Genomic DNA, 228,620 nt, shown 5'->3' with positions numbered 1-228,620 from the left:
TTCCCGATCCGAGGCCCGCGACGAACGAGGCGACCAGGAACCACTGGATGGTCGGTGCGAAGCCGAGCGCGCCGGTGCCGAGGGCGCAGATGGCCGACCCGGCGATCAGGAACGGTTTGCGACCGAACCGGTCCGAGAGCCGCCCCGACAGGAACAGCACTGCCGCATTGCCCGCGGCGAACACCGTGAGTGCCACGCCCGCCATGCCGATTTCCTGATGCAGGGTCTCGACCACCAGCAGGGGCACGAACGCCATCCGGACACCGAATACCGCGATGCCACCCGCGAAACTCGACAGCAGCACCGCCCGGTAAGCGGGTTCGGCCCACCCTTGCCGGAAGGTGAATTCGATCGGCTTCGCCCCGCTCTCAGGCGCGAGCACCGGCGATTCACGCAACCCGGCGAACACGATCACACACACCACCAGCAGGGCGGCCATATAGATCAGGAACGGCGCGCGCAGCCCGAACCCGGCCAAACTACTTCCGACCAGGGGACCGAGCAGCGAACCGATCAGAAAACTCGTCGAGTAGACGCCGGAGATTCGACCACGCGCGGCAGGCGGCGATACCCGGATGATCAGCGCCATCGACGACACCGTGAACATCGTGGACCCGATGCCGCCCAGCGAACGCAGCACCAGCAGTTGCCAATACGTCTGCGCCAGCGCGCACGCCCCGGTCGACACCGCCACGATCACGATGCCTGCCAGATACACCCGCCGCTCGCCCAGCTTCTGCACGAGCCGCCCACTGGCGGGCGCGAACAACAACCGCATCAACGCGAACGCGCTCACGATCGCCGACGCGGCGGCGATGCCGACCCCGAATTCGCGCGCGTACTGCGGCAGCACGGGTGCGACGAGGCCGAACCCGAGCGCGATCACGAAAGCGGCCGCGATCAGTACCCAGATCTCGGCGGGTAGCCGGACTTTGGCCGGAGCGCTCACTCGCCCAGCGCCTGGTTGACCATCTCCTCGGCCGCAGCCTGCACCTGGGTGAGATGTTCAGGGCCGAGGAACGACTCGGCGTAGATCTTGTATTTGTCCTCGGTGCCCGAGGGACGTGCGGCGAACCAGGCGTTCTCCGTGGTCACCTTCAACCCGCCCAGCGGCGCTCCGTTGCCGCGCGCGGTGGTGAGGATGCCGGTGATCTCCTCGCCCGCGATCTCGGTGCCGGTGACGGCCTCCGGGGTCAGGCGCGCGAGCTTGGCCTTCTGTTCGCTGGTGGCGGCGGCATCGATCCGCGCGTAGGCGGGGCTGCCGTACTGGCGTTCCAGTTCGCCGTACCTGGCCGAGGGGGTCTGGCCGGTGACGGCGGCGATCTCGGCGGCCAGCAGGGCGAGCAGGATGCCGTCCTTGTCGGTGGTCCACACGGTGCCGTCCATCCGCAGGAACGACGCGCCCGCGCTCTCCTCGCCGCCGAAAGCCAAACTGCCACTGAACAATCCGGGTACGAACCACTTGAACCCGACCGGCACCTCGTACACGTCGCGCCCGAGCACGCCGACCACACGGTCGACCATCGACGAGGTGACAACGGTCTTGCCGATCTTGGTGAGCGCGTCCCACCACATCCGGTTCGCGACGAGGTATTCGATCGCGACAGCCAGGAAGTGATTGGGGTTCATCAGGCCACCGTCGGGAGTGACGATGCCGTGCCGGTCGGCGTCGGCGTCGTTGCCGGTGGAGATGTCGTAGTCGTCCTTGATGCCGACCAGGGCCGCCATGGCGTGGCGCGAGGACGGATCCATCCGGATCTGGCCGTCGCTGTCGAGGGTCATGAAACGCCAGGTGGGGTCGACGAACGGGTTGACCACCTCGAGCTCGAGATCGAAGCGCTGCCCGATCTCCTCCCAGTAGTCCACGCTCGCGCCGCCCATCGGGTCGGCGCCCATCCGGATGCCCGCGCCGCGAATCGCGTCCAGGTTCAACGCGTTCGGCAGGTCGGAGACGTACTGGTCGAGGTAGTCGTAGCGCTGCACGTGGGTGCTCATCGCCTGATCGAGCGAGACCCGTTTGACCTCGGCCAGGCCGCCGCGCAGCAGTTCGTTGGCGCGGGCGGCGATGGCGTCGGTGGCCTTGGTGTCGGCGGGGCCGCCGTGCGGTGGGTTGTATTTGAAGCCGCCGTCGCGCGGTGGATTGTGCGAGGGGGTGACCACGATGCCGTCGGCCTGGTGCTTGGTGCCGCCGCGATTGTGGTTCAGCACGGCATGACTCAGCGCGGGCGTGGGGGTGTAGCGGCCACGCGCGTCGATCACGGCCGTGACGTCGTTGCCGGCCAGGACCTCGAGCGCGGTGGTCCACGCGGGTTCGGACAGGGCATGGGTGTCGCGCGCGAGGTAGACCGGGCCGGTGATGTCACGGGTGGCGCGGTATTCGACGATCGCCTGCGTGATCGCCATGATGTGGGCCTCGTTGAACGCGCCGTCCTCGCTGGACCCGCGGTGGCCCGAGGTACCGAACACCACCTGCTGGCTCGGCTCCTCCGGATCGGGGACGAGGCTGTAGTACGCGGTGACCAGGTGAGCGATGTCCACCAGGTCGGTCGGGCGGGCAGGCCGTCCGGCGCGATCGTGGGCCATGGTGGGTGTTCCCTTCCGTGTCGGCTGCGCGCGGCTGGTCATGAGAATCATGCGCACAACCACTGGGTCAGGGACGCAGCGGCGTATACCGCGGCCAGGCTCGCCGCGACGCTGATCACGACGTTGCCCACGGCATACACGTAGGCGCCCTCGGTTACCAGACGGATCGTCTCGTACCCGAACGTGCTGAACGTGGTCAGCGCACCACAGAAGCCGGTTGCCGCGAATGCCAGCAGCGCACTGCCCGCACTCGCGCCGATCAAACCCCCGAGCAACGCCGAACCGACAATGTTAACGGTTAGCGTCCCCCACGGCAGCCCAGTCGGAAACCGCGCCGACATCCGCCGGTCGATCAGGTACCGGGCGGGCGCGCCGAGCATGCCACCGGCCAGCACCAGCGCCACCGTCATGCCGCGCCTCCCGCTGTGGGAGCCCACATCTCGACCATCGGATGGCCCCCTTCCGTTGTCGAATTCATGTGAACCCCCGCCGCGCGACCCACCGGGTCGCGATCATGGCAACTGCCACGGCACCGAGTGCCGCGAGCACCGACAGGCCGAGATAGGCGACCGCCGTACCCGTCTCACCGATGCCGATGAGTCTACGAATCTCGAGGCTATAGGTGGAGAAAGTCGTGAAGCCCCCCAGCACACCGATTCCCAGGAACGGTCGCACGAGTTTCGGTGCATCCCACAGTTCGGTGACCACGACCATCAGCACCCCGATCGCGAAGCACCCGAGCACATTCACCGCCAAGGTCGACCACGGGAATCGGCCGGGGAGCACCGGCCACCAGTGTCCGACACCGAAACGAGCGGTGGCGCCGAGCCCGCCGCCCACCGAGATCGCCGCGAGGACGGCCGGATCGAGCGCCGGAGGCCGCGATGTCATGCGTTCGCCTCCCGTTGGCCGATCCGTGTGGTGGTCGTTGCTCATGGTATCGAGACCCACCGACACTCGGGCGAGCGGTGCGCACCGTGGCAAACTTTCAGCAGCCGCCACGGACGAACGACGATGGCCCGAACCGTTTGTCGGTTCGGGCCATCGTCGGGCGATTGTCCTTGATCAGTGCGCCAGCACCGGCTCGCCTTCGGCCGGGGCGGGCACGGTGTTCGGCATGAGCACCGCGATCACGATCGCGCCGAGCACGAAAGTGGCCGTCGCCCACCAGAAGCTGGTGGTGTAACTCTCGATCGCGCCCTGCGCCGCGGTGAGCGGGCCCGGCTGATGCGTCGACACGTAGTCGGTCATCGCCGAGGCCGCGATGGTGCTGAGCAGCGCGGTACCGATGGAACCGCCGACCTGCTGGCTGGTGTTGACCATCGCCGAGGCGACGCCCGCGTCCTCGTGCTGCACACCCGCCGTCGAACCCTGGAACGCGACCGACATCGCACCACCGAGGCCGAGGCCCAGCAGTACCAGCGCGGGCAGGATATGGGTGACGTAGCTCGAATCCAGACCGATCTGAGTGAGCCACAGCATGCCCGCCGCGGCGATCAGGAATCCGCCACTGATGACGACCTTGGGTCCGACCTTCGGCAGCAACAGCGACGGCGCGGTGGTCGAGGAGGCCACCATGCCCGCCACCATCGGCAGGAACGCCAGTCCGGTCACGATCGGCGTGTACGCCAGGGTCAGCTGCATGTAGTAGGTGAGGAACAAGAAGATCGCGAACATGCCGATGCCCATGACGAACACGGTCAGGTACGACGCGCCACGGGTGCGGTCGGCGACGATGCGCAGCGGCAGCAAGGGGTGGGCGACCTTGGTCTCGATCCACACGAAGGCCGCGAGCAGCACGGCGCCACCGAGCAGGAAGGCCAGCGTGGTCGGGTCGCTCCAGCCGTTGGACTCGGCGTGGGAGAAGCCGTAGACGATGCTGAACAGCGCGACGGTGACGGCGACGGTGCCGGTCCAATCGAGCTTGGGCCGCGAGGTCGCGACGTGCTTGGCGAGCAGCAGCACGGCGCCGACGAGCGCGACGGCGGCGAAGATCAGGTTCACATACATCGCCCAGCGCCACGACGCCCATTCGGTGAGCACGCCACCGAGAAGTAGACCGATCGCGCCGCCGGTACCGGCCACGGCGCCGAAGATGCCGAATGCCTTGGCCCGTTCCTTGGGTTCGGTGAAGGTGACCGTGAGCAGCGAGAGCGCGGCGGGCGCGAGCAGCGCGCCGAACACACCCTGGCCGACACGGGCCGCGACCAGCATCTCGAAGGTGGTGGCCGCGCCACCGATGGCCGAGGTCACCGCGAAGCCGACCAAGCCGATGATGAAGGTGTTGCGACGACCGAAGAGGTCGCTGAGCCTGCCGCCGAGCAGCAACAGGCTGCCGAAGGCGAGGGCGTAACCGGTGATGACCCACTGGCGGTCACCGTCGCCGAAACCGAGGTCGGCCTGGGCCGCGGGCAGAGCGATATTGACGATCGTCGCATCGAGCACGACCATCAGCTGGGCGATGCCGAGTACGGCAAGCACCCACCAGCGCAGGGCGTGTGAGCCGCGGCGACCGGTATCCGCGGGGCTCTTGGGCCCGGTGTCGAGTGTGGTGGTCATAACTCCCCTAGTAGGTCTGCGGATGGTTTCTGGTGGCATAATCGGAGATACCGCCTCCGCTTCGTTTGAAGCTACCAGAGTAACGGAGAAACGACCTCCACTTAATCCCCGGATTGATAGGATGTACTTGTGAATCACGCCACGACGACTGCCACACCACCCCGCAGATTGCGCGCCGACGCCGCGCGCAATCAGCAACGCATCGTCGCGGCCGCCCGTGAGCTATTCGCCGATCACGGCCTCGAGATCACCCTCGACGACGTCGCCGAGCGCGCGGGCGTCGGCGTCGGCACCGTGTACCGGCGCTTCGCCAACAAGAAGGAACTCATCGCCGAGGTCTTCGACCAGCACGTCAAGGACTTCGCCGACGCGGCCGAGGCGGCCCTCGGCAACACGGACGCCTGGCTCGGGCTCGTCGAATTCTTCGAGAGCGCGTGCAAACACCTGGCGACCAACCGCGGTTTCGGCGAGGTGATGCTCGAACTCGAGGAAGATCCGGCCCGTTTCGCCGAACTGCGCAACCGGATCCATCCGTCGGTCACGGCGATCATCGACCGCGCGCGCAACGCCGGGGCGATCGATCCCGACGTCACCACCACGGACTTCTTCGCCCTGATCCATATGGTCAACGCACTCGCCGAGTTCGCCGGTCCGGTGAATTCCGAAGTGTGGCAACGGTATATGGCCATCACGCTCAACGGCGTCCGCACCGACGCGGTGCCGCGCAGGCCACTGCTGGTCTCGCCGATGACCGACGAAGAGGTCGAGCGGGCCAAGGCCGCCGGCTGCCTCGGCCGTCGTCGCTGAGCCGAAACCTGTCCGACCAGTAGCGCGCGTCACAGCGCATCCTCTACTGTTGGACACATGACCAAGAACACCTGGGTGAACTGGGCAGGCCAGCAACGCTGCACACCCGCCGTCGTCGCCACACCGCGTGACGTCGAGGAGCTGGCCGCGACAGTGACCGATGCGGCCGCTGCAGGCCGGACCGTGCGCGTGGCCGGGTCGGGGCACTCGTTCACCGACGCCGTACTCACCGACGGCACGCTGGTCGATCTCAGTGGTCTGAACAAGGTCCTCGATGTCGACGTCGACGCAGGCCACGTGCGCGTGGAGGCCGGGATCTCGCTGCACGCGGCGAGCCCACTGCTGCACGCGCACGGACTGGCGTTTCCCAATCTCGGCGACATCGATACCCAGAGCCTCGCGGGCGCGACCGCCACCGCCACCCACGGCACCGGCGCCCGCCTGCGCAATATCTCCGCGGCACTGCACTCGGTGGAGGTGCTGCGGGCCGACGGGACCCTGGTGGAGCTCAACGAGCAGACCGATCCCGACGGTTGGAAGGCGGCGCGGGTCAGTGTCGGCGCGCTCGGCGTCGTCACCGCGGCCACCTTGCAGCTCGAACCGTCGTTCGTGCTGGAGTGCGTCGAGCGGCCGGTACCACTGAACGAGGTGCTCGCCAACATCGACGAATTCGCCGACGGCAGTGATCATTTCGAGTTCTTCGCCTTCCCGCACAGCGACACGGCGATGACCAAGGCCATCGACCGAACCGAAGCGCCGGAACAACCGCGCGGCACGGTGAGCGAGTGGCTCAACGACATCCTGATCGCCAATCATGTCTACGACGGCCTGTGCAGACTGGGTCGGCGCATTCCGGCCGCCATCCCCATGATTCACCGCGCGGCCACCCTGGCAGGTAGCAACAACCGGCAGGTCGACCGCTCCTACCGGGTGTTCTCCACGCCGCGGCTGGTGAAGTTCAACGAGATGGAATACGCGATCCCGCGCGCGCACGCCGCCGAGGCGATTCGCGAAATCCTGGCACTGGGAAGGCGATTCGGCACACCGATGCCGATCGAGGTGCGCTGGGTCGCGCCCGACGACGCCTTCCTGTCCCCCGCAGGCGGACGCGAGACCTGCTACATCGCGGTGCACCAGTATCAGGGCATGGTGTGGGAACCGTATTTCCGCGCGTGCGAGGCGGTGTTCAACACCTACGACGGCAGGCCGCACTGGGGCAAACGCCACTTCCAGACCGCCGAGACACTGCGCCCGCGCTACCCCGAATGGGACCGCTTCACCGCGGTCCGACGGCATTTCGACCCCACCGGGGTATTCGCCAACGATTACGTGCACCGGGTGCTCGGCTCACTGGACTGAGTCGTCACGGCGCGGACACTGCTCGGACAACAGTATCGCCGGATAGCCCGCACCCTCCCCCGTCGCCGCGCCCTGGTGGAATGATGACGGTGATACCCGAAGCGCCACAAGCACTTCGCCCCTGCGCCGAAAGGGCGACCATGGCCCACACTCCCAGCGTGTTGTTCGTCTGTGTGCACAATGCGGGCCGATCACAGATGGCGGCGGGTCTGCTGCGCGCCAAGGCCGGTGACCGGATCGAGGTGCGCACCGCAGGCAGCGAACCGGCGGCAGTGCTCGACCCCGCCGCGGTGGCGGTCATGGCCGAGATCGGGATCGACATCTCCGGGGAACGGCCGACACCGCTCACCGATGATGTCGTCGGGATCTCGGATGTAGTGGTCACGGTGGGAGGCGGCGAGGTGTGTCCGTACTTTCCCGGAATCAGCTACCGCGACTGGGTGCTGCCGGATCCGGCCGGGCAGCCTATCGAGGTGGTGCGCGGCATCCGCGACCATCTGCAGATCCTGATCGGGAATCTGCTCGGCGAACTGGTACCGGTACCCGCGCGCTGACGTCCGATTCGTTCAAGACCGCACCCCACTCGGGTGCCTAAGCTGCGAATATGACTCCACAGCTCGATGTCGTGTCCGTTGTTGTTTCCGATATGGCCGCTTCGGTGGCCTTCTACCGCAGGCTGGGCCTGGTTTTCCCGGACGGCGCCGAATCCGAGGGCCATGCCGAGGCCGTGATCGGCGGTGGTCTGCGGCTGGCGCTGGACACCGAGGCGACGATCGCCTCCTTCACGCCCGGCTGGCAGCCGCCGACCGGTCCCGGCCGCAGCAGTCTGGCGTTCCGATGCGCCGATCCGGCCGAGGTCGACAAGCTCTACGCCGAACTCGTCGACGCCGGCCATCACGGCGAACTCGCACCGTGGGATGCCTTCTGGGGCCAGCGTTACGCCTCGCTCGCCGACCCCGACGGGCACGGAATCGACCTCTACGCGCCGTTGCCCGCCGAATAGGCCGACCAGTCGTGGGGGTCGCGCTGACGCCGCTGGTAGCGGCCGAGCATCTCGCGGACCTCATCGCTCACCGGGGGTTCTCCGGTGAGCCTCGTCCACAGGTGCGCGTCGTGGTCGGTGAGCGTCACCGGTCCCGACGCGGCCACGTCGACGACGAAGGTGAACTGCCTGGTGCGGGCGCCTTCGCCGGTCAGGTAATCGAACTCGCCGAGATAGTCGCTGACGCCGGTGACCTGCAGCCCGGTTTCCTCCGTGACTTCACGGGCCAGCGCTTCGTCGAGTGCCTCACCCGGCTCGACGACGCCGCTGGGCAACTCCCACCGTCCACCGAGGAAGTCCGATCGTCGACGGCGCAGGATGAGCACTCGATGATGGCGGTCGACGACCGCGCCGACGACAAGCCGACGGATTTCGTCTCGTTCTGCCTCGATACGGAGCGTGGAGTACACGGATTCATCGATCATCAGGTCACATCCTCTCGTCGGTGTTCGGACTGAGCACTTGCGACGGGGCGTGCACTATCGAGCCTAAACCTTCCGTCACGCTGTGCCGAATGAGACTTTCCGGGCGGCTGGACGCCCGATCAGCGGATTTGCAGGGTGCGCACCGAGCATCCCGCCAGGTCACGGACCTCCCGGGATAGGTGTGCCTGGTCGGCGAAGCCGGTCACCGCGGCGATTTGCGCGGCGGAAATTCCGGTGCGAAGCCCCGCCAACGCACGTTGAAAACGCAGAATGCGGGCCAACATCTTGGGTCCGTAGCCGAAGGCGAACAGGGAACGCCGGTGCAACATCCGGGCCGACATCCCCGTCTGAGCGGCGGTTTCGGCGACTGTCGCGCCGATCGACAGGGAATCGACGACGGCGGTGAGCGCCGGATCGGCCGCACCGTTATCGGCGGCGAATCGTAATGCGACCGCCTCCAAGGCAGCAACGCGGTCGGGCGCGTTGTCGATGCGGTCGACGAGTTCCCTGGTGGTGCGCGAGGGTGCTATCTCGGCCAGGTCGACCCGCTGATTCAGCAGTTCCACCGCGGGAATCCCGAGCAACGTGGGCGCGGTGCCCGGCGCGAACCTGATGCCGACGAACTCGCTCGCCCGCGCGCTCGGCGCGAGGAACGCGCGACTGTCCGGGCCCGCCACCATCAGCGTGCCCTCGGTCCAGATCAGATCCATGCAGCCGTCGGGGAACACCGTGACGGGACCGGTGTGGGCGGGCATGGTTCGCGACCAGACCACCGCTCGGTCCAGTCTCGATTCGCGTTCCCGGTATTCCGCCACACTTGCGACGGTAGCCCTCCCCACCGACAGGCAGTTGCCGCACCGCATTCACCAGGTACGTAAGATTCGACGCCACGACGTTCGGCTCGGCAGAGGGGCGCCAATGCAACCGACAGCATCAGTGCAGGGTGGACGGCCACGGGTGGCGGGGTTTCCCGGAGCGGATATAGATATCGAGCCGGACGTGTGGTCCGGGGCGAGGATCGACGACGACCGGATCAGGGCTTTGGCCGTCGGTGCGTATTACGGGCGCAGTTGGGGCGCGCAGTGCGACGGCGTCGCGTTCCTGCCGGAGGAGCCCGACAGCACCTCGACGCGTCGGGAGACCGCGATCGAAGGACTGCACGAGTCGTGGGGTGTCGACAACGCCGAGGACGCGCACGACACCGTGCGGCGGTTGCTGGCCGGAATGCACGCGCCGCTGTTCGAACTCGTCCATCCGCTCGCCGTCATGGCCGCGAGCGACACCGGCCGGGTGGACCGGTCCGGGTTGGCCGACGAACACCGCGAATTCCTGCACACGCTGTCGAGTTTCCGCGGCTATCGCGGGCCTGCCGGCATCGATCGCGACTACGACGCGTGGCTGCAGGCCATCAAGCTCGGCATCACCGACAGCCTGCCCACGCCGCTGCAGATCGACGCCACCGCATGGGATCTGGCTCGGCTGGTGTTCATCGCCCGTGCCGCCTGCACAGCGGGGTATCTGACCGAGGACGAGGCGTGGGAGCACATGCTGACCGGGCTGGATCGGGCGCGTCAGCACTATCGCAACTGGCGACAGTTCGGCGACGGGTTCCTCACGGGAGCGATCTTCTGGGCGGCCACGCAGGACCTGTCGGCCGCGAAAAGCCAAGTGGCCGAACGCAGGCGGATGATCGCGGGGCTGCACCTTCGACCGTCGAGTCCGTGGCGGCGGGTGGCCCTGCATCCGGGTGCGCCGGTGTTCAGCCCGGCATCGTCAGCATGATGCCCACGGCTTGACGGCGGAACGGGTCGTCGTCGACCATCCCCAGTTTGCGGCGTTCCACCAGCAGTTGCCATTCGCCGAAGAGGTCGGCCGAGCAGGGCATGGACTGTGTGATGGATCCGTCGACGTGCTCGATTTCGCAGGCCAGGCGGACGGCCTCGGTGATGCGGGTGAAGTCGGCGGGTTCCCAGTCGACGAAGTCCAGCTCGGTGCCCGCGCCCGAAATTCGCAGGGTGGCAACCTGTCCGGGAGTCGTGCGCACTTCGGCATCGGTGAGCACCGAGACCGGGAATTCGTAGACCGCCCACGCGGAGACGAAGAGCAAGCGCAGAGTCGTGATCGCGACCAGACCCGGCGCACCTTCGTGCCCGGCTTGGGCTAGTTCGAGGACGTACTCGTCGGTGCGGGCGCAGCTGTGCAGGATGTCTATCTCGCGTAAGGAGTTGCCCGCGTGGCGCATTCGGTGTGCTGCCGCGGTGACATCGGGACGTCTTCGACCGTTCGAACCCTGAACGGATTGCGGTGGAACGAGATCAGGCCGGGGCGGAAACACCCTACGTAGGCTGACCAAGTCGCGTTCGACGGCTCTGATCAGGGCCTGCGCCTGCGCACGTAGGCCGGTTTCGAGGAACACCGGCACCGGGTGCCGATCCGTCGGCGCACCGTTGACCACGAACTGCGCCGACCGGAAGAACAGCAGCAGCGCCATCTGCCCGTCCTCGGTGTTCGCGAGCGCGATCCTGGCCAGTTCGGCCACACCGACGTCGAGCGCGATCTCGTTGTCGGCGCGCAGCGGCGTCGTCACCAGTCGCCCGTCCGCATACCGGACCGCGACTCGCGCACCCCATACTTCGATCAAAGCCACGTCCCTCCTGGCCTGCCCCGCATCGGTGGATCCTACCGAGGGGCCGTCGCGGGCAGGTCGATGGTCCTGCCGATGGTGTGCGAACGTGCACTGAGGTGGCAGGCTGTAGGGATGCCCGATGAACAGGAAGTCTCCGCCGAACAGTCCGCGGACGCGATCGAAACTCCGGAGGAGGCGACGAAGCGGAGGTTCCGCGAGGCGCTCGAGCGGAAGAACGGCCACTCCTCCGCGGGTGGGGCCGCCCAGAATTCCGCCAAAGTGCGTGGGACGCATGCGCAGGCGGGCGGGAAGCGGACCTTCCGCCGTCGCGCAGGCGGATAGTTCCGCACCAAGCGGACTCCCCCTTCCCTGCGCCGCCGGTAATCACCTTGCGGCGCAGGGATTTTCGGGAGATCGGGAGTTACTGCAAGCGGGAGGTATCGGCGTCCGCTTCGGTTCGAACGGCGTTCTCGAAGGTGGTGCCGCTGTCGGCTTCGCTGAAGACCAGCCAACATCCCCGGATGGCGCCGAGCAGGTCTTCGAGTAGATCGATCGCGGGGCGGGTGGGGTCGAGGCGGCAGATGCGGTAGCCGTCGGTCCAGTCTTCGGGATCGTCGTCGTCGTCGCGTTCCTCGATTTCCTGCGCGGCCTCGATGATGCCGTCCAGGTCACGAACCTTGCCTTCGGAAACGGCGATGGCATCGGCGATCAGGTCGACCACCACCTGGGTCGGCGTCTCCCCCGCGCCGAGCCGTTCCAGGACCACGGTCGGCGTTTCCACCTGGAGTGCTTCGATGTCGTCCGCCTCGGCGACCACGTCCACCGGCTCGAGGCCCGTGATCTCCCCGGCCACCGTCGCCGCGGCCCGCAGCCAGTGCGCGGCGGCGACCGATGCGGCGGCGGGGTCCAATTCGGTGAACAGGTCGATCGTGCCCAACGGGTTGGCCCGCAGCAGGCTGTCCGCCGCGTGCACCTGCACCGGGGAGATCTCCGGGCGGGTGAGTTCGACGGCCTGCCTGGCCCGGCCTGCCAGATCGCCCAGTTCCGCGGCGATGATCGCCGCCTGCTCGGTGAGCACCTCGTTCACCACACGGTCCACCAGGCTCGCGTCACCGATCGCGTGGAGCACGCGACCCACGTGGTGCGCGGATTCCTCGATGGGGCTGTAGAAAACCAGCATGCACCCGTCCTCGTCGGGCAGATTGGGGGTGCGCAGCGCGGCTTCGACCTTCTCGAAGCGATTGCGCTCCTCCGCCCGCCGCCACGCTTCCCCGTTCTCGATATCGGGATCCCCGGCAGCGGTCGCCGGATGGGTGTAGGTCCGCCACTGGAACCGTGCCAGACTCGCCAGCGCCGCCGCCAGCTCCACCCCGTGCTCCGTTTCCGGCACCTCGGCGATCGTCTCGGCGAGATCACCCCGACCGGTCCCCCAGGTAGCGACCAGCGTTCCCGCCCCCGAGTCGTATGCATACCGCGTCATTCGCTCAGTTCTACGTGGCCCACTCGCACCACCCTCCACCAGGGTCTACCGGATCAGAGCGGAGCCTGTCCGAAGCCGGGGACGAACCGTCCCGTCGTCGCGAGGTAGGCGCGGTAGTGCGCGCCGTGAACCCGTGTCAGATAGGGCTCTTCGACGGCCCGCACCTGGATAACGAATCCGCCGGCCTGAATCGGTATCGCGGACAGAGCCCCGATCGGGGCTACGACACCAGCGAGCTGAAGCAACGATGACGCCGTTCCGACCACGATCGCGGCGACGAAACCGACGCCGGCGAGCCATTCGAGCGAGCCGGGTCGCCCGCCGATGCCGTGGAAACCGGTCGACCCCGTCGCCTGATACTGGCGCCAACTGCGCCAGCCGAAGCCCAGCAGGCCGAACACCAGATACAGAACGAGCGCGCAGATCGCCATCATGTGGTTCCTCGATCGTCGTTGTCACAGCAGCCGCGAGGGGCGACATCGGTAGATGTTGTCGCACAGCAGGTTTCGCCCTGCCAGGCGTTGATTCCTTCTTTGACCGCGATCACTGCGATCACCAGCGCCGCGAGCGGATCGGCCCACGACCAACCGAACAGGCTGTTGAGCAGCAGGCCGACCAGCAGCACGGCCGAGAGATGGGTGCACAACAGGGTTTGCTTGGAATCGGCCACGACGGAGGCGGACCCGAGTTCGCGCCCGGCCCTGCGTTGCGCGGCGGACAACACCGGCATGATCACCAGACTCGCGGCCGCCAGCCCGATCCCGACCATCGAATGCCGCGCCTCACCGACCCCGAGCAACGAACGGACGGCATCCACAGCGACATAGCCGGCCAGCGCGAAGAACGAGAACGCGATCACCCGCAGCGCCACCTTCTCCCGCGCCGCCGGATCGCGCCCGGCGAACTGCCACGCCACCGCTGCCGCCGAGGACACCTCGATCACCGAGTCCAGCCCGAACCCGATCAACGCCGAAGAGGACACCCGCGCTCCTTCGGTCAGCGCGACGACCGCCTCGACCACGTTGTAGCTGATCGTCGCCGCGACCAACCACCGAATCCGGCTCGCCAAGAACGCCTTGCGCACCGAACTCGGCGCCACCGGCATCCCGATCGCATTCATCAGCAGCAGCCATCCGATTCCGCCGCCGGGCAGCAGGCCGGATCGACAGCAAGCACCAGTCCGACCAGATCGTCCAACGCCCGCCCGATCCGTGGATCGGCGAGCTCATAACGACTACGCCGTCCCTCGGAAACCGCGACGACCAGGCCACATCCACGCAGGCAGGCCAGATGATTGGACAGAATCTGACGCGAGACACCGATCGCCTCGGCAAGCTCGGACGGATAGCCCGGTTTCTTGCGCAGACTGAGCAGGATCTTGGTTCTGGTCGAGTCCGAGAGGGCGTACCCGAACCGGGAGAGCGCGTCGGTCTGCACCGTGGATTCCATGGTCTGATAGTACATCTGAATCTGTATTCAGGATATTATGTACTAATTGCGTCGCTGAGCGAACACGAAAAAGCCCCTCACCTGCGTGTCAGGTGAGGGGCTCTGAGTGGAGCTGCCGGGAATCGAACCCGGTTCGGGGTGTTGGCAGAAGTATCGATATGGGCTTGAACTGCGAAATTACATCACTTTGAATCACCCTAGATCACGGGGTTTCTCGACGAATTGTGCCCAAAATGTGCCCACTGGGCAGCTACGCCGTCGGCGGCTCGAGGCCTGCCGCGAGATAGGCGTCGATCTCGCCCTGCCCGGGCGGGAACTTGTGGCCTGTGATCTGTTCCGCTAGCCGTCGGCCTCGAGTGATCTCCTCGGGCGCCATCTTCACGCGGCGGAATTTCGGGCTGTCCTCGAGTGCGCCCACTACAGCCTCACCGCAGAGTGTGGGCGAAATGTGGGCAGCCGAACGACTACCCGAACCAAGTCCGACCCTCGAGGTGGTGCGCGATCCGCAGCCGCATCGTGTCGTGCATCGGCATCGCCTCGAGGTCGGCGGGATCGACCCATTCCACCGCAGTGGACTCGCTCGAGACAGCCAGTTCGCCGCCGGCCACTGCGGCGTAGAAGGTGACGTTGAACTCCTGGCGCACCTCGCCGTCGGCATAGGCGATGACGTGGGCCGGGTCGGTGTAGATGCCGAGCAGCCCGGTAATCGTCACCTCCAGCCCGGTTTCCTCGCGGGTCTCGCGGATCACGCACTGTTCCAGGGTTTCGCCGAGATTCATTGTCCCGCCGGGGAATGACCAATTGCCAGAGTCGGCCCGGCGTTGCAGCAGAATCCGCCCGACAGCGTCCACCACGAGCGCGGAACCACCGGGTATCAGTGAGTTCGGTTGTGGCGCGGCCGGATCGCGGTAGTAGTCAGTCCTGCGGCCCATAACGGTTCACCGTCCCCCAAATCTGTTCGAACTGGTCGGCGTAAGACGCGAATATGCCGTGCGCCGATAGGCGGCGCAGCAGCAGCGCAGGATGCTGGTACCCACGCGCGCGCACCAGATACGGAGTAACCAGCATCGTGTCGTCGAACCGGAACACGGAGTTGTAGAGGTGGGTGCGATGCAGCCCGACCGTACACCCGGGCGTCGAGTCCAGCGGTCCGAGCATCGAGAGCGCGTTGCGGATACGGCCGGGGAGAGTGCCCTGCATCTGTTCGAGTTGGTCGCGTTCAGTGACATGGGCGCATTCAGGGTCGGCGAAAGCCATCCGGGCCGTTGCGCCCGCAGCGCACTTCTCGGCGATGATCTCGGCAGCGTTGGGCAGGAGTTCGAACACGAACGGGTAGGCGTAGCCGAGGATGTCGATCCGCTGAGCAGAGTCGAGTAGCAGCCCGGTCCATACGTCGTTCGGGATATCGGCCCGGTGCGCGTAGGCGGCGAGGATTTCCGATGTTGCTGGGCTACCGGCGGCTAGATCGGGTCTCGCCTGCGGCCAGAGACTGCTCTCGGTCTCGCCGAGCGCGTCCGCGACCGCAATCCGGCTGCGCCGGTGCGGAATCCGGCCAGACATCCACCGAGAGACCGTCTTGGCGTCGACGCCGACCGTGGCCGCGAGAGCCGCTGAGTCGAGCCCAGCTCGCAGCATCGCCGTTTCCAACCGCTGTGCCATATCCGAACGGTACGGGACGTTTACGGGACGCGGCAGACGTTCCGAGGTGTCTACCGAAACGTCCTCGCGACTGTTCCGCCGTCCCGGTCCTCGGCGCGAACCTGTGCATAGGCCGCGGCGCCAGTTGACCACCGAGTCGCTGGCGTCGGGGCACCTCAACTCGACAGAGAAGGCGGGCTATGTGGGGGCCGAAATCATCCGTGCCGGAACAGCCGACCGTGTGGAGCATCATGAGGCGACTGGCCGAGGAGGCAGACCAGCAAGGGCAGCCGTCGCCGATCCTCGATCACAGCGCGCCGCGGGAACTGCTCACCGACGAGCAGGCACACGCCGTCATGCAGACGCATCGCGCATGTGAGCGGTGGCTGTGTCCGCGCAAGGCGGCAGCGTGGAACGTGCTTGTCACGGCGGGTCGAATCGTTCCGCGACCGGCGAATGGGTCGATGTGACGGGCGAGCAGGCCGCGTGGGAGCTGGCAGAGCTGGACGCCGATGTTGCCGCGGCGCTCGCGGCAATCGGTGGCAATGAGCCGATGGACCCACGCCCCCTGTCACCCGCTCTTCGGGTACGCGGGCATGAAAAAAGCCCCCCACCTGTACTAACAGGTGGAGGGCCTTGGTGGAGCTTGCGGGAAAGTACTCGAAAAAGTGGCAGGACATCCACGGCCTCACCCGCCTGAACGATCGCCTGACGACGGCGCAGCCGCGCACCGAGCAGACGCCGCCGCCGAGCACACCACGTCCGACGAAGAAGCTGCTGACCGCCGAGGAGGTAGCGGACATCGCGGCCAAGTACGAAGCCGGGGCATCGATGGTGCAGCTGCGGACAGCGCACCGGATGGCGAAGCGGACGGTAGCGAGGGTGCTGCAAGAGGCGGGGGTAGTTGTGCGGCCAAAGGGCGGGCGGAGCGCCGTCGGTAGACGTTTCGACTAGAAAAACGACGCCAAGACGTTGCGGCTCAGCTCGCCGCGCGCGTCAATAAGCTTCTTCTGAGAGATGCCGCGCGACCGAAGTTCGCCAACCACGGCGCGCAGCTCATCCTTGAGAACATCATGCGCCGCGCGGCAGCGGAGGTTGGCGTCTGCCTCATTCGGTGCAACCTCTCGACCGAGATAGTCCTCCAAGTTAGGGACGAACTCATCGGAAAAGTCGTAGTACATCTCACCAAGCTGAATGAACCGCTCAAAGATTGGTTTAATAGCCGGGGCTGATGACCATTCGGGAACTTGGTTCGGATCCTTAAGTTTGTGCTGGATGAAGCCGTCACTTACCGACTCAGGCACCTCCCAATAGTTGGGAATACTCTGCGCATAGAATCCCCAATGCAATAAGGCTTTTGAATCGGACTTCGATCCATTTTCCCGAACATGCGCAATTAGATTTAGCGCATCAAACACAGCCTGCCGAATTATCGGGTTTAGCTCTTTCATCTGCTTGTCGGTCAGATGCTCGACATGAAATTCTTCCATGGCGTTGCGCACGACCATAGAGACAAGCAGCGTTTCCCGCTGAACCGTAGACAACGATGCGAATTCATCGATTTTCATGTCGCCATTTAACAATTTCGAGGCTCACCTGTCAATGCCAACCAGCATCGGACTCGCATTGCCATTTGACAAAAACTCCTCATTTGCATCAACAGGACACGCCATATCCACCGAATTGAATCCGATTCGACTACCTGATCAGATATCCTTTAAGTCATGAGCCAACCAACTTACTCATACCTGCCCAACGAGTGCAATATTCCAGATTTCACCGACCTGCAACATCCCCAGATAGTGCTTGTGGCTGCAAAGACATTTATCGGCGAACTGACGCCCGCACTATCAACCTGGAATGAACGGCAACTCTTCTTAAACCTCGTCCGCATAACCGACCGGGCGATCGTAGACTTCGGACTTGCAAGCCTAGCGCTACAGGACTACATAGCTTTTCGCTACGAGGGGCGAATAAGCACTCTCTTTACTGCAATATCACATGTAGAATCCGGAGTCAACGCTCTCGCGCGATGCACCCGCTACGCCAATGCCCTAAAATCCATCAAAGAAGCACCCCCTATTCAAAACAAGAAACTACCGTCAAGGACAGTGCAATTTCGCATTCGCAACCTCCGCAATGCTATCGAACACACTGATGGTTCACTGGCAGATAACAAGATTCGCCCGGACACGTTGGCGATGCTCCATGTTTTGATGATAGAGCCGAACTAGAAGGGGTCTCGCTTACATGGAATGAAATCGAGGACACCGTCCGAAAATTTCACACACTGAACACTCTCCTGATTGAATCGCCACAATAGCTACAACTGCGCGCACCTTGTGGCATCGCGTACTATCGTACGGTAGCGGACACAAGGTCAGTGGGGCTCCTTTCGGGAGCCGCAATCGTAAACATCAATTGATTGTCTGGCCGCCAGATGTTGAGTGACGTCTTTTCGGGTTTGTCCAGCACAAACGCAACACTGTAAACCGCTCGAGTGACAGCGACATACAGGCCAAAAGCAGATATTGGGGCTAGCGGAGTTTTCTTGATAAGAAAATCCTTCATAGGTTTGGTTGGAAATACCAACACGCGTTTGTATGTCAGCCCTTTTGCTAGTCCAAAGTTGACGGCGATTGCGCCAGTCGAAATTTTGGTTGCAATACTCTGTCGCAAGCATACGGGCTGAAACACGCGAAGGTACTCATTGAGGTCGTCTATTGAAATTGCGAATACACCGTCGTGATCAGATTCTGCGGTCTGCAAGGATTCGGTTGGTGGGAACCCGGTGGCCGAACCAAAGATGGAATCTGAGAACGTCGCAATGGGCTGATTGCACCGCCATGTTGTAGAGACGTGCCGGACAGCCAGCAGGCCGCGGTCTGACAGCTCATCGAACCACTGGAGCTTGCCGAGGCCTCGGAACCGAGGCAGGCGCTTGTCATTTATGTTAGTACTGATGAGTGACTGGCGAACATCTCCGACTAGATGCACTTGAATTGTCGATTTGAGTAGCAACTCAACGACGTCGAGGTCACTCCCGGTCAAGTCCTGGACCTCGTCGATGTATATCTCACCGTAGAGTCGCTGTAGGCGCTCAATGACGCTGCCTTGGGCAGCGGTGGCAACATCCATCGCCAACTTTGATAGGAACATCTTGTAAGCACGCGAGTTTGAGTCAAGGAAGCGCTTCTCGCCTTTGGCTGATACGTATCCTTGCTTATTAACTGCGGGACTACCTTCGAAGTTAAGCCCCTTCAATCTGCGTCCTGGGTACATAAGAGGAAGAAACGGCCGAACCCAATGCTGCATGAGGAACGCATACCAGCCCAACACGTCTGGGCGGTTCTCGGGTGCGCACTCAGCATTCAGGCGACGCTCCAAATCACGTTGACCACTCAGAGTAAACGTGATAATAAGGCGGCGGCATCCAGGCATTCCGTTTTTGCAAGCATCAATGATGGATTGGGTCTTGCGTGCACCCGCAACCGCGTGAGTCATAGAATTCACGAGACGAACTCCACCGCATCCAATATATACTGCGGATACTTCACTTCAAGATTCGACTCCGCTAGCTTCAAAGCCCATTCGGTCTTTTTGGAGGTCATCCATTCAACGGTTGTTTTCTTAGGGTCCTTAATTTCAAATAGAGAACGAAGGGCAGTATCGTCGTTTACGTTTAGGAATTGAGGTTCTAGCGTCTTGCCTCCACTCGGCTCGCCGATGTAGATTTCACGACTACCAGCCTTTAGAAAATATTGGAGCTTATTACTCCAGTGGCTAGGGTCTTTGTTGTCATTGTCGCGAATTACTGCGACTTGACGGTCGAGTGCTTTGCAAAGTTGTAGGGCGCGACCAAAAGCAAGGCCAGCCATCGAGACGACATCGACGCCTAGCTCCATTGGTGATCTCCCGTCATGCTTGTCTCGGAATGCGCGCTGGAAAACCATGTCATCGGTGGGACCCTCAACCAGGACGAGCTTTTCGGCGAGGACAAGCCGAAGCGTGTCATAGCCCGAAAGCTTCTTGAAGTACGTGACAGTATCCCTGGTTAGCGATTCGAATGCGGTATGACGGCCGCCGCTTAGCAAAATAAGCTTGTCGAGGCCGAGGCGATTCAATACGAACGAACTATGGGTCGTGACGAATACCTGACGGCTTCCTGCCAGGGTTTCAATGCGTGATACGAGCTTCGTTAAGCTTGTATGCGAGAGGTGATTCTCAGGCTCCTCCACCAGTACGAATGCCGTATTTTCTGCCGTCCGATTCATAGCCAGGGCAATTTTTATTGCAGCCTGTTGCCCTTGGCCCGCCATAGCGAACGGCACGTCCGCAACCTGTGGAACGATACCGTTAATCCAGGATGACCCTGCGGACTGGTCCATGTGGAGCGCAATAGGCTTATCGTAGAATGTATGACTCTCAGTTGCGATTCGTTCATTGGCCGAGACCAGCGCCTGGGCGGTTATATCATGTCGGGCGCTGCGGTGCGCAATAGAAATTGCCGCCATCTCTTTTGGCTCGATGAAGTCCGCAATCATTTCGCGGGTTTGGTAGTCCACACCCGATGATGACCGAATCGTGCGAGAGTCAACCACAGCAACGCCGAGAGACTTTGGTCGCCGAGTAACAACTTGGTCAGAAAAATCCCGCCACTCGATTTCGTACCATTCGGTCGGCAGCATTTCGGAACGGCCAGCATCGCTTTTATATCTGGCAATATACTCGGCGAACTCCTCCCGATAGATATCGGACGGAGCGATTACAATTCGAATGCCAGCAGCTTTGTCCTGACGTGAGTTGTGGACACCAAGCATCTCTTGAACGCTGTCATCACTATCTGAGAAGTACAGCTCAATCAGAATTTCTGGCGGCGCTAGCGGAGTATTCGTATTGAGAGAATTGAAATAGTTTTGCACATGCGTACGATTAAACCAGTACGGACTTAGCTCATCAGCCGCCCATCGCCCCCCAACACGACATGTCAACGCCAAAGATATAGCTTCAAGCAGGGTTGATTTTCCGGCCTCGTTGTCTCCAACGATAATGTTTAGACCATCATTTGGCACGAGTTCGAAATCATCGAACAATCGATAGCCTTTAATGATGATACGAGTAATCATTTCACCTCTATTGTCTCACGAAATCTTCTTACGGAAAAGCGGACAACGCGATTGCCAGACGGACTTCCTGGCGCTTTACAACTACGTGGAGAGGTGGACTCCTCCGGGTCTACGCAGGGATGATAGCGGATTCAGATTGGACTGTGCAAAGCCGAAGCTGTGTGTGCTAATTGTTTGCTAGCCGTAGAACGGTCATCGCTCAACGTTCGGAGTAACGTGCCTGTTCGGAAGTAGTTTTTACTTCATTTAGTGACCCTCGCGAACGGAATGGCATCGCTGGTTGGGGCTGCTCCCTCACCCACACAAAACCCACCCACTCCGTGGCAACGCCCATCCGTCGAAGCCGACGCGGACGGACTGGCCAGTGACGGAGTCCGGGGTGCGTTCAATGCGTGTGGCCTGGCTACTAGCGATGAAGCCGAGGACGCTGACGCGCTCGATGCCGCAGTCGCTGTAGTCAAGTTCGATGTCGATGCCGTGGGTTGGCTGATCGATCCCGATGTACAGCAGGTTGCCGCGCTGTTCAGTGACCGTGCGGTAGGTGAACGCGACAATGACCGGCTCCTCGGCTTCGGACTCATCAAGGCGCAGCGGCACCGTGTAGATCTGTCCGTTCTTCCTCGTCGCTCGACGGATCGGGCGATCCTCCCCGTTGACGCTGTACTGAACCAGTTCAAAGGCAGTCCACGAGGCGGCATCAAGGCTGGGCTTCGGCGTGAGATACCAGGCGGACGTACCGTTGTCGTCACGGCTGATTTCGCCGTACTCGGCCCGGTCGGAAGTGACGGCAAATCGGTGGACTGGATGTTTCGGTACGACGCTGTACTCCCAGCGGACCGTGACATCGAACAGTGGTGAACCGGTTGCGGATTCGACAGGAGCACCGGCGGTGCTCCTGTCAGGTATACCTGACAGCGGGGACAAGCGAATCTCAACGCGAGCATCGTGCCGCCGTTCGGGTGCCCGAATGGCCTGGTCACGGATGTCGCGGTAGACCTCGTCAGCGAAGGTTGCGTCGCCCAGGCGGATCGACAGGCTGTTGCGGATGATGTCGTCGAGCATTTCGGGGTTGGCGACGCGGACGAGATCGTCGTTGCCGAACGCGAATCCTTGGATGACGGCATCGCGCATGTTGGGCGATGTTTCGGCGAGCACTCGCTTGAGGCGAGCAGTGTCGCGGGCTTCCCGATCCTTGCCGAGGGCGTAGTCGATGCCGAGGCCGAGAACACCGGCGACGAGGAGAGTTCCGCCAACTTCGGTCCACGGGAAAAAGTTCAACCTGGACAGTTCGGGAAGAGTGGGCAACCGTTGCCGAAGATCATGAACGCCACGCCGACGCCCGCAACAACGATCGCGGCGATGATCGCGGCGATCATCGTTTGGAGCCTGATGATGCGGTCGAGCGGATCGTGCATATGTTGCACTCATTGTATTAAGCGTCACAGTGCTTGGATAGCCCAAATGCCAAGGGCTGCAATGACTCTGGCCAGTTCGCCGTTGCAGCCCGAGGTCACGTGAGAGCTACCTCCTAGCCCAAGAATCCGTCGCCACCCATGGTTCACCTCCCCTGTAGAGGGTTCCCGTGCCAAGGACGAGGCCGGGTGAGAAATATCCTCACTTGGGATATTGGCCGCCGCAGGGTGGTCTTTCGGGGTGGACAAGTCGCTGTATTCGGCCGACTACCTGCGGTTTTGCGAGTTGCTCCGTCAGCTTCGGATCGACAGCGGCTTGACCCAGGTGGATGTCGCCGAGCGCTTGGACAAGCCCTAATCGTTCGTCAGCAAGTACGAATCGGGTGAGCGGCGGCTGGACATGGCCGAGACACGCTCGATTGCGGAGGCGATTGGGACGACGCTGGAAGCGGTTGCCGCGCAGTTAGGTTGGTAGTCCCCACCGGAACTGCTGGTCGCGGCTGCCGACTCGGCGCGCCTGAATGACGTGTCGTCGGCGTGTCCTCTAATCACGATCGACCGCAGGTACTCTGGGGTTTGGAGACCATGGTGCGTGGGTATAGCACGCCACGCACCGTGGGCATCTAGCGGCCGCGAACAAGCGGTCCACTCACAAGATGTCATGAGGGAGACCTGATGAACGGCAAAGCTTCTCGGGCAGTGATCTCTACGCTCCTCGCTCTCGTCGGAGCACTAGCACTCAGTTCAGTACTGCTACCGGCAACTGCAAATGCGAAGTTTGGTGCCTTCGAGCGCTTGCAAGCAGCCAACTCGGCGATCAAGTGGAACGACTCTCCGTACGTTTTCCCGTTGAGCGACTGCACGTTTTATGTTTCTTCGGCTCTATGGGATGGCGGGCTTCCGTCTACATCGGACTGGACACCGAAAACATCTGATACGTCCAAATTGGCTTCAAAGAATATTCTGAATCCGGGACCGAGTAAAGCGGCGGCTAGCGCAAACGAATTCGCTAAGTACATGAAGAGCTCCAAGACGGCAGTCGTGAAACTTATAACGTGGAGTGACAACACGGCGGCGGGTGCCGAGCTTGCCGATGTGATCGCTTTCGACTGGGACGGTGGGGCAAATATCTGGACTGGAAGCAATAACGATAAGACGGAAATTGACCACTTGGCGATCGTGACTGGATTCACCGACAAGCACTACCCGTTGGTCAGCCAGCACTCGCCAACACGACTCAACCGCTATTGGTCTTGGGACGAAGGCAGCAACAACTGGATCGAGTTTTCCCACAAGGGCGCACGGGCCTACTTGATTCATTTCGTGTAAGAATTTACACTGGAACAAATGATCAACACAACTTCATACTTCACGCAGGATGCGATCGGCTCACTCGGTCGCATCCTGTCGTTTTTCTCCAAGGAGCCGGGGTTTGGGTCTGAGTGGCAACAGGGCGTATTTTGGCTACTGACGCCGTTAAAAGAATATATCCCGACATCCGAACACCTGAACAGTTTGCCGTGGTATCTGGTACAGGTTCCGTTGGAATATGGTTTCGTCGGCTATCTGGACATAAACGCGGCTGCCCTGGTGCTCTTACTGCTAATCGGCCTCATCGTCGTTGCGCCAGTGATGACCATCAACAAACGTCCCGAGGTGCGCCAAGCCGGATTCGTGGCTGCGGGATTTGGCGTGCTTTTTGGGCTGACGGTTTTCCTGTACAACGTCGTCATATGGCCGTGGGGCGTTTCGGCGCTATGGGTGAGGTTTGTGCCGCTCGGGGTGACCGCGATAGCGGTGGGCATATCGTTTGCCATCTGCCGAAGACGGATACGTCGACGCTAAATTGCCAGCCGGGTGTTGCGGGCATGGTTTTGCAAGCACCTCACGCGGAGTCCTGACCGTGATTCAGCTAATCTCTCAGCGATACCCGCGCCGCAACCGTCCAGTTGTACAGGTACTTGCGCCGTTCCAACCCCACCATCACCGCCTCGGCCACCCGTACCCCCACCCCACCATTCGCCTCGCAAATTCGCGCGGTTGCGGCAGCGGCCTCAGCTTCCAACCCCTCGTACATCGGGTACCCAATCGTCACGTGAGGCGTGGACGACGAATCCCGAACTGGCGCATCAGGGAGGACAGACAGGGTCGCGCTGCGGAGCGCACCTCGCAGTGTTCGTATCTCGGCTGTCGGTGACACACCGAATCCTATCGCCCCGCGTAGCTTCGCTCCCGGTGCCGCCGTCACCGTGAACGGTGGGATGTACTGGCACGCCACCCGCGCGGTCTCCGCAATGGCCCCAATCTGTTCGGGGCTGGCAGCGCCGTCGAAAGCGATGCGGTCCAACGTGAGGTGCAGGCCGTCGACCGGGGTCAGCGCGAAGTAGTCCGTGTCGATCGCCTGCTGGCATGCGCTGGTCAGCGCATGCAGTTCCGGCGCGTCCTCGAACGTCAGGAACCAGTAGTAGCCAAGCGGCCCGTCCTCCGGCTGGATGGGCGACCAGCGCGGGCTATCCATCCTGGGGATTGGCGCTGTCGACCAGCATGTCGCGGATATCCCGAAGCGCCGGGGTATCACCCCACCGAGCTGTGGCGTCCTGTACGAATTCCATTCCACGGCGGCGAACCTGGATCATGGGCGTACCGCGGGACGGGTCAAGCGCACCGAGCATGATCTCCGCTGCGGCATCCAGATCAGCGTCTTTGCTCAGGACATGCGACCGTGCCACGTCGATCTTCACGAGCGACCGGCCCCAGGGCGAGCTGGTTTCGCTCATCTCGGCCAAAGCGTGATTCGCGTACGTTTCAACTTGGTCAGGCATCGCCAACGAAAGGTACGCCGTGGCCGCGTTTCCGGCCACCTGGGCAGGGCTGTAGCTTTCCAGCGCAATGCTCGATGGCACCCCGGCCGGCGCCCCGTAATGCTCGAGGAGTTCGTGTGCGTGCCCGACGGCCCGGTGGACGCCCGCCGTATCTCCGAGCTTGCCCTTTGCCCGTGCGACGCCGTTAATCGCCAAGCGGGCCATCTGTGGACCGCCGTCTGCGCGGGCAAGGCCATCCTCGGCGAACTGGAGCGACTTGTCGTAGTCGCCCGCGTAGTACTCGCAGAAGCTTTGCATCCCACGCGCCCATGCCGCGAGATTGTCGTCTTCGGCGTGGTCGCCAAGCTCGTAGGACTCAGTGCAGTAGGCGCGGGCCAGTGAGAAATTTCCGTGGCCGACCGCGATGTACCCAAGCAGCCCGGAGGTTTCGCTCGCCACCCGACACAGCTGCCGTCGTTGCACTGGGTGACTGCACTGATCGGTGAGTTCGTCGAGCCACAGGCGTTGCTTCTTAAGTGCTGGAATCAGGTTGGCCGGATTCAGCGTCTCATACTGGGCGATGCTCAGGCGGGTGCTGGCGTGCAGTTGGTCGATGATGGCCGGGTCGACTGAGCGGCTCAGGCGTTGGATGCGGGCAAGCACGGTCAGGAGTTCGTCGGAGATTCCGGCGTCGGTGACGGCAACCTCGACATGTTGGACGTCGCCAGTGGGAGCAGGGGCGGCGTCGGCTCCGTCGCCATGACCGGATAGCCGTCGAGTGATTGGGTGGCGGTGCCGCCATGCCGGTTCTCCCTCGGCGACAATTTGCGCAAACCGCGCGCGGTCTTCAGCGGATGCTCGCTGCTGGTAGGTGGTATCCAGGATGGCCTGCGTTGCCGACCGCGGCCTGACCGAACTCAGGCCGCTCCGCCAGTTCGTGACGGTGGTGGTTTCGACGCCAAGGAGAGTGGCGAACTCGCGGATGGAATGACGCATTGCTTCTTGGAGCGCGGCTGCTTCAAAACCGGTCCATTCCCGCCCTCGCACCATCTGCGCCTACCTACATTTTTGGCCCTGAACTGGGCAAACCCCTACGGTACGCCCACAGTACCCCCACAACGCGCGGGTCCGCCCGAAACGGCCTGTAGCGCAAGGTCAAAGGGGTACCCGGTACCGGGCGACGCCGTACCCCTTACAGCGCACCGGCTTGCCCGTGGGCGGTTGGCCGGTGGTGAAAGCCCCCGGTACCGGGTACCACTGCCCGTTTTCGTCCGTTCGCCCCGGAGCTTCCCGAACCCATGGCTTCCATGTACTCACTTGCCATGTACCAGCTCATCGCGATGGTGCGGCGGGAGGCGCACGAGCCTCCCGCCGCACCGTTCACGGTCAAACAGGCACACGCCGTCATGCAGATTCATGTGGCCTGCCGAGCGAGCCGTTGCCCACGCAAGGAGGCCGCAGTCGTCACGCTTGTTGCCAGTGGGCGAATGGTGTTGTCGCCGAGCAAGCCTCGGTGAGCTGCGATGACGCGACTACCGACGCAGCAGATTCGACATATCCACATTGAGGCGGAATCGCTGACGCTGGACTACTACGCCAGCGCGGAGCAAGCGCAGAACGTGGCCGATGTTCTGGCGCAGGGATATCCGGAGCTGGTGGTGACGGTGGACGACGAGGTGCGGCCGGGGATGCGGGCTTTGCCTTGTGGTGGGTTGTCCGGGGACGACAGGACAAGGTGTGCGATCTGCCACATCTACCCGCCGACCAAGTCGAAACGGCCATTGCCGAGCACTACGCGACACTGCGGCTCCCTGACGATTTTCGGGCGTCAGTTCGCCGCCTGCTCGACGAGACCCTTGCCGACGAGCAATCCAGCGTCCGCACAATGCACGCCACGCTGGCAGCGCGCCTGGCGGAGCTTGACGCCAAGGAGGAGCGCCTGCTCGACCTCGCCGGCGACGGAACCCTCGCCCAAGCCAAGATCAAGGCACGACTGCGAGCCATCGAGAGCGATCGAGCGCATGTGCAACTTCGCTTCGGTGCTGTGGAGGCCGAACTTGCGGTGGGGGTGGACGTCATCATTCAGGCACTGGACCTACTGGCAAATCCATGCGAGCTGTATCCAACCCACACCGACGATGTTCGGCGACAGCTCAACCGTGCGTTTTTCGAGTACCTGTACCTCGACATCGACGGCGTCAAGACCGACCAGCTGCACCAACCGTTCGCCGACCTGCACGGCACTATGGGTGCTCGTACCGGCCGCGACAGGTTACCTACAAGCTCGGCCGACGACTGGCCCAGAGATGCCAAAAGCGGCCCTACCCTCCGCGAAGTCCTTGTGGACCCCGGTTCGAGTAAGGCCGCCGTGGTGGAGCTGCCGGGAATCGAACCCGGGTCCTCCGCCGCGTCTTCAGGGCTTCTCCGTGTGCAGTTCGCTATGCCTCTGCTTGGATCTCCAAGTCTCGCGAACAAGCCTGGATGACGATCCCAGTCGCTGTTTGATGTCCCCTTCGACTCCGCGACCGAGCCGAACGGTAATTCCCTCTAGCTGATGCCAGTACCCGGGTCGAGGGACGAACCCGGACTGACAGAGACGACCTGGCTACTTAGGCAGCGAGGGCGTACTCGCGCTGATTGGAATCGGCGCTTAATTGGTTGCAGCGACGCTTACGGTGGTCTCTTGCCTGCACCGACACGCTTCCCCTGAATCAACGTACGCAGTCGAAACCGTTCAGCCCCGTACGTGCCCGCACCATGCGGGCTAGTCATATTAACACCGGCGCGGCCTCGGTTCTTCCCATTATTTCTGCCAGCTCGCGGTGTCGTCGAAGTGATCTTGTAGCGAACCCTGCCAGATAGCCTCGGCGAATCCGGGTGGGACCGCCGGTGGAGGCGGGTACTGTTCTCGATCGGCCGCCCCGGAACTGTGAAATGTACTGGGCGACTGGAGCAAGGAGTTATCTCATGGCATTCACCAGTCAGCGTGGACTGCGCCGATTCGCGGCGATCCCGGCTGTTGCGAGTCTCGTGCTGGCCGCGGCCTGCTCGTCGGGCGAGTCCACCGCGGCGCCGGGCGTCACCAGCACGCCTTGCCCCGGTTCGGTGAACACCGATCGCGGTTGCATCTACCTCGGGGTGCTCGCGGATCTAGAGAACGGGCCGTTCACCCCGCTCGGCACCTCGATGAACGACGGTCAGGTGGCGTTCTGGAAGCAGGTGAACGCGGCGGGCGGCATCGGTGGTTACGACATCGACATCAGCACCTATACCCGCAACACCTCCTACGATCCGCGCACCCATCGCAGCGCGTACGAGGAGATCGAGCCGAACGTGCTCGCGTTGTCGATGAGTTTCGGGACCGCGCAGACCGTGGCGATGCTGAATCAGATGGACGCTGACGACATGGTGAGCACCGCGGCCACCCAATGGTCGGGCTGGAACTATCGCAGCGCCGACCGCAATCTGGTGCTCAGCGCGGGCTACTCCTACTGCACCGAAGCGGTCACCGGGCTCGACTGGTTCGCCGAAACCCATTACACGCCACGCAACATCGCCGTCGTCGCCTATCGCGGCAACTACGGCGGCGACTACGCAAGTGGTGCGCTGAAGTGGGCGCTGGCCAACGACGCGACCATCGCCGATCGCATCGATACCGGGCCCAATGCCGAGGTCGGCAATCAAGACGGGCCCGTGGCGGAGATTCTCGAGGCGGCACCGGATCTGGTGATGCTGGCCACCGGGCCCGGCGAGACCGCGGAGATCGTGGGCAAGCTCGTGAAGTCGGGTTTCACCGGCCGGTTCCTCGGCTCGCTGCCCACCTGGAACGCGGCACTGCTGCAATCGGCGGCCGCGCCCGCGTTGACCGCGCTCTACAACTACACGACCCCGGTCGACAGCTGGTCCGGCAACAGCGTGGGCGCCAAGCACGCCCGCGACGCGATCACCGGTGAACCCGCCAACTTCGGTTACTCGCTGGGCTGGGCGATCACCTATCCGCTCAAAGCCCTGCTCACGACCGCGGCGGCCAACGGCGAACTCACCCGGGCCGGCCTGCGGCGAAGCGTGGGATCGATGAAACCCGATGGTGAGGGCATGGTCGTGATTCATCCGGCCGGTGCGGCCGAACCCGATCTGGAAACGGAATGGTCGGCGGTGTTCGAACCGGACAAGGCGGAACCGATGGGAGCCAGGGCCGTGAGCGTCGGCTATCAGGGCAAGACGCTGACCCGACTGGGCCTGCACGAGCCCTGCACCCGGCTGTAGGGAGTCAGTTCACGGCGATCATGGCGACCGCCGTGAGAGCGAGCACCATGCCGGCCTTCTGGGTGGCGCTGATGCGTTCGCCGAGCAGGACCATCGCCAGCAGCACGGTCGCCGCCGGATACAGCGAGCCGATCACACTGACCACCGAGAGCATCGCGCCGTGGAAGGCGTAGAGCAGTGCGGCGTTGGCGATCACATCGAGCACGCCGACTGCCAGGGCCAGGCGCAGCGGTTCGCCGTGCAGGCCACGGAATTCACCTGCTGCCAGCGCCGAGGTCCACACAACCGCTGTCGCCGCGACACGCTGGGCGAGCAGAGGCCACAGGCCGGCACTCGCCTCGGTTTCATGCAGGAAGTAGAACGCGAAACCGAAGGCCGCGCCCGAACCGACGGTGAGAAGCGCGACTCGGCGGGTGAAACGCAGTTGCCTGCCGCCGGTGATCTCCTCGGTGGTTTCGTCGGGCGCCTCCCGGCTGACGAGCACCACCGCGACCAGAGCGACGGCGATGCCCGCGATCGCTACCGACCCGGGCCGCTCGCCGAGAAAGAATCCGGCGAGGACCGGGATGCCCGCGACCAGCACCGCGGTGAGCGGGGACACCACCGACATGGGTCCGTCGGCGAGCGCGGCGTAGAACCACCACACCGCCAAGCCGCTGGCCACGCCCGCGGCCAGGCCCCACATCATCGACGCGGTATCGGCGTGCCCGCCGACCAGCGGCGCGATCAACAAGACCAACAGCACCGAGAACGGGTACGACACCACGACCACCCGCAATGCGGTGACCCTGCGCGCCGCGATCCCGCCGAAGAAATCGCTGACTCCGTAACCCGCCGCCGCGACGAGGGCGAGCACGACCGACAGCACTAACGCATGCCCTTGACCCGCCGACCTACTTCGCGGGTGACCTCGCGCTCGGCCTGCTTGCGAGCCAGATCCTGACGCTTGTCGTAGTCCTGCTTGCCCTTGGCGAGCGCGAGCTCCACCTTCACCTTGCCGTCGGAGAAGTACATCGACAGCGGCACCAGCGTCTGGTTGCCCTCGCGGGACTTGCCGACCAGGTGCTCGATCTCGCGCTTGTGCAGCAGCAGCTTGCGGGTGCGGCGCGGCGAATGGTTGGTCCAGGTGCCGTGGCTGAACTCCGGGATGTGCAGCCCGCGCAGCCAGACCTCACCGTGGTCGACGGTCGCGAAGGCGTCGACCAGGGAGGCCTTGCCTTCGCGCAGGCTCTTCACCTCGGTGCCGACCAGCGCGATCCCCGCCTCATAGACGTCGAGGATCGTGTAGTTGTGCCGCGCCCGGCGGTTGGTCGCGATGACCTTGCGCCCCTTTTCCCTCATAACGGTCAACTGTAAGTGACGGCGCCAGCGCTTTATTCCATGGCTGACTCAGACCCGCGCGGCCGCTCTGGCCATGGCGCGGTCACGCTGCTCTTCGAAACGGGCCGCCTTGACCTCGAGGTCGAGCAGGTAGGTGTGCAGCTCTTCGCGCGCGAGTTCGCCTTCGGGGCCGAAATCGGTGCGCTCGAAGACCCGCCAGGTGCGCAGGGTCGGACGCAGGACGACGTCGAGGTGCTGACGCAGGTCGTAGACGCCGTGCTTGGCCAGCATGACCGCGTTGCGGCGGAAGTTGGGCTGGTTGAGACCGGGCATCTGGAACCGCAGGATCACGTCGGTGATCGCCTGCATGGCCGCGTCGGGGGTGAGCTCGAGGGCCGCGGCACAGAGCTTGCGGTAGAAGACCATGTGCAGGTTCTCGTCGGCGGCGATGCGGGCCAGCATGCGGTCGGCGACCGCGTCGTTGCACAGGGCGCCGGTGTTGCGGTGGCTGATTCTGGTCGCGAGTTCCTGCAGGGTGACGTAGGCGACGCCTTTGAGGAATTGGGAGCCCTTCTCGGGCTTGGCGATCCCCGCGGTCATGTGTGCCATCCTGGCCTCTTCGAGCGCGACCGGGTCGACGGCGCGCGTCACCACGAGGTAGTCACGCAAGACGATGCCGTGACGGTTCTCCTCGGCGGTCCACCGGCCGACCCAGGTGCCCCAGGCGTTGTCGAAGCCGAAGGTGTCGGCGAGTTCGCGGTGGTAGGAGGGCAGGTTGTCCTCGGTGAGCAGGTTGGTGATCATCGCCGCCTTGGCGACCTCGCTCAGTCGAGACTGCTCGGGGTCCCAGTCGTCGCCGCCCATGGCCGCGAAGTTGCGACCCTCGTCCCACGGCACGTAGTCGTGGGGGTGCCACATCTTGGCCTTGGACAGGTGGTCGTTGAGGTTGGCTTCGGCCGTCGGCTCGAGCTCGGCGAGGATGTCGCTGTCGGACAGGTGGAGCGTCATGGGTCGACGTTACGAGGCCGGAGGTCGGTTCTCTGCCTGATTGCCGAGATTTCCGCGACTACTCATCATGCGGTCGACACCGCGGCGATGATCGGTCACAGCCTCCCCTGATGGGGGCCGAAGCCACCGACGTGCAGCGGCACCGATTCCCACTGGGCGCGGTCGGGGGTGAGGTCGCCGACGACGAGCACGCCCGCATCGAAGAATGCGCCTCTGGCTCGGGCGATGTGGTCCTCCGAGGTGACCAGGACGACCGAGCGCAAACCCCTTTCGGCCAGCATCGATGCCGTGTTGCGGGCATTGGCCACCGTCGACTCGGCCTCGGATTCGCGCAGGATCCGGCTCTGGTCGATGCCTGCGGCCACCAGCCAGTCGGCCATTGCGTCAGCTTCGGACAGACCCGCTTGTGGATTGCCCCCGGTGACGATGATCGGCGACCAGGGTGCGAAGACGGCCTGGGCCAAGCCGGCGCGCAGTCGTCGGACCAGCTCCTCGCGCATCGTGCCCTCCGGTGTCAGGCCGTAGCCGAGCACCACCACCGCGGTATCGGGGCCGTAGATGCCGGGCAGGACGGGCGTGCCCAAAACCCGCGCCAAGTCGAGACCGGGTGGGGCCGGTAGGTCGGCACCGGCGGGGACCGGCACGAAGGCCAGTCCGGTTACCGCTATCGCGGCGCACACCACACGCTTACTCCAAGTCCACCGCACCATTGCCGTCGCCTCCTCGAGCTCGGGCCGATCCACAGTGATCGGTCCCGCTCGGCAACGGTGCACCGGGGAGGCATCGGCAGGTATCCCTTTGACCTGCGGCTACGACAACTCACATGCGCATGTCGGCCGATTCTGGTGCAGGGCATCGCAAAATTTCCGGAATCGGATGTCGGGTCGAGGTAGCGCACGATCGAACGGCAGGCACCGCAGCGATCAGCGGAGTACGACCATCAGTGAGGCAGCACTGAATCCGACAGCGGCGCATAGGAAATTGCCGAAACGTGGGCGATCGGTCGGTGGGCCGCGGACGTCAGCCCGGGCTCAGCACGAGGTAGAGGACCAAGGCGGTGGTGAAGATCGCGATCAGCGCGATGGTCGACCAGCGTGGCCTGCCGCGGTGGATCACGCCGTGGTGGGCGCCGAGCAGGCTGGGCGCGACGACCGGGTCGATGTGGCGGTGCGGCATGGGAGGTGTCGGGGCATCGGCGCCCGGACTCGGGCTGCTGCCCGACGTATCGTCGTCCGAGCCTTCACCATTCGCCATGACTCGACAGTAACTCGGGGTCGTCCGATTCGGTGCGGGTTCCTTTCCGCCGCGCGTGTACACCCTTGTGGGCGGCGCGGGGCGACAGCGGAGGTGCGCCCTACTCCTCGCCCAGCGTCGCCAGCACCCCCTCCCCGTAGCGGGCCAATTTGTTCTCGCCGACGCCGGCGACGGTGCCGAGTGCGGCGAGGTCGGCGGGTTTGCGCGCGGCGATCTCGCGCAGGGTGGCGTCGTGGAAGACCACGTAGGCGGGCACGCCCTGTTCCTTGGCGGTGGCGGCACGCCAGGCCCGCAGCCGCTCGAACAGTCCGACGTCCGCGGCGGGCAGGTCGACGGTCGCCTTGGCCGATCGCGAGCTGCGTGCGGGCCGGGCGGCGCGTTCGGGCTCACGCCGCATCGGCACCTTCCTGCCCTCGAACAGCACCTCGTTGCTCTCGTCGGTGAGTGCGAGGACGCCGTATTCGCCCTGTACCGCGAGCAGGCCGCCCGCGAGCAGCTGCCGGACCACACCGCGCCATTCGGTATCGCGCAGATCGGTTCCGATGCCGAACACCGAGAGCTCGTTGTGGCGATGCTGGGTGATCTTCTGGTTGGTCTTGCCGAGCAGGATGTCGACGAGGTGGCCCGCGCCGAAGGATTGTCCGCGTTCGCGTTTGAGCCGCAGCACCGTGGACAGCAGCTTCTGGGCGGGCACCGTGCCGTCCCAGGTTTCGGGTGGGTTCAGGCACACGTCGCAATTGCCGCAGGTGCCACCGGTCTGGCCGAAATAGTTGAGCAGCCGCGCGCGACGGCAACCAACCGTCTCGCACAGGGCGAGCATGGCGTCGAGGTGTAGTTGCAGCTGCCTGCGATGCGCGGCGTCGCCCTCGCTGGAATCGATCATCTTGCGTTGCTGCACAACATCATTGAGGCCGTAGACCATCCAGGCCGTCGACGGCAGACCGTCGCGGCCCGCGCGGCCGGTCTCCTGGTAGTAGCCCTCGACCGATTTGGGCAGGTCGAGGTGGGCGACGAAACGCACGTCGGGCTTGTCGATACCCATGCCGAAGGCGATGGTGGCGACCACGATCAGGCCGTCTTCGCGCAGGAATCTGGACTGGTTCTCGGCACGGGTCCGAAAGTCCAGGCCCGCGTGATAGGGCACCGCGCGGATGCCGTTCTCGTTGAGCATGGCCGCGGTCTTCTCGACCGAATTGCGCGAGAGGCAGTAGACGATGCCCGCGTCGCCGGGGTGCTCGGCGCGGATGAAGTCGAGCAGCTGACGGTCGGCGCGGTTCTTCGATTCGATCCGGTATTGGATATTGGGTCGGTCGAAGCTGGAGATGAACTGCTTCGCGGCGCCCAGATCGAGCCGTTCGACGATCTCGGCGGCGGTCTTCTCGGTGGCGGTCGCGGTGAGCGCGATGCGCGGGACATCGGGCCAGCGCTCGTGCACCAGCGACAGCGCGAGGTAGTCGGGCCGGAAGTCGTGGCCCCACTGCGACACACAGTGCGCCTCGTCGATCGCGAACAGCGCGATCTTGCCGCGGTCGAGTAGCCGCAGCGTGGCTTCCAGTCGTAGCCGTTCCGGCGCCAGATACAGCAGGTCTAGATCGCCCGACACGAACTGCGCCTCCACGGTTCGCCGCTGATCCGGCGACTGGGTGGAGTTGAGGAACCCGGCCCGCACGCCGAGAGCGCTCAGTGCGTCGACCTGGTCCTGCATGAGCGCAATCAGCGGAGAGACGACGACGCCGACGCCATCGCGCACCAGCGAAGGGACCTGGTAGCAGAGGGATTTGCCACCGCCGGTCGGCATCAGTACCAGCGCGTCGCCACCGCCCACGACCTGTTCGACGATGGCCGCCTGGTCGCCACGGAAGCTGTCGTAGCCGAAGACACGGCGTAGCACTTCGTCGGCGGTTTCGCCGCGATCGGGAGCCGCGACCCGGCCGGGGGTGGCCGGGGTGAGATCGTCGAAGTGGAAGCCGCCGGTATCGGCGAAGTCGTGCTCGGAGACGTAACCGCCATCGGACGGATACGCGTCGTCGGGTGGGAAGTCTTCGGGCGGGAAGTCGTCGACATCGGGGGCTGTGGCGCCGGAATTGCTCACCGGGCCATCCTACGAGCGAGCGCCGGTCGTGCAGCCCGTCGACCGGAGCCGACGGCGGCGGATGCCGAAGTTGCTCACCTGTGGATAACTCGATTCACCCCCGCAAACGGGGCAGGACCTCGTCGTGGAGCAGCCCGTTCGTCGCCACGGCGTCGCCGCCGTGCGGACCGGAACGCCCGTCCAGGGAGGTGAACGTGCCGCCCGCCTCGCGGACCAGGATGTCGAGGGCGGCCAGATCCCACAGGGAGACCTCCGGCTCGGCGGCGATGTCCACCGCACCCTCCGCGACCAGGCAATAGTTGAAGAAATCGCCGTAGCCGCGAACTCGCCAGACCTCGTCGGTGAGATCGATGAGCTTCTCGCGCAGGCCGCGCTCGTGCCAGCCGGACAGACTCGAGATGGCCAGGCTCGCGGCGTCGAGGTCGGCGACCGCGGACACCGAGATCGGCTTGGGCGCCCCCGGGTGGACCTGCACCCACGCACCCGAACCGGCGGCGGCCCACCAGCGCCGACCCAGTGCGGGCGCACTCACCACGCCGACCACCGGAACGCCGTCTTCGAGCAGGGAGATCAGGCTGGCCCACACCGGCACGCCGCGGACGAAGTTCTTGGTGCCGTCGATCGGGTCGACTACCCACTGCCTGCCGCTGAACTCGGCGTCTCCACCGAATTCCTCGCCGAGGACGGCGTCGCCGGAGCGCTCCTCGGCGAGGACGCGGCGGATCAGCTGTTCCACCGCGAGATCGGCATCGGAGACCGGGGTGAGGTCGGGCTTGGAGTCGACCTTCAGGTCGACGGCGCCGAAGCGCTCCTGTGAGATGTCGTCGGCCTGGTCGGCCAGTCGCAGGGCAAGGTCCAGGTCAGCGGAGTAGGCAGCCACGCGGAGAGTGTATTCGCCGAGCCGTGCGAGAACGGTGGTCAGGCCACGACCTCGGCTGTTTTCGCGGCGACCAGGGCGCTTGTCCACCAGTGCAACTGATCGAGCAGTGCCTCGGCGGCGCCTTCGGGCTCCTGCGGGTCCCGGAGGCTGCCGTTCTCGTCGAAGAGCATGTAGTAGCGCGGGAACGACACGTAGTTACGCACGGTGTGGGCGTTGAGTTCGTTGAAGACCTGGCGCAGGTGCTCGATCGCCAGGAGTCCACCGGAGCTGCCGCTGTACCCGACGAAGCCGATCGCCTTGGCGTCCCACTGGGTGAAGTGCCAGTCGATGGCCGCTTTGAGGGCTGCCGGGTAGCTGCGGTTGTAGTCGGGGGTGACGATCACATAGGCGTCGGCGGCGGCCAGTCGGTCGGTGAGGTCGCGCATGTCGGCCGGGCGCACCGGGTCGGGGTCCAGCGCGGGCGGCGCGGCGGGCAGGGCGGGCAGCGCGGTGTCGGCGAGGTCGATGATGTCGACCTCGAAGCGGTCGTCGACCTGCTCGGCGAACCAGTTCGCGACCACGGGGCCGAATCGGCCTTCGCGGACACTGCCGATGATGATCGCGAGCTTCAGTGTGGACACGATGTTCTCCTCGTCGTCGAACCGGCCCGATCGGCCGGTGCCACCAAATCTCGCGGATCGCGAGTGTCGCAGGGAGACCACGCTGAGAGTGGTAGTGGCACGGCCACTCTCCGGTGCGCCGGGCTGGGTACCGTCGATGAGGTGAGCGACAACGAACTCGGGCTGTTCCTGCGGACCCGCCGCGAGGCGGTCTCCCCCGCCGAGGTCGGGCTGCCGGTCGGTCAACGCAGGCGCACGCCGGGTCTGCGCCGCGCGGAGGTCGCGATGCTCGCGGGCGTCAGTGTCGAATACCTGATCCGGCTCGAACAGGGCCGCGACAGTCATCCCTCCGCCCAGGTGTTGTCCGCGCTCGCCGAGACGCTGCGGCTGAGTCCTCGCGAACGCGTCCACCTGCACCAACTCTCCAAAGGCGCGTCCGGTTTCAGTTGCGGCGCCGCCGAGCAGGGGCCGAACCGCACGGTGCGCCCCACGATCCTGGCCGTCCTCGCCCAGCTCGAACCGGCGCCCGCCGCGATCACCAACCGATTCACCGAGATCCTGGCCTGCACCGAGGGCTATCGGAAGCTGATGGCGCCCAGTGGATTGTTCGAGCAGGGCGAACCCGCCAATGTCGCTCGATTCGTGTTCACCCATCCGGGCGCCCGCGAGCTGTACCCGGAATGGGACGCCGCCGCCGACAAGCTGGTCGCCTCGCTCAAGCAGGGCCCGTTCCGCGCCGACCCGATGGTCGCCGCCCTGGTCGACGAACTCACCGTTACCGCTGGCAGCGCCTTCACCGATCGCCTCGCGACCCTGCCCGGTCTCCCGCCTTCGGGTGGGATCAACCGGCTCAGCCATCCCGAGGCGGGCACGCTGCGGCTGGCCTACGAATCGCTGGATCTGTCCATCGACGACGACCAGTCGCTCTACGTCCTGCTCCCCGCCGACGAGGCCAGCGCGACCGCCCTCGACCAGCTGGTCGGACGCCGCCCCGGCGGCCTACGGTCCATCGCAAGCTGAGCCGATTGGGCGCGGTGTCGGAGGCGACCGGTAGCCTAGGAAATCGTGCATCCTGACGTTATCGCCGACCTCGCAGAACTCGACACCACGCTCAAGACGGTCGAGTCGGTCCTCGATGTCGAGGAGCTACGCCGCCGCATCGACGAACTCGAGCACCAGGCCGCCGATCCCGAGCTGTGGAACAACCAGGAACACGCCCAGCAGGTGACCAGTGAGCTGTCGCACGCGCAGAGCGAACTCCGCCGCGTGGAGGACCTACGCCAGCGCTTAGAGGATCTGCCGGTGCTCTACGAACTGGCCGAGGCCGAAGAAGACGCGGCCGCCGCCGAAGCCACCGCCGACGCCGATGCCGAGCGCGCCGCACTGCGCGTCGACGTCGAGGCGATGGAGGTGCGCACCCTGCTCTCGGGCGAGTACGACAAGCGTGACGCGCTGGTCAACATCCGTTCCGGCGCCGGCGGCGTCGACGCCGCCGACTGGGCGATGATGCTGATGCGCATGTACATCCGCTGGGCCGAGCGGCACAAGTTCCCCGTCGAGGTCTACGACACCTCCTACGCCGAAGAGGCGGGCCTCAAGAGCGCCACCTTCGCGGTGAAGGCGCCCTACGCCTACGGCACCCTGTCGGTGGAGATGGGCACGCACCGCCTGGTCCGGATCAGCCCGTTCGACAACCAGGGTCGCCGCCAGACCTCCTTCGCCGAGGTCGAGGTCCTGCCCGTCGTGGAGACGACCGACCACATCGAGATCCCCGAGGGCGAGATCCGGGTCGACGTGTACCGCTCGTCGGGCCCCGGCGGCCAGTCGGTCAACACCACCGACTCCGCGGTGCGCCTGACCCACATCCCCACCGGCATCGTCGTCACCTGCCAGAACGAGAAGTCGCAGCTGCAGAACAAGATCTCGGCCATGCGCGTGCTGCAGGCCAAGCTGCTCGAGCGCAAGCGCCAGGAGGAGCGCGCCACGATGGACGCGCTCAAGACCAACGAGGGCGCCTCGTGGGGCAACCAGATGCGCTCGTACGTGTTGCACCCGTACCAGATGGTCAAGGACCTGCGCACCAACCACGAAGTCAACAACCCCACCGCAGTGCTCGACGGTGACATCGACGGGTTCATCGAATCCGGAATCCGTTGGCGGATGCGCGATCAGGACGACGCGTAGCCAGCGATTCGCTCACAAACCGTGCGCTTCAGCACGTTTGACCGCACGCCGTGACCGACCTGTAACCTTTCTGGTGTGCGTTCGACCGAACCGAAACTGTGCCTGTGCAGGTCCATGAAGGAGACGCGATGACCGACGTCCTCGCGGCCAGCAGCGGACCCGAGATCAGCGACTGGATGCGTTCCAGCGGACTCGAAATCGTTCTGCTGATCGTCGGCGCGATGCTGTTCGGCCGATTCGCGGCGTTCCTACGCGACCGGGTTACCACCAAGATCGACTCGGGTTTCCAGACCAGCGATGCCCTGGTGCGCACCGAAGCGGCCAAGCACCGCCACGCGCTGGCCCAAGTGGTCACGTGGGTGGTGCTGACCATCGTGTACGTGCTGGTCGGCATGGAGGTGCTCCGCAGGCTCGGCTTCGCGGTGACCGGACTTGTCGCGCCCGCGGCGGTGCTCGGCGCCGCGCTCGGTTTCGGCGCGCAGCGCATCGTCCAGGACATCCTGGCCGGGTTCTTCCTGATCACCGAGCGCCAATACGGCTTCGGTGACGTGGTGCAGATCTCGGTCACCGGCTCCGCCGAGGTGGCCGAGGGCACCGTCGAGGACGTGACTCTGCGCATCACCACGCTGCGCAATTCCGACGGCGAGGTGATCATCGTCCCCAACGGGCAGATCGTGAAAGTCACCAATCTGTCCAAGGACTGGGCGCGCGCCGCGATCGACGTCCCGGTGTCCGCGCAGGCCGACATCACCAAGATCAACGAGATCCTGCACGCGGTCTGCACCAAGGCCTACGAGGATCGCCGCCTCAAACCGCTTCTGCTCGACGAGCCGTCGGTGATGGGTGTCGAGGATCTCTCGCTCGAGGTGATGAACATCCGGATGGTTGCCCGCACATTGCCAGGCAAACAATTCGAAGTGGGTCGCGAACTGCGCGTACGCGTCGCCGCGGCCCTGCGTAAGGAGGGAATCAGTGAAACCACGTAAGTCCACAGCGATCCTGATGGCGGCGTGGCTGTCGACGTTCGTCGTGTATCTGTTCGTCAAGCCCACCGATACCACGGCCGAGGGCCCGACGACGTTCCTCAATGCCGTCCCGACCTGGGTGAATTCCGAACCCGAGCGCTGATCGGCGCGTCGCGTCCGGCCGGGACGCCCCCATCGCTGGTTACACTGGCTCCCCGTGATCACCATGCGCAACGTCAGCAAGTCGTACCCGACCTCGACGCGACCGGCGCTGGACAATGTTTCCGTCGATGTGGAAAAAGGCGAGTTCGTCTTCCTCATCGGCCCGTCCGGTTCGGGCAAGTCGACTTTCATGCGACTGCTGCTCAAGGAAGAGGCGCCGACATCGGGCGAGATCCGGGTCGCCGACTTCCGGGTCGACAAGTTGCCGGGGCGCAAGGTGCCCAAGTTGCGGCAGCGAATCGGCTGCGTGTTCCAGGATTTCCGGCTGCTGCAGCAGAAGACCGTGGAACAGAACGTCGCGTTCGCGCTGGAGGTGATCGGCAAGCGACGTCAGTTCATCGAACGGACGGTGCCCGAGGTGCTCGACATGGTCGGGCTCGGCGGTAAGGGGCAGCGCTTGCCCTCGGAGCTGTCCGGCGGTGAGCAGCAGCGGGTCGCGATCGCGCGCGCGTTCGTCAACCGGCCGCTGGTCCTGCTCGCCGACGAGCCGACCGGCAACCTCGACCCCGATACCAGCGCCGACATCATGGCCCTGCTGGAACGGATCAATCGCGTCGGCACCACGGTGCTGATGGCCACCCACGACAACCACATCGTCGACGCCATGCGAAGGCGGGTGGTCGAACTGGACCACGGCAGACTCGTGCGCGACGAAGCGACCGGCGTCTACGGGGTGGGTCGATAATGCGACTGAGTTTCCTGTTCACCGAAATCGTCGACGGCCTGCGCCGCAATCTCACGATGACCATCGCGATGATCCTGACCACGGCGGTGTCGCTGATGATGCTCGGCGGCGGCATGCTGTCGGTGCGGATGGCCGACAAGACCGAGAACTTCTTCATCGGCCGCCTCGAGGTGCGCTTCTACCTCGACGACGCGGTCTCCGACACCGATCCCGACTGCGCCGCCGACCCGTGCAAGTCACTGCTCGCCGACCTCAAGCAGACCTCGGGCGTGGAGAGCGTGCAGTTCCTCAACCGCGCCGACGCCTTGGAAGAGGCGAAGAAGCTGTTCGCGGATCAGCCCGAGATGGTGCAGTACATCTCCGACTCACCGCTGCCTGCCTCGTTGCGGGTGAAGATGACCGACGCCGATCAGTACCAGCACATCTACGACAGCTTCGCGACCCGGCCGGGCGTGCGGATCGTGGCCAATGACAAGGAGTTCGTCGACCGGCTCACCAGCCTGTTCGACGGGTTGCGCAATGCCGCGTTCGGTTTGGCGCTGGTGATGGCCCTGGCCGCGATGCTGCTGGTGTTGAACATGGTGCAGATCGCCGCGTTCACGCGGCGCACGGAAGTCGGCATCATGCGACTGGTCGGCGCGACCCGCTGGTATACCCAGCTACCGTTCCTCCTCGAAGCGGTCGCGGCCGCCTTCGTCGGTTCGGTACTCGCGGTCCTCGGCCTGGTCATCGCCCGGCCGCTGGTGATCGACCGGGCGCTGGGCCCACTGTTCGACAGCAACGTCTTCCCGCGCATCACCGGCGACGACATCGCGGTGGTGGCCCTGACGATCGCCCCCGTCGGCATCGTCTTCGCCGCCGTCACCGCCTACCTCACCCTGCGCTACTACGTGCGCGAATAGAGCCTGTGTGCGGGACGGTCGATGCCGGGTGCCACTTCAGGTCCGGCAGCGGCTGTCCCCCCGCATGGGCGAGGCTCGCGCCGAGTTGAGCGGCGAGTTCGGATCTCTGGCGGTCCAGGTCGGCGATGCGCCGTTCCAGTTCGGCGGTTCGCTCGGCCATGATTCGCACCGACATCTCACAGGCTTGCACCGGCCCCGCCTCCTCGGCACACGGCATGAGCAGGGCGATGTCATCGGTGTTCAGTCCCGCGGCCAGCAGTTCCCGGATCCGGGCGACCGTGGTCACCGCCGACGCGGGATAGCTGCGGTACCCGTTGCCGTCGCGGTGCGGGTGCAGCAGACCCTGCTCCTCGTAGTAGCGCAGCAGCCGGGTGGCGACCCCGGTGCGTTGCGCCAATTCACCGATCAGCATGTGATCACCGGCATCTTCGGCTTGACCTTCACACCCATGTCAATCCCTAACGTCGCCGCCATGAACACGATTCCCCTGCACACCACCGTCCATGGCTCCGGTCCCGGCATCGTCCTCGCGCACGGCGCGGGCGGCGGAATCGAGAGTAATTTCGGCACCGTGATTCCCGCGCTCGCCGCAGCGCACACCGTGGTCGCCTCGGACTACCCGGGCGACGACACCCCATTGGATCTCGACGGCCTCGCCGATGCCCTGGTGGCGGCAGCCGTCGACGCGGGCGTCGAGACCTTCACCATCGTGGGTTTCTCGCTCGGCACCGCGGTGGCAGTGCGCGCCGCCGCGCGCCACCCCGACCGCGTCACCGGCCTGCTGCTCACCGCGGGCCTGGCCGCTCCCGACAATCGCGCCCGGCTGGCCGTGCGGGCCTGGCAGGACCTGCTCGAGCGCGGCGACCACGCATCCTTCGCCCGGCTCACCGTGCTCACCGGCTTCTCCACCGGCTTTGTCAACAATCTGCCCGCGGCCACCGTCGACGACATCGTTCGTCAGACCGCCGCCTCGATTCCCGGCGGCACCCGCCAGCAGGCAGCGCTGGTCGAGTCGGTCGACACCACCGCCGACCTCGCCGCTATCGCGGTGCCCACCCTTGTCGTGGCCACCACCGCCGACCTGCTGGTCGATCCGGCGAACTCGCGAACCCTGGCCGCCGCGATCCCCGGCGCCGAATACGCGGAGATCGAAGCCGGCCATGTCGTCATGGTCGAGCGCCCCGACGAATGGGAGAAACTCCTGACCGGTTTCCTCGACCGTCACGGTCTCTAGATCTCCGCGAGGACCAGGCCCCTCAGCCGAGTGTGCGCAGCTGCGGCCAGAGTTGCGACCTCGGTGGTCGTGCGGCGGCGATCTGCTCGACGTAGCGGGGCCAGGCAATGGTTTCGCCCGCGTCGTAGTTGATGGCGAGGACGGGCGAATCCCGCAACCACGCGATCGGCCACACCGGCAGGAACACCAGCGCCGACAGCACCGCGTTCACCACGAACACCGAAGTGACCGCCGCCCACCGTCCAACGGCAGGCAATCTCATGACACATAACGAATCGGGATCGACCGCGGCCATGAGTCTGGCCAGAAACGGCGACAACGGCGGCTGATCAGGGTAAGACCAGTCCAGACGCTGACCCGCTGCCAGGAAATACAGCTCGTCGCGGTGGTAGTCGTAGCGCCCCGAAGTGACCACCAGAACGAGCGCGAATACCGACGCGATGACGGGCACTGGGCCAGGGTGACAGAAACCGGCATTTCCCCCACGGGTCGGCACACTTCTTACTCCGGAGTAAGATAGTCTTACCGAAGAGTAAGATGGTGGGGTCGAAGGCACCCCGACAGCCGAGGAAATCAGGTGATGATGAGCACTCGAGACAGCGCGACGAAGCGACGTCCGAACGACACGTCCGCGGTCGGCCTCAGCCAGCCCAAACGGGACTGGATGGGCGCCGCGATGCGCGCTTTGACGACCATTACCGGGTCGGAGCTCGCGGAGAAGTACAACCTGCGCAAGCCGATCGAGCGGGTCACCTATGAGGGCACCAAGACCGGGTTCCGCACCCTGGGCGCGGCCACTCGTACCTTCGCGAAGGTGGCGGGCAGCGGTGAGCCCAAGCGTCTGGTCGACAACGAGGCCAAGACCAAGGGCTACTTCGATCTCACCCCGACCGACGAGCAGCAGATGATCGTCGAGACGGTGCGTGACTTCGCGGGCGAGATCCTGCGCCCCGCGGCCTACGACGCCGACAATGCCGCCAAGGCCCCGCGCGACCTGCTCGAGCGCGCCGCCGAACTCGGCATCACCCTGATCAACGTCCCCGAGGAGCTGGAAGGCGCGGCTTCCGAGCGAGGCGCCGTCACCAACTCCCTGGTGGCCGAGGCTCTCGCGCACGGCGACATGGGCCTGGCACTGCCGATTCTGGCGCCCAGCGGCGTCACCGTCGCGCTGTCGCAGTGGGGCACCAACGCGCAGCAGCAGACCTACCTGCCCGCCTTCACCGGTGACGCGGTGCCGCAGGCGTCCGTGGTGATCAACGAGCCGCGCGCGCTGTTCGACCCCTTCGCCCTGCAGACCAAGGCCGTTCGCTCCCCCAGCGGCTACAAGCTCACCGGCGTGAAGAGCCTGGTCCCGGCCGCCGCCGATGCCGAACTGTTCATCGTGGCGGCCGAACTCGACGGACGCCCCGCGCTGTTCATCGTCGAGTCCGATACCGCCGGGCTGTCCGTGGAAGCCGATCCGAGCATGGGCCTGCGCGCCGCGGGCCTGGGTCGACTGATCCTGGACAACGTGGCCGTCGGCGCCGATGCCGTGCTCGGCGACAGTGACGCCAAGACCCGCGCCGCCGAATACGGCGACGCGGTGCAGCTCGCCCGGCTGGGTTGGGCCTCGCTGGCCATCGGCACCGGCCAGGCCGTGCTCGACTACGTGATCCCGTACGTGAACGAGCGCGAAGCGTTCGGCGAGCCGATCTCGCACCGTCAGGCGGTGGCCTTCATGGTCGCCAACATGGCGATCGAGCTCGACGGACTGCGCCTGGTGACCCTGCGTGGCGCCTCGCGCGCGGAACAGGGCCTGTCGTTCGCCCGTGAGGCGGCGCTGGCGCGCAAGCTGGCCACCGACAAGGGCATGCAGATCGGCCTGGACGGCGTGCAGCTGCTCGGCGGTCACGGCTTCACCAAGGAACACCCGGTCGAGCGGTGGTACCGCGACCTTCGTTCCGTCGGTGTCGCCGAAGGCATCGTGCTGGTCTAGGCCCGTTTCTCACCTTCCAGGAGCCCCCTAATGATCAATCTCGAACTCCCCAAGAAGCTGAAGGCGAGCGCCAACCAGGCCCACCAGGTCGCCTCGCAGATCTTCCGTCCCATTTCCCGCAAGTACGACCTCGCCGAGCACGAGTACCCGGTCGAGCTCGACACGATGGCCGCCATGATCGAAGGGCTCGCCGACTCCGGCACCCAGAAGATCGGTGGCGCCGCGGGCGGCCGTAACGACGAGGCCGACGCGGATCTGACCGCGAATGCCAACGGCGGCAACATGTCCGCGCTGCTCAACTCCCTCGAGACCTCGTGGGGTGATGTCGGCCTGATGCTCACCATCCCCTACCAGGGACTGGGCAATGCCGCGATCGCCGCGGTGGCGACCGACGAGCAGCTCTCGCGTTTCGGCAAGGTGTGGGCCGCGATGGCGATCACCGAGCCGTCCTTCGGTTCCGACTCCGCCGCCGTCACCACCACCGCTGTTCTCGACGGCGACGAGTGGGTGCTCAACGGCGAGAAGATCTTCGTTACCTGTGGTCAGCGCGCCACCCACATCGTGGTGTGGGCCTCGGTCGACAAGAGCCTCGGTCGCGCCGCGATCAAGTCCTTCGTCGTCCCGCGTGACGCTCCGGGTCTGTCGGTGGCACGGCTCGAGCACAAGCTCGGCATCAAGGCCTCCGACACCGCGGTACTGCTGCTGCAGGACTGCCGCATCCCCGCCGACAACATTCTCGGTTCGCCGGAAGTCAACGTGGAGAAGGGTTTCGCCGGGGTCATGCAGACCTTCGACAACACCCGTCCCCTCGTGGCGGCGATGGCCGTCGGCGTCACCCGCGCCGCGCTCGAGGAACTGCGTAGCGTGCTCACCGAGGCGGGTGTCGAGATCTCCTACGACACCCCCGCGATGAACCAGTCCGCCGCGGCCGCCGAATTCCTGCGCATGGAAGCCGACTACGAATCGGCCTACCTGCTCTCCCTGCGCGCCGCCTGGATGGCCGACAACAAGAAGCCGAACTCGCTCGAGGCCTCGATGTCCAAGGCCAAGGCGGGCCGCACCGGCACCGATGTCACCCTCAAGGCAGTGGAACTGGCCGGCTCCATCGGCTACTCCCAGCGCACCCTGCTCGAGAAGTGGGCCCGCGACTCGAAGATCCTCGACATCTTCGAAGGCACCCAGCAGATCCAGCAGCTGATCGTGGCTCGCCGCGTGCTCGGAAAGACCAGTTCCGAGCTGAAGTGACCTGGTAGACAACAGAAATCCGGTGCGAGTCGACCGCTGACCCGCACCGGATTTTCTGTTTTCGACGCATTCGCTTGCCCGGCAGCAGATCTCGCCGCATGCAAATTCTCTTCATGGTGTTTGAACCTCACGGTACGGGCATTACCGCAGAGGAAGAGATAGGGAACATCATGAGCGTATTTCGCAGTGCGAACAGATATCGGCGACGTGATCGGGTCCGAACCGACCGGCGCGGGTGGCGGTCGGTCCGAAACCGGGGCTGGGGCCGCCGGTCCTATGACCGGGCGCCGCGCAGGTCCGCTGGTTCCGGCGGAGTGGAAGCAGTCGCTCGTTTCGGTTTCGTAGCGCGTGGCGTCGCCTACGTCGTGATCGGCATTCTCGCTTTCATGCTGGCGATCGGAACGGCCGAGCACGAGCCGGATGCCGGTGGGGCGCTGGCCGCGATCGCCGCGAAGCCGCTGGGTTACCTGCTGCTGTGGATTCTCGTGTTCGGCTTCGCCGCGCTGGCCGTGTGGCGCGCGGTGCAGGTCGCCGGTGCGGGGCGGACCTATTCGGGCGGACACCGCGCCTATGCCGTGATCTCCGGGATCGTCTATGCCCTGGCCTTCTGGGGCACCCTGCGGTTCGTGATGCACGGGCGCACGCCGACGCCGAGCGACGCGGTCGCCCGCGATCTGACCGGCCGCATCCTGAGCTGGGACGGCGGCCAGGTGGTCGTGCTGCTGATCGGCATCGCCATCCTGGCCTTCGGTATCTGGCAGACGGTGCGCGGTCTGCGCCTCGACTTCGCCGAGGACCTTCGGATGGGCTGGATGACGCACGGTATGCGGGAGGCCGCGATCTGGCTGGGCCGGATCGGCTATCTCGCTCGGGGCGCGATCGTGATCAGCATCGGTTTCGCCGCCATGGTCGCAGCGGTCAACTACGACGCCGCGGCCGCCAAGGGTATCGACGCGGTACTGCATGATTTCGCCGGTAATCCCTTCGGCCCTTGGCTGCTCATGCTGATCGCGCTCGGCCTCATCGCCTTCGGTGGGCTGTCCTTTCTCGAGGCCAAGCACCGCAGGACCTACGGCGGCGTCCCGGTCTGACCCGCGGACCCGCTCGAATCCCATCCTCGGCGTTTGCCGGATCAGCCCGGATCGGCTCTGTGCAGCGATACGGTGATGGTCGAATCGTCGCGCGCTGTCACCGACTCCGCGCGACGAACGGCAGACGACGGTGATGGGATTCGTGCGTTTTGAAGATCGACACAACGCTGACCGGCGGGCTCGCCACGATGGGCAAGGACGCCGCCGCCGCGGAGGCCGCGGGCTACGCGGGCATCTGGACGTTCGAAGGGGCCCACGACCCGTTCCTGCCGCTCCTGCTCGCCGCCGAGCACACGGAGCGCGTCGAGCTGGGTACCTCGATCGCGGTGGCGTTCGCCCGAAATCCACTGTCGCTGGCCACCATCGCCTGGGATCTGCAGGCGTACTCCCGCGGACGGTTCGTTCTCGGCCTCGGTAGCCAGATCCGCGCGCACATCACCCGGCGCTACTCGATGCCGTGGAGCCGACCGGCCGACCGGATGCGCGACATGGTGATGGCGGTGCGCGCGATCTGGGCGAGCTGGGAGCAGGGTGGGCGGCTCGATTACCAGGGTGAGTTCTATCAGCACACCCTGATGCCGCCGCTGTTCCGCCCCGCGGCGGCCGAGGTGGCCGGGTTCGGCCCGCCGCCGATCTATCTCGCGGGGGTGGGGCCGGGGATGACCGCGGTCGCGGGAGAGGTCGCCGACGGATTCATGTCGCACCCGTTCTGCACTCCGAGATTTCTGCGCGAGGTGACCCTGCCCGCCCTGGCGCGGGGAGCGGAGCGCGCGCGGAAACCCGTAGCCGACATCGTGATCCACCATTCGGCGATGGTCGCGACGGGCAGATCCGCGAGCGAACTCGCCGCAGCGAGGCAGGCCATCCGAAAGCAGCTCGCCTTCTACGGATCGACGCCGGCCTACTGGCCGATTCTCGAGCTCCACGACCGGGCCGAACTCGGACCCCGGCTCAAAGAGATGTCCAAGAGCGGGGAATGGGATCGGATGGCCGAGCTCATCGACGACGACTTCCTCGACGCCGTCGCGATCACGGCCACCGACCCCGCCCGCGCGGCGGCGCAACTGCACGAGCGCTACGACGGAATCGTCGGACGGCTCGGCTTCAACACACCCTATCGGGTGGACCCCACGCTGCTGACCGAACTGTTGCGGGAGTTCTGATTTCGCGCCGACCCTGTGCTCAGAGCTCGGTCGGGTCGGCGAGGTGGAGTCGGCGGTCGAGGCGGTGCGGGTCGACTTCCAGGTGGGGCCGGTCCCACTCGGCCAGATCGGCGGCGGAGGCGTAGGTGGTGTCGAGGAAGTTCAGGAGGGTGGCGTCGGGGTCGGGGGAGTTTCGGACCGATTCGTAGGGGAGGACGAATTCGCCGAGGGTGGTGTCCCAGCTGGCGCCGTCGGGACCTGCGGGACGGGCGGCGTAGCCGTCGGGAGCGGGGTAGGAATAGGCGTAGAAGGTGCCTTCAGTGCCGCCGGGCCAGAAGCCCGCGCTGGCGCATTCGCGGGAGTAGGCCTCTTCCATCACCCAATCGGCGCAGTTCGGGGCGCCGCCGGGGTGCGTGGGCGCGAGACGGCCGGAGAAGCGGGTGCAGGCCAGGTCGAAGGAACCCCAGAAGAATTGCACCGGACTGGATTTCCCGGCGAAACCGGCACGCCAGAGCTGGAATACCCGCTCGATCTGGACGAGCTGCTGCCAGAACAGGTGGACGGCGTCCGCGTCGTAGGACTGATGGTCGGTGTCCTCGGCGAACGGGATGGCCGGATCCACCTCGTTCGGCGACGCCTCGATGTCGACCACGATGTCGAGCCGACCGAGCACGTGGCCGAGCTCGGCGTAGAAGTCGGCGACCGTGCGTGGGCGCAGGGCGATCGCGGCGCGACGGCCGTCGCTGCTGCGCAGCACGAGTTCGTGGTCGACGAAGTCGAATTCGATATCGAGCAGGCGGCCGTCGACGGGAATCGCACCGGTCGCCAGCCCGCGCGCGCTCACCGCGAACGTGACATTCCACCAGTGATTGACCAGCGGTGTCCCCGCCATTTTCAGCTTGCCGATGATCTGCGACCACATGTGCAGGGTGTCGCGGGTATCGGACCAGGAATCGACGAGCAGAGTCGGCCAGACGGCCTCGGCGGGAGTGGAACGAGCCATCGGATTCCTCGCTCTCTCGGTGCGCGACCGACAAGGGTCGCGCCCGTTCACAGCCAGGTGCGCTGGCTGACCGGTCAACCGTGTCCTGCGACGTTTCATCCTACGTCGGTGCAGGTAGATCGTGCCGCAAGGACGAACCCGACCCCCAACGGGGTTGTGTGGGACTCCGAGTCTCATATAACGTAGGGGTGCGCCACACCGAAGGAGACACCGCTGATGCTGTCGACAATCAAGAACACCGCCACCGATCCCGAGTACCACGAGATCCTGCGCAACCTGTCCGAAGGTTCGGTCAACCGGCACTTCGACCCCTACGTCGACATCGACTGGGAATCGCCCGAGTTCGCCGTGCACAGCGACGACCCGCGCTGGATCATGCCCGACGAGGACCCGCTCGGCCGTCACCCCTGGTACAAGGCCCAGCCGATCGAGAAGCAGATCGCCATCGGCATGTGGCGCCAGGCCGGTATCGCCAAGGTCGGCCTGGATTTCGAGCAGCTGCTGATCCGTGGGCTGATGCAGTACCTGGTGTCGGTCCCCAACGGTGACCCCGAATTCCGGTACGTCACGCACGAGGCTGCCGAAGAGTGCAACCACACGATGATGTTCCAGGAAATGATCAACCGCATCGGCTATCGCGACGTGGTCGGCATGGGCACCATCGATCGCAAGCTGACGATGGCCATCTGGCCCGCGGTGAAGTACTTCCCCGAGCTGTTCTTCACGATGATCCTCGGCGGCGAGGAACCGATCGACCACCTGCAGAAGTCGCTGCTGCGCGCGGGCGTCGACCTGCATCCGATGGTCCAGCGGGTGATGCAGATCCACGTGGCCGAGGAAGCCCGGCATATCTCGTTCGCCCACGAATACCTGCGCCGGAACGTGCCCGGCATGAACCCGATCACGAAATCGGTGCTCTCCGTGGCTTTCCCGATCGCCATGCGAGTGATGCTCGACATGATCATGACGCCGCCGAAGGAATTCGTCGAGAAGTTCGACATTCCGGCGGAGGTCATGCGGGAGGCTTACTGGAGCAGCGAGGAATCGCAAACCACGATGCGCAATATCTTCGGTGACGTGCGCGCCCTCGCCACGAACAGCGGCCTGATGAACCCAGTCGCCAAGCTCACCTGGCGCCTGCTCGGCATCGACGGCCCGGTGACCCGCTACCGCAGCGAACCGGCTCGCAAAGTCGCCTGAGTGATCGAGTGAGTACGACGGCCCGCCGGATCACCGTTCCGGCGGGCCGTCGGCGTTCTCTTCGACTCCGGCCCCTTGCAGCGAAATCATCGATCGGCTGTACACCACCATGTACAGTTGACTATGGCCGATTACGACAGTGTGCCCCTGACCGAGTTACGTGGTCAGCTGGGCAGTGTTTTCGACGGGGTGTCCGCGAGCGGACGGCCGGTGATCGTGACGCGGGAGGGGAAAGAATTGGTCGCGGTGGTACCCGCTGGGGTGTTGCGGCACGGGGCGTTGCCCCCCGCGTACTTCAACGATGATCTCCGCGAACAGATCCTGGGCAAGCTCGACGCCAGGATCACCCAGCATTCCGCGGAGGACATCGCCGAGGCGCAAGCCAAACTGAGCAAGCTGATGGGCGCGCTGGACAGTCAGCAGTGAGCGTCGCCGATCACACCGCGCTCACCTCGCTGGCCTTGTCGCCGCTGTTCGGGCAGGTGATCATGCGCCAGTTCACCCAGCAGCGCCGAATCCTGGTGGTGCCCACCGTGAGCCTGATGGCCGCGATGCGCGCCGTCGACAACATCGACGAACTCGGCCGCCTGCTCGACAATCGCGTCGCCGTGCGCTGGGCCGAACTCGACGCGCCCACCGCCATCCGCATCGGCACCACGGTGCCCATCGTCGACGACCACCTCGACTGGCCGCTGATCGCGCCCGTGGTGTTCACCGCGCAGAATCTGGACATGCCGATCCTCACCGCCAAACCCGAGCTGTATCGCGGTTACAAAGTAGAGATCGCGAACATGCCATAGCCCATTCCAGAGGTTCTGAATTCGGCTTTCCCGGGGTAGTGACGGAGCCCACATCCGCTGTCGGTACGGTGCACAGCGGACGAATTACCAGGGAAAGCTGCACCAGGAACACTCGAGGAGAGCTGGTTATGCATCATCTGAGTTTCATGCGTCGCTTCACCACCGCGGTAGCCGTCACGTCGGCCGCCGTCGCCATCGTCTTCGCGGGCCCCGCGGTCGCGGATCCGAAGCCACAGACTGTCGATGTGGCCTCGGCCGTCTCGCAGCTGCGCACCTCGGTGGCGAACAATCCGGGCGCACTCGCCGCCCTCGACCAGCTCACCGCAAAGGGCAAGGTCGACGTCGCACTGCCCGCGCAGCCGTTCCAGATCCCCGCGACCTCCGATGTCGGCCAGAACGGCAGCGGACCCGGGGTGTACGGCTCGGGCATCGCCCTCGATATCGACGGCTTCCGCTTCGGCTTCTTCGGCGGGCCGGGCACCATCTCGCCCAATCAGGGTGCCGCCAAGCTCGAGGTCATGTGGCTGAATCTGTCCAACGGGCAGAGCGGCACCGCGGTCCTGAACGAACACCAGGACGTGCCGGTCGACACCACCATCCGCACCGCGCCGCTGAACACCGGCGGCGGGCTCATCGTGGCCGCGGTCTACGGCAACCTGTGGCACCGCTGGCCGGTGCCCGTCGACGAGGCGCACCCGGACGGGTTCGCCTACCAGCTCGGCACGATCCAGCAGCCCTCGTTCGGCGCTGTCACGCGTTGACTCTGGTCCACTCGCACCCCGGGTCCACTCGGTCCCGGGGTGCGTTGTCGTTTCGATGATGCAGCGCAACAGCTTCGGTGTGGCGTAGGTTGACCGACGTGGAGGATCTGGTCGACCGACTCGAAGAACTGGAACGCCGTGTTGCCGCGCTGGAGAGCGTGCGGCCCGAGGACGCGCAGCTGCCGTGGGCGGTGGCACGCCTGCGGCAGGAATTCGCCGATGCGGGCAAACGCACCGGCGGTGTGCTGCTGGCGGGCGCTCTGCAACTGCCCACCGGCGAGCGATTCGATTGGCAAGCGCAGTACCCCACCGACGCCATCGTCGGTGACGTGTGGACCATCGAGGCGGCCAATTGCCTTGCCGCACTTGCCGATCCGGTTCGTCTGCGGCTGCTTCAGGAAATCGTCTACGGACGCAGAACCGCCGCCGATCTCGCCGCCATCGCGGAATTGGGCACCTCGCCCGAGATCTACCAGCACCTGCGCCAGCTGGCCGCCGTCGGCTGGTTGCAGACCGCGGGCTTGGGCCGTTTCGAGGTGCCGGAGGGCAGGCTCGTCCCGCTCCTCGCGGTGCTGGCGGCGGCCCAGCGCTGATCTTGTGGAGATGTCCCAATTGCCCGGTTAGACTACTGTGACGCAAGGCACATCGACTGCTACGGTGAGCGTCGAGTGATCACATCAGCGGAGGTAGTCGAGTGAACGTGTCACATCTGCTCGAAAGCGTGAAGGCGCTCGGCGTGCTGCGCGCACGCGGGGTCTCCGACCCCAAGACGCCGCTCGAGACACTGCGGACGATGAAGGAATCCAAGATCTACGGCCCGCAGGCCACCCTCGTGCGCCATTCGGCCCGGATCGCCCCCGATCAGGTGGCCCTCGTGGACGAGCGCGGTGAGCTCACCTACCGCGAACTCGACCAGCAGTCCACCGCCATCGCCCGCGGCCTGCGCGAAAAGGGCATCGGCGAGGGCACGGTCATCGCCGTGCTGGCCCGCGATCACCGCGGCCTGATCATGTCGATGATCGCGGCGGGCAAGCTGGGTGCGCGGATCGCGCTGATGAACACCGGCTTCGCCAAGCCCCAGTTCGCCGAGGTGTGCGCACGCGAGAACGTCCGCGCGGTGCTGCACGACAGCGAGTTCCTCGGCCTGCTCGACGCCTTACCCGACGATCTACCGCGCTATCTCACCTGGGTCGACGAAGGCACCGAGCTTCCTTCTGGTGCGACGACATTCGATGACCTCATCGCGGGAAATTCCACCGATGATCTGCCCGCGCCGAGCAAGCCGGGCGGCTTCATCATCCTCACCAGCGGCACGACCGGCCTGCCGAAGGGCGCACCGCGCACCAAGGTCACGCCGATGGCCACCGCCCAGTTCGTCGACCGCATACCCTTCCCCCGGCGGGGAACGGCGATGATCGTGTCGCCGATCTTCCACAGCACGGGCCTCGGCACCTGGCTGGTCAACACGATCCTGTCGAACAAGATCGTCATGCGCCGTCGATTCGACGCCGAGGCCACCCTCGCCGCGATCGCCGAGCACAAGGTCGAGATGCTCGTCTGCGTACCGACGATGCTGCACCGGATGACCGAGCTGCCGCCGGAGGTCCACGCGAAATACGATCTGTCGTCGCTGAAGGTGATCCTGTTCGCCGGTTCCGCGCTTACCCCCGAGCTGTGCATCCGCGCCACCGAGGTCTTCGGACCGGTGCTCTACAACCTCTACGGGTCGACCGAGGTGGCGATCGCGACCATCGCGAACCCGGCCGAGCTGGCGGAAGCGCCGGGCACGGTCGGCCGGTCGCCGATCACCTGCGAGGTCCGCCTCTACGACGATCAGGACCAGCCGGTCCGCACACCCGGCACCCGCGCCCGGATCTTCGTGCGCAGTGGCGCGCCGTTCGAGGGCTACACCGACGGCAGGCACAAGCAGATCATCGACGGTTTCATGTCCAGCGGCGACATGGGCCATTTCACCGACTCCGGGCTGCTCATGGTCGACGGCCGCGACGACGACATGATCGTCTCCGGTGGCGAGAACGTGTACCCGCAGGAAGTCGAGAACCTGCTGGTCGAGCGGCCAGAGATCTTCGACGTGGCGGTGGTCGGCGTCGACGACCCGGAATTCGGAAAACGCTTGCGCGCCTTCGTCGTTCTCGAAGAAGGTCACACCGTCGAGGCAGCCGAACTCCAGGCGCACGTGAAGGCGAACCTGGCCAGGTTCAAGGTGCCGCGCGAGGTGGTCTTCCTCGACGAACTGCCCCGCAACGCCACCGGCAAGATCGTGCGCCGCACCCTCATCGACTATGAGGTCTCACAGGGATAGGCCCCTGGCCGACACGGAGTAGACAGCGCGGCCGGATCGCTTGCTAGTGTTGGCGACAGCACTGGATCTCGAAGACGCGGTCCGGCCTGCGGTTCTGCGTGGGCTCGGTCTGCCGGAAGGCTGTTCGATGTCTCTGTCTCTGCCCGCGCTAGGTTCCTCCGCCCGACGTGCCGGTGACTTCGCGCTCGGCGTCAAGGTCATGGTGGATCGCAAGCTGTTCAACCCGCTGCGCCTCGACCACGCCGCCCGTTCGTTCCGCAATGTCTCGAAGTTCGGCCCGTTCGCCGGCGTCGTCATGCATGCCGCGCAGAGCAGGCCGCAGGCGGGCGCGATCGTCGACGAACTGGGTGAGATCACCTTCGGCGAACTCGACGCACAGTCCAACGCCTTCGCCCGCGGCCTGCGCGCGAGCGGAATCAACGAGGGCGACGTGATCGCCGTGCTGGCCCGCGACCATCGCGGCATGGTGTTGAGCCTGCTCGCGGCGGGCAAGCTCGGCGTGCGCGCGGTGCTGATGAACACCGGGTTCGCCAAGCCGCAGTTCGCCGACGTGGCCGCCCGCGAGAAGGTCAAGGCGGTGCTGCACGACAGCGAGTTCCTCGACCTGATGAGCGCCATCCCCACCGAGATCCCGCGCGTACTCACCTGGGTCGACGAAGCGCACGGCGCCGACCCGTCGATCCCGACCGTGGCCTCGCTGTCGGCGGACCGTTCGACGGCCGCGATCACCGCGCCGGCCAAGCCCGGCGGCATGGTGATCCTGACCAGCGGCACCACCGGCACTCCCAAGGGCGCACCGCGCGACAAGGTGAGCCCGTTCGCCTCGGCGCAGTTCGTGGATCGGGTGCCGCTGCCCAACAACGGCACCATGATCATGGCGGCGCCGATCTTCCACGGCACCGGCCTGTCGCAGTTCACCCTCGGGCTCGCCCTGGGTAACCGGGTCATCTTCCAGCAGCGCCGGTTCGATCCGGAGCAGACCCTGGCCAACGTGGTGAAGTACAAGGCGGATTCGCTGGTCGTGGTGCCCACGATGCTGCAGCGCATCCTCGATCTGGACGAGCAGGTCCTGGCGAAGTACGACCCGTCGACGATGAAGGTCATCTTCGCCGCAGGCTCGGCGATCGCGCCCGACGTGGTGACCCGCACCCTCGACTACTTCGGTGATTCGCTCTACAACCTCTACGGCTCCACCGAATGCGCCGTGATGACCGTGGCCACCCCGGAGGATCTGCGCAAGGCGCCGACCACCGCGGGCAAGGCGCCGGTCGGCATCCGGATCGTGTTGCTCGACGAGAACCGCAAGCCGATCACCGCGCCGAATGTCACCGGCACGATCTTCGTCGACAACGGTTTCGCGTTCACCGGCTACACCGACGGGCGGACCAAGGAGATGGTCGACGGGATGATGTCCAGCGGCGACGTGGGTCATTTCGACGCCGACGGCCTGCTCTACATCGACGGCCGCGACGACGACATGATCGTTTCCGGCGGCGAGAACGTCTTCCCCCTGGAGGTGGAGAACCTCATCGCGGGTCGCGCCGACGTGTTCGAGGCGGCAGTGGTCGGCGTCGACGACCACGACTACGGCAAACGGCTGCGCGCGATCGTGGTGCCCGGCCCGGATTCCAAGCGTGACGCCAAGGAGATCAAGGACTACGTCCGTGAGAACCTGGCCCGTTACAAGGTGCCGCGCGAGGTGATCTTCGTCGACGAACTGCCTCGCAACGCGACCGGCAAACTGCTGCGCAAGCCGCTCACCGAGATGGCAGTCGACGCGGACTGAGCTCGTTTCGACCGTCTGACCTGGGCCGGGTATCCCGGTCGACTACTATCAGCGCGTGATCATCGGGTTCGAGCAGGCGTCCGCGCCGTCGCGTGCTTTCGGCGCGCGGCTGCGCGGTGCCTGCGCGGGCTCGATGTCGGGTGCGCTGTCGCTGGCGGCGCACGGGGTGGCCGCCGGTGGGACGCTGCCGGGTAGCACGGCGATGGTGTTGCTGGCGGCGGCCTCGGCGGTGGTCGGCGCGCTCGTCGCCGGGGTCGGGCCGCTGCGCGACGGTGCGCTCGGTCTGGCGGCGGTGTTGTTGGGCGGTCAGCTGATCGGCCACACCACGATGAGCTGGTCCGGGCACTCGCACTCGGCCGACGATTCCCTCGGCCTCGGCATGCTCACCGCCCACACCGTCGCGGCGCTGCTCGCCGCCGTCGTCATCGTCGGCGCCGAGGCCGCCTACCGGATCGGCAGCGCCGCCCTCGCGCGCATTCTGCCGCTGCGCTACCGCACTCCCCGCGTTCCCGACCCGGCGCCGTTGCGCCTGGCCCACCGCGATCGCGTCGTCCTGCGAATCTTCGCCACGACATCGCTGCGCACCCGCGCTCCCCCGCTCGCGATTCCTTTCTGACTTTTCCCTCACCCGGTGCACGAACTCGTCGTGCGCTGTCCGCGTATCGAACACGCGCCTCGTTGTCGACCCAATGTGCCGACGTCACCCGCTGAGCCAGATCTCTCGAGATGAGCGAAGTGGTCGACGTGCGGCGTCGGTCGGCCGCGTTCGCCCCGATCCGCGCGCACCGGATTCCAGTACTCCAGAAATGAATCAGCATGAGCATCACGGACACTCGTCCGGTCGAGGAGAACTCCCCCTCGGCACCACCGATCTCCGGTGACAGTCCGCGCTCCGGCGCACGCCGGGGCCGCCACCTCTATCCGCTGGCCATGCGCCTGCACTTCTACGCGGGGATCTTCGTCGCCCCGTTCATCCTGATCGCCGCGCTCACCGGCGCGCTGTACGCGATCGCGCCGACGATCGAAGGGTTCGTCTCGCGTGACCTGTTGACGGTCGAGACGACCGGTCCCGATCAGGCGCTGTCCGCCCAGGTCGGCGCGGCTGTCGCGGCCCGCCCTGACCTCACGCTGGTCGCCGTCGCTCCAGCCCCGAACGCGGGTGATACCACTCGCGTCCTGTTCAACGATCCGACGCTCGGTGATTCCGAGCGGCTGTCGGTGTTCGTCGACCCGCACACCGCCCAGCCGGTCGGCGAGTCCGTGGTCTACGGAAGCGGTGGCGCGCTGCCGCTGCGCACCTGGCTCAGCGAGTTCCATCGCAGCCTGCACCTGGGCGAACCCGGCAGGCTCTACAGCGAACTGGCCGCGTCGTGGCTGTGGGTGATCGCGCTGTTCGGGCTGGTGCTGTGGGTGCATCGGGTCCGTAAGCGGCGCGAGCGCGGATCCGCGCAGTGGTTGCTCAAGCCGGATCTTTCCCAGCCGAAGCGTCGAAAGATGAACTGGCACGGCGCGATCGGGGTCTGGATCCTGCCCGTAGTACTGCTGCTCTCCGCCACCGGCATGACCTGGTCGACCTATGCGGGCGAGAACGTCACGAAGCTGCGCGAAGAACTCAGCTGGACCACGCCCGCGGTGAGCGTCGCCCTGCCGGGCTCCGAGTCCGGTGCCGTGCCCGCGCCGAGCGAACATCACAGCGCGGGCCACACCGCACCCGCACCGGTCGACCCCGCGACTCAGATCGCACAACTCGACCGCGTCTACGAGGCGGCACGCGCCAACGGCATCACCCAGGGCGCCGAAATCGCCGTTCCGGCGACGCCCGCGAAGGCGTTCGGCGTCAAGGAACTGCGCCTGCCCGGCACCTATACGGTCGATTCGCTCGCCGTCGACGGGTCGACCGGCACGGTCACCGATCGACTGGCGTTCGCCGACTGGCCGCTGATGGCCAAGCTCACCAACTGGGGCATCGCCTTCCACATGGGTCTGCTGTTCGGCCTGGCCAACCAGCTGCTGCTGCTCGCGATCATGGGTGGCCTCGTCACCGTGATCACGCTCGGCTACCGCATGTGGTGGCAGCGCCGACCCACCCGGAGGGCCGCCCTGCCGGTCCCGCCACGACGTGGAGTGCTGCGCCGCACGTCGCTGTGGATCACCGTTCCGCTGGCCGGCGTCGCGGTCGCCGTCGCGTGGTTCATCCCGCTCATCGGGGTGAGTCTGCTCGTCTTCGGGCTCATCGATATCGCCTTGGGGCTCGCCGCTCGCGCGGACAAGGTGTAACGCATGGCTAACTATCGAGGAAACATCCCATGTAACCCATGACACTCGATGATCGGAGCTCGTCTATGAGAACCTCAGCTCGCGCAGTGGCGATGTGCCTGGCCGCTCCGGCCGTCGCGATCGCCTTGTCCGGCGTCGCCGCGGGTACAGCCGCCGCTGATCCCGGCTGCCAGGGGTCGATGAACGGCCCGTGGGCGTTCAACGGTGGGTGTTACGGCGGCGAGGGCACCTACCGGCTCGAGGTCGACTGCATCGGATACAACATCGCGCCCTTCGCCGTCGGGCCGTACACGATCCGCCAGGACCTGCCCGTCGGCCAGGCGGGCACGGTGGCGTGCTTCGGACCGAACTGGTCCAGCGCGGGCTGGGCGGTGGGTTCGCGGATCTTCCGGCTCTGACGCCGCGCCGCACGGACGAGGCACCTAGGATCCGATGATGCCGCTGTCCCGTCGACAACTCCTGCGCACCGGCGTGGCCGGATCGGTCGCGGCGCTGGTGGGGGTGTCGGCGGTGAGCAGCGCGAGGTTCGCCGCGCCACGGTGGCTCGGCGAACCGTTCTCCCTCGGGGTAGCTTCCGGCGAACCGACTCCGGACGGGGTGGTGTTGTGGACCCGCCTGGCCCCCGATCCGCTCGCACCCGACGGGTACGGCGGGATGACGGTCGACCCGGTGACCGTCGACTACGAGGTCGCCGAGGACGAACGATTCACCGACATCGTGGTCCGGGGTTCGGCGGTGGCCACCCGCGCATTGGGCCACAGCGTGCATCCCGAGGTTGCCGGGCTGGCACCGGATCGCTGGTACTACTACCGATTCCGGGCCGGCTCGGCGATCTCCCCGATCGGCCGCACCCGCACCTCCCCGCCACCGAACAGCCCGACCGAGCGGCTCCGGTTCGCTTTCGCGTCGTGCCAGTCGTGGAGTTCGGGCTACTACACCGCCTATGAACACCTCAGCGCCGAAGATCTCGACCTCGTCGTCCATCTCGGCGACTACATCTACGAATCCTCCTGGGTGCTGGCCCGTCGCGGTGCGCACCTGCCGCCGCAACTCGCCGGCGAGGCAGTGGATCTGGCCGGCTACCGATTGCGCTACGCCCAAGCCAAAGGCGAAGCGCCGCTGCAGGCCGCGCACGCGGCGTTCCCATGGCTGGTCACCCTCGACGACCACGAACTCGACAACAACTGGGCCGGTGACAGTCCCGGCCTCGGACTCGACGTGTACCGCGTCCAGCCGCTGTTCCGACGCCGCAAAGCCGCAGCCTTCCAAGCCATGTACGAGCACCAGCCGATGCGCTTGGCCCAGCTCCCCTCCGGCCCGTCGATGCACCTGCACCGCCGCTACCGGTTCGGCGATCTGGCCGAGTTCACCATGATCGACACCCGGCAGTACCGAACCCCCCAGGCCTGCGGCGACGGCTCCGCGGTGATCGGCTGCGCCGAGCGGTTCGACACCGGCCGCACCCTTCTCGGTGCGGCCCAACGTGATTGGCTCGTCGACGGCTTCGCCACCTCGACCGCGCGCTGGCAGGTACTCGGCAACCAGGTCGCCATGGCCCAGTCCGACTACGACCCCGGCCCCGACCTGCTCCTCGGCACGGATGCGTGGGACGGCTATGTCGCCGACCGCAATACAGTCCTGGCCGCGGCGGCCGACCACGCGGTCGACAATCTGGTCGTGATCACCGGCGACCGCCACGAGAACTACGTCGCCGACCTACGCCGCGACTACGCCGATCCCGAATCACCGGTCGTAGCAACCGAGTTCACCGGAACCTCGATCAGCACCGGCAGCGACGGCGCCGACCTCACCGACGGGGGGCGCGCGCTGCTCGCCGGCAATCCGGACCTGAAGTTCTACAACCGCCAGCGCGGCTATGTCCGCGTCGACCTCGATCATCGGCAGTGGCGCAACGACTTCCGCGTTGTCCCATATGTCAGCCGACCGGGCGCGCCGATCAGCACGCGCGCGAGTTTCGTCGTCGAGAACGCGGTCCCCGGCGCGACCCCAGCGTGAGACCCGACGCACACGCGTTATGGATCCGGGGTGAATTCCTCCATGGTCATCGCCGTAACCTCGGGGACCTGCACCGGGCGCAGCAGCGTCCAGCCGATGAACACGACAGCGACCCCGAGCATGCCGAGGCCCGCCCACAGGTTCACATCGATCCCGCCGGTCTTGGCTTCCTGGGCCGCGCTGTCCTGCACCAGCGAGGTGATCACCAGGACCGCGCCGTAGCTGCCGAGCAGCGCACCGATGATGGTGCGGATATCGAAAAGCATTGTGCTGGCTCCTTATCCGACGATGATGTTGAGCGCGATCACCAGCACGAGCGCGATCCCCGCGAGCAGGACCGGCCGCTGATACCAGGGCAGCGAGTCGGCATCGGCATCGGTGCGCATCGCCTTCGGCGTCTCGGAATACACCAGGCCCACCAGTTCGGCCGCCGGTTTCGGCTGGGTCACCACGGTGACCGCGACGCTGACGACGATGTCGACCACGAACGCGGCGCCCGCGGCGACGAAGCTGGCGCCCTGCCCGGACAGGTTGGTCACCCCGGTCTCGTTGAGCAGGAACACGAAAACGGCGGCGAGGGTGCCGCTGACCAGGCCGACCCACCCCGCGGTCGGCGTCATCCGCTTCCACATCATGCCGAGAATGAACGTCGCGAACAGCGGCGCGTTGAAGAAACTGAACAGGGTCTGCAGGTAGTCCATCATGTTGCTGAACCCGCCCGCGATGAACGCGGTGAAGATCGCCGCCCCCGTCGCACCGACCGTGGCCAGCCTGCCCACCTTCAGGTAGTACCCGTCGGGACGACCCTTGCGGATGTACTGCTGCCACAGATCGAAGCTGAACACAGTATTGAACGCCGAGACATTGGCCGCCATACCCGCCATGAACGCCGCGAGCAGACCCGCGAGCCCGACTCCGAGAAGTCCGTTGGGCAGCACTTCTTTCATCAAGAACAACAGCGCCTGGTTGTAGGTGACGTCGCCCTCGAAATCGGGGTTCGCGGTGACCTGCTGTTTGTACTCGATCATCTGCGGCACCAGGACCGCGCTGATCATGCCGGGAATCACCACGATCAGCGGGATGAACATCTTCGGATAGGCGCCGATGATGGGTGTGCGCTGCGCGGCCGAGATCGAGTGAGTCGCCAACGCGCGCTGCACTTCCACGAAGTTGGTGGTCCAATAGCCGAAGGACAGCACGAAGCCGAGACCGAAGACGATGCCCATGATCGAGGCGAAGTTGTCGGTGAACCCGCTCATCGCGTTGCCCGGCCAGGTTTGCAACTGGTCGGCACCACCCGGCGAGGCGGATACCTTGTCCTGCAAGCCCTCCCAGCCTCCGACGCGGTGCAGACCGACCAGGGTGAGCGGCAGCAGCGCGGCGACGATCACGAAGAACTGCAGCACCTCGTTGTAGATCGCGGCCGAGAGCCCGCCGAGGGTGACGTAGGACAGCACGATCACCGCGGCCGCGACCACCGAGATCCACAGCGGCCAGCCGAGCAGCACGTTCACGATGGTGCCCAGCAGGTAGAGGTTCACCCCCGCGATCAGCACCTGAGCCACCGCGAAACTCAACGCGTTCACCAGGTGGGCGCCGGTTCCGAAACGCCTGCGCATGAATTCGGGCACCGAACGCACTTTGGAGCCGTAGTAGAACGGCATCATCACCACGCCGAGGAACAGCATCGCGGGTACGGCGCCGATCCAGAAGTAGTTGAACGTGGGGAAACCGTATTGAGCGCCGTTGGCCGACATTCCCATGATCTCCACCGCGCCGAGGTTGGCGGAGATGAACGCCAGACCCGTCACCCACGCGGGAAGCGAACGCCCGGACAGGAAGAAGTCGACACTCGACGACACCCGGCGCCTGGCGATCAGGCCGATTCCGAGAACGAAGACGAAGTACAGGGCGACCAGCGCGTAGTCGACCGGCGCGGCGTCGAGTCTCAGGGTCGATGAGGCCTCGTGCGTGACAGACGAAAAGGCAAGCAGCACAGCATGTCCCTCCTGACCTGGAGCCGGACGGCACACGAGACTCGTTCACACGGCGCGAAATGCGTCGTCCGTCGAACTGTTTCGGGTGCTTCCACTGTGCGTGTCGGTGCCGTGCCTCACAGCGAAATCGCGCTGAACAAAATTCACTCCAGTTTGTGCGCACCCGCGGCGGGCTCGACGGCGAAGACGCGGGGCGGGGTGAAGCCTGATGCGGCGAAACGGTCCGTGATGGCCCCGGCGACCTCCGCGTCCCGGTCGACCAAGGCGATAACGCTGCCGCCGAAGCCGCCGCCGACCATTCGCGCACCGTGCGCGCCCGCGTCGAGGGCCGCTTCGACCGCGAGATCCAGTGTGGGCGCTGATACTTCGAAGTCTTGTCGGAGCGAACGATGTGAGGCGGTGAGCAGCTCACCGATCGTCCGCGGGTCCGCACCGGCGCGTAGCCGGTCGACGACAGCGAGTACTCGCGCGTTCTCGGTGACCACGTGGGTCGCGCGGCGTCGAAGCAGCGGATCCTTCAGGCGTAGAAGGTCTTCGGAGGTGGCGTCGCGTAGAGCAGGCAGGTTCAGCGCATCGGCGGCGGCTTCGCATTGCGCCCTGCGCTCGGCGTATCCGCCGTCGGCCAGGTCGTGCGGGCTACCGGTGTCGGCGACGAGCAGGGCCAGTCCGGCGGCATCGAGAGCGAACGGAATCTGTGCAGCGGCAGCAGGTTCCGCGCCGGTGAAGGCGCGGATGTCGAGGAACAGGGCATGGCCTTCGGTGCACAGAATCGAGGCCGACTGATCGAGCAGGCCGGTCGGCACTCCGGCGAAACCGTTCTCCGCCGCCCTGGCGATCTCGACCATGTTCCGATCGGTGAGTTCGGGCGCGAACAGATCGCGCAACGCGATCGTCACCGCGCAGCACAGGGCCGCCGACGAGGACAGCCCGGCCCCGATCGGTACCGCACCGTCGAGTTCGAGGGTCACGCCGTCGACTCCATGACCCCCGCGGACGAACTCGTCGACGACGCCGAGCGGATAGCGCGCCCAGCCCGGCAACCGATCCCGTTGCGCCACAAGCTCATCGATCCGCACCTCGACGACCTCGCCCGGCCGCTGCGCCGAGATGAGCCGCACCAGCCCGTCGCCGCGCGGCGCGGCACCGCAGACCACACCGAGCGACAGCGCGATCGGGAGCACGAACCCGTCGTTGTAGTCGGTGTGCTCGCCGATGATGTTGACCCGGCCCGGCGCGATCCACTTGTCCACCCGTTCTTCCCTTCCGCTTCCTGCGACGATGCCACCACCGAACACCGCGCCAGGCGATCGTGCGACACCGGGTGCCGAATCGGTATCCGGCAATGCTCACAACGCATCGACAGCAGGGCCGTGGACGTGTCATGATCGACTGGGTTGTAAAGGTTTTGAGCGTCGGCGCCTGCCGGCCGGGGATAGTGCTCGAACAACAACACTCGGTGCTCTCGGCCGATACTTCGAGTGATTCACCGGCTTCCCATTCGATCGACGCTCGTCGCGTGCGCAGCAAGATCGAGGGGGGCTGATGACCATCAGCGAGACACGCTACGGGAGCCTGCGACGATGCGTGGTGCTGATCGGGGCGGCGGGGGCCGTGCTGATCGCGCCGTTGTCGGGTGGCCGGGCGCTGCCGTTTCTGCTGCTCATCGTGATCGTCGCCGGCTCGCTGGCGATGATCGGGTACGGCATGTACAGCCACCGACCCGCGCACCGGCTGCCGTGGTATTTGCTGGCAGCCTCGGTTCCGCTGTTCGCGGCGGGTACCGCGATACGCGCGCTCGGAGTGCACCCGAGCTGGCACCCGGTCGACGATCTGTGCACCTTGGCGGCGTACCTGTGTCTCGGCCTCGCCGCCGTCGGCTGGCTACAGCCGCGCAGACTCCGTCACGCCCGTGACCTATGGCTGGACTCGACGCTCATCGGACTCAGCGCGCTGCTGGCCTCGTGGACCTTCCTGATCTCGCCGATTCTGCGACACTGCACCGGGTTCGTCGATACCGCGTTGGCCGCGAGCTATCCGGTGATCCACGCCTTGCTGGCGACCGTGCTCGCGCATTCGCTGGCGACGGTGGTTCGCTCGGAGACCTCACTGCGGTTGCTGCAAGCGGCGCTGATCACTGTGCTCTTCGGCGGATTGATCGAAAGCCTCACTGCCGCAGGCACGTTCGCGATAGATCCCGAGTTCGCGTTGGTGCCGCAGCAGTGGGCGTATCTGCTGGCCGGGCTGGCCGCGGTACAGCCGACGATGGGGGCGCTGCGTGACGCCGAGGATGTGGGACCGCATCGTTCGCGGCAGCGGGCCGGAATGATCGCGGTGGCACTGGTGGCAGCCTCACTGGTCAGCGTGCTGGGCGCCGATCTCGCGGTCGTCGACCGGGTGGTGATCTGTTCGCTGCTCACGCTGCTGCTGGTCGGCGTGCTGGTGCGCAGCGAACGCGCCATCACCCGCAGCATGCGCAGCGAACGCCGAGCCCAATACCAGGCCGACCACGACCTGCTCACCGGCCTGTTCAACCGCGCCGCCCTGCTGCGCGCACCGCACCGCTACCGCGAACAGTGGGCCGGAAAACCGATGTGTCTGCTGTTCATCGACCTCGACGGCTTCAAGATGGTCAACGACAGCTACGGACACGCCGTCGGCGACGAACTCATCGCCAACGCCGCCTCCCGCATCCGCCGCACCACCACCAGCGCCGACCTCACCGCCCGCTACGGAGGCGACGAATTCGTGGTGCTGGCGCCCCGCACCCGCACCGAAGCCGCGGTCCTGGCCGAACACATCCTCGGCGCGTTCATCCGCCCCTTCGCACTGAGCTGTGGCGAAATCCCCATCACCGCCAGCATCGGCGTCGCCTGCCTGACCACCTGCCCCACGGAGAAGACGATCTACGACCTCATCCGCACCGCCGACGCCGCGATGTATCACGCCAAGGAATACCGCCTCGGCCTCACCTTTCACGATGAATTGAGTAAGCCCTCGATCCGCCGCCTGAGCTCCGCCGCCCCGCGAATTCAGCGAGTCGCGCGGTAGCTCGACGGTTCGCTCAATCCCCCAACTCCTCCAACAGCTTTCGAGCGGCCTCCAGCTCGGCCTGCAACTGCGCGACCTTCGCCTGCTGAACGCCCCGAGCAGCCTCCAGAATCCCGGCCACCACTTCCTCCACCTCGGGATGCAGGATCTTCGCCGCCTGGGCAACGGCCGCGCTACTGACGGCCATCCCCTTCACACTGCGCTTCTTGCCGTTGACCACATCGACGGTCCACTCCCCGTCGGCGGTACCGGTGAGCGTGACGGTTACCTCGGGAGCCTTCGCCTTGCGCGCCGCGGCGGTTTTCGCGGGCCGCGGTGCGGCCGGAGCGGTCTTGGCGGCGTCATCGGATACCGGGGCGAGCGACCTCGGCGCGGGCGTAGCAGCGCTCGGCAGGGTCGACGGCTGGGTCACAGTGTTGTCCTTTCGGTTGCTCGGTGCGGGGGTACTTTCCGGGCGGGTCTTCGCGGAACCGCCCGGCGTTACGGTAGTCCCGCGGGCCGGCTTGGTGAGCGTCACCTCGCTCGGGCCGAACGAGAGCACATCTTTGGAACCGGTCGGCCGCACCTGCAGGAAGTCGCCGGCGGACGGATCGTCGAGCGCGACTACCTTGCCCGACTTCCCCTCGGCGACGCCGACAGCGGCGGCGGTGAACCACACCATCGGCGGTTTGCCCTCGGCGAGCTCGCCTGCGATTCGCGCGAGCTCGGCGTCGGACAGTACCGGCGGTGCTGATCGGCGGGATGCGGACTTGGTGCTCGGCGAGGACATCGTGGACTCCGGGGGTTGGTGCTACAGCGTGGTCTGTGGCACCGATGATGCCCCACAGCACCGACAAGTTCTCCCCCGAGCCGCCCACACGGCCCGAAAACCCCTCCCGCACGGGTATTCCGGACCGCGATACGATCAGCCGCGAGTGGCGTTGCCGCGCGTCGTGGGCCGAATGTTCTCGCGCACCGCGGCCACATCCCGATAGCCGTTGACCGCCATCAACAGGTCCGCTTCGGCGGCGTAGCTGCGCAGCAGATGCACCAGACCGCGTACACCGCCCAGTGCGAGCGCGTACACATAGGGCCTACCGAGCCCGACCATCGTCGCCCCGAGTCCGAGCGCCTTCACCACATCGGCGCCCGAGCGCACCCCGGAGTCGAACAACACCGGCACCCGGTCATCACAGGCGGCCACGACCGCGGGCAAAGTCTCCAGCGCGCTCAGACCACCGTTGGCCTGGCGCCCACCGTGATTGGAGCAGTAGATCCCGTCGGCGCCGAGGTCGATCGCCTTGCGCGCGTCGTCGGGGTGGGAGATGCCCTTGAGGATGAGCGGCAGGTCGGTGATCGAGCGCAACCAGCCGAGGTCGTCCCAGGTCAGCGAATTGCCGAAGGTCGCGATCCAGTGCAGGACAATCATTTTGGGGTCGTCGGAGCCGACCATCTTCTGGAAGACCGGGTCGCTGGTGTAGTTCTTCAGCACATGCCCACGCAACTGCGGGAAGTTGCCACTGGCCAGGTCGCGCGGCCGCCAACCGGGTACCCAGGTGTCGAGGGTGACGGTGATGCCCGCGTAGCCGGCGGCCTCGGCGCGGTGCACCAGGCTCTCGGCGAGTTCCCGGTTCTTCGGCGTGTACAGCTGGAAGAAGGAGGGCGTATCGCCCGCATGCGGACGCACGTCTTCGAGCGGATCCTCCATCAGCGTGGAGTACATCGCGGGCACACCGGTCTGCGCCGACGCCTCGGCCACCGCGATGTCACCGTGGCCCTTCTCGCCGACCAGACCGATCACGCCCACCGGCGCGAGGAACAGCGGGCTGGCGAAGGTGTGGCCGAACGCGGTGACGGTGAGGTCGCGCTCGGTGGCACCGACCAGCATCCGCGGCACCAGACCCCAGTCGGCGAAGGCTTCGGCGTTGCGCCGCTGTGTGAGCTCGTCGCCCGCCCCGCCTGCTATATAGTTCAGCAACGAATCCGGCAGTGCCGCAGTGGCTTTGCGCTCGAGGGTCGCGTAATCCATGGGAAATTCGGGCTGGATCCCACCGAGCGCGGCCAGGTAGATCTCGTTCTGATAGTCGGCGAACTGACTCATTGCTGCACTTTCGCACGCCGACCGGCGTTCACCGACCGCAGGGGGGATGTAAGGTGCGTCATACTCGAAAATACGAGATTGTGAGTACCCCTGTCGTGACCGTCGTCGAACACTCGGCTGCGTCCGCCGATCCGGACGCCCTACTCGCCGACCGCGTCCATTGCGATGCCATCCGTCACTTGACCCGCCTCGCGCTCGGGCTCTCCCAGGATTCGATGGATCTGCTGACCTCGGTCACCGATCGACTGCGGGCCGCCGAGGGCGCCCTGCGCGATCCACTCACCAGCGACCTCGGCTACGACTGAAGCTCGTCACCGCCGCCGCGCGGTGAGCGCCGCCAGATCGGCGAGCCGATGCGCGCGGGCGATCTCCGCGGGGGTGAACGGTTCGTCCGGGCGAACGAAACCCCAGCGACTGTCGTCGCGGTCCAATTCCAGCAGGGTGCCCTCGCCCGGTTCGGCCACCTCCGCCGTGCCCGGCGCGAGGTAGCGCGCACCGAGTAGTTCGGCGACGGCCAGGGGCAATTCGTCCGGATCGCCGACGATGCGGGCAGCGATCGCGAGCGCTTTGGTCTGCCCGTCGATCAGCGACAGCACCGTCGCGGGCCACACCCGCACCTCCGAACCTCCCGCGTGCTCCACGGCGGTGGTGATCGCCTGCGCGGTGATCTCGGCGGGCGCGGCGACGACGAGTTCGTCGAGTACCGCATCCTCGAGTTGGTGCACGTGCACGGTGAGAATGTTGGCGTCGCGGTGGGCGAGATGCTTGGCCAGCGTCTCGAGCGCGCCGGGTCGATCGGCCAGGCGCACACGGATCCGCCAGAGCGCGGGCGCGGCGTCGATGCGGTCGCGCGTGCGGAGCTCCGGGCTGTGCAGCCAGCCGCCGAGCATCCGCATCGCCGATGGTTCCACCACCCAGATCACCAGGATCGTGGTGGTGATCGTCAGCAACGTGACAGTGAGCAGGTACGGCGGGTGCAGGTGGACCACCAGCGCGTGCAGCGCCAGTTCCACCGGGAACACCGCGGCGAGTTTGGCGAGGGTGAGCCTGGTTCGCCCCGGATGCGGCAGTCTGCCGCAGACCTCGCAGGCCAGGACCGTGACACGGGGACGCACTGCGAATCGCCTCATGCGGGTCAGCGTCTCCGGCATTCGTGTCGATCTTGGACGACGTGCGTAACGGCGATGTGAAAGCCGACGCGAAAACTGTTGACCTGCAAAGACTTCCCCGGTGATACCGAACACCCGCGAGTCTCGACTGTGACCGTCAGCACCATTTACTCGATAGTCCGCAGCAACGATTGTGACTCGCATCACCAAAAACCATTGACAAACCAACACAAACGGGCATAAAACAACATAAGTACAGATTCGCTGAGACCGGAGGAAACCATGTACGCCGAGGAACGGCAGCAGGCGATCGCGACCCTCATCGGGCATCGCGGGCGCGTCTCCGTCGCCGAACTCGCCGACCAGTACGGAGTCACCACCGAAACCGTGCGCCGCGATCTCGCGGTGCTCGACCGGCTCGGGGTGATCCGGCGGGTACACGGCGGCGCGGTGGGTTCCGGCGCGCTCACCACGTTCGAACCGGGCACCGCCGAGCGCGACAGCACCCGCGCCGCGGAGAAGGACCGCATCGCCGAACTCGCGCAGCGGTACCTGCCGGGCTCCGGCGGCAGCGTGCTGTTCGACGCGGGCACGACCACCGTGCGGGTGGCCGCGGCTATGGCGATCGACATCGATCTGGTCACCGTCACCAACTCGCTGCCGGTCGCCGCGCGGCTCACCGGGTTCGCCGGCGTGCGGCTGCATCTGCTCGGCGGACGGGTGCGCGGAATCACCCAGGCCGCCGTCGGCGCCGAGACCCTGCGGCTGCTCGGCGAATTGCGGGTCGACGTCGCGTTTCTCGGTACCAACGCGCTGACGGTGCGGCATGGGCTGTCCACTCCCGATCCCGAGGAGGCGGCCGTGAAACGCGCGATGATCGCCGCCGCCGATCGGGTGGTCGTGGTCGCCGACGCGAGCAAGATCGGACGCGAGGACTTCGTGCGCTTCGGCGATGCCGCCGATATCGACGTCCTGGTCACCGATGCCGACATCCCGGCCACCGCGCACGCGGAACTGGTCGCCGCGGGAATCGAGGTGGTGCTCGCATGATCGTCACACTGACCGCGAATCCGAGTGTCGACCGCACGGTCACCCTCACCGAGCCGTTGCGGCGCGGGCAGGTGCATCGCGCGGCGAGCGTCACATCGCATCCCGGCGGTAAAGGGGTCAACGTCGCACGGGTGGTGGCCGGAGGCGGGGCGCCGGTGCTGGCTGTATTACCAGGGTCCGACGACGACCCCGTGGTGCACGGATTGCGCACGGCGGGAATCGCATTCCGCACGGTGCCGGTGGCGGGCGGGCCGAGGGTGAATCTGACCATCGCCGAAACCGACGGCACCACGACCAAGATCAACGAGCCCGGTCATCCGTTGACCGCGCGCGATCTGGCCGCGCTCACGGCGCTGCTCGTCGAGTCGGCCGCGGGAGCGGAGTGGATCGTGCTGTCCGGGTCGCTGCCGCCGGGGGTGCCCGTCGGCTGGTACGCGGAGCTCGTCGCGACGGTGTCATCCAGCCGAACTCGGCGTACCCGCGTCGCCGTCGACACCTCGGACGCTCCCCTGCTCGCCCTGTTCGACGAATCAGTAGGCGCCGCACCGGATCTGATCAAACCGAATACCGAGGAACTGGCCCAGCTCACCGGCCTGGACCCGGTCGACCTCGAAAACCCCACGGCCGCGGCCGAAGCCGCCGCGACCCTGATCGACCGCGGTGTCGGCGCGGTCCTGGCCACCCTCGGTGCGGCGGGCGCGGTGCTGGTCACCGCCGATGGCGCCTGGTTCGCCGCGGCCCCGCCGATCGTCCCGCGCAGCACCGTCGGTGCGGGTGACTCGGCGCTGGCCGGCTACCTGCTCGCCGATCTCGCGGGCGCCTCCCCCGCGGATCGACTCCGCACCGCCGTCGCCTACGGCAGCGCCGCCACCGCGTTGCCCGGCACCGAACTGCCAGGCCCCGCCGACGTCGTCCTCGAGGCCGTGACGGCCAACCCACTCACCGCCTCCGAACGCTCCACGCCATAAACACCGCCCCTGCCTGCTCCACCCCACTCCGGAAAGACACGACGATGGCCGATTCGATCATCACTCCCACCTTGATCGCACTGGACGCCGACCTCGGCGCCGACAAGAGCGCGGTGATCACCGCGCTCGCGGGCCGACTCGCCGCCGCGGACCGCGCCACCGACGCCGCCGCGGTCGCGGAGGCCGCCTCGGTCAGGGAGACGCAGTCGGCCACCGGCCTCCCCGGCGGCATCGCGATCCCCCACTGTCGATCGGCCGCCGTCTCGACGGCGTCGCTGGCCTTCGCCCGCCTCACCCCCGCCGTCGACTTCGGCGCCCCCGACGGGCCCGCCGACCTGGTCTTCCTGATCGCCGCCCCGGACGGAGCGGGGGCCGAGCACATGAAACTGCTGTCCTCCCTGGCTCGTGCGCTGGTCCGGCCCCCGTTCGTCGCCGACCTGCGTGCCGCCGCGACCCCGGCAGAGGTGGTCGCCCTCGTCGACGGCGTCATCAATCCCCCACCGGCCGGATCCCCCGCCGCCGCGGGTTCGGCGAGTCCTGCTGGGTCTACGGCTGGGTCTGATTCGACCGCAGACAGGGCAGGTTCGTCCGCCGCTGCCGGCGAGCCCGGCGGGGCTCCCGCCGAGAATCGCATCAGTGCGGCAACCGTCGCCGGTGCGGCAACCGGTGTGACCGTTTCCGGCGCAAAGGCCGGTGATGGCACGACTGCGCTCCTCGGGGACGCGGGCGGAGCCGACAGCTCGACGTCAGCCGGGGGCGCCGCCAGCGGTGCGTCGGCAGACAACGCACCGGCATCCGGCGCGCCGAAGAAGATCGTCGCCGTGACCGCCTGCCCCACCGGCATCGCCCACACCTACATGGCCGCCGACTCGCTGGTCGCCGCGGGCGAACGCGCCGGAGTCGACGTGGCAGTGGAAACCCAGGGGTCGAGCGGCGGCGACACACTCGACCCGTCGACGATCGCCGCCGCCGACGCCGTCATCTTCGCCACCGATGTCGGGGTGAAGGATCGCGGCAGGTTCGCGGGCAAGCCCATGATCGAGTCCGGCGTCAAACGCGCCATCAGCGAGCCCGACACGATGATCGCGGAGGCCCTCGCGGCGAGCACCAGCGCGGGCGCTGCCACGGTCGGCGGTACCGCACCCGCGCCCTCGCGGACAGCGGCCAAGGGCATCGGCTGGGGTACCCGCCTGCGCCAGATCCTGCTCACCGGCGTCAGTTACATGATCCCGTTCGTCGCCGCAGGCGGTCTGCTGATCGCGCTGAGCTTCCTGCTCGGCGGCTACGAGATCTCCGACAGCGCGAAAACGATCGTGCTCGACAACTCGATCACCGACCTGCCCGACGGTGGTCTGGCCACCTATTTCGGTGCGGTGCTCTTCCAGATCGGCTCACTCGCCTTCAGCTTCCTCGTTCCGGCACTGGCCGGATACATCGCGTTCGCGATCGCCGACCGTCCCGGTCTGGCCCCGGGGTTCACGGCAGGCGCGATCGCGATCTTCGTCGGCGCGGGCTTCCTCGGCGGCCTGGTCGGCGGTCTGGTGGCCGGATTCGCGGCCCTGTGGGTGAGCAAGCTACCGGTCCCGACGTGGGCTCGCGGGCTGATGCCGGTGGTGGTCATCCCGCTGCTGGCCTCGGCGATCGTCGGCATCTTGATGTTGGTCCTGCTCGGTAAGCCCCTCGCCGCCGTGACCAACGGGCTCACCGACTGGCTCAACGGCCTGTCCGGCAGCTCCGCTGTCGCGCTGGGTGTCATCCTGGGCGTGATGATGTGCTTCGACCTCGGTGGGCCCGTCAACAAGGCCGCCTACGCGTTCGCCGCCGCGGGCCTGTCGGTGACCGACACCGCCACCCTGCGGATCATGGCCGCGGTGATGGCCGCGGGCATGGTCCCGCCGCTGGCGATGGCACTGTCGACCGTCCTGCGCCCTGGCCTCTATACCGAGGCCGAACGCGAGAACGGCAAGGCCGCCTGGCTACTCGGCGCCTCGTTCATCTCCGAGGGCGCGATCCCGTTCGCCGCCGCCGACCCGCTTCGGGTACTGCCGTCGATGATGGTCGGCGGCGCGGTGACCGGCGGGCTGATCATGGCCACCGACGTCACCCTGAGCGCGCCGCACGGCGGCATCTTCGTGTTCTTCGCGATCGGGCACCTCGGCTGGTTCCTGGTGTCGCTGGTCGCGGGCACTCTGGTCGCCGCGGCCTGCGTCACCCTCGCCAAGCAATTCACCCGCAAGCAGTCCGTCGCCCCTGTTCTCACCACCGCGTAATCCGTTCGCACACAAGGAGATATCCCATGGCAAGCACCACCGTCACCGTCGGCTCCTCGGTCGGCCTGCACGCCCGCCCCGCGGCCCTGATCGCCGAAGCGGTCGGCGCAGCAGGTGTTCCCGTCACCATCGCGGTCACGGGCGGCGACCCGGTAGACGCGGGCTCAGCGCTCATGATCATGACCCTCGGCGCAGGCCAGGGCGCGGAAGTCGTGATCAGCAGCGACGACCAGCCGACCCTCGACAAGATCGCCGAACTCGTCGCCAGTGACCTCGACGCCTAGTCTCGAATAACGCGAAAGGCCCGGAACCAGTGGTTCCGGGCCTTTCGATTTGTAGCGGGGACAGGATTTGAACCTGCGACCTCTGGGTTATGAGCCCAGCGAGCTACCGAGCTGCTCCACCCCGCGTCGGTGTGAACACAACATTACACACAGGTGCGCGCAGGCGCCAAATCGTGAGGTCAGCATGCGTTTTCCGGCAGATTCGCGCAATCCGCGCCGAGCGATGCCGCAGCTCGAGGCCATCGAATGTGGCAGCCATCACACATTCCGGCAACCGCGCGCGTCGGGGCCGAGTTTCGGTGAGCGGCGTCACTATCACCTCGTGATCCCGAACACATAACGGTGCAATTACAGACCGCACGGAATCTAGGTATTCCCACTGGTTATGCGGTGTAAACATCGAAAAGGCGGCTATTCCATTCATAGAATCTGCCCGTTATCAAGATGTGATCGGCATCGATTCATTGGTTAGCGTCTCCTCCATGACTGAGACCCGGAAATTCAGCACCCGCGCCCTTGGCGTCGCCGCCATCGCCGGCGCCCTTGTTGCCGTTCCGTTCGGCCTCGCCACCGGTACCGCTTCTGCCGCCGCCTACAACTGGGACGGCGTCGCCCAGTGCGAGAGCGGTGGCAACTGGGGCATCAACACCGGCAACGGCTACTACGGCGGGCTGCAGTTCTCGCAGAGCACCTGGGCTGCCAACGGCGGCCAGGGTTCGGCGCACAACGCCAGCAAGGAAGAGCAGATCCGCGTCGCGGAGAACGTGCTCGCCAGCCAGGGCGTCGGCGCGTGGCCGCACTGCGGCCAGTTCCTCCAGTCGGGCGCGTCCGAGCCCGAGGTTGTCGAGGAGCCCGCTGTCGAACTGCCGGTCGAGCTGCCCGCCGAGGCGAAGACCGATGTCCAGGCTGCCGTCGACCAGGCCAAGGCCACGGGCAAGGCCCTGGCCGACCAGTACGGTGTCGCCGGTCAGTACCAGGATCTGCTGAACGCCAATGCTCCGCTGATCGCCTCGATCGGCGGCTGATCCACCGTTTCCCCCTGCACAAGAAAGGCCCCGTCATCCAGACGGGGCCTTTCTTGCTGCTGCGCGGTCGGCTATCGGCCGCCGGCGTCCTGATACGCCTTTACCGCGGTGTCCAGTTCTTCGAGTGCCTTACCGAAATCGGTGAAGTTACCCGTCCGCATCGCCGTGCGCACCGCCTCGATCTTGCGGCTGAGCTCTGCGGCCGCGGCCTCCTGGCCGGTCGAACCCACGGGGGGTGTCGTCCCCGGCTGCGGCGTCGTGCCACCGCCGGGCGGAGTGACCGTGCCCGGGTCGACCGGTGGGGTCGCTCCCGGTTTCGGCTTCACCGACGGATCGCCACCGAACGGTGTCGCCAGCGAACCCGCACCCGGCATCACCTGGTTCAGGGCTTCGGCCAGCGTCGGCGCATACCCGACCTTCACGCTGCCCGCCGCGTCGCGGTAGCTCACCAGCACGCGCAACAGCTGCGGGAAGGTCGACGAACCGGTGTTGCGTTCGTTGTAGAACGGTTCGACGTAGAGGATGCCGCCGTCGGCCACCGGCAGGGTGAGAAGGTTGCCGTAGCGGATCTTGTTCGAGTTCGACAGCAGTGTCTTCTCTCGCGACACCGCGTCGGCGGTGGTCATCGAGTTCTGCGTCTGTTGCGGACCCTGGGTCTGGGAGTCGGTCGGCAACTGCAACACGGTGAACTTGCCGTAGTTCTCGGGATCCGAGCGGACCGAGATATAGGCCGAGAGGAACTGCCGGTTGTAGCCGACCATCGCCGAGGTCAGGTTGAAGACCGGTTTGGTGGTCTTCGGATCACCGAGCAGCACGTAGTACGGCGGCTGGTTGAACGTGCCGCCCTCGATCGTCGGATCACTGGGCACCGACCAGAACGCGTTGTTGGTGAAGAACTCGCGCGGGTTGTCCACGTGGTACTTCGTGAGCATGTCGCGCTGGACCTTGAACAGGTCCTCCGGGTAACGGAAGTGCGCGCGCAACTCGGGCGAGATCTCGCTCTGCGGCTTCACCGCGTCGGGGAACACCCCACGCCAGGCCTTGAGCACCGGGTCGACGGTGTCGGTCTCGTACAGGGTGACGGTGCCGTCGTAGGCGTCGACGGTGGCCTTCACCGAGTTACGGATGTAGCTGACCTCCTTGCGCGGGATCACGCGCCCGGTCTTCTTGTCGATGCTGTCCTCGACCGCGCCGTCGAGCGAGGTCGGCTGGGCGTAGGGGTACTTGTCGAGCGTGGTGTAGGCATCGACGATCCACTTGACGCGACCATCGATCACCGCCGGGTAGGCGTTGCCGTCGGTCGTCAGCCACGGTGCGACCTTCTGCACCCGATCACGCGGACCGCGGTTGAACAGGATCTTGGAGTCCGCGCTGATCGCGGAGGAGAACAAGATATTGCGCTCGGCGTACTTGGCCGCGAAAGCGAGCCGGTTGAACCAGTTCCCGATCGGCACGCCGCCGCTGCCGTCGTAGGTGAACTGCGCCTCGTCGGAGTCGTACTCGCGCGGGGCCTGCCCCTCGGCGGTACCGACGATGGCGTAGTCGGGGTCGGTCTGGGAAATCAGCTCGCCGTAGTAGATGCGCGGCTGGTCGACCTTGATCTGCTGGTCCTCGACCTTGGTGAACAGGTCGCTCACCATGAACAGCGGATAACCCGAATCGCTGCCGCCCGCCGCGCTCTGCGCCTCGGACTGCGGCTTGTTCACCCGGTTGGCGGGCGCGGCGACGAAACCGTTGCCGTGGGTATAGACGGTGTGCTGGTTGATCCAGTCCTTCTGGTTGCCCGACAGCGCCTGGGGATGCAGCTCGCGCGCGGCGACGATGTAGTCCTGCAGATCACCGTTGAGGTTGTAGCGGTCGATGTCCAGCGACTCCGGGAAGCCGTAGAAGTTCTTGCGCTGCTGCAGCTGGGTGAAGGTGGGCGAGAGGATATTCGGGTCGAGCAGGCGGGCGTTGCCGATGGTCGCCGCGTCCGCGGGGACCTCGAGCGGGCTCTTGGTCGAGCTACCCCGGTAGTTCTGATACTCGACTTTGTCGTCGGTGATCCCGTACGCCTCGCGCGTGGCCATGATGTTGCGCTCGATATAGGGGCTCTCCTTCTCGGCCGCGTTGGGACGCACCGAGAACTGCTCGACCACCATCGGCCACACCGCACCGACCAGGATCGACGACAGTACGAGCAGCGCGGCCGCCATCGCGGGAACCCGCAGATCACGCAGCACGATACCGGCGAAGAACGCCACCGCGCAGATCACCGCGATCGACAGCAGGATCAGCTTGGCGGGCAGCACCGCGTTGATATCGGTGAACGACGGACCGCCGAAGGTCGGCTCCTTGCGCGTACTCGACAACAGGTCGTACCGGTCGAACCAGTACGCCACCGCCTTGAGCAGCACGAAGATTCCGGCGATCACCGCGAGCTGCACGCGCGCGGCCCTGGTGAGCGTGCCCTCGCGCCCGGCCAGCCGCAGACCGCCGAACACGTAGTGGGTAACCAGGTTCGCGAAGAACGCGATCACCACGGCGACGAACAGCCAGTTCAGCACCATCCGGTAGAACGGCAGGTCGAAGGTGTAGAAACCGATGTCGAGGTGGAACTGCGGGTCTTGCTGACCGAACTCGCCACCGTGCAGGAACAGCTGCACCGTCGCCCAGTTCGACTGCGCGACCAGTCCCGACAGCACGCCGAGCAGCACCGGGATGCCGACGCCGAACAGCCGCAGCTTGCTCATCACGGTCGTGCGGTAGCGCGCGATCGGATCGTTGGGCCCGGCGACCGGCACGAAGACCGGACGCGACCGGTAGGCCAGCAGCAGCGCTGCCCAGACCACGAGACCGACGAGCAACGCGACGACCACGAACAGGATCAGACGCGTGCGCAAGACGCCGAGATACACACTGCGATATCCGACCTCGCCGAACCACAACCAATTGGTATAGGCATCGGTGAAGCGGGGCCCGAGCAGCAGCAACGCCGCGAGGACGACTGCTGTCACCAGCAGCACACGGCTGCGTCGGGACAGCGAAGGTAAGCCGGTGGGGGGCCGCATGCCCACGGTGCCACTCTCCATGCTCCGGCGGTTCCACACCGTGATCGGCGCAGTCACCGCAGTCCGAATGTTGCGGGTGATCCGTTACCGGACCGTTGGCGCCCACTCTACGGAAATCGGACACCGTGCAAGCGTCTGGGCCGAAAATGATTGGATGTGCGGGTGACCGAAGACGAGCACGCCGAAGTTCTCCTCGCCCGCTGTGTGCGCGAGGTCGTCGAGTTCGCCGACGCCGAGGGCTGGGGAAACCCGCCGCAGATGTTCGCGTTGGTGCCGACCGCCGACCTGGCCGCGGCCGAACCCGACCTGCAGGATCAGCTCGACGACGGCAGCGAGCTGACCCCTGTTGCCCAGGAGGCATTTCCCGACGACATCACCGGCGGGTCGATGGCGCTCGACGAGTTCCTGGCCACCACCACCTGGCCGCCCGCGGTCGAGGGCTGCGTGCTGGTGCAGGAGATCGTGGTGCTGCCGCCCGACGCCGAGAGCGATCTCGATGAGGCGCTGGTTCCGCTACTCGCCGACGACGAAGCCGCCGACGCGGCCGGGCGTGCCGCCGCGCACGCGCATCCCGGTCGCCGCGACGCGCGACTAATCGCGGGCGTCTTGCGCCAGGGCGCCACCCTGTGCCTGCTGCAGATCCGCCCCGAGGACGACGACGGCTTCGGCGATCTCGATCTGCGCACCTACCCCAACCTGGCGCCGGGCCTGATCGAGGCCCTGCACCACACGCTGGAGTGACCTACCCGCAGCCGATCGCCGCGCGGCCGGCGTTGATGTCGGCCAGTCCGGTGATCGCGCTGTCGAGGGTGTCGACCTTCACCAAGCGAAGGCCCTCGGGCGCCCGCTGACCGGCCTCGTTGCAGTTGTCGGCGGGAACGAGAAACGTTTCCGCGCCTGCCTCACGCGCGGCGATCATCTTGTAATGGATGCCACCGATCGGGCCGACCTTGCCATCCTGGTCGATAGTTCCGGTGCCCGCGACGAACTTACCGCCGTTGAGTTCGCCCGGCGAGAGCTTGTCGATCAGCGAGAGGCTGAACATCAGTCCGGCCGACGGGCCGCCGATATCGGCGAGGTTGAACTCGACCTGCAGCGGCGGACGTCCACCTTCACCGGGGGTGATGCCGAGGTAGCCCTTGGCCTCGTCGCCGGGCCGTGGCGCGAGCGTGATCGGGCTGGTCTGCTCCGCGTCGCCGCGGCGATAGACGACGGTAATGGTGTCGCCGGGCGCCTTGGTGCCGACGATGTCGATCACGTCCTTGGGCGTGGTGATCGGGGTGCCGTCGATGCTGACCAGCTCGTCGCCGACTTCGAGCACGCCCTTGGCCGGGCCCTCTTCACCGAGTCCGCGCACCAGCACGACGGTCGGCATCTTCAGGTAGTGCAGCGCGGCGACCTCGGCATCGCTCTCGGAGTCCTTGAAGTCCTGCTGGTTGGACTTGTCCACCTCCTCGCGCGACACGCCAGGCGGGTACACCTCGGCGCGCGGCACGAGGCCGTGCTCACCGCTGACCCAGAACCCGAATGCCTCGAACAGGTTCAGCCCGTCGCGCACCGACACGGTCGTCATATTGAGGTGCCCGCTCGTGGGATCCAGTGGCGCGCCGGTGACATCGACCACCTGTTTGCCCTCGACCTGGCCGAGGGTGTCGAAGGTGGGGCCGGGGCCGAGGGCGACGAACGGCACGGTGACCACGCTGCCGGCCACGCCGAGCACGAGTACGGGAACGAGGGCGACGATCAGGGTGAGGATCCGACGATTCACTCGGACCACAGTAGTGATCAGCGCCCGGGACCGACGGTAGTGGCACGCTTTTGCGGCGTGGCCGTTGTCGCGCGATTTCGCGATGCGCGAACACCGTGGGCCCGGGGGTCCCGCGTAACGTAAGAGGTATGAGCGATCTCCCCTTCGGCTTCTCGACCGGCGACGACGACGATTCCGGCAAGCGTCGCGACGAGGGCAACGGACCTGGCGGAAACGATCCGTTCGGGTTCGGAGCGGGCGGCGTCGGCGGCGCGGGCGGCTTCGATCCGTCGCAGCTGGGCCAGATGCTGAGCCAGCTCGGGCAGATGATCAGCGGCATGGGCCAGGGCATGGGTCCCGGCGGCGCGCAGTCCGGCCCGGTCAACTACGACGTCGCCAAGCGCCTGGCCCGCCAGCAGCTCGGCTCCACCATCGCTCCGATCGCCGCTGGCACCACCACCGCGGTGACCGACGCGGCGCACCTGGCCGAGCTGTGGCTCGACGGCGCCACCGTGCTGCCCGCGGGCGCCACCAAGACGGTCACGTGGACCCCGAACGACTGGATCGAAGAGACCCTGCCCACCTGGAAGCGCCTGTGCGACCCGGTGGCAGAGCAGATCTCGGGCATGTGGACCGCGCAGTTGCCCGAGGAGGCCAAGCAGTTCGCCGGGCCGATGGTCGGCATGCTCGGCCAGATGGGCGGGCTGGCGTTCGGTTCCCAGCTCGGTCAGGCGCTCGGCCAGCTGGCCAAGGAGGTGCTGACCTCCACCGATATCGGACTGCCGCTCGGCCCGGCCGGTACCGCGGCGCTGCTGCCGACCGCGATCGCGGCGTTCAGCGAGGGGCTCGAGCAGCCCGAGAGCGAGATCATCGTCTTCCTGGCGGCACGCGAGGCCGCCCACCAGCGACTTTTCGCACATGTGCCGTGGCTGCGTCAGCAAGTGCTCGGTGCCGTCGAGGACTACGCGCGCGGTATCAAGATGGACTTCTCCGCGATCGAGGAAGCCGCGCAGGGCATCGACCCGATGTCGCTGAGCGACCCGTCCAAGCTGGAGGAACTGCTCTCCCAGGGCACGTTCGAGCCGCAGACCACGCCGGAGCAGAAGCAGGCGCTGGAGCGACTCGAGACCCTGCTGGCGCTGATCGAGGGCTGGGTCGATGTCGTGGTCACCGATGCGGTGGGTGAGCGCCTGCCGGGCGCGGGCGCGCTGTCGGAGACGCTGCGTCGCCGCCGGGCGACGGGTGGGCCCGCCGAGCAGACGTTCGCGACGCTTGTCGGACTGGAGTTGCGTCCGCGCAAGGTTCGTGAGGCTTCCGCGCTGTGGCGGCGGCTGACCACCGATGCGGGGATGGAGCGGCGCGACAAGGTGTGGGAACACCCCGATCTGCTGCCCGATTCCACCGATCTCGACTCGCCCGCCGGTTTCATCGACTCCATTATCGGCGGCGGCACAGGCGCTTTCGACGATCCGCTGGCGCAGTTGGCCGAGACCGAGGCGCGCGAACGCGACGCGGCCGATCGCGACAAAGCCAAGACAGACGAGTCCGACGAAACCCCGCGCGACGAGGGCGATGCCGACCCCGATTCCGGCGCGGGCAAGTCCTGATCCGCACCGCCACCGAGGTCGGGGAGAAATCTTCCGATCTCGGTGGCGCGACACGGTCGCGTGGCGCACGTTCATCGGAAAATGCCGTGACGACCCGCGGTACATCGGCTGTTCACAATTCGTAATTCTCGAACCGACACGCCGAAACCCTGTGGATAACTGCACTTTCGGCGCACGATGAGCCGCTGCCGAGTGCCGATACTTCAGCCATGACGACCACCTCCCCACTGCGCGGCCCGATGCTCCACCCGCGAGTGACCACCTTGGTTCGCCCGTCCGGCACGGTCCAACTCGGCTGGGACCCCGAACGCGCGCTGCTGCTCCAAACCACCGATCACGACACCGGTACCGTGCTCGCCTTCCTGCGCCTGCTCGACGGCTTGCAATCACGGCCCCAGATCATCTGGCGTGCGGGCGAATTCGGTATCAGTCCCGACCGCACCATGGGCATGCTCGCCGCGATCGAGCGTGCGGGTCTACTGCTCGAACCCGAATCCGAACCCGCTCTCGGCAAGATCCGCGCCATCACCGTGCACGGCCTCGGGCCGCTCTCCGATGCCGTGGCGATCGGATTGCGGCGCATGGGTTTTCGGCCGACCCGCTCGCGCGAGTACCGACCGGACACGCCGGTCGGCACCGGCTCGGACGATCTGGTGGTGCTCACCGACGCGTTGATGATCGACCCAGCACTGTCGGTGGATCTGATGTTGCGCCGGGTGCCGCACCTGCAGGTGCGGGTCCGCGACGGGGTCGGCGTGGTCGGCCCGCTCGTCCTGCCCGGCGAGACCAGCTGCCTACGCTGTGCCGATCTGACCCGGGCCGGATTCGATGTCGAGTGGCCGCACCTGGCCGCCCAGCTACTCGGCCGCACCGGACACGCCTCCCCGGCGGGCATCGCGGCGACGACCGCGCTGGCGCTCGGCGAACTCGAGGCGATCATCGCCTGTTCCCCGCGGCGGGAACCGCGCACGTTCGACGCCACCGTGGAATTGGACCTCGACACCCATGAGATCCAGCGTCGGCCGTGGCTGCCGCATCAGGAATGCGGGTGCCGGAACATGGCCGCACGCACGCCGGGAACCTCGCGGTGACGGGCGTCGCACCGGCCGGTGTGAGCATTCTTATGGCACACACCCCGCAGGTTCGGCCATGATGGGTACCGTGTCCGAGATCGTGCGCCGCAGTTCCAGCCGCAATGCCAAGATGGCCAAGATTCCCCTTGGCATCGCCGGACGAGCCGCTGTCGGGTTCGGTAAGAAGCTCGTCGGTGGTGACAAGAAGCAGATCAACGCCAACCTGAACCAGAAAGCCGCCGAGCAGCTGTTCACCGTGCTCGGTGAGCTCAAGGGCGGCGCGATGAAGTTCGGGCAGGCGCTGAGTGTGATGGAGGCCGCCGTTCCGGAGGAGTTCGGTGAGCACTATCGCGAGGCGCTGACCAAGCTGCAGGCCGCGGCGCCGCCGATGGCAGCGGAGACGGTGCACCGCGTGCTCGACCAGCAGCTGGGCACCAAATGGCGGGACCGCTTCGAGTCCTTCGACGACACCCCCGCCGCCTCGGCCAGCATCGGCCAGGTGCACCGCGCGGTGTGGGCCGACGGACGCGCGGTGGCGGTGAAGGTGCAGTATCCCGGCGCCGACGACGCGCTGCGCGCCGACCTCAAGACGCTGTCCCGGATGACCGGACTGCTCTCGTCGGTGATCCCCGGCGCCGATGTGAAGCCGCTGCTCGCCGAGATCACCGAACGCACCGAGGAAGAACTCGACTACCGCATCGAGGCCGCCAACCAGCGCCGATTCGCGGCCGCGTTCGAGGGGCATCCCACCATCTCGGTCCCGAAGGTGGTGGCCGGATCCCCGAAGGTGATCGTCACCGAATGGCTCGACGGCACCCCGGTATCGGCACTGATCAAGGCGGGCGCCGAGGATCCCGAGGGCACCCTGGCCCAGCGCAACCGGATCGCCGAGCTGATGGGGACCTTCCATTTCAGCTCGCCCGAACTGGTCGGCCTGCTGCACGGCGACCCGCACCCCGGCAATTTCCTGGTGCGCGACGACGGCACCCTGGCCGTGCTCGACTTCGGCGCCTGTGCGCCGATGCCGGACGGCTTCCCGGAGATCCTGGGCCGAATGCTGGCCCTCGCTGTCGCCGACGAGCACGCGGCGCTCACCGAACTGCTCTACGAGCACGGCTGGGTCATTCCGGGACGTGTGGTGACCCACGAGGAGATCGAGGCGTACCTGCGCCCGTTCAGCGACCCGATTCGCACCGACACCTTCCACTTCACCCGCTCGTGGATGCAACGGGTGGCGGGCAAGGCGTCCGAGTTCTCTAGCCCGGAGATGAAAACCGCTCGCGCCCTGCAACTTCCGGCCGAGTACCTCACCGTTTTCCGGGTGCTCGGTGGTTCGGTCGGAATCCTGGCCCAACTCGACGCGGAACTCGGCTTCATGGACCTGGTACGGACCTGGGTGCCGGGCTTCCGCGCCGAACAAGCCTCGTAAGCACAAAGCAAAACGAACCGCTCACCATGACGAGGTGAGCGGTTCGCTTGCGGTACAACCCTTTTCCCGGGTTCATGCCATGATCGCGACCTTGCGCGGGCGACCGCGGGGGCGCTTGCGGGCGATCACGACACCCTGGTCGAAGATCTCACCGCCCCATACGCCCCACGGCTCGGCACGATCGATGGCCGCGGTCAGGCAGCCCTTGCGGATCGGGCAGGCCGCGCACAGTTCCTTGGCCTGCTCGAGATCGGTGGGGCTCTCGGCGAACCACAGATCCGGGTTTCCGCCCCTACAGGGCAGAGTCTTGGTGACCTCACGGACGCGAGGGGTCTGCGCCACGGTTCGGCATGTCACGTCAGTAGTGGCCGTCGGCCAGTCCTGGGCGGTGAACACGTCGTTCTCCTTCAGCTCGTTTGCAGCGGTGGAATGTTCGGTGTGCGAACCCGGTGCCTACGGCTGAGGAGCCGATATAAAGATGGCCACGGATTTCGCTTCTCGCGATCCGTGGCCAGGAGGTCTGGGAGGTGTTCCCTACCTAGTTCGACATTTCTGTCGAGACCTGATCACGGTCGCTGGGTGGACGCGGAGGCGGATTGCGCCGATGAACTCCGGTGCGTAACCGGCTTCATCGGCGATTGCTGCCGGTGCCGCAACAGCGGTCGGCTGCCAACCCACGTTGGGCTTGTCCTGGAGACGAATCGGAGTGTGCTGATGGACGACAGTCATCGGCACAGCTTTGACATCGACGCCGGACAGGCCGGTCCCCTGCAGAGCGAGGACCCCCCGGGAGGCGGACATGACAAATGCGTTCGCCAGGACGCGATTGCTCATCGCATCGAACGTGGTGTTCGTGTTCGTGTTCATGTGTCTGCCTCCCTCCTGAACTCGTGTGTGAACAATTACCGCGCACCGGGATCACTCTCGGTGCGTGTTCTCCACCATAGGCAATGATCGAGAACCGAACAACTTATTTTCTACCTGGGGTTTTGTGCCGTTGTCTTCAAACGTGATGCGACGATCGCGAGCACGTCGGCACCGTACTGTTCGATCTTCTTCGCACCGATGCCCGCGATGGCCGCCAGCGCGGCGTCGTCGGCGGGCAGTTGCTCGGCGATGGCGGTGAGGGTGGTGTCGGTGAAGACCACGAAGTCGCGCCGCTGCAGAGCCTCGGCCTTCTCTGCTCGCCATTCCTTCAGCGCCTCGAGCAACTGGGGGTCGACTTCGCCCGGGCAGCGCCGGCAGCGGCCGAGCATGGTGGCATGAGTGCCGATCAACGGCTTGAGGCACACCCGGCACAGCGGACGTGGGGCCTCGGCCCTGACCTCGACGGCGATCCGCGAGGCCGAGGAACTGTCCGGAATCAGCCCGTTGAGGAATCGCGACCTGGTCACCGGCCGGTAGTCCCCGCCTGCTTGCAGCCGCCGCTGGGTCCACGACAGGCTCAGATGTTCGCGTGCCCGCGTGACACCGACGTAGAGCAGCCGTCGTTCCTCTTCCAGTCCCGCTTCGTCGACAGCCGTGTTCTTCTTGCCGAGCACGTGGAAGATCGGCAGCGTGCCGTCGGTGAGCCCGGCCAGGAACACCGCGTCCCATTCCAGGCCCTTCGCCGCGTGCAGCGAGGCCAGGGTGACACCGTCGACGGTCGGCGGATGCTTGGCCTCGGCACGGGTCGCGAGCTCGCGCAGCAGCGCCGTGAGGTCCATCTCGTCGTCGTGGCTGACCAGTTCCTCGGTGAGCTGCACCAGTGCCAGCAGCGAGGACCACCGTTCCTTCGCCTGCGCACCGGCCGGTTCCTCCGCGGTGAGACCGACCGGCGCCAGCGCGGCCCGTACCAACGTGATCAGCGACGATCCACTGCGCGCCGCATCGGGCAGGTCGTCGCGCGCGTCGACCTGACGCAACGCCGACACCGCCTGCCGCACCTCCTGACGGTGGAAGAACCCCTCGCCACCGCGCACCTGGAACGGAATCTCGCGGGCGCCGAGCACCTGTTCGAACGGTTCGGACAGCGCGTTGGTCCGGTACAGCACCGCGATCTCGGAAGCCGGCGTCCCGGCGGCGATCAGTTTCTGGATCTGTGTGGCGACGGCGACGGCCTCGGCCTGCGCATCGGCGTACTCGGCGAACTCCGGTTCCGGACCGGCGGGCCGCTGACCGATCAGGGCGAGGCGGGTGCCCGCGATGCGTCCGCGCGCGGCCCCGATCACCTGGTTGGCCAGCGACACCACCTGGGGAGTCGACCGGTAGTCGCGTTCGAGCCGGACCACCGTGGCGTCGGGGAAGCGCCGGGAGAAATCGAGCAGGTAGGACGGGGTGGCGCCGGTGAACGAGTAGATGGTCTGGTTCGCGTCACCCACGACGGTGAGGTCGTCGCGTTCACCCAGCCACGCGTCGAGCACCCGCTGCTGCAGCGGCGTGACGTCCTGGTATTCGTCGACGACGAAACTGCGATAGCGACCGCGGAACTCGTCGGCGACGGCCGGATAGTCCTCGAGCGCGGCCGCGGTGTGCAGGAGCAGATCGTCGAAGTCGAGCAGCAGACCGTCGGCGGAGGCTTTCGCGGATTCGTAGCCCTGGTACACCTCGGCGACCTTGGCCACGTCGACCGGCGCGTCACGATGATGACGGGCAGCGGCGGCCGGATAGTCCTCCGGCGCGATCAGCGAGGCCTTGGCCCATTCGATTTCGCTGAGCAGGTCACGCACCATTTCCGTGGAGGCGCGCAGCCCCGCCCGCTGCGCGGCCTGCGAGACGATGGGGAACTTGCTGTCGATCAGTCGCCACGGCACATCCCCCACCACCTGCGGCCAGAAATACCGCAACTGCCGCAGCGCCGCGGCGTGGAAAGTGCGCGCCTGAACCTGTCCGGCGTCGCCGCCGAGCCCCATCGTGCGCAACCGATTGCGCATCTCCCCCGCGGCCCGCGCCGTGAAGGTCACCGCCAGCACCTGGTCGGCCTTCACATGCCCACCCGCGATCAGGTGCGCGATCCGATGCGTGATCGTCCTGGTCTTCCCGGTGCCCGCACCGGCGAGCACACAGACCGGCCCCCTCGGTGCCCGCACCGCGGCGGCCTGTTCCGGGTCGAGGGCGGTGAGATCGAGTGCTGGCACGCGCACCATCATGACAGCGCCCCCCGACAACTTGCCGCGACGCCCGCCGATCCCACGGCCACGATCGCGCGATCGAGCACCGTCACCCGTCGGTCCCGGATCGGGCAAGGAACACCGAGCCGCGTCGCGACGTTGCACATCGCGTGACTGAAGCAACGGCAGATCTGACGATGTACTCGACCACCTGGTGCGGCTATTGCCGACGCCTGCGGACCCAGCTCGATGAGGCGGGCATCACCTACACGGTGATCGATATCGAAGACGATCCCGCGTCGGCCGAGTTCGTCGGCAGCGTCAACAACGGCAACCACGTCGTGCCGACGATCAAGTACCGCGACGGGTCCACCGCGACCAACCCGTCGTTGGCCGCGGTCAAGCAGGCGTTGGCCGCCCAGCAGGCCTGATCCGCCGAGTCAGTCCGCCCAGGACTCGATGATCGATCGCGCGATCGAGATGGATCCGGGTACGAGCAGCCGTGCGCCGGGTTCGCGCGCCGACCAGTCGCCGACCTGCAAGGCGGCGCGGACCTCTTCGCGCGTGAACCAATGCGCTTCGGCGATCTCGCCATCGGAGAACACGAGTTCCTGGGCGGGGTCGCCGACCGCGGCGAAGCCGACCATCAGCGAGCGCGGGAACGGCCACGGCTGGCTGCCGAGGTAGTGGATATCGCGCAGGTCGACGCCCACCTCCTCGCGGACCTCCCGTTCCACACAGTGCTCCAGCGATTCGCCCACTTCCACGAAGCCGGCCAGCAGCGAGAACATCGTCTCCGGCCAGCTCTGCTGGCGGGCGAGCAGCACGCGATCGGCACCGTCGTGGACCAGGCAGATCACCGCGGGGTCGATCCGCGGGAATTCTTCCTCCCCCGTGGCGGTGAGCCGCGACCAACCGCCGCGCGCCGACGTGGTGGCCGTGCCGTCGCCGCCGTGGTATCCGGCCCGATCGTGCCAGTTGAGTAGCGCGTACGCGGTGGACAGCAGCTCAGCGGTGAAGTCGTCGACGGCCCCGAGCGTGCGCAGATCCCGCAGCGTGCCGTCGAGGTCGGTCGCCCGCATCGCCCACAGGTGGCTGCCGTCGACGACACCGAGGAACACCGTCCCGTCACCGGGCTCCGCGGCCACCGAAGCAGCCGCGTCGAGGACGATCTTGTCGCCCTCGACCCGCACTTTCCCGCGCGGGTCGATACGCAGAATCTTGGCTTTGCCCCACCCTTCGCGCAGGGCGCCGGGATCGAGCCGGGCGTGCTCGGCCCGGTCGATGGTGGAACGTGACAGCAGCGGAACGTCTTTCAGCCGGAATGACACGTTGCCGAGCATAGGCCGCGCACGGCCGCGGCGAATGCGTAGGTACGCCTTATGAGCGCAGCCGCGACAGCGTTCCTCAGCTGCGCACGGCCGTAGCGAATGCGGAGGTACGCCTTGGTCGGGCGGGTGACTACTTTCCGGCGCGACGGATGTAGAGCAGTTTGTCGCCCGCGTCGAGGGCGTCGACCTCGGGTTCGCCGACCCGGATCAGTGCCCCGTTGCGCACCACACCGAGCACGATGTCGCTGAGATGGCGCGGCGATCCGCCCACTTCGCCCTCCTCCACCTCGCGTTCGGCGACGGCGAAGCCCTGCTCGGGCGTGAGCAGATCCTCCATCATCTCCACGACCGTGGGTGTGGTGGTGGCGATACCGAGCAGTCGACCCGCGGTCTCCGAGGACACCACCACCGAGTCGGCGCCGGACTGGCGGACCAGGTGGGTGTTCTCCGCTTCACGGATGGCCACGGAGATCTTGGCCGTCTTGTTCAGTTCGCGGGCGGTGAGCGTCACCAGCACGGCGGTGTCGTCACGATTGGTGGCGACGACGACCGCGGCGGCACGCTGCACGCCGGTCAGCCGCAGGACATCGGATTTGGTCGCCGAACCGTGCACGGTCACCAGACCCGCCGCGGCGGCGGCCTCCAGCGCGATGGGGTCGGTATCGACCACCACGATGTCGGACACCTGGATCCCGTCACCGACCATCGCATCGATCGCCGTGCGGCCCTTGGTGCCGTAGCCGACGACGACGGTGTGATTACGCACGGTGTGCCTCCATCGCTGAATCTTGAATGCCTGCCGCGACCGTTCGGTCAGCACGCCGAGAGTGGTACCGACCAACACGATGAGGAACAGGACGCGCAGTGGGGTGATGACGATGATGTTCACCAGCCGTGCCGTTGGGGTCACCGGGGCGATATCGCCGTAGCCGGTGGTGGACAACGACACCGTGGCGTAGTACATCGCGTCCAGGAACGACAGCTCGTCGCCGGTGTTGTCGCTATAGCCGTCGCGGCCGACATAGACCACTGTCGCAGCGGTGAACAGCAGCGCGATCGCGAACACCACGCGACGGGTGAGCGAGACCCACGGGCTCGACTGCGCCGCCGGGATCCGCAACAGACCGACCAGGGCGTAGTCGGGACTGCTGCTCAACCCGACCGGGTTGCGCGTGTCACCGAACATGCCTGCTCCTGTGTCTCTGGCGGCTGGCGCCGCGGGTTTTCGGCCTGGGTACCTTGATCTTCCCTCCCGCCGGGTACTCCTTCGTCGCACCCTCTGGTCAGTCCAGATCAAGGCGGCCGAAAACCGGCGGCTTCGCCGCCGAATAACCGGCCCCTGTTCGCCTCGAGCTTTCCTCGGCGAGCGCAACACTATCGGCTCAGTGGGCCTCGTGTGGATCGGTGTCGGCGTTTTCCGGTGCGGCGTCGTGGATGAGGCGCGCCAGTTCGGCTGGGCCCGCCAGTTGCTCGGGGGCGATGGTGCGGCCGGAGCGGATGTAATGGAATGCGGCGCCGACGCGTTGGAGCATCCGGTCCTCGGTCTCGCCGGTGCGGGCGGCCATCAGGCGGGCCCAGGCGAGGCGGTAGACGGCCAGCTGCATGGCGACGGCGGGCTCGTCGGCAGGGCCGGGTTCGGCGCCGGTCTTCCAGTCGACCACGATCCAGCGGCCGCCGGGTTCGGCGAACACGGCGTCCATGCGGCCGCGGATCACCGTGCCCGCGATGCTGGTTTCGAACGGCACTTCCACGTCGACAGGATTGCGGTGCGCCCACGGTGACCGGCGGAAGGCCGACTGCATGGCGGCGAGTTCCTGATCGGCGCGGCCCATCTCGGTGGTGCTGTCGGCGGCGCCGGGTAGCTCGTCGAGGCCGAGCAGCTGTTCGGTGCCGAACCAGGACTGCACCCAGGCGTGAAAAGCGGTGCCACGCCGGGCCATCGGATTCGGCGGGTACGGAAGGGGGCGGCGCAGACGAGCGGCCAAGCGGGTCGGGTCGGCGCGTAGTTCCACTAGGGCGGTGGCAGGGAGTTGGCCCGGAAGTTCCACCTGTTGTTCAGCGAGTTCGGCGGCGGTGAATTCGGCGAGGAGCGCGTCGACGTCGTTGACCCACCCTTCCGGGTCGTCCTCTACGAGCTCCGCCGCCTCGAGTTGATCACCCGACGCACTGTCGGAAACCGTTGTGCCGCTGCGCAATGTATCGAGAGCCTCGCGAACCAGCGCGGCGCCCTGTTCGATGGGGTCGCGACGGTTGCCGAGTGGGTCACGCGGCCACTGGGCGGTCGGCGGGTTGTCGGCGAAGGGGTTCACGGCGTCCGGTGCGGGCTTGTCGTCCCAGCGGGCGATGGTGGCGACGCCGTAGGCCGCGCTGTCCGGGTTCTCGTTCGCCTCCTTGAGCTCGAGCAGGAACTCCGACGGTCCTTTCTGCGAACTGCCCGTCTCGGGCCAGTAGTAGGCCGAAACCAGCAGCACCCGTTCGGTTCTGGTGAGCGCTACGTAGAACAGGCGACGTTCTTCGTCGAGGCGGCGACTCTTGAGCGCGTCCTTGTGGTGGGCGATCGCGTGTTCGAGTTCGGAGCGGTCCCCCACCGCGCTCAGGTCGAGCACGGGCACGCCTTCGGACGCGTCCGGCTGGGCGCGGTCACCGCGCAGGGTGGTGGGGAGTTCGGTGAGTGCGCCGAGCCAGGTGCTCAACGCGGTCGTCGACGGGAACACCGTGGCACTCACATGCGGCACGGCGACGACTTCCCATTCGAGGCCCTTGGCGGCGTGCACGGTGAGAATCTGCACGCGATCGCGCGCGACCTCGACTTCACCCGGCTCCAAACCGTTTTCGACCGATTCGGCCGCGGTGAAGAAGGCGAGCAGACCGCTCAGCGATGCCCTGGAGTCGGCCGCGTATCCGGCGACCACCTCGGCGAAGGCATCGAGATGCTCGCGACCCGCACCGCCACCGGCGATAGCGCGCCTGGTCTGGGTCTCGACGCCGACCCCGATGGTGCGTTCGACATCGGCGACGAGTTCGACCAGCGGTTGTCCGCTGCGCTCGCGCAAGGCGGCCAGCTCTTCGCTCAAGGCGGCGATTCGCGCGAACCCGGCCTCCGAATACTGGTCCGCCGCACCGGGATCGGCGATGGCATCGGCCAGCCCGGCCTGCTCGGTCGGTTCGGGCGCCACCTCGCGCAGCGCCGTCGCCAGTCCGGCGGCATCGGTGATCGCGTTCGCGTCGCCACCGGACACACTGCTGATGGACAACATCCGCGCGCGTCGTGCCAGGGCGGCGAGGTCGGCCACCCCGATCCGCCACCGGGCCCCCGTGAGAATCCGAACCGCCGCGCTCCCGGTCCCCGGTTCGGCGATCAACCGCAGTGTGGCGACGATATCGGCGACCTCCGGGGTCGCCAGCAACCCGCCGAGACCGACGATCTCCACCGGCAGCCCCTGCTCACGCAGTGCCTCGGCCAGCGGCGCGGCATCGGCGTTGCGTCGTACCAGCACCGCCGAGGTGGGCGGCGGCGCTTCGTTCTCCCGTGCGCTCGCCCACTCTCGCGCGATCCGCTCGGCGATCCAGTCGCGCTCCTGCGCAATGGTTTCGGTGAGCCCGAACTCGACTACCCCCGCATGCGATTGCGGCTTGGCCCGCAACGCGTCCACCGTCGCTCCGCCGGCGGCCCGTGCCACCATCCGCAACGGGTCGGCCACCAGATTCGCCAACGCCAACGCCTCGGGCGGATTCCGCCAACTGGTCAGCAGTGGCAGCACCGGTGCGGGAACCCCTGGCGCAGCGGGGAAGTCGGTGGCGAACCTCGGCAGATTGGCCGCCGAAGCGCCACGCCACCCGTAGATGGATTGCATCGGGTCGCCGACCGCCGTCACCGCGAGGGCCTGCGATGGTCCGGGTACGTCACCGACAGAGTCACCACGGAGCGACAGGTTGCCCACGTGTCCAGGTCCGTCGCCGCGCCCCCGCGGGGATGCCGGGTCCTGATCGTCCACCCCGAACAAGGTGTCGGCCGCGTGCGCACGAGTCGGCTGCGCGTCACCCCGAATCCGAACCGCTTGCCTCGGCCGATCCTGTCGCACCGCCTCGGCATTGCCGAACAGCGCCGAGAGCAGGACCCGCTGGGCGTGCCCGGTGTCCTGGTATTCGTCGAGCAGGACCAGCTTGAATCGAGCGCGTTCGGCGGCGGCGACTTCCGGGTGGTCGACGGCGAGCTGCGCGGCCAGCGACATCTGGGAGCCGAAATCCAGTGCGCCGCGGCGGTTCAGGGCTTCGGCGAGCTGGCCGACCAGCGGTAACAGGGCGACGCGCTCACGCTGCGCGGTCACGACGCCGATCAGCGCCTGACTCGGCCCGCCGCGTTGACGTGGACCGGCGGGCAGCGTGTAGACGAGTTTCTCCAGCTCCGCGTGCGCCTCGGCCAATTGCTCCGGCTCCACCAGGTGCTCGGCGAGCTGCCCGGACAGGGCGAGCACCGCCTCGGTCACCGAGACCGGGGTGCGGTCGGTATCGAGGTCGCCGTCCCAGGACCGCACCACCTCGTGCGCGAGCTGCCACAGCTGGGTCTGGGTGAGCAGGGCCGCCGAGGGCTCCACCGGCAGCAACAGCCCGTGCGCGGTGAGCAGCCTGCCCGCGTACGAGTGGTAGGTACTGATCTCCGGCTCGGCCCCGGCGACGATCGTGCGCAGCGCGCCGCTGGGGTCGATCTCGCGCAGTAGCGGCGCGCCCGCCAACCGGGCCAGCCGCGTACGGATACGAGAGGTCAACTGCTGGGCGGCTTTTCGGGTGAAGGTCAGCCCGAGTACCTCGTCCGGGGCGACCAGCTGGTTGGCCACCATCCACACCACCCGCGCGGCCATCGTCTCGGTCTTGCCGGCACCCGCGCCCGCGACGACCAAGGTGGGCCCTGGTGGCGCGGCGATGACCGCCGCCTGCTCATCGGTCGGTGGTGGCAGGCCGAGCGCGTCGGCCAACCGCTGCGGGGTGACGCGCACGCCGCTCACTCGTCGGTCACCTGCCGTCCGGTGTCCTGCACCGGGCAACTGCCCGCGACCGGGCAGTGCCTGCACCCGTCGTTGCGCACCGCCAGATATCCGGGACCGCGCGTCGCGTCGGCCGCATCGTGAATGGTGGTGCGCCACTGGTCGAGTCCGTCGCTGTCGAGCGCGTTCTGTGTGCGTTCGGCCGCGCCGGTCTTGCGGTTCGGTTTGGCGACATAGACCAGCCGCGCGCCACCGGGATCGACCACCGGGGTCGGCTCCTCGGACTCCTCCTCGTCCAGGGCGCCGTGCGCGGCCGCCACCTGGTAGGTCGCCAGCTGGGCGTGATCGGCCGCCGCCTTCTCACTGACCGGCGTCTTGCCCGTCTTCACGTCGACGATGACGAAGCGCCCCTGCGCATCTCGTTCGAGCCGATCGATGCGCCCCCGAATCCGCACGGCCCGTGCGCCTTCCGCGCGCGCGGGCAACACGCAGTCCACCGGTACTTCCACCCCGGCCTGAGTGAGCTCACCGCGCGTGGTGCGGACCCAGGAGAGGAAGGTCTCCAGCATCGTCTCGGTGCGGCGAAGTTCCTGTCGCGAGTGCCAGCCGTCGGCCGGGTCGACCGTTTTCCACGCCTGGTCCAGTGCCGCGTGCACCTGCGCCTCGGGGACATCGCCCGCCAGCGCCTGCACGAGCGTGTGCACGAGATTGCCCTTCACGGCGTGCGGGTTGTCGCCGTCGGTACCGCCGTGCCGTTCCAGCGCCCACCGCAGCGGACAGGTGCGCAACAGCTCGACCGTCGACGGAGACAGCCCGATCGGCGAATCGTCGTCGTCCCAGAGCTCGCGCTGCGAGCTGAGTTCGGCGGTGCCGTACCAGTCGCCGGGGTCGGTGCCGGGCACGCCCGCGTCGGCCAGCCGGGCCAGCTGACGTGCCGCCCGATCACGACGTTCGGGGTCGCCCCCTGGATCACACACCACCCCGCGTAATTCGGCGACCAGCGCGTGCATGACCAGCGCACGCCCGGGATCGGCGACCGGCAGCGCGCCGGGTTCCCCGCTGTCGTCGTCGCCGACGAGCTCGGTGAGAAACCGCGACGGCACCAGATCCTGGTCTCCCGCGGCGGATTCGACAGCGGTGACCAGCAGTGACTGCCGAGCCCGACTGCACGCCACGAGCAACAGCCTGCGTTCCTCGGCCAGGATCGGTGCGGCCCGGCTCACGGTCGCGCTCGGATCGACCCCGCCGACCAGGTCGACGAGATCCTCGGTGTGGAGCAACGTGCCCCGCGAGCGCGGGTTCGGCCAGATACCCTCCTGCACGGCGGCCACCGCCACCACGTCCCATTCCCGGCCTGCGGCGGCGTGCGCGCTGAGCAGGGTCACCGCCTCGCCTTCCGCGGTCAGCGGTCTACCCTGCTGTGGAAGTTGCTGGTGCAGAAGGTATTCGACGAACCCGTCGATACTCGCCTTCGGCAGCCGGTCGACGTAAGCGGCGGCGGCATCGAACAATTCGACGGCGGCATCGAGATCGCGATCGGCCTGCATGCCCGAGGCCCCGCCGCGCCGTGACTGCCGGAACCAGCGCCGCTCCAGCCGAGAATTCGTCCACAGCGTCCACAGCACGTCTTCGAGACCCTGCCCCCTGGCCTGCGTCTCCTTCGCCTTCGCCACCGCGCGCAACACCCGACGCAGCGGCGCGGCCTCGACTTCGGTGAGCCCGTCGAGCAACCGCTGTTCGCCGACGCCGACGATCAGGTCGCGCAGGACCTCGGCCGAGGATTGGTCGATCAGCGCCACCGCGGGCGCTTCGGGGCGTACTACTTCCACGACGGTGTTCGCGGCAGGCGGGTTCTCGACATCGAGAAGGTCGATATCGTCAGGTAGTCGCTCGGCGATATCCCAGTCCGGTTCGGGTTCCGGGCGCAGCGGGTCGTCCGGGTCCGGTGGCGGGAGCCATTCGTCGTCGACCGGATCCGGTTCGGGCTCCGGCATTTCCGGCGCGGGCGCGGCCTCCTCCCAGAGCAGGAACTGGTCGGCGCCGTCGACGAAGGGCTCGGCGAGCGCACCCGTGCGTTCCAGGTCGAGCACGCTGCGCCGCACACCCCGGCGCAGCCGGCGCAGCGCGATCTGGTCGGCCCCGCCGAGCGGCCCGGACAGCAGATCCATCGCATCGTCGGGCGAGAACATCGCGTCGATCGCCCGCCGCGAGCCCGGCCGCGACGGATCCCCCGCCAACAGCACCCGCAGCGCGAGCACCATCCATGCCGCTCCACGCCGCCGCGCCAACGGCTCGGCCACCGCGGGCCTGCGCACCGGCACCCCCGCCGCCAGCAATGCCCGCCGCAACGGCGCCAGCGACAACGGCACCGACCGCACGATCACCGCCATCGCCGACCACGGCACCCCATCGGTGAGGTGCGCGCGGCGGAGGTGATCAGCGATCAGCGCCGCCTCCTTGGCCGGCGTCGACAGCACCCGCACCCGCACACTCGACTCGTCGACGGGATGCGAATCCTCCGGGGCCGCCCATTCGTCATCGGGCGGCGGCTCGTCATCGGGCGGCAGATGCCCCGGCCAGATGTCTTTGTCGGGTATTTCGTCGAATGCCGCTGAATCGGGCCGCGCGGATTCCGCGCTGACGTCGCGGTCCGCGGCCCGCTGACGGCGTGGTTCCTCGGGTAGGTCGGCGTGCGCGAACAGATCGACGTCACCCTCGAGTTCAGGCTCCTGACCTGCTACGGGCTCGGGTGGTTCGTTCTCCTGCCCCGGCAGCACCCGGTGCCGGGCACTGCCCGGCAACCTCGCCGCGATGCGGGCGTTCGCCAATCGAATCGGCGCGCCACTGCGATGGTTGTGCCGCAAGATGATTCGACGCGACGCGGCGGTGTCGAGGTCGGTGAGGAAGTGCGAATCCGCGCCGCGGAAGGTGAAGACCGCCTGGTCGGGGTCGCCGGTGACGACGGTGCTCGCGCTGCCGCTGCCGATGGCGCGCACGAGCGTCGCGGCCTGCGGGTCGAGGTGCTGCGCGTCGTCGACGAGCAGGTAGCGAATCCGATCTCGTTCGGCGGCAAGCAGATTCCGGTCACCGGCCAGGGCGTCGAGCGCCGCACCGACCAGTTCGGCGGCGTCGAGGGCGGGCGCGGTGGCCTCCGGCGCGGCGACACCGACCGACCAGCGCAGCATCGACGCCTGTTCGTAGCGCTGGAAGAACCGCCCGGCCGCCACCCACGCGTCGTTGTCGTGTTCACGACCGAGGGCCATCAGGTCCTCCGGCCCGAGTCCGCGCTCGGTGGCGCGCAACATCAGGTCGCGCAGTTGCTCGGCGAAGCCACCCAATGCGAGCGCGGGCTGCAGGCGCGGCGGCCACAAGCCCCCGGCCCCGGCTTCGATGTCGGTAAGATCGCCGCGCAGCATCTCCCGGAGCACCGCGTCCTGTTCGGCACCGGTGAGCAGTCGCGGCGGCGGATTGCCGTGCAGCTCCGCATGCCGACGCAGTACCGAGAACGCGTAGGAGTGCAGCGTGCGCACCATCGGTTCCCGGCTCGCGCCCGGAATGCCACCCGCGGCAGGCCCCAGCTGATGGGTGATCGCATCGCGCAACGCGGCCGCGGCGTGCTTGGTATGGGTGAGGACGAGCACCGAGGCCGGGTCGGCGCCGTCGACGATCCGCGCGGTCACCAGGTCGATCAGCAGCGAGGTCTTACCCGTCCCCGGCCCGCCCATCACCTGCCACGGCCGCCACCCCGGACGTGGCGGCGCGGGCTGGGCCTGCTCGGCGAACAGCGCGCGAACGGACGCACCCCAGGCCCGCGGCCGGGGCGCCCGCGTTGTCCGGCGCACGAGTCGCACCGAGCTATCCGATCGCACCACATCGGCTATTGCAACAGACCAGTCCGACACTCCGGCGCACCCCTACCGGAGGGACACGCTGCGAGACTGTGCGCGACCGGCCAGAATGGGTGTCGTGTCGTCGCTTCATGTGCACCGATTCGGCCCCGCCGACGGTCCCGTCGTCCTCGCCCTGCACGGTCTCACCGGCCACGGCAACCGGTGGGAAACCCTGGCCGCCGAGCACCTGCCCGAGGCCAGGATCATCGCCCCCGACCTGCGTGGACACGGCCGCTCCACCTCGCTGCCGCCGTGGGATTTCGAAACGATCGTCGCCGATCTCGCGGAGCTGCTTCGTGCCGAGACCGACGGACCCGTCGTCGTGGTCGGCCATTCGTTCGGCGGCGCCACCGGCATCCATCTGGCCCGGCAGCACCCCGACCTCGTGCGGGCGCTCGTGCTGCTCGATCCCGCCATCGGCATCGACGCGAAACTGATCGAGCAGATCGCCGTGGCCAATCTCGCCTCCCCGGATTACACCGATCTCGCCGAAGCCCGCTCCGACAAGCAGGTCAGCGCGTGGGGACCCGACGAAGTCGATCCCGAGATCCTCGAACGGGAGTTGGCCGAGCACCTCGTGCCGACCGAGGGTGGCCGGGTCGGCTGGCGCATCTTCCAGCCCGCGATCACCTCGTACTGGGGTCAGCTGGCGCGAGAGTTCGTGCTGCCGCCCGCTGGCCTGCCGACGGTGCTGGTCCGCGCCGCCAAGGTGCAGCCGCCCTATGTCACCGAGGAGTTCCTGGCCGCCCTCACCGACCACCTCGACGACTTCACTGCCGAGGTCTGGGACTGCGATCACATGGTCGCCCAGGCCCGCCCCGCCGACACCGCCGCGCTGATCGCCAGGGTCCTGTAGCCCGTGGCTGTCACTACGGAGGAGCAGGTGGAGAAGGTCCGTGAACTCGTCGCCGCGATCCCACCGGGTCGCGTCTCGACCTACGGCGACATCGCCGCCGCGGCCGGGCTGTCCTCGGCTCGCACCGTCGGCTGGATCATGCGCACCGACTCCGCGGATCTGCCGTGGCACCGTGTCATCGGCGCCAGCGGCCGTCCCGCCGCGCACCTGGCCACCCGCCAGCTGCGGCTGCTCACCGAAGAAGGTGTTCCGGTCGTCGACGGTCGTGTCGTTCTGCGCACCGCGCGACTCTGAGCGACCGCCACCCTCGACCGCGCGGGCGGCTCGAGCACCGGCAGCACGCCTACTAGCATGACTTTCGTGCCGTTCACCCGATTCAGGATCAGCCGATGACCGCCGTCGATGCCATCGTGCTCGCGGGTGGACGAGCCAGTCGGATGGGCGGGGTCGACAAACCGGCGATCGTGATCGGTGGGCGATCGATGCTCGACGCCGCGCTGGATTCGGTGCGCGACTGCGCCGAGGTGGTGGTGGTCGGTCCGTACCGTCCCGCACTCGATTCGCGGTTCCGGCAGGTTCGTGAGGTGCCGCCGGGTTCCGGGCCCGTCGCGGCGATCGGCACCGGTCTGAGCGCACTCGGCACCGCGGCCCCGTGGATTGTCGTGCTGGCCGCCGACATGCCGTTCCTCACCGCTGCCACCGTCCACGAATTGCTGCGCAGGGCAACCGAGTCCACCGCCGATGCCGTTTTCGCGATCGACGCCTCCGGTCGCCCGCAATACCTCGTCGGCGTCTGGCGGCGCAGCGCGCTGGTGGCAGCGGTGGCGGGACTGGGTTCACTGGTGAACCAGCCGATGAAGGCCATCGTGCCCGCCGAGACCGTCCTGGTCGAGCTCCCCGATATCGCCGACTGCGATACCGAGGAAGAGGTCCGCCGCGCCCGTGAATCCTTGGCCACCGACCGCGCGTCGGCCCGCCTCGACCTCACCGAAGCGCGCGAACGCCTCGGCACCGGCCTGACTCCCCTGGTCGCCTACGAGGCCGCGCTGAGCGAAGTCCCCGGTGCCGCACTGGCGGCGGCGATCACCGCGGCGGGCCCACTGCCCCGCTTCGACGTCTCCGCCATGGATGGCTACGCCGTCTGCGGCGAGGGTCCGTGGCAGTTGCGGCGCGACGTCGGCTTCGCGGGCGGCGCGCGGCCGGAGGGCCTGCGCTCGGGCGAGGCGGTACGCATCGCCACCGGCGCCCACGTTCCGGACGGCACCACCTCGGTTGTGCGCGACGAATTCGCCACCATCACCGGCGACGAGCTGGCCCGACTCCCCGACACCCCGTTTCGCGGCGATGTCCGAAAAAGCGGCGAGGACAGGAAGACCGGCGATCTCGTCGCCCCGGCGGGCACTCGGGTCACCGCCGCCCTCCGTTCGGCCGCGGCCTCGGTCGAGGTCATCACGGGCACCGTCCGTGGACCCGTTCGCGCGCGAATTGTCATGACCGGCGACGAAATTCGCAGCACCGGACCCCTTCAGACCGGCCAGACCCGCGACTCGATCGGTCCCGTCCTGCCAGATCTCCTCGCGGGCTGCGGCGTTCGCGTCGTCGACCGGGTCCACCTGCGCGACACGGCGCACGGATTCGACGACATGCTCACCGACACCTCCGATTTCGACCTACTCGTCGTAGTCGGCGCCACCGGCGGCGGCGCGGCCGACCAACTCCGTACCGCCATCGCCCGAGCCGAGGCCCGCGTCCTGGTCCCCCGACTCGCGCTGCGCCCAGGCGGTTCCACCGTTGTCGCCGAACTCCCCACGGGCCCCACCGTTCTCGGCCTCCCCGGCAACCCCTTCGCCGCCATCGCCGTCCTCCTCTCCCTCACCCCCGCGATCGTCGCCGCCCGCACCGGCGCCCGCCTCCCCCGAAAGATCCTGGGCCCACTCCACAACGCCGCCGAGATCACCGCCCCGGTCCAACGCATCACCCCCGCCCGCTACGCCCCCGACGGCGGCTGGGTCGGCGACCCGGTAGTCCGCACGGCTCACCTGGCCGGCCTGATAGACCGCGACGGCTTGGTCATCGTTCCCCCGAACGCCACCGACGGAGCAACCGTCGAATTCATCCCCCTCCCTTCCTGACCGGGTTATCGACAATGATCGAGATCGAATCCCCCGTTCTCGTCGCAATTCTCGCAATGTCACAGAATGGCGAAGCCCGGAATAGGTGGCCCACTGGGTCCGTTCCGGCAATGCGGAATGGATCGAGGACTGACACGCCGAATTTTCCCAGGTCAGAAACCTATTTTCAGCGCAGGTCTACCCTCACGCCGTAATGGTGCTTATTGTTGGTCGAGTCAGGCGTGGGACGCCCCGCACGCGAGGTGGATTGCGTCGGACAGTGCGTTGAAGGCTTAATCACTTATCCCTCGGAAAGGACCGTGTGGAGATGGCTGACAAGTCTAAAAAAGCACCGAAGAAGATGCCCAAGCAGATGCCGCGCCAGCAGCAGGAGCAGCGGCAGGAGCAGGGGCAGGACTCGCAAGGCATGACGCGAGCAGGCCAGGACGATCGGCGTGAGCAGCGCCGCCCCGGCCATCACTGATATACGTGTGTCGACGAGCCGCCGGTATCGCTACCGGCGGCTCGTCCACGTCATGCCCCGATGCGCACTGGCGCGCCTGCCGCGGATCCGCCCAGCCCACGCCGAGCCGTGGCCGGATCGGGGACGGGCACCGCGTCGACCAGGCGGCGGGTGTACTCCTGAGCCGGTGCGGCGAATACCGCGCGCACCTCGCCGGTTTCGACGATCCGGCCCTGCCGCAGCACCACTACCCGGTCGGCGACCTGGTGCACCACGGCCAGATCGTGACTGATGAACAGGCTGGCGAAGCCGTATTCGGCGCGTAGGTCGGCGAAGAGGTCGAGCACCTGCGCCTGCACCGATACGTCGAGCGCGCTGGTCGGCTCGTCGGCGACCAGCAGTCGCGGCGCCAAGGCCAGCGCGCGAGCCAACGCCACTCGCTGACGCTGCCCTCCGGACAACTCTCCCGGCCTGCGCTGCGCGTAATCCCTTGGCAGTCGGACCGATTCGAGCAAGGTCGCGACCTTGGCCTGCAACAGCGTGCCCGACGCGGCCCGATGCACCTGCAAAGGTTCGCCGATCGCGTCGGCGACCGTGCGGCGCGGATCGAGTGAGGCGCTCACATCCTGATGCACCAGCGCGACGTGCTTGCGCAGTCCACGCAGCTCGCGGCGCGACAATCCGGCCAGCACGACGCCTTGCAGCTCGACGCGTCCCGAGGTGGCGGGAACGAGCCCGAGCGCGGTGCGCCCCAGCGTGCTCTTGCCCGACCCGGATTCACCGACGACCCCGAGAACTTCACGTGGACCGAGGGTGAGCGAAATATCCTGCAGTGCCGGGAAAGGCGCAGCGCCATGGCGGCCGGGGTAGACGACCGAGAGGTCGTCGATCCGCAGCACATCGCGGTATTCGGATTCGCCTCGCCCCCCGCCCTTTTCGGCGACAACAGCGGGCCCACGCACCACTACCCGGCGCAGAATCCGGCGAACGCTCCGGTCCGAGGGGTCCGCCGGGACGTCATCCGAATCGTCGGTGAGGTCCGCCGACTCGTCGTCGCCGCCGTCGGACGCGTCGACCTCACCTGCTTCGTCCTCGTGCCGCACCGTCGTCTGGCCGTCATCCGTTGCGTCAGTGGCGAGTGCGTCCTCCGCACCACCCGGGCTGACGGCATCCACCTCGGCGACAGGTGCGGGCTCTTCGCCTCGCGACGACACCGCGGGCAATCGCGGCACCGCGGCCAGCAACGTCCGGGTGTATTCCTCGCCCGGTTCGGCGAACAACCCGAACACCGACTTTTCCTCGACCACCCGCCCCTCGCGCATCACCACGACCCGGTCGGCGATCTCCGCGACCACGCCGAGGTTATGAGTGATGAACAGGATCGCCGTGCCGCGCTGCCGTTGCAGGGAGCGCAGTAGATCGAGGATCTCGGCCTGCACGGTGACATCGAGCGCGGTGGTCGGCTCGTCGGCGATGAGCAGTTCGGGCTCGCCGGACAGGGCGAGCGCGATCACCACGCGCTGCTTCTGCCCGCCGGAGAGTTGATGCGGGTACCAGTCGAGGCGCTTGTCCGGTTCCGGAATATCCACCGCCGTCAGCAGATCGATCGCGCGGGTTCGAGCGAGGGCCTTGTCGGTCACGCCGTGCGCGCGCAGCGCCTGCGCGATCTGGGTGCCGATCTTCTGCACCGGATTCAGCGCGGTCTGCGGCTCCTGAAAGACCATGGCGGCCTTGGTACCGCGCAGATCCCGCAACACGGATTCGGCGGCACCGACGACCTGTGTGCCCCCGAGCCGGATCGACCCGCCTGCCCGCGCGGTCTCCGGCAGCAGCCCGAGCACCGATCGCGCGGTGAGCGATTTCCCCGAACCGGACTCACCGACCAGGGCGACGACTTCACCCCGGCGCACCCGCAAGCTCACCCCATCGACGACGATCTTGTCGCCGAACCCCACCGTCAACTCGTCGATCTCGAGCACGGGGTCGAGTGGATCAGATGGTGCGCTCATGCCAATCTCCTTGCCCGGCCCAGTGCTTGGGCGATCAACAGGAATCCCAGGGTCAACGCGGCCAACGGTCCGATCGCGATCCACGGATTCGCGTCCAGGTTGGCGATCGAGGCCGCGATCAGCGATCCCAGCGAGGGCTGCGGCGGCAGTACGCCGATGCCGATGAAACTCATCGCGCCCTCGATGAACACCGCCACCGACAGCGACAGCGCGAACTGCACGCCGAGCGGCTCGATCACATTGGGCAGCACATGCTTGCGCAAGGTCCACCAGGTGTCGGCGCCGATCACCTCCGAGGCTTCGACGAACGGCTGTTCGCGCACGGCCAGCACCGCCGTGCGGATCTGACGACCGAAGATCGGGATCTCGGCGGCGACGATCACGATGACCACCGCGTGCCAGCCGGGCCCGGTGATCGCGGCGAGCGTGATGCCCAAGATCAGTGTTGGAAAGGCCAGAATCAGGTCGAATACCCGTTGGACGGTCACGTCCGCGACGGGGTGGACGGTGGCAGCCAGGCCGATCAGCGCACCGACAACGGCGCCGATCGGCACCGCGAGCAGCGCGATCAGCAGGTCGATCCGGATACCGGCCAGGACTCGCGCGGCCACATCACGGTTGAGATGGTCGGTGCCGAGCCAGTGTTGCGCGCTCGGCCCGAGCAGGTTGGCGCCGGGGATCTGGGTGAGCGGATCGTAGGAGCTGAGCAGGCCGGCGAACACCCCGGCCAGCGCCACCACGACGACCAGCAGCACCCCGGCCAGTCCCTGTCCATGGCGCAGCGCCCACAGCGGACCTTCGCGGCGCGGTGAATCATGCGCTGTGACAACAGGTTTCTCGGTTGCCGTCGTCATGACCGTCCTCCGATCCGAATCCGCGGATCCAGCCACGCGTGCGCGACATCGGTGATCAGCTGGATCACCACGAATACCGCCACCGACAGCAGCAACAGCACCTGCACGAGCGGATAGTCGCGACGACTGATGCCCTGTTCGATGAGCTGCCCGATCCCCGGCCACACGAAGGCCGCCTCGACCAGCACCGCGCCACCGAGCAATTGCCCGGTCTGGATGCCGAGCACGGTGAGCATGGTCGGCAGCGCGTTGCGCAGGGCGCCACGGGTGACGATCTCGCGATAGCCGACACCGAGTGACCGTGCTGTCAGCACATACTGTTTCGCGAGTTCGGTGCGCAGCGCTTCGGTGAGGAACCGGGTCAGCGCCGCCGACACCGGCAATGCGAGGCAGATCGCGGGCAGCAGTAGATACTGCACCGCGATATCGGGTCGCGCGATGAATCCGTCCGGCGGCACCCCACCGGCGGGCAGCACCGGAATCGCGACGGCGAACACCAGCACGAGCAGCGGGCCGACCACGAAGGTCGGTAGCGCGACGGCGGCCGTATTCGCCGCGGCGACAACCGTATTCAACCAGCGGCTCGGCCACAGCACCGACGCCACCGACACGATCAGACTCACCAGCACGGCTAGAAGCAGCGCGGTCACGGTGAGCACCAACGTATTGGTGAGCCCACGGCCGACCAGATCGGTGATCTCACCGCCGATGATGTAGGAGCGACCGAGGTCGAGGGTGAACAGGTCGCCCAGCCACTGCAGGTACTGCACCGGGATCGACCGGTCGAGGCCGAGCTGGTGGCGGATCACCTCGATGGTCTGCGGTGTCGCGTCGTTTCCGGCCAGGATGGTGGCCGGATCACCGGGGACGAGCCGCAACAGCAGGAAGATCAGCACCGAGGCGCCGAACAGCACCAGCAGCGCCGACGGAAGGCGGTGCAGTAGATAGCGCGTCATGACAGGAAGGTGTCGGTGAGAACGGGTTCGCGGCGCTTGGTCCAGGCGAAACCGTGCACCTTGTTGACGGTGGAGTACTGCTGGAAACGCACGCCGATCTCGATCAGGAACAGCCCTTCCAGCAGCTGGTCGGTGACGGCCTGATAGGCGCGCACCGCATCGGGCCCGGTGCCCTGCGCCAGCTGCCATGCCGTGTCGGCGGCCGCGGTGTAGGCGGGCGATTCGTAGCGCGAGGCATTGCGGCGCGCGTTGAACGGGTAGGCGCTCACCGTGAGCGTCGACGGAACGAACTGCGCCCACGAATGGTCGGTGACCCACAGGCCACGGAATTGCTGGCCGGTGAGCTGCTTGACGAAGGTGGCGGCGTCGACCGGGTCGAGGTCGACCTCGATACCCACGTCGGCGAGGTTGGCCTGCACGATCTGGGCGACCTCGCCGTACCCGGGGGCGAAGGTCAGCGGCAGCTTCGGCGGCTTGGCCGCCTGGCCGAGGAGTTGCTTGGCCTTGTCGATGTCACGCTTGTACTTGGCGTTGCGGGATTCGTCGAAGGCCGGCGAGTTCTTGGGCCACGGCACATTCAGCGGATATCCCGCACCCCGGAACACCTCGTCGATGATGCGTTCGCGGTCGAGGGAGAAGGCGATGGCCTGGCGGACCCGGACATCGGCCAGCGACGGCTCGGTCACATTGACGCCGACATAGGCTTGCAGTTCGGCGCCCTCGAGATCGTGCACCGTGAATCCGCCGCTCTTGCCGAGGTTTTCGGCATCGCGGTAGCCGAGTTCGCGCGCCGCGGCGATCTGACCGGACTTCAACGCGTTGAGCAGCGCGTTCGGGTCGGGGATGATCGAGACCTCGACCCGGTCGAGGTACGGGCGCTCAGGCAGCCAGTAGTTCGGGTTCTTCTCGAAGATCAACTGCGAGTTCGGCACGCGCTGCACGTATTCGAAGGGGCCGGTGCCGATATAGGTGTCGCCGGTGCCGAGCTTGTCGGCGGTTTCGCTGTCCAGGATCGGCACGGTGTCGAGCAGGTCGTAGATGTTGCTCAGTGGGTGTGCGAGCTGCAACACGATCCGCGTCGGCGAGACGATGTCGAAACCGGTGACGGCCGCCGCCGAGCTACGCAGCTGCGCTGACCATTTGGCGTCGGCATAGGTGCGCAGCGAGAACTCCACGTCCTTGGCGGTGAAGGGGCGCCCGCTGTGGAACTTCACGTCGTCGCGCAGGTCCAGGCTCAGCGAACGACCGTCGGCAGCGAGCTGCCACGACTCGGCCAGCAACGGCTGCGGTTCCAGGGTGTCGTTCGGGTAGCGGATCAGCGATTCGTAGACCAAGCCGATCACGACCGGGGTCGCCGCGGTGTTGGTGAGCAGGTTCGCGGGCACCAGGTCCTCACGGATACCGACCTTCAGGGTGCCGCCGCGCACCGGCGTCGCGTCGTCCCCGCCCGCCTTCTGTTCCGAGACCGCCGAGGTGCAGGCCGCCAGTGCGGCGCCGCCGAAGATGGCCGCGGCGGCGATGCCGCTGGTGCGCAAGAAATTTCGGCGGCCGAAGCCACTCGCCGTTGAACTCATCGTGAAGATCCTCGAAGACGCATCGGCCCGCGCGGCGGGCCGAGGAGGGTGCGCACAGCGCACCGCAGGAAAGGGAACACATCGGCTCGGCCGCGAACGTCGTGGGCGTTCGTCAGCCGCGCAGGACGCGACACGAACAGCAGCAGGGTGGCTGATTCGTGGGCACGGCAGTGACGCTAACAAGTTGCGACGTACCGGTCACCGATTCCACGCACACTGCACATAACCCTGGTGACCAGCGGATACGTCGCCTTTACTGCCAGAATGCCTGTTCCACCCCATGCTCGCGGTTACGCATCCTTCGGCGGCTCGGCCGGTCGCACGTCCGCGGAGTCGACTCCCGATTGGACCTATCCGCCCACTGCTCCGGCGGGCTCGCCGAACATCGTCGTCGTGCTCGTCGACGACATGGGGTACAGCGATATAGGCCCGTTCGGTTCGGAAATCGAGACACCGACACTGGACCGTCTCGCGGCCGAGGGTGTGCGGCTGTCGAACTATCACACGACGCCACTGTGCTCGCCCTCGCGCGCGGCGCTGCTGACCGGAATCAATTCTCACCGCGCGGGTTTCGGGTTCGTCGCCAACGCCGATCCCGGCTATCCGGGCCTGCGGCTGGAATTGGCCGACGACGTGCTCACGCTGCCGGAGATATTGCGCGACAACGGTTACGCCACCTACGCGGTGGGCAAATGGCATCTGGTGCGCGACGCCACGATGAACCCGTCCGCGCATCGGGACTCCTGGCCGACCCAGCGCGGATTCGACCGCTACTACGGGTCGCTGGAGGGGCTGAACTCCTTCTACTACCCCAATCAGCTGGTGTCGGACAGCTCGGTGGTCGATGTCGAGGAATATCCGGAGGGCTATTACCTCACCGACGATCTCACCGACAAGGCGCTGTCCTACATCAAGGATCTGCGCGCGCACGACACCGAGAAGCCTTTCTTCCTGTACTTCGCGCACGTGGCGATGCACGGACCGCTGCAGGCCAAGGCCGAGGACCAGGCCAAGTATCGCGGTCGCTACGCCGAGGGCTGGGACGAACTGCGCAGGCGCCGCTTCGCCGAGCAGCTGGCGCAGGGGTTGTTCCCGCCGGGTACCGAGCAGAAGCCGCGCAACACCGAGCCGGGTTACGAAGCGGCGGAGTGGGATTCGCTGTCTGCCGACGAGCAGCGGCGCTACGCCGCGTACATGGAGGTGTACGCGGGCATGGTCGACAGCATCGACCAGAGCCTGGGACGCATCGTCGACCTGCTCGAAGACCTCGGCGAACTCGACAACACCATCATCGTGTTCACCTCCGACAACGGTGGCACCGCGGAGGGCGGACCGGAGGGCACCCGCTCCTACTTCGCCGAATTCGCCCACGTCGACGACCCCGACTGGGTGGGCGATGTCCCCCACGACGAAGACCTGATCGGCACCGCGAAGCTGGGCGTGCACTACCCGCGCGGCTGGGGTCAGGCGTCCAACACACCGTTCCGGTTCTACAAGGGCCAGACGTTCGCCGGTGGTGTGCGGGTACCGCTGGTCATGTCGTGGCCGAAGGGGTTGCCCCGCACCGATACCGATTCCGGCATCCGCCACGAATACGCCTACGTCACCGATCTGGCGCCGACGTTGCTCGAGCTGGCGGGTCTGGACCGTCCTTCTGTGCGTAACGGCTTGCCCGCCAAAGACTTCGACGGCGTCTCCGCGGCCGAGCTGCTGCGCGATCAGGCGGCCCCGACGCGGCACACCGAGCAGTACTCGGAGATGACCGGTCACCGCGGCTTCTACCGCGACGGCTGGAAACTGCTGTCGCTGCACGATGCCGACGCCGACATCGACGCGCCGAACTGGCAGCTGTTCGACGTGCGCGCCGACCCCACGGAGCTGCACGATGTTTCGGCGCAGTACCCGGACAAGGCCGCCGAACTGGCCGCCGCCTGGGACGAATCAGCGTGGGCCAACACCGTGTTCCCGCTGCTGACCCGCGCCGACCTGTTCCGCCGTCGCCCGGAGGAGGCGCGTTACGCCGCTCCGGTGCGGCTGCTGCCCGGCACCCCCACCCTGGAGCGCTACCGCTCCCAACGCCTCATCGCCTTCCGCGACTTCACGATCACCGCCGACTTGACCGGCACGGCGTCGGCACGCGGTACGGCGGTACCCGATGAGCGGGTGGTCGACGGCTATCAGCCCGGCGACGAAGGAGTCCTCGTCGCACACGGTGACCCGCTCGGCGGGTACCTGCTCTACATCGAGGACGGCGAAGTAGTGCTCGGCGTGAACAGCTACGGGCGGTATGCGTCCGTCGGCCTGCCTCTGCCCATCGGGACGCGCGAGATCACCGTGCGAGCCACCGTCGAGCCGCGTCTGCGCTGGGACTTCACCATCCAGGTAGACGGCACGCCGCTCGCGGAGCTCACCGACCAGGTGCAACTGGTCGGCATGGCGCCGTGGACCGGGATCTCCGTCGGCGTCGACGCGCGCGGTCCGGTCTCGTGGGATCTGCGCGAGCGCCGCGGACCGTTCCGCTATTCCGGCGGCCTGCGCGCGATCACCTACACGCCCGGTCCCGTGCAGGTCCCGCAGCGCACGATCGACGCGGTGGAGCGGGAGGCCGAGTACGCCGCGGAGTGATCGACCGGCCCCGCGGATCGAGTCGCGACCAGGTCGGATACCGTTTACCAGCCAGAAAATGCCACGCAGACAGGACGCCGGAGATGGACGACAGTTCCCTGATCTGGGACGACGGTGCGCTCGTCACCATCGACCAGCGCGGACTGCCGCACGAGGTGCGAGAACTTCGCCTGCGCACCGTCGACGAGGTCATCGAGGCGATCACCACCCTCGCCATTCGCGGCGCTCCGGCGATCGGGATCGCGGGCGCGTTCGGTGTGGTCATCGCGACCAGGGCGCACACTCGCGACGGCGTATCCGGCGAAACGGGTGGCTCGACCGGCGGCGTAGTCGATGACAGTGGCAGCAGAGGCCACAGGGTGATCGATGTGGCCGCCGTGCAGGCGGAGGCCGACCGTATCGCCGCGGCTCGACCGACGGCGGTCAATCTGGCGTGGGCAGTCGACCGAGTCCGCGGCCGGATCGCCGACGGTGCCGACGCGGTGCTGGCCGAGACCTTCGACCTGCTCGCCGAGGACGGCCGGGTCAATCTCTCCGCTGCCACCCATGCCGCCGACCTGGTGCAACGTCTGTGCGGTGAGCGGCCGCTCCGGCTACTGACGCACTGCAATACCGGCCGTCTCGCCACCAGCGCGGTCGGCACCGCGATCGGCGCTCTGCGGGTGCTGCACGAACGCGGTGTCGTCGAGGACGTGATCGTCGACGAGACCCGCCCGCTGTTGCAGGGCGCGCGGCTCACCGCGTGGGAGCTGGCCGAGGCGGGCATTCCGCATCGGCTGACCATCGATTCCGCCGCCGCCTGGGCGATGGCGACCGGACAGATCGACGCCGTGCTGGTCGGCGCCGACCGGATCACCGCCAACGGCGACGTCGCCAACAAGATCGGCACCTTCACCCTGGCCCTGGCCGCCCGCCACCACGGCATCCCGTTCATCGTGGTCGCCCCGGAATCCACCCGTGATACCGCGATGGCCACCGGCGCGCAGATCGTGGTGGAACAGCGGGCCGCCGCCGAGGTGACCGGCTTCGGCGGCGTCGACACCGCACCGGCGGGCACCGCGGTGTTCAACCCCGCCTTCGATGTGACGCCGACCGATCTGGTCACCGCCGTCGTCACGGAAAACGGTGTGGTCTACCGGAACTCGGATACCTATGACGAGCACGGCCGTGCGTCGGCGGCCACCGTCGAGAACACCGACAGGCCCCTCGCCGCGCGGGGACAGGCGATCGCCGCTACCGCACGCCAGCTGTACGAGCGGGGCTGGATGCCGGGCACCGCGGGCAATATCTCGGTGCGGGTCGACCCCGCCGATGCCCTCGTCACCGCCAGCGGCCTGTCCAAAGGCGAACTCGGCGAGGACGACACGGTGCTCGTCGCGATCGCCGACACCATCGCGCGCCCAGGTCAGAGCCGGAAGCCGTCCGCGGAGACCAGCATTCACACCGCCGTCTACCGCACCCGTCCCGCCGGCGCGGTCGTGCACGTGCACTCCCCGTTCGCCACCGCGCTGGCGACTACTTCCGCGCGGCCCGGCGGCGCGGTGACCCCGCTGCGGATCAGCGGTTTCGAACTGCTCAAGGGATTCGGCCTCACCGACCCGTCGACGGTCGTGATCCCGGTCTTCCCGAACTGGCCGGAGGTGGCGCGCATCGGCGCCGACATCGACACCTACCTCAGCGAAAACCCCGACGCCCCACCGATTCTGTTCATCACCGGGCACGGGATCACCACCTGGGGTGACACTCTTGCCCAGGCGCGCGATCGCGCCGAATGCCTGGAAGCCCTGTGCGAGTTGATCGCCCGTACGGGACGTACCGACGCCATGCCTCTCGAGATCGGACCGACATGACCCTGTTGCAAGTGATGGCCGCCGACAACGCCGCCGACGTCCGGGTGCGCACCACCGACCCCACCGAGATCGGCGCCGAGCTGGCACAACACGGCATCGCCTACTCGCACTGGGCCGTGCTCGCCGACGCCGCCGCGACCGACTCCGACACCCTGCTCGCCCACTACGGCCCGCAGATCGCCGAACTCAACGCCTCGGGCCGCTACGAGCACATCGACATCGCCCGCATCCATCCCGACGCCGACAACCCGGAGTGGCCTGCCACCGCCGCCGGTGCGCGCGCGAAGTTCCTCGACGAGCACCGCCACGCCGAGGACGAGGTGCGCTTCTTCGCCGCTGGCCGCGGCTGCTTCTACCTGCACGTGGGCGACGCCGTGCTGGCGACGGTCTGCGAAGCGGGCGACCTGCTCTCGGTCCCGGCGGGCACCCTGCACTGGTTCGATATGGGCACCACCCCCGACTTCATCGCCATCCGCTTCTTCGAGGAGGCCGACGGCTGGGTCGGCGACTTCACCGGCGACAAGATCAGCGCGGGCTTCCCGACCCTCGACGAACTGCTCGCGTGACCCGCGCGATCGTCCTCGACATCGAGGGCACCACCAGCCCCACCGACGCGGTCCGCACCGACCTCTACGGCTACACCGAACAGCACCTGCCCGCCTGGCTGGCCGACAATGCCTCCGGCCCCGCGGAATCGGTGATCGCGCGGACCCGCGAACTGGCCGGAGAACCCACCGCGGACACCGACCGAGTCGCCGCGATCCTCATCGCCTGGCTGCATTCCGACGTGAAGGCCGAGCCCCTCAAAGCCGCCCAGGGCGCGATCTGCGCCGAGGGCTTCCGCGCCGGCGCACTACACGGACGCTTCTTCGAGGATGTGGTACCCGCGCTGAAGACATGGCATGCCGACGGCTACCGACTGTTCGTCTATTCCTCGGGTTCCGAACGCAACCAACGAGATTGGTTCACCTTCGCCGAGACCGGCGACCTGTCCAGCTTGATCACCGATCACTTCGACCTGGTCAGCGCAGGCGCCAAACGGGAGGCGGGTTCCTATGAGCTCATCGCCGACCGGATCGGCGTCCCGGCGCGGGACATCCTGTTCCTGTCCGACCACGCCGACGAACTCGATGCCGCGGTGGCCGCGGGTTGGCAGGCTGTCGGCGTGCACCGACGCGGCGAACCGAATCCACCACGGCCACCGCATCGTTGGGTGAGTTCGTTCGCCGAGGTCGAGGTCGCCGAATACTGAGGTGGCGCGCTCTCAGCCGACGTGCGCCCTGACCGCGCCGAGCGGTCCCCGCTGGACTGTCCCGAACACCCGTCGTGCGTGGACGGCGACCGGGCTCGTCGACCACGGCGCCAGCGTGGTGGTGAACATCAGTTCGCACCAGGACAGGGCGGGGATCTCGCCTGCGGCGAGGGTGGCGATGAGGGAGAGTTCGGTGTCGTGGCCGAGCCAGGCCGCTACCAGCCAGGAGGCGTCGAGGCGGCCGAGGAATTCCTCGGCGTCCTCGGGCGGGCCGTGCGGTGTGTCGACGGCGAGGTGGACGACGGCGGCGATGGCGTGGCGCATCTTGGCGTCCATCCCGATCGCGTCGTGCAGCAGCAAACTTTCCAGTGCCGAGCGCAATTCCATCGAGGGATCAAGTGCCAGTTCGTGCATGTCGAGCCTTTCCTGTGGTTCGGACTGCTGATCGAGACCGCCGGTGATAGCCCGCAGCGTCGGGATCGTCTGTGGTACTTCCGGATCGACGAGGCCGATCAACGGGCCCGACGTCCAGTCGAGCCTGCCGAACGCCTGGCACCAGTCCAGTGCCGGATTATCTTCGGAGACAACCAGATCGAGGGCCAGCCCGGCCATCGACGCGGTGCAGGCCAGGGTGATGGCGTCGAGTCCGTCCTCGCTGACTGTCAGGTGCAGTGTCACCTTCTCGACTCCGGTGTCCTCGCGGGCTCGGCCCGCGAGCCAGATCGCGCGGCCCGCGGCGCCCATCGCGGCCGCGAGCTGGTCACCGCGGGGATGGTCGGCGTCGGCGTCGATGAACGGGCCGTACCAGATCGCCCTGCCCTCCGCGTCGCAGACCGCGAAGGTCGCCGAGACGCTGTCACCCGCGGCGGCCAAACTTATGTGGGCATCCTGCCCCTGCTCCGTCACCCTCATCAATATCCCCGTTTTCCGATTCGAGCCGACTGTCACCGACATCTCCTATCCAATCGGCCACAAACGGACATGTCCACAGGGCGCGCACAAATAGACGGCCCCAGTTAGGTATATACACTCGCCAGTGAATTCACAGAACCGGCCGTGCACCCATCAGGCGGTGCCGCATTCGGTCCGCAACCGGGCGAAATCGACCGCGCCGCTTGTATGTTTCGACCATGCCCTTCGTACACTCCGATTCTGTCAACGTTCATTTCCGCACCGATGCGGTCCAAGGACCGACGCTGCTGCTCGCCCATGGATTCCTCATGGACGAATCCATGTTCGAGCCCATCCGGAAGGTCCTGGCGCACACCGATATCAATGTCGTCGCCTGGGACGCGCGCGGTCACGGCCGCACCGGATACGGCGACGACCCGCGCTTCGACTATTGGGATCTGGCCACCGACGGTCTGCGGGTGCTCGATGCACTCGGCATCGAGAGCGCGATTGTCGGCGGCATGAGCCAGGGCGGTTACGCGGCATTGCGGATGGCATTGCTCGCCCCCGAACGCGTCACCGGATTGGCACTGCTCGATACCGAAGCCGACGCGTGCACCAGGAGCGACGAAACCTATTACGAGAACTTCTTCGACGAATGGTGCGGCAGCGGCGATTTGCGGCCACTGGCCGAAGAACTCGCGCCGCTATTGATCGGCGGCACCGATCCGCGGATCTGGCAGACCTGGATCGCCCGCTGGCTCGACGCCGATCGCACCGCGATCCGCCCGGCGGCCGAGTGCCTGATCGGGCGCGATTCGGTCCGTGGGCGACTCGACGAAATAGGCGTGCCCGCTCTCGTTCTGCGCGGCGAACACGACCACAGCAGTACCGCGGCCAAGTGCGCGCGCTTGGCGGAGGAACTGCCGGGCGCGAATGGGGTACGCACGGTGGCGGGCGCGGGCCACGGCTGCGCGCTGACTCATCCCGAACAGGTTGCCGCCGCGCTGGCCACGCTGGTGACGGCCTGCACCCCGTATGCCGTGGAGCCGGTGGCGGTCGCCGGTATCTAGCGGTCGGGCCCGCGAACGCCCTGGTAGTACTGGATGCGACCGGGATAGGCGACGGAATCGAGCCGGAACAGCTGGACCTCGACGGTGTAGTTCTCGCCGGTGTGCAGATCACAGAGCCGCATGGCGGTGTGCTCGCGGCCGTACACGGTGTCGCCGTCGTCCCAGATGCGGCGGAAGTCGCGATATTGCGCCAATTCGTCGAGCAGGTCGGAGGCCCAGTCGCCACCGACCTGCTGGCCGATCAGGCCGCGTAGCCAGTGCACGGTGAGGGTGGACTCCTTCTCCCATTCCACCATTACTTTGCGCGAGAGCGGGTTACCGAAGAACCAGCGCAGAATATTGACATCCTCGACCAGTCCTGGGAACGCGCGATCATAGGAATGGTTGCCCGCGAGCACGTTCCAGCGGGTGTCGACATAGGCCGCCAGATCAGGTTCCCGCAGCGACAGAGTCCGGCGCATCTCGGTGCTGATCTCGGCTCGCAGATCCTCGACCGACGGATTGTCGACCGGCGCGATGCCGGCCAGATCGAATAGATGTCTGCGCTCGATATCGGTCACCGGCGCGATCCGGTCGAGGTAGCGCACGAGCGCCTCGATCACCGCGCGCGTCGGCCGGTCCCGATCCCCGCTCTCCAAATGCGTGATGTAACTCGAACTGACCCCCGCCGCGAAGGCGAGTTTCTCCCTCGAAATCCGCCGATCGTCGCGAAGTCGCCGTAGCAACCCGCCGAGCGTCGGCGGTTTCGGCGGTCCATCTGGTCCGTCGAACGATGGCTTCGGTATCACGACTACCCTTCCTGTCTGCACGGGCCAATCCTGGATGACTATTCAACCTCGAACCAACCGCCAACCGGAAAAGATGCCGTTTCTTTATATTAGCGCCACTTCGTTTGGGTAGTTAACCTGCGGCAACTGTGCTCGCGGTCACGAAATACGGCCGTTCTGAACCGAATTAAAAGGATTCGAAATCGTTCCGTTCAGCAGTGCCCTAGGATTGCCCACCGCGCGACCCGCTCGCCCCGACCGTGACGGTCTCCACTCCTGCCACCGACCACGAAGCCCTCCCGCCGCGCGCGACGATCGTCCGGCGTCGCCATGTCCGCGCGGCCGTTCCCCGCTGTCCCGCAGACCGTCTCGACGCGACCATAGCTGTGTGTGGCGTCACATCAGCGCTGTTCAGCGGGCACACCGGGTGTGTAAACAAATGTAAACCGCGGGAGAACCAGTCGTTTCCGAAGCATCACCGTGGGCCCGCCGACGGACCCGTCGATCACCGCGTTCTGCCAGCTCGCGGCTCGATTCACCCTGGTGAGCCCCCGATCGCGGGTGCCGACGAGCCCCTCCCCCGTGACCACAGCATTTCGCCGACCTCACAGCTCACCGAGGGCCGAATACGGATGTGAAAAGTTCGTTTTGCCGAAGGGGTCCGCCTCCTTACAGTTCCCTCAACAGCCCGATTTCACAGCTCGAAGGGGGCGTCGTGGTTAATTCGCGCACGCAAGGTCCGTCGCCCGCCGATTTCGGCGACACACTGCTGAACCTCGGCAAGTATTTCCAGCGGGGCGAGGTCTCGCCCGACAACCGGTCCGTATACAAGGTCGGCGGCCGCGATGCCGACGAGTTCTACCGCGACCGCTGGTCGCACGACAAGGTGGTGCGCTCCACCCACGGCGTGAACTGCACCGGCTCGTGCTCCTGGAAGATCTACGTCAAGGACGGCGTGATCACCTGGGAGTCCCAGCAGACCGACTACCCGTCGGTGGGCTCGGACAAGCCCGAGTACGAACCGCGCGGCTGCCCGCGTGGCGCCTCCTTCTCCTGGTACACCTACTCTCCGGCCCGCGTGCGCTACCCGTATGTGCGTGGCACGCTGCTCGATCTCTACCGCAAGGCCAAGGCCGAGCTCAAGGACCCGGTGCTGGCGTGGGAGTCCATCGTCGAGGACCCGGTCAAGGCCAAGGCCTACAAGACCGCGCGCGGTAAAGGCGGTTTCGTCCGCGCCGAGTGGTGGGAAGCCGCCGAGATCGCCGCTGCCGCGCACGTGTACACGATCAAGCAGTACGGCCCCGACCGCGTGGCCGGCTTCTCGCCGATCCCGGCGATGTCGATGGTCAGCCATGCCACCGGCGCGCGCTTCGTGTCATTGATCGGCGGCTACATGCTGTCGTTCTACGACTGGTACGCCGACCTGCCGGTGGCCTCGCCGCAGGTATTCGGCGACCAGACCGACGTGCCGGAGTCCGCCGACTGGTTCGACGCGGGCTACCTCATCATGTGGGGCTCCAACGTCCCGGTGACCCGAACCCCGGACGCGCACTACATGACCGAGGCGCGCTACCGCGGCCAGAAGGTCGTGGTGGTCTCCCCCGACTACGCCGACAACACCAAGTTCGCCGACGAATGGGTGGCCGCGCGCCCCGGCACCGATGCCGCGCTGGCGATGTCGATGGGCCATGTGGTGCTCAAGGAGTTCTTCATCGAGAAGCAGACTCCGATGTTCACCGACTACATCAAGTCCTTCACCGATCTGCCGTACCTGATCTGCCTCGACGAGGCGGCGGATCAGGACGGCGCTCTGCCGGGCAAGTTCCTCACCGCCGCGGATCTCGGCCACACCGGCGAAAGCGTCGAGCACAAGCCGGTGCTGCTCGACCAGGCGGGCAACCCCGTCGTGCCCAACGGCTCGCTGGGCCATCGCTTCGGCGAGGGCGACGCGGGCAAGTGGAACCTCGACCTCGAGGGTGTCGACCCGCTGCTCACCCTGCTCGGCCATTCCGACGACGCGCACGCCACCATCGCGCTGCCGCGTTTCGACACCGATGTCGCCGGGTCGATCATCCGCGGTGTGCCGACGAAGATCGTCGCGGGCAAACGGGTCACCACCGTCTTCGACCTGTTGCTCGCGCAGTACGGCGTGGGCCGCTAGGGCCTGCCGGGCGAGTGGGCCAAGGGCTACGACGACGCCGAGTCGCCGTACACCCCGGCCTGGCAGGAGAACATCACCGGCGTTCCCGCCGTCCAGGCCGCGCGCATCGGACGCGAATTCGCCGACAACGCGGAACGTTCCGGCGGTCGCTCGATGATCCTGATGGGCGCGGGCACCAACCACTGGTTCCACTCCGATCAGATCTACCGCGCCTTCTTCACCCTGACGCTGCTCACCGGCTGTCAGGGCAAGAACGGTGGCGGCTGGGCCCATTACGTCGGCCAGGAGAAGTGCCGTCCGGTCACCGGCTGGGCCACACTGGCTTCGGCATCGGACTGGCAGCGCCCGCCGCGTCAGATGCAGGGCACCGTGTTCTGGTACCTCACCAACGACCAGTGGCGCTACGACCCCTTCACCTCGGACTCGTTCGCATCGCCGCTGGGCAAGGGCAAGTTCGCCGGTCGCACCGCCGCCGACAACATCGCCCTGGCGAGTCGTCTCGGCTGGATGCCCAGCTACCCGACGTTCAACCGCAACCCGCTCGACCTCGCCGACGAGGCCGCCGAAGCGGGCAAGACTCCCGCCGAGCACGTCGTCGACGGTTTGAAATCCGGCGACCTGCGCTTCGCCTGCGAAGACCCCGACGCACCGGAGAACTTCCCGCGCGTGCTCACCGTGTGGCGCGCGAACCTGCTCGGTTCCTCGGGCAAGGGCAACGAATATTTCCAGAAGCACCTGCTCGGCTGCGGCTCCAACCTGCAGACCACCGACGCGACCGGCGTGCGACCGCAGGAACTGGAATGGCGTGCGGAAGGCGCCGAGGGCAAGCTCGATCTGTTGCTCGCGCTGGACTTCCGCATGACCAGCACCACGCTGTTCGCCGACATCGTGCTCCCCGCCGCCACCTGGTACGAGAAGCACGACCTGTCCTCCACCGATATGCACCCCTTCGTGCACGCCTTCTCCCCCGCCATCTCCCCGCCGTGGGAGGCCAAGACCGACTTCGAGGCGTTCCACCGGATCGCGCGTGGTTTCTCCTGGCTGGCCGAGAAGCACCTCGGCACCCGCAAGGACATCGTCGCGGTGCCGTTGCAGCACGACTCCCCCGATGCGCTCGCGCAGGCCGGCGGCAAGGTGCTGGACTGGAAAGCCGGTGAGTGCGAACCGATTCCGGGCAAGACCATGCCCAAGATCGTGGAGATCGAACGCGACTACACCAAGATCGCGGAGAAGCTGGCCGCGCTCGGGCCGCTGGTGGAGAAGCTCGGTCTCACGACCAAGGGCGTCACCACCTTCCCCGAGGAAGAAGTGGCGTACCTGGCCGGACAGAACGGCACCATCGTCTCCGGCATCGCCGCGGGCAGGCCGTCGCTGGCCAAGGACACCCACGCCGCCGAGGCCATCCTGTCGCTGTCGGGCACCACCAACGGCCGCCTGGCGGTCGAAGGGTTCGAGGCGCTGGAGCGGCGGACCGGTACCGAACTCGTCGACCTCGCGAAAGAGGCCGAGGGCAAACGGATCACCTTCGCCGACACCCAGGCTCGCCCGGTGCCGGTGATCACCTCGGCGGAATGGTCGGGCTCGGAATCGGGTGGTCGCCGGTACTCGCCGTTCACCATCAACGTCGAGCGGCTCAAGCCGTGGCACACCCTCACCGGTCGCCAGCACTTCTACCTCGACCACGACTGGATGATCGAACTCGGCGAGCAATTGCCGATCTTCCGTCCACCCCTCGATATGTCGGCGCTGTTCGCGGAGCCGAGCATCGGCAATGTGAGCGGCAACGGTCTCACCGTGCGTTACCTGACCCCGCACTCCAAGTGGTCGATCCACTCGGCCTACCAGGACAACCTGCACATGCTGACGCTCTCGCGCGGCGGTCAGACGATCTGGATGTCGGACGTCGACGCCAAGAAGATCGGGGTGGCCGACAACGATTGGATCGAGGCGATCAACCGCAACGGTGTGGTCGTCGCCCGCGCGATCGTCTCGCACCGCATGCCGGAGGGCACCGTCTTCATGTACCACGCCCAGGACCGCGCGGTCGACGTGCCGCGTATCGAGGGCGCCGAGGACACCACCAAGGAAGCCAAGGGCAAGCGCGGCGGTATCCACAACGCGCTCACCCGGGTGCTGATCAAGCCCTCGCATCTGATCGGCGGCTACGCCCAGCAGTCCTTCGCCCTGAACTACCACGGCCCCACCGGAAACCAGCGTGACGAGGTCACGACTATCCGTCGCCGCAACCAGAACGTGGAGTACTGACATGCGCGTAATGGCACAGCTCGCCATGGTCATGAACTTGGACAAGTGCATCGGCTGCCACACCTGCTCGGTCACCTGCAAGCAGGCGTGGACCAACCGTGGCGGCACCGAGTACGTGTGGTTCAACAACGTGGAAACCCGTCCGGGACAGGGCTATCCGCGTCAGTACGAGGACCAGGAGAAGTGGAAGGGCGGCTGGACGCTCAACAAGCGCGGCAAGCTGACCCTCAAGTCCGGCTCGCGGTTCAAGCGCCTGATGAACATCTTCGCCAACCCCGACCTGCCCACGGTCGCCGACTACTACGAGCCGTGGAGCTACGACTACGACAACCTGCTGTCGTCGCCGCCCATGGACACCACCCCGGTGGCGCGGCCCAAGTCGCTGATCACCGGTGAGGACACCAAGGTCACCTGGGGTGCGAACTGGGACGACGACCTGGGTTCGGGTCCCGAGCAGGTCGGCAAGGACCCCATCCTCGGCAAGCTCGAGACCAAGGTGAAACTGGAGTTCGAAGAGACCTTCATGTTCTACCTGCCGCGCATCTGCGAGCACTGCCTGAACCCCTCCTGCGCCGCGTCGTGCCCCTCCGGCGCGATCTACAAGCGCGAGGAAGACGGCATCGTGCTCGTCGACCAGGACAAATGCCGTGGTTGGCGGCAGTGCATCACCGGCTGCCCGTACAAGAAGATCTACTTCAACCACAAGACGGGCAAGGCGGAGAAATGTACTTTCTGCTACCCCCGTGTCGAGGTCGGCATCCCGACGGTGTGCTCGGAGACCTGTGTCGGGCGGCTGCGCTACATCGGCGTGATGCTCTACGACGCCGACGCGGTGCTCGAGGCAGCCCAGGTCACCGATCCGCAGGATCTCTACACCTCGCAGCTCGGCGTGTTCCTCAACCCGCACGATGAGCGCGTGATCGCCGAGGCCGAGAAGGCCGGCATCTCGCCGGAATGGATTCAGGCTGCCCAGGATTCACCGGTCTACAAGCTGATCGTCGACTATCAGCTGGCCCTGCCGCTGCACCCGGAATACCGCACGATGCCGATGGTGTGGTACGTGCCGCCGCTGTCGCCGGTGGTGGATGTACTCGCCGAGACCGGTCACGACGGCGAGGACGTACGCAACCTGTTCGGCGCCATCGACGCGCTGCGCATCCCGCTCGAATACCTCGCCGAGTTGTTCACCGCCGGAGAGATCGGGCCGGTGCGGTCCTCGTTGCAGCGCCTGGCCGGGATGCGGGCGTTCATGCGTTCGGTCAACCTGGGCGAGGAGCCCGAAGCCCATATCGCGCCGTCGATCGGGCTCGAACCCGAAGAGATCGAGGCGATGTACCGGCTGCTGGCGATCGCCAAATACGAGCACCGGTACGTGATCCCGATGGGCGCGACGTCCAAGGCGCACGAACTGGATTCGCTGGCCACCGGGTGCAGTCTCGACACCGACGGCGGACCCGGCATGACCGCGTTCGATCAGGTCGTCGAGAAGTTCTCGCTCTCCGATGTCAATCAGGCTGCGCCGGAGGAGAAGTCGGGCCGGATCAACCTGCTCAACTGGGACGGGCGCAGCACCAGTGGACTCCTGCCGAGCGCGAACGGCAACGAGAAGACCGGCAACGGCGCCGGTAACGGCAACGGCAGCAACGGCGCTGCCGTCGCCGACTCCCCCACGAGCGGTGTCGCGCCATGAGTCTGCTGTCGATTCGTAAACGGCCCCAACCGGTTACCGAGATGGCCGAGCACGACCGCCTGGTCGTGTGGCGGTTGGCGGCGTTCCTGCTCGACTACCCCGGCGAGCAGACCCTGGCCATGCTCGACCAGTTGTCCGACGCCGCGGCGCAATTGCCCGAAGAGGTGCAGGCGCACTTCGCCGAGATCTTCGCCTACCTGCGCGATACCCCGGCGATCGAAGTGGCGCAGAGCTACGTCGAGACCTTCGACATGCGCCGTCGCGCCAGCCTGCACCTGACGTTCTACGCCTTCGGCGACACCCGCAAGCGCGGTATGGCACTGCTGCGTTTCAAGCACGCCTACCGCCAGGCGGGGGTCGAACTCGGCGACGAGGAACTGCCCGACCACCTGCCGGTGCTGCTGGAATTCGCCGCCACCATCGACCCGATCGGCGGCGAGCGCCTGCTCGGCGAGCACGTGCCGGTGATGGAGCTGTTGCGATTGTCGCTGGGCGACAACAACTCTCCCTACAGCGGCGTCCTCGGCGCGGTCCTCACCACCTTGCCCCCGGTCACCACCGCCGACCGCAGGCGCATCGCCGAACTCGCCGCCCAGGGTCCGCCCGAGGAAGAGGTCGGCCTCGAACCGTACGCCATGGACCCCGCCCTCTTCGAAGCAACAGAAGGTCGCCGATGAACGCCACCATCCCCCTGCCCGAAGGCCTGTGGCTGATCCTGCCCTACATCGCGGCGACTTCCTTTGTACTGGGCCATGTCTGGCGCTACCGCTTCGACCAGTTCGGCTGGACCACCCGCTCCTCGCAGATCTACGAGTCCAAGCTGCTGCAGCTGGGCAGCCCGCTGTTCCACTTCGGCATGCTCGGGGTGTTCGGCGGTCACGTGATGGGTTTGTTGATTCCCGAATCGTGGACCTCGGCGATCGGCATCTCCGAGCACGCCTATCACATCATCGCGGTCGGTGCGGGTTCCGTCGCCGGACTCATGGTCGTGCTCGGGGTGGCCATCCTGTGCTACCGCCGCATCGCCATTCCCGCCGTGCGCAAGAACACCAGCCGCAACGACGTCATGATGTACACGCTGCTGACCCTGGCCCTGGTCACCGGCCTGCTCAACACCTGGGGTTCCAACCTGCTCTGGGGCACCTACAACTACCGCGAAACCGTCTCCCCCTGGTTTCGCAGCCTCTTCTCGATCGATCCCGAACCGGGTCTGATGGTCGACGTCCCCTGGACCTTCCAACTCCACGGCCTGGTCGTCCTCGCCCTGGTCGCGGCCTGGCCCTACACCCGCCTGGTCCATATGTTCAGCGCCCCCATCGGCTACCTCACCCGCCCCTACATCGTCTACCGCCGCAAGGAAGTGGACACCAAGGACAAGACCCGCTTCGCCAAGGCCTGGGACGCACCGGTCACCCCCGACCGCTGGTAGTTCCCACCAGGTGCCGATCGGCCCCGCGTCACGACGCGGGGCCAAGGGCTTTGCGGACCGTGTCGAACCAGGCCTGGGTGTCGACGAGACCCTTTTCGTTATCCTTGCGGCCGCCGACGAAGCCGAACAGGTCGGCGGCGAAACGGCTCAGGACCGTTCCCTCGTTCTCCTCGAGTTCGGCGAGGACTTCGGCGTCGCCCAGCACGTAGGCGACGACAGCCACCTGGCCCGCAGGCCACTCGGTGCGGTAGTTCGCCCAGCCGTCGCCGCGCACGGCACGGGCCTTGGCGAGCAGGTCCGCACGCAGGGCGTCGCGGTCGGCGTCGGTGGGCTGACGTGGTTTGCCCCAGGTGATCCGTTTCGCGTCCGACATGTCGAGTCCTCTCGCTGATGGGCGGGTGTTCGGGCTCATCAGGTCAGGGTCGCAGATCCTACTCGGCGCGCAGGAACTCCCCCACCCGTTCGGTGCCGAGCGCGGGATCGGCTTCGCCCTCACCGAAGACATACCGGCCGTTGACGAAGACCGCGGTGACGGTCTCGTCGTTGCGGTTGACCATGCGTGAGAGATTGCCGAACACCGCGATCGGGTCCTCGGCGTAGGCGTCGAGGGTCTCGTCGAGGTGGGCGGGGTCGATCACGATGGCGTCGGCGCGGGCGCCCAGACGCAGGTGACCGGTGTCGAGGCCGTACCAGTCGGCGAGTTCGCCGGTGAGCCGGTGTACCGCGTGCTCGACGGTCATGAACGGCTTCTCGCTGGTCGCGGCATCGTTGACGCGGCGAAGCAGGCGCAGGCCGAAGTTGTAGAAGGCCATATTGCGCAGATGCGCGCCCGCGTCGGAGAAGCCCAGCTGGACCGACGGGTCGGCGGCCAGGACATCGGCCACCTCGGGACGGTGGTTGGAAATGGTGGTGCGCCAGCGCAATTTGTCACCGTGTTCGACGACGAGGTCGAGGAACGCGTCGACCGGGTGCAGGCCGCCGCGGTCGACACCGACCTCACCGAAGGTCTTGCCGATGACGGTCTCGTCGGGGCAGTCGACGATATCGGCGTCGAAGAAGTCACGGTGCCACGCGCGGGGGCCGTACTTGTTGTCGTAGTCCTTGCGGAACGAGCGGCGGTACTCCTCGTCCTGCATGAGGTGACGCTGCTCGTCGATGTGATCGGCCAGGTGCAAAGCGGCGGCGCCGGAACCGAATTCCTCGAACACCGGCAGCGAGATGCCGTCGGAGTACACCTCGAACGGCACCGGCAGGTGCTGCCAGCGGAAGTCGCCGTCGAGCCCGTTGATGATCTTGCCGACTGCCGGGAACATCTTGGACGCGGCGGGCACCGCCTTTACATCGGCCGCCGACAGCAGACTCACCTTGAGCGGATCGCGCCAGAGGCCGATGCTCGACACCGCCATCGACACCAGGCTCTTGGGGTTGGCGATATCGGGGCCACCCTGCAACGCGCGACCACGCTTGCGCAGGATCTTGTTGAGCCGGTGGCGTTCCTTGCTCTTGGCATAGGTGGACGGCAACGTCCGCGAACGGCAGGTCTCCCCGTCGAGCTTGTCGAAAAGCAGCTGCTGCGAAGACATTCCAACGAACCCGGCGTCGAGCGCGTCGACGAGCATGCGCTCGATCTCGGCCAGCTCGTCCTTGGACGGCTTCACCTCCTTGCGGGTGGAGCGGTCGAGCCCCATCACCGCCGCGCGGATGTCGGAGTGGCCGATGAAGCCGGCCAGATTCGGGCCGAGCGGCAGCTGCTCGAGCGCTTCGGCGTATTCGCTTGCGGTACTCCAGGTCTGGACGTCGTTCATCGCGCCGACCACGTATTGCCGCGGGATCGCCTCGACCCGACCGAACAGATCGCCCGCGGTCTCACCGTCGACGTGCACGGTCGAGAGCGAACACGAACCGAGCAGCACGGTGGTGACGCCGTGGCGCACCGACTCCGACAGCGACGGGTCGAGCAGGACCTCCACGTCGTAGTGGGTGTGGATGTCGATCATGCCGGGCATGACCCACTTGCCGGTCGCGTCGACGACTCGGGGGCAACCGGTTTCGTCGAGCGGGGTCTGCGAGATCGCGGCGACCTTGCCCGCTGTGATGCCGAGGTGGCGGACTGTGGACGGAGCGCCGGTGCCGTCGAAGAACCGGCCACCTTTGATGATGATGTCGAACATTTCTGACCCTTTCAGACCGCGAGCTCGCGCCTGGTGACTTTACCGGTCGCGTTGCGCGGCAGCGCGTCCGAAGTGATCCGCCATCGGGCGGGCACCTTGAAATAAGCGAGGCGGTCGGCGACGAAGGCGCGCAACTCCTCCGGGTCCACCGCCCCCGGTTCGGCGACGACGACGGCCGCCACTTCCTGGCCGAGATCGGGATGGGCAACGCCGAAGACCGCGCACTCACTGACGGCCGGGTGTTCGACGAGCACGTTCTCGATCTCGGTGGGATACACGTTCTCGCCGCCACGCAGGATCAGGTCGGTGCGCCTGCCCGACACGGTGAGCCTGCCGTTGCGCATCGTGCCGAAATCGCCGGAGCGCAACCAGCGTTGGTCGTCGATCGCGGCGGCTGTCGCCGCGTCGTCGTTCCAGTAGCCGAGCATCACGTAGGGGCTGCGGATGCAGATCTCGCCCTCTTCACCTTCACCGACCGCCTTACCCTCGGCGTCGCGGATCTCCACCGTGACACCGATGATCGGTCTGCCGACCGAGGCGTCGTCGGCGGCCAGGTCGAGCGGGGTGGCGACCGTCGCCGCGGTACCGCTCTCGGTGAGGCCGTAGCTGGTGGTCAGCGAGAATTGCAGGGCCGAGGTCTTCTCGCGCAGGCTCGCCAGCAGCGCGGGCGAGGACGGCGCCGAGTTCAGCGAGAGCGCGCTCAGTGAGGACAGATCGTGCTGGGCCACATCGTGTTCCAGCAGTCGCGACGCCATGGTGGGCACCGCGGCCCAGTTGGTGACCTTCTCGCGCTCGACCAGGCTCAGGACCCGGCCGATCTCGAAGGCGCCGTGAGGGAACACCGCCGCCGCGCCGGTCAGCAGGCGCGGGATGACGAGGTTGTGCAGGCTGGCGATATGGAACAGCGGCGCGGTGACCAGGTAGCGGCGATCGCTGGGAGCATCGCCGGGCTCCTGACCCATGAACGCGGCCATCATGGCGTCGGTGAAACGGTGGTAATCGCTGATCGCCACCATGTTTCGCTGCGAATGGACAACACCCTTCGGCCTGCCGCTGGTTCCGCTGGTGTACAGGATCACGCCCGGATCGTCTTCGGCGACCGGCGTGCTGGGGATCTCGCCACCGCCGAACTCGGCGATCAGCGCGGGCAGATCCTCCTCCATGGTCAAGACGGGCAGGTCCGTGCCCGCCTCGGACAGGTGCGCAGCCCTTTTCGCGTCGGCGATGACGACCGTCGGCGTGGTGTGGCCGAGCCCGTAGGCGATCTCCGGCGGCGCCCACCAGGCGTTGTAGCCGACCGGGATCGCGCCGAGACACTGTGCGGCCCAGAACGCGATCACCCAGTCCGGGCCGTTGGCGGCCAGGATGCCCACTCGATCGCCCTTGCCCACGCCGTACCGGGCGGCCAGCGCGGTGGCCAACGCGCCCGCCGCCGCGGCGTGCTCGGCGAAGGAGATCCGGCGGTCCTCGGTGACGAGGTAGTCGCGCTCGCCCCACTTCAGTGAATGCTCCAGCAGTTCGCGCAGGTTGGCACGGCGCTGCGCGAAGACCGGAATCGGCACGTCGAGAACGGGTTCGACGGTCATCTCGAACGGCGCGCCCGGTGCGGTCAGGCCCGCCGCCACCTTGGCCACGAATTCCTGTGGGTCTACAGCGTTGGTCATGTTCTTCTCCATCAGGGAATCAGGACGGCGCGGCCGCGGATCGCGCCGGAGTCGAGTCGGTCGAAGGCGGTTCGGGCATCGGCCAGGTCGAACCGCTCGATCTGGGCGCGGAGCTTGCCCGCAGCGGCCAGAGCCACGGAATCTATGAGGTCGGACCTGGTGCCGCCGTACGACTTTCGCACCGTGGCACCCCAGGGCAGTCCGGGTCCGCCCGCTGGTCCCGAGTCGATGCCGGTGGCGCCGCCGCCGAGACCAACCAGCCGGACAGCGCCGTTGGGGGCTACGGATTCGACGGCGAGCTTGACGGTGGGATCGGTACCGACGAAGTCGAACACCGCCTCCGCGCCCCGTCCGCCCGTGAGCTCCAGGATCGTGGCCGCGGCGTTCTCGTCGGCCTTCAGCACGATGTCGGCGCCGCATTCGGTGGCCAGGGCGAGCTTGTCCGCGTCCACGTCGACGGCGATCACGGTCGTCTCGGTGAGCGCCTTCAACAACTGCACCGCCACGTGACCCAGTCCGCCGATCCCGATGGCGACCGCGGTGGCGCCGGGCCACAGTTGGTCCATGGCGCCGCGGATGGCGTGCATCGGCGTCAGTGCCGCGTCGGCCAGTGGCGCGGCGTGAGCGAAGTCGAGTTCGTCGGCGATCGGTACGAACGAGCGCACCGGGATGCGGACGTACTCGGCCATGCCGCCGTCGGGGCCGAGGCCGGGGCACGGCGGCATCGCGGTGCGACCGGCGGCCAGGCAGACATTCTCGTTGCCGCGCAGGCACTCCCGGCATTCGCCGCACGACCAGCACAGGTACACGATCCCGCGTTCGCCGACGCTACGACCTTCCACCGCCGAGCCGACGGCCTCGATGGTGCCCGCGATCTCGTGGCCCAACGTCAGGGGCTTCTCGCTCATCGGGAACGGCAGGCTCAGCACGAACGAATCCGAATGGCAGATCCCCGCCGCGCCGACCCGCAGCAGCAGATCGTCGGGTCCGAGTTCCGGTACGGGCACCGTGCGCAATTCGAGGGTGCCCGGGGCCGTCAACTGCATCGCACGCATGCTCATCGGGCGTCTCCTACCGCGTCGAAAGTGGCTTTCAGGTAGCTGTCGCACCGATCGGAACCGATCAATCCCGTCGCCATGCGATTCATGGTGTAGGCGAAAGTGATTCGGCGATCCAGGTCGTTGACCACCATCGAACCTCCGTACCCGGCCCACCAGCAGACCCGGCCACCCGGAATGTGAGGGAAGGTCTCCGGTCGGGGCAACCCGTAGCCGATGCCGAAGCGCAGTGGGGCGAGCAAGGCCAGGTCGATGCCGTCGGCCTGCTCGCGGAAGATCAGCTCGATCGTCGCGGGCGAGAGGAACCGCCTGCCGCTCAGCTCGCCGCCGTTGGCGATCAGCGACTGGACGCGGGCCACCGAGCGTGCGTTGCCGTGCCCGTTGGTGCCGCCGATCTCGGCCGCGCGCCAGGCCGGCGTCGCGGTTTCGGAGACCTCCAGCCAGGGGCTGGTGAGCGTCTTGATCAGCACGCTGTTCTGGTCCAGGGTCGACAGGTCGTAGTCGGGCATTTCCGGCGGGATCAGGGTGGCGATCCGGTCGGCGTGCTCGGGACCGGTACCGATGTGGAAATCGGCGCCCAAGGGCCCGGCCAGTTCGTCGGCGAAGAACGTGCCCAGCGAGCGGCCGGTGATGCGGCGCACCAGTTCGCCGATGAGATGCCCGTAGTTGATGGCGTGATAGCCCGAGGCGGTGCCCGGCTCCCACCAGGGCGCCTGCGTCGCCAGGCGGGCAGCGGCGGCCTCGGTGTCGTAGATATCGGACAGCGTGATCGGCTTGTCCCAGCCCGAGACGCCCGAGGTATGCGAGAGCAGGTGGCGGACTTCGATGTCGGCCTTGCCGTTGGCCGCGAATTCGGGCCAGTAGTGGGCAACCCGCTGATCGACGTCGAGCTCGCCGCGGTCGACGAGCAGCAGGGCACACAGCGCCGTCATCGTCTTGGTGACCGAGAAGACGTTGACCAGGGTGTCGGCTCCCCAGGCGGTCTGCTGCTCAGGATCCGCGTAGCCGCCCCACAGATCGAGGACCGGATCGCCGTCGACAGTGACGCACAGCGCGGCGCCGAGTTCGGCCCCGGAGCTGAGGTGTTCATCGAATGCCGCACGCACACCAGCGAATTCGTCGCGACAGAAGCCAGAAGAGGTGCTCATCGTGCCACCTCGGCCGTCACCCGAGCGGGCACCGGCAGGGCATTGCCCGCGGCGGCGGCACGTTTCGCGCCGCGCTCCATCTCCTTGGTCATCGAGCGCACGTACGGCTCGAATTCGGTCTGGATGGTGTGCCGTGGCGAATCGTAATAGCGACCGGAGCGTTTGGCTTCTTGTGCCCCGAGCACCTCGTCGATCTCCGCGCGCGGTGGCAGGTGATAGCGACCGGTCAGGTAGGCCACTACGAGCTTGCTCTGCTGCTCGGCGAAGTTCACCAGCGTCGGCATCGGTTGGGCCAGACCGAGATAGAACAGATTGTCCACACCGGGCTTGATCATCATCTGGAACAGCGGGAACCGGTTGTCCGCGTCGGGGGCCAACTCGGTGTCGGTGAAGAACGGAAAGCTGATGTGGTAGCCGGTGGCGCAGACGATCACGTCGACCTGCTCGGTGCTGCCGTCGGCGAAATGCACTGTGTCGCCTGCCAATCGGGTGATCGCGGGCTTGCACTCCACGTCGCCGCAGCCGGCCCGGTGCAGGAATTCCTCACTCGCCGACGGATGTGCCTCGAACGGCTCGTGATCGGGTGTCGGCAGACCGTAGGTCGACATCTCGCCGCGGTTCTTGCGGACGAAGCGCTGCTTGAGCTTGAGCGCGATCTTGGCCGGAATCCACGCGGGCATCGACGCACGGTCGCCCACCTGCCCGTTGACGTACTTGGGCAGCACCCACACGCCCCGGCGGGCGGAAACGAACAGCTTCGAGGCGAGGAAGCGCTGGGACAGTTCCGAGGCGATGTCGAGGCCCGAGTTACCCATGCCGACCACCACGATCCGCTTGCCGCGCATATCGATCGGGTCGAACGGATCATTGTAGGCATGGCTGTGCATGAGCACACCGTCGAACTCGCCCGGGTAGTCCGGGAATCGAGGATTCCAGTGGTGTCCGTTGCAGACGATCAGCGCGTCGTAGACCTCGGTCTCGCCCGCCGCCGTCGTCACCCGCCACAGACCCGCGTCGTCACGCTCGGCGGCGGTGACCAGGCTGTTGAACCGGATCCGATCCCGCAACCCGAAGTGGTCGACATAGTCCTTGAAGTACTGCAGCAATTGGGAATGGTGCGGGAAGTGCGGCCAATCCGCCGGTGCCGGAAAGTCCTCGAATTGCAGGCGGTACTTCGAGGTGTCGATGTGCAGGCTCTGATAGCACGCCGACATGCCATTGGGGTTCTTGAAGTACCAGTTGCCGCCGACCTCGTCGGAGGCTTCGTAGCAATCGAACGGAATTCCGTTCTCGGCAAGCCTCTTGGCGGCGGTGATACCCGAAGGTCCGGCGCCGATGACGCATACCTTGGGTAATTGACCTGTATCCATGCGCAACTCCTGAGCGGCCTCGGTCCTCGACGACCATGCCGGGTGACGTGAAACACACGATAGCGTCTCGCTGGACACCATGTCTAGTGAATGAGCGGATCGTCTAAGATGGCCCCATGACGACCGAACCCGCCCGCCGTGGATCGTTGCGCGAGGAACAGAAGCGTCTGACGAAGGCCAGGATCGTCGAGACCGCGCGCACCCTGTTCGAGACGCAGGGCTATTCCGATGTCCGCGTCGACGACATCGCCGCCGCTGTCGGCTGTAGCCGGGCGACCTTCTACCTGCACTTCACCAGCAAGGGCGAGGTGCTGCGGGCCATCGCGCAGGAAGGCACCCTCGCCAGCGTGCGGGATTTCTACGCCGACCTCGACCGGGTGCTCACCGTCGGGTCCCGAGAGTCGTTCGCGGACTGGATGACTCGCGCGATCGACTGGTTCTTCACGAACAAGGACATGCTCCCGGCCTGGGACGAGGCCACCGCGCTCGAACCGGAATTCCGCGCGGTGGCGCGCGAGGGCATCATGACCCTGGCCGACACCATGCCCGCCTACCTCGCCCGCTGGCCCGAACACCGCCGCGACGAGGCCCGGCTGCGGATCGAACTGCTCGTCGCCCAGCTCGAGCGGTTCTTCACCCGCTGGGCGATGCAGGGCACCATCGACGTCTCGGCCGCACAGGCCGCGGCGGTACTCACCGATGTCTGGTTTCCGGCCCTCCAAGCGCCGGACTGAGCTCAGAGCAGGCCGAGCACACGGGCCTGGGCGATCGCCTCGGCCCGGGCGTTGACGGCGAGTTTCTGGTAGATCCCGCGCAGGTGCGTCTTGACGGTGTTCACCGAGACGCCCAGGTCGGCGGCGATATTGCCGGCCGTCATGCCGGAGGGAAGTTGGCGAAGCACCACCAATTCGGTATCGGTGAGCTGTGGCGCGCCCGCGGTGGTGCCCCGATAGGCGCGGATACGGTCGACCAGAGCCGCGTACTGACCGAAGCGCGCGCCGATGCGGGAGAGCAGCTCGTCAGCCGCGGGGACATCGAGGAACGGGCGAGCCAACTGTTCGGTGGCCGCGTGGGCGAGGGCCTGCTCGCAGGCGTCGTCGACCTTGCGGGGGCGATCGAGACGGTCGGCGGCGACCGCGACCAGCAGCCACGCCGTGACCAGCGATCGCGAGGACAACCGCGCGGTGGCGAGCAGCGGTTCCAGCAACGTCAGCACGACGGCGGGGCGATGGGCGTAGAGCGCCAGTCCCGCTTCGGCGACAATCATGTCGGGGGTCCGGCCGAGCGCCCGCGTCGCGTGGTCGATCAGTTGCTGCGCGTCCGCCCTGGCCTGTACGCGCAGCAGCAGCCACAGCACATCGGTGACCAGTCCGCCGGTGCCGTGCAGCGTGGGCGATTCGTCGAGCAGGCGATGAAGTCGCTTGCTCAGCGCGACCGCCGCGGCCGAGCGATCCGTGGCGTCGCCGAACATCAGCACGCCGGTCATGATCGCCGCCAGGCGCACCGGCGCGGGGACCACCGTCTCGTCGGCGGCGGCCGCGGGCAGACTCGGCAACGGCCGCTCGAAATCCAGGCCCTGTTCATACGCGCCATAGGCCGCGAGCGCCCTCGCCGCGGCGGCATCGCCCGAACCGGCGAGGTCGTAGCGCTCGGCGCACTCGATCGCCTGGGCCGCCAGCGCCCGAAGCTCGCCGACCCGGCCCGCCATCCCGGCCGCCACGGCCGTCGCGGTTCTGGCGCGGACCGCGACGCGACCCAGCCCGACCTGCTCGGAGTGCACGATCGCGTGGCGCACAGACGTGGCGCCGCTGTCGAGCTCACCGCCGTAGATCTCGGCGATTCCGCAGTACAGCGCGGCGTAGCAGTCGAGGTCGGGCTGTCCGGTCACCGGTGGCAGCGGCCATGGCATCGAGGCCGAATCACCTACCAGGACAGCGACTCCCGCGCTCACCGCATGATCGAGGGCGGCCACCCACTCGGTGGGCACCATCGGCGCCGCCGAATCCGGGCCGACGTGGGCGGCTTCGAGATAGACCTCGGCGGCGGCGATATCACCCGACTCCACCGCGACGGCCGCGCGCAGCAGGCGAACGAAAGTGTCGTGCTCGGAAAGGTTGTCGACGGCGGCGAGCAGGGTGTGGCCCGTTCCTTCCAGCACCATGCGCAGCCCCCAGTCGCGCAGGAAGGGCACCAGCCCTGGCGCGCCGGGCTCGGCCACGATGTGCTCGAGCGCGGGACCCGGCATCGCGGCCGCGGTGAACCAGGCCGCCACCCGGCGATGGCAATCAGGCAGGCGATCCGGCCTGGTGTAGGCGGCCTCGGCGAGCAGGTAGGCCCGCAGGAGCGGGTGGTAGGTGTGCCAGAGTTCGCCCGCGTGGGCGACGGTGTGCAAGGGAAAGTTGGCGCGCAGCAGTTCGTCGAGGATGCGGGCGGCGTCGCCACCCACCAGATCTTCGGCCATCGGCAAGCTGAATTGCGCGGGAACCGCTGTGGCGAGCAAGAATTCGAGAGTCGGCGCCGGTAGCGAGGCGAGCAGTTCGGCGACCAGGAAGTCGGCGACCGCGTGCGAGGGGCGGGCCAGCGCGGCGAGGGCCGTATCGCGGTCGGTCCCGGTGGCCGACAGGCAGATCGCCGCGATGCGAACCAGTGCGGCCCAGCCACGGGTCAGGTTCTGGACCACGGCGAGCTCGGCGTCGTCGAGTCGGCAGCCGTGCTGGGCGAGCAGTTGGGCGACCCGATCCGGGGCGAGCGCGAGTTCGGGCACGCCGATCCGGGTGAGCCTGCCCGCCAGGTCGAGGGCGTGCCAGCGCAGTGGCGGATCGAAACGGCTCGCGATCAACACGGTGAGCTGGGCGGGCAGGTGCGTGAGCAGGTATTCGAGCCCGGCGAGTTGCAGCGGGTCGGTGAGCAGGTGGGCGTTGTCGATCACCAGCACCGTCGGCTCGACATCGACCAGGCCGGCGAGGAGATTCACGGCACGGTCCATCGGCGTCTGCAGCACGCCTGTCGGCACGAAATCCGGTGTGGGATAGAGGGTTCGGGCGATCTCGGCCAGCAGGTCGGTGCCCCGATGGTCGGCCACGGTCAACCATGCGACGCGCGCCGAGCACCTGCGGCGTACCCAGTCGACCAGCACGACCGTCTTCCCACTGCCCGCCGGTCCGCACAGCAGCACGGTGTGCCCGGTGGCCGCCTGTGCCCGATCCAAACGGGCGAAGGCCTCGTTGCAGCGAACCGGAGCGAAGGACAGCTCAGGGAGACCGGCACACGGACCGACCACAGCTATCACCGAGCCGCCGCTATGAACTTCCAGAGAACCCGACGACGAAGCCATCTTCACCCTCCTGAACACGCTTTTCATCGCGTGGCGGCCGACCTCCGCCGAGATCGACGGTAGGCCAAGCGGAGGCTGCGCGGTTGCTGGCGAGGTGAAGTGGGGCCGCTCGTTATCAGATCGACGTCCACTCGTCGGCGAACGCTCAGTCGGGCAACTGGGACATGCTCAGCAGCGTGAGGCCGAGGGTGTCGATGCGGGCCATCACCCCGCGCATGGCCGTGCTGTCGGCGACGAGGCCGAACAGGGTGGTCGTCCCGGTGGGCGAATGCGAGCTGGGGCGCAGCTCGGGAAAAGCCGCGAGGACACGCTCGGACAGCTCGCCCTCGACAACGAACTGGTAGCGGAGCGGCCCGGGCGTCGACATGGCCCCAGTGTCGCGGCCGGTCGCCGCGGCTGCCTCATCCGCTCCGGGTGAATTCGCTCGCCACCTGCGGAGCAACCGGCTCCCACACTTTTAAACATTGTTATTTCAGTTTCCGGGACGCGGGCCGGATCCGCTGGCTAATGTCGCGCTCATCATCAGCGCGAACAGGAGAACATCATGAAGATCTACCAGGCGCGGCGTGCCGGTTTCGGACTTACGGCTTTCACCGCGGTGGCCGCGGCCGCCGTGCTGGCAGCACCGCAGGCTTCGGCGCTCGTGCAGGGGATCGCGGTGAGCGGTAGCACCCACTATGTCGATACCGCCTACACCGTCACCGCCGATGTCACGTCCACCTCGTTCCTGTTCAAGGTGACCTTCACCGACAACGGCACCCAGATCGGTGAGCCGGTCTCGGTGTCGGACGGCAAGGCCACCATCACCTGGACGCCGAAGACCACCGGCGCGCACGAGATCAAGGCGGTGCAGGAACTCGTCAGCTCCAAGACCGTCACCATCACCGTCGCGCCGAAGCCCACCCCACCCGGTGGTGGGACGAGTACCGGTTCCGCTGACCTGAGTGGGCTGCTGTCGGGCTCGGCCGGCTAGCCCACTCGAACAGTCCGGCCGCCGCGAACCTCTCCCCGCGGCGGCCGTTCTGCGTTCAGACCTGGTCGTAGGCCTGTTGCAGGGCGGCGATGTCGAGCTTGGACATCGAGCGCAGCGCCGTACCGACGGCGATGACACGGTCGACCTCACCACCCATGAGCTTGGTCAGCACGGCAGGCACGACCTGCCAGGACACCCCGAACCGGTCGGTGAGCCAGCCGCACGGGCCGGGGGTTCCGCCGTCCCGCGACAGCGCGTCCCAGAGGCTGTCGATCTCGTCCTGGGTATCGACGACCACCTGCAGCGACGCGGCATCGCTGTGCGGGTGACCCGGGCCGCCGTTCATCAAGGTGACGGCCTGACCGTCGAGGTCGAGGGTGACGATGAAGGCCGAGCCGTCCCCCTGGCGGGTGACCTCGACGATGCGCGAGTTCGGGACGGACGCGGCATAGAGTTCGGCCGCCGCTTCGGCGTCGGCGTCGAACCAGAGGAAAGTGTTGACGGACATGATGTGCTCCTTGGGGTGAGTGGCTCTGCTTCACTCCCTGGTCGGAGCCGATCATCACGCTTCGACACATCCGCCGAACTTTTATTTTCGCGGCAAGGTCGCGGCGAACCGCACCCCGCGTTCGACCCATTCCCGCAGGACGGTGTCGTCGTCGACCGTTTCCGGGGCTACTCGCAGCCAGCCGTGCAGCTCGCGCCCGCCCATCACCATCGGCGTGATCGCCGACCCGTCGAGCAGACCATCGCCTTCGGCCGGGGCGACCCGCACCAGCAGCCCACCCTTGCCGCTGGCGGCCACAGCCATATTGCCGCCGATCAGGAAGGCGAGACCGCCGAACATCTTCCGCTCGGTGAGGTCGCGGCGCGGGTAGACGATCTCCCGGATCCGCTCGGCGAGTTCCTCGTCGTATGCCATCAGCTCAGTGTGCGCCGAGCCACCGACACCGAACTCAGATGCCGAGGGCCGCGGCGAACATGGGCCAGGAATCGTGGACGTCGTCCTGCCAGTAGGGCCAGGCGTGGGTGCCCGCGGCGCGGAAGCGGATGTCGGCGGGGATGCCGAGTTGGGCAAGACGGCCCGCGAGCGGACTCGAACAGCTGCCGACGACGGCTTCCATGGTGCCGCCGACCAGCAGGCGATCGACCAGCACGCCGACATTGCCCGCGATGCTCGGGTCGTTGAACGCCTCGTACGGGCCGGGAGCGCCGTTACCCGAGGACAGATAGATGGCGGTGCCACGCAGACGGTCGGCGTGCACGGTCGGATCGTTGGCCGCCCATGCCGGGTCGCCGGGAGCTCCCCACATATTGGTGGCGTCGGCGCCGAAGGTGGCCAGTTGGGCGCGAACCAGCGTCTCCGCGAGCGGGTTGCCGGTCTGGGTGCACCCGCTGAAGGCGCCGACCGCGCGATACAGGCCGGGTGCGGCGATCGCCAGGTTCAACGCCGAGGTAGCCGACATCGACAGGCCCGCGATGCCATTGGCGCCGGTCATGCCGAATCGTTCGTTGAGCAGCGGGGGAAGTTCGTTCGTCAGGAAGGTGGACCACTTGTTGCGGCCCAACGCGCCGTCGTCGCGCTGCCAGTCGGTGTACATGCTGGCGCGGCCGCCGATCGGGACGATCACATTCACCGGCTTGTCGGCGAAGAAGTCGACCACATCGGTGCGCCGCATCCACGGCCCGCCGCCCTCGCCACCGTCGACCGCGTTCAGCAGGTACAGCGCGGGCGCGCCGGACCCCGGATGCGACATCCAGAGGGTGATCGGGCGATTCATCGCCGCGGAATACACGACCACCTCGAATTGTCTGCCACCGAGCGGGCGGACATCGAGGATCCCGGATTCCGCCGACGCCATGGGCGAGACGACGAAACCACAGCCGAGCAGGACGAGCAGACAGCACACAAGCCGACGCATGCGACGTAGTGTGCCGCATGACCCCGCTAATGTCCGGCATTGGGCGGTTCGTGTCCCTATTGTGCGTGTTCATCCGGAAAATGTGCGCACAGTTCGGTGATCGAGGCGGGTCCCGCGTCGGGCACGTGCATCCGATCCGCAATCGTGGCGCGCAGCTTGCGCGGGAGCCCTGGCGCGTGCCGGGCGAGATAGGCCGAGAGCCACTCCGGTTCGCCGACGAGGAACGGAAAATCGGTGTTCATCATCGGGCGGATCACCAGCATCGGCAGCGGGGCGTGCAGCGGGCGGTAGTCACGGTTCCACAGGCCCGCGACCGGACAGCCGGGATAGAACTGGCCGAGCATCGCACCCGCGCGGACGATGTCGCTCTTGCGAGCGGCGTGCGCGGCGTCGATGCGGGCAGTGTCCGCGAGCTCGGGGAAGACGGTGAGGACCGCCGGGGTGTGGTCGAGAGTGCGGTAGAGCTCGAAGGCGTCGTCGACGGCCGCGGCGATCTCGCCGGTGTCTGTCAGTTCGGCGATCCACAGGGTGTGCTGTGCCGCAGCGGGTTTGACGAACGGGCACACGGGGCCGGGTCGGCCCTGGGCGGGGTCGGGGCGCATGAGAGTGTTCGCGAACCAGTCGATCAAGGGTGCTGTTCGTGGGTGTTCGGCGGACCAGCGGGCGGGGTCGTCGTAGACGCACCACCAGGTGGCGTCGGTACGTCGACCTCTCGTCGAGCGCAGAGTGGTCATGTCGTGGCCGTCGCGATCTCGACTTCGCGCAGGTGACGGTCGAGGATCGGGCCGATGCGGGCGACGACGTCGGCGTTGGTGAGTTGGGCGTGGGTGGTGTCGACGGGGTGTTCGATGAGACGGCCGGTGACGAAAGGGCGCCAGATCTGGGCGTCGAGGAACGCGGTCATGCCCTGGGTGGCGCAGAAGTAGAGTAGGTCGCCGTCGAACAGGTCGGGGCGGTAACCGTGGGAGAGGCGGACACCGTCGGCGTAGGCCTCGTGCAGCCTGGTGAGTTGTTCGACGGTGAGGCCGGACCCGAGACTCGCTCCGGCTCCGGCCAATTCGGCTGCGGCTTCCTCGGCGGAGAGGTCGGCAAGTGTGTCGGCGTCATCGGGTTCGTCGCCGAGCAAGTGGGTGAGGAGGTCGCGCATGCGGGGGCGCGGGGGTGGGTCGGCGTAATCGGGGACGACGACGCTGTCGAGCATGGCGAGGGTGGCGACGTCGCGACCTTCGGCGCGCAGGCGGACGGCGGTGGCGTGGGCGAGTTGGCCGCCGAGGGACCAGCCGAGCAGGTGGATGGGGCCCTCGGGTTGCAGGCGGGTGATCTCGGTGGCGTAGGTGGCGGCGAGGAAGTCGACGGTCAGGTCGTCGGGTTGCGGATCTGCCGCCGACAAGGTCGGTGCTTGCAATCCGTAGACAGGACGGTCGGTGATGTGGCGTGCCAGGCCGGTGTAGCACCAGGCGAGCGGGACGGCGGAGTGGACACAGAACAAGGGTGGGTGAGTCCCGCCGGTGCGCAAGGGCAGCACAGTGGCGAGGGCGTCGGCGCCGGGGTCGGCGTCGGCACGGTAGGTCTCGATGCGGTGGGCGAGCGCGGCGACCGTCGGTGCGGTGTAGAGCCAGCGGACCGTGATCGGGGTGTTCGTCGACTCGGCCAGTTCCGCCGAAACACGCACGCCGGTCAGCGAATTGCCACCGATGGCGAAGAAGTCGTCGTCGGCGCCGACCGCGTCGAGGTGGCAGGCGAGGGCGAAGGTGGTGGCGACCACGAGTTGTAGCGGTGTCCGTGGCGGACGGTAGGGGGTGGCGGGCGGTGTGGGAAGTGCCGCGCGGTCGAGTTTTCCATTGGCTGTCAGCGGGAGGCGGTCGAGGGTGATCAACGCGGCGGGGACCAGGGCTGTGGGCAGGACAGTGCGGAGGCGGGCGAGGGATGCGGCGGCATCGAAGCCGGTGTCCGATGCGGACGGATGCTCCGATCCGGGGCGGCCGAGGGCCGAGCCATTGCCGGAGGTGGTGGCCGGTGTGGAGGGTTGCGGACCGGGAGCTCGGGCAGGGACGACGTAGCCGATGAGACGCGCTGCGGGAGTGCCCGCGTCGGCGATGTCGACTGCGGCGTGGGCGATGGTGGGGTCGGCGAGCAGGGCCGTTTCGACTTCGGCCGGTTCGATGCGGCGGCCACGCACGGCCAGTTGGGTATCGATGCGGCCGAGGAACTCGTAGCCGCCGTCGGCGCGCGGGCCGACGAGATCGCCGGTGCGGTAGACGCGCTCGCCGTTGCCTCGGGGATCTGCCACGAACCGTGCCGCCGTACTCGCGGGATCGCCGAGATAACCCTGCGCCACACACGGTCCGCCGAGGTACAGCTCGGCGCGGGCACCGGTGGGGACAGCTCGAAGGTGCGGATCCAGTAGCAGCGCGGACACTTCCGGTAGCGGCGAGCCTATGGCCACCGGCTCCCCCGGCACCAGCGGCGTCGACTGGGTGGTCATCACCGTGGCCTCGGTCGGGCCGTAGCCGTTGTGCAAGCGGACTCGGGATGCCCAGGCGGCAACCAGTTCGGGCGGGCAGGCCTCGCCACCGACTACCACCACCGCCAGAGTCGGCACTTTCTCGGGGCGCAGGGTCGCCAACACGGCGGGAGTGGTGAGCAGATGAGTGACTCGATGCTCGGTGATCAGTCCGGTCAGTTCCGCGCCTGCGACGACCGTCGGCGGTTCGACTACCAGGCGTGAACCCGCCGCGAACGCGGCGAGGAGTTCGAGCAGATGTGCGTCGAACGCCGGTGAATGTGCGTGCAGCACTATCGAATCCGGTGTCGTTCGGTAGCGGTCGAGCAGGTGGCTGGTCAAGGGAGCGAGGCCGCGGTGGGTGACCGCGACGCCTTTGGGCGTCCCGGTGGTTCCCGAGGTGTGGATCAGGTAGGCCAGGTGTGCGGGTGTCAGCCGTCCGTGGCGGTCCGCGTCGGTGATCGGCTCCGACGGCTGATCGGCGACGTGCGCCAGAGTTCGCTCGTCATCGAGCAGCAGCCATGTGACCCCGGAGGAATGGCCGGATTCCCCAGGGTTCGCCGCCCGTGTCGTCAGCCCGAGTACCGCACCGGATCCGGCGATGATCCGGGCGACCCGCTCGCTCGGATCGCCCACATCGATCGGCGTCAGGCAGGCACCGGCGGCCGCGATGGCGCGCACCGCCAGCACGGACTCGAGTGACCTCGGAATCGCGGTGAGCACCGGACTTCCCGGCGTGGCACCGTGCGCGATGAGCACCCTGGCCCACCGCGTCGCCGACTCACCGAGCTCCCGGTAGGTCATCGACCTGGCACCGTCCACCACGGCGACGCGGTCCGACTCGTCGAACTCGCTGAGCAGGTCGCTCAATGTCGAAGTTGTTGCCGCACAGTCGTGCACCACTTGGATCCCGTTGCGGCGATACCTACCGACAGGTGCGTCGGCCCGTTCAACACTCTCAGCGGCGGACGACCGTACGTCGTGCGCGGGGGTCAGGTCGCGGATCGACTGGGTCGGGTCGGCGGCCAGGAAGGTGGCGAACCAGTCGAGGAAGAGGCGGTGGTACCAGGCCAGGGTGGCGGCGTCGTAGCGGGCCGGGTTGGCTTGGAAGTCGATGGTCGCGGAGGTGTTGTCGGGGCCGAGTTGGTAGCCGTTGACGAGGAGGTCTTCGACGGGGCCGAGGCTCAGGAGATGGGCGTGGCCGGTCACGGGGCCGAGGTTCAACGGGGCGGTGAAGCCGAGGAGGTTGATCACCGGGCCGAATCCGCCTCGGGCGATCTGGGTTTCGCCACGGTCGCGTTGGATGTCCTCGTAGCGGTAGCACTGGTGGCGCAGGGCACCGATCACCCGCAGCCGCACCTGGCCGATCAGGTCTTCGACTGACGTCGTGGTGAGGTCGCGCAGGCGCAAGGGCACGACATTGGAGACCGAACCTGCCGAGCGGCGTAGGGCCGCGGTGGGCCGAGCGGCCACGGGCAGCGATAAGACGACCTGGTCGGCGCTCGACACTCTCGCCAGGAAGGCGGCGAAGGCAGCGGCGGTCAACTCCGGAAAGCTCGCCGCGTACCGCTGTCTCGCGAGGGCCAGCAGGTGCGCGGTCCGCTCGTCGAGACGGGCCGAGACCCGATGTGGGTCCGACGACGCGGGCGCGGCGATTCCGGCGAGCCCAACCGGATCAGGCAGCCCGGCAACCTCTTCGGCCCAGAATGCCCGATCCGCGACCGCACGGGGGGAGTCGCGATAACTCCGATCCACGTCGACCAAGTCCGCGATCGACAGCACACCTGACTGGTCGAGATCTGTTGACTTCGAGTAGTTCTCGGCCGCGAGCCGCAACACCGCCGCCGCACCGACTCCATCGAGCACCAGGTGGTGGCTGCGCAGGTAGAGAAAGCACCGTTCGGGACCCACGCGGTACAACACGGCGACGGTGATCGGGTCCCCGCACAGATCCAGCCGAGCTCGGCGATCGGCTTCCATCCGCGACAGCGCTTCGGCCACCCTGGAGCAGCCCGAGTCCTGACTCGGATCCAACGTGTCGCCGGTGAGGTCGATCTCGGTGAGTTCGCCGAATACGGCCGGGTCGAGGTACTGGTGGGGTCGGCCGTCGATGAGACGTAGGCGCACATGGGGTGATTGCAGTCGCGCCGCCGCCGTGCGCATCGCCGTGCCGAGGCGCGCGATGTCCAGTGGCCCACGCAGATCCAGATACAGGGCGATGGTGGCGGGCACGTCGGGTGCCAGCTGATGAGCTACCCACCAGCGTAATTGCCCGGCCGACAAGGGAATCGGCGCAGCCTCGGCCGTCACCACGGCAGCTACCGCGCCGATACCACCCTCACCTTGCCGCACCGGGCCTCCCGGGATTCGGAGCAACTGTTGACTGGTTCTCCGGCAAACCTACGGCATCTACCCCGCGTCGGGCACGGTTACGCGCGCGGCCGCGTCGGCGGTGACCACCTCGGCGAGTACCTCGTCCAGCGTCGACGCGGCGCGACCGAAGGTGGTCCGCATCGCCGAATCGTCGACGACGAACTCACGATGGGACATGTGTTTCGTCTCGAACAGTTCGGCCCAGAACGGGTCCTGCTGGGCGAGTTCGGTGATCTCCGCGTCGGTGAGCACCGCCAGTTCCGGTGTCGCGGCGCCTGCCAGCGCGGCGAGCCTGGTCGCGGCCGCACGCACGGTCGTGGTGATCACCGGGGCGTGCCAGGCCCTCCCCCACGACCGGTCGTCGCGCGCGAGGGTGACCAGTGCGGCAGCGGCGTCGCCGATCGCGGTGAACGAGTGTGCGAGGTCGAGTTCCTGCGGCACCCGGGCCGGGGTGTTCGCCAGCACCGCGGACTGAACGAGCAGGGAGAAGACCGAGACAGCACCCGCGCCGAGGAATTGACCCGCGCGCAGTTCGGTGACACGCAACCGGCCCGCCTCGTGCGCGGCGAGGGCATCGGTCCACATCCTGGCCCTCACCGCGCCTTTGCTCCCCGTCGCGGCGAGCGGGGTGCGTTCGCTGACGACGCCGTCGACCGGGCCGTAGCCGTACAGATTTCCCAGCATGACCAAGTCGGCGCCGACGCTTTCCGTCGCCGACAGGATCGAACCGAACAGGGGCGGAACCGTTTCCGGCCAGGTGTGATACGCGGGCATAGCCAGATTGAAGACGCTGTCCGCGCCGGTCGCGATCTCGGTCAGTGCGGTGGTGTCGAGTGCGTCTAGCGCGATCGGTTCCACGTTGGGATGGTCGGGGCCCAGCCCGCTCCGGCTCACCATCCGCACGCGATCTCCGGCCTCGGCGAGCAACAACGCGGTGGCGGTCGCGGTACCACCTCGGCCGACAACTACCTGAGTGGACATATGAATTTCCTTTCACGACAACAGCTTTCGGTGGAGCTGCGGGGTTCCGCCCGCACCTTCGACGATGCCGTTGCCGCGAGGACTAGACTAGTGGCCGGAATGCCATCTATCCCAAGGATCAGGCCATGAAGACGATTGCCGTGGTTGCCGTGCCGCCGGTGAAGTCCTTCGATCTGTCGATGCCGGAAACCCTGATGGGCTCGGTCATGATCGACGGTGAACCCGGCTATCGGGTGGTGGTCTGCACGGCCGAGCCGGGGGTGCTGCCGTCGACTCCCGGCGGATTCGACGTCGTGATCCGGCACGGGCTCGATGTTCTCGACTCCGCCGACGCGGTGATCGTGCCGAGTACGGGCAGCCGCACCGACGCGGATCCGGTGACCCTGCGGGCGCTGCGCGCGGCCGTCGACCGCGGCATCCTGGTCACCTCGATCTGCAGCGGCGCGTTCGTGCTCGCCCAGGCCGGTCTCCTCGACGGCCGCGCCGCGACCACGCACTGGGGCCTGGCCGACGAACTGGCCCGCGACCATCCCCTCGTCCGGGTGCGCTCCGACGCACTGTTCATCGAAGACGGGCCGGTGACCACCGCGGCAGGCGCGGCGGCCGGAATCGACCTGTGCCTGCATCTGATTCGAGCCGACTACGGCGCCACGGTCGCCAATGCCGCCGCACGAGCGGCGGTGGTCACTCCCGTGCGGGCCGGCGGCCAAGCCCAGTTCGTCGACACCCCGCTCCCCGCCGACGACGATCTCTCGCTCTCCGCCACCCGGGCCTGGGCGCTGGAGCGCCTCGACACTCCCCTGTCGCTACGCGAACTGGCCGAGCACGCGCGAACCAGCGTGCGCACCCTCACCCGCCGATTCCACGAGGAAACCGGCCAGAGCCCACAGAAATGGCTACTGAGTCAGCGCATCCACCGAGCGCGGGAACTGCTGGAATCGACCTCGTTGCCGATCGAGCAGGTCGCACGGCACAGCGGGATCGGGTCGGCGGAGTCGTTGCGCCAGCACATGGTTCGCCTGGTCGGCGTTCCCCCGAGTGTCTACCGGGCGAACTTCGCCTACGGCGCGACCGGCGGATAGCCAGGGTAGGGCTGGTAGCCCGGTGGCGTGCGTGGCGCGAAGTAGGGACCGGACATGCCGTTCCACAACAGGATCACCGCGGCCAGCCCGACAGCCAGCGTGACGGTGCTGAACACCAGCGCGATACCGGCCGTCGAGGTGACCATCACCATCACCGTGCCGACGACATAGAACAGCGCGTTGAGCCCGAAGAACACCGTGCCCGTGATCCGTCCCCAGTTCTTGCCCGCCCGGCAGACGAAGGCCATCCACACCCACAGCCCCGCCGTGACCAGTGAACTCGCGATGCTCCCACCGATGGTCGCGTACACGAGTAGATCGAGGTCGTCTCCCCGCAGCACGCCACCTGACGCGTCGAGCGCATTGCTGCGTGCCTCGTCGAGCATGGTGAGCGAGTAGGCCATGGCGAGCAAAGTGACCACCGCCCCGGCCAGCATCACGTAGAACGCGATCTGCACACTCTGCGGCACCACCCGCGGCGCGGCGTCCACCGGCGGATAGGGGCCGGTCGGCACGGGATACGGAGCGCTCGGCCCATAGGGCTGAGGCGTCGGCCCGTAGGGTGGCGGCGATCCCAGCGCACCCGGCACCGGTCCATACGGCGGCTGCGGTACGGCCTGGCTCGGCGCCTGCGAATAGGCCACGGGAACCACCGGGTTCACGGGGCCGCGCGCTGCCGACTCATCCGGATACGCCGTCAGCCCGTCATCCTGCGACGGATAACCCTGACCTGCGGACGAATCTGACATCGAGCTGTGCCCCCTTGTTGTGAAGTCGGGGCCAACTCTAGTCGCCGCCGCCGACACCGGCTGACTGCGCGGGATCGGCTTCAGCGAACGCCGACCAGCTCCCGAGCCGCGCTCCGGTACCGATCGACGATCAATCGAACAACCCCGGGATGCACACCGATCGGATCGGCCACCCCATCGGCGCCCGCATCGTGCAACCGCTGGTGAAAGAGACCGTGTGCCAACAGATAGGACGCGATGTACACCCGCTCGGCACCCGACTCACGAAGCGAGGCAACAACTTCGGGCACCCGAGGCGTCCCGGTCGCCACGTAGGCGATCTTCACCGGCGCATCCAGCTGCTCGGCCAGCATCCCCGCGGCACGCCGAACATCCTGTCGCGCACGCGAATCCGAAGAACCGGCAGCCGCGAAAACGACCGCGTCGCCCGGCTTCCACCCGGCAGCACGCAAGCGCACCGCCATGATCCGCGTCAACGCCGGATCCGGTCCCATCGCCGCCGTCACGGCGACCGCGCTATGCCCACTCTCGGCAACCTCACGCGGAACGTCCTGATACACGTGATACCCCGAGGCGAGAAACGCCGGAACCACCACAGCGGGCCCGTCGAGATCGCGCAGAACCTCCGAAGGCGAGGGCCCGAGCACGTCGACGAAGGCGGTCCGCAGCGAGGCATTCGGCGCCGAGGACACCGTGACGCCGAGCTCGGCGGCCACCGCCTCGGCGAGCGCGGCGATCATTTCCACCCCGCGCGCACTGCGAGTTCCGTGCGCGACCAGCACCAGTGCCGGATCACCCGGCAGCCCGGCGCTCACCACACCCCGATCGCTTGGGCGGGCCGGGGCGAGCGAGCGGGCGTTCCGATCCCCGCGGCGTGCGGTGCCTGGACAGCCGCTCGCGCGGGAGGAGGAGTATCGGAGCAGTCGGCCGCGTCCAACGCCAGCCGGTACCCACGCTTCACCACTGTCTGAATCGCCTTGGGGGTCCCCAGACCGGCCCGCAGTCGCGCGATCGCCGTCTCCACCGCATGGGTGTCGTCGCCGCCGCCCGGCAGCGCGGCCAGCAGGTCTTCGCGCGAGACGACCCGACCCGGCTGACGAGCCAGCGACCGCATCAACGCCATCGGGGCGGGCGCCAGCTGACGCACCTCACCGTCGACGACGACGCATCCACCGCGCACGCTGATCAGATGACCGGCCGCGTAGATCCGGCTGGCGCGGCGCGGAAGTTCTTCTGCCACATGGCGAGCCAGCGCACCCAATCGGGCCCGGCCCGGCATCGTGGTCGGCACGCCGAGCTCTTCGAGCGGAGCAGCGGTGATCGGTCCGACACAGGCAGCGAGCACCCGGCCACGGAACGCGTGCAGCACCGACTCCAAGAGCCCGGTTTCCTTGGCGCGCATCAACAGTGACGCCACGGCGGGCGCGCTGGTGAAGGTGACGCAGTCCAGGCTGCCGGAGATGATCGCATCGATCATCGTGTCCATCGGCCCACGATCGGCAGGCGGTTCCCACCGGTACACCGGCACCGGGACCACGTCGGCGCCCGCGCAGCGCAGCACCTCGCAGAAGTCGGGAACCGGCTCCCATTCGGTGGTCGCGCCGTGCAGCTGCACCGCGATGCGGACGCCTTCGACGCCCTCGGCGAGCAGATGATCGAGGACCTCGGCCGAGGACTCCGAGGCGGGTGACCATTCCTCGCGCAGCTCGGCCGCGCGGATCGCGCCCTTGGCCTTGGGGCCGCGGGCCAGCATCCGGGTCGAGGCGAGGGTGTCGCGCAGGACCTCGGCCAGACCCCAGCCCTCGGCCGCTTCCATCCAGCCGCGGAAACCGATGCCGGTGGTGGCGACGGTGATCTGCGGCGGATCGGTGATCAGCAGTTCGGTGACGCGTTCGAGCTCGGTGTCATCGGCCAGCGGGATGATGCGAATAGCAGGTGCTGACGTGACGGTCGCGCCCTTGCGGGTGAGCAGGGTGCTGAATTCCTCGGCGCGGCGAGCCGCGGTGACGCCGATGGTGAAGCCGGCAAGACACGGGCCAGTGTCGGTGGGAGAGGTCATGGGGTCGGCACCGGCTCGTTCGAGACCGCGACGACGCCGCCGTCGAGTTGGACCGCGTACACCGGCAGGGACTGGGACTCGTCGTCGAGACAACGGCCGTCGATCAACGAGAAAGCCTGCTTGAGCAGCGGCGACGCGACGACGGGAACGCCGCCGCGATCACCGATGATGCCGCGCGACATCACCGCGGCCCGGCCGAACGGGTCGATATTGCCGACGGCGGCGAGCGTGCCGTCGGTGAGTAGGAACAGTGCCGCCTGACGGCCGCCCTTCAGCAGGACAGCAACGCCGCGCCCCGGGATCAGGAAATCGAGCCTGCACGCCTGGGTCCAGGTCGCGGTCTCAGTGGTGATGGTGGGTGTGTCGATAACGGTCATCGGTTCCTCCTCCGAACGCCTTACCTATTGGTACAGGCGCCCTGTTTCCGCAGCGTTAAGTACTTATTTCCCGGCCGGTGCTGTGTCCGAAGCAACACCGACGGGCATGCCGGGAAGACCGAGGAGCACTGGTACCTTGCGTTCTCCGCTGTCGTCGAACGAGATCGTCGGGTCGGCTTCGTCAGGGGCATTGACGAAGGAGACGAAGCGCGAGAGCTTGTTCTCGTCCTCGAGCACGGCGGCCCACTCGTCCTTGTAGCCCTCGACGTGCTTGGCCATGGCGGCCTCGAGGTCGGCGGCGATACCGAGGCTGTCGTCACAGACGACGGCCTTGAGGTAGTCGAAGCCACCCTCGAGGGCCTCCTGCCACGGCGCGGTGCGCTGCAGACGGTCGGCGGTGCGGATGTAGAACATCAGGTAGCGGTCGATGTAGCTGATCAGGGTCTCGTCGTCGAGGTCACCGGCCAGCAGCACCGCGTGCTTGGGGGTCAGGCCGCCGTTGCCGCCGACGTAGAGGTTCCAGCCGTGCTCGGTGGCGATCACGCCGACGTCCTTGCCGCGGGCCTCGGCGCACTCGCGCGCGCAACCCGAGACGGCCAGCTTGATCTTGTGCGGCGAACGAAGGCCGCGGTAGCGCTTCTCCAGCAACACGGCCATGCCGACCGAGTCCTGCTGGCCGTAGCGGCACCAGGTGGAACCGACGCAGCTCTTCACGGTGCGCAGCGACTTGCCGTAGGCGTGGCCGGACTCCATGCCGACGTCGACCAGGCGCTTCCAGATCAGCGGCAGCTGCTCCACGCGGGCGCCGAACAGGTCGATGCGCTGACCACCGGTGACCTTGACGTAGAGGCCGAACTCCTTGGCCACCTCGCCGATCACGATCAGCTGGTCGGCGGTGACCTCGCCACCGGGCATCCGGGGGACGACCGAGTAGGTGCCGTTCTTCTGCAGGTTGGCCAGGAAGTGGTCGTTGGTGTCCTGCAGCGCGGCCTGCTCGCCCTCGAGGATGTGCTCGCTCGAGGTCGACGCCAGGATCGAGGCGACGGTCGGCTTGCAGATATCGCAGCCCGAGCCCTTGCCGTGCTTGGCGATCAGTTCGGAGAAGGTGCGGATGCCGGTGACGGCGACCACGTCGTAGAGCTCGGCACGCGACTGGGTGAAGTGCTCACACAGCGACTTCGACAGCGCCACGCCGGACTGCTCGAGCAGCTTCTTGATCATCGGCACACAGCCACCGCAGGAGGTACCCGCGTTGGTGCAGCTCTTGACGGCCGGGATATCGCAGGCGCCCTCGGCGATCGCGCCGCAGATGGCGCCCTTGCTGACGTTGTTGCAGGAGCAGATCTGGGCGTCGTCGGGCAGCGCGTCGGCACCGAGTTCGGCGCCGGCCGGGGAGATCAGCGCGGCGGCGTCGGCGGGCAGCGGGCGCCCGACCAGCGGGCGAAGGGCCGCGTACTGGCTCGCGTCGCCGACCAGGATGCCGCCGAGCAGGGTCTGCGCGTCGTCGGAGACGACCAGCTTGGCGTAGGTGCCCTTGGCCGCGTCGTGCAGCACGACCTCGAGTGCGCCTTCGGTGGTGCCGTGGGCGTCACCGAAGGAGGCCACGTCGACGCCCATCAGCTTCAGCTTGGTGGACATATCGGCACCGGGGAACTCGCCCGCGCCGCCGAGCAGGCGATCGGCGACGATCTCGGCGGTGGTGTAACCGGGGGCGACCAGGCCGTAGCAGACGCCCTCGATCGCGGCGCATTCACCGATCGCGTAGACGCTCGGGTCGGAGGTCTGCAGGGTGAGGTCGGTGAGGATGCCGCCGCGGGCGCCGGTCTCGAGGCCCGAGGCCTTGGCCAGCGCGTCCTGCGGGCGCACACCGGCGGAGAACACCACCAGCGACGCCCTGATCTCGGCGTCGTCGGACAGGTGCACCGTGACTCCGCGGCCTGCTGCGGCGCCCTCCGCTGTGTCCGTTTCGAGCGAGACGATCTTGGCGGTGCCGACCCCGGTGTGCACATTGAGGCCGATATCGGTGACGAGCTTCTCCAGGATCGCGCCACCACCCGCGTCGACCTGGGCGGGCATCAGGCGACCGTTGTACTCGATGACGTGCGGGGTCATCCCGAGCAGGCGCAGCGCGTTGGCCGCCTCCAGCCCGAGCAGACCGCCGCCGACGACGACACCGTGCGCGCCGGGACCGGCAGCTTCGGCGGCGGCGCGGATGCCGTCGAGATCGTCGATGGTGCGGTAGACGAAGCACTCGGGCAGGTCGTGGCCGGGGACCGGCGGCACGAACGGGTAGGAGCCGGTCGCCATGACCAGCGCGTCGTAGGCGATGACGTCGCCGCTGGTGCTGGTGACGGTCTTGGCTTCGAGGTCGATGGACTCGCCCCGCTGGCCCAGTCGCAGGTCGACCAGTTCGTCGCCGTCGTACATGTTGCCGGGCAGCGCCAGGTCATCGGCGTTCCAGTTGCCGACGTAGTAGGAAAGGCCGACGCGGTCGTACGCGGGCAGCTTCTCCTCCGACAGGATGATGACCTGCCACTGGCCTGCCTCGTCGCGCGAGCGAAGGGCTTCGACGAAACGGTGTCCGACCATGCCGTGGCCGACCACGACCGCTGTTTTGCGAGTGCTGTTCATGAGAGTGACCTCCTTGGTAGTGGTCGGTTGTCAGCGAGCCGACGAATTGGCCGACGAAGCGTTGGTTTCGGCCTCGAGGACCAGGGACTCGGCCTCGACCACGACAGCGGCGTCGGAGGAAAGGCGCGGACGGCGCAGGAACACCGTCCAGGTAACGGCGGCGCAGACCACGTAGAAGGCCAGGAAGACCCAGAACGCGGTGGTGGCCGAGGCGGTGCTGGAGTAAGAGCTGCGCAGCACCATGTTGATGCCGACCCCGCCGAGGGCGCCGATCGCGCCGACGAAGCCGATCAGGGCGCCGGAGGTGTTCTGCGACCAGGCCGCCTGCTCGACCCGCGAGACCGGCAGGCTCTTGGACTTGGCCTCGAACACCGACGGGATGATCTTGGTGACGGCGCCGTTGCCGAAACCGGACAGGACGAACAGGGTGATGAAGCCCGCGACCAGCATGGTCATGGTGGCGCCGGTGGCGATGCCCTTGTTGCCGTCGGCCATCGTCGAGGCGGTGACCACGAGCAGCGCGGCGAGCATCATGGCGCCGAAGGTGGCGATGGTGACCTTGCTGCCACCGATCCGGTCGGCCATCTTGCCGCCGTAGGGGCGGGCCAGCGAACCGAGCAGCGGGCCGATGAAGGCGATCGAGGCGGCGTGGATGGCGGCCTGGGCGGCGGTGTCGCCACCGGCCTTGAAGCTGATCTGCAGGATCTGGGCGAAGGCGAAGCTGTAGCCGATGAACGAGCCGAAGGTGCCGATGTAGAGGAAGGCGATCGCCCAGGACTGCGGCACCCGCAGGGCCTTGACCATGTAGGACAGGTCGGCCTGCTGGTTGGTCAGGTTGTCCATGTAGAAGGCGGCGCCGACGGCGGTGATACCGACCAGGACCAGGTAGACCGCGCAGATCACCGAGGCGTAGTCGCCACCGAGGGTGACCAGCACCAGCAGGCCGAGCAGCTGGATCACCGGAACGCCGATGTTGCCGCCGCCGGCGTTCATGCCGAGGGCCCAGCCCTTGAGGCGCTGTGGGTAGAAGGCGTTGATGTTGGTCATCGACGACGCGAAGTTGCCGCCACCGAAGCCGGCGAACGCGGCCACGACCAGGAACGTGGTGTAGGACGTGCCGGGCTGGTTGACGAAGTACAGCGTCAGCAGCAGCGGGATCAGCAGCAGGAACGCGGAGAAGATCGTCCAGTTGCGGCCGCCGAAGCGGGCGGTGGCGACGGTGTAGGGAATGCGAAGGAACGCGCCGACCAGCGTGGGCATGGCGACGAGGAAGAACTTGCCCGCCGCGTCGATGCCGTACTTGTCGGTGGGCATGAACAGCACCATCACCGACCAGATCGACCACACCGAGAATCCGATGTGCTCGGCGATCACAGACCAGATCAGGTTGCGCTTGGCTACGTCCTTGCCGCCGGCCTCCCAGGCCGCGACATCTTCGGCATCCCAGTGCTCGATGTCGTGGTTCCGCTTCAGCGTGCTCAAGATTGGGCCTCCCAAAAGTGCGATGGCCCAACGGTAGGAAATGGGTATTGCCGAAATGCTGCGGGAAATGTCGCGCGAATCAACGGTTTCTCACCTTCACCCGGTCAGGGAGGTGAGATCAGGCCTTTTGTTTCGGGCATGTGTCGCAACGATTTCCGCAGGTAAGGAAGCGGCAAGAAATCAGCGGAAACGCTGGTGAGGGTGTGAGCTACGCCTCGTCTCTGCGATTTTAGGCCAGAGTCACGCGGACCGCACTTCGGCAGGCGACCAACTGTGAGAAGTTCGTTTATCAGTCGGCAGTTACCAAGAATCTTCGAGCATGCGCGGTTTGCAGGCTTGCCACGCACCCGCGAGGAGCACGCCGAGCGCGACGAACAGCATGGCGAACGGGACGAGCCAGCCACCGGTCCACGTGTGCAGCATGCCGAACAGCAGCGGGCCGAGGCAGGCGACCGCGTAACCGACGCCCTGGGTGAAGCCCGACAGCGCCGCGGAGCCCTGGGGCGTGCGGGTGCGCAGGTTGATCAGGGTGAGGGCCATCGGGAAGGTGGACGGGCCGAGACCCAGCAGCACCACCCACAGCAGAGTGGCGTGCATCGGCGCTACCAGCAGGCCGACGAAAGCGGTCGCGAACAGCACCATGCAGCCGACGACGACGTGGAACGGATTGCGCATCCGCGAGACCACGGTCGGCGCGCCCAGTGCCGGGATCAGCCCCATCAGCGCGAACAGCCCGACCATGCTGCCGCCGAAGCCGGCGCTCGCGCCCGCGTCGGACAGGATCTTGGGCAGCCAGGCGAACATCGCGTAGGTGGTCAGCGAGGTCATGCCGAACATACCCGCCATCCCCCATGCCACCGGCGAACGCCAGACTTTGCCGGTCTCGGGCGCTTCGGCAGGCAGCCCGGTGGTGTCGACCGTGTCGCGACCACGCCGGTCGCGCAGCACCACGAACCACGGAATCGCGGCCGCGAAACCGACCAGTGCCCACACGCCCATCGAGATCCGCCAGCCGTGCGCCTCGGCCACCGGCACCGCGACGAACGCCGGGATGACAGTACTGAGCTGCACCATCACGATGTAGAGCGAGCTGATCACCGCAAGGTGATCGCCGAAATACCGCTTCACCAGCGGCGGAATCACCACATTGCCGATGCCCATGCCGAGCAGCGCCACCCCGGAGAACGCCAGCAACGCACCCGTCCCGGTGGCGAACACCCGCACCAGCGACCCCGCGCCGGCCAGCAGCATCGCCACGAACACCGTCCGTTCGAGCCCGAACCGGCGCACGAACAGCGGCGCGACGAGCCCGGCGAGACCGAACATGGCGGTCGGCAACATGCCGAACACCCCGACGATCCCCGTCCCGTACCCGACCTGGGCGCCGATCCTCTCCGCCAGCGGACTGAACGCGGTGACAGCGGCGCGCAAAGTCAGCGCCGACATGACGATGGCCGCCAGCACGAGCAGCCGACCTTCGATCAGCGACCGCCTGGTGATCTCGGGAGACGGGTCGACGCGACCACGCCGGTCGTCGACAAGGGTCGACTCGGCGCCAGAAGCCGGCTGGAAATCGCGGAGTGGCGGCATCCGGAAATCATAGGATGACCCGATGACTACTGCCAAGCGACTGTGAGCGATCTCCCGAACGCGAGGTCGCACCAGTACCCTTGCTGACGTGCAACCCGTCCGGCGTACCAGCCTCATCGCCCAGGTCACCGAACAGCTTCGGGCCGAGATCCGTTCCGGCCGTTGGCCGGTAGGTCAACGGATCCCTACCGAACCCGAACTCACCGAGCTCACCGGGACCGGTCGCAATACCGTCCGCGAGGCCGTCCAGGCGCTCGTGCACGCGGGCATGCTCGAACGCCGCCAGGGCTCTGGCACCTATGTGATCGCCACCTCCGAGGTCGGCGGCACCCTGGGCAAGTACTTCGCCGACGCGCACGAACGCGACATCCTCGAACTGCGCCAGGCCCTCGACACCACCGCGGCGGGCCTGGCCGCGCGCCGCCGCGACGACGCCGATATCGCCACCCTCCAGCGCTTGCTCGCCGAACGCAGCAACCGGAGTTGGGCCGAAGCCGACCCGGTGGCCATCGCCGCCGACGTCGAATTGCACCGCGCGATCGTCGTTGCCAGCCACAACGCGGTATACCTGGAGTTCTACGATTCGCTGCTGCCGATCATCGAGCAGGTGATCCACGCGCGGACCGCGAAATCCGACGACGCGTACGACACCGAACACGCCGAGCTCGTGCAGGCCGTCATCGACGGTGACGCCGAGCGAGCCGTGCAGGCCGCCAACTGCTTCCTCGGCTCGCTCATCGCCGAATACCCGGATCGCTGAGCCGACAACAGGTTCGGTTCCTAAATCCAGGTAACCGAGCTGTCACCAACAGCGAATTCGCGCGGTGAGCCCGAGTTGCCGGGAACGTCACCTGGGGCCATTGCCCCGCAACAACCGGCTCCTACCTTTATCTCGACACCGCATACGCGCTCGATCGAGAGGAAGCCGATGACCGCAATCGCCGCCACCGGCCAGGCGACGGAATCCCCGTCGTTCGAATACCAGAAGAAGGGCCGCTGGATTTCCCACTGGGACCCCGACAACGCGAGTTTCTGGGAATCCGGCGGCGCGAAGACCGCCAAGAAGAATCTGTACTTCTCCGTATTCGCCGAGAATCTCGGCTTCAGCATGTGGGTCATCTGGGGCTCCATCGTCACCGCGATGGGCCCGGCCGGCTTCAGCTTCCTGGAGGGCCTCGGCAAGGGCAACGCGGTCGCCGTGAGCAACGCGCTGCTGCTCACCTCGATCCCGACCTTGGTCGGCGCGGCCCTGCGAGTTCCGTACACCTTCGCGGTACCGCGGTTCGGTGGGCGCGCGTTCACCGCGTTCAGCGCCGCGATGCTGTTCCTGCCCGCGCTCGGCATCATCTACTTCGTCAACCAGCCGAGCACACCCATGTGGGTGTTCCTGGTGCTGGCCTCCCTCGCCGGTGTCGGCGGCGGCAACTTCTCCTCGTCGATGTCGAACATCTCGTTCTTCTTCCCCGAGGGCAAGAAGGGCGCCGCGCTCGGCCTCAACGCCGCAGGCGGCAACCTCGGTGTCGCGCAGACCCAGCTGATCGTGCCGCTGCTGATCACCTTCGGCACCCACATCATGGCCAAGGACGCGGGCGGCTACCGCTTCGGAATCACCCTCGCCGTGCTGTTCTGGCTGCCGTTCATCGCGGTCGCGACCATCGGCGCGCTGTACTTCATGGACTCGCTGTCCGAGGCCAGGTCCGACGGCAAGTCCTACAAGCTGGCGCTGACCAACCGGCACACCTGGATCATGTCGTTCCTCTACATCGGCACGTTCGGCTCGTTCATCGGTTTCTCCTTCGCCTTCCCGACGCTGATCAAGGCCACCTTCCCCGACCTCGCCAAGATCGGCTGGATCACCACCCTGGGCAACCTGGCCTTCCTCGGCGCCCTGGTCGGTTCCTTCAGCCGCCCGTTCGGTGGATGGGTCTCCGACAAGATCGGCGGCGGCGCCAAGATCACCGTGTTCGTCTTCGGTGGTATGTCGATCGCGGTGGCAGGCATCGTGGCCGCTGTCGAACTGAAGAGCTTCCCGCTCTACCTGACCGCCTTCCTCGTGCTGTTCGTCCTGGCCGGTATCGGTAACGGCTCCACCTACCGGATGATCCCGTCGATCTTCAACGCCACCGCCAAGAAGTACGCCTCCGAGCACGGCATGGACCTGACCGAGGCGGCCACCTCCGCCAAGCGTCAAGCCGGTGCCGCGATCGGTGTCATCGGCGCGGTCGGCGCCGCGGGTGGCTTCGTCGTCCAGCAGGCCCTTCGCCTGTCCAACGTCCACCTGAAGACCATGGCCCCCGCCTTCTGGGCCTACGCCGCCGTCTTCCTCGTCATGGCCGCCGTCACCTGGTGGTTCTACCTGCGCACCTCCTTCGCTACCGACAGGGTTCCCTCCCTGGCCTACGCCAGCGTCTGACCCGTCCACCCCATCCTGGAAGCCGCGTTCGGTCCCTCCCGAACGCGGCTTTCGGCTGTGTGGCCGACGAGCCGACAGCGTCGACAGATTTCCAGCTACGTGTGGCGAACCCGGAACGGAGGCCCGAATGGGAACACACGCACAAGCCGAATCTGTGTCCTCGGCAGAGGTTTTCGATCCAGGCGATCGGTGGGTGCCGGTGGATCGCCGCTGGTGACGTGATCGCCCTGAAGGGAGGGTGGCGGTCACCACCCGTGCTGGCCGCGTTCGTCATCGACGGGACCGGTGTCGAGATCATCGCGCTCGGCCCGGAGCAAGCCGGTCAGGACATCCTCACCGACGTCGGCGCGATGATCGCCACCCTCACCCAGGCGCCTACAGCCGGGCGATCCTGGTCAGCGCGGTGGTCTTCGGGATCTACGGTGCGATCTTCTGGTGGTTCGCCCAGCATTTCGACCGCTACGCCCGTCAGCCGGTGAAATTGCTCGCGGTCGCGATGGTCTACACGGCGATCTTCTGCGCGGGGTTGGTGTATCTGCTGGGCAGGCCCGCCGAGCCGCGCCGCGTCGGGCGCGCATTGCTACTGATGGCGACGGCGATGCTGCTGCACGGAATATGGGATGGGCGGCGCACCGACGGGGATCGTAAGACGCGGACCCGTCACGGATTCGTGCTGGACGCGGTCTCGGATCTGGCCGATGCTCTGGCCACCGATCACGGCGCGCAGACACCACGGGTGAACTTCGCGCGCTCGGAGGTTGCCCAGCTGCGAGACGGACGTCCACCGGCCACGGAGTAACCCCGACAACGCGGTAGCCGACCACCGGAAGCCACACTCGGAAATTCCTCCCAGGGTGTGGCTTTCGACTGTGAGCCAACGGCTTTCATCAATGTTTGTAGCCCGGTTACCGACCCTGCCTTTACTCTGGAAAGCGAACCTTGCGGCTGCGCAACGGAGGTGGGGCGGTAGTTGGACATCTCGAGCGGGTTGACCGATCCAGTGTTCCGGTCGGCCGTCGTCGAGGACCTCCCCGCGATCGCGGAGCTCGAATCCAGCGAGTTCATGCAGCTGGCCTACCCGTATTTCGCGCTGCGCCAATTGTTCGATGTGCACGGATCACATTGGGTGGTAGCTGAAATCGCCGACTCGATCTGCGGCTATGCCATGGTCGCTGTCGCGCCGGAGGGCACCGCGTGGCTCGTCGGATTGGCTGTCGCTCCGCCACACCAGGGCCGAGGTCTGGGCAGATCACTGTTGGAGCGCGCGGTCGACCGTTGTCGCGCCGACGGCATCGGCGCGGTCTTCATCACCGTTCGCCCGTCGAATGTGCCCGCGGCGAACCTGTACAAGGAATCCGGCTTCACGTGGGCCGGATACGAGGACCAGTACTTCGGGGCAGGTGAACCCCGTGAGCTGCTGGTGCGCTGGATCGAGCCTGCCGGGAGCCGTTGGCCGCCCCTGGACCGCACGGATCCACGATGGCGCAAAGGCGGTCACGCGCCACCGGGCAGATGACGGCCGCGATCGATTCGGGGGGGACCCATGGAACACACCGAACAGAGAAATCTCAGCGACTTCGTCGCGGCGAAGACGGATTTGATCCAACGCCACGCGGATGCCTTCGCGGCGGAGATCGGCGACTTCCGGCGCGGCGACGGCGCGGCCGACGAATACGTTCTGCTCGACGACTTCAACCACCGAGTCGAGCGGGTTCTGCTGAGCTACACCCCGCCGACGACCCGCCGATCAGGCGACAGCCTGGTGTTCGCGCATCTGTACCGCGACGCGGACCCCGTCCGGCTCCGGACAGCCGGCGACGACCTGGTGTTGATCACCGCGCTCAGCGCGCTGCTCGCGGCGGAGGTGGAAATGCGTGGACCGCTGCGACTGAGCCGCACCCAGGACAGACTGTTGGCCGAGGTCTACGAAGATCTCGGCGAACACCTGCGCCACGCTCGGCTGCCCGCGCACGCCGCCCTGGCCTACCGCCAGGGCATCCGGCTGTACACGGTGACAGAGGACGCTCGCGGTCAGGATCGCTGCGGCCTGAACCAGGCACGCGCGAGGACTGTCGCCAACCGCACCCGGCTGGGCCGCTTCCTCGGCCGGAGCTCGGATCTGCTGTGTGGCTACGGGTACCGGCCGTTCCGGCTGCTGGCGTGGATCGCTGGTCAGATCGCGCTGTTCACCCTCGCCGTGGCCCTGACCTCGACGACCAGTGTCGGCCGCTCCGTGTACCTCGGATTCGTCAGCTTCCTCAACCCACTGGGTTACCAGGATGTCGAGTACGCCGGGACCACCGCACGGGTGCTTCTCATCGTCGAGTCCTACGCCGGGATCGTCTCGATCTCGGTGTTCTTCGCGTTGCTGGTTCGCCAGCTGTTCCGCTTGTGATCACCACACCGTGGTGGAGCGGTTCAGCGCGGCCAACGTGGCGACGGCGAGCCTGTCGCGCAACTGCCCCACCCGCGCGTTCCACTGCCGACTGAATCCGGGGTCGGCCTCGAGCACATCCCAGAGTCCGCGTACCACCGGCGGGGTCGTGGCCCCCGGCATCCACAGGTAGACCAGGTGCTCGAGCAGTGGGCTGATCACCTTCTCCACCGGGGTCCGCGACAGTTCCGACATCTCGGCTTCGTCGATCACCTCGGTGAGTACCGTCAGCAGCCAGTCGTGCAGCGCGATGTCATCGCACAGTGCCTGTACCGCGGTCAATTGCGCGATATCGCCGACGACGAATTCGGCGGTGCGCAGTTCGTCGGGGTACATCGTCAACGTCATCGTGGCCTCGGCGCCGTCGACGACGCGCGCGGCCCACCGCAGCTGTGTCGTCGGAGTGTGCAGTGGCGGGCGCTGATCGAGCATCGGGTTGCGTCGAACACGAACAGCCAACCGGGCCGCGACGGCACCGGGGTCGAAGGTGTCGGTGGCGCCATCGCGCACCGCGAGGAAACCCGAGGCGAGATCGGCGCCGAGGTTCGCCTGCGCGCGCGTGAGCACTTCGACGACGCCGGGCCGGTGCAGATAGTGCACCCACTTCTGTCGCCGATCCGACTGCGCGGGCACCACCGCGCTGCGTGCCGAACTCTGCATGATCCGGCCTCCGACCACCGCGGCTCGGGCCGCGACAGTGCCGACGGCCCTGACACGGCGCTGATCGGGAGTGGCGAGCCTGCAATCGATGCCTTCGAGCACGACCGGCGATTGTGCCCATGTCACCGGCCGTTCCCTCGACGGCACCGGGTGGCCGTGCACGAGTGCCATGAGTTCGGCCGCGGAATCGCGCGACAACGCGGCTGCCGCGGGGAGCAAGCCGGTGCGGACTTCGCCGAGCACCGCCGATACCGGGGGGCGCAGATCCATCGTTGCAGCGTACGCCCTCACCGCGGTTCAGTCGGCGCCGAGAAAGAAGTGCGAGAGCCGGTCGCTGAGATGCTCGGTGGCGATGATCCGATTCTCTTGCGCGCGTTGGTTATACACCTCGTTGACGCCTGCGTCGATGTCGAGGTGGTCCATGATCTGCTGCACCGAATGTTCGATCCCCAGGTAGCGTTTCGGCAGGATCGAGACCGAGCGGAACGCCGCGAACGGAGCCGCGTCGTGCAACTGCATGATCGAGGGCAACACGCCCCAGCTTTCGGCCCACTCCTGAGTGGCCCAGTCGCGAAAGTCGACGGGCTCGGCGACGCGCCTGCCTTCGGCACGAACCATCCCGAGCCGCAACAACTGCCAGACGGTAGCGAGAAACGGGCACGACCAGTACGGGTCCTCGCGCTCGCGATCACGGCGCCACATCTCGACATCGAGGTAGATCGAATGATTACGCCTGCTCAGTTCCAGCGGCGGCACGTAGTCGCGCAGGTCCATGGCATCGCGGCGTTGGTCGTCGCTGGATGGTCGTCCGTTGCTCAACCACCCGAGTTCGGTGGTCGGTGGCCTGCGACCGGAATAGCCCTCCAGCGGCTCGGCGACCACCATGTCGGCGACGATCTGGGCGAGTTTGGTCGGTGCTCCGCTGCTGTCCTTCTTCGGCACCACGGCACAACCGGCCTCCCGGCCGAGATAGTCGACGCGGATCCCCGATTCTGCCGCTGATCGCAGGAATCCGGGCAGGATCGCCCGCGGATCGGTGGTACCGCGGAAATAGTCGTCGATGAGGAAACACGTGCTCACCCTGACCCGGGAACGACCACCGGCTCGCTCGGCGAACTCGTCGCGCGCCATCTCCGTGAAAGCGTGCACCAACGGCGCGACCCGCTCGAATTGGGCGCGCACCGCGTCTGGTCGATTGGCGAGTTCGTCCATCGAGAAATGGCCGACCTCGAGGGATACATGCGACATGGCAACGGATTCCACACGAGTCGCCGCAGTCGCTTCCTGGAACAATGAGTCCACGAAACAGGGAGCCTAACGAGTTTTCCGTCGCGGTCCACACCGACCCTCAGATCGGTACCCAGGTGTCCTCGGCGATCAGCTTCCTGGCGAGGTCTTCGAACGCGTCGACGGTTTCTCGATTGGCGATACCCGCGGCGACATCGGCGTCGAGGATGATCTGTTCACGCCATTGCAGCACGGGCTCCACCGGGGTGCGCCCGAGCAGGGATCCGGCGCCGAGACGATATTCGGCGGCCAGCGACCGCAGCGCGGCATCCTGACGCAGCAACCACGCGGCCTGTGGACCGCTCACGATCTCGGGCTGTTCGCCTGGGCGCGGCACCGCGGTGCGCACGAAGCGGATACGCCGCCGCAACTCTCGCTCGCTGTACAGCGGCTGACGGCCGATTTCGGCGGTGCCGGTCTGGATCAGGCCCTTCGGGCCGTTGACCAAGCCGTGGGCCGCCATGATGTGCTGGCGGGTCCAACGGTGGAACAGCAACCAGTAGACCTCTTTGTCGGGCATGTTCTTCGGCGCCGTGGCCTCCAGCGCGATCTGCATCGCCACCGACCGGCCCGCACTGAGGTCGACGATGACCACCTTGAACGACGCGTCGAGCTCGAGCAGGAGATCGATGCAGCGCCGCACCACCTGCGGGTCCTCCGCCGCCATCGCCTCACCACCGCCCTCGTCGCCGGGCAGCAGGAACAGCTTGCCGCCGCGGGAACGCCTGCTGCGCAAGGCTTCGCGATCGGTTGCCGCTCGCACATCGAGCCGCTGCGGATCGGTGATCTCGCCGCGCAGGTACGAGTGCAATCCGTGGCCCGGCTCGGCGCCCTTGTCGACTTTGCTGATCTCGAACAGCGCACCCGCCGTCGGCGAGCCGAAGTCGAAATCCACGTAGGCGGTGCTGGTTCCACGCAGCCCGAGTCGATAGGCGAGGTTGCAGCTGGTGACCGACCTCCCGGTCCCGCCCTTGTCGGAGGTGGCGAACACGATCATCGGATCAGGTGCTCCTCATCGCATTGGAACGCGCGTAGGCAAGGTCGTCGAGTTCCTTCAGCGCCGTCGAGGCCAACGTGAAGGACGTGGCGGGCTGGGTGTTGATCAGTGCGCGCGCCCGCCCGAGTTTGCGTTCGATCTCGTCGAGTGACACCCGGTTGGCCGAGGTGTCGAAGATGCTCACCTCGAGCATCGCCTGGTTGAGCAGATGTTCTGCCTCGTTCAGGATTTCGACGGCACGGCTGACCATCGCCGTCGAACGCAGTGGTGTCTCCCGGTAGGTTCGGTCGGCGGCGACCAGGCACTCGACCATCCGCTCGGTCAGGTACCAGGAGGGATGCTGCTGATGTTTCCCGCCGAAGACGCCGGCCGGATCGTCCCACAGCCCGGTCGCCGCGCCGTCGGCGATCACGCGGCGGTCCAGATGGTCCATCACGTTCTTGGCCAGTTCCATCAGCTGATCGCGGGCGCCGATATTGCTCGACAACTGCGCCGCCTGTAGTGCCCGCTTCAGCAGCACGGTCGCGAAATCGGACACGATCCAGGTCAGCTGGGGACCGCCGCCGTCGACCTTCTCCGTGCCCGCCAGCACCATTCGCACGCCAGGGTCGTGCAGGGCGACCGCCGAGTCGGCCTTGGTCGGTCGCCGGGTGATGCGGCCGCGTCGGGACAGTTCGTCGAAGATCGCGACCGCGCGGGTCAGATCGTCATCGGAGGCGGTGCGGGCGATCAGTTCCTGGATCAGCACCGCCGACACGATCAAACTGAAGTAGTCGGACTCCTCGCCGTCGGAGGTCCGCCACGGAATGTCCTCCAGCGGCCAACGCCCGGCGCCGAACCGGGCGACGGTCGACCAGTACCGCTGCGTCAGATCCCAGCGCACACGCAGCGCGTCGGCCAGTCGCTGCTGTTCCTTGTTGAGCAGGTCGAGCTCTCTGGTCCGTTGCGAGAGAATATCGTTGATGCCGTCGAGAGCGACGACGGTGAAGTACAGATAGGGCCGTGGATCGGCGATACCGACGGTCTGCGCGACCTCCCGATCGTCGAACTCGACCGGATCCGCCTCCTGCACAACCCCCCAACTCCAGCCACATTCGAACAGCTGATCGTCTTCTTCGAAGTCGGTGTGCGGTGTCCGGCCCAGCTTCACATCGGTGCGCAGGCGGGCCCGCACGCGATCCAGATTGTCGCGGACCGCCTCGACCACCGAATTCTCCGGGGCGCCGGACTGATTGAGCATCGCGAGCATCGCCTTGCCCGACGGCGAGCGAACAGACACTGTATTGACGACGAAACTACGGATCAATCCGGTCATCGCGATCGTGAGCCGATCACTCATCGCGGCTCTGAGGTCGGCGATCCGGATTCTGATGTCCTCACGGTTCTCCGCGTTCGCCCACCGATCGAAGACGCGAGCGAACCCGAGACCGGCCAGGCACAGCGTCACCGACATCGAGTAGCTGTCGACCACTTCGATCGCGAGTTGTTCCCGAGTGGGTTCCTGGCCCGCGTTCGCGCGCAGATAACTGCCCGCGTCGAAGCGCGGCGTCCCGTCGGCACCGGTGTTGCGCCGCAGGTATTGCTCCATCAGTCCGATCATGGCGATACCGATTCTGGTCGGCCCACCGAACGCGCTGAGGGCGGCCTGAACATCGTCGGCCATCAGTTCCGGCCTATCCAGCGAGAAACTCTCGATTTCCGTCGCCGGATACAACAGACACAGCAGCTGTTCGGAATCGCTGATCGAATTGGCGCCGAGGACGCCGTCCCAGTGCCATTTCTCGTCCCGGTAGCAGGCCGAGAGCATGGCGCTCCAAATGTCCAGAATCTGTTGTCTGGGCTGGATTCTCACCCGTAGCAATCCTCACCGCTCGTGACGGGCCGCAGTGGGTCCCCCGGGTCCAGGGCAGGACACATGGCGGCGATGCTCGATGAAGATAGCATGGACAGCCATAGGAAACGTTGGGTCTCAACGGATTTGAGATCACATCCGACCCATCGGTCACGATGCGCGCAATTCGCCCTTACAGCGCCAAACGGACCATGTCCGCGGTGCGAGCCAAGCCGGGGAAGGCTTCGGGGGTGGAGCGGGGGTGCAGGGCGTGGACGGCGAGGCGGAACATCAAGGCGCGTAACAGCATCTGGGGCCATTCGGGCAGGGTGGCCCAGCGGTCGAGCAGGCCGTCGTCGCCACCGCCCCAGGCGAGTGCGTCGACGACAACGACCCCGGCGGCCCAGGTGGCGGGGCGCCAGTAGGGGGTGATGTCGGTGAGGCCGGGGGTGTGGGCGCCGGTGAACAGGACGGTGCCGAAGAGGTCGCCGTGGACGAGTTGATCGGGGCTGCGCACGGGTTTGCGCAGCGTGGAGAGTTGGCCGATCAGTTCCAGGGAGCGCTGGCCGTCGGGGGTGGCGGCGATGGGGACACCGCCCGCGCGCAGGGTGCGCAGCGGGATCGATTCCCAGGCGGCGCGGTCGGCGGCGACGAACACGTCCACGTCGACCCAGGGCGCGACGGGGGGCTGGACCAGGAAGCGGGGGCGTTCCAGTTCCGCTGTCGCCTTGTGCAGGCGCAGCGAGACGGAGACGACCTCGTCGTGGCGGGGTTCGGGGGCGCCGTCGACGAAGGTGTCGGCGCGCCAACCGGAAACAACATAGCGACCGTCGGTGGCGCGGACGGGGCGGGCCACGCGCAGTCCGTCGACCGCGAGGTGTTCGCGTACTTTCGCCGACCACGCGGCCCGCGCGTGATCGGCGACGGGGCTGAGTACCACGTCACCCATGCGCCAGCCACCGTCCCAGTCCCCTAGGGAAACCGGCGTCACTTCGCGAAGCCCGAATGTGGCTCGCACATGCTCGGGAGGTTCGACTGAGGTCACGGGCCGTACCGTAACCCCGCAATCACCGGAGGCGTCCCAAGGCACGCTGTGATACCCCACTTTGCGACCTCACCGCAATATGCGATGAGGTCGCAAACCGGCAGCTATCGGGTCAGTAGACCGGAAGCGACGGATCGACCTGCTTGGCCCAGGCCACCACGCCGCCCTGCAGATGTGTCGCGTCGGCGAAACCGGCGCGCTTCAACGCGGCCAGCGCCTCCGCGGAACGGATGCCGGTCTTGCAGTGCAGCACGATCGGCTTGTTCTGCGGCAGTTCCGACAGCGCCTCGCCGGACAGGATGCGGTCCTTGGGGATCAGGGTCGCGCCCGCGATGTGGACGATGTCCCACTCCACCGGCTCGCGCACGTCGATCAGCTCGATCTTGTCGGCGTCGAGGAGGTCCTTGAGCTCGGCGGCGGTGATGGTCGACCCGGCCGCGGCCGCGGTGCCTTCCTCCGACACCACACCGCAGAACGCGTCGTAGTCGATCAGTTCGGTGATCGGCTCGCGCTGCGGATCGCGGCGCAGCTTGATGGTGCGGTAGTTCATATCCAGTGCGTCGTAGACCATCAGGCGGCCGAGCAGCGTCTCGCCGATGCCGGTGATCAGCTTGATCGCCTCGGTCACCATCACCGATCCGATCGACGCGCACAGCACGCCGAGCACGCCGCCCTCGGCGCAGGAGGGGACCATTCCCGGCGGCGGGGCCTCCGGGTACAGGTCGCGGTAGTTGATGCCGCGACCGTCCGGGGCGTCTTCCCAGAACACCGAGACCTGGCCCTCGAAGCGGTAGATCGAGCCCCACACGTAGGGCTTGCCCGCGAGGACGGCGGCGTCGTTGACGAGGTAGCGGGTGGCGAAGTTGTCGGTGCCGTCGACGATCAGGTCGTACTCGGCGAACAGCTCGACCGCGTTCTCCGGTTCCAGACGGATCTTGTGCAGCCGCACGTCGATCCCGGAGTTGATCTCCAGAATGGAATCGCGGGCGCTGTCGGCCTTGGGACGGCCGATATCGGATTCGCCGTGGATGATCTGGCGCTGCAGGTTGGAGGCGTCGACCTCGTCGAACTCGACGATGCCGAGCGTGCCGACACCGGCGGCGGCCAGATAGAGCAGGGCGGGCGAGCCGAGGCCGCCCGCGCCGATCACGAGGACCTTGGCGTTCTTCAATCGCTTCTGACCGTCTACACCGAGATCGGGGATGATCAGGTGCCTGCTGTAGCGGGCGATTTCGTCCTTGGTCAGTTCCGCGGCCGGCTCGACGAGCGGCGGCAACGTCCCATTGAGAGACACGTGAGAACTCCTGTATCTGTGGCGTCGGCGCGACCGCTTACCGGTGGTCGCTCTGCTGACTACAACCAAACCTGCCGCGCTGTTCTTCCCCGTTCATGTTCCCGCATGGGCGAGGCGACTATCCGCGCGGGTACGGCCAGGGGTTGAAGCGGCAGGTCTTGCCGTCGGCGGGGACCACGCCGTGGGGGTCGAGCAGGGCGATGTCGTTGTTTCTGGTGCCGAAGGTCTGCTGCATCATGATCGGGGCGAGGCCGCCGTCGGTCTCGCACGGCTGATGGCCGTGGTAGCCGATAGCGTGGCCGACCTCGTGGTTGATCTGGTACTGGCGGTAGGAGCCGATGTCGCCGTCGAAGGCCAGCGCGCCGCGCACCCAGCGGACCTCGGAGAGCACGACGCGGTCGAGGTCGGCGTTGTAGCACGACGAGTCGATCGGGATCTCGAATCCGCAAGCGGCACGGGTGCTCTCGCGAGAGGTGAGCGAGAGGCGGAAGTCGGCCGGGCCCGCGTCGATGCGCTGGAAGCCGAACTTGGGGTCGTTGGTCCAGCTCTTCGGGTTGGCCAGGGTGGTCTCCACCATTTTCGCCACGGCGCCGTCGCCACCGAACGGTGAGGTGTCGATGCCGTCCTCGACTTCGACGGTGTAGCGGAACACGCGCTCGGTGCCCGCGCCGACCTGGGCGCTGGTGCCCGGCACGACGTGCCAGGTGCCTGCCGCGCGTTCGACATAGTCGCCACCCTCCGGCAGCGCGCCGAGGGGCAGATCGGCGGGGAACTTGCCGTCGCCCGGAGGCGCGCCGATGATGCCGGACTGCGCCACCTTGGGACTGAGCGCGCCGAAGCCCGGATCGCTGGGCAGCGGCATCGGGCCGGTGCGCACCGCGTCGACGACGACCAGCACGGTGATGGCGAGCAGCACCGGCAACGCGTAGGCCCGCCAGCCGTACGCGGAGACGAATCGGCCGAGCGCGCTCTGCTTCTTCGCATCACGCTGTGGGCTGCGGGCGCGGCCGTTGTCGTTGTCGGTGGGATCCCAGCGGGCACGTAGGGGCTGGCGGGATCGATCGGCGGGCTGATAGAGCCCGAGCGGGTCATAGACCTGCAGTTCCCGCCCCTCCGACGCCGACGTGACAGCACCGGACTCGGAGGGGTGCGTGGAGCGAGCGATATCGCGCCCGCCGTCGGCATGGTCATCCGTCCGGTCGGTCACCCCATCAGATTCTCACAGTAGGCAAATCCGCCGTGCGGGCGGCCGGAGGAGATCGCCCGGTTACGGCCCGGCGAACTCCGCGGACTGGTACTACATTTCCAGGGCGAGACGCAGGGTGAACACCGTGCGAGTATCGTCTTGGGGATACCCGGACCGCACACCTCCGGCCGGGGGAATCGACTATCTATAGAGAGCCGAGATGACTGACCTCGTGGACCGCATGCCCTCGCGCCGATCGGTGCCGGAGACGGTCCCGGCCAAGCGCGGTACCCGTCTGCCTCGTGACGAGCGCCGCCAGCAGTTGCTGCTCGCCGCCAGCGAGGTCTTCGTCCAGCGCGGCTATCACGCGGCGGGCATGGACGAGATCTCCCAGGTGGCCGGGGTCAGCAAGCCGGTGCTGTACCAGCACTTCGCCAGCAAGCTCGAGCTGTACCTGGCGGTGCTGCAGAACTACGTCGACATCCTGGTGTCGAGCGTGCGCCAGGCGCTGCGCTCCACCACCGACAACAAGCAGCGTGTGCGGGCCGCGGTCGCCGCGTACTTCGATTTCGTCGACAACGAGATGCAGGGCTTCCGCCTGGTCTTCGAATCCGACCTCACCAGCGAACCGCAGGTGCAGCGCCGGGTCGAGCAGGCAACCGAGGCATGTGTCGACGCGGTCTTCGATCTGGTGGCCCACGATTCGGGTCTCGATCCCTACCGCGCCCGCATCCTGGCCGTCGGTCTCGTCGGCGCGAGCCAGTTCTCGGCGCGCTACTGGCTCGAAGCCGATCGACCGGTCCCCAAGGACGAAGCGGTCGACACCACGGTCTCGCTGGCGTGGGGCGGCCTCAAGCACGTGCCGCTGACCGCCGCCCAGCGCGCGTACTCCCAGGACCTCTGACTCCGGAGACACGAAAATGCCCCGCCATCGGATGGCGGGGCATTTTCGTGTTCGCAGCTCAGATCGTGGCGAAGCCCACGCGACCGGTGGCCGGGGACCCGATTTCCACGTAAGCGACCTTCGTGGCCTGGATCAGGAACTTGCGGCCCTTCTCGTCGATGAGTGACACGACGCCGGCGGAGCCGCTCAGCGCATCGGACACCAGCGCCTCGATCTCGTCAGGGCTTTGCGCACTGTTGATGACGAGCTCTCGCGGGCTATCCGAAATACCGATCTTGACCTCCACGGCCAACCTCCGAACGTAAGAGTCCTGTGTTGTCAGGTCCCAGGCTAGTGCAGCCCGAACACCGCCGCTCCCACACCTGGTGCGCTGTCAGCGAACGGGGTCAGGCGGGCTCGATCAGTTCGATCTCGAGTTCGATCTTCACGGTGTCCGACAGCATGCCCGGCATGGCGACGCCGACGCCGAAGTCGGTGCGCTTGATGGCGCCGGTGGCGGAGAAGCCCGCGTGCCGGGTGCCGTCGGGGAAGTCGGCGATGCCGCCCCATTCGACGTCGAGGGTCAGCGGCTGGGTGATCGCGCCGAGGGTGGCCTCGCCGGTGACGGTGAAGGTTTCGGCGACCCGAACCGGCTGGGTGGCGCGGAAGCTCAGGGTCGGGCGGTTGGCGACGTCGAGGAAGTCGGCCTGGCGGATGTGGGCGTCGCGGTCGGCGTTGCCGGTGTCGAAGGAGTCGAGTTCGATGGTGGCGCCGAGGGTGGCCGCGCCGGCTTCGTCGACGACGAATTCGGTCACGAAGCGGGTGAAGCCGCCGCGGACTTTGGCGATCCCGAGGTGGCGAATGGTGAACGCGACCGAGGAATGGGCGGCATCGAGGGCCCAGGATCCGGCCTTCAACTGTTGGGTCTGTGTCGGGGAAGTCATGCCTCCACCCTGACCGGACTGCGGTCCGCTAACCAGACCGCGGTTATCCTGGTCCCCGCAGGGCGTGGCTGAAAACTCCGCGACCAGACAGGATCGAGACATGGTTGGCGCAGATAGCACGGATCATCCCGGCGCCCGGTCGGCGTTCGCGGAACTCCTCATCGCTCGTCGCGCCGAGTTGCGCCCGGAAGACGTCGGCCTGCCCGGCGGCGGCAGGCGGCGCACCCCCGGCCTGCGCCGGGAGGAGGTCGCGGTGCTCGCCGGGGTGAGCGCGGATTATCTGGCGCGACTCGAGCAGGGCCGCGATACCAACCCGTCGATGGCCGTGGTCGACGCACTCGCCACCGCGCTGCGGTTCAACGACACCGAGCGGGCCCACTTCGGCTGGCTCGCGCTGACCACTGGCAGCGAATCCCGTTGTCCGAGTACAGCTTTCGATCCAGACCTCGATCAGGTGCCCGCCGCGCTTCGTAGCGTGCTCGACGCGCTCTCCCCCACCCCGGCGTTCGCTCTCGGGCCCCGGGCCAACGTGCTCGCCTGGAACAGCGCATGGGCCGACCTGGCCACACCGCTCGGCCTGCTCGACAACCCGGACATGGTCAACCTCGCCGTCTGGGCCTTCCGCCACCCCCTGGCTCGTACCACGGTCACCGATTGGCCCCAGTTCGCCGATCATCTCGCCGACCAGCTCGCCCGAACACGCCTGCGCCGCCCCGACGACGAACGCATCGCGGGCGTCATCACCGCCCTGCGCGAAGAACCCGAATTCGCCCGCCGTTGGCAGCCTCACCGTCTGGCCGAGGACATCCCCACCCTCCTCGGCTTCGAACATCCCAGCCGGGGCACCCTCACCTACACGGTGCAAACACTGTCCGCCGACAAGGACCAGCAGGTCGTCATCTGGCTACCACGCGAAACGGCTACCCGCGCACCGGAACTCCGCTTGGTTCAGCAACGCGTGGTAGGCGGATAACCTACAAGCCCAGTTCGGCCATGCGGGCCGCGTGACGCTCCTGCATCCGGTCGAACAGGGTCGCGATGCCGTTGAGGTCGCCGGTGGCGGCGAGGACCAGTTCGGCCAGTTCGTCGCGCTGGGCCATCACGAACTGCGCCTGCGTGATCGCCTCGCCGAGCAGCCTGCGCCCCCACAGCGTGAGGCGGTCGCGCTCGGAGCGGCTGGCCGCTACCGCGCTGCGGACCTCGTCGACCACGAACTGCGAGTGCTCGGTCTCGGCGAGTACGTCGCGCACCACATCGGAGACCTCGGTGGGCAGCGCGCCCGCGATCTCGGTGTAGAAGTCGGCGGCCAGGCCGTCGGCGACGTAGAACTTCACCATCGATTCGAGCCAGGTCGACGGGTCGGTGGAGGCGTGATAGGAGTCCAGCACCCCCTGGTACTGCGCCATCGCGGCCTCGGCGTCGGCACCGCGATCAGTGAGTGCAGCTTCCAGAGTCTCGAAGTGCGCGAGCTCGTCGGCCGCCATCTTGGCGACACCGATCCGGCCCCGTAGCGACGGCGCCTGCTTCGCCTCCTCGGCGAGCCGATAGAACGCGGACAGTTCGCCGTAGGCGAGGAGCGCGAACAGCTCCGTCACCCCCGCGTGGTCCGCGGCGAGCGGCTCGGTCGAGAGGAATTCCGGCGCGGCAGAGGTCTGGGCTCCCATGACCGTCAACAATAGTCCCGATCGAGGGTCAGTCGCGTTCGGCCAGGAATTTGTCCAGGTGCGCCCAGGTGGTTTCGCGGGCCTCTGGTCCGGTGAGAATGCCGAGGTGGCTGCCCGGCACGACCTCGTAGGTGACCGATGACGAGCCCGACAGCGTGCGCAAACCGGCCTGGACAGCGGCCTTGGGCGTGATCACGTCGGACTCGCCGCCGATCAGCAACACGGGCACGCGCACATCGGCGAGTTCGATGGTCCGGTCGGCCAGTTCGAGCCTGCCGTTGCCGATGTCGTTGGCCAGCATCATCCGACCCCACAGCTGGTTGTAGAAACGGCCGGGGTAGCCGGGCATGGCGGCCTGGAAACGGTCGATCGATTCCATTTTGGCCAGGGTCGCGGCATCGGTGATATTCCTGGCGATGAACCGAGGGCGCGCCAGTTCACGGTCGTACGCGGCGAGGCGGTAGGCGAGCTTGGTGAGCGGCGCCGGAATGCCACCCGCGGCCCGGACGAGCGCGGTGGCGCCCCAGCCGCCGGTGAGGTTCGCCACGGCGCGCAACTGCGGGATGCCGAGCATCTTGTCGTAGTCGAGCGGCGGGCCGACGCCGGTGACCGAGCGGATCGGTAGCTCTGGGTTCGCCGCGGCGGTGAGCAGCGAGAACATGCCGCCGACGGACCAGCCGATGAGGTCGACCGGCGCACCGCCGCGATCGGCGCTCACGCGCAGGATCGCCTCGGGCAGGATGTCGGTGACCCAGTCCTCGAAGCCCATCCGGCGATCGGCGAAGGAGATCTCGCCGTAGTCGACCAGGTAGGGCGCGCGGCCGGTCTCCACCAGATACCGCGCCAGGCTCTGATCGCGACGCAGGTCGAAGCAGGTGGCGGGCGCGGCCAGCGGCGGCACCAGCAACACCGCGGAATCGCTTGCCGCAGACTGGAATTCGGTATCGTAGCGACGCAGCAGGCGGTGCGGCTCGTCCCACAGCACGGTCGAGGGCGCCGGGTCGACGGGCTCGATACCCGCGCCGAAGCTCAGGGCCCACGCGTGGCGCGCGGCGGTGGTGACGGTGTCGGTGATACTCACGACTAGAAATGTCTCACAGGTGGTACCACCGGTACCAGTGAGCTCGATTACACCCGCGGACACGCGCGAAATCCGGCGCTCATGAATTGCGCTGCGACACACCACCCGCGCTGAGGATATCCGGTGGCGAGCCTGTATTCGCGCGGCATTCACCGACGTCGAAATTCGGATTACGCAGATTATCACGCTACAATCTGCGTGGACAACGCTAATTTCGGCGCCCGGACATACTCCGCGGCCTGGCACTCCACCGGCGCACAGCGCGGGCGGACAGCGGCGATGTCCACAGACAGCAATGTCGAGAATATGTGCGCGCAACGAATCCGCATCACCGCAGCGCCGCGCCGATGACACCGTCTCGACGGCCACGCATAACGCCTGGTCGGCGATGGTTATCCGGCGCCGGCCCGGTGAGTATCACAGGCGGGTAAGTGGTCGTCGCGGGCCGACCGGCCCGCCCCACCTCGTGCGTGCGAGATGCAATGACGAGGAAGGCACGAACACTGAGCAAGATCACTGTCGAACAGGAACCCGGTTTGGCCGACACACTCCTGACGGCCGAACTGGACAACACCCACATCCCGCCGAGTTTCGCCGAATTGGGCGTGCGCGAAGAAATCGTGCGCGCACTCGGTGAGATCGGGATCGAACGCACCTTCGCGATTCAGGAACTGACCCTGCCGCTGGCGCTGGCCGGCGATGATCTCATCGGCCAGGCCCGCACCGGCATGGGCAAGACCTTCGGTTTCGGTGTGCCGTTGCTGCACCGCATCGCCACCGCCGACACCGGCACCACCCCGCTCGACGGCACCCCGCGCGCGCTGGTGATCGTGCCGACGCGCGAGCTGTGCATCCAGGTCACCAAGGACCTGGAGAACGCGAGCAAGTACCTCACCAACCACCAGGGTTCGCTGAAGGTCGCCGCCATCTACGGTGGGCGCCCCTACGACACCCAGATCGCCGCACTGCGCGACGGCGTCGACGTGGTCGTCGGCACCCCGGGTCGTCTGCTGGATCTGGCGAACCAGAACCACCTGATCCTCGGCAAGATCGGCGTGCTCGTCCTCGACGAGGCCGACGAGATGCTCGACCTGGGCTTCCTGCCCGATATCGAGCGCATCCTGTCGATGGTGCCCGACAAGCGGCAGACGATGCTGTTCTCGGCCACCATGCCGGGCCCGATCATCACCCTGGCCCGCACGTTCCTGACCAAGCCGACGCACATCCGCGCCGAACTGGCCAACGATTCGGCGGTGCACGACCGCACCGCGCAGTTCGTCTACCGGGCCCACGCGATGGACAAGGCCGAACTGGTCGCGCGCGTGCTGCAGGCGGAATCCCGCGGCGCGACGATGATCTTCACCCGCACCAAGCGCACCGCGCAGAAGGTGGCCGACGATCTCGCCGAGCGCGGCTTCAATGTCGGCGCCGTGCACGGTGACCTCGGCCAGATCGCCCGCGAGAAGGCGCTGACCAAGTTCCGCAAGGGCACCATCGACGTGCTCGTCGCCACCGATGTCGCCGCGCGCGGTATCGACATCGACGACGTCACCCACGTCATCAACTACCAGTGCCCCGAGGACGAGAAGACCTACGTGCACCGGATCGGCCGCACCGGCCGCGCCGGCCGCACCGGTGTCGCGATCACCCTCATCGACTGGGACGAGCTGCACCGCTGGGAGTCGATCAACAAGGCACTCGGCCTGAACATGGCCGATCCGGCCGAGACCTACTCCCGTTCGCCGCACCTCTACAGCGATCTCGGCATCCCCGAGGGCATCACCGGCGTGATCCGCAAGCCCGCAGCCCCCACCCGTGACGACGACGCCGTGGTCGAGGAGCGCACCGAGCGCCCCAAGTCCTCGCGCAGCCGTCGCCGCACCCGCGCCGGCACGCCCATCGTCGAGGGCAGCGAATCGGGCACGACCACCGAGTCGAGCACCGATTCCGCGGACGACACCACCGACGGCGACAAGCCCGCCCGACGCAGGCGCCGCCGCCGCAAGCCCGCCGAGGCAGGCGAAGCGGGAACCGCCGAGTCAACCACCAGCGAGGCCACCGAAGCGCCCGAATCGGCTCCGGCCGAGGGCGACGACGCAGCCAAGCCCGCGCGACGCAGGCGCCGCCGCAAGCCCGCGGAAGCCACCGCGTCCGACGCAGCGGAAACCGTAGACGCTTAGTCGGCACTGCTAGTGTCGCTGTCGTGCTCGCACCCGAACGGCGGACGCGCGCCGACACTCTTGTAGCAATCGCGATCGCCGTCACTCTCGTAGTGGCGGCGTTCGTCGTCTGGGCGCGTGCCGATGCCACCGGGACCGATTCGGTCACCGCGGCGTCCCCCCCTCCCACCGTCACCGCGGCTACCCAACTGCCCACCACCTTGCGCGAGCAGTGGCATGCCGCCGACGAGTCGAGCAGGCGGGCGCTCACGTCGGGCAATGTGGTGGTGACCGGCGACCACGGCACCGTGAGCGGGCGCGATCCGATCACCGGCACGCAGCTGTGGTGGTATCGCCGGGATATGCCGCTGTGCGGGGTCGAGTCGCAGTTCGGAACCGTGATCGCCACCTATCGCGATCAGCGTGGGTGCAGTCAGTCGGTGATGCTGGAGGCCGATACCGGTGAGCGCCGGGTCGCGCGCAGCAGCTACATGGACGACGAGATTCGCGTCACCGGTGACGGCACCTACCTGCTGGCGCTCGGCGCGAACCGGCTGGAGATGTGGCGCTCGGACCTGGTGCGCACCCTCGAGTACGGCTATGTCGACGCGCCGGTGAATCCGAATACCCAGCCGCGCAACGGATGTGCGTTGCGCTCGGCCGCATCGAGTTCCTCGCGACTCGCGGTGCTCGAACGCTGCCCGGGCGATACGACCGACCGGCTGACAGTGCTCAACCCGGCGCCGAAGGAATCGACCGCCCCCGAGGAATACGGCTCGCGGGTACTCACCGCACCGGGCGCCGACTCCCCCGAGATGCGGGTGATCGCGGTGTCGGACAACAAGATCGCCGTCTACTACCCCCCGACCCCGCCCACCGCCACCGGCCTCGGACTGCCCGCCAGGATCGTCGTGCACGACGGCACCGGCAACGAGATCGCGACCCATCAGCTCGCCGCCCCGTGGGACGCGCGCGCCACGGTGACCCGCCTCGGCTCGGCCATCTACGTCTTCACCGGCAACAGCCTCATCGCCTTGAGCTCGAGCACCTTACAGCCGGTCTGGACGGTTCGCGACGCTCTCGGCACGCCCGCGCTGATGGCGGGCAGGCTGCTGGTCCCGGTCTCCGACGGGCAGCTCGTGGTGGACAGCGGCAACGGCGCGATCGTCGCGCAGATCCCGGTCGAGCGCACCGACTACCGCGGCGACACCATCACCACCGCCGTCCTGGGCAACACCGTGTTCGAACACCGCGGCGGACAGCTGTACGCGCTCGGCTGAACCCGCGCTGCCATGATGGACTCATGTCCACACCCGATGCCCGCCTGGTCCTGCTGCGCCACGGCGAAACCGAGTGGTCGAGTCAACGTAAGCACACCAGCTTCACCGACCTGCCGCTGACCGAGCAGGGCGAGGCCCAGGCCGTCGCGGCCGGACTGGTGGTGAAATCGCTCGACCTGCGCGATCCGCTCTGCTTCACCAGTCCGCGCCTGCGGGCGCGCCGGACCGCCGAACTGGCCGGACTGTCCCCGATCCAGCTCGACGAGGACCTGGTCGAGTGGAACTACGGCGAGTACGAGGGCATCACGACCGCGACGATCCGCGAAACCGTGCCCGGCTGGACCGTGTGGACCGCGCCGGTCCCCGGCGGCGAGACGGCCGAGCAAGTGGGTGAGCGGGCCGACCGGGTGCTCGCCCGGGTCGAGCCGGAGCTGCCACAGCGCGACGTGGTCCTGGTCGGTCACGGACATTTCTCGCGGGTGCTGATCGCGCGCTGGGCGGAGTTCGCGGTGCGCGAGGGCCGCCGGTTCGCGATGTCCACCGGGGCGGTGAGCGTGCTCGGCTTCGACCACGACGCCCGCTCCATCTGGGGCCACAACCTGACGACCCGCACCGAACCGATCGAAGGAATCTCGCGATGAGCGCACTGGTCCGCCGGGCCACCCCCGCCGATGTGACCGCGATGGTCGGGCTCGTCCACGATCTGGCCGAGTACGAGAAGGCGCCCGCCGAGTGCACGCTCACCCCGGAGCAGTTGCGGTCCGCGCTGTTCGGGCCGACGCCCGCGCTCTTCGCCCACGTCGCAGAGAACGACGGCGAGGTCGACGGCTGTGCGATCTGGTTCCTGAACTACTCCACCTGGGACGGCGTGCACGGTATCTACCTCGAGGACCTGTACGTGCGCCCGGAGACCCGCGGCACGGGACTCGGCCGCGCACTCGTGGCGGCACTGGCCGCCGAGGCGGTCGAACACGGCTACAGCAGGGTGTCGTGGTCGGTGCTCACCTGGAACACGCCGTCGATCGAGTTCTACCGATCCCTCGGCGCCGCACCGCAGGACGAATGGATCGGCTACCGCCTCGCCGGTGCGGAACTGACGGCGCTGGCCGCGACCGTGAGCTGAGCCGTATGCGTATCGCGTTACCCCACGATTGGCCGCGCACACCCGAGGAGGCGATCGCACTACAGGACGAACTCCGCCCCCTGGTGTCGACGGAAAACGTTGCGCCGCCACAATTTTCGACGGCGGCCGGAATCGATTCGGCCTATGCCGAAGACGGCACCGTCGCGACGGCTGCGGTAATTATCGACATCGCCACCATGGAAACGGTGGAAACGGCAGTCGCACAGGGGATTTCGAAATTCCCTTATGTGCCGGGACTACTCGCGTTCCGGGAACTGCCCGCGACGGTCGCCGCATTGGAAAAACTCACCACCACACCGGATCTACTCGTGTGTGATGCACAAGGATCGGCGCATCCCCGAAGGTTCGGATTGGCGTGCCATGTCGGGTTGCTCACCGGCATTCCGACCATCGGTGTCGCCAAATCGGTGTGGGGCGAATACCGTGCGCCCGGCCCACGTCGCGGTGATGTCAGTGATGTGACCATCGACGGCGAAGTCGTCGGCCGGGCACTGCGCACCCGCGACGAGGTTAAACCGCTCTTCGTCTCGGTCGGCCATCTCATCGACCTCGATACCGCCTGCGCACAGGTGCTCGCCCTCACCCAGGGATTCCGGCAACCCGAGACCACCCGCCGAGCCGACCACCTGTGCCGTGAGGCGCTGCGCGCGGCAACGGCCTGACCAGAGGCGATCTTCCCCGGGGATCTCACCGTAGTCCTGCCCGACAAAGGTCAGACTACGAATCGTCTTCGGGGATTTCGCCGTAGTCCTGAGCCATGAAGCGACTGGTGGCCGGCGCGAACAGGGTGACCAACCCGGCCACCGCCACGAGCCCCAGCAGACTCCCCCACAACGGCTGATGCGAGTCCGTCAGCAACGACCAAGCCACCGGCACCAGCAACACGTTCGCGATGACCGCGATGGCCCGCCCCCAGCGTTTGCCGCGCAGCAGCCCGATGCCCGCCGCGAGCACCCCGCCGAACAGCACCCCGAACCAGATCGCGGTGCCCACCCCGCTCGCCGCCGACTGATCGTGCCCGGTCAGCGCCCGCACGATCAGCACGATCGCGGTCGCCACCCCGGCCAGGCCCTCCAGCGAAACCAGCCCACCTGCCAGCCGCACCGTCATCGGGATGCCGGTCGACACCTGTTCGCCGCCCGCGCGCTGGTCACCGTCTGTCACGTCCTGCTCTGCCACGTGCCCCAGCCTACGACGACGTGTCGTGGCGCCCGGCGCGCGTCGGCTGTTCGCCCGCGCGCACTACCCTCGGCACTGTGCGGACGCTGCTCATTGTCAATCCCAATGCCACCTCGACGACCCCGGCCACCCGGGATCTGCTCGCTCACGCCTTGGAGAGCCGAACGCAGCTGACCGTTGCGCACACCCAGCATCGCGGCCACGCGGCCGAACTGGCCCAGTGGGCATCGACGCAGGAAATGGACCTGATCGTCGTGCACGGTGGCGATGGGACGGTCAACGAGACCATCAACGGCTTCCTTCCGGTGCCCCAGGTCGGCGACGACCAGGTGTGGCGCCCGCGCCTCGGGATCATCCCCGGCGGCTCGGCGAACGTCTTCGCCCGCGCGCTCGGCATCTCCCCCGATCCCGTGACAGCTACCAACCAGCTCATCGATCTGCTGGCGCGCGACGCCGACCGCCGGATCGGGCTCGGCCTCGCCGACGACCGGTGGTTCACCTTCAGCGCGGGCGTCGGCCTCGACGCCGATGTGTGCGAGGCGATCGACACCGCCCGCGCCAAGGGCCGCAAGGCGACGCCCGCGCGATATCTGCGAACCACGGTGCGTCAGTTCTTCCGGGCCCGGCGTCAGCATCCGAGCGTCACCGTCGAGGTCACGGGAAGGGATCCACTGGAGGAGGTCTATTACGCCTTCGTCACGAATTCGAGTCCGTGGACCTATCTCGAGGACCGTCCGATTCGCACGAATCCCACCACCACCTTCGAATCGGGTCTCGGTGTGTTCGCGGTCAAGTCGATGAGTGTGACCCGAACCCTGTTGCTTGCGCGGCAGTTGCTGGCCGAGAATGGAAACCCCAAGTCGCCCATACTTTTCCGCGCCGATGATGTGCCGTCCGTGCGAATCGAGACGGACACGGAGATCGGCCTGCAAATCGATGGCGACTTCATCGAAAAACGCAAGATGGTGCATTTCACATCCGTCCCCAGCGTGCTGGACGTGGTGGCCCCCAAGCCGTCCTGACACTCGACCGTCAAGAAAAATCTCCTGGTTGCGCTGCGAAAACCCGGAGACGCGAGTACAAAGGACCGGGCAGGTTCCCCTAGTGGGGGCCCAGAGCGTGATCTCCCCCACGGTGCGCCGGAGACCTATTGACATCTACGGTGATCGTGAAAGCATTCACAAGCAACCGTGCGGAAACATTCGAGTCGCACAAGTGAACGATCCACTAACTACAGGCGCCCTTTGTGGCGCCCTCGCAAAGGAGCAGAGGAATGGACTGGCGCCACAAGGCCATCTGTCGCGATGAGGACCCCGAACTGTTCTTCCCGGTGGGTAACAGTGGTCCTGCGCTCGCGCAGATTGCCGATGCCAAGCTGGTCTGCGCCCGCTGCCCCGTCACTGCCGATTGCCTGTCATGGGCCCTGAAGTCCGGACAGGATGCCGGCGTGTGGGGTGGAATGAGCGAAGACGAGCGGCGCGCGCTCAAGCGGCGCAACGCACGCACCCGTACGCGTACCTCCGTCTAAGTCGACGGACCTGGCGTTGCCGGGCCATCAGCCCCCCCGGCCCGGTAACGCATGTGTGAGAACCCGGCACCTTACGGTGCCGGGTTTATTGTTGCCCACCAGCTGTTCTCAGTAGTTTCAGCGCCCGGAACGACGTCCGAGCGGAACCCGCAACACCGCGTCGGTGCCCACATCGGCGCCAGGATGCAAGCCGATCGAGCCGCCCAGTTCCGACGTCACCAGGGTGCGCACGATCTGCAGACCCAACCGGTCGGAACCTTCCAGACTGAACCCTGACGGCAGGCCACGGCCGTCGTCGGAGATGATCACGTCGAGCCAGCGCGCCGACCGTTCCGAGCGAATTGTCACGGTACCGTTCTCGCCGGCGTCGAAGGCGTGCTCGATCGCGTTCTGCACCAGTTCCGTCAACACCATCACCAGCGGTGTCGCCCGCTCCGCGGAGAACACCCCGAGCGAGCCCGCCCGGCGCACCTTGATCCGCGCGGTGTGCACCGTCGCCACATCCGCCATGATCGGCAGCAGCCGGTCGATGACCTCGTCGAGGTCGACTTCCTCGTCCACCGACATCGACAGCATCTCGTGCACCGAGGCGATGGATGTGACCCGGCGCACCGATTCCGTCAGCGCCACTTGGGCTTCCGGGTTCTCGGTGCGGCGGGCTTGCAGCCGCAGCAGCGCCGCCACGGTCTGCAGGTTGTTCTTCACCCGGTGGTGGATCTCGCGGATCGTGGCGTCCTTGCTCAGCAACGCGCGGTCGCGGCGCTTCACCTCGGTGACATCGCGCACCAGCACCGCGGGCCCGGCCAATTCCCCACCCGGACGCAGCACCAGCGTGCGCAACAACACCGTCGCCCCGCGGGCCTCGACTTCCATCCGGCGCCCGGTGCGACCGGCGAGCGCGGCCTGGATATCGGCCACCACTTCCTGCGCGTCGAACGGATCGGTGATCAACGAACGGGTGGTCACCGCGAGATCCTGACCGACGAGATCGGCCTGCATCCCCATTCGGTGATAGGCCGACAGCGCGTTCGGGCTCGCGTAGACGACGAGGCCCTCGGTGTCGAGGCGGATGAAACCGTCGCCCGCGCGGGGGCTGGAGTGCGTGGCCGCCCGGTCCTCCGGCACCGGAAAGCTGCCGTCGGCGATCATCTGGCACAGATCGTCGGCGCAGGACACATAGGCCGTTTCGAGAGTACTGCGAACCCGCGAACGCGCCAGGTCGGAATCACGGCTGAGCACGGCGATCACGTCGTCGCCGCAGCGCACCGGAATCGCTTCGCGCACCGCGTGTACCGGACTCGGGTGATAGACCCCACTCACCTCGACCTCGGCGTCGGTACGCACGGTGTTCCCGCTCAGCAGGGCGTCGAAGACCTGCGGGAAATCGGTGCGTGAGGCGGTGGTGTCGACCTTGTCCTCGAGATGCACGGTGGGTGCGGTCGTCGGCCGGATCTGGGCCACACACACCACATCGGAGCCGTCGACGACCGGGCCCGCGCCCACCCACAGCAGCAGATCGGAGAACGAGAGATCGGCGAGCAACTGCCAATCGCCCACCACCCGTTGCAGATGGTCCACGGCGATGCCGGGGAGGTCGGTGTGTTCGGCCAGGAGCTCGCTCAGTGTTGCCACGCTGGATCTACCGCTTCGTTTTCGTCGGACCTACGCGATGGTGGCGATGAGGTCGCCCGCCTGTAGAACCTGGCCCGGTGTGACGTCGACCGTGGTCACGTCGCCCTCGACCTCGGTGAGGACCGGGATCTCCATCTTCATCGATTCGAGCAGCACCAGTGTCTGGTCGACCCGGACGTGTTCGCCCACGGTGACCTCGACAGCGAGCACGGTCGAGACCATCTCCGCGCGCACTTCTTCAGGCATGGCACCCCGTTCAATAGTCGTGTGGCCCCCGCGATACGACGGTGGCCGGTATCCGCCGAAGCTACAGCCAATCACACATGAAACAATGGCTGTCGACCAGACATAGAAGGGAGCTCCCATGGGTAAGCGTGGACGTAAGAAGCGCAGCCGCAAGGGCAACGCCGCAAACCACGGCAAGCGTCCTAACGCTTGAGTCGTGCCGCTGCGCACAGACGACAACAGCACGCTCTCGATGAGAGCGTGCTGTTGTCGTTTCGAGGGGTGATCAGCCCTCGGTGGTCTCGATCCTGGTGACCGTGATCGTCCGGTGGATCTCGAGCTTGAGTCGCTCGCGCAGACCTTCGGGGGCGTGCTCACCACCGCATTTGCGACTGAGCAGACCCTTGATCTTCTCCTCGATGCCATAGGCCTCGATGCAGGGGCTGCAGTGATCCATGTGCTCCTGCAGGCGCTGCCGAGTGGCGTTGTCGCACTCGTTGTCGAGCATGAGCCACACATCCGCGAGGACCGCGGTGCAGTCCATATCGAGATCGGGATCGTCACTCACTTGACTACCTCCTGGCGTTCCCCACGGTCGAATCCACGTTCGCGCGCCACGTCGGCGAGCAGGCCCTTGAGCTGCTTGCGTCCACGGTGCAGCCGAGACATCACGGTACCGATGGGGGTGCCCATGATGTCGGCGATTTCCTTGTACGGGAAGCCCTCGACGTCGGCGTAGTACACCGCCATCCGGAATTCCTCCGGCAACTGCTGTAGCGCGGACTTGATCTGGTCGTCGGGCAGCGCGTCCAGCGCCTCCACCTCGGCCGAGCGCAAGCCCACCGAGGAGTGCTCGGCGGTAGCCGCCAGCTGCCAGTCGGTGATCTCGTCGGTCGGGTACTGCGCGGGCTGACGCTGCTTCTTGCGGTAGGAGTTGATATAGGTGTTGGTCAGGATCCGGTACAGCCAGGCACGCAGATTGGTGCCCTCCCGGAAGGACTTGAACCCCTGGAACGCCTTGACGAACGTCTCCTGCACCAGGTCCTCGGCATCGGCCGGATTCCGGGTCATGCGCAGGGCTGCGCCGTAGAGCTGATCGATCATCGGGAGCGCATCGCGCTCGAACCGGGCCGCCAGCTCGGCTTCGTCGACTTCTGTGCCGGACGCACCGTCGGAGACCACGTCGTCGTCGCTCGCCACACCAATCCCTTCGATCGCCGTAGTAGCCGAATCTACCGGCACGACGGAATCGACTGGCAATCGCGCACCCTGTGGCAGGAGAGGACGCTCCTCGAGCAGCACTGTCACTATCTCTCCTTCACGTCGTCTCGGCTGGGTGGCTTGTCACTTGTGTGCAACATGCACTCCGGCATTCGTGTTCCCATACCGCGGGAAATGTGGTTGCCGAGCTGGGTGTGGTGCCGATTAGGGTGATCGCCTATGTCGACTCCCGCGATCAAGGCCCTCGGCGGTATCGCGCATCGGGTGCACTCCTATTCTCACGATCCGCGGGCGGAGTCCTATGGCGACGAGGCCGTCGACGCACTCGGTGAGGAGCTGGGAGTGCAGGCCGCGCAGATCTTCAAGACGCTGGTGATCGAACTCTCATCCGGTGCGCTGGCGGTCGCTGTCGTGCCGGTACCCGCGCGGTTGTCGTTGAAGGCGGCGGCCGCCGCGCTCGGCGCGTCGAAGGCGAGCATGGCCGACAAGACCAAGGCCGAGCGCACCACCGGCTATGTCCTCGGCGGGGTTTCGCCGCTCGGCCAGCGCAAGAAGTTGCCCACTGTTGTCGACGCTTCCGCGCTCGACTGGGATCGGATGCTGTGCAGCGCGGGCAAACGCGGGCTCGAAATCGAGCTGGCGCCCGCCGATCTGGTGCGGGCGTGCGCGGCCGTCACCGCCCCGATCACCAGCTGAGGCAATCCGGTCGGCGCCTCGTTCCGAATTCACTTCGACGCATTCTGCGCCCGGTACGACCGATTCGACCCGAGGATGTGATGCGAAAATGTCCGCACGTTCGACGATCGCCGCCCTATCCGGTGCCCTGGTAATCACTTTCGGCGCTGCCGCGGTAGCCCCCGCCATCGCGGCTCCGCAGGTGGTTCCACCGTCGCAGGCCGAACCCGGCGACTATCCGCTCAACGGCCAGGGCACCACACCGAAGAATTCGCCGAAGACCACACCGGAAACCGACGAGAGAGCCGAGAAGTCGGAGAAGCTCGGCGGTGGGGTCGCTACCGAGGTGATCGATCTGATCACCGGAATCATCAAGTGCGGGCTGAACATCGCCACCGATTCGGTGCCCTGCTCGCTCTGACGACTCACGCGCGGCCGGACGGAGGCGTACACCACGCTCCGCTCGGCCGCGTTGTCGTTCGCGACCACCGCCGCGCTCAGTGCGTGATGTCGCTGGTCCCGTCGGGCACCAGTAGTTCCGGCCCGTTGTTGCGCACGTTGTTGACCAGGGTCGAGACCGGACGCGTCACGATCGTCGCCAACTCCGCCTGCGAGGGTGGGCGCAACAGTTCGGCGGGTGCCGGGTGATCCGGGTCCAACCACGCGTCCCAGTGCTCGCGCGGCATCGGCAACGGCATCCGGTCGTGGATATCGGCCAGTTCGCCGCTCGCGTCGGTGGTGAGGATCGTGCACGACATGAGCGGTTCGGAATCGGGCTGACTGCGGTCACGCCACACCGACCACAGTCCGGCCATGTAGAGCAGGGAACCGTCGCTGTGTGACATATAGAAGGGCCGCTTCACCGCCTTGCCCTTGCCGGTCGGCGCGGGCTCGACCAGCCACTCGTACCAACCGTCCATCGGCACCAGACAACGCTTGTGTTTGACCGCGTCGCGGAACGACGGCGCGGTGGCGGCTTTGTCGGCCCGCGCGTTGAACAGCGGTTTGCCCTTGGCCGGGACGCCGGGCTCGGCCGCTTTGGTCCAGTGCGGGATCAGGCCCCAGCGCATCCGCCGGATCCGCAGGCGCGGATCGTCGTCGGGGTCGCCGTGTTCGTGCCGCTCCACGACGGTGAGCACCTGGGTGGTCGGCGCGACGTTGTAGCTGACGGCGGCATCCGGCTCGTCGAGCCCCGTTTCGTCGACAGCGTCCAGTTCGGCCGCCAACCGGCCCGGATTCGTGGTCGTCGCATATCGTCCACACATAGAGGTCAAGATACGCGCGGGGACCGACATCAGGCCCCGCCGACGACACCGCCCCACGCCGAAAAGCGCACCACCGATGCGTCCGAACCGCACATAAGCGAAGATGGGGACGTGAGTTTCTGGCCTGCGCCCCATATCGAGGTCCCCGTCCACGCGACCGTGACCCTGCCCGGTTCGAAGTCCATCACCAACCGTGCGCTCATCCTGGCCGCACTGGCCGATGGGCCGTCTACGCTCACCGGCGCCCTGCGCAGCCGCGACACCGACCTCATGATCGGTGCCCTGCGCGCCCTCGGCACCGAGATCAGCGGCGACGCCGAGACGCTCGAGGTCACCCCGGCTCCTCTGCGCAGCGCCGCGGTCGACTGCGGCCTCGCCGGCACCATCATGCGATTCCTGCCGCCCGCCGCCGCACTGGCCACCGGCGACGTCGCGTTCTTCGGCGACGAACAGGCGAAGCTGCGCCCGCTGTCCACCATTCTCGACGCCCTGCGCAAGCTCGGTCTCGATGTCGACGGTGACGCGCTGCCGTTCGTCGTGCACGGCACCGGCGCGCTGCGCGGCGGCACCGTCACCATCGATGCCTCGGGTTCCTCGCAGTTCGTATCGGGGCTGCTGCTCTCGGCCGCCCGCTTCGACGAGGGCATCACCGTCCACCACGACGGCAAGGCCCTGCCGTCGATGCCGCACATCGAGATGACCATCGAAATGCTGCGTCGCGCCGACGTGGCCGTGCAGACCCCCGCCGATTCCGGCAACGCTCAGACCTGGACCGTGGCGCCCGGCCCGATTCGCGCGGTCGACTGGGACATCGAGCCCGATCTGTCCAACGCCACGTCGTTCCTGGCGGCGGCCGCGGTCACCGGCGGCGAGGTGAGCATCCCGATGTGGCCGCGCGGCACCACCCAGCCCGGTGACGTGATCCGCGAGATCCTCGTCCGGATGGGCGCCGAGGCGCGCATCTTCGACGGCGTTCTCACCGTGCACGGCCCGGAGCGCCTGGCCGGCATCGACATCGACCTGCATGACGTCGGCGAACTCACCCCCACCGTCGCCGCACTGGCCGCCCTCGCGGATTCACCCTCGCGGCTGCGGGGCATCGCGCACCTGCGCGGACACGAAACCGACCGTCTCGCAGCACTTTCCGCGGAGATCAATCGCCTCGGCGGCAATGTCACCGAGACCGAGGACGGCCTCGAGATCGTGCCCACCCCCCTGCACGGCGGTCAGTGGCATTCCTACGCCGATCACCGAATGGCCACCGCGGGCGCGATTCTCGGCCTGCGGGTGCCCGGCGTGGAGATCGAGGACATCGGCACCACCGCCAAGACCCTGCCGACCTTCGTCACGCTGTGGGAACAGATGCTGGCACCCACGTTATCCGGCGAGGGGGTGGCGCGCTGAGCCGCCAGGGGCGATCCTCAGCCAGCTACGACGAATCCGATGTCCGGGTGCGCCCGGGTAAGGCCTCGTCGCGTCCCCGCACCAAGACCCGTCCGCAGCACGCCGACGCAGAGGCCGCCATGGTGGTGGCCGTCGACCGCGGCCGCTGGGGGTGCGTGCTCGACGGTGACGCCGACCGGCGCATCGTCGCCATGCGCGCCCGCGAGCTCGGCCGCACCCCGATCGTCGTGGGCGATCAGGTCGACGTGGTGGGTGACCTCACCGGCAGGCCCGACAGCCTGGCCCGGATCGTGCGGGTGAGCGCGCGCAGCACGGTGTTGCGCCGCACCGCCGACGACACCGATCCGTTCGAACGCATCGTCGTCGCCAATGCCCAGCAACTGTTCATCGTTGTCGCGCTGGCCGATCCGCCGCCGCGCACCGGTTTCGTCGAGCGGGCGATGGTGGCCGCGTATGCCGGTGGGCTGGAACCGATTCTGGTGCTCACCAAGCGCGACCTCGTCGCGGAATCCGAATTCGCTTCCGCCTTCGACGGTCTCGATCTCAAGATCCTCTACGCAGGCATCGACGACCCGATGGAGCCGGTGCTCGAGATCGCGAACGACCGGCTCACCGCGCTGATCGGACACTCCGGCGTCGGCAAGTCGACGATGGTGAATCGTCTTGTGCCCGATGCCTATCGGGCCGTCGGCGTGGTGTCGGGTGTCGGCAAGGGCAAGCACACCTCCACCCAGTCGGTGGCCTTGCCGCTGCCCGAGGGCGGCTGGGTGATCGACACCCCCGGCGTACGCTCGTTCGGCCTCGCCCACATCACCCCCGACGATGTGATCGCCTCGTTCACCGACCTCGCCGGCGCCATCGAGGACTGCCCGCGCGGCTGCACCCATCTCGGGCCGCCCGCCGATCCGGAATGCGCGCTCGATCAGCTGCCCGGCACGGAACGGCGGGTTGCCGCGATTCGCACGCTGCTGACGGCCCTGATCGCCAACGACGCTTGGTAGCAACCGGATTCCGTGCCGGGCCGACTCTCAGAAGCTGAACGACCCGGTATTCACGCCGCCGCCATCGCCACCGCCACCGTCGGTCGGCAACTCGGCCACGGTGACCGTCTTGGTGGTCGACGAACTCGCCACACCGCTGCGCCCGGAGAAGGCCGCGCCGATGTTGTAGGAGCCCGCGGCACCCGGCGTCCAGACGATGCTCGCCTTGCCGTTCGCGCCCACCGGAATGTCGCCGAGCACGTTGTCGCCCGCCTTGAACTGGATCGTGCCGCCCGCGGCCGCCGGGGTCACGCTCGCCTCCAGCGTGACGGCCTTGCCGACCTGCGCACCCGATACCTCGGTGATCGTCGTGCTGGACACGGCGTCGCCGGACACCGTGATGGCCGGACCCTTGCCCTGATAGATGCCGTCGCCGAGCGACCCGCCGTAGTGCATCGACGTCGGCAGCGGGGTATCGCGGGCGCAGTTCACGCCGACCTTGTACTGGATCTCGAAGGTCTGCGACTTCGGCGAGATATTCGGGTACACCGGGTATTTGGTGATGCCGAACTCGGCGCGGACCCAGTCCGAGGACGACGTGTCGATCGACACGGCGTCACCCGACATCTTCGCCGAGCCCGCGACCGGGGTCAGGCACGCCGGGTGCAGGTCCTTGACCGAGTAGATGTATTCCACCGGAATACCGGTGCGCTCGAACTTCGTCGTCACGGTGACGGTGTCGCCGACCACCGGGTTGGTGTTCGACACCGTCCGGGTGAAGTGACTGTTGCCGTCATCCCACGCGATGCTCGCCGGAGCGGCCGCCGCCGATCCCGGAAACGCCGTCATCGCCAGCCCCGCCGCGGCCGCGAACGTGGCTACGCGCTGCACTCTTCTGTCCACCATCATCTGTCTCCAAGTACGCCGGACGCCCTCGACGTCGTCGAGGCGCTGATTCGCCCGAGTGGCGAGCAGTAGATCACGCTCCGGTACCCGGCGGATCCAAATCCGAAATAGATCTCGTTCAGATTTCGAATTCGACTCGCGTCGGCTCGCGTTCACAACCTCGACACTGGCCGCCGGTACCGTCATGCCCATGAAGCCACCGGCGATCGGTTACCTGCGCCGCGACATCTCAGGTGTCGCCCAGTCCTGGGACGAAACGCAGATCCGTTCCCTAGCCGAACGTCTGGGCTACCGCTTCACCAAGACCGTCGTCTTCAGCGACCGCACCGCCGACCCGATCGGCCGCCTGCTCGACGTGGTCACCACCACCGAAGCCGCCGCGATCGTCACCCCCAGCCTCACCCACCTCGGCTCCGACCTGCCCCACCGCATCGTCGCCGCCTGCGACATCATCACGGTCTCCCCCGAGGTCACCCACACGAGAACCCTCCCCGCCCTCCCCGCCTAGGCCAGCGTGGGGTCCGTGAACTCGCTGGGACCGAATCTCTTTCGGCGGGACACGGCGGAGATACCTCCCGGAACACGACGGTCGGGGTCTCGTGCGGGAAAATGGGGTGGTGACCTCCGAGAACGAACGTCCTGGACCGCCGACTATGAGCCCGAGCATCTTGGTGATCACGATGTCGCGGCGGGTGGAGGCGGCGTTGGGGGTGGAGTTGGGGGCGTTGGATCTGACGGTGGCTCGGCTGGGGTTGCTCGGGCACATCAATGGGGTGCCGGGGGCCTCGTTCAGCGAGTTGGCGCGGATGTCGGGGACGAGTGTGCAGAGTGTGCACGCCGCGGTGAAGGGGCTGGTCGGGGCGGGGCTGGTGCAGGATCGGACGGCACGGGCGGGGTCGGCGTCGGCGATCGAGTTGACGGAGGCGGGGGCGGGACTGCTCACGCAGGCGCGAGAGGCGGTGGCGCGGGTGGACATCGCGCTGTTCGGGGACGAAGCGGATCCGATTCTGCGGCGCGTAGGCGCGGCGATCGTCGACGCGTTCAGCGGGGAAGTCCCACGACCCCAGGCGTGACGCATCCGACCTTCAATATGATTGAAGCTCGAGTTAGGCTTCAATCGTATTGAAGGTCGGAGGGAGTCGGTAGTTGGAACACATCCTGTTGTCCGTACATGTGCTCGCGGGCATTGTCTTCGTCGGCGGCTCGGCGGTCGCCACCAGTCTTTTCCCCAGGTACGCACCGGTAGCGGGTGGGCCCGATCCCGAGTCGGTCCGCAGCAGGTCGGTCGCGGCCGCCATGCACCGGATCACCGGCAACTACGCGAAACTCGCGATCATCGTGCCGGTGATCGGCATCGTGCTGGCCACGACCCAGGGCCGGATGAACGAAATCTGGATCACCACCGCGATGGTGACCACCGCTGTGGCGGGCGGGCTGCTCGCCGTGCAGATCGTGCCGATGCAACGCGAAGCCCTCGACCGGCCCGACGACGGCAAGCGCCTGCGCGTGCTGTCGATGCTCGCGGGGACCTACAACCTGCTGTGGACAGCCGTGGTCGTTCTCATGATCGTCCGTCCCGGATCTGCCATCTGAGCGACCAGGAGCTCCACACGTCCCACCAGGTCGCCGAATTATCCTGAGCGGCAGGTGTTCACAGAGCGTCCAGGACCGCCGTGGCCAGCGGACCGGCCGAGGCGGGGTTCTGACCCGTGTGCAGATTGCGGTCGGCTTGCAGAAAGGGCGCGAACGGTTCGCCGCTGTGATACTGCGCGCCGAGTTCGATCAGCCGGTCTTCGAGTAGCCATTTGGCCTGGTCCGCGAGACCGCCCAGACGTTCTTCCGCATCACTGAAGGCGGTGAGGCGATAGCCCGCGAAGGGAGAGGGACCGTCTGCGGCGGTTGCCAGGATCGCCGCGGGGCCGTGGCAGACCAGCGCGAGCGGCTTGCCGGAATTCAGGGTTTCGACCAGCAGCGCCGCCGAATCCTTATTCACCGCCAGGTCTTCCATCGGTCCGTGGCCGCCGGGATAGAACACCGCGTCGTAGTCGTTCAGACGGACATCGCCCAGTGACACCGGATCATCCAGCGGTGCCGCACTTTTGATGATCTCGGCGACCTTGCGCGCACCGTCCTCGCCACCGTTGGGCACCGGCGCCAGGCTCCCCAGATCTACCGGCGGCTTCACCCCGCCGGGCGTGGCTACGACGACTTCGTGCCCGGCCTCGGTGAATGCCCGGTAGGGCGTGGCGAATTCGTCGGCCCAGTACCCGGTGTGGCGTTTGACATTGCGGGACAACGTCCACTGATCGGCACCGGTCATTACGAACAGGATCTTCGCCATCATCGCCTCCGAGGAGTGAACTGTCGACGTCAGTGCTTGGCGCCGATGGTGTGGAGAATTTCGTGGATGATCGGGTCGGTGAGCCGGTTGGTGACCGAACGACCTTCGCGGCTCGAGGTGACGCAACCCTCGTGGCGCAGGACGCGCAGGGCCTGCGAGATCGCGTTCTCGTTGCGGCCGATCGCGGCGGCCAGCTCGCCGACGCTGATGCCCGGCGAGCGGTGCAGGCACAGCAGAATCTCGAGACGACCCGGATCCGACAGCAGATCGAAGCGCTGAGCCCATTCCCGGATCTCGACGTCGCCGATCGCGCGCCGACCGAGTTCGACCGGCGACCCGTGCAGTGTGCGTGGCTCTCCCATGGCGATGCCCAGCATAATCGCCGAGTGGACAGGACGGCACCGCCCAGGGTAGGGATGATCGATGCGCTCGGCCGCTGTTCGCTGTGGGGGCCGCACTGGCGGTCGCGCTGACATCCTGCGGTGCGCCCGAGAGCGAGTCCCCCGATTCGCTCGTCCTCGCCGACGCGTATGAACTGGGTGGATACAACCCCGTCGCCGGTTACGGCGCGGCAGGCGAGGCCAAGGTCTATGACGGATTGCTGCGGCTGACCGGCGGCACCGGGGTGTCCGACTTCGCCCCGGCCCTGGCGACTCGACTACCGATCCCCGACGCCGCCGCGACCGTGTGGACGGCACCGCTGCGGCCCGGGGTGCGGTTCAGTGACGGGTCGGCGTTCGATGCCGCCGATGTGGTGGCGACCTATCGAGCGATTCTGGATCCGGCGTCGGCCTCGGAGGTGCGGTCGCCGTTTTCGATGATCGAGCGGGTCGACGCCGTCGATCCGCTGTCGGTGCGGTTCACCCCGCGTCATCCCTATGCCGCGTTCCCGGCCAAGCTGCTGATCGGGATCGTTCCGTCGGAGGCCGTCGCGACGCCCGGACCCGCGACCGCATCGCCGCTCAATACCGCCCCGATCGGCACCGGACCCTATCGACTCACCGCGCTGGAGCCGACTCGGGCGGTCCTCGAGGCGAACGAAAGCTATTGGGGTGGGGCACCTTCAGTCAAGCGACTGACAGTGCTCCATGTGCCGGACGACAACCCCCGTGCGCAACGGATGGCCAGCGGCGAGCTCGACGGAACCTCGCTGCCGCCGTTGTTGGCCGCCACCTTCGCAGAACGGATGTCGGTGCAGGCCAATACTTCCGCCGATTGGCGCGGCGTATCGCTGCCCGAGAGCGATCCGGTCGCCGGGGACCCGGCCGTCCGCCTGGCACTGAACTTCGCGGTGGACCGCCAACTCCAACGCGCCTGTCCGGCCCGCGCCCTCGCCCAGAATCCCCGCTACCTCATCCTCGACGAAGCCACCGCCATGCTCGACGCGGCCACCACCGCCACCATCATCCGCCTGGTCATGACCCGAGCCGCCGACAACTTCGGCGTCCTCGTGATCAGCCACGACGAAGCCCTGCTCGGGGCCGCCTGCACCCGCATCACAACGATGCACGAGGGCACGCTCACCACTGCGCGGGCATCTCCGCAATAAACGCACGATTACCTCAGGTTGCCCACAGGAACCCGTTTTAGCGTGAGCCCCTGTGACATTCACGCAGGGTAAACCAGTCAGCGCGTGCCGCAGTCTCAGCGGTTGGGCGCGCACCGCACCGACCGTCGCCGAAGTGCTGCGCACGCCCGACATCGCGGTGATCGCCGAACGAGTGCGGACCGCGGGCCCGCGCGGAGTGATCGCGCGTGGACTCGGGCGCAGCTACGGCGATCCGGCGCAGAACGCGGGTGGGCTGGTCGTCGACATGACCGCGCTGGACCGCATCCACAGCATCGATCCCGACAGCGGGATCGTCGAGGTCGAGGCGGGCGTCAGCCTGGACGCGCTCATGCGGGCCGCGCTGCCGTTCGGGCTGTGGATTCCGGTGCTGCCGGGGACAAGGCAGGTGACGGTCGGCGGGGCGATCGGCGCGGACATCCATGGGAAGAACCATCATTCGCAGGGCAGCTTCGGCAATCACGTGGTGTCGATGGACCTGCTGATCGCCGACGGCTCGGTGCGCACGTTGACGCCGGAGGGGACCGACTCGGAGCTGTTCTGGGCGACGGTGGGTGGGATGGGGCTCACCGGCATCATCGTCGGCGCGCGAGTCCGGTTGAAGCACACCGAGACCGCGTATTTCCTCGTCGACAACGACCGCACACGCGATCTCGACGAGACGATGGAATTGCTGACCGGCGGTTCCGACGACGGGTACGACTACTCGATGGCGGTGCCGGACACCATTTCCACCGGGGCGAAACTCGGTCGGGCCGGATTCAGTCGGGGGTCGCTGGCCACCGTCGACCAGTTGCCGGTGAGATTGCGTAGCAAACCCTTGAATTTCGATGCGCCGCAATTGTTCACAGTGCCGGATATCTTTCCGAACGGGATGGTCAATTCGGTGACAACCCGCATTGCCGCCGAGGCCGCTCATCGCCTGTTTCCCCGGCGTGCGCGCGGACGTATCCAGAATCTGACACAGTTCTATCACCCCCTCGATCTGCTCGGTGAATGGAATCGCGCCTATGGCAAGCGAGGGTTCCTGCAGTATCAGTTCTCGATGCCGTTCGGGGCCGAGCAGCAACTGGCCGACACGGTACGAGCCATCGCCGAGTCGGGGCACCACTCGTTCCTCAATGTGTTCAAGCGGATGGGGACGAGCAACCCCGCGCCGCTGTCGTGGCCGCATCCCGGATACATGCTGAGCTTGGACTTCGGGCTGACCAACGGGCTCGACCGGTTCTGCGTCGACCTCGACGATCGGGTGCTGACAGCGGGCGGACGCCTGTATCTCGCGAAGGAATCACGGACCACGCCCGAGATGATCGCGACGATGTACCCGAGGCTCGACGAATGGCGCCGGATCCGGGATCGAGTCGACCCGGAACGAGTGTTCGCCTCCGACCTCTCGAGGCGGTTGCGACTGGTCACAGGACTTCGACATAACTGTGCTCCAGATCACGACCGATGAATAATGAATGAAAGTCGTTAACAGCACATCGAATTCACCCAGGATGACGCACGTCACTGTCCGTTTTGAACTCTTACGACTTTTTAAGTTACATTTCAGCAACAAACAGTTGGACACTTGATCATGGGTGCTCGATCGAGGGCCTGCGCTCCCCAGGGAGCATCGCCATTGAGGGAAAGACTGCATTCATGAACATCAGCAAGGTTGCCGCAACCTCCGCACTCGTCATTGCCGCGCTCGGCGTTGCCACCGGCACGTCGCACGCTGCTCCGGCGCCTGCTCCCGTCCCGGCCTTCCTCGACGGCGTGAACCAGGGCGTGAACCAGGTGCTGCCCGGCATCAACTGGAAGACGGGCATCGAGGGCGACGCCGTGGTCGTCGAGACCGACGCGGGCTCGCTCACCACCGCGAACAATCAGTTCCAGGTGCGCGACAACCAGGGCAACATCGTCGCCGCCCTGCCGCTCGCCTACACGATCGACGACCTGGAGTACCCGATCGACGCCGTCGTCGACGGCACCCGCGCCACCCTGACCCCGCGTACCGACGCGGCCTCGGCCCGCCCGTCGACCCTGCTGAAGGACGTCGTTCGTCAGGACGCCTTCGATGACGCCGTCAGCGCCGCTGCCACCCAGTTCGGCATCATCACCGCCATTGGCACCCTCGTCGGCACCCTCACCGGCGGCGTCGCGGGCTGCGCCATCGGCGGCGCAGGCGGCATCCTCCTCGGCATCCCGGTGCTCGCTCTCGGTGGCGCCACCGGCGTCGCGGGCTGCCTCGCCGGTGCCGCCGTCGGCATCCCGCTGGGTGCGGCCGCGGGCCTGGTGCTGACCGGCGTCCCCGCCGCGATCGCCATCGGCATCGGCTTCAACAACCGGATCAACGCGCCGGAAAACCAGTAGTACTCGTCGCAGAAGCCCCGTCCACCCGACGGGGCTTCTGTGCTGTTCAGCGCGCGAGGCGGATGCGCAGCTTTTCGTAGGTGGGGATGAAAACCTTTCTGCGATAACGACGTTCGACGATCTCCCAGGGACGACCGGCGGCAGTGAGCGCTTCGAGTAGCGCGGTGAGTTCGGAGTGGACGAGTTGGGCGCCCAGGCAGAGATGGCGGCCGCCGCCGAACCAGAGCTGGCGGGTTTCGGGGTTGTAGCCGCGGTCGACGCGGAACCCGCCCGCGGCGTTGTTGATGGTCCAGGTGAGGATTTTGACGTGTTCGCCCGCGCGTAGGTCGCGGTCGGCGATGCGGACATCCGCCGTCACCGAACGGCCGACGAGATAGGCCGGGCTGGTGACGCGCAGAGTCTCGCGGACCGCGTCGGGGAGTCGGTCGGGCGCGGCGAGCAGGGCGCGATGCTCGCCGGTGTCGTGCATGATCGCGACCATTCTCGTCATGGCGCTGGCGAGGGTGTCGGTGCCCGCCACGGCCATCAGGATCGCCAGGCCGCCCGCGTGCTCCACGTCCAATCCCAGTTCGCGACAGCGGCCGAGGGTGGTGTCGGGGTCGGCGCGGGCGTAGGCGTCGGGAACATTCACAGCGAGCTGGGTGGCCAGCTCACGGGCGCGGTCGAGTGCCACGGGATCGAGCGTGGTCGAGGCCATGGTGCCGAAACCCAGGTTGACCAGCTCTTCGACGTGATGGAACAGACGCAGGAACAGGGCGTCCTGGTCGTCGGTGTAATCGCCGCCGATGGCCGCGGCGATGTCTTCGGGGCGCATGCCGACCAGGTCGGACACGCTGCGGCCGACCAGGATCTGCGCCCGGGCGGCGATGTCGACGGTCTCCCCCGCCGCGAGCCGTTCGCGCAGGTCACGCAGGTCGGGGCCGATCACCCGTTCGACCAGGGCGTCGGTATGGGTGAGGGTGAACAGGTCGCGCACCTTGGTCCGCAGGTCGGTGTGGCCCGGCCCTTCGAACAGATCCTCGACCCAGTCGCCGATGACCTGCGCCCACCAGTGCCCGGCCGCACCCTCGGACACGATGCTGAAATGTGTGCTGTCGTTGTAGATCTGGCGGGCCACCAGCGGATCGGCGACGAACCAGCCGAGTTCGGGGACCTTGCGGATCGGCCGCGCGAACCGCCCCAGCAGCAATAATCCAGGCAACCAGGGTTGACCTGCGGCGAGTAGGGTTAGTTCATGGCGTCGGGCGGAGCTCCACACCCCGGCAGAATCTAATCGAGCCGGCCCGATTAGTGAAGATGTGTGGCTAGGATCGGCGAGATGCGCTGGTGGTGAACTGTGCATCACGCGATATCTGGAAGTGAACAAGCATGGTGAGATCGACAATCGAAGCCGTCGGCGCGTATCTGCCGGCCAGGGAAGTGACCACGGCGGAGTTGCTGACGCAGCTGGCCGTCGACGCGCCGCTGGATCTGGAGAAGGTCAGCGGGGTCAGGGCGCGAAGAGTACGCGGCGAATCCGAGGACTCCTTCACCATCGCCCTCGCCGCCGCCCGCAGCGCACTGGACAATTCCCGCTACGCCGCCGCCGATCTGGACGTGATCATCTCCTGCTCGATCACCCGGACCCGCGGCGAGGACTTCTGCCTCGAGCCGTCGTTCGCGCTGATGCTGCGCACCGCGCTCGGGGCGAACAGGGCGATCCACTTCGACGTGTCCAATGCGTGCGCCGGGATGATGACCGGTGTTCTGTTGCTGGACAGGATGATTCGATCCGGCTCGGTGCGTCGCGGCATGGTGGTCTCGGGGGAATGCATCACGCCGATCTCCGATACCGCGGTGCGCGAGATCTCGCAGAAGTACGACCCACAGTTCGCCTCGCTCACCGTCGGTGACGCCGGAGCGGCCGTGGTGCTCGACGGCACCGAGGGGCCGGGGCTCGACTACGTGGAGCTCAACACCAGCGCCGCGTTCGCGAAGCTGTGTCTGGGGATGCCCAGCGATCAGGGGCCGGGCGTCGCGCTCTACACCGACAATCGCTCGATGCACAACGAGTCCCGGTACCTGCTGTGGACCTCGCGGCAGCTGGAGTTCCTCGCCGCCCGCGGATCCAGCTTCGCCGAGGAGGGTTACGACTACCTGATCCATCACCAATTCAGCGGCCCGGCCGTGGAATTGATCAACAAGATCGCCGAGCGCGAATTCGACGCGGCGATGCCGCCGGGCCTCGCGGTGCTCGACAGATACGGCAACACCGCGTCGACCTCGCATTTCGTGGTGTTGCACGACGCGTTGCGGCAGGGACTGATCGCGCCGGGATCGAAAGTACTACTGGTACCGGCGGCTTCCGGGGTGGTCGCCGGATTCTTGTCGGTGACAATCGGCGATCTGCGGGTATAGGACAGTATGGGAATCATCATTTCTTCGGCAGTGACGCGCAGCGGCGGCGTCAGCTCGGTGGGACAGGCGGCAGAGGCCGCGCGCGAGGCATTGGCGGGGGCCGGTTGTCAGCCCGAACAGGTCGACGCGCTGATCAATGTGGGGGTCTATCGCGATGCGAACCTCGTGGAACCGGCGGTCGCGGCGCTGATCCAGCAGGCGGCGGGGATCGGGTTGGACTATCGACGCGGTGACGTGCCGTGCCTGTCGTTCGATCTGATGAACGGGGCTTGCGGGGTGGTGAACGCGGTCGGGGTGGCCGCGTCGCTGCTGGCCGATCTGCCCGCCGGGCATGTGGTCGTGGTGTCCGGGGACGCGCATCCGTCGCAGCAAGCCGACGCCGATTTCGCGTTCGAGCCGGTGGGGGCGGCGTTCGTGCTCGAGAACGACCAGGACGCTGTCGGTTTCGGTGGGGTTCACGTGAGCGCGGGTGACGTGTTGCCCGATCCGCAGGGATACGTGAAGCTCTCGGCGATGGGGGCCGAGGGGCGGTCCGCGTTGACGGTGGAATTACTCACCGGGACAGCAGAACTCGTCGAGCAGGCCGCCGCCGCGGCGCGAGAAGCGTTGGCGGCCGACGGTATCGACGCGGGACATGTGGTACTGCTGTGCGGCAAGCCGACGCCCGACTTCGCCGGCGGATTGGCCGCCGAACTCGGCGTGGCCGCGGTGGTGACCGATGAATTCGGTGGCGACGTGCACACTTCCGCGCTGACCGCCGCGTTCGTGGTGGCCCGTGACGCGGGGTTGGCCGATCGGCCGTTGTTGTTCGTAGCCGCCGATGGCGGACCCACCGCGGCAGCGGTGACCTATCGAGGGGTTGGTGTGCGGTGACGCGCTCGCGTTCGTTGCATGTTGTTCCGGATCCGGTGAGCGAGCCAGGCGGTCGACACCGAGCGCCGACAGCCGCGGCCTCGGGACCGAGCCGGGAAGCGGTACTGGCGCTGCGGTCGATTCCGGTGCTCGGCTGGGCGTTTCTGATCGTCGGGCTGGTGCGGCCGTTCCGTAGTCGGCTGTTGCGAATCGCCTTCTGGATCGATGTGGTCCTGAGCGTCGGGGTGCACGCCGCGCAGATTCCGGCGGCGCGGAAAGTGGCCGCCGAACGGGGGATCTCGTCCGGCCGGGCCGCGGCGATGACCATGCTGTTCGGGGCTACCTGGTGGAAGACGTTGGGCGAGGGCGAGCAGTGATCGATGCGCCGGGCCCGCATACGATCGGGCGGCGGCGGTACGGCACTGCGGATCTGGCCTGCTGCGACTCGTGTCGACGGTATAGCGTGACGCGATGACGGTGCTGGTGACGGGCGCGACGGGGTTCGTCGGTGGGGCGATCGTGCGCGGGTTGGTGGCGCGAGGAGTGCCGGTTCGGGCGATGGTCCGGGATGCGGCGGCGGCGCCGGAGGGTGTCGAGGTAGCGGTTGCCGATCTCGGGGACACCGGTGCGCTGGCGCGTGCGGTGACCGGGGTGCGGGCGGTGGTGCACGCGGCTGCCCTGCTCGGTGAATTCGGTCGACCCGCGGAGTACTTCGCGGTGAATGTGGCGGGGACCGATCGGCTGGTGCAGGAAGCCGCGGCGGCCGGGGTGCGGCGGTTCGTGTTCATCGGGAGTCCGAGTGCGTTGATGGCGCCCGACGGTGGGGACCAGGTGGGGATCGATGAGACGGTGCCCTATCCCGAGCGGTTTCTGAACAGCTATTGCGAAACCAAGGCTGTCGCCGAGCAATTGGTGCTCGCGGCGGACGCGCCAGGGTTCACGACGTGTTCTCTGCGGCCTCGGGCGGTGTGGGGACCCGGGGATCGGCGCGGACCGATCGTGCAGATTCTGGCGAAGTTGCGCGCGGGCCGGTTGCCGGATCTGTCCGGCGGGCGCGATGTTCGGGCCTCGCTGTGCTACATCGACCATCTCGTCGACGCCGTGGGTCTCGCTCTCGAGGCCGAGAATGTCGGCGGGCGAGCGTATTTCGTCGCCGACGCGGAACCGGTATCGGTGTGGCCGACCCTGGATGCCGTGGCCGAACGGTTCGCCTTGACCGGGCCTAATCTCACGGTGCCCGCGCCTGTACTCAGCGGAGCGCTGGCGGCGATCGAAACACTGTGGCGGATACCGGCGGTCGCGCAACGGTGGACTCCCCCGCTGTCGCGGTACGCGGTCGCGCTCGTCACCCGGTCCGCGACCTACGACCTCTCGCGAGCCGAGCGTGAACTGGGCTACCGGCCGGACGTACCGTTCGCGACGGGACTGGACAACTTCCACCGCTGGGTCGCCCAGGTCGGCGGGCTCGATCGGCTGTTGGAGGACCTGTGAGTACTGGTGAACCGGGCGCGCTCTGGGTGGTGATTCCCGCCTTCGACGAGGAACGAGGCATCGGCAAGACCCTGGATGCCGTGGCCGCGCAACAGGACACGGACTTCACGGTAGTCGTGGTCGACAACAATTCGACCGATGGCACCGTCGAGCTGGTCCGAGCGTTCGCTTCGGTGCATCCGGCGCCGCGCATCGTGGTGATCCACGAGCAGCAGAAGGGGACCGGAGCTGCCGCCGATACCGGGATGCGTTACGCGATTTCGCACGGCGCGACCTACCTCGCGCGCACCGATGCCGACTGCCTGCCCGCGCCCGACTGGACAGCGCGGGTCAAAGCCGGGTTCGACTCGGGGCTTCGCCTGGTCAGCGGTCAGCTGATTCCGCGCACCGATGAGGGCGTTTCCTGGATCGACCGCACGATCATTCGGGTGGCCCTGGAAGTGGCGTCGACCTTCGGCAAGGTGCGCTCGGGTAACCGGGACCCGAAATATCTCGGACCCTACGTGATGACACCGGGATGCAATATGGCGATAACCGCCGAATTGTATGTTGCCGCAGGAGGGTTCCCGCGGACCGCGATCGAGGATCTGCACGAGGATCGGGCGCTGGTCAACGCGGTGCGCACGATCACCACCGACTACGGGTTGCGTCGGGATGTGCGGGTGTTCGGCTCGAATCGGCGGGTGCGTGCCTGGGGAATCCGTAAGACGCTCGCCTGGTACGCCGACCACCGGTATCGGCCCGAAGTGGTCGATATTCGGTGAGCGTCGCGCCCGCCATGCCCGCACGCCGTGCACGACTACCGAGGGGGACCACCGATGACCGACTTTCTCGAACGGCTTGCTACGCAGGCTGAACGGATTCCGGAGGCCTCGGCGCTCGGGACGGTCGGCAAGCGCGCGTTCACCTACCGGGAACTGGTGGACACCATCGGCCGGGTGTCGAACAACCTCGGCGCGGCGGGGTTCTCGGCGGGTGATCGGATGCTGTTCTCGATCCGGCCGAGTGTGTCGTCGGTGCTGTTGATCTTCGGGGTGATCGCGGCGGGCGGGACGATCGTGTTCGTCGACCCCGGCGTCGGTCCGGAACTGTTCGCCAGGCGAGTCGGCACGGTCGAACCCACCTGGGCGGCAACGGAATCGCTGCTGTATGCCGTGAGCGGTCCGCTGGCCGGGTTCGGGCGCAAGAAGGGCTTGGAGCTGCCGCGGTTCGGCGCGCTGGATGTTCGACATATCCACAGTGGGGTGTGGGTGCCGGGAACACCGTTCGGGTCGACTCCGTTGCGGCGCTTCACCGGTGACGCGCGCCGAACCACCGTGCCCGCCGCCGATCCCGAAGCGGCGGCGTTGATCGTGTTCACCTCCGGGACCACCGATGACCCCAAAGCCGTAGTGCACACTCGCGCTTCGCTGAGCGCCGGTCTCGCCGCGATGGGTGGGAAGACCAGCCTCGCGCCCGGCGCCTTCCTACACACCGAGCAGCTCATGATGGGGCTGCCCGCGTTGATGGCGGGGGCACGATGGGCGATGCCGCGGTATCCGCGGTTCGGTACACACATCGACCCGGTCCGGTTCACCCGGAATCTGCGCAGCGCGACGCACGCGTTCTATACCCCGGCCGACCTCGCTGTCGCTCTCGACGCGGTGGAAGCCGGCGACCTCGTGGCGCCGCCACATCTGCGTCAGGTGGCTCTCGGCGGCGCGCCGGTCACCTCCGCGCTTCTTCGTCGGGCACAGAAGTCGTTGCCCGACACCGAGTTTCTCGCGATCTACGGGATGACCGAGATCTTGCCGGTGGCGGTCGCGACCGGCGCCGCCAAGCTCGCACACGACGGGGATCTGCTCGGGGCACCGGTGCGGGGCGTGGAGGCGCGGATCGCCGACGACGGCGAACTGGTGTTGTCCGGGCCGAACCTGTGTCGTGGATATCTGGGCGCGGAGCCCCTCACCGAGATCGCGACCGGCGACCTCGCCCGCTGGGACGACAAGGAACTGGTCCTCACCGGCCGCAAGAAGGACATGATGATCCGGGGCAAGACCAACATCTACCCGGGGTTGTACGAGCCGGTGATCACCGCGATCAGCGGCGTGCGGGAAGCGATCATGGTCGGCCTACCGGACGAGATCGGCGACGAGCGTATCGTGCTCGCCGTGGTCCCCGATCCGGAATCCGGGGACATCGCGGAGCTCCTTCGCGAACGACTACCCCAGGTCATCGACACCACAGCCGTCCCCGACGACATCGTGGTGGTGGACAGAATTCCGGTCAGTGGACGGACGAACAAACCGGACCGGGCAGCACTGCGGGAGATGGTGCGCGGGCTGCTCAGCGAGTGACCGAGCGGATGGTGCGGTCGGCCATGGCTTCGATGGTTGTGCGCTCGAGCATGGTGTCGACGTAGCAGAAGGTGATCGACATCGTGGGGCCGAGGGTGGCTACGGCGACTGTCAATGCGCTGGCGCAGGAGTTCGTGCCCGCCACTGTCAGGTCGGTGATGTGCAGCGGCTCAGGGGTTTCGGGGGGATACAGTCTGCCCAGGTTGCTGAGGGTGACGTTCCAGGGGGCTCGGCGGTCGATGAGTTCGATGGTGCGCCTGCCGGATTCGAGTGATCGGGGGCAGCCGTAGCGGATGGCGGCCAGGGCGGTGAGGTCGCTGTTGTTCGCCAGTCGTCGGTCGAGTTGGGATTTCGCCGCGCGGGCCGCTTCCCAGAGGGAGTGCGTCGGGCCGTAGGGAACGAAGGTGGGGACTACCGCGGTGAACATGCCCGGCTCGTCGTCGGCCGGAGGTGGGTCGAGGCGGGAGCGGACGTCTACCGGGATGCCGATGCCGGCGACGCCGGAGGGCCGGGGGGCGAGGTCGCCGAGTGCGTCGGCCAGGGCGGCGGTCAAGGCGGCATTGACGGTGACGTCGTGCTGGTGGCAGCGAGCACGCAGGTCGGTGAGGGCTTCCCCCTCGATGGTGCGGATCACGGTGCGGGTGCGGCGAATCGGTAGCGGGGGCGCGATACCGGGGAGGCTGCTCGGGCGGCGGGCCATAGCGGTGAGTTGGCCGGTGATGTTGGTGCGCAGGCAGCGCAGGAGGCGGGTGTGCGCGGGTGGGATGAGATCGTCCGGGGCCGGAATCGGCGGGCGGGAGACGATGGGTATGGGGGCTCCGAAGGCGTAGGCGAGGATTCGCCAGCCCAGTGACGTCATCGAGCGGCCGTCGAGCAGGACGTGGGACAGGACGAGAATCAGGTCGTGGTATTCCTCGGAAGTGCCAGGGCGCCAAGCTAAATCGATGAGGCGTCCGGGCGAGGTCGCGAGGTCGATGGGCTCGGCCAGCTGTTCGTCGAAGATCGTGCGCCACTCGTCGGGGTCTTCGACCACGCGGTGCAGCACCGGTAGGTGCGGGTCGACGGACGGGGCGAAACAAGGGCCGTCGACAACCGTTGTTCGCAGCAACGGGAATTCCGCCAGCAGTGCGTCGGTGGCTTCTTCGAGGCGGTAGGCGCCGATCGGGCCGCGCACCCGCAAGCGGACGACGCAATTCGCCGGCGACAACTGATCGACGAGCCAGAACCACCGTTCCGAGGCCGACAGCGGGCGAATCACCTCACCGTTGCGCACCCGCGCGGCCTCCTTCATCGACGAACCCGGTCATCGTGAGCGTAGCGAACCGATGCTCGCTCGATACTCAGCGCTTTCACATGGCGTTACTACATGCGTATTATGGACTTATGGGTTTCGAGTGGCCTGATTGGGCGATCGCTCACCTGATCGGCATCGAACCCAGCGAGGTTCGGCAGGTCCTCGCAGCGTCACGACGGTGGCCACGCCCGGCCTTCGACGGCCAGGTGACCGTATTGACGGTGTGGGGGCGCACCACAGCCGGCCGCCCGCTGATCGTGGTGATGCGACAGCGGGAGGACTGGACGTGGGTGATCATCGGCGCACGCACGATGCGCGCCGAGGAACTGGCGCAATTCGAGCAGTGGGAAAGTGAGACCCGATCATGAGCGAGCAGGGACTTCCGTCCAGCAAAGAAGAACTCGCCGACTTCATGGATCGGCTGAGTTTCTCCGACGAGCCCACCGACGCCCCACCACGTCTTCCCGTCAACGAAGACATCATGGTGACCACGTCGATCCGCCTCCCCCTCGGCCTACACAGCCGCCTGAAATCCCTCGCCGACGAACGCCGCGTAGGCGTGTCGACCCTGCTCCGAGAATGGGCCGAAGCAGCCGTCGCCGACATCGACGACGAAGACCAGATGATCTCCCTGGCCGAAGCCAAACGCGCCCTCTCCCGAGTCCACCCGATCCACCGCGCGAGCTGAATCGCGAATCGACCGGTAGGCGGGAATACGACAGAAGCCCCCGCGCAGAGCAGGGGCCTCGGTCGTGCTGATCAGCTAGCTCTGCCTCAGCGGCGGCGCTTGCCCTTCGAGTCGGTGCGAGCCGCGACGCGGCGTTCGCGGCGGGTGCCGGACTGCTGCTGGCCGCCGTATTCCTGGGCATCGGAATGGGATTCGGCGTGGCCGTCTTCGGCGGGGCCCGAGTAGTTCATGGCCCGGGGGGCCTGATCGGTGATTCCCTTGGCACGCAGGGCCGGTGGGGCTTGGTTTTCCGCGGGGGTGTCCTGGGGACGGGCACCGACCGGGGAGCGCAGGCCCTTGTCGATCGAGACGCCTTCGGGCTGGGGCTGCTGGACCTCAACCTGCAGGTTGAAAAGGAAGCCGACGGACTCCTCCTTCAGGCCTTCCAGCATGGCGGCGAACATGTCGAAGCCCTCACGCTGATATTCGACCAGCGGGTCGCGCTGGGCCATGGCGCGCAGGCCGATGCCCTCCTTGAGGTAATCCATCTCGTAGAGGTGTTCGCGCCACTTGCGGTCGAGGACCGAGAGCAGGACCTGACGTTCCAGGTTGCGCATCGCGCCTTCGCCCGCGAGGCCGTCGATCTCCTGCTCGCGCTTCTCGTAGGCGGTGTGGGCGTCTTCGAGGAGGACCTCGCGGAGTTCGTCGCGGGTGAGTTCGCCCGCGTCGCCGGTGGCGGTCTCGCCGGTGAGTTCCTTGTGATCCAGGCTCACCGGGTACAGCGTCTTGAGCGCGGTCCAGAGCTTGTCCAGATCCCAGTCCTCGACGTAACCCTCGGCGGTGGCGCCGTCGACGTAGGCGGTGGTCACGTCGGTGATCATGTTCTGAACCTGACCCTCCATGTCCTCGCCACGCAGGATCTGGTTGCGCTCGCCGTAGATCACGGTGCGCTGCTGGTTCATGACCTCGTCGTACTTCAGAACGTTCTTGCGGATCTCGAAGTTCTGCTGCTCGACCTGGGTCTGTGCGCTCTTGATGGCCTTGGAGACCATCTTGGCCTCGATCGGGACATCGTCGGGCAGGTTCAGCCGGGTCATGATCGACTCGAGCGCGGCGCCGTTGAAGCGGCGCATCAGCTCGTCACCCAGCGAGAGGTAGAAGCGGGACTCGCCCGGGTCGCCCTGACGGCCGGAACGACCACGCAGCTGGTTGTCGATACGGCGCGACTCGTGGCGCTCGGTGCCGAGCACGTAGAGACCGCCGGCCTCGCGGACCGTCTCGGCGTCGTCCTCGGTCTGCTTCTTGACCTGCTCGAGCGCGGAGTGCCAGGCGGCCTCGTACTCGTCGGGGGTGTTCACCGGGTCGAGGCCCTGCTTGCGCAGCAGGATGTCGGCGATGATGTCGGCGTTGCCGCCGAGCACGATGTCGGTACCACGACCGGCCATGTTGGTGGCCACGGTGACCGCGCCGGGGCGACCGGCCTCGGCGATGATCTGGGCTTCCTGCTCGTGGAACTTCGCGTTCAGCACCGAGTGCGCCACACCACGCTTGGTGAACTGCTTGGACAGGTACTCCGAGCGCTCCACGCTGGTGGTACCGATCAGGACCGGCTGGCCCTTCTCGTGCCGCTCGGTCACGTCGTCGACGACGGCGGCGAACTTGGCCTCTTCCGACTTGTAGATCAGGTCGGCCTGGTCCTTGCGGACCATCGGCTTGTTCGTCGGGATCGGGACCACGCCGAGGTTGTAGATCGAGTGCAGCTCGGCGGCCTCGGTCTCGGCGGTACCGGTCATGCCCGACAGCCTGCTGTAGAGGCGGAAGTAGTTCTGCAGCGTGATCGTGGCCAGGGTCTGGTTCTCCGGCTGGATCTCGACCTTCTCCTTGGCCTCGATCGCCTGGTGCATGCCCTCGTTGTAGCGGCGGCCGACCAGGATACGGCCGGTGAACTCGTCGACGATGATCACTTCGCCGTCGCGGACGATGTAGTCCTTGTCGCGCTGGTAGAGCTCCTTGGCCTTGATGGCGTTGTTCAGATAGCTCACCAGGGGCGAGTTCGCGGCCTCGTAGAGGTTGTCGATGCCGAGCTGATCCTCGACGAACTCCACGCCCTGCTCGTGCACGCCGATGGTGCGCTTCTTGATGTCGACTTCGTAGTGGACATCCTTCTTCAGCAGCGGCGCGATGCGCGCGAATTCGGCGTACCACTTCGACGACGCGTCGGCCGGGCCCGAGATGATCAGCGGGGTGCGGGCCTCGTCGATGAGGATCGAGTCGACCTCGTCGACCACGGCGAAGTTGTGACCACGCTGGACGAGATCGTCCAGGGAGTGAGTCATGTTGTCGCGCAGGTAATCGAAGCCGAACTCGTTGTTCGTGCCGTAGGTGATGTCGGCGGCGTAGGCCACCCGACGCTCGGCGGGGGTCATCCCGCCCAGGATCACGCCGACCTCGAAGCCGAGGAAACGGTGCACACGGCCCATCCACTCGGCGTCGCGCTTGGCCAGGTAGTCGTTGACCGTGACCACGTGCACGCCGTCGCCGGAGATGGCGTTGAGGTACGCGGGGAGCACACAGGTCAGGGTCTTGCCCTCACCGGTCTTCATCTCCGAGATATTGCCCAGGTGCAGCGAGGCGCCGCCCATGATCTGAACCTTGTAGTGCTTCTGGTTCAGCACCCGCCACGACGCCTCACGCGCCACGGCGAAGGCCTCGAGCAGCAGGTCGTCGAGGGTTTCCCCGTCGGCGTAGCGCTGGCGGAATTCGTCGGTCTTGGCGCGCAGCTCGTCGTCGGTCAGCGCTTCGATCTCGTCGCCGTACGCGATGACCTCATCGGCGAGGTTCGAGAGCCGCTTGACCATGCGACCTTCACCAATCCGTAGCAACCTCGTCAGTGTCAGCGCAGGCACGGGTCTCGTCAGTCCTCTGGTCGGAGTTGTGTTCAACGGCGATGGTAGTCCGCAGACCACCGTACCCGGCGGCGCGGACCCGTGCCCGATGTACCGGTGCAGTCATTACCCCAGGTCACGACGCCCGGCGAGCCTCGTTGCCCGGCACTGTTATTCACCTACCGTGACGTAGGATGTACCGCGTGCCCGATCAGCGCCGTACGGCACCGGAAGGAGCTTCGGAGCGCGTGATCACGAGATTGACGCCGCAGGACGCGTCGTTCTATCGGCTCGAGTCGAGCAGCAACCCGATCCATATCGGCTCTCTCGCGATCCTGAACAACTCCTCCCCGGACACCGAGGGCCAGGTACTCGACTACGAACGCCTCGTCGACCTGGTCGAATCCCGGCTGCCGATGGTGCCGCGCTACCGCCGCAAGGTGCGCGAGATCCCCCTGGCCATGGGTCGGCCGGTCTGGGTCGAGGACAGCCGTTTCGACATCAGCTATCACATCCGCCGCTCCGCGCTGCCGGGTCCGGGTAGCGATTCCCAGCTCTACGATCTCGTCGCCCGGCTCGCCTCGCGTCCGCTGGATCAGGGGCGACCGCTGTGGGAGATGTATCTCATCGAGGGGCTCGCCGACGGGCGCGCCGCGGTGTTCACCAAGTCGCACTCGGCGCTCGTCGACGGTGATACCGCCCTCGAGATCGGTCACGTGATCCTCGACAACTCCCCACTGCCGCGCGAACTGGCCGACGACGCGTGGCGCGCGCCGCGCGAACCCACCGATGTGGAATTGCTGGCCGGGGCGCTGTCGCAGCTGGCCGCCCAGCCGCGCGAGGCCTACAGCGTGATGCGCGACGCGGGATCGAACGCGTTCGGCGTGGTGCGCGGCACGCGGATGGCGGTCAAGGCCGCGGCCAACGTGGTGCGCGCGGCGACCGCGAGCGCGGCGCCGGACAGCCCGCTCAACGCCCGCACCTCGCGCAGCCGCCGCTTCGATGTGGTGCGCACAGACCTCGACGACTACCGCACCATCCGCAGACATTTCGACTGCTCGATCAACGACGCGGTGCTCGCGGTGGTCACCGGGGCGCTGCGCAACTGGTTGCTCTCGCGCAACGAGGCGCTGATCGAGTCGACCAATCTGCGCGCGGTGGTGCCGATGTCGGTCTACGTCGACGGCGACAATCAGCTGACCCCGGCCAGCGAGGTGTCCTCGTTCCTCATCGATCTGCCTGTGGGCGAGCCGAATCCGACGATGCGCCTTTCGCACATCTCCCATGCCACCGAGGCCGCGGGCAGGCAGCGTCGCGGGGTGCGGGCGCGCACGCTCGTGCACCTGGCCGGGTTCGCGCCCGCGAGCCTGCACGCGATGAGTGTGCGGGCGGCGAGTACCTTCGCCGACAACAGTTTCAATCTGGTGATCACCAACGCGCCGGGACCACAGACCGCGATGTACATCGGCGGGGCACGCATGCTGGAGATGTATCCGGTGTCGCCGCTGCTGCGCAATCAGACATTGAGTTTCGGACTCACCTCGTACGACGGTCAGGTCTTCTACGGACTCAACGCCGACCGCGACGCCATGGCCGACATCGATGTCCTCGCGGCCTCGGTGCACGAATCGATGGAGGAGTTGCTCGGTGCCTGTCTCTGAGAACGACACGATGCGCGTCTACATCCCGGCGACGATTCCGATCCTGCGACAACTCGTCGACGAGCAGCAGTTGCTCCCGCTCGGCGCGACCGCGTTCGCCGTGACGCCCGCCCTGCGCGAGGCCTACGCCGCGGGCGACGACGAGGAACTCGCCGAGGTGGCGATGCAGGAAGCCGCCCGGGCCTCCATGCGGTTGATCGGCGCCGAGCGCGACGGACTCGACGATCCGGACGACGACGCCGGCGCCGAGGCGACGACGGCCGCCCCGGGTGGCCCGGTGTATCGGCGCGCGGTGATCGCGGCGGATGTGCCGGGGGCGAAGCTGCGACCCGATCTCGACGATGCTGTGGTGAAGCTGTCAGGGCCGATCAGCTTCAAGCAGGTCGCCGCGGTGCATGTGGACCTGGCCGAGGCCGAGCCGCAGGTCGCCAAGGCCGTGGACGTCATCGACGCGGCCGACCTCGGTGATACCGACGCGGAATTCGTACTCGGCGACGCCGAGGACCATCAGCTTGCCTGGTACGCGCCCCAGGAGCTGCCGTTCCTGCTCGAACTGTTGTAGTTTTCGGCGGCCGGCGCCCCGGTTGCCGAATGTTCACAACTAGCGCTCAACCTACGATGCCGTAACCTTGCTGCGAGCGAGTCACCCCACGGTGGCGCGGATGTATGACAGGGAGTAACGGCACAGATGGTCCTGAACAAGTTCCGGGAATGGCTCGAAGCACCGGCGGCGCAGGTCGCCGATCGGGGCGGCAAGCTGAACGTGTTGCGTGGCGCGGTCGCCCGGGTGACCACTCCCCTACTGCCCGACGACTATCTACACCTGGCCAACCCGCTGTGGTCGGCGCGCGAGCTGCGCGGCCGCATCGTGGAGGTGCAGAAGGAGACCGCCGACTCGGCGACCCTGGTGATCAAGCCGGGCTGGGGCTTCGATTTCAAGTACCGCCCCGGGCAGTACATCGGCATCGGCATCCTGATCGACGGCCGGTGGAACTGGCGTTCCTACTCGCTGACCTGTCCCCCGGACTGGACCGGCGAGGGCGGCAAACGACTCATCTCCATCGCGGTGAAGGCGATGCCGGAGGGCAAGTTGTCCAGCCACCTTGTCAACGGGGTGGCCGCGGGCACCATCGTGCGGCTGGCCGCGCCGCAGGGCGGGTTCGTGCTGCCGGAGCCGCCGCCGGCGAAGGTGCTGTTCATCACCGCGGGCAGCGGTATCACCCCGGTGATGTCGATGTTGCGCACGATGGACCGCCGCGACGGGGTCAACGACGTGGTGCACGTGCACTCCGCGCCCACCGACGCCGACGTGATGTTCGGCGCCGAGCTGCGCGCCCTGCACGACAAGCACCCCAGCTTCGTCTCCCACCTGCAACTCACCGACGAGCACGGCCTGTTCTCCCTGGCCCGGCTCGACGAGCTCTACCCCGACTGGCGCGAACGCGAGACCTGGGCCTGTGGACCGGCCCCGATGCTCGACGCGATCGAAACCCATTGGAAGAACGCGGGTGTGGCAGAGCAGCTGCACATCGAACGCTTCGAGGTGGAACGCTCAGCGATCGGCGAGGGCGGCACCGTGACCTTCGGCACCACCGGGCGCACCCTCACCGTCGACGGCGCGACCAGCCTGCTCGAAGCCGGGGAATCCGTCGGCGTGCAGTTGCCCTTCGGCTGCCGGATGGGTATCTGCCAGACCTGCGTGGTGACCCTGTCCGCCGGACACGCCCGTGATCTGCGCAACGGCGACGAACGTCAACCCGGCGACAAGGTGCAAACCTGCATTTCCGCCGCCGCGGGCGACTGCACGCTGGACATCTAGCCGGTTGCCGGACCGCCGAGCGGGTACCCTCGGGGTATGCGTCGGTCATAACCCGTGACCGACGACAATCGCTTAGGCCCCTCACTTCGATCCATGCCAGAGGGCGCGACTTAGGATCACTCACAGGCCGAACAGCATCGAGGGCGAGGACCCGAGGCGTGCAACGCCCGGTTCTCGGCCGCCTCGATCTGGACTCGCCGACAGGGTGCGACGACGGAGCGCCCTCGGCGAGGGAAGATCGAGGTTCCCAGGCCGAGAACCGCGGCACCTGCCGCTGATAAACAACAGGAGGACCCCCGGTGGCCATCACCGATATCCAGGCCTTCGCCCATCTGACGGCGGCCGACATCGAGACCCTGGGGAAAGAACTCGATTCGATCCGCCGCTCGGTGGAGACCTCCCGCGGCGAACGCGACGCCAAGTACATCCGTCGCACCATCGCGGCCCAGCGCGCCCTCGAGGTAGCGGGGCGAGCGGTGCTGTTCGGCAGCCGTAACCGCTGGGCCTGGCTCGGCGGTACCGCGATGCTCTCGGTGGCCAAGATCATCGAGAACATGGAGCTGGGCCACAATGTGAGCCACGGCCAATGGGATTGGATGAACGATCCCGAGATCCACTCCACCAGTTGGGAGTGGGACATGACGGGCACCTCGTCGCAGTGGCGGCGCGCGCACAACTACTCGCACCACACCTACACCAACGTCCTCGGCAAGGACGAGGATCTCGGTTTCGGCATCCTGCGGATGACGCGCGACGAGCAGTGGCGCCCACTGCATCTGGCTCAGCCCGCCGCCAACCTGCTGCTGGCCGCGACCTTCGAGTGGGGTATCGCACTGCACGATCTCGGCATCGAGAAGGAGCTGGCCGGGATTCCGATGAGCGCGCACACCTCGGCGCCCGACATCGAGTTCTACCGTAAGGCGGGCCGCCAGGTCGCCAAGGATTTCGTGCTGTATCCGGCCCTGACCGGACCGGCGTGGAAGTCGACGCTGAAGGCCAACGCCACCGCGAATCTGGTGCGCAACCTGTGGTCCTATGCCGTCATCTTCTGCGGCCACTTCCCCGACGGCGCGCAGAAGTTCACCGCCGAACAGCTCGACGGGGAAACCCAGGGCGAGTGGTACCTGCGCCAGATGCTGGGCAGCGCCAACTTCAAGGCCGGCCCGGTGATGGCGTTCATGAGCGGCAACCTCTGCTACCAGATCGAGCACCACCTGTTCCCCGATCTGCCGAGCAACCGGTATTCCGAGGTCGCGGTCCGCGTGCGCGAACTGTGCGACAAGTACGACCTGCCCTACACCACCGGCTCGCTGGGCAAGCAGTACCTGCTGGCCTTCCGCACCATCCACAAGCTGGCGCTGCCGGATCGCTTCCTCAAGCGCACCGCCGACGACGCGCCCGAGACGTCGTCGGAGCGTAAGTTCGCCGGTATCTCACTGCCCGAGAGCCTGCGGGTCGATCCGGAGACCGGTAAGCGCTTCGGTCTGCGTTCGGCGCTGCACGATGCGAAGGTCGCCCTCGAGATCAAGGCACGGCACGAGAAGGAAGTGCTGCGCGAGGCGAAGGTGGCGCTCAAGGCGCGAGCACGGCAGGAGAAGCTGGCGTTGCGCGAGGCCAAGCGCGCACTGGGCGAACGCGCTGTGCACGAGCGGGGTGTGTTGCGCGACAAGGCAGCTCGCCGCATGGCGCGACACGCCTGATAACATTTCCATCTCGATGGCGCAATAGGACGTATCACACATTTCGTCGCCGAAATCGCCAACCTACGCTCTCGTAACTTACGGTACTGTAGCCGCCATGGCGATCTCGGATGTCAAGGAATACGCGCACCTCACCGCAGCGGATGTCGAAGCTCTAGGCGCGGAGTTCGATGCGATCCGCCGGGAAATCGAATCCTCGCGCGGAGCGGCGGACGCGCGCTATATCCGCAATGTCATCCGGCTACAGCGCGCGCTCGAGATCAGCGGCCGCACGGTCCTGTTCGCCAGCTTCCTGCCCCCGGCCTGGTTGGCCGGTGTGGCCCTGCTCGGCTCCGCCAAGATCATCGAGAACATGGAGATCGGGCACAACGTCATGCACGGGCAGTGGGACTGGATGAACGATCCGGAAGTCCACTCCACCTCGTGGGAATGGGACAACGCGGGCCCGTCGGCGCACTGGAAGATCACCCACAACTTCCTGCACCACAAGTACACCAACGTGCTCGGCATGGACGACGACATCGGCTACGGCCTGCTTCGCGTCACCCGTGACCAGCGCTGGATGCCGTTCTACCTCGGCAACCCCATCTACAACTTCCTGCTGCAGGCGCTGTTCGAGTACGGCGTGGCGATCCAGCACCTCGAGCTGGGCAAGGTCGCCAAGAAGAAGTGGGACAAGGACTCGCCCGAGTGGAAGCAGTTCGAGGCCGACCGCACGCTGGTGCTGAAGAAGATCGGCAAGCAGGCCGCCAAGGACTACGTGGTCTTCCCGCTGCTCACCGGACCGTCGTTCCTCACCACGCTCACCGCCAATATCGCCGCCAACGTGGTGCGCAATGTGTGGACCAACGCGATCATCTTCTGCGGGCACTTCCCCGACGGCGCCGAGAAGTTCACCAAGGCCGACATCGAGGGCGAGACCAAGGGCGAGTGGTACCTGCGCCAGATGCTGGGTAGCGCCAACATCAGCGGTGGACCGCTGCTGCACTTCATGAGCGGCAACCTCAGCCACCAGATCGAGCACCATCTGTTCCCCGACCTGCCGAGCAACCGCTACGCCGCCATCGCGGTGCGGGTGCGTGAGCTGGCCGAGAAGTACGACCTGCCCTACACCACCGGCTCGCTGCCGGTGCAGTACTTCAAGTCGTGGCGCACCATCCTCAAGCTCTCGCTGCCGAACAAGTATCTGCGCCACACCGCCGACGACGCGCCCGAGACCAAGTCCGAGCGCCTGTTCGCCGGCAACACCACCCCCTCGATCGACCCGGTGACCGGGCGTCGTCAGGGCTTGCGCACCGCGCTGGCCGCCGGTCGCAAGCTGGCCCGCCGGACGGTGGGCTGACCGGCTGCGGTTGTATGGTCGGCGTGAGTACTGACCAGCTCGGCGTCTACGACGCGATCCGCCTGCGTCGTGACGTGCGCGCCGAATTCACCGGCGAGCCCGTCGACGACGCCACCCTGTTGCGAATTCTCGACGCCGCGCATCGCGCGCCCAGCGTCGGGAACTCACAGCCGTGGGATTTCGTCGTGGTGCGTCGAGCCGAGACGCTGCGCCGTTTCGCCGAGCACGTGGCGGACAAGCGCGTGGAGTTCGGTGCGTCGCTGCCCGCCGACCGAGCGACGACGTTCGCGCCGATCAAGATCGACGGGATCGTCGAGAGCGGCACGGGTGTTGTTGTCACGCATGATGATTCGCGTGGCGGACCGCAGGTGCTCGGCCGGGCGAGCGTGCCGGAGACAGGCGTGTACTCAACCGTGCTGGCCATCCAGAACCTGTGGCTCGCGGCGACCGCGGAGCAGGTAGGGGTGGGCTGGGTGTCGTTCTACGAGCCGGAATTCCTGCGCGAACTCGTCGGCCTACCCGCGCAGATCAAGCCGGTGGCCTGGCTGTGCGTGGGACCGGTCAGCGCGTTCCAGCAGGTGCCGGATCTGGAACGTTTCGGATGGCGATCGGGACGGTCGCTGACCGAGGCCGTGCATCACGAAACCTTCGGCAATTGAATAAGATCCGGACACCCGCGGAGCGCGGATGCCCGGATCGGTCGAGGGGTTCTAGGCCAGCTTGATCAGGCCGTAGTCGAAGGCGTGTCTGCGGTAGACCACCGACGGGCGGTCGGTCTCGCTGTCGTGGAATAGAAAGAAGTCGTGGCCGACCAATTCCATCTGATAGAGGGCGTCATCTACCGACATCGGTGTCGCGGTGTGCACCTTGGTGCGCACGATGTGGCCGGGGCCTGCCTCGTCGACGGTCTCGTCGTGGTCGTGGGCAGCGGAACCGTCCGGCGGGGCGAACAGCGAGTCGTCGACCAGCGTCGCGGTGGCTTGCGCGACCGAGACCGGCGTCTTGTCGCCGTAGTGCACGACGCGCCGCTTGTCCTTGGTCCGGCGCAGTCTGCTCTCGATCTTCTGGGTGGCCGATTCGAGGGCGGCATAGAAACTGTCGGCGCATGCTTCGGCGCGCACGATCGGTCCACGGCCACGCGCGGTGATCTCCACACGCTGGCAAGCCTTGCGTTGACGACGATTGCGTTCGTGGAACAGTTCCACATCGAAGAGGAAGATCGACGGGTCGAAGCGCTCTAACCGAGACAGCTTCTCCGCCACGTAGATTCGATAGTGGTCAGGGATTTCGACATTTCGACCGGAGACCACCACTTCGGCGTTCGGGCTCTCGGAATCGATCGTCTCGGTGGCACCGTTCTGTAGTGCCGTGGGTTCAGCATCTTGCACTGATGCCCGTGAAGAAGTCGTCACGCGTACCTCCCGGATATGGCCGCACAACTACGAACGTAGGGCGGCGGGATTGAGCTGTGCCGATCGGGAATCGCCCGGCACCTGTATCCGCGGCACCACCTCCCAAACTTGTGGTTCGGTGTGTGCTCGCGACGCTAGTCCGCCATCGGCAAGTCCGCCACTGTTCACGCGAACTTTCCTCCGTCAAGCCGCGCAGGTAACCAAAACCGCTCGCGGAACTATGCCGATCCGGCTAAGAACACGTGTCGATTCGCAGGCGGTGGCGCCGGTGGTCAGCACATCGTCGACCAGCACTACCTGGGCTTTCGCACCGATGGCGACCCACTCGGCCGGATCGGCGACGGTCATGATCCTGCCGCGCAGATTGTGTCTACGCTCATGCGTCGTCAAGCCCACCGAATCCCGAACACCGCGACCCATCCGCAGCAGGGGCGCGGTACGGCAATCGATCAGCCACCGTGCGGCGACCACGGCCGAGCGAGCCACCGGGTCACCGCCGCGGCGACGCGCTGCCCCGGTTCTGGTCGGCGCGGGTACGAGCAGCAGTGGGCAGTCAGGGGCGCGTAGGCGGGCCAACGCGTGGGCGAGCGCCAGCCCGAGCGGCGCGGCAAGGTCGCGGCGGCCCTGCTCCTTGGCCGCCAGCACCGCCCGCCTGCCCACACCGGTGTAGGGGCCGAGCGCCCAACACGGAATACCGGGGTCGGCGCGCGGCCGCACCCGGATGGGAGCGCGGCCGAGTTCGGCTGCGCACTCGGCGCACCAATTCTCGCCCAGCGATCCGCAGCCACCGCACCGGTCGGGCAGGATCAGATTCAGCAGCGCCTTCATAGCGAGCGAGTATGGCAGTGGGTACCGACATGCTCAGCTCGGTAGGACCGGCACAACCTGTTCTCCGGTCAAACCGGGCACCTCGCGCCAGAAACGGTCATTGCGGGTCGGATCGGCGGTCTGCAGCTGCAACACGGCCCGGGAATCGGCCACGTACTGCGTGGCCGGGGCCGCGGTCACCACCCGAACCGGCGGGGTGAGATTCTGCGAGGTCACCGAGCTGAATTGGGAGCCGTCGATGGAGACGGTGAAGACCGGGTCGACATTGCCTTCGCGGGCGACCATGACGGTGTCGCCGGTGACCCAGCTCAGTGAGACCGCGCGCGAGCTCAGACCCAGCGCCAGCGGCAGCGGGGAGGTGAGCGCGTACTTGCCGTCGGGACGCCGTTGGACCACCGCGACGTAGACCTTGCCGTCGGCGATCAGCGCCGCGCGCACGCCGGTGCGCGAGATCACCACCTCGCTGATCGGCGATCGTGGGGCGCCGGCGCTTTCGTACAGGGCCGTGATGTCGACGTCCTCGGTGGACACATTGCCGGTGGCGCGATCGGTGACCGCCCGGATGACCCGTTCACCGTCGATCACCGTCCACGCGGCACCGCCGTCGCTGGTCCAGGACGGGCGGGCGATGCTGCTGCCCTCGGCGACCGCGAACGCCTTGGCGCCGTAGTTGCCGATGAGCAGAGTGTGGGCGGGCTCGGGCATCGGCTTGCCCGAGGCCGCGACCGCGGCGACGAACTGGCCGTCGGCCGAGATGCCGACCGACTGCAGATTGGTCGCCTCGCCGAAGGAACCGCTCGGCGTGACGATCCCGTCCGGGGTGACCTGTACCAGGGTGCCGTTGCGCAGCGCATGCAGGCCGATCCGGTTCTGGCCGGGCGCCGAGGCGCTGTACTGGTCGACATCGGCGACCGACCAGCCGTTGACGTACCGGTCGTCGAGCGGCTTACCGTCGGCGAGCAGCACGTAGGGGCCGAGGATATCGGCGCCGGCCAGGGTGAGCACCACCTGCGCGGCGAGGAGCTCGCGGTCGCGCTGTCCGAGCCCGCTGATCCCGGCGAAGTCGATACGCACTCCCCCGATGCCGACACCGACATCACCCGGCTCGTTGTTGGCCTTGGTGATCGGACCGCGCAGCGCGACCGGCTGCGCCAACTGGTTACGCACCACCGGGGCGATCGCGGACTGCGGGCCCTCGGCGAGCATGCCGATCAATCGCTCTGTGAGCTGGGCGCGCGGCACCGAGATCCAGCGCGGATCCGGGACGAGCAGCGAATTGCCCGGGTCGATGTAGTGCAGGACGTAGCGATGATAGGAGTTGACGAAGGCGTCGTTGTCCATCACGACGCCCGGCGGCAGCTCGGTGATCCGCCACTCGCCGTCGATCTTGCTCATCTCGATCTTGTTCTCGAGGGTGCCCTCGGTGGCGCGATAGCCGCCGTCGCGGGCGAGCTCACCGACCTTGCGGGCGCGCAGCACGTAGCTGGCCTTGTCGCCCGAACGCGACTCGCGCAGGGTGTCGGGGCGATCGTCGACGATGGTGGTGCTCGCCTCGTCGTTCCAGTTGCCCGCCGTCTCCGGCGCCATGTACTGGCGGGCCGCGGCGTGCTTGTTGGTGGGATCGGCACTGGCGGTGAGGAAGTCGCCGAGCAGCAGGTCGGGGTCGCGGCCGGAGATCGGCGGGGTCGGCCCCTCCGACGTGGGGGCCGGGTTGATCGTGCCGAGTGCCTGGGGTGCGGAGGACTCCGGCAGGCTCGCGCAGCCGGTGAGCACCATCAGCCCGGCCAGAACCGCCGCGACCAGTGCGGCGCCGTGCCGATCCCGACGATCACCACGCGCGCTGGTCATGACTTCCCGTCTCTGGTCTCGGTAGACATCGGCTCGTCGAGGTCGGCTGGGGCAGCGCCGCGACCGTTGGTCGTCGGGTGCGCATCCGTGGCGGGCCGGTCGATGCCGGGGTCCTCCGCCGATAGGTCGGTGTCTTGCGGTTCGACCGCTCCCGGCTCCGCGACGGTCGAGTCGTCGACAGTCGGATCGATAGCCGTCGGCTCGGTTCCCGTCGGCTCGGCAACAGTCGAGCCGGACTCTGCCGGAGCGACCGCGGTCGGCTCGGCAGGTTCGGCTTCGACGACCGTCGGCTCGGGTTCGACTTCCGGCAGCGCCGGGACCTTGCGCAGCATCGGTTCCAGCGCGAGCGGGCTCTGACCGAGTTTTCGGCCGCGCACCATCGGCAGCAGCAGCCGGAAGCTCGCACCGACACCCGGATCGCCCCACGCCTCGAGCCTGCCCTCGTGCAGATTCGCGTCCTCGACACTGATCGACAGGCCGAGCCCGGTGCCACCCGAGCGACGCACCCGCGACGGGTCCGAGCGCCAGAACCGGTTGAACACCAGCTTCTCCTCGCCCGGCCGCAGACCGACGCCCTGATCGCGCACCACCGTCGCGACGGCATTGGCCTCGGCGTCGCCGCGCATGCGGATCAGCACCGGCTTGCCCTCGGAGTGGTCGATCGCGTTGGCGAGCAGGTTGCGCAGCACGCGCTCGACGCGGCGCGGATCGACCTCGGCGATCACCGGCTCCTCCGGCAGGTCGATCACCACCTCGATCTCGGCGTCGCGGGCCAGGTGGCGCACCGTGGAGATCGCGGCCCGCGCGCACATCCGCACATCCAGCGATTCGACCTGCAGTTCGGCCACGCCCGCGTCATGGCGGGAGATCTCGAGCAGGTCGTTGAGCAGGCCCTCGAACCGGTCGAGCTCGTTGACGAGCAGTTCGGAGCTGCGCGCGAGGGCGGGATCGAGATCGTCGCTGGAGCCGTGGATGAGGTCGGCGGCCATGCGCACCGTGGTGAGCGGGGTGCGCAGTTCGTGACTGACGTCGGAGGTGAAGCGGCGCTGCAGATTGCCGAATTCCTCGAGCTGGGTGATCTGGTTCGACAGGCTCTCGGCCATCTCGTTGAACGCCTGCGCCAGCCGCGCCATGTCGTCCTCGCCGCGCACCAGCATGCGTTCTTTGAGTCTGCCGTCGGCGAATCGGCCCGCGATTCGCGCGGCCGACCGGATCGGCAGCACCACCTGCCGGGTGACCAGCGCGGTGATCGCGGCGAGCAACACCAGCAGGACCACCCCACCGATGAGCATCGTGCCGCGCATCAGCGACAGGCTCGATTCCTCGCTCGCCAGCGGGAAGATCAGGTAGATCTCCAACGTCGCGACCTCGGCACTCGGGCTGCCGATGACCAGCGCACGCCCTCGGTAACCGTCGGGGTCGGCGACGGTGGTGAACTGGTAGGAGACCTGGTTGCGCTGGACGAATCGACGCAGTTCCTGCGGGACCTCCGAGATCGAGCTGGTGGCGATCTCGTGCGGCGGTGTCCCGCCGACCATCGCCAACGCCGAGTCGAAACTCCCCGCGGCGCCGCTGGACTGACCGGTGCCGCCGCGGCTGGACAGCGCGGCTCGCGCGTCGTCGAGTTGCTGCTCCTGGCTGTTGCCGGATTGGACGCCCGACATCTTGTTCTCGATCGTGCTGCGGGCACGATCCATCTCCTCGACAGCCGCGTTGATCTTGGCTTCGAGGAGCCGGTCGGTGATCTGACCGGTCAGCACGACCCCGAGGATCGTGATCACGATGAGCGAAAGCGTCAACGTCGAAACGATGACTCGCAGCTGCAACGACCGGCGCCACAGGTGGCCGAGTGCGGTCCCGACGGCCTGGAACCAGGCCATGATCGGGCTCGCCCACCGCCGCAGCTGCGCCACTGGACCAGTGGTCACAGCGGCGCCCCGCAGTGACCGATCACGGCGGTCCGGCCTTGTAACCGACACCGCGCACGGTCAACACGATCTCCGGGTTCTCCGGATCCTTCTCGACCTTGGCGCGCAGCCGCTGTACGTGCACGTTCACCAGACGGGTGTCGGCGGCGTGCCGGTATCCCCACACCTGCTCGAGCAGTACCTCGCGGGTGAACACCTGACGAGGCTTGCGCGCGAGCGCGACCAGCAGGTCGAACTCCAGCGGGGTGAGCGAGATCTGCCCCGGGCCGCGAGTCACCTTGTGCGCGGGCACGTCGATGACGATATCGGCGATCGAGAGCAGCTCGGCGGGCTCGTCCTCGGTGCGGCGCAGGCGCGCTCGTACGCGGGCGACGAGTTCCTTCGGCTTGAAGGGTTTGACGATGTAGTCGTCGGCGCCGGACTCCAGGCCGAGGACCACATCGACCGTATCGGTCTTGGCGGTGAGCATGACGATCGGAACGCCGGAATCGGCCCGCAGCACCCGGCATACATCGATGCCGTTCATGCCGGGCAGCATCAGGTCGAGCAGAACCAGATCGGGGCGGATCTCCCGCACCGCTGACAGGGCCTGTGTGCCGTCGCCCACCACATGCGGGTCGAACCCTTCCCCGCGCAAGACGATGGTCAGCATCTCAGCGAGTGCCATATCGTCGTCGACGACCAGAATCTTGGGCTTCATAGTCCTATGTTGTCATCTCCCAGGCCAGGATCGGGCCGCCACGCCATTAATGGTGCGAACCCGTCGCGTATCCAACCTCATCCAGAAAAGATTTCCGAACAGAGGGTGAGTAACGCAGGCCTATCGTCATCGGATCGGTATGTCCACCACCGGCCGAACCAGTCGCGGTCGGCGAGTTCACGATAGACCTCGCCGGTGCGCTGCTGCAGACCGCCGTCCCGTTCATAGGCATCGAGGGCGCGCGCGTCGTCGAGTTCGCCACGCAGCCGGGCCCGTTCGACCGCCACCTCGGTGGGCACGTCGAGCAGGACGGTGAGATCCGGCGCGGGCAATGCGAGCCTGCCGAACTCCAGATCGCCCACCCACGACACGATTTCGCCGTCGGCGTCCTGGTGCGCCCGTGCGGCCGAGTAGGCGGCGTTGGAGGCCACCCACCGGTCCAGGATCACGATGTCGTTGCCGCCCAGCAGGTCCGACAATTCCGCCTGCGCGGCCGACCGATCGAGCGCGAACATGATCGCCATGCCGTTGATCGACCCGGACAGGTCGCCATTGCCGCCACGCAGCGCTTCCGCCGCGAGATCGGCATGGATCGAATGCCCGTACTGCGGAAAGGCCAGACTGGCCGCCCGCAGGCCCTTCGCGGACAATTCGGCGATCAGCCCATCGATCAAAGTCCGTTTACCGGCACCATCGAGCCCCTCGACCGCAATCAGTACGCCCATGCGCAGCAGATTACCCGCCGATCGGACCGGCGCCGACCCGTGCCCGGTCCGTCCGGCACCTCATTTCTGCCGTCTGGTCCTCACCCCGTCGGATCGACAAGGATTCCGCCATGAAAACGATCTTCCGTACCACCGCCGCCGTCCTCGCCGTCACCGCTGCCATGGCAGTAGGCGGGGGCATCACCGCCCCGACCGCCGCAGCACAAGAAGCGGTCGGATCCTCCGAGGTCATGGGTTCACTGAGTGAGCTGGTCACCGGCGTGGTGACAACCGGTTCGGGCCCCGCCCTGCTGACGGGGAGCAACGAAGCCGCCACCGCGACCGGCTCCAGCGAACTCGCCGGCGCCCTGATCTGCGGACTGCTCAGCGTGAGCAGCAACGGTCGCCCCTCGATCTGCACCACCGGGCCGCTCGGGTGAGGTGAGGTGACGACGGTGGCCCGCCGACCGAGGGTCGACGGGCCACCGTGGCGTACAGAACTCAGTAGCGGTAGTGGTCCGGCTTGTACGGGCCTTCCACGTCCACGTTGATGTACTCGGCCTGATCCTTGGTGAGCTTGGTCAGGGTGCCGCCGAGGGCCTCGACGTGGATCTTGGCGACCTTCTCGTCGAGGTGCTTGGGCAGGCGGTAGACCTCGTTGTCGTACTCTTCCGGCTTGGTCCACAGCTCGACCTGCGCGATGACCTGGTTGGAGAAGCTGTTCGACATCACGAACGACGGGTGACCGGTCGCGTTGCCGAGGTTGAGCAGACGACCCTCCGACAGCAGGATGATCGCCTTGCCGGACTCCTTGAAGGTCCACTCGTCGACCTGCGGCTTGATGTTGATCCGGGTCGCGCCCGAACGCTCCAGCGCCGCGATATCGATCTCGTTGTCGAAGTGGCCGATGTTGCCCAGGATCGAGTGATCCTTCATCGCCTTCATGTGGTCGAGGGTGATGATGTCCTTGTTGCCGGTCGAGGTGATGACGATGTCGGCATCGCCGATCGCCTGCTCGACGGTGACCACGTCGTAGCCGTCCATCAGTGCCTGCAGCGCGTTGATCGGGTCGATCTCGGTGACCTGCACGCGCGCGCCCTGGCCGGCCAGCGACTCCGCGCAGCCCTTGCCGACATCGCCGTAACCGCAGATCAGCACCTTCTTGCCGCCGATGAGCACGTCGGTGCCGCGGTTGATGCCGTCGATCAGCGAGTGTCGGGTGCCGTACTTGTTGTCGAACTTGGACTTGGTGACCGAGTCGTTGACGTTGATCGCCGGGAACACCAGCTCACCCGCGGCGGCGAACTGGTACAGGCGCAGCACGCCGGTGGTGGTCTCCTCGGTGACGCCCTTGACCGAGTCGGCGATAGCGCTCCACTTGGTCTTGTCGGCCTCGAGGCTCTCGCGCAGCAGGTCGAGGAACACCGTGTACTCGGCCGAGTGGTCGGCGTCGGCGGGCGGAACCACACCGGCCTTCTCGAACTGCGCACCGCGCAGCACGAGCATGGTGGCGTCGCCACCGTCGTCGAGGATCATGTTGGCCGGCTCGCCGGGCCAGGTGAGCATCTGCTCGGCGGCCCACCAGTACTCCTCCAGCGTCTCGCCCTTCCAGGCGAACACGGGGATGCCGGCGGGCTCGTCGACGGTGCCGTTCGGGCCGATCACGATGGCGGCGGCGGCGTGGTCCTGGGTGGAGAAGATGTTGCACGAGGCCCAGCGCACGTCGGCGCCGAGGGCAACGAGGGTTTCGATCAGGACGGCGGTCTGGACCGTCATATGCAGCGATCCGGAGATTCGCGCGCCCTTCAGCGGCTGGACGTCGTGGTATTCACGACGCAGCGCCATCAGGCCCGGCATCTCGTGCTCGGCGAGGCGGATCTCCTTGCGGCCGAATTCGGCCAGCGAGAGGTCTGCCACCTTGTAGTCGATGCCGTTGCGGACGTCGGGGGTGAGCTCGGTGCGCGCGGGGAGTTCTGAGGTCGTCACGTTGGCTAGGTTACCGTCTGGGGCCGCGCGCGTTCCCGGGTCCGTCGAGGTGGGGTCTCAGGCCGCGGCGCGGTATCGGGCCAGCAACCGTCGCGGCTTCTCGGGCGCGACGTTGGCCAGGCGCAGGTCGCCGCCGTAGTGCGCCGCGACCCGGTGGTCCATCACCGCACGCCACAGCGGCGGGACGGCGGCCAGCACGATCATGGTGGCGTAGCCGGCGGGCAGCTGAGGTGCCTCTTCGGTGCTGCGCAGAGTCTGATAGCGGCGACCGGGGTTGGCGTGGTGGTCGCTGTGGCGCTGCAGATGGAACAGGAAGATGTTGGTGACCAGGCGATCGGAGTTCCAACTGTCGCGCGGGGAGCACCGCTCGTAGCGCCCGTTGGGCTTGCGCGCACGCAGCAGCCCGTAGTGCTCGACGTAGTTGACGGTCTCGAGCAGCCCGAAGCCGATCACGGCCTGGATGATCAGCCACGGCACGATCGCCGGGCCGAAGACCAGCGTCAGCGAACCGAACAGCACCGCCGTCATCGCCCAGGCCTGCAGGATGTTGTTCTCGACGCTCCACCAGCCCCGACCCTGCCGGATCAGGCGCGCGTGCTCGAGTTGCACGGCCGACCGGAACCCGCCGATCACGCTGCGCGGCAAGAACTCCCACAGCGATTCACCCAGCCGGGCACTGGCCGGATCCTCAGGGGTCGCCACGCGTGCGTGGTGTCCACGATTGTGCTCGACGAAGAAGTGTCCGTACCCCGACTGGGCCAGCGCTACCTTCGACAGCAATTTTTCAGCACGCTCCACCCGGTGACCCAATTCGTGGGCGGCGTTGATGCCGATGCCGCTGACGAAGCCGACCGTGGCGGCCAGGCCGAGCTTGTCGACGAGGGCCAGCTCGGGGCTCGTCCACATGAAACAGGCCACGCCGAGGCTGACCAACTGGATCGGCAGGAACAGGTAGGTGCACCACCGGTAGTACCGATCGGCGGAGAGCGCCGCGTAGTCCTCGTCACGAGGATTGTTGCCGTCTTCACCGACGATCCAGTCCAGCACGGGGATAGCGATCAGCACGATGACTGGTCCGATCCACCAGAACACTTCAGCCTTGGTATGGAACACCAGCTGGGAGGGCAACAGCGCGCACGCCGGGGCGATCAGCCCTAAAGCCCAGAGATACCGTTTGGGATCACGAAAACCCCCCGGTTTGCCAACCGTTTGCACACCCGCTCCGCTACAAAAAAGACCATCGCTGACCGATGTGAATACTGACAGACCATAGGCGCGTTACACACCGCCAGATCCTCAAACGTGGCGATGGTTACACAAGAGCGAATCAGAGCTCGTGACTTATCTCAGTGATCTACGTCATCGGATGAGACGCGCATCCCTCGCACCTGCACGATTGCCTCGACATACGGACCGAGCAGGGCACTCATCTCGGCGGGGGCGTCGCGCTCCGGCACAGGCGGATTCGGAATGTAGCTCAGCGCGATGCGGACCAGCGCGTGCGCGAGCACATCGGCCTCGTCGTGCGTCGCGTCCACCCAGCTGTGCATGAAGACCTCGGTCAGGCGCGCGGTGGCGTGCCCGAGCAGTGGGGCCGCGTCGAGCGTGATGAGCCGCAGCAGATCCGGCTTCATCTCCCCGCTCAACAGCGAACGGACCAGCGGGTCGCCCGCGGCGGAGAGGAAGAACCCGGACATCCCGACCCGAATCGCCGCGCGCGCGTCACCGACATTGGCGTCGAGCGCCTCGCGCACATGGTCGACGAGATCATCGGCCAGGCGCAGCGCGTAGGCCTGCGACAGCCCCGAGCGCGAACCGAACTCGTTGTAGAGCGTCTGTCTGCTCACCCCGGCCCTGGCCGCGACGTCACCGAGCGTGACCTTGGACCAGTCACGCTCGGTGAGCAGTTCGCGCATCCCGTCGAGGACCGAGGTGCGCAGCAGTTCGCGCGCGGCCTCCTGATACGGGATGCGCGAACCGGTGCGCGGGGTACCCGCGACGCTCACGAACGTTCGATCTCGACCATGAAGAAGTCGGACTTGCGGGCTCCGCAGTCCGGGCAGGTCCAGTCGTCGGCGATGTCGTCCCAGCGGGTGCCGGGCGCGATGCCGTCGTCGGGCCAGCCCTCGGCCTCGTCGTACTCGAAACCGCACTGGACACACTGGTAGAGCTTGTACTCGGTCACTGCGATACTCCTACCGCTTCGAAGTCGATCTTCTCCCGCACCCCACAGTCCGGACAGCACCAGTCGTCGGGAACGGCAGTCCACAGTGTGCCAGGCGGAAATCCTTCGCGTGGCGCGCCTTTGGCTTCATCGAAGACGAAATCACAGACCGGACATTTGTAGGCACTCACGACTCGACCTCGGTTCCGTACTTTTCCAGCACCTGCTCGCGGCGCTTGGGTTCGATATTGGCGAGGCTGACGTCCCCGCCGTAGTGCGCGAGCACGCGCTTGTCCATCACCTTGCGCCAGATCGGCGGGAAGTAGCCGATCAGGATCATGCTGGCGTAGCCGCTGGGCAGGTTCGGCGCTCCGTCCCAACTGCGCAGCGTCTGATAGCGCCGGGTCGGATAGGCGTGATGGTCGCTGTGACGCTGCAGGTGGTACAGGAAGATATTGGTGACGATGTGGTCGCTGTTCCAGCTGTGCTCGGGCGCCGGTCGTTCATAGCGTCCGCTCGCGGTCTTCTGCCGGACCAGGCCGTAGTGCTCGAGGTAGTTCACCGACTCGAGCAGACTGAAACCGACCACGGCCTGCAGGATCAGATACGGCAGCACCTCGACGCCGAAGACTGCGATCAAACCGAGCCACAGCACCACCGACATGGCCCAGGCGTTGAGCACATCGTTGCGCAGCGTCCACGGGCTCTTGTCGAGCCGGCCGAGACGTTCCTTCTCGAGGTGCCAGGCCGAGCGCAGGCTGCCCCAGACCGTGCGCGGCCAGAAGGCCCAGAAGGACTCACCGATACGCGAACTCGCGGGGTCCTCCGGGGTGGCGACCCGCACGTGGTGACCCCGATTGTGCTCGATGTAGAAGTGCCCGTAGAACGACTGGGCCAGCGCGATGCGCGCGAGCCAGCGCTCCAGTTCGACCTTCTTGTGACCGAGCTCGTGCGCGGTGTTGATGCCGATGCCGCCGATCATCCCGACGCTGATCGCGATACCGATCTTGTCGACCACGTTGGCGCCGCCGGGGAAGCCGAGCCAGTGCAGGTTCGGCGCGGTGATGATGTAGCAGGCGAAGATCAGCGAGGCGTACTGGAACGGCAGGTACAGGTAGGTGAGGTAGCGGTAGTACTTGTCGTTCTCCAGGTACTCCATCACCTCGTCGGGCGGGTTGTCGCCGTCCGGGCCGAAGAACAGGTCGGCCAGCGGGATCACGATGTAGACCAGCACCGGCCCCAGCCAGAACGGGATCTCGGCGATGCGGTGCCAGCCGAGCTGGTTGAGACCCCAGATCAGCGGGATCGCGATCGTGAACAGGCCGGTCGGGGCGAACAGGCCCCACAGCCACAAATATCGTTTGGAATCTCGCCATTGCGGCGGCGCGACCCGCTGCTCGGACGCGTTGGCATCAGTCGACATCATCGTCTCCAGTTCCGAGGCACATCTCACATCTGTGATGTGCGTAACTCTCTGTCACAGACGATAGGCGCGGATATGTCGGATGTCTAGACAAATTTCGTAATTTGTAAAGAAGACCCGGTCGAACAACGAAAACGACGGCCGGGCCCAACTGGGCACGGCCGTAGTCGTTACAGGTCAGAGACCTTTTCAGGGGCCTTTACATCACCCCTCTGACCGAAACAGAACGTCGGCGCCGGCAGGTAGCCCGTCGACCGGCCACCACCGCAGATCGGTCGATTCGGAGCTGCGCACCGGTACCGCGCCCGGGGGCGCCACGACCTCGAAGAGCAGGTCGAGATGTCGCGTCGGCACTCCGAGCGAGCAGGTGATCGGGTGGGCCTGCGCGCCGTAGAGACCCGGCGTGAGGATCAGGTCGGCGATGCCGGATTCCTCCACCGCCTCCCGCAGCGCCGCGTCCTGCACGGTCTTGTCATCGGGTTCGCAGTGACCGCCGAGCTGGATCCAGCGGCCCACGCGTGGGTGCAGGGTGAGCAGGATGTCGCGACGATCGTGGGACAGCACGATGGCCGACGCGGTGATGTGGCCGGGGGCGTGTTCACGCAGGCAGCCACGCGGCGCCGAGCCGAGGAACGCCAGAATCGCTTCGCGCAGTGAGTGATCCGCGCCGGTGCCGGGCTCCCACTGGGTGAGCAACTCGGTCGCCGAGGCGTGCAGCGATTCCGCGCTCATCGGGCCGACTCCGCGATCGCGATCGCTGTCGGGTTCACAGTTCCACCAATCCCGCGCCGGCCGATCCGACGGCGCGCGGCGCGGGCTCCTCCAGTGGATGCCCGATCGCGATGGCGCCCAACGGCATCCAGTCCTCGTCCAGATCGAGGACCTCGCGGACGATCTCGGGCGCGAAGATGGTCGAGCCGATCCAGCAGCTGCCGAGACCGTCGGCGGCCAACGCGACGAGCAGGCCCTGCACGGCAGCGCCGACGGCCACCGTGAACATCGTCTGCTCGGCGGCCTGGCGACGAGCGTCGGGATAGTCATGCGCGCCGTCGGGCACGCAGAACGGGATGATCACCTCCGGTGCGTCGAAAAGGATGCGACCGCGCGCGATTCGACGCTCCACGCGGTCGGGGGCGAGCCCGTCGGCGGTGAGGTCGGCGCGCCACTTCTCGGTCATGGCCTCGAGCAACCGCGCCCGCAGGGCCGCCTCGCGCAGCCAGACGAAGCGCACCGGACGGGTGTGGTGCGGTGCGGGCGCGGTGAGTCCGACCGCGACGGCGGCACGGATCCGTTCCGGGTCGACGGGTTCGCCGGCGAACGCGCGGACCGAACGACGCAGCGGCACAGCCTCTTTGCGGCCCTGCTCGAGCGCCTCGGCGGTGCCGAGCCAGAACAGGTCGTCGATGCCACCGCGCAGCAGCGCCGCCGCGGTCGAACCGTCGTCCTCGGTGTTCAGCCCGCGCACCACCGCTACCGGAACACCGCCGAGCTTGCCCTTGACCAGATCGGCGGCCGCGGCGAGCTCATCGGCGATGGCCACCTGCGTGACGTGCAGTTCGTTGCCCTGTTTGTCGACGGCGCCGTCGTAGTCGTGCAGCACCCGCAGGCCGGCCGACCCGATGGCCGCGTCGATCTGCCCGTTGCGCCAGGCCCGGCCCATCGTGTCCGTGACGACCACGGCCACGTCGACGCCGAGCCGCTGGGCGAGCGCGGTGCGCAGGGCCTTCGCGCTGCCGTCGGGATCGACAGGCAGCAGCACCAATTCGCCCTCGGCCACATTGGAGCCGTCGACGCCGGAGGCCGCCTGCACGATGCCGAGCCGGTTCTCGGTGATGAGGGTGCGGCCCTTGCGCGCGAGCACCCGAACGGCTTCGTCCTCGACGAGCTTGCGACGGGCGGTGTCGCGCTCCTCGGGGTCGAGGGGTGCGGCGACGATGCGCCCCTCGACCTTCGACACGATCTTGCTGGTGACCACGAGAATGTCACCGTCGGCAAGCCAGGGTGCTTGTGCCGCAAGGTGTTCGGCGAGATCGTCACCCGGCCGGAACTCCGGCAGACCGGTCACCGGAAGGATCCGCAGCTCGTCGGCGGCATGGTCGGGCAACACGTCGACCTGGCCGCTCTCCGGCCGGATCGAGTCGGCCGCCTCCTGGGCGCTCATATCTTCACTCCCGCCAATTCCAGTGCGGCGCGCGCCATTTCAGCGGTCGCCTCGGGGTCGCTCATCAACAGCGGCACGCTGCGCACCTCGACGCCCGCGACATCGGCGGTATCGGTGGAGTGCACCAGCCATCCGTCGAGGATGCCGGTGGCCGAGCGGGCGCCGTAGTGGCGGCCGATCGCCTCGGCGGTGGACTCGACGCCGATCGCCGTGAGGCACTCATCTGCCATGCCGCGCAACGGCTTTCCGTCGATCACCGGCGACAGGCCGATCACCTTGGCCTCGCTGGTGCGCAACGCGCCTCTGATCCCGGGCACGGCGAGGATCGCGCCGATGCTCACCACGGGGTTCGACGGGGCCAATAACACGGCGTCGGCAGTGGCTATGATTTCTGTCACATTTGGTGCCGGAGTGGCTTGCTCGGCGCCGATCGAGGCAAATCCGTGTGTCGGAAGCGCCGCGCGGTACCGCACCCACCATTCCTGGAAGTGGATCGCGCGACGTTCGCCAGCATTGTCGGGATCGCTGACCACGACGTGAGTTTCGCAGCGATCGTCGGTAGCCGGGATCAGCTTCACGCCCGGTTGCCACCGATTGCACAGCGCTTCGGTGACCGCGGACAGCGGATATCCGGCGCGCAGCATTTCGGTGCGAATGAGATGAGTGGCGATATCGCGATCGCCGAGGCCGAACCAATCGGGCTGAGCGTTGTATTTCGCCAGCTCCTCTTTCGCGTGCCAGGTTTCGTCGGCGTGGCCCCAGCCACGCTCGGTATCGATGCCACCACCGAGGGTGTACATGCAGGTGTCGAGGTCGGGACAGATGCGAAGGCCATGCATCCAGACGTCGTCGCCGACGTTGACGATGGCGGAGATGTCGGCTTCGGGCAGCAGCTGCCGGACGCCTTGGAGGAACCGGGCACCGCCGACACCGCCGACGAGAACGGCGATCTTGGGCTCGCGCACCGCGTGTTGTGCAGTCACAGGGTCACAGCCTAGTGAGTGACGGTTGCCCGTTGCTTTCGCGCCGAATGACAGTGAAGTTGCTGGTCATTTGCCACGGCACATAACAAGATCAACACGAAAGGCGGGTGTGGAGTGTAACGGAAGGGTGACGGCGGGTTGACCACCGGCAAGTGCGGCGTGTCTAATCACAGACATGTCATTCCGGTCACCGCGAGAAGGCATAGCGCGGGGGCGTTTGCGAGAAGGTTCCAACTCGCCTGAAAAGGCTACTGCGCTAGGAGTTAGCGCAGGGCGCGTTTGCGAGAGGGTTCCAACTCGCCGGAAGGCAGGCTCGGGGAAGCCCGCGAGACTACGTCGCGGTGTTGGGCCGTCGGGGTTGCATCTGATCCGACGGAAAGAATCATTCTGCGCTAACACATAGTGAGGAGGCGGAACGATGACCGAAGATCTGGTCTCGCCGACCGATTCCACAGCAGGCGCAGCTCACGCTGTCTGCGCTGACATGAGCTGGCAGGAACCGGACGTGGTAAGCGAAGTCGCGGCTCCCCGGCTGAGTCTGGTCGTCACGGGCTTCGACGAAATGTTCGAATCGATCGAAGAGCAGTGGCAGGAACGCGCCCTCTGCGCTCAGACCGACCCCGAGGCGTTCTTCCCCGAGAAGGGCGGCTCGACTCGTGAGGCCAAGCGGATCTGCTTGGGCTGTGAAGTACGTGACCAGTGCCTGGAATACGCACTGGCACATGATGAACGCTTCGGCATCTGGGGCGGTCTCTCGGAACGAGAGCGTCGCAGGCTGAAGCGCGGAATCGGTTAAGTGACTGTTCGAAAGTAGACTCTCTCCAGGCCTGGCCCGGAGCCACGCAGGCGCAGTACGTCGGTGTCTCCGGGCGAACGCCCTTGTTGATCTTCACGGTGCAGGCGAGAGAGGTGAAAGACCCATGGCACGTTCCCGGCGTCATTCTCCGGCCCCCACTGCTCGTTCGGTGACCCGCCGCGGCCGCGGAGTTCGAGGCCCCATGCTTCCGCCGACGGTGCCCGCGTGGCGCACCAGGGGCCAGAAATTCGATCGGCTGGTGCTCGAAGCGTTCGCCCCACTGGACACCCGCTGGCACGATCGCCTCACCAAGCTCGATATCGCCGTCGACGATGTACCGAAAATCCGTCCGCTGCATCCCGATTCGGTCACCTGGCCGGACGAGGTGGTCGCCGACGGACCCGTCCCGCTGTCGCGCCTCATCCCCGCGGGCGTCGACCGCCACGGTGCGGCCACCCGCGCCAGGGTGGTGTTGTTCCGCAAGCCGCTGGAATTGCGAGCGGCCGATCCCGACGATCTGGTGGAGTTGCTGCGCGAGGTACTCGTCCAGCAGATCGCGACCTACCTCGGCGTCGATCCCGATCTCATCGATCCCGAGCCCGAATAGGCATATTCCGTCTTCGCTCCGGCCGATGCGCGTAAGACAGTCGAACGCATGCGCGACTGTGCCCGTTTAGGGCGTGTCCGTATCCACTTTCGGTGCGCGGAGGGCTAATCTCGACGTCGTGATCCCTATGCGTCGTTGCTGCCGACCCGGCTGCAAGAACCCGGCTGTAGCGACGCTGACTTATGTGTACTCCGACTCGACCGCCGTCGTCGGACCCCTGGCCACCGTCGCCGAACCACATTCCTGGGATCTCTGCGAAACGCACGCCTGCCGCATCACCGCGCCCAAGGGCTGGGAACTGGTCCGCCACGAAGGCGGCTTCTCCTCGAGCACCCCGGACGACGACGACCTCACCGCACTGGCCGAAGCCGTCCGCGAAGCCGGCCTACGCCGCCGCCCCGCCGCCGAAGCCGACCAACCGGGCTACCGCGACAACGCCCCCTCGGCCCCGCGCACCGCGCGGACCGGCCGCCGGGGCCATCTTCGGGTTCTGCCGGATCCGTAGCTAGTCCGGCCAGGATCCCGAGGAGTCGGTGCAGCCCGCTAGGGTTAGCCACATGACGACCCTCGCGCGCTCTGGCGAACTCGTGAATGCCGTGATCAAGGCTTATGACGTCCGCGGGGTGGTGGGCGAACAGATCGATGAGGCGTTCGTCAGCGATGTCGGCGCTTCCTTCGCCCGACTCATGCGCGCCGAGGGCGCCCAGCGCGTGGTGATCGGCCACGACATGCGCGAATCCTCCCCCGCGCTGTCCGAGGCATTCGCGCAGGGCGTGCGGGCCCAGGGTCTGGATGTGGTGCACATCGGCCTCGCTTCCACCGACCAGCTCTACTTCGCCTCGGGCAAGCTCGGCTGTCCGGGGGCGATGTTCACCGCCAGCCACAATCCGGCGAAGTACAACGGCATCAAGCTGTGCCGCGCGAACGCGCTGCCCGTCGGCCAGGACACCGGGCTGGCGACCATCGCCGCCGAGGTGATCGAGGGTGTGCCCGCCTACGACGGCACGCCCGGCACCGCCACCAGCACCGATCTGCTCGCCGACTACGCGGACTACCTGCGCGAGCTGGTGAACCTCGACGGGATCCGTCCGCTCACCGTCGCGGTCGACGCGGGCAACGGCATGGGCGGGCACACCGTGCCCGCCGTCCTCGGCACCCTCGGACCGATCACCATCGTGCCGCTGTACTTCGAACTCGACGGCTCGTTCCCCAACCACGAGGCCAACCCGCTGGATCCGAAGAACCTCGTCGATCTGCAGGCGCTGGTCCGTTCCAGCGGCGCCGACATCGGCCTCGCCTTCGACGGCGACGCCGACCGCTGCTTCGTCGTCGACGAACGCGGCGAGCCGGTGTCCCCCTCGGCGATCACGGCCATCGTGGCCCAGCGTGAGCTGGCCAAGGAGCCGGGCGCCACCGTGATCCACAACCTGATCACCTCGCGCGCGGTGCCCGAGCTGGTCGAGGAGCTGGGCGGCAAGCCGGTGCGCACCAGGGTCGGGCACTCGTTCATCAAGCAGGAGATGGCCTCGACCGGCGCGGTATTCGGTGGCGAGCACTCGGCGCACTACTACTTCCGCGATTTCTGGGGTGCCGACTCGGGCATGCTGGCCGCGCTGCACGTGCTGGCCGCGCTCGGTGAGGGCACGCGCACGGTCTCGGACCTGATGGCCGCCTACGACGTGTACGCCGCCTCCGGCGAGATCAACTCGACCGTCGCCGACGCCGCCGAGCGCACCGCCGCGGTGCTCGCCGCGTTCGCCGACCGCACCGAGTCGGTGGACCGCATGGACGGCGTCACGGTCGATCTCGGCGGCCATGCCTGGTTCAACCTGCGCGCCTCGAACACCGAACCGCTACTCCGACTCAATGTCGAGGCCGGATCGCGCGACGATGTAAACGCACTCGTGACCGAGATCCTGAGCATCGTCCGCGCCTGACTGGGAAGATGAAACCAGTAGCAGTGGAATCACAGGCCCGGTATTCGGCCACGGCGGATTACGAGCATTGCCGGTGTCCGGCTGGAATAGTGGAGTCACGGACGACACAGCGCGATGAGGGGAGGTGGATTCGGCGATGATCGCTGGAACACCGGTATTCGACCTCGACGATGCCGAGTCGCTGGCGGCGGCCGACACCGCCGGCGCCCTGCGCTCGGCCGCTTCGGGCGGCGCCCAGGTGCGGGCCACGGCCGCTG

General features: G+C 67.0%; 220 protein-coding genes, 1 tRNA gene, 1 other RNA gene and 1 pseudogene (1 of these 223 running past the window's edge). 107 read left to right on the top strand and 116 right to left on the bottom strand.

Annotated elements, in window-relative coordinates:
• The 5 genes from NS1_RS10920 to NS1_RS10900 form a co-directional block, all read right to left on the bottom strand.
• Positions 1–949, bottom strand: the 5' portion of a protein-coding gene (locus NS1_RS10920; protein WP_062983851.1) for an MFS transporter. 383 nt of this gene lie to the left of the window's left edge; the window shows 949 of its 1,332 coding nt (coding positions 1–949); it begins with the start codon at positions 947–949; its stop codon lies off the left edge, out of view.
• Positions 946–2,583: a phosphoglucomutase (alpha-D-glucose-1,6-bisphosphate-dependent) gene (pgm, locus tag NS1_RS10915; RefSeq protein ID WP_056812546.1), complete on the bottom strand. Its 1,638-nt coding sequence runs from the start codon at positions 2,581–2,583 to the stop codon at positions 946–948. Before pgm ends, NS1_RS10920 begins: the two co-directional genes overlap by 4 nt.
• Positions 2,584–2,630: 47 nt before the next feature.
• Entirely contained in the window at positions 2,631–2,993 is a 363-nt protein-coding gene (gene crcB, locus NS1_RS10910; protein WP_056815820.1) for a fluoride efflux transporter CrcB, read from the bottom strand.
• A gap of 64 nt (positions 2,994–3,057) precedes the next feature.
• Entirely contained in the window at positions 3,058–3,474 is a 417-nt protein-coding gene (gene crcB, locus NS1_RS10905; protein WP_062983849.1) for a fluoride efflux transporter CrcB, read from the bottom strand.
• A 174-nt stretch (positions 3,475–3,648) separates the two neighbouring features.
• Positions 3,649–5,142, bottom strand: coding sequence for an MFS transporter (locus NS1_RS10900; RefSeq protein WP_056812548.1), 1,494 nt, complete (start codon positions 5,140–5,142; stop codon positions 3,649–3,651).
• Positions 5,143–5,271: 129 nt separating this feature from the next.
• Here NS1_RS10900 and NS1_RS10895 point away from each other — a divergent pair, with 129 nt between their 5' ends.
• From NS1_RS10895 to NS1_RS10880, 4 genes are all read left to right on the top strand, one after another.
• Positions 5,272–5,949 carry a TetR/AcrR family transcriptional regulator gene (locus NS1_RS10895; RefSeq protein ID WP_062983846.1) on the top strand — a complete coding sequence of 226 codons (678 nt, stop codon included), beginning with the start codon at positions 5,272–5,274 and terminating at the stop codon, positions 5,947–5,949.
• Positions 5,950–6,006: 57 nt separating this feature from the next.
• A complete protein-coding gene (locus tag NS1_RS10890) occupies positions 6,007–7,308 on the top strand; it encodes a D-arabinono-1,4-lactone oxidase (RefSeq protein ID WP_062983844.1) in 1,302 nt (433 codons plus the stop codon).
• Positions 7,309–7,448: 140 nt separating this feature from the next.
• On the top strand, positions 7,449–7,862 hold the full coding sequence (locus NS1_RS10885) for an arsenate reductase ArsC (RefSeq protein ID WP_062983842.1): 414 nt from the start codon (positions 7,449–7,451) through the stop codon (positions 7,860–7,862).
• A gap of 50 nt (positions 7,863–7,912) precedes the next feature.
• Positions 7,913–8,311 (top strand): VOC family protein, encoded by a 399-nt coding sequence (locus NS1_RS10880; RefSeq protein WP_062983840.1) that lies wholly within the window; start codon positions 7,913–7,915, stop codon positions 8,309–8,311.
• Here NS1_RS10880 and NS1_RS10875 read toward each other — a convergent pair.
• Together NS1_RS10875 and NS1_RS10870 are read right to left on the bottom strand one after the other, a co-directional pair.
• Positions 8,287–8,775, bottom strand: a complete 489-nt coding sequence (locus tag NS1_RS10875) for an NUDIX hydrolase (protein WP_062983838.1) — start codon at positions 8,773–8,775, stop codon at positions 8,287–8,289. The genes NS1_RS10880 and NS1_RS10875 overlap by 25 nt on opposite strands.
• 119 nt (positions 8,776–8,894) lie before the next feature.
• The gene (locus NS1_RS10870; RefSeq protein ID WP_084503658.1) at positions 8,895–9,590 is read right to left on the bottom strand and encodes a helix-turn-helix domain-containing protein; all 696 of its coding nucleotides are present in this window, start codon (positions 9,588–9,590) and stop codon (positions 8,895–8,897) included.
• 103 nt (positions 9,591–9,693) lie between these two features.
• Between NS1_RS10870 and NS1_RS10865 the strand changes: the two genes are divergently transcribed.
• Positions 9,694–10,557: a DUF1266 domain-containing protein gene (locus NS1_RS10865; RefSeq protein ID WP_063816114.1), complete on the top strand. Its 864-nt coding sequence runs from the start codon at positions 9,694–9,696 to the stop codon at positions 10,555–10,557.
• Here the strand turns inward: NS1_RS10865 and NS1_RS10860 are convergent.
• Positions 10,535–11,422, bottom strand: coding sequence for a hypothetical protein (locus tag NS1_RS10860; RefSeq protein WP_062983833.1), 888 nt, complete (start codon positions 11,420–11,422; stop codon positions 10,535–10,537). The two genes, NS1_RS10865 and NS1_RS10860, sit on opposite strands and share 23 nt — an antisense overlap.
• A gap of 111 nt (positions 11,423–11,533) precedes the next feature.
• Here NS1_RS10860 and NS1_RS10855 point away from each other — a divergent pair, with 111 nt between their 5' ends.
• Positions 11,534–11,743 (top strand): DUF5302 domain-containing protein, encoded by a 210-nt coding sequence (locus tag NS1_RS10855; RefSeq protein WP_063816119.1) that lies wholly within the window; start codon positions 11,534–11,536, stop codon positions 11,741–11,743.
• A 79-nt stretch (positions 11,744–11,822) separates the two neighbouring features.
• Here the strand turns inward: NS1_RS10855 and NS1_RS10850 are convergent, their stop codons facing one another.
• The 7 genes from NS1_RS10850 to NS1_RS10825 form a co-directional block, all read right to left on the bottom strand.
• Complete coding sequence (locus NS1_RS10850) at positions 11,823–12,881, bottom strand: hypothetical protein (protein ID WP_062983831.1); 1,059 nt, start codon at positions 12,879–12,881, stop codon at positions 11,823–11,825.
• A gap of 53 nt (positions 12,882–12,934) precedes the next feature.
• Positions 12,935–13,312, bottom strand: coding sequence for a hypothetical protein (locus NS1_RS10845; RefSeq protein WP_062983828.1), 378 nt, complete (start codon positions 13,310–13,312; stop codon positions 12,935–12,937).
• On the bottom strand, positions 13,312–14,004 hold the full coding sequence (locus NS1_RS10840) for a cation efflux transmembrane domain-containing protein (RefSeq protein ID WP_084503644.1): 693 nt from the start codon (positions 14,002–14,004) through the stop codon (positions 13,312–13,314). The genes NS1_RS10845 and NS1_RS10840 overlap by 1 nt, the downstream gene beginning before the upstream one ends.
• On the bottom strand, positions 14,001–14,330 hold the full coding sequence (locus NS1_RS10835) for an ArsR/SmtB family transcription factor (RefSeq protein WP_062984100.1): 330 nt from the start codon (positions 14,328–14,330) through the stop codon (positions 14,001–14,003). Before NS1_RS10835 ends, NS1_RS10840 begins: the two co-directional genes overlap by 4 nt.
• Positions 14,331–14,580: 250 nt before the next feature.
• Complete coding sequence (locus NS1_RS39965) at positions 14,581–14,748, bottom strand: hypothetical protein (RefSeq protein ID WP_157125169.1); 168 nt, start codon at positions 14,746–14,748, stop codon at positions 14,581–14,583.
• A 46-nt stretch (positions 14,749–14,794) separates the two neighbouring features.
• Positions 14,795–15,262, bottom strand: coding sequence for an NUDIX domain-containing protein (locus NS1_RS10830; RefSeq protein ID WP_062983826.1), 468 nt, complete (start codon positions 15,260–15,262; stop codon positions 14,795–14,797).
• Positions 15,246–15,989 carry a helix-turn-helix domain-containing protein gene (locus tag NS1_RS10825; RefSeq protein ID WP_062983824.1) on the bottom strand — a complete coding sequence of 248 codons (744 nt, stop codon included), beginning with the start codon at positions 15,987–15,989 and terminating at the stop codon, positions 15,246–15,248. Before NS1_RS10825 ends, NS1_RS10830 begins: the two co-directional genes overlap by 17 nt.
• Before the next feature lie 230 nt (positions 15,990–16,219).
• Between NS1_RS10825 and NS1_RS10820 the strand changes: the two genes are divergently transcribed.
• Together NS1_RS10820 and NS1_RS10815 are read left to right on the top strand one after the other, a co-directional pair.
• Positions 16,220–16,438: a hypothetical protein gene (locus NS1_RS10820; RefSeq protein WP_157125168.1), complete on the top strand. Its 219-nt coding sequence runs from the start codon at positions 16,220–16,222 to the stop codon at positions 16,436–16,438.
• Between the two features lie 169 nt (positions 16,439–16,607).
• Entirely contained in the window at positions 16,608–16,922 is a 315-nt protein-coding gene (locus NS1_RS10815; protein ID WP_062983814.1) for a helix-turn-helix domain-containing protein, read from the top strand.
• On the opposite strand, the gene NS1_RS10810 is transcribed toward NS1_RS10815, so the two are convergent.
• A complete protein-coding gene (locus NS1_RS10810) occupies positions 16,919–17,536 on the bottom strand; it encodes a hypothetical protein (protein ID WP_062983812.1) in 618 nt (205 codons plus the stop codon). The genes NS1_RS10815 and NS1_RS10810 overlap by 4 nt on opposite strands.
• A gap of 156 nt (positions 17,537–17,692) precedes the next feature.
• Here NS1_RS10810 and NS1_RS39960 point away from each other — a divergent pair, with 156 nt between their 5' ends.
• Entirely contained in the window at positions 17,693–18,202 is a 510-nt protein-coding gene (locus tag NS1_RS39960) for a hypothetical protein (protein ID WP_157125167.1), read from the top strand.
• Between the two features lie 121 nt (positions 18,203–18,323).
• Here the strand turns inward: NS1_RS39960 and NS1_RS10805 are convergent, their stop codons facing one another.
• The 4 genes from NS1_RS10805 to NS1_RS39955 all read right to left on the bottom strand — a co-directional run bounded on the left by NS1_RS10805 (position 18,324) and on the right by NS1_RS39955 (position 22,509).
• On the bottom strand, positions 18,324–19,472 hold the full coding sequence (locus NS1_RS10805) for a UvrD-helicase domain-containing protein (RefSeq protein ID WP_255284498.1): 1,149 nt from the start codon (positions 19,470–19,472) through the stop codon (positions 18,324–18,326).
• 5 nt (positions 19,473–19,477) lie between these two features.
• Positions 19,478–21,094, bottom strand: coding sequence for an ATP-dependent nuclease (locus NS1_RS10800; RefSeq protein WP_062983808.1), 1,617 nt, complete (start codon positions 21,092–21,094; stop codon positions 19,478–19,480).
• 294 nt (positions 21,095–21,388) lie between these two features.
• Positions 21,389–22,372 carry a hypothetical protein gene (locus tag NS1_RS10795; RefSeq protein ID WP_062983806.1) on the bottom strand — a complete coding sequence of 328 codons (984 nt, stop codon included), beginning with the start codon at positions 22,370–22,372 and terminating at the stop codon, positions 21,389–21,391.
• Positions 22,369–22,509 (bottom strand): hypothetical protein, encoded by a 141-nt coding sequence (locus NS1_RS39955; RefSeq protein WP_157125165.1) that lies wholly within the window; start codon positions 22,507–22,509, stop codon positions 22,369–22,371. The genes NS1_RS10795 and NS1_RS39955 overlap by 4 nt, the downstream gene beginning before the upstream one ends.
• A gap of 672 nt (positions 22,510–23,181) precedes the next feature.
• On the opposite strand from NS1_RS39955, the gene NS1_RS38940 reads away from it, so the two are divergent.
• The gene (locus NS1_RS38940; RefSeq protein ID WP_084503643.1) at positions 23,182–23,835 is read left to right on the top strand and encodes an amidase domain-containing protein; all 654 of its coding nucleotides are present in this window, start codon (positions 23,182–23,184) and stop codon (positions 23,833–23,835) included.
• An 18-nt stretch (positions 23,836–23,853) separates the two neighbouring features.
• The gene (locus tag NS1_RS10780; protein WP_062983803.1) at positions 23,854–24,351 is read left to right on the top strand and encodes a hypothetical protein; all 498 of its coding nucleotides are present in this window, start codon (positions 23,854–23,856) and stop codon (positions 24,349–24,351) included.
• Between the two features lie 67 nt (positions 24,352–24,418).
• On the opposite strand, the gene NS1_RS10775 is transcribed toward NS1_RS10780, so the two are convergent.
• The 4 genes from NS1_RS10775 to ssrA all read right to left on the bottom strand — a co-directional run bounded on the left by NS1_RS10775 (position 24,419) and on the right by ssrA (position 28,049).
• Positions 24,419–25,024: a 2'-5' RNA ligase family protein gene (locus tag NS1_RS10775; RefSeq protein WP_062983801.1), complete on the bottom strand. Its 606-nt coding sequence runs from the start codon at positions 25,022–25,024 to the stop codon at positions 24,419–24,421.
• Positions 25,017–26,357, bottom strand: coding sequence for an NsdA family TPR-like regulatory protein (locus NS1_RS10770; RefSeq protein ID WP_494516188.1), 1,341 nt, complete (start codon positions 26,355–26,357; stop codon positions 25,017–25,019). The genes NS1_RS10775 and NS1_RS10770 overlap by 8 nt, the downstream gene beginning before the upstream one ends.
• Before the next feature lie 778 nt (positions 26,358–27,135).
• Entirely contained in the window at positions 27,136–27,330 is a 195-nt protein-coding gene (locus tag NS1_RS10760) for a hypothetical protein (RefSeq protein ID WP_062983796.1), read from the bottom strand.
• A 346-nt stretch (positions 27,331–27,676) separates the two neighbouring features.
• Positions 27,677–28,049, bottom strand: a transfer-messenger RNA (tmRNA) gene (gene ssrA, locus NS1_RS10755).
• A 225-nt stretch (positions 28,050–28,274) separates the two neighbouring features.
• On the opposite strand from ssrA, the gene NS1_RS10750 reads away from it, so the two are divergent.
• Positions 28,275–29,573 carry an ABC transporter substrate-binding protein gene (locus NS1_RS10750; protein WP_062983793.1) on the top strand — a complete coding sequence of 433 codons (1,299 nt, stop codon included), beginning with the start codon at positions 28,275–28,277 and terminating at the stop codon, positions 29,571–29,573.
• Positions 29,574–29,577: 4 nt separating this feature from the next.
• Here the strand turns inward: NS1_RS10750 and NS1_RS10745 are convergent, their stop codons facing one another.
• The 8 genes from NS1_RS10745 to NS1_RS10710 all read right to left on the bottom strand — a co-directional run bounded on the left by NS1_RS10745 (position 29,578) and on the right by NS1_RS10710 (position 36,747).
• Positions 29,578–30,441: a DMT family transporter gene (locus tag NS1_RS10745; protein WP_174562641.1), complete on the bottom strand. Its 864-nt coding sequence runs from the start codon at positions 30,439–30,441 to the stop codon at positions 29,578–29,580.
• Complete coding sequence (smpB, locus tag NS1_RS10740; protein WP_056812582.1) at positions 30,441–30,914, bottom strand: SsrA-binding protein SmpB; 474 nt, start codon at positions 30,912–30,914, stop codon at positions 30,441–30,443. The genes NS1_RS10745 and smpB overlap by 1 nt, the downstream gene beginning before the upstream one ends.
• A 48-nt stretch (positions 30,915–30,962) precedes the next feature.
• Positions 30,963–31,901, bottom strand: coding sequence for an acyl-ACP desaturase (locus NS1_RS10735; protein ID WP_062983791.1), 939 nt, complete (start codon positions 31,899–31,901; stop codon positions 30,963–30,965).
• A 95-nt stretch (positions 31,902–31,996) separates the two neighbouring features.
• A complete protein-coding gene (locus NS1_RS10730) occupies positions 31,997–32,611 on the bottom strand; it encodes a YdcF family protein (protein ID WP_157125164.1) in 615 nt (204 codons plus the stop codon).
• 310 nt (positions 32,612–32,921) lie between these two features.
• Positions 32,922–33,155 carry a WLR motif membrane protein gene (locus NS1_RS10725; protein ID WP_062983787.1) on the bottom strand — a complete coding sequence of 78 codons (234 nt, stop codon included), beginning with the start codon at positions 33,153–33,155 and terminating at the stop codon, positions 32,922–32,924.
• 100 nt (positions 33,156–33,255) lie between these two features.
• The gene (recQ, locus tag NS1_RS10720; protein WP_084503642.1) at positions 33,256–35,247 is read right to left on the bottom strand and encodes a DNA helicase RecQ; all 1,992 of its coding nucleotides are present in this window, start codon (positions 35,245–35,247) and stop codon (positions 33,256–33,258) included.
• A gap of 94 nt (positions 35,248–35,341) precedes the next feature.
• Entirely contained in the window at positions 35,342–36,127 is a 786-nt protein-coding gene (hisN, locus tag NS1_RS10715) for a histidinol-phosphatase (protein ID WP_062984094.1), read from the bottom strand.
• 38 nt (positions 36,128–36,165) lie between these two features.
• Complete coding sequence (locus NS1_RS10710) at positions 36,166–36,747, bottom strand: NADPH-dependent FMN reductase (protein WP_062984092.1); 582 nt, start codon at positions 36,745–36,747, stop codon at positions 36,166–36,168.
• 141 nt (positions 36,748–36,888) lie between these two features.
• On the opposite strand from NS1_RS10710, the gene NS1_RS10705 reads away from it, so the two are divergent.
• The 6 genes from NS1_RS10705 to ftsX all read left to right on the top strand — a co-directional run bounded on the left by NS1_RS10705 (position 36,889) and on the right by ftsX (position 41,684).
• Positions 36,889–37,746 carry a helix-turn-helix transcriptional regulator gene (locus NS1_RS10705; protein ID WP_062983785.1) on the top strand — a complete coding sequence of 286 codons (858 nt, stop codon included), beginning with the start codon at positions 36,889–36,891 and terminating at the stop codon, positions 37,744–37,746.
• 45 nt (positions 37,747–37,791) lie between these two features.
• The gene (gene prfB / locus NS1_RS10700; RefSeq protein ID WP_056812604.1) at positions 37,792–38,910 is read left to right on the top strand and encodes a peptide chain release factor 2; all 1,119 of its coding nucleotides are present in this window, start codon (positions 37,792–37,794) and stop codon (positions 38,908–38,910) included.
• A gap of 128 nt (positions 38,911–39,038) precedes the next feature.
• Positions 39,039–39,896: a mechanosensitive ion channel family protein gene (locus NS1_RS10695; protein ID WP_056812606.1), complete on the top strand. Its 858-nt coding sequence runs from the start codon at positions 39,039–39,041 to the stop codon at positions 39,894–39,896.
• A complete protein-coding gene (locus NS1_RS39950) occupies positions 39,883–40,038 on the top strand; it encodes an Rv3103c transmembrane domain-containing protein (RefSeq protein WP_156677405.1) in 156 nt (51 codons plus the stop codon). Before NS1_RS10695 ends, NS1_RS39950 begins: the two co-directional genes overlap by 14 nt.
• A 54-nt stretch (positions 40,039–40,092) precedes the next feature.
• Entirely contained in the window at positions 40,093–40,782 is a 690-nt protein-coding gene (ftsE, locus tag NS1_RS10690; protein ID WP_056812609.1) for a cell division ATP-binding protein FtsE, read from the top strand.
• Positions 40,782–41,684 (top strand): permease-like cell division protein FtsX, encoded by a 903-nt coding sequence (gene ftsX, locus NS1_RS10685; RefSeq protein ID WP_056812613.1) that lies wholly within the window; start codon positions 40,782–40,784, stop codon positions 41,682–41,684. Before ftsE ends, ftsX begins: the two co-directional genes overlap by 1 nt.
• Here ftsX and NS1_RS10680 read toward each other — a convergent pair.
• A complete protein-coding gene (locus NS1_RS10680) occupies positions 41,656–42,096 on the bottom strand; it encodes a MerR family transcriptional regulator (RefSeq protein ID WP_063816111.1) in 441 nt (146 codons plus the stop codon). The genes ftsX and NS1_RS10680 overlap by 29 nt on opposite strands.
• A 60-nt stretch (positions 42,097–42,156) precedes the next feature.
• Between NS1_RS10680 and NS1_RS10675 the strand changes: the two genes are divergently transcribed.
• Complete coding sequence (locus NS1_RS10675) at positions 42,157–42,918, top strand: alpha/beta fold hydrolase (RefSeq protein ID WP_062984090.1); 762 nt, start codon at positions 42,157–42,159, stop codon at positions 42,916–42,918.
• A gap of 22 nt (positions 42,919–42,940) precedes the next feature.
• Here NS1_RS10675 and NS1_RS41585 read toward each other — a convergent pair whose 3' ends face one another.
• Positions 42,941–43,369: a hypothetical protein gene (locus NS1_RS41585; protein ID WP_062983784.1), complete on the bottom strand. Its 429-nt coding sequence runs from the start codon at positions 43,367–43,369 to the stop codon at positions 42,941–42,943.
• A gap of 129 nt (positions 43,370–43,498) precedes the next feature.
• Here NS1_RS41585 and NS1_RS10665 point away from each other — a divergent pair, with 129 nt between their 5' ends.
• The 4 genes from NS1_RS10665 to NS1_RS10650 all read left to right on the top strand — a co-directional run bounded on the left by NS1_RS10665 (position 43,499) and on the right by NS1_RS10650 (position 48,392).
• Entirely contained in the window at positions 43,499–44,893 is a 1,395-nt protein-coding gene (locus NS1_RS10665) for an acyl-CoA dehydrogenase family protein (protein ID WP_062983782.1), read from the top strand.
• Positions 44,894–44,923: 30 nt separating this feature from the next.
• The gene (locus NS1_RS10660) at positions 44,924–46,138 is read left to right on the top strand and encodes an acyl-CoA dehydrogenase family protein (protein WP_056812627.1); all 1,215 of its coding nucleotides are present in this window, start codon (positions 44,924–44,926) and stop codon (positions 46,136–46,138) included.
• A 314-nt stretch (positions 46,139–46,452) separates the two neighbouring features.
• Entirely contained in the window at positions 46,453–47,229 is a 777-nt protein-coding gene (locus tag NS1_RS10655) for a DUF1206 domain-containing protein (protein ID WP_062983780.1), read from the top strand.
• A gap of 149 nt (positions 47,230–47,378) precedes the next feature.
• Complete coding sequence (locus NS1_RS10650) at positions 47,379–48,392, top strand: TIGR03617 family F420-dependent LLM class oxidoreductase (RefSeq protein ID WP_062983779.1); 1,014 nt, start codon at positions 47,379–47,381, stop codon at positions 48,390–48,392.
• A 19-nt stretch (positions 48,393–48,411) separates the two neighbouring features.
• On the opposite strand, the gene NS1_RS10645 is transcribed toward NS1_RS10650, so the two are convergent.
• Entirely contained in the window at positions 48,412–49,374 is a 963-nt protein-coding gene (locus tag NS1_RS10645; RefSeq protein WP_062983777.1) for a DUF5996 family protein, read from the bottom strand.
• Between the two features lie 216 nt (positions 49,375–49,590).
• Between NS1_RS10645 and NS1_RS10640 the strand changes: the two genes are divergently transcribed.
• The 11 genes from NS1_RS10640 (at position 49,591) to NS1_RS10590 (ending at position 60,537) form a co-directional block, all read left to right on the top strand.
• Positions 49,591–50,574 carry an AurF N-oxygenase family protein gene (locus NS1_RS10640; RefSeq protein WP_084503641.1) on the top strand — a complete coding sequence of 328 codons (984 nt, stop codon included), beginning with the start codon at positions 49,591–49,593 and terminating at the stop codon, positions 50,572–50,574.
• Positions 50,575–50,697: 123 nt separating this feature from the next.
• Positions 50,698–51,000: a type II toxin-antitoxin system Phd/YefM family antitoxin gene (locus tag NS1_RS10635; protein WP_062983772.1), complete on the top strand. Its 303-nt coding sequence runs from the start codon at positions 50,698–50,700 to the stop codon at positions 50,998–51,000.
• Positions 50,997–51,374 (top strand): PIN domain-containing protein, encoded by a 378-nt coding sequence (locus NS1_RS10630; RefSeq protein ID WP_056812679.1) that lies wholly within the window; start codon positions 50,997–50,999, stop codon positions 51,372–51,374. Before NS1_RS10635 ends, NS1_RS10630 begins: the two co-directional genes overlap by 4 nt.
• Positions 51,375–51,502: 128 nt before the next feature.
• The gene (locus NS1_RS10625) at positions 51,503–52,135 is read left to right on the top strand and encodes a hypothetical protein (protein ID WP_062983770.1); all 633 of its coding nucleotides are present in this window, start codon (positions 51,503–51,505) and stop codon (positions 52,133–52,135) included.
• Positions 52,136–52,233: 98 nt separating this feature from the next.
• Positions 52,234–52,728, top strand: a complete 495-nt coding sequence (locus NS1_RS10620; RefSeq protein ID WP_056815846.1) for an ArsR/SmtB family transcription factor — start codon at positions 52,234–52,236, stop codon at positions 52,726–52,728.
• A gap of 101 nt (positions 52,729–52,829) precedes the next feature.
• Positions 52,830–54,458 carry an acyl-CoA synthetase gene (locus tag NS1_RS10615; protein WP_084503640.1) on the top strand — a complete coding sequence of 543 codons (1,629 nt, stop codon included), beginning with the start codon at positions 52,830–52,832 and terminating at the stop codon, positions 54,456–54,458.
• A gap of 127 nt (positions 54,459–54,585) precedes the next feature.
• A complete protein-coding gene (locus NS1_RS10610; protein ID WP_062984088.1) occupies positions 54,586–56,244 on the top strand; it encodes an acyl-CoA synthetase in 1,659 nt (552 codons plus the stop codon).
• Between the two features lie 55 nt (positions 56,245–56,299).
• Complete coding sequence (locus NS1_RS10605; protein ID WP_062983766.1) at positions 56,300–56,860, top strand: hypothetical protein; 561 nt, start codon at positions 56,300–56,302, stop codon at positions 56,858–56,860.
• Between the two features lie 200 nt (positions 56,861–57,060).
• Positions 57,061–58,521 (top strand): PepSY-associated TM helix domain-containing protein, encoded by a 1,461-nt coding sequence (locus NS1_RS10600; protein WP_062983764.1) that lies wholly within the window; start codon positions 57,061–57,063, stop codon positions 58,519–58,521.
• Positions 58,522–58,586: 65 nt separating this feature from the next.
• Complete coding sequence (locus NS1_RS10595) at positions 58,587–58,919, top strand: hypothetical protein (RefSeq protein ID WP_157125162.1); 333 nt, start codon at positions 58,587–58,589, stop codon at positions 58,917–58,919.
• A 37-nt stretch (positions 58,920–58,956) separates the two neighbouring features.
• A complete protein-coding gene (locus tag NS1_RS10590) occupies positions 58,957–60,537 on the top strand; it encodes an alkaline phosphatase D family protein (RefSeq protein ID WP_062983760.1) in 1,581 nt (526 codons plus the stop codon).
• A gap of 17 nt (positions 60,538–60,554) precedes the next feature.
• Here the strand turns inward: NS1_RS10590 and NS1_RS10585 are convergent, their stop codons facing one another.
• From NS1_RS10585 to galK, 3 genes are all read right to left on the bottom strand, one after another.
• Positions 60,555–60,803, bottom strand: a complete 249-nt coding sequence (locus tag NS1_RS10585; RefSeq protein ID WP_062983758.1) for a hypothetical protein — start codon at positions 60,801–60,803, stop codon at positions 60,555–60,557.
• A gap of 12 nt (positions 60,804–60,815) precedes the next feature.
• A complete protein-coding gene (locus NS1_RS10580; protein ID WP_255284486.1) occupies positions 60,816–62,534 on the bottom strand; it encodes a sodium:solute symporter family protein in 1,719 nt (572 codons plus the stop codon).
• A gap of 143 nt (positions 62,535–62,677) precedes the next feature.
• Complete coding sequence (gene galK / locus NS1_RS10575; RefSeq protein WP_084503655.1) at positions 62,678–63,784, bottom strand: galactokinase; 1,107 nt, start codon at positions 63,782–63,784, stop codon at positions 62,678–62,680.
• A gap of 131 nt (positions 63,785–63,915) precedes the next feature.
• Between galK and NS1_RS39940 the strand changes: the two genes are divergently transcribed.
• Both NS1_RS39940 and NS1_RS10570 read left to right on the top strand, forming a co-directional pair.
• A complete protein-coding gene (locus NS1_RS39940; protein ID WP_157125161.1) occupies positions 63,916–64,077 on the top strand; it encodes a hypothetical protein in 162 nt (53 codons plus the stop codon).
• Positions 64,077–65,582: a GGDEF domain-containing protein gene (locus NS1_RS10570; protein ID WP_062983756.1), complete on the top strand. Its 1,506-nt coding sequence runs from the start codon at positions 64,077–64,079 to the stop codon at positions 65,580–65,582. The genes NS1_RS39940 and NS1_RS10570 overlap by 1 nt, the downstream gene beginning before the upstream one ends.
• Positions 65,583–65,595: 13 nt before the next feature.
• On the opposite strand, the gene NS1_RS10565 is transcribed toward NS1_RS10570, so the two are convergent.
• Both NS1_RS10565 and NS1_RS10560 read right to left on the bottom strand, forming a co-directional pair.
• Positions 65,596–66,351 carry a DUF6319 family protein gene (locus NS1_RS10565; RefSeq protein WP_056812705.1) on the bottom strand — a complete coding sequence of 252 codons (756 nt, stop codon included), beginning with the start codon at positions 66,349–66,351 and terminating at the stop codon, positions 65,596–65,598.
• Between the two features lie 135 nt (positions 66,352–66,486).
• On the bottom strand, positions 66,487–67,662 hold the full coding sequence (locus NS1_RS10560) for an alpha-hydroxy-acid oxidizing protein (RefSeq protein WP_062983754.1): 1,176 nt from the start codon (positions 67,660–67,662) through the stop codon (positions 66,487–66,489).
• 80 nt (positions 67,663–67,742) lie between these two features.
• Between NS1_RS10560 and NS1_RS10555 the strand changes: the two genes are divergently transcribed.
• Positions 67,743–67,967: a hypothetical protein gene (locus tag NS1_RS10555; RefSeq protein ID WP_157125160.1), complete on the top strand. Its 225-nt coding sequence runs from the start codon at positions 67,743–67,745 to the stop codon at positions 67,965–67,967.
• A 6-nt stretch (positions 67,968–67,973) separates the two neighbouring features.
• On the opposite strand, the gene NS1_RS10550 is transcribed toward NS1_RS10555, so the two are convergent.
• Complete coding sequence (locus NS1_RS10550) at positions 67,974–68,792, bottom strand: ACT domain-containing protein (protein WP_062984082.1); 819 nt, start codon at positions 68,790–68,792, stop codon at positions 67,974–67,976.
• Between the two features lie 261 nt (positions 68,793–69,053).
• On the opposite strand from NS1_RS10550, the gene NS1_RS10545 reads away from it, so the two are divergent.
• From NS1_RS10545 to NS1_RS10530, 4 genes are read left to right on the top strand one after another with little or no spacing between them, the layout of a single operon-like run.
• Complete coding sequence (locus NS1_RS10545; RefSeq protein WP_062983751.1) at positions 69,054–69,821, top strand: DeoR/GlpR family DNA-binding transcription regulator; 768 nt, start codon at positions 69,054–69,056, stop codon at positions 69,819–69,821.
• Positions 69,818–70,789, top strand: coding sequence for a 1-phosphofructokinase family hexose kinase (locus NS1_RS10540; RefSeq protein WP_062983749.1), 972 nt, complete (start codon positions 69,818–69,820; stop codon positions 70,787–70,789). Before NS1_RS10545 ends, NS1_RS10540 begins: the two co-directional genes overlap by 4 nt.
• Positions 70,790–70,833: 44 nt before the next feature.
• Positions 70,834–73,059, top strand: a complete 2,226-nt coding sequence (locus tag NS1_RS10535) for a PTS fructose transporter subunit IIABC (RefSeq protein WP_062983747.1) — start codon at positions 70,834–70,836, stop codon at positions 73,057–73,059.
• A gap of 26 nt (positions 73,060–73,085) precedes the next feature.
• Positions 73,086–73,343, top strand: coding sequence for an HPr family phosphocarrier protein (locus NS1_RS10530; protein ID WP_056812724.1), 258 nt, complete (start codon positions 73,086–73,088; stop codon positions 73,341–73,343).
• Between the two features lie 52 nt (positions 73,344–73,395).
• On the opposite strand, the gene NS1_RS10525 is transcribed toward NS1_RS10530, so the two are convergent.
• Positions 73,396–73,469, bottom strand: a tRNA-Met gene (locus tag NS1_RS10525).
• Between the two features lie 356 nt (positions 73,470–73,825).
• Here NS1_RS10525 and NS1_RS10520 point away from each other — a divergent pair.
• Positions 73,826–74,368 carry a transglycosylase family protein gene (locus NS1_RS10520; RefSeq protein WP_062983745.1) on the top strand — a complete coding sequence of 181 codons (543 nt, stop codon included), beginning with the start codon at positions 73,826–73,828 and terminating at the stop codon, positions 74,366–74,368.
• Positions 74,369–74,439: 71 nt separating this feature from the next.
• Here the strand turns inward: NS1_RS10520 and NS1_RS10515 are convergent, their stop codons facing one another.
• Entirely contained in the window at positions 74,440–77,424 is a 2,985-nt protein-coding gene (locus NS1_RS10515; protein ID WP_062984080.1) for a UPF0182 family protein, read from the bottom strand.
• Positions 77,425–77,580: 156 nt separating this feature from the next.
• Here NS1_RS10515 and NS1_RS10510 point away from each other — a divergent pair, with 156 nt between their 5' ends.
• On the top strand, positions 77,581–78,159 hold the full coding sequence (locus tag NS1_RS10510) for a PPA1309 family protein (protein WP_056815859.1): 579 nt from the start codon (positions 77,581–77,583) through the stop codon (positions 78,157–78,159).
• Between the two features lies 1 nt (position 78,160).
• Here NS1_RS10510 and NS1_RS10505 read toward each other — a convergent pair whose 3' ends face one another.
• The gene (locus tag NS1_RS10505; protein ID WP_084503638.1) at positions 78,161–79,186 is read right to left on the bottom strand and encodes a YlbL family protein; all 1,026 of its coding nucleotides are present in this window, start codon (positions 79,184–79,186) and stop codon (positions 78,161–78,163) included.
• 128 nt (positions 79,187–79,314) lie between these two features.
• Here NS1_RS10505 and NS1_RS10500 point away from each other — a divergent pair, with 128 nt between their 5' ends.
• The 3 genes from NS1_RS10500 (at position 79,315) to NS1_RS10490 (ending at position 83,274) form a co-directional block, all read left to right on the top strand.
• On the top strand, positions 79,315–80,772 hold the full coding sequence (locus tag NS1_RS10500) for a zinc-dependent metalloprotease (RefSeq protein WP_062983741.1): 1,458 nt from the start codon (positions 79,315–79,317) through the stop codon (positions 80,770–80,772).
• Between the two features lie 209 nt (positions 80,773–80,981).
• Positions 80,982–81,863, top strand: coding sequence for a TOMM precursor leader peptide-binding protein (locus NS1_RS10495; RefSeq protein ID WP_062983739.1), 882 nt, complete (start codon positions 80,982–80,984; stop codon positions 81,861–81,863).
• 61 nt (positions 81,864–81,924) lie between these two features.
• Positions 81,925–83,274 (top strand): ABC1 kinase family protein, encoded by a 1,350-nt coding sequence (locus NS1_RS10490; RefSeq protein ID WP_444980725.1) that lies wholly within the window; start codon positions 81,925–81,927, stop codon positions 83,272–83,274.
• A gap of 72 nt (positions 83,275–83,346) precedes the next feature.
• Here NS1_RS10490 and NS1_RS10485 read toward each other — a convergent pair whose 3' ends face one another.
• The 3 genes from NS1_RS10485 to NS1_RS10475 form a co-directional block, all read right to left on the bottom strand.
• Positions 83,347–83,670 carry a WhiB family transcriptional regulator gene (locus NS1_RS10485; protein WP_101468522.1) on the bottom strand — a complete coding sequence of 108 codons (324 nt, stop codon included), beginning with the start codon at positions 83,668–83,670 and terminating at the stop codon, positions 83,347–83,349.
• A gap of 138 nt (positions 83,671–83,808) precedes the next feature.
• Positions 83,809–84,141 (bottom strand): hypothetical protein, encoded by a 333-nt coding sequence (locus NS1_RS10480; protein ID WP_157125159.1) that lies wholly within the window; start codon positions 84,139–84,141, stop codon positions 83,809–83,811.
• A 110-nt stretch (positions 84,142–84,251) separates the two neighbouring features.
• The gene (locus tag NS1_RS10475; RefSeq protein WP_062983734.1) at positions 84,252–86,402 is read right to left on the bottom strand and encodes an ATP-dependent DNA helicase UvrD2; all 2,151 of its coding nucleotides are present in this window, start codon (positions 86,400–86,402) and stop codon (positions 84,252–84,254) included.
• 158 nt (positions 86,403–86,560) lie between these two features.
• Between NS1_RS10475 and NS1_RS10470 the strand changes: the two genes are divergently transcribed.
• Positions 86,561–86,794, top strand: a complete 234-nt coding sequence (locus tag NS1_RS10470) for a mycoredoxin (protein WP_056812750.1) — start codon at positions 86,561–86,563, stop codon at positions 86,792–86,794.
• A 9-nt stretch (positions 86,795–86,803) separates the two neighbouring features.
• On the opposite strand, the gene nudC is transcribed toward NS1_RS10470, so the two are convergent.
• From nudC to NS1_RS38935, 4 genes are all read right to left on the bottom strand, one after another.
• Complete coding sequence (gene nudC / locus NS1_RS10465) at positions 86,804–87,706, bottom strand: NAD(+) diphosphatase (RefSeq protein ID WP_062983732.1); 903 nt, start codon at positions 87,704–87,706, stop codon at positions 86,804–86,806.
• A 118-nt stretch (positions 87,707–87,824) separates the two neighbouring features.
• Positions 87,825–88,880 carry a potassium channel family protein gene (locus tag NS1_RS10460; protein ID WP_062983730.1) on the bottom strand — a complete coding sequence of 352 codons (1,056 nt, stop codon included), beginning with the start codon at positions 88,878–88,880 and terminating at the stop codon, positions 87,825–87,827.
• Between the two features lie 196 nt (positions 88,881–89,076).
• Positions 89,077–92,697 (bottom strand): ATP-dependent helicase, encoded by a 3,621-nt coding sequence (locus NS1_RS10455; RefSeq protein WP_062983728.1) that lies wholly within the window; start codon positions 92,695–92,697, stop codon positions 89,077–89,079.
• Complete coding sequence (locus NS1_RS38935) at positions 92,694–96,518, bottom strand: ATP-dependent helicase (RefSeq protein WP_084503654.1); 3,825 nt, start codon at positions 96,516–96,518, stop codon at positions 92,694–92,696. Before NS1_RS38935 ends, NS1_RS10455 begins: the two co-directional genes overlap by 4 nt.
• A 115-nt stretch (positions 96,519–96,633) precedes the next feature.
• On the opposite strand from NS1_RS38935, the gene NS1_RS10445 reads away from it, so the two are divergent.
• The 4 genes from NS1_RS10445 (at position 96,634) to NS1_RS39935 (ending at position 100,017) form a co-directional block, all read left to right on the top strand.
• The gene (locus NS1_RS10445; protein ID WP_062983726.1) at positions 96,634–97,422 is read left to right on the top strand and encodes an alpha/beta fold hydrolase; all 789 of its coding nucleotides are present in this window, start codon (positions 96,634–96,636) and stop codon (positions 97,420–97,422) included.
• 3 nt (positions 97,423–97,425) lie between these two features.
• On the top strand, positions 97,426–97,716 hold the full coding sequence (locus NS1_RS10440) for an MGMT family protein (protein ID WP_056812765.1): 291 nt from the start codon (positions 97,426–97,428) through the stop codon (positions 97,714–97,716).
• Between the two features lie 95 nt (positions 97,717–97,811).
• Positions 97,812–99,554, top strand: coding sequence for an NTP transferase domain-containing protein (locus NS1_RS10435; protein ID WP_062983724.1), 1,743 nt, complete (start codon positions 97,812–97,814; stop codon positions 99,552–99,554).
• A 307-nt stretch (positions 99,555–99,861) separates the two neighbouring features.
• Entirely contained in the window at positions 99,862–100,017 is a 156-nt protein-coding gene (locus tag NS1_RS39935; RefSeq protein ID WP_156677410.1) for a hypothetical protein, read from the top strand.
• Between the two features lie 50 nt (positions 100,018–100,067).
• Here NS1_RS39935 and NS1_RS41580 read toward each other — a convergent pair whose 3' ends face one another.
• From NS1_RS41580 to NS1_RS10415, 4 genes are read right to left on the bottom strand one after another with little or no spacing between them, the layout of a single operon-like run.
• The gene (locus NS1_RS41580; RefSeq protein ID WP_062983722.1) at positions 100,068–102,005 is read right to left on the bottom strand and encodes a dipeptide ABC transporter ATP-binding protein; all 1,938 of its coding nucleotides are present in this window, start codon (positions 102,003–102,005) and stop codon (positions 100,068–100,070) included.
• Positions 102,002–102,859, bottom strand: a complete 858-nt coding sequence (locus NS1_RS10425) for an ABC transporter permease (RefSeq protein ID WP_062983720.1) — start codon at positions 102,857–102,859, stop codon at positions 102,002–102,004. The genes NS1_RS41580 and NS1_RS10425 overlap by 4 nt, the downstream gene beginning before the upstream one ends.
• Positions 102,856–103,815, bottom strand: coding sequence for an ABC transporter permease (locus NS1_RS10420; RefSeq protein ID WP_062983718.1), 960 nt, complete (start codon positions 103,813–103,815; stop codon positions 102,856–102,858). Before NS1_RS10420 ends, NS1_RS10425 begins: the two co-directional genes overlap by 4 nt.
• Positions 103,812–105,389, bottom strand: a complete 1,578-nt coding sequence (locus tag NS1_RS10415) for an ABC transporter substrate-binding protein (RefSeq protein WP_062983716.1) — start codon at positions 105,387–105,389, stop codon at positions 103,812–103,814. The genes NS1_RS10420 and NS1_RS10415 overlap by 4 nt, the downstream gene beginning before the upstream one ends.
• Positions 105,390–105,653: 264 nt before the next feature.
• Between NS1_RS10415 and NS1_RS10410 the strand changes: the two genes are divergently transcribed.
• The 4 genes from NS1_RS10410 to mtnC all read left to right on the top strand — a co-directional run bounded on the left by NS1_RS10410 (position 105,654) and on the right by mtnC (position 111,116).
• On the top strand, positions 105,654–108,014 hold the full coding sequence (locus NS1_RS10410) for an arylsulfatase (protein WP_062983713.1): 2,361 nt from the start codon (positions 105,654–105,656) through the stop codon (positions 108,012–108,014).
• A gap of 83 nt (positions 108,015–108,097) precedes the next feature.
• A complete protein-coding gene (locus NS1_RS10405; RefSeq protein WP_062983712.1) occupies positions 108,098–109,864 on the top strand; it encodes a bifunctional S-methyl-5-thioribose-1-phosphate isomerase/methylthioribulose 1-phosphate dehydratase in 1,767 nt (588 codons plus the stop codon).
• A complete protein-coding gene (locus NS1_RS10400) occupies positions 109,861–110,430 on the top strand; it encodes a 1,2-dihydroxy-3-keto-5-methylthiopentene dioxygenase (protein ID WP_062983710.1) in 570 nt (189 codons plus the stop codon). Before NS1_RS10405 ends, NS1_RS10400 begins: the two co-directional genes overlap by 4 nt.
• Positions 110,427–111,116 (top strand): acireductone synthase, encoded by a 690-nt coding sequence (mtnC, locus tag NS1_RS10395; RefSeq protein WP_062983708.1) that lies wholly within the window; start codon positions 110,427–110,429, stop codon positions 111,114–111,116. The genes NS1_RS10400 and mtnC overlap by 4 nt, the downstream gene beginning before the upstream one ends.
• 12 nt (positions 111,117–111,128) lie before the next feature.
• Here mtnC and NS1_RS10390 read toward each other — a convergent pair whose 3' ends face one another.
• On the bottom strand, positions 111,129–112,028 hold the full coding sequence (locus NS1_RS10390; protein ID WP_062983706.1) for a hypothetical protein: 900 nt from the start codon (positions 112,026–112,028) through the stop codon (positions 111,129–111,131).
• Positions 112,029–112,246: 218 nt separating this feature from the next.
• Here NS1_RS10390 and NS1_RS10385 point away from each other — a divergent pair, with 218 nt between their 5' ends.
• On the top strand, positions 112,247–113,080 hold the full coding sequence (locus tag NS1_RS10385; protein WP_062983704.1) for an alpha/beta fold hydrolase: 834 nt from the start codon (positions 112,247–112,249) through the stop codon (positions 113,078–113,080).
• Here NS1_RS10385 and NS1_RS10380 read toward each other — a convergent pair.
• Entirely contained in the window at positions 113,077–113,868 is a 792-nt protein-coding gene (locus NS1_RS10380; RefSeq protein ID WP_255284485.1) for a helix-turn-helix transcriptional regulator, read from the bottom strand. The genes NS1_RS10385 and NS1_RS10380 overlap by 4 nt on opposite strands.
• Positions 113,869–114,562: 694 nt before the next feature.
• On the opposite strand from NS1_RS10380, the pseudogene NS1_RS10375 reads away from it, so the two are divergent.
• From NS1_RS10375 to narI, 4 genes and pseudogenes are all read left to right on the top strand, one after another.
• Positions 114,563–118,273 (top strand): annotated as a pseudogene (locus NS1_RS10375) (nitrate reductase subunit alpha).
• Positions 118,274–118,283: 10 nt separating this feature from the next.
• Positions 118,284–119,963, top strand: coding sequence for a nitrate reductase subunit beta (gene narH / locus NS1_RS10370; RefSeq protein ID WP_062983700.1), 1,680 nt, complete (start codon positions 118,284–118,286; stop codon positions 119,961–119,963).
• Positions 119,960–120,640, top strand: a complete 681-nt coding sequence (gene narJ, locus NS1_RS10365; protein ID WP_062983699.1) for a nitrate reductase molybdenum cofactor assembly chaperone — start codon at positions 119,960–119,962, stop codon at positions 120,638–120,640. The genes narH and narJ overlap by 4 nt, the downstream gene beginning before the upstream one ends.
• Positions 120,637–121,392, top strand: coding sequence for a respiratory nitrate reductase subunit gamma (gene narI / locus NS1_RS10360; protein ID WP_062983696.1), 756 nt, complete (start codon positions 120,637–120,639; stop codon positions 121,390–121,392). The genes narJ and narI overlap by 4 nt, the downstream gene beginning before the upstream one ends.
• Before the next feature lie 28 nt (positions 121,393–121,420).
• On the opposite strand, the gene NS1_RS10355 is transcribed toward narI, so the two are convergent.
• The 6 genes from NS1_RS10355 to NS1_RS10330 are packed head-to-tail and all read right to left on the bottom strand — an operon-like array spanning position 121,421 to position 128,803.
• Positions 121,421–121,765, bottom strand: coding sequence for a hypothetical protein (locus NS1_RS10355; RefSeq protein WP_062983695.1), 345 nt, complete (start codon positions 121,763–121,765; stop codon positions 121,421–121,423).
• Positions 121,766–121,823: 58 nt separating this feature from the next.
• Positions 121,824–123,563: an N-acyl-D-amino-acid deacylase family protein gene (locus NS1_RS10350; RefSeq protein ID WP_062983688.1), complete on the bottom strand. Its 1,740-nt coding sequence runs from the start codon at positions 123,561–123,563 to the stop codon at positions 121,824–121,826.
• Between the two features lie 11 nt (positions 123,564–123,574).
• Positions 123,575–125,227 carry a steroid-24-oyl-CoA synthetase gene (gene casG / locus NS1_RS10345; RefSeq protein ID WP_062984076.1) on the bottom strand — a complete coding sequence of 551 codons (1,653 nt, stop codon included), beginning with the start codon at positions 125,225–125,227 and terminating at the stop codon, positions 123,575–123,577.
• 11 nt (positions 125,228–125,238) lie between these two features.
• Entirely contained in the window at positions 125,239–126,282 is a 1,044-nt protein-coding gene (locus NS1_RS10340; protein WP_062983686.1) for an NAD(P)-dependent alcohol dehydrogenase, read from the bottom strand.
• A gap of 2 nt (positions 126,283–126,284) precedes the next feature.
• Positions 126,285–127,433 carry a serine hydrolase domain-containing protein gene (locus tag NS1_RS10335; protein WP_062983684.1) on the bottom strand — a complete coding sequence of 383 codons (1,149 nt, stop codon included), beginning with the start codon at positions 127,431–127,433 and terminating at the stop codon, positions 126,285–126,287.
• On the bottom strand, positions 127,430–128,803 hold the full coding sequence (locus tag NS1_RS10330) for a flavin-containing monooxygenase (RefSeq protein WP_062983683.1): 1,374 nt from the start codon (positions 128,801–128,803) through the stop codon (positions 127,430–127,432). The genes NS1_RS10335 and NS1_RS10330 overlap by 4 nt, the downstream gene beginning before the upstream one ends.
• 116 nt (positions 128,804–128,919) lie before the next feature.
• On the opposite strand from NS1_RS10330, the gene NS1_RS10325 reads away from it, so the two are divergent.
• Positions 128,920–129,537, top strand: a complete 618-nt coding sequence (locus NS1_RS10325; protein WP_062983681.1) for a TetR/AcrR family transcriptional regulator — start codon at positions 128,920–128,922, stop codon at positions 129,535–129,537.
• 2 nt (positions 129,538–129,539) lie between these two features.
• Here NS1_RS10325 and NS1_RS10320 read toward each other — a convergent pair whose 3' ends face one another.
• Both NS1_RS10320 and NS1_RS10315 read right to left on the bottom strand, forming a co-directional pair.
• Positions 129,540–132,137: a winged helix-turn-helix domain-containing protein gene (locus tag NS1_RS10320; protein ID WP_157125157.1), complete on the bottom strand. Its 2,598-nt coding sequence runs from the start codon at positions 132,135–132,137 to the stop codon at positions 129,540–129,542.
• A 145-nt stretch (positions 132,138–132,282) separates the two neighbouring features.
• On the bottom strand, positions 132,283–132,504 hold the full coding sequence (locus tag NS1_RS10315; protein ID WP_062983677.1) for a DUF8691 family protein: 222 nt from the start codon (positions 132,502–132,504) through the stop codon (positions 132,283–132,285).
• A 177-nt stretch (positions 132,505–132,681) separates the two neighbouring features.
• Between NS1_RS10315 and NS1_RS10310 the strand changes: the two genes are divergently transcribed.
• Positions 132,682–133,110 (top strand): Ig-like domain repeat protein, encoded by a 429-nt coding sequence (locus NS1_RS10310; protein WP_062983675.1) that lies wholly within the window; start codon positions 132,682–132,684, stop codon positions 133,108–133,110.
• Between the two features lie 55 nt (positions 133,111–133,165).
• Here the strand turns inward: NS1_RS10310 and NS1_RS10305 are convergent, their stop codons facing one another.
• The 6 genes from NS1_RS10305 to NS1_RS10280 all read right to left on the bottom strand — a co-directional run bounded on the left by NS1_RS10305 (position 133,166) and on the right by NS1_RS10280 (position 140,889).
• Positions 133,166–133,618, bottom strand: coding sequence for a VOC family protein (locus tag NS1_RS10305; protein WP_056812845.1), 453 nt, complete (start codon positions 133,616–133,618; stop codon positions 133,166–133,168).
• Positions 133,619–133,699: 81 nt separating this feature from the next.
• Entirely contained in the window at positions 133,700–134,032 is a 333-nt protein-coding gene (locus tag NS1_RS10300; protein WP_062983673.1) for a TfoX/Sxy family protein, read from the bottom strand.
• Between the two features lie 34 nt (positions 134,033–134,066).
• Positions 134,067–135,032, bottom strand: coding sequence for an alpha/beta hydrolase (locus NS1_RS10295; RefSeq protein ID WP_062983671.1), 966 nt, complete (start codon positions 135,030–135,032; stop codon positions 134,067–134,069).
• 56 nt (positions 135,033–135,088) lie between these two features.
• Positions 135,089–135,766 carry a DUF6875 domain-containing protein gene (locus NS1_RS10290; RefSeq protein ID WP_062983669.1) on the bottom strand — a complete coding sequence of 226 codons (678 nt, stop codon included), beginning with the start codon at positions 135,764–135,766 and terminating at the stop codon, positions 135,089–135,091.
• Entirely contained in the window at positions 135,763–139,887 is a 4,125-nt protein-coding gene (locus tag NS1_RS10285) for a non-ribosomal peptide synthetase (protein WP_063816110.1), read from the bottom strand. Before NS1_RS10285 ends, NS1_RS10290 begins: the two co-directional genes overlap by 4 nt.
• Before the next feature lie 57 nt (positions 139,888–139,944).
• Positions 139,945–140,889, bottom strand: coding sequence for a Rossmann-fold NAD(P)-binding domain-containing protein (locus NS1_RS10280; protein ID WP_062983667.1), 945 nt, complete (start codon positions 140,887–140,889; stop codon positions 139,945–139,947).
• Positions 140,890–141,014: 125 nt separating this feature from the next.
• On the opposite strand from NS1_RS10280, the gene NS1_RS10275 reads away from it, so the two are divergent.
• Positions 141,015–141,971 (top strand): GlxA family transcriptional regulator, encoded by a 957-nt coding sequence (locus NS1_RS10275; RefSeq protein ID WP_062983665.1) that lies wholly within the window; start codon positions 141,015–141,017, stop codon positions 141,969–141,971.
• Here the strand turns inward: NS1_RS10275 and NS1_RS10270 are convergent.
• From NS1_RS10270 to NS1_RS10240, 7 genes are all read right to left on the bottom strand, one after another.
• The gene (locus tag NS1_RS10270; protein WP_157125156.1) at positions 141,950–142,720 is read right to left on the bottom strand and encodes a hypothetical protein; all 771 of its coding nucleotides are present in this window, start codon (positions 142,718–142,720) and stop codon (positions 141,950–141,952) included. The genes NS1_RS10275 and NS1_RS10270 overlap by 22 nt on opposite strands.
• A gap of 80 nt (positions 142,721–142,800) precedes the next feature.
• Positions 142,801–143,535, bottom strand: a complete 735-nt coding sequence (locus NS1_RS10265) for a sirohydrochlorin chelatase (protein WP_444980724.1) — start codon at positions 143,533–143,535, stop codon at positions 142,801–142,803.
• Positions 143,532–144,779 carry a uroporphyrinogen-III synthase gene (locus NS1_RS10260; RefSeq protein WP_056812864.1) on the bottom strand — a complete coding sequence of 416 codons (1,248 nt, stop codon included), beginning with the start codon at positions 144,777–144,779 and terminating at the stop codon, positions 143,532–143,534. Before NS1_RS10260 ends, NS1_RS10265 begins: the two co-directional genes overlap by 4 nt.
• On the bottom strand, positions 144,776–145,156 hold the full coding sequence (gene nirD, locus NS1_RS10255; RefSeq protein WP_056812868.1) for a nitrite reductase small subunit NirD: 381 nt from the start codon (positions 145,154–145,156) through the stop codon (positions 144,776–144,778). The genes NS1_RS10260 and nirD overlap by 4 nt, the downstream gene beginning before the upstream one ends.
• A 63-nt stretch (positions 145,157–145,219) precedes the next feature.
• Complete coding sequence (gene nirB / locus NS1_RS10250; RefSeq protein WP_062983661.1) at positions 145,220–147,787, bottom strand: nitrite reductase large subunit NirB; 2,568 nt, start codon at positions 147,785–147,787, stop codon at positions 145,220–145,222.
• A gap of 30 nt (positions 147,788–147,817) precedes the next feature.
• Positions 147,818–149,272, bottom strand: a complete 1,455-nt coding sequence (locus NS1_RS10245) for an MFS transporter (RefSeq protein ID WP_062984069.1) — start codon at positions 149,270–149,272, stop codon at positions 147,818–147,820.
• A gap of 297 nt (positions 149,273–149,569) precedes the next feature.
• On the bottom strand, positions 149,570–150,715 hold the full coding sequence (locus NS1_RS10240; protein ID WP_062984066.1) for an MFS transporter: 1,146 nt from the start codon (positions 150,713–150,715) through the stop codon (positions 149,570–149,572).
• A 232-nt stretch (positions 150,716–150,947) separates the two neighbouring features.
• On the opposite strand from NS1_RS10240, the gene NS1_RS10235 reads away from it, so the two are divergent.
• From NS1_RS10235 to NS1_RS10215, 5 genes are all read left to right on the top strand, one after another.
• Positions 150,948–151,619 carry a FadR/GntR family transcriptional regulator gene (locus NS1_RS10235; protein ID WP_062983659.1) on the top strand — a complete coding sequence of 224 codons (672 nt, stop codon included), beginning with the start codon at positions 150,948–150,950 and terminating at the stop codon, positions 151,617–151,619.
• 168 nt (positions 151,620–151,787) lie between these two features.
• Positions 151,788–153,272, top strand: a complete 1,485-nt coding sequence (locus NS1_RS10230) for an MFS transporter (protein WP_062983657.1) — start codon at positions 151,788–151,790, stop codon at positions 153,270–153,272.
• 403 nt (positions 153,273–153,675) lie between these two features.
• The gene (locus NS1_RS10225; RefSeq protein WP_062983655.1) at positions 153,676–154,071 is read left to right on the top strand and encodes a PrsW family glutamic-type intramembrane protease; all 396 of its coding nucleotides are present in this window, start codon (positions 153,676–153,678) and stop codon (positions 154,069–154,071) included.
• A gap of 171 nt (positions 154,072–154,242) precedes the next feature.
• Entirely contained in the window at positions 154,243–154,788 is a 546-nt protein-coding gene (locus NS1_RS10220; protein ID WP_157125154.1) for a GNAT family N-acetyltransferase, read from the top strand.
• Between the two features lie 27 nt (positions 154,789–154,815).
• Positions 154,816–155,667 (top strand): hypothetical protein, encoded by an 852-nt coding sequence (locus NS1_RS10215; protein WP_062983651.1) that lies wholly within the window; start codon positions 154,816–154,818, stop codon positions 155,665–155,667.
• Here NS1_RS10215 and NS1_RS10210 read toward each other — a convergent pair whose 3' ends face one another.
• The 7 genes from NS1_RS10210 to NS1_RS10180 all read right to left on the bottom strand — a co-directional run bounded on the left by NS1_RS10210 (position 155,668) and on the right by NS1_RS10180 (position 164,027).
• Positions 155,668–156,636 carry an SCO2521 family protein gene (locus NS1_RS10210; protein ID WP_062983649.1) on the bottom strand — a complete coding sequence of 323 codons (969 nt, stop codon included), beginning with the start codon at positions 156,634–156,636 and terminating at the stop codon, positions 155,668–155,670.
• 27 nt (positions 156,637–156,663) lie between these two features.
• On the bottom strand, positions 156,664–157,668 hold the full coding sequence (locus NS1_RS10205) for an SCO2522 family protein (protein ID WP_255284484.1): 1,005 nt from the start codon (positions 157,666–157,668) through the stop codon (positions 156,664–156,666).
• Between the two features lie 46 nt (positions 157,669–157,714).
• Positions 157,715–158,650 (bottom strand): SCO2523 family variant P-loop protein, encoded by a 936-nt coding sequence (locus NS1_RS10200; protein ID WP_062983645.1) that lies wholly within the window; start codon positions 158,648–158,650, stop codon positions 157,715–157,717.
• 4 nt (positions 158,651–158,654) lie between these two features.
• Positions 158,655–160,502 carry an SCO2524 family protein gene (locus tag NS1_RS10195; protein ID WP_063816109.1) on the bottom strand — a complete coding sequence of 616 codons (1,848 nt, stop codon included), beginning with the start codon at positions 160,500–160,502 and terminating at the stop codon, positions 158,655–158,657.
• Between the two features lie 172 nt (positions 160,503–160,674).
• Positions 160,675–161,526 carry a TIGR02569 family protein gene (locus NS1_RS10190; RefSeq protein WP_056812910.1) on the bottom strand — a complete coding sequence of 284 codons (852 nt, stop codon included), beginning with the start codon at positions 161,524–161,526 and terminating at the stop codon, positions 160,675–160,677.
• A 112-nt stretch (positions 161,527–161,638) separates the two neighbouring features.
• Positions 161,639–162,820, bottom strand: coding sequence for an adenylyltransferase/sulfurtransferase MoeZ (gene moeZ, locus NS1_RS10185; protein WP_062983640.1), 1,182 nt, complete (start codon positions 162,818–162,820; stop codon positions 161,639–161,641).
• Between the two features lie 118 nt (positions 162,821–162,938).
• Positions 162,939–164,027 (bottom strand): DUF3152 domain-containing protein, encoded by a 1,089-nt coding sequence (locus NS1_RS10180; RefSeq protein ID WP_084503634.1) that lies wholly within the window; start codon positions 164,025–164,027, stop codon positions 162,939–162,941.
• Positions 164,028–164,226: 199 nt separating this feature from the next.
• On the opposite strand from NS1_RS10180, the gene fasR reads away from it, so the two are divergent.
• Positions 164,227–164,910: an HTH-type transcriptional activator FasR gene (fasR, locus tag NS1_RS10175; protein WP_056812916.1), complete on the top strand. Its 684-nt coding sequence runs from the start codon at positions 164,227–164,229 to the stop codon at positions 164,908–164,910.
• Between the two features lie 58 nt (positions 164,911–164,968).
• Here the strand turns inward: fasR and NS1_RS10170 are convergent, their stop codons facing one another.
• Together NS1_RS10170 and NS1_RS10165 are read right to left on the bottom strand one after the other, a co-directional pair.
• The gene (locus NS1_RS10170; protein ID WP_062983638.1) at positions 164,969–165,196 is read right to left on the bottom strand and encodes a DUF3107 domain-containing protein; all 228 of its coding nucleotides are present in this window, start codon (positions 165,194–165,196) and stop codon (positions 164,969–164,971) included.
• 100 nt (positions 165,197–165,296) lie between these two features.
• Positions 165,297–165,833: a YceI family protein gene (locus tag NS1_RS10165; protein WP_062983636.1), complete on the bottom strand. Its 537-nt coding sequence runs from the start codon at positions 165,831–165,833 to the stop codon at positions 165,297–165,299.
• Between the two features lie 100 nt (positions 165,834–165,933).
• On the opposite strand from NS1_RS10165, the gene NS1_RS10160 reads away from it, so the two are divergent.
• The gene (locus NS1_RS10160; RefSeq protein WP_062983633.1) at positions 165,934–166,806 is read left to right on the top strand and encodes a helix-turn-helix transcriptional regulator; all 873 of its coding nucleotides are present in this window, start codon (positions 165,934–165,936) and stop codon (positions 166,804–166,806) included.
• Between the two features lies 1 nt (position 166,807).
• On the opposite strand, the gene NS1_RS10155 is transcribed toward NS1_RS10160, so the two are convergent.
• Together NS1_RS10155 and NS1_RS10150 are read right to left on the bottom strand one after the other, a co-directional pair.
• Positions 166,808–167,497, bottom strand: coding sequence for a ferritin-like fold-containing protein (locus tag NS1_RS10155; protein ID WP_062983631.1), 690 nt, complete (start codon positions 167,495–167,497; stop codon positions 166,808–166,810).
• Between the two features lie 28 nt (positions 167,498–167,525).
• Positions 167,526–168,578 carry an alpha/beta fold hydrolase gene (locus NS1_RS10150; protein WP_062983629.1) on the bottom strand — a complete coding sequence of 351 codons (1,053 nt, stop codon included), beginning with the start codon at positions 168,576–168,578 and terminating at the stop codon, positions 167,526–167,528.
• A 482-nt stretch (positions 168,579–169,060) separates the two neighbouring features.
• Here NS1_RS10150 and NS1_RS10145 point away from each other — a divergent pair, with 482 nt between their 5' ends.
• From NS1_RS10145 to NS1_RS10125, 5 genes are read left to right on the top strand one after another with little or no spacing between them, the layout of a single operon-like run.
• Positions 169,061–170,758 carry a DEAD/DEAH box helicase gene (locus NS1_RS10145; RefSeq protein WP_062983628.1) on the top strand — a complete coding sequence of 566 codons (1,698 nt, stop codon included), beginning with the start codon at positions 169,061–169,063 and terminating at the stop codon, positions 170,756–170,758.
• Positions 170,759–170,781: 23 nt separating this feature from the next.
• Positions 170,782–172,017 (top strand): Rv3212 family protein, encoded by a 1,236-nt coding sequence (locus tag NS1_RS10140; protein WP_062983627.1) that lies wholly within the window; start codon positions 170,782–170,784, stop codon positions 172,015–172,017.
• A 23-nt stretch (positions 172,018–172,040) separates the two neighbouring features.
• Positions 172,041–172,658, top strand: a complete 618-nt coding sequence (locus NS1_RS10135; protein WP_062983626.1) for an acid phosphatase — start codon at positions 172,041–172,043, stop codon at positions 172,656–172,658.
• Positions 172,659–172,663: 5 nt separating this feature from the next.
• On the top strand, positions 172,664–173,140 hold the full coding sequence (locus tag NS1_RS10130) for a GNAT family N-acetyltransferase (RefSeq protein ID WP_062984062.1): 477 nt from the start codon (positions 172,664–172,666) through the stop codon (positions 173,138–173,140).
• A gap of 5 nt (positions 173,141–173,145) precedes the next feature.
• Positions 173,146–173,823, top strand: coding sequence for an endonuclease V (locus NS1_RS10125; protein WP_062983625.1), 678 nt, complete (start codon positions 173,146–173,148; stop codon positions 173,821–173,823).
• Between the two features lie 55 nt (positions 173,824–173,878).
• On the opposite strand, the gene NS1_RS10120 is transcribed toward NS1_RS10125, so the two are convergent.
• Positions 173,879–174,271, bottom strand: coding sequence for a hypothetical protein (locus NS1_RS10120; protein ID WP_056815885.1), 393 nt, complete (start codon positions 174,269–174,271; stop codon positions 173,879–173,881).
• A 146-nt stretch (positions 174,272–174,417) separates the two neighbouring features.
• Between NS1_RS10120 and NS1_RS10115 the strand changes: the two genes are divergently transcribed.
• A complete protein-coding gene (locus NS1_RS10115) occupies positions 174,418–175,362 on the top strand; it encodes a diacylglycerol/lipid kinase family protein (protein WP_062983624.1) in 945 nt (314 codons plus the stop codon).
• 251 nt (positions 175,363–175,613) lie between these two features.
• Complete coding sequence (locus NS1_RS10110) at positions 175,614–175,868, top strand: WhiB family transcriptional regulator (RefSeq protein ID WP_022567051.1); 255 nt, start codon at positions 175,614–175,616, stop codon at positions 175,866–175,868.
• 117 nt (positions 175,869–175,985) lie between these two features.
• Here NS1_RS10110 and NS1_RS10105 read toward each other — a convergent pair whose 3' ends face one another.
• Both NS1_RS10105 and NS1_RS10100 read right to left on the bottom strand, forming a co-directional pair.
• Positions 175,986–177,500: a sensor histidine kinase gene (locus NS1_RS10105; protein ID WP_056812950.1), complete on the bottom strand. Its 1,515-nt coding sequence runs from the start codon at positions 177,498–177,500 to the stop codon at positions 175,986–175,988.
• A gap of 30 nt (positions 177,501–177,530) precedes the next feature.
• Positions 177,531–177,746: a biotin/lipoyl-binding carrier protein gene (locus NS1_RS10100; RefSeq protein ID WP_056812952.1), complete on the bottom strand. Its 216-nt coding sequence runs from the start codon at positions 177,744–177,746 to the stop codon at positions 177,531–177,533.
• Positions 177,747–177,864: 118 nt separating this feature from the next.
• Between NS1_RS10100 and NS1_RS42385 the strand changes: the two genes are divergently transcribed.
• Positions 177,865–177,939: a 50S ribosomal protein bL37 gene (locus tag NS1_RS42385; RefSeq protein ID WP_022597109.1), complete on the top strand. Its 75-nt coding sequence runs from the start codon at positions 177,865–177,867 to the stop codon at positions 177,937–177,939.
• A 72-nt stretch (positions 177,940–178,011) separates the two neighbouring features.
• On the opposite strand, the gene rsrA is transcribed toward NS1_RS42385, so the two are convergent.
• Complete coding sequence (rsrA, locus tag NS1_RS10095) at positions 178,012–178,269, bottom strand: mycothiol system anti-sigma-R factor (protein WP_082843924.1); 258 nt, start codon at positions 178,267–178,269, stop codon at positions 178,012–178,014.
• Positions 178,270–178,289: 20 nt separating this feature from the next.
• Positions 178,290–179,003: a sigma-70 family RNA polymerase sigma factor gene (locus tag NS1_RS10090; protein ID WP_062984060.1), complete on the bottom strand. Its 714-nt coding sequence runs from the start codon at positions 179,001–179,003 to the stop codon at positions 178,290–178,292.
• Between the two features lie 162 nt (positions 179,004–179,165).
• Here NS1_RS10090 and ybaK point away from each other — a divergent pair, with 162 nt between their 5' ends.
• Positions 179,166–179,642, top strand: coding sequence for a Cys-tRNA(Pro) deacylase (ybaK, locus tag NS1_RS10085; protein WP_062983623.1), 477 nt, complete (start codon positions 179,166–179,168; stop codon positions 179,640–179,642).
• Positions 179,643–179,730: 88 nt separating this feature from the next.
• Positions 179,731–180,042 (top strand): hypothetical protein, encoded by a 312-nt coding sequence (locus NS1_RS10080; protein ID WP_062983621.1) that lies wholly within the window; start codon positions 179,731–179,733, stop codon positions 180,040–180,042.
• A gap of 76 nt (positions 180,043–180,118) precedes the next feature.
• Here the strand turns inward: NS1_RS10080 and NS1_RS10075 are convergent, their stop codons facing one another.
• Positions 180,119–180,886 carry an SOS response-associated peptidase gene (locus NS1_RS10075; protein WP_062984058.1) on the bottom strand — a complete coding sequence of 256 codons (768 nt, stop codon included), beginning with the start codon at positions 180,884–180,886 and terminating at the stop codon, positions 180,119–180,121.
• Between the two features lie 111 nt (positions 180,887–180,997).
• On the opposite strand from NS1_RS10075, the gene aroA reads away from it, so the two are divergent.
• Both aroA and rsgA read left to right on the top strand, forming a co-directional pair.
• Positions 180,998–182,290 (top strand): 3-phosphoshikimate 1-carboxyvinyltransferase, encoded by a 1,293-nt coding sequence (gene aroA, locus NS1_RS10070; protein WP_157125153.1) that lies wholly within the window; start codon positions 180,998–181,000, stop codon positions 182,288–182,290.
• Complete coding sequence (gene rsgA / locus NS1_RS10065) at positions 182,287–183,291, top strand: ribosome small subunit-dependent GTPase A (RefSeq protein ID WP_056815898.1); 1,005 nt, start codon at positions 182,287–182,289, stop codon at positions 183,289–183,291. The genes aroA and rsgA overlap by 4 nt, the downstream gene beginning before the upstream one ends.
• Before the next feature lie 27 nt (positions 183,292–183,318).
• Here rsgA and NS1_RS10060 read toward each other — a convergent pair whose 3' ends face one another.
• Positions 183,319–184,176, bottom strand: coding sequence for an Ig-like domain-containing protein (locus tag NS1_RS10060; RefSeq protein ID WP_082843925.1), 858 nt, complete (start codon positions 184,174–184,176; stop codon positions 183,319–183,321).
• Positions 184,177–184,366: 190 nt separating this feature from the next.
• Between NS1_RS10060 and NS1_RS10055 the strand changes: the two genes are divergently transcribed.
• From NS1_RS10055 to NS1_RS10045, 3 genes are all read left to right on the top strand, one after another.
• A complete protein-coding gene (locus NS1_RS10055) occupies positions 184,367–184,684 on the top strand; it encodes a hypothetical protein (RefSeq protein WP_056812967.1) in 318 nt (105 codons plus the stop codon).
• A 145-nt stretch (positions 184,685–184,829) separates the two neighbouring features.
• Complete coding sequence (locus NS1_RS10050) at positions 184,830–185,249, top strand: MarR family winged helix-turn-helix transcriptional regulator (protein ID WP_218019915.1); 420 nt, start codon at positions 184,830–184,832, stop codon at positions 185,247–185,249.
• A gap of 73 nt (positions 185,250–185,322) precedes the next feature.
• Positions 185,323–185,769, top strand: coding sequence for a hypothetical protein (locus NS1_RS10045; protein WP_062983617.1), 447 nt, complete (start codon positions 185,323–185,325; stop codon positions 185,767–185,769).
• Between the two features lie 58 nt (positions 185,770–185,827).
• Here the strand turns inward: NS1_RS10045 and NS1_RS10040 are convergent, their stop codons facing one another.
• Positions 185,828–186,517, bottom strand: coding sequence for a type 1 glutamine amidotransferase domain-containing protein (locus NS1_RS10040; protein WP_062984053.1), 690 nt, complete (start codon positions 186,515–186,517; stop codon positions 185,828–185,830).
• A gap of 29 nt (positions 186,518–186,546) precedes the next feature.
• Complete coding sequence (locus NS1_RS10035; protein WP_056812972.1) at positions 186,547–186,879, bottom strand: ArsR/SmtB family transcription factor; 333 nt, start codon at positions 186,877–186,879, stop codon at positions 186,547–186,549.
• An 83-nt stretch (positions 186,880–186,962) separates the two neighbouring features.
• On the opposite strand from NS1_RS10035, the gene NS1_RS10030 reads away from it, so the two are divergent.
• From NS1_RS10030 to NS1_RS10020, 3 genes are all read left to right on the top strand, one after another.
• Positions 186,963–188,066, top strand: a complete 1,104-nt coding sequence (locus NS1_RS10030; RefSeq protein ID WP_062983613.1) for an ABC transporter substrate-binding protein — start codon at positions 186,963–186,965, stop codon at positions 188,064–188,066.
• Between the two features lie 52 nt (positions 188,067–188,118).
• On the top strand, positions 188,119–189,540 hold the full coding sequence (dprE1, locus tag NS1_RS10025) for a decaprenylphosphoryl-beta-D-ribose oxidase (protein WP_062983611.1): 1,422 nt from the start codon (positions 188,119–188,121) through the stop codon (positions 189,538–189,540).
• 188 nt (positions 189,541–189,728) lie between these two features.
• Positions 189,729–190,442: a DUF8020 domain-containing protein gene (locus NS1_RS10020; RefSeq protein ID WP_062983609.1), complete on the top strand. Its 714-nt coding sequence runs from the start codon at positions 189,729–189,731 to the stop codon at positions 190,440–190,442.
• A 46-nt stretch (positions 190,443–190,488) separates the two neighbouring features.
• Here NS1_RS10020 and NS1_RS10015 read toward each other — a convergent pair whose 3' ends face one another.
• Positions 190,489–191,643: a cytochrome P450 gene (locus tag NS1_RS10015; protein WP_084503632.1), complete on the bottom strand. Its 1,155-nt coding sequence runs from the start codon at positions 191,641–191,643 to the stop codon at positions 190,489–190,491.
• A gap of 167 nt (positions 191,644–191,810) precedes the next feature.
• Between NS1_RS10015 and NS1_RS10010 the strand changes: the two genes are divergently transcribed.
• From NS1_RS10010 to NS1_RS09985, 6 genes are all read left to right on the top strand, one after another.
• Positions 191,811–192,839, top strand: a complete 1,029-nt coding sequence (locus NS1_RS10010; RefSeq protein ID WP_062983604.1) for a 3-oxoacyl-ACP synthase III family protein — start codon at positions 191,811–191,813, stop codon at positions 192,837–192,839.
• A 6-nt stretch (positions 192,840–192,845) separates the two neighbouring features.
• Complete coding sequence (locus tag NS1_RS10005) at positions 192,846–193,712, top strand: beta-ketoacyl-[acyl-carrier-protein] synthase family protein (protein ID WP_062983602.1); 867 nt, start codon at positions 192,846–192,848, stop codon at positions 193,710–193,712.
• Positions 193,713–193,747: 35 nt separating this feature from the next.
• Positions 193,748–194,068 carry a hypothetical protein gene (locus NS1_RS10000; RefSeq protein ID WP_255284483.1) on the top strand — a complete coding sequence of 107 codons (321 nt, stop codon included), beginning with the start codon at positions 193,748–193,750 and terminating at the stop codon, positions 194,066–194,068.
• A 94-nt stretch (positions 194,069–194,162) separates the two neighbouring features.
• Positions 194,163–195,182 carry an NAD-dependent epimerase/dehydratase family protein gene (locus NS1_RS09995; RefSeq protein WP_062983600.1) on the top strand — a complete coding sequence of 340 codons (1,020 nt, stop codon included), beginning with the start codon at positions 194,163–194,165 and terminating at the stop codon, positions 195,180–195,182.
• Positions 195,179–195,946 carry a glycosyltransferase family 2 protein gene (locus NS1_RS09990; RefSeq protein WP_062983598.1) on the top strand — a complete coding sequence of 256 codons (768 nt, stop codon included), beginning with the start codon at positions 195,179–195,181 and terminating at the stop codon, positions 195,944–195,946. Before NS1_RS09995 ends, NS1_RS09990 begins: the two co-directional genes overlap by 4 nt.
• A 54-nt stretch (positions 195,947–196,000) precedes the next feature.
• Positions 196,001–197,518 carry a class I adenylate-forming enzyme family protein gene (locus NS1_RS09985; RefSeq protein ID WP_062983596.1) on the top strand — a complete coding sequence of 506 codons (1,518 nt, stop codon included), beginning with the start codon at positions 196,001–196,003 and terminating at the stop codon, positions 197,516–197,518.
• Here the strand turns inward: NS1_RS09985 and NS1_RS09980 are convergent.
• Positions 197,508–198,809 carry a phthiocerol/phthiodiolone dimycocerosyl transferase family protein gene (locus NS1_RS09980; RefSeq protein ID WP_062983595.1) on the bottom strand — a complete coding sequence of 434 codons (1,302 nt, stop codon included), beginning with the start codon at positions 198,807–198,809 and terminating at the stop codon, positions 197,508–197,510. The genes NS1_RS09985 and NS1_RS09980 overlap by 11 nt on opposite strands.
• Positions 198,810–198,901: 92 nt before the next feature.
• Between NS1_RS09980 and NS1_RS09975 the strand changes: the two genes are divergently transcribed.
• Positions 198,902–199,180, top strand: a complete 279-nt coding sequence (locus NS1_RS09975) for a hypothetical protein (protein WP_056813016.1) — start codon at positions 198,902–198,904, stop codon at positions 199,178–199,180.
• Positions 199,177–199,500 carry a hypothetical protein gene (locus NS1_RS09970; RefSeq protein ID WP_056813020.1) on the top strand — a complete coding sequence of 108 codons (324 nt, stop codon included), beginning with the start codon at positions 199,177–199,179 and terminating at the stop codon, positions 199,498–199,500. Before NS1_RS09975 ends, NS1_RS09970 begins: the two co-directional genes overlap by 4 nt.
• 86 nt (positions 199,501–199,586) lie before the next feature.
• On the opposite strand, the gene secA is transcribed toward NS1_RS09970, so the two are convergent.
• A complete protein-coding gene (gene secA / locus NS1_RS09965) occupies positions 199,587–202,385 on the bottom strand; it encodes a preprotein translocase subunit SecA (protein WP_082843906.1) in 2,799 nt (932 codons plus the stop codon).
• 227 nt (positions 202,386–202,612) lie between these two features.
• On the opposite strand from secA, the gene NS1_RS09960 reads away from it, so the two are divergent.
• The 6 genes from NS1_RS09960 (at position 202,613) to bluB (ending at position 209,545) form a co-directional block, all read left to right on the top strand.
• Complete coding sequence (locus NS1_RS09960) at positions 202,613–204,025, top strand: WS/DGAT/MGAT family O-acyltransferase (protein WP_062983594.1); 1,413 nt, start codon at positions 202,613–202,615, stop codon at positions 204,023–204,025.
• Positions 204,026–204,035: 10 nt separating this feature from the next.
• Entirely contained in the window at positions 204,036–204,587 is a 552-nt protein-coding gene (locus NS1_RS09955) for a DUF6912 family protein (protein WP_056815908.1), read from the top strand.
• A 126-nt stretch (positions 204,588–204,713) separates the two neighbouring features.
• Positions 204,714–205,844, top strand: a complete 1,131-nt coding sequence (locus NS1_RS09950) for a ferredoxin reductase (RefSeq protein ID WP_062983593.1) — start codon at positions 204,714–204,716, stop codon at positions 205,842–205,844.
• Between the two features lie 299 nt (positions 205,845–206,143).
• Entirely contained in the window at positions 206,144–207,544 is a 1,401-nt protein-coding gene (locus tag NS1_RS09945; RefSeq protein WP_062983592.1) for a fatty acid desaturase family protein, read from the top strand.
• Positions 207,545–207,641: 97 nt separating this feature from the next.
• Positions 207,642–208,886, top strand: coding sequence for a fatty acid desaturase family protein (locus NS1_RS09940; protein WP_056813037.1), 1,245 nt, complete (start codon positions 207,642–207,644; stop codon positions 208,884–208,886).
• Positions 208,887–208,909: 23 nt separating this feature from the next.
• On the top strand, positions 208,910–209,545 hold the full coding sequence (bluB, locus tag NS1_RS09935) for a 5,6-dimethylbenzimidazole synthase (protein ID WP_062984051.1): 636 nt from the start codon (positions 208,910–208,912) through the stop codon (positions 209,543–209,545).
• A 51-nt stretch (positions 209,546–209,596) separates the two neighbouring features.
• On the opposite strand, the gene hpf is transcribed toward bluB, so the two are convergent.
• From hpf to NS1_RS09905, 6 genes are all read right to left on the bottom strand, one after another.
• Positions 209,597–210,226 carry a ribosome hibernation-promoting factor, HPF/YfiA family gene (hpf, locus tag NS1_RS09930; RefSeq protein ID WP_131816861.1) on the bottom strand — a complete coding sequence of 210 codons (630 nt, stop codon included), beginning with the start codon at positions 210,224–210,226 and terminating at the stop codon, positions 209,597–209,599.
• A 255-nt stretch (positions 210,227–210,481) separates the two neighbouring features.
• Positions 210,482–211,126, bottom strand: coding sequence for a ComF family protein (locus NS1_RS09925; protein WP_062983591.1), 645 nt, complete (start codon positions 211,124–211,126; stop codon positions 210,482–210,484).
• A gap of 33 nt (positions 211,127–211,159) precedes the next feature.
• Positions 211,160–212,974, bottom strand: a complete 1,815-nt coding sequence (gene lpqB / locus NS1_RS09920) for an MtrAB system accessory lipoprotein LpqB (RefSeq protein ID WP_062983589.1) — start codon at positions 212,972–212,974, stop codon at positions 211,160–211,162.
• Positions 212,971–214,854: an MtrAB system histidine kinase MtrB gene (gene mtrB / locus NS1_RS09915; RefSeq protein ID WP_062984050.1), complete on the bottom strand. Its 1,884-nt coding sequence runs from the start codon at positions 214,852–214,854 to the stop codon at positions 212,971–212,973. The genes lpqB and mtrB overlap by 4 nt, the downstream gene beginning before the upstream one ends.
• 70 nt (positions 214,855–214,924) lie before the next feature.
• Entirely contained in the window at positions 214,925–215,602 is a 678-nt protein-coding gene (mtrA, locus tag NS1_RS09910; RefSeq protein ID WP_056813049.1) for an MtrAB system response regulator MtrA, read from the bottom strand.
• Positions 215,603–215,679: 77 nt separating this feature from the next.
• Complete coding sequence (locus NS1_RS09905) at positions 215,680–216,327, bottom strand: dTMP kinase (protein ID WP_062983587.1); 648 nt, start codon at positions 216,325–216,327, stop codon at positions 215,680–215,682.
• Positions 216,328–216,437: 110 nt separating this feature from the next.
• Between NS1_RS09905 and NS1_RS09900 the strand changes: the two genes are divergently transcribed.
• Complete coding sequence (locus NS1_RS09900) at positions 216,438–216,746, top strand: hypothetical protein (RefSeq protein ID WP_062983585.1); 309 nt, start codon at positions 216,438–216,440, stop codon at positions 216,744–216,746.
• A gap of 61 nt (positions 216,747–216,807) precedes the next feature.
• Here the strand turns inward: NS1_RS09900 and ahcY are convergent, their stop codons facing one another.
• The 9 genes from ahcY to cofD all read right to left on the bottom strand — a co-directional run bounded on the left by ahcY (position 216,808) and on the right by cofD (position 225,023).
• Positions 216,808–218,292: an adenosylhomocysteinase gene (gene ahcY / locus NS1_RS09895; protein WP_062983584.1), complete on the bottom strand. Its 1,485-nt coding sequence runs from the start codon at positions 218,290–218,292 to the stop codon at positions 216,808–216,810.
• 57 nt (positions 218,293–218,349) lie between these two features.
• Positions 218,350–219,507, bottom strand: coding sequence for an alkane 1-monooxygenase (locus NS1_RS09890; RefSeq protein WP_062983583.1), 1,158 nt, complete (start codon positions 219,505–219,507; stop codon positions 218,350–218,352).
• A gap of 131 nt (positions 219,508–219,638) precedes the next feature.
• Positions 219,639–220,298: a TetR/AcrR family transcriptional regulator gene (locus NS1_RS09885; RefSeq protein ID WP_062983582.1), complete on the bottom strand. Its 660-nt coding sequence runs from the start codon at positions 220,296–220,298 to the stop codon at positions 219,639–219,641.
• On the bottom strand, positions 220,295–220,477 hold the full coding sequence (locus NS1_RS09880) for a rubredoxin (RefSeq protein ID WP_056813067.1): 183 nt from the start codon (positions 220,475–220,477) through the stop codon (positions 220,295–220,297). Before NS1_RS09880 ends, NS1_RS09885 begins: the two co-directional genes overlap by 4 nt.
• Positions 220,474–220,647, bottom strand: a complete 174-nt coding sequence (locus NS1_RS38930) for a rubredoxin (protein ID WP_082844102.1) — start codon at positions 220,645–220,647, stop codon at positions 220,474–220,476. Before NS1_RS38930 ends, NS1_RS09880 begins: the two co-directional genes overlap by 4 nt.
• Complete coding sequence (locus NS1_RS09875; RefSeq protein WP_062983581.1) at positions 220,644–221,882, bottom strand: alkane 1-monooxygenase; 1,239 nt, start codon at positions 221,880–221,882, stop codon at positions 220,644–220,646. The genes NS1_RS38930 and NS1_RS09875 overlap by 4 nt, the downstream gene beginning before the upstream one ends.
• Before the next feature lie 201 nt (positions 221,883–222,083).
• Positions 222,084–222,611 (bottom strand): NUDIX hydrolase, encoded by a 528-nt coding sequence (locus tag NS1_RS09870; RefSeq protein WP_062983580.1) that lies wholly within the window; start codon positions 222,609–222,611, stop codon positions 222,084–222,086.
• Positions 222,612–222,645: 34 nt separating this feature from the next.
• Positions 222,646–224,040, bottom strand: a complete 1,395-nt coding sequence (locus tag NS1_RS09865) for a coenzyme F420-0:L-glutamate ligase (protein ID WP_255284482.1) — start codon at positions 224,038–224,040, stop codon at positions 222,646–222,648.
• On the bottom strand, positions 224,037–225,023 hold the full coding sequence (gene cofD, locus NS1_RS09860; RefSeq protein WP_245661749.1) for a 2-phospho-L-lactate transferase: 987 nt from the start codon (positions 225,021–225,023) through the stop codon (positions 224,037–224,039). Before cofD ends, NS1_RS09865 begins: the two co-directional genes overlap by 4 nt.
• Positions 225,024–225,585: 562 nt before the next feature.
• Here cofD and NS1_RS09855 point away from each other — a divergent pair.
• The 4 genes from NS1_RS09855 to NS1_RS09840 all read left to right on the top strand — a co-directional run bounded on the left by NS1_RS09855 (position 225,586) and on the right by NS1_RS09840 (position 228,363).
• On the top strand, positions 225,586–225,819 hold the full coding sequence (locus NS1_RS09855) for a WhiB family transcriptional regulator (RefSeq protein WP_133733920.1): 234 nt from the start codon (positions 225,586–225,588) through the stop codon (positions 225,817–225,819).
• 124 nt (positions 225,820–225,943) lie between these two features.
• Positions 225,944–226,426, top strand: a complete 483-nt coding sequence (locus NS1_RS09850; RefSeq protein WP_194826429.1) for a metallopeptidase family protein — start codon at positions 225,944–225,946, stop codon at positions 226,424–226,426.
• Positions 226,427–226,553: 127 nt separating this feature from the next.
• A complete protein-coding gene (locus NS1_RS09845) occupies positions 226,554–226,931 on the top strand; it encodes a DUF3499 domain-containing protein (protein WP_056813084.1) in 378 nt (125 codons plus the stop codon).
• Between the two features lie 52 nt (positions 226,932–226,983).
• Positions 226,984–228,363 carry a phosphomannomutase/phosphoglucomutase gene (locus tag NS1_RS09840; protein ID WP_062983579.1) on the top strand — a complete coding sequence of 460 codons (1,380 nt, stop codon included), beginning with the start codon at positions 226,984–226,986 and terminating at the stop codon, positions 228,361–228,363.
• Positions 228,364–228,620 lie beyond the last annotated feature (257 nt).

Origin of the sequence: Nocardia salmonicida NBRC 13393 (assembly GCF_001613085.1) — a bacterium.
Classification (GTDB): Bacteria; Actinomycetota; Actinomycetes; order Mycobacteriales; family Mycobacteriaceae; genus Nocardia; species Nocardia salmonicida.
This window is presented reverse-complemented; position numbering and strand designations above follow the sequence as displayed.

What these genes read in the sequence shown, in the direction of transcription:
- pgm (WP_056812546.1), bottom strand. Translation starts at nt 2,583, where the DNA reads ATGGCCCACGATCGCGCCGGACGGCCTGCCCGCCCGACCGACCTGGTG.
- crcB (WP_056815820.1), bottom strand. Translation starts at nt 2,993, where the DNA reads ATGACGGTGGCGCTGGTGCTGGCCGGTGGCATGCTCGGCGCGCCCGCC.
- crcB (WP_062983849.1), bottom strand. Translation starts at nt 3,474, where the DNA reads ATGACATCGCGGCCTCCGGCGCTCGATCCGGCCGTCCTCGCGGCGATC.
- NS1_RS10900 (WP_056812548.1), bottom strand. Translation starts at nt 5,142, where the DNA reads ATGACCACCACACTCGACACCGGGCCCAAGAGCCCCGCGGATACCGGT.
- NS1_RS10890 (WP_062983844.1), top strand. Translation starts at nt 6,007, where the DNA reads ATGACCAAGAACACCTGGGTGAACTGGGCAGGCCAGCAACGCTGCACA.
- NS1_RS10885 (WP_062983842.1), top strand. Translation starts at nt 7,449, where the DNA reads ATGGCCCACACTCCCAGCGTGTTGTTCGTCTGTGTGCACAATGCGGGC.
- NS1_RS10880 (WP_062983840.1), top strand. Translation starts at nt 7,913, where the DNA reads ATGACTCCACAGCTCGATGTCGTGTCCGTTGTTGTTTCCGATATGGCC.
- NS1_RS10875 (WP_062983838.1), bottom strand. Translation starts at nt 8,775, where the DNA reads ATGATCGATGAATCCGTGTACTCCACGCTCCGTATCGAGGCAGAACGA.
- NS1_RS10865 (WP_063816114.1), top strand. Translation starts at nt 9,694, where the DNA reads ATGCAACCGACAGCATCAGTGCAGGGTGGACGGCCACGGGTGGCGGGG.
- NS1_RS10855 (WP_063816119.1), top strand. Translation starts at nt 11,534, where the DNA reads ATGCCCGATGAACAGGAAGTCTCCGCCGAACAGTCCGCGGACGCGATC.
- NS1_RS10850 (WP_062983831.1), bottom strand. Translation starts at nt 12,881, where the DNA reads ATGACGCGGTATGCATACGACTCGGGGGCGGGAACGCTGGTCGCTACC.
- NS1_RS10845 (WP_062983828.1), bottom strand. Translation starts at nt 13,312, where the DNA reads ATGGCGATCTGCGCGCTCGTTCTGTATCTGGTGTTCGGCCTGCTGGGC.
- NS1_RS10835 (WP_062984100.1), bottom strand. Translation starts at nt 14,330, where the DNA reads ATGGAATCCACGGTGCAGACCGACGCGCTCTCCCGGTTCGGGTACGCC.
- NS1_RS10830 (WP_062983826.1), bottom strand. Translation starts at nt 15,262, where the DNA reads ATGGGCCGCAGGACTGACTACTACCGCGATCCGGCCGCGCCACAACCG.
- NS1_RS10825 (WP_062983824.1), bottom strand. Translation starts at nt 15,989, where the DNA reads ATGGCACAGCGGTTGGAAACGGCGATGCTGCGAGCTGGGCTCGACTCA.
- NS1_RS10820 (WP_157125168.1), top strand. Translation starts at nt 16,220, where the DNA reads ATGAGGCGACTGGCCGAGGAGGCAGACCAGCAAGGGCAGCCGTCGCCG.
- NS1_RS10810 (WP_062983812.1), bottom strand. Translation starts at nt 17,536, where the DNA reads ATGAAAATCGATGAATTCGCATCGTTGTCTACGGTTCAGCGGGAAACG.
- NS1_RS39960 (WP_157125167.1), top strand. Translation starts at nt 17,693, where the DNA reads ATGAGCCAACCAACTTACTCATACCTGCCCAACGAGTGCAATATTCCA.
- NS1_RS10805 (WP_255284498.1), bottom strand. Translation starts at nt 19,472, where the DNA reads ATGACTCACGCGGTTGCGGGTGCACGCAAGACCCAATCCATCATTGAT.
- NS1_RS10800 (WP_062983808.1), bottom strand. Translation starts at nt 21,094, where the DNA reads ATGATTACTCGTATCATCATTAAAGGCTATCGATTGTTCGATGATTTC.
- NS1_RS39955 (WP_157125165.1), bottom strand. Translation starts at nt 22,509, where the DNA reads ATGCACGATCCGCTCGACCGCATCATCAGGCTCCAAACGATGATCGCC.
- NS1_RS38940 (WP_084503643.1), top strand. Translation starts at nt 23,182, where the DNA reads ATGAACGGCAAAGCTTCTCGGGCAGTGATCTCTACGCTCCTCGCTCTC.
- NS1_RS10780 (WP_062983803.1), top strand. Translation starts at nt 23,854, where the DNA reads ATGATCAACACAACTTCATACTTCACGCAGGATGCGATCGGCTCACTC.
- NS1_RS10775 (WP_062983801.1), bottom strand. Translation starts at nt 25,024, where the DNA reads ATGGATAGCCCGCGCTGGTCGCCCATCCAGCCGGAGGACGGGCCGCTT.
- NS1_RS10770 (WP_494516188.1), bottom strand. Translation starts at nt 26,357, where the DNA reads ATGGTGCGAGGGCGGGAATGGACCGGTTTTGAAGCAGCCGCGCTCCAA.
- NS1_RS10760 (WP_062983796.1), bottom strand. Translation starts at nt 27,330, where the DNA reads ATGCGCTCGATCGCTCTCGATGGCTCGCAGTCGTGCCTTGATCTTGGC.
- NS1_RS10750 (WP_062983793.1), top strand. Translation starts at nt 28,275, where the DNA reads ATGGCATTCACCAGTCAGCGTGGACTGCGCCGATTCGCGGCGATCCCG.
- smpB (WP_056812582.1), bottom strand. Translation starts at nt 30,914, where the DNA reads ATGAGGGAAAAGGGGCGCAAGGTCATCGCGACCAACCGCCGGGCGCGG.
- NS1_RS10735 (WP_062983791.1), bottom strand. Translation starts at nt 31,901, where the DNA reads ATGACGCTCCACCTGTCCGACAGCGACATCCTCGCCGAGCTCGAGCCG.
- NS1_RS10730 (WP_157125164.1), bottom strand. Translation starts at nt 32,611, where the DNA reads ATGGTGCGGTGGACTTGGAGTAAGCGTGTGGTGTGCGCCGCGATAGCG.
- NS1_RS10725 (WP_062983787.1), bottom strand. Translation starts at nt 33,155, where the DNA reads ATGGCGAATGGTGAAGGCTCGGACGACGATACGTCGGGCAGCAGCCCG.
- NS1_RS10695 (WP_056812606.1), top strand. Translation starts at nt 39,039, where the DNA reads ATGACCGACGTCCTCGCGGCCAGCAGCGGACCCGAGATCAGCGACTGG.
- ftsX (WP_056812613.1), top strand. Translation starts at nt 40,782, where the DNA reads ATGCGACTGAGTTTCCTGTTCACCGAAATCGTCGACGGCCTGCGCCGC.
- NS1_RS10680 (WP_063816111.1), bottom strand. Translation starts at nt 42,096, where the DNA reads ATGCTGATCGGTGAATTGGCGCAACGCACCGGGGTCGCCACCCGGCTG.
- NS1_RS10675 (WP_062984090.1), top strand. Translation starts at nt 42,157, where the DNA reads ATGAACACGATTCCCCTGCACACCACCGTCCATGGCTCCGGTCCCGGC.
- NS1_RS10665 (WP_062983782.1), top strand. Translation starts at nt 43,499, where the DNA reads ATGATGAGCACTCGAGACAGCGCGACGAAGCGACGTCCGAACGACACG.
- NS1_RS10660 (WP_056812627.1), top strand. Translation starts at nt 44,924, where the DNA reads ATGATCAATCTCGAACTCCCCAAGAAGCTGAAGGCGAGCGCCAACCAG.
- NS1_RS10645 (WP_062983777.1), bottom strand. Translation starts at nt 49,374, where the DNA reads ATGGCTCGTTCCACTCCCGCCGAGGCCGTCTGGCCGACTCTGCTCGTC.
- NS1_RS10640 (WP_084503641.1), top strand. Translation starts at nt 49,591, where the DNA reads ATGCTGTCGACAATCAAGAACACCGCCACCGATCCCGAGTACCACGAG.
- NS1_RS10635 (WP_062983772.1), top strand. Translation starts at nt 50,698, where the DNA reads ATGGCCGATTACGACAGTGTGCCCCTGACCGAGTTACGTGGTCAGCTG.
- NS1_RS10625 (WP_062983770.1), top strand. Translation starts at nt 51,503, where the DNA reads ATGCATCATCTGAGTTTCATGCGTCGCTTCACCACCGCGGTAGCCGTC.
- NS1_RS10610 (WP_062984088.1), top strand. Translation starts at nt 54,586, where the DNA reads ATGTCTCTGTCTCTGCCCGCGCTAGGTTCCTCCGCCCGACGTGCCGGT.
- NS1_RS10600 (WP_062983764.1), top strand. Translation starts at nt 57,061, where the DNA reads ATGAGCATCACGGACACTCGTCCGGTCGAGGAGAACTCCCCCTCGGCA.
- NS1_RS10595 (WP_157125162.1), top strand. Translation starts at nt 58,587, where the DNA reads ATGAGAACCTCAGCTCGCGCAGTGGCGATGTGCCTGGCCGCTCCGGCC.
- NS1_RS10590 (WP_062983760.1), top strand. Translation starts at nt 58,957, where the DNA reads ATGCCGCTGTCCCGTCGACAACTCCTGCGCACCGGCGTGGCCGGATCG.
- NS1_RS10585 (WP_062983758.1), bottom strand. Translation starts at nt 60,803, where the DNA reads ATGCTTTTCGATATCCGCACCATCATCGGTGCGCTGCTCGGCAGCTAC.
- NS1_RS39940 (WP_157125161.1), top strand. Translation starts at nt 63,916, where the DNA reads ATGATCGACTGGGTTGTAAAGGTTTTGAGCGTCGGCGCCTGCCGGCCG.
- NS1_RS10570 (WP_062983756.1), top strand. Translation starts at nt 64,077, where the DNA reads ATGACCATCAGCGAGACACGCTACGGGAGCCTGCGACGATGCGTGGTG.
- NS1_RS10565 (WP_056812705.1), bottom strand. Translation starts at nt 66,351, where the DNA reads ATGTCCTCGCCGAGCACCAAGTCCGCATCCCGCCGATCAGCACCGCCG.
- NS1_RS10560 (WP_062983754.1), bottom strand. Translation starts at nt 67,662, where the DNA reads ATGAGTCAGTTCGCCGACTATCAGAACGAGATCTACCTGGCCGCGCTC.
- NS1_RS10550 (WP_062984082.1), bottom strand. Translation starts at nt 68,792, where the DNA reads ATGAGGCGATTCGCAGTGCGTCCCCGTGTCACGGTCCTGGCCTGCGAG.
- NS1_RS10545 (WP_062983751.1), top strand. Translation starts at nt 69,054, where the DNA reads ATGTACGCCGAGGAACGGCAGCAGGCGATCGCGACCCTCATCGGGCAT.
- NS1_RS10540 (WP_062983749.1), top strand. Translation starts at nt 69,818, where the DNA reads ATGATCGTCACACTGACCGCGAATCCGAGTGTCGACCGCACGGTCACC.
- NS1_RS10535 (WP_062983747.1), top strand. Translation starts at nt 70,834, where the DNA reads ATGGCCGATTCGATCATCACTCCCACCTTGATCGCACTGGACGCCGAC.
- NS1_RS10530 (WP_056812724.1), top strand. Translation starts at nt 73,086, where the DNA reads ATGGCAAGCACCACCGTCACCGTCGGCTCCTCGGTCGGCCTGCACGCC.
- NS1_RS10520 (WP_062983745.1), top strand. Translation starts at nt 73,826, where the DNA reads ATGACTGAGACCCGGAAATTCAGCACCCGCGCCCTTGGCGTCGCCGCC.
- NS1_RS10500 (WP_062983741.1), top strand. Translation starts at nt 79,315, where the DNA reads ATGAGCGATCTCCCCTTCGGCTTCTCGACCGGCGACGACGACGATTCC.
- NS1_RS10495 (WP_062983739.1), top strand. Translation starts at nt 80,982, where the DNA reads ATGACGACCACCTCCCCACTGCGCGGCCCGATGCTCCACCCGCGAGTG.
- NS1_RS10490 (WP_444980725.1), top strand. Translation starts at nt 81,925, where the DNA reads ATGGGTACCGTGTCCGAGATCGTGCGCCGCAGTTCCAGCCGCAATGCC.
- NS1_RS10480 (WP_157125159.1), bottom strand. Translation starts at nt 84,141, where the DNA reads ATGAACACGAACACGAACACCACGTTCGATGCGATGAGCAATCGCGTC.
- NS1_RS10475 (WP_062983734.1), bottom strand. Translation starts at nt 86,402, where the DNA reads ATGATGGTGCGCGTGCCAGCACTCGATCTCACCGCCCTCGACCCGGAA.
- NS1_RS10470 (WP_056812750.1), top strand. Translation starts at nt 86,561, where the DNA reads ATGTACTCGACCACCTGGTGCGGCTATTGCCGACGCCTGCGGACCCAG.
- nudC (WP_062983732.1), bottom strand. Translation starts at nt 87,706, where the DNA reads ATGCTCGGCAACGTGTCATTCCGGCTGAAAGACGTTCCGCTGCTGTCA.
- NS1_RS10460 (WP_062983730.1), bottom strand. Translation starts at nt 88,880, where the DNA reads ATGTTCGGTGACACGCGCAACCCGGTCGGGTTGAGCAGCAGTCCCGAC.
- NS1_RS10445 (WP_062983726.1), top strand. Translation starts at nt 96,634, where the DNA reads ATGGGTGTCGTGTCGTCGCTTCATGTGCACCGATTCGGCCCCGCCGAC.
- NS1_RS10435 (WP_062983724.1), top strand. Translation starts at nt 97,812, where the DNA reads ATGACCGCCGTCGATGCCATCGTGCTCGCGGGTGGACGAGCCAGTCGG.
- NS1_RS39935 (WP_156677410.1), top strand. Translation starts at nt 99,862, where the DNA reads ATGGCTGACAAGTCTAAAAAAGCACCGAAGAAGATGCCCAAGCAGATG.
- NS1_RS41580 (WP_062983722.1), bottom strand. Translation starts at nt 102,005, where the DNA reads ATGAGCGCACCATCTGATCCACTCGACCCCGTGCTCGAGATCGACGAG.
- NS1_RS10425 (WP_062983720.1), bottom strand. Translation starts at nt 102,859, where the DNA reads ATGACGACGGCAACCGAGAAACCTGTTGTCACAGCGCATGATTCACCG.
- NS1_RS10420 (WP_062983718.1), bottom strand. Translation starts at nt 103,815, where the DNA reads ATGACGCGCTATCTACTGCACCGCCTTCCGTCGGCGCTGCTGGTGCTG.
- NS1_RS10415 (WP_062983716.1), bottom strand. Translation starts at nt 105,389, where the DNA reads ATGAGTTCAACGGCGAGTGGCTTCGGCCGCCGAAATTTCTTGCGCACC.
- NS1_RS10410 (WP_062983713.1), top strand. Translation starts at nt 105,654, where the DNA reads ATGCCTGTTCCACCCCATGCTCGCGGTTACGCATCCTTCGGCGGCTCG.
- NS1_RS10405 (WP_062983712.1), top strand. Translation starts at nt 108,098, where the DNA reads ATGGACGACAGTTCCCTGATCTGGGACGACGGTGCGCTCGTCACCATC.
- NS1_RS10400 (WP_062983710.1), top strand. Translation starts at nt 109,861, where the DNA reads ATGACCCTGTTGCAAGTGATGGCCGCCGACAACGCCGCCGACGTCCGG.
- NS1_RS10390 (WP_062983706.1), bottom strand. Translation starts at nt 112,028, where the DNA reads ATGAGGGTGACGGAGCAGGGGCAGGATGCCCACATAAGTTTGGCCGCC.
- NS1_RS10385 (WP_062983704.1), top strand. Translation starts at nt 112,247, where the DNA reads ATGCCCTTCGTACACTCCGATTCTGTCAACGTTCATTTCCGCACCGAT.
- narH (WP_062983700.1), top strand. Translation starts at nt 118,284, where the DNA reads ATGGCACAGCTCGCCATGGTCATGAACTTGGACAAGTGCATCGGCTGC.
- narJ (WP_062983699.1), top strand. Translation starts at nt 119,960, where the DNA reads ATGAGTCTGCTGTCGATTCGTAAACGGCCCCAACCGGTTACCGAGATG.
- narI (WP_062983696.1), top strand. Translation starts at nt 120,637, where the DNA reads ATGAACGCCACCATCCCCCTGCCCGAAGGCCTGTGGCTGATCCTGCCC.
- NS1_RS10355 (WP_062983695.1), bottom strand. Translation starts at nt 121,765, where the DNA reads ATGTCGGACGCGAAACGGATCACCTGGGGCAAACCACGTCAGCCCACC.
- NS1_RS10350 (WP_062983688.1), bottom strand. Translation starts at nt 123,563, where the DNA reads ATGTTCGACATCATCATCAAAGGTGGCCGGTTCTTCGACGGCACCGGC.
- casG (WP_062984076.1), bottom strand. Translation starts at nt 125,227, where the DNA reads ATGACCAACGCTGTAGACCCACAGGAATTCGTGGCCAAGGTGGCGGCG.
- NS1_RS10340 (WP_062983686.1), bottom strand. Translation starts at nt 126,282, where the DNA reads ATGCGTGCGATGCAGTTGACGGCCCCGGGCACCCTCGAATTGCGCACG.
- NS1_RS10335 (WP_062983684.1), bottom strand. Translation starts at nt 127,433, where the DNA reads ATGAGCACCTCTTCTGGCTTCTGTCGCGACGAATTCGCTGGTGTGCGT.
- NS1_RS10330 (WP_062983683.1), bottom strand. Translation starts at nt 128,803, where the DNA reads ATGGATACAGGTCAATTACCCAAGGTATGCGTCATCGGCGCCGGACCT.
- NS1_RS10325 (WP_062983681.1), top strand. Translation starts at nt 128,920, where the DNA reads ATGACGACCGAACCCGCCCGCCGTGGATCGTTGCGCGAGGAACAGAAG.
- NS1_RS10320 (WP_157125157.1), bottom strand. Translation starts at nt 132,137, where the DNA reads ATGGCTTCGTCGTCGGGTTCTCTGGAAGTTCATAGCGGCGGCTCGGTG.
- NS1_RS10315 (WP_062983677.1), bottom strand. Translation starts at nt 132,504, where the DNA reads ATGTCGACGCCCGGGCCGCTCCGCTACCAGTTCGTTGTCGAGGGCGAG.
- NS1_RS10310 (WP_062983675.1), top strand. Translation starts at nt 132,682, where the DNA reads ATGAAGATCTACCAGGCGCGGCGTGCCGGTTTCGGACTTACGGCTTTC.
- NS1_RS10305 (WP_056812845.1), bottom strand. Translation starts at nt 133,618, where the DNA reads ATGTCCGTCAACACTTTCCTCTGGTTCGACGCCGACGCCGAAGCGGCG.
- NS1_RS10300 (WP_062983673.1), bottom strand. Translation starts at nt 134,032, where the DNA reads ATGGCATACGACGAGGAACTCGCCGAGCGGATCCGGGAGATCGTCTAC.
- NS1_RS10295 (WP_062983671.1), bottom strand. Translation starts at nt 135,032, where the DNA reads ATGCGTCGGCTTGTGTGCTGTCTGCTCGTCCTGCTCGGCTGTGGTTTC.
- NS1_RS10290 (WP_062983669.1), bottom strand. Translation starts at nt 135,766, where the DNA reads ATGACCACTCTGCGCTCGACGAGAGGTCGACGTACCGACGCCACCTGG.
- NS1_RS10280 (WP_062983667.1), bottom strand. Translation starts at nt 140,889, where the DNA reads ATGTCCACTCAGGTAGTTGTCGGCCGAGGTGGTACCGCGACCGCCACC.
- NS1_RS10275 (WP_062983665.1), top strand. Translation starts at nt 141,015, where the DNA reads ATGAAGACGATTGCCGTGGTTGCCGTGCCGCCGGTGAAGTCCTTCGAT.
- NS1_RS10270 (WP_157125156.1), bottom strand. Translation starts at nt 142,720, where the DNA reads ATGTCAGATTCGTCCGCAGGTCAGGGTTATCCGTCGCAGGATGACGGG.
- NS1_RS10260 (WP_056812864.1), bottom strand. Translation starts at nt 144,779, where the DNA reads ATGACCTCTCCCACCGACACTGGCCCGTGTCTTGCCGGCTTCACCATC.
- nirD (WP_056812868.1), bottom strand. Translation starts at nt 145,156, where the DNA reads ATGACCGTTATCGACACACCCACCATCACCACTGAGACCGCGACCTGG.
- nirB (WP_062983661.1), bottom strand. Translation starts at nt 147,787, where the DNA reads ATGAACAGCACTCGCAAAACAGCGGTCGTGGTCGGCCACGGCATGGTC.
- NS1_RS10240 (WP_062984066.1), bottom strand. Translation starts at nt 150,715, where the DNA reads ATGTCGGCGCTGACTTTGCGCGCCGCTGTCACCGCGTTCAGTCCGCTG.
- NS1_RS10230 (WP_062983657.1), top strand. Translation starts at nt 151,788, where the DNA reads ATGACCGCAATCGCCGCCACCGGCCAGGCGACGGAATCCCCGTCGTTC.
- NS1_RS10215 (WP_062983651.1), top strand. Translation starts at nt 154,816, where the DNA reads ATGGAACACACCGAACAGAGAAATCTCAGCGACTTCGTCGCGGCGAAG.
- NS1_RS10210 (WP_062983649.1), bottom strand. Translation starts at nt 156,636, where the DNA reads ATGGATCTGCGCCCCCCGGTATCGGCGGTGCTCGGCGAAGTCCGCACC.
- NS1_RS10200 (WP_062983645.1), bottom strand. Translation starts at nt 158,650, where the DNA reads ATGATCGTGTTCGCCACCTCCGACAAGGGCGGGACCGGGAGGTCGGTC.
- fasR (WP_056812916.1), top strand. Translation starts at nt 164,227, where the DNA reads ATGACTGACCTCGTGGACCGCATGCCCTCGCGCCGATCGGTGCCGGAG.
- NS1_RS10165 (WP_062983636.1), bottom strand. Translation starts at nt 165,833, where the DNA reads ATGACTTCCCCGACACAGACCCAACAGTTGAAGGCCGGATCCTGGGCC.
- NS1_RS10160 (WP_062983633.1), top strand. Translation starts at nt 165,934, where the DNA reads ATGGTTGGCGCAGATAGCACGGATCATCCCGGCGCCCGGTCGGCGTTC.
- NS1_RS10155 (WP_062983631.1), bottom strand. Translation starts at nt 167,497, where the DNA reads ATGGGAGCCCAGACCTCTGCCGCGCCGGAATTCCTCTCGACCGAGCCG.
- NS1_RS10145 (WP_062983628.1), top strand. Translation starts at nt 169,061, where the DNA reads ATGACGAGGAAGGCACGAACACTGAGCAAGATCACTGTCGAACAGGAA.
- NS1_RS10135 (WP_062983626.1), top strand. Translation starts at nt 172,041, where the DNA reads ATGTCCACACCCGATGCCCGCCTGGTCCTGCTGCGCCACGGCGAAACC.
- NS1_RS10125 (WP_062983625.1), top strand. Translation starts at nt 173,146, where the DNA reads ATGCGTATCGCGTTACCCCACGATTGGCCGCGCACACCCGAGGAGGCG.
- NS1_RS10120 (WP_056815885.1), bottom strand. Translation starts at nt 174,271, where the DNA reads ATGACGGTGCGGCTGGCAGGTGGGCTGGTTTCGCTGGAGGGCCTGGCC.
- NS1_RS10110 (WP_022567051.1), top strand. Translation starts at nt 175,614, where the DNA reads ATGGACTGGCGCCACAAGGCCATCTGTCGCGATGAGGACCCCGAACTG.
- NS1_RS10100 (WP_056812952.1), bottom strand. Translation starts at nt 177,746, where the DNA reads ATGCCTGAAGAAGTGCGCGCGGAGATGGTCTCGACCGTGCTCGCTGTC.
- rsrA (WP_082843924.1), bottom strand. Translation starts at nt 178,269, where the DNA reads ATGGACTGCACCGCGGTCCTCGCGGATGTGTGGCTCATGCTCGACAAC.
- ybaK (WP_062983623.1), top strand. Translation starts at nt 179,166, where the DNA reads ATGTCGACTCCCGCGATCAAGGCCCTCGGCGGTATCGCGCATCGGGTG.
- NS1_RS10080 (WP_062983621.1), top strand. Translation starts at nt 179,731, where the DNA reads ATGTCCGCACGTTCGACGATCGCCGCCCTATCCGGTGCCCTGGTAATC.
- NS1_RS10075 (WP_062984058.1), bottom strand. Translation starts at nt 180,886, where the DNA reads ATGTGTGGACGATATGCGACGACCACGAATCCGGGCCGGTTGGCGGCC.
- NS1_RS10060 (WP_082843925.1), bottom strand. Translation starts at nt 184,176, where the DNA reads ATGGTGGACAGAAGAGTGCAGCGCGTAGCCACGTTCGCGGCCGCGGCG.
- NS1_RS10055 (WP_056812967.1), top strand. Translation starts at nt 184,367, where the DNA reads ATGAAGCCACCGGCGATCGGTTACCTGCGCCGCGACATCTCAGGTGTC.
- NS1_RS10050 (WP_218019915.1), top strand. Translation starts at nt 184,830, where the DNA reads ATGAGCCCGAGCATCTTGGTGATCACGATGTCGCGGCGGGTGGAGGCG.
- NS1_RS10040 (WP_062984053.1), bottom strand. Translation starts at nt 186,517, where the DNA reads ATGGCGAAGATCCTGTTCGTAATGACCGGTGCCGATCAGTGGACGTTG.
- NS1_RS10035 (WP_056812972.1), bottom strand. Translation starts at nt 186,879, where the DNA reads ATGGGAGAGCCACGCACACTGCACGGGTCGCCGGTCGAACTCGGTCGG.
- NS1_RS10020 (WP_062983609.1), top strand. Translation starts at nt 189,729, where the DNA reads ATGAACATCAGCAAGGTTGCCGCAACCTCCGCACTCGTCATTGCCGCG.
- NS1_RS10010 (WP_062983604.1), top strand. Translation starts at nt 191,811, where the DNA reads ATGGTGAGATCGACAATCGAAGCCGTCGGCGCGTATCTGCCGGCCAGG.
- NS1_RS10005 (WP_062983602.1), top strand. Translation starts at nt 192,846, where the DNA reads ATGGGAATCATCATTTCTTCGGCAGTGACGCGCAGCGGCGGCGTCAGC.
- NS1_RS09995 (WP_062983600.1), top strand. Translation starts at nt 194,163, where the DNA reads ATGACGGTGCTGGTGACGGGCGCGACGGGGTTCGTCGGTGGGGCGATC.
- NS1_RS09985 (WP_062983596.1), top strand. Translation starts at nt 196,001, where the DNA reads ATGACCGACTTTCTCGAACGGCTTGCTACGCAGGCTGAACGGATTCCG.
- NS1_RS09980 (WP_062983595.1), bottom strand. Translation starts at nt 198,809, where the DNA reads ATGAAGGAGGCCGCGCGGGTGCGCAACGGTGAGGTGATTCGCCCGCTG.
- NS1_RS09975 (WP_056813016.1), top strand. Translation starts at nt 198,902, where the DNA reads ATGGGTTTCGAGTGGCCTGATTGGGCGATCGCTCACCTGATCGGCATC.
- NS1_RS09970 (WP_056813020.1), top strand. Translation starts at nt 199,177, where the DNA reads ATGAGCGAGCAGGGACTTCCGTCCAGCAAAGAAGAACTCGCCGACTTC.
- NS1_RS09955 (WP_056815908.1), top strand. Translation starts at nt 204,036, where the DNA reads ATGCGCGTCTACATCCCGGCGACGATTCCGATCCTGCGACAACTCGTC.
- NS1_RS09950 (WP_062983593.1), top strand. Translation starts at nt 204,714, where the DNA reads ATGGTCCTGAACAAGTTCCGGGAATGGCTCGAAGCACCGGCGGCGCAG.
- NS1_RS09940 (WP_056813037.1), top strand. Translation starts at nt 207,642, where the DNA reads ATGGCGATCTCGGATGTCAAGGAATACGCGCACCTCACCGCAGCGGAT.
- NS1_RS09925 (WP_062983591.1), bottom strand. Translation starts at nt 211,126, where the DNA reads ATGAAGGCGCTGCTGAATCTGATCCTGCCCGACCGGTGCGGTGGCTGC.
- lpqB (WP_062983589.1), bottom strand. Translation starts at nt 212,974, where the DNA reads ATGACCAGCGCGCGTGGTGATCGTCGGGATCGGCACGGCGCCGCACTG.
- mtrB (WP_062984050.1), bottom strand. Translation starts at nt 214,854, where the DNA reads ATGGCCTGGTTCCAGGCCGTCGGGACCGCACTCGGCCACCTGTGGCGC.
- mtrA (WP_056813049.1), bottom strand. Translation starts at nt 215,602, where the DNA reads ATGAAGCCCAAGATTCTGGTCGTCGACGACGATATGGCACTCGCTGAG.
- NS1_RS09905 (WP_062983587.1), bottom strand. Translation starts at nt 216,327, where the DNA reads ATGGGCGTACTGATTGCGGTCGAGGGGCTCGATGGTGCCGGTAAACGG.
- NS1_RS09900 (WP_062983585.1), top strand. Translation starts at nt 216,438, where the DNA reads ATGAAAACGATCTTCCGTACCACCGCCGCCGTCCTCGCCGTCACCGCT.
- NS1_RS09875 (WP_062983581.1), bottom strand. Translation starts at nt 221,882, where the DNA reads ATGATGTCGACTGATGCCAACGCGTCCGAGCAGCGGGTCGCGCCGCCG.
- NS1_RS09870 (WP_062983580.1), bottom strand. Translation starts at nt 222,611, where the DNA reads ATGAGCGCGGAATCGCTGCACGCCTCGGCGACCGAGTTGCTCACCCAG.
- NS1_RS09865 (WP_255284482.1), bottom strand. Translation starts at nt 224,040, where the DNA reads ATGAGCGCCCAGGAGGCGGCCGACTCGATCCGGCCGGAGAGCGGCCAG.
- NS1_RS09855 (WP_133733920.1), top strand. Translation starts at nt 225,586, where the DNA reads ATGTTCGAATCGATCGAAGAGCAGTGGCAGGAACGCGCCCTCTGCGCT.
- NS1_RS09850 (WP_194826429.1), top strand. Translation starts at nt 225,944, where the DNA reads ATGGCACGTTCCCGGCGTCATTCTCCGGCCCCCACTGCTCGTTCGGTG.
- NS1_RS09845 (WP_056813084.1), top strand. Translation starts at nt 226,554, where the DNA reads ATGCGTCGTTGCTGCCGACCCGGCTGCAAGAACCCGGCTGTAGCGACG.
- NS1_RS09840 (WP_062983579.1), top strand. Translation starts at nt 226,984, where the DNA reads ATGACGACCCTCGCGCGCTCTGGCGAACTCGTGAATGCCGTGATCAAG.